Origin of the sequence: Enterobacter sp. 61D5 (genome assembly GCF_034107965.1) — a bacterium.
Taxonomy (GTDB): domain Bacteria; phylum Pseudomonadota; class Gammaproteobacteria; order Enterobacterales; family Enterobacteriaceae; genus Enterobacter; species Enterobacter cloacae_M.
Genome location: NZ_JAWNFK010000008.1, coordinates 136,369 through 360,471, shown reverse-complemented (window position 1 = coordinate 360,471; position 224,103 = coordinate 136,369). Strand labels below are relative to the sequence as shown.

General features: G+C 55.8%; 234 protein-coding genes, 2 tRNA genes, 1 pseudogene, 1 riboswitch and 1 other annotated feature (1 of these 239 only partly in view). Of the genes and pseudogenes, 108 read left to right on the top strand and 129 right to left on the bottom strand.

What is annotated here, in order from left to right; translation table 11 throughout:
- The 5 genes in view from UTM25_RS10750 to UTM25_RS10730 are tightly spaced (at most 35 nt apart) and all read left to right on the top strand, a layout consistent with a single transcriptional unit that may run on beyond the window.
- Positions 1-636, top strand: the final stretch of a protein-coding gene (locus UTM25_RS10750) for a TonB-dependent hemoglobin/transferrin/lactoferrin family receptor (protein ID WP_194401027.1). It extends 1,347 nt beyond the left edge of the window; 636 of the gene's 1,983 nt are visible here — the last part of the coding sequence; its start codon lies beyond the left edge, outside the window; it ends in the stop codon at positions 634-636.
- 35 nt (positions 637-671) lie between these two features.
- Entirely contained in the window at positions 672-1,700 is a 1,029-nt protein-coding gene (chuS, locus tag UTM25_RS10745; RefSeq protein ID WP_194401029.1) for a hematinate-forming heme oxygenase ChuS, read from the top strand.
- On the top strand, positions 1,697-2,518 hold the full coding sequence (locus UTM25_RS10740) for a heme/hemin ABC transporter substrate-binding protein (protein WP_194401031.1): 822 nt from the start codon (positions 1,697-1,699) through the stop codon (positions 2,516-2,518). Before chuS ends, UTM25_RS10740 begins: the two co-directional genes overlap by 4 nt.
- Complete coding sequence (locus UTM25_RS10735) at positions 2,518-3,510, top strand: FecCD family ABC transporter permease (RefSeq protein ID WP_194401033.1); 993 nt, start codon at positions 2,518-2,520, stop codon at positions 3,508-3,510. The genes UTM25_RS10740 and UTM25_RS10735 overlap by 1 nt, the downstream gene beginning before the upstream one ends.
- The gene (locus tag UTM25_RS10730; RefSeq protein WP_194401035.1) at positions 3,503-4,282 is read left to right on the top strand and encodes a heme ABC transporter ATP-binding protein; all 780 of its coding nucleotides are present in this window, start codon (positions 3,503-3,505) and stop codon (positions 4,280-4,282) included. The genes UTM25_RS10735 and UTM25_RS10730 overlap by 8 nt, the downstream gene beginning before the upstream one ends.
- Here UTM25_RS10730 and UTM25_RS10725 read toward each other — a convergent pair.
- The gene (locus tag UTM25_RS10725) at positions 4,249-5,172 is read right to left on the bottom strand and encodes a LysR family transcriptional regulator (protein ID WP_194401037.1); all 924 of its coding nucleotides are present in this window, start codon (positions 5,170-5,172) and stop codon (positions 4,249-4,251) included. The two genes, UTM25_RS10730 and UTM25_RS10725, sit on opposite strands and share 34 nt — an antisense overlap.
- Before the next feature lie 140 nt (positions 5,173-5,312).
- Between UTM25_RS10725 and UTM25_RS10720 the strand changes: the two genes are divergently transcribed.
- Genes UTM25_RS10720 through UTM25_RS10700 form a run of 5 tightly spaced genes read left to right on the top strand, consistent with a single transcriptional unit; the run spans position 5,313 to position 10,087 of the window.
- Complete coding sequence (locus UTM25_RS10720; RefSeq protein ID WP_194401039.1) at positions 5,313-6,020, top strand: CoA transferase subunit A; 708 nt, start codon at positions 5,313-5,315, stop codon at positions 6,018-6,020.
- Between the two features lie 2 nt (positions 6,021-6,022).
- Complete coding sequence (locus UTM25_RS10715; protein ID WP_194401041.1) at positions 6,023-6,679, top strand: CoA transferase subunit B; 657 nt, start codon at positions 6,023-6,025, stop codon at positions 6,677-6,679.
- Between the two features lie 9 nt (positions 6,680-6,688).
- Positions 6,689-7,870, top strand: coding sequence for an acetyl-CoA C-acetyltransferase (locus UTM25_RS10710; protein WP_194401043.1), 1,182 nt, complete (start codon positions 6,689-6,691; stop codon positions 7,868-7,870).
- 44 nt (positions 7,871-7,914) lie between these two features.
- On the top strand, positions 7,915-9,306 hold the full coding sequence (locus tag UTM25_RS10705; protein WP_063441724.1) for a GntP family permease: 1,392 nt from the start codon (positions 7,915-7,917) through the stop codon (positions 9,304-9,306).
- 10 nt (positions 9,307-9,316) lie between these two features.
- The gene (locus UTM25_RS10700) at positions 9,317-10,087 is read left to right on the top strand and encodes a 3-hydroxybutyrate dehydrogenase (protein ID WP_194401045.1); all 771 of its coding nucleotides are present in this window, start codon (positions 9,317-9,319) and stop codon (positions 10,085-10,087) included.
- Between the two features lie 40 nt (positions 10,088-10,127).
- On the opposite strand, the gene selO is transcribed toward UTM25_RS10700, so the two are convergent.
- The 14 genes from selO to thrS form a co-directional block, all read right to left on the bottom strand.
- The gene (gene selO, locus UTM25_RS10695; protein ID WP_194401046.1) at positions 10,128-11,570 is read right to left on the bottom strand and encodes a protein adenylyltransferase SelO; all 1,443 of its coding nucleotides are present in this window, start codon (positions 11,568-11,570) and stop codon (positions 10,128-10,130) included.
- A gap of 61 nt (positions 11,571-11,631) precedes the next feature.
- Positions 11,632-12,348, bottom strand: a complete 717-nt coding sequence (locus UTM25_RS10690; protein ID WP_194401047.1) for an EAL domain-containing protein — start codon at positions 12,346-12,348, stop codon at positions 11,632-11,634.
- 294 nt (positions 12,349-12,642) lie between these two features.
- The gene (locus tag UTM25_RS10685; RefSeq protein WP_023335377.1) at positions 12,643-13,107 is read right to left on the bottom strand and encodes a C40 family peptidase; all 465 of its coding nucleotides are present in this window, start codon (positions 13,105-13,107) and stop codon (positions 12,643-12,645) included.
- A 75-nt stretch (positions 13,108-13,182) separates the two neighbouring features.
- Positions 13,183-13,938, bottom strand: coding sequence for a vitamin B12 ABC transporter ATP-binding protein BtuD (gene btuD, locus UTM25_RS10680; RefSeq protein WP_194401048.1), 756 nt, complete (start codon positions 13,936-13,938; stop codon positions 13,183-13,185).
- The gene (locus tag UTM25_RS10675) at positions 13,938-14,489 is read right to left on the bottom strand and encodes a glutathione peroxidase (protein ID WP_023311298.1); all 552 of its coding nucleotides are present in this window, start codon (positions 14,487-14,489) and stop codon (positions 13,938-13,940) included. The genes btuD and UTM25_RS10675 overlap by 1 nt, the downstream gene beginning before the upstream one ends.
- Before the next feature lie 34 nt (positions 14,490-14,523).
- Entirely contained in the window at positions 14,524-15,504 is a 981-nt protein-coding gene (btuC, locus tag UTM25_RS10670) for a vitamin B12 ABC transporter permease BtuC (RefSeq protein ID WP_194401049.1), read from the bottom strand.
- A 103-nt stretch (positions 15,505-15,607) separates the two neighbouring features.
- A complete protein-coding gene (gene ihfA / locus UTM25_RS10665; RefSeq protein WP_003857805.1) occupies positions 15,608-15,907 on the bottom strand; it encodes an integration host factor subunit alpha in 300 nt (99 codons plus the stop codon).
- Between the two features lie 4 nt (positions 15,908-15,911).
- Entirely contained in the window at positions 15,912-18,299 is a 2,388-nt protein-coding gene (pheT, locus tag UTM25_RS10660) for a phenylalanine--tRNA ligase subunit beta (RefSeq protein ID WP_194401050.1), read from the bottom strand.
- A gap of 15 nt (positions 18,300-18,314) precedes the next feature.
- Entirely contained in the window at positions 18,315-19,298 is a 984-nt protein-coding gene (gene pheS / locus UTM25_RS10655; protein WP_033145275.1) for a phenylalanine--tRNA ligase subunit alpha, read from the bottom strand.
- A gap of 62 nt (positions 19,299-19,360) precedes the next feature.
- Positions 19,361-19,485, bottom strand: a sequence feature (Phe leader region).
- Positions 19,436-19,480 (bottom strand): pheST operon leader peptide PheM, encoded by a 45-nt coding sequence (gene pheM / locus UTM25_RS10650; protein WP_001386830.1) that lies wholly within the window; start codon positions 19,478-19,480, stop codon positions 19,436-19,438. Its footprint overlaps the feature before it by 45 nt.
- A 117-nt stretch (positions 19,486-19,602) precedes the next feature.
- A complete protein-coding gene (gene rplT, locus UTM25_RS10645; protein WP_000124850.1) occupies positions 19,603-19,959 on the bottom strand; it encodes a 50S ribosomal protein L20 in 357 nt (118 codons plus the stop codon).
- A 51-nt stretch (positions 19,960-20,010) separates the two neighbouring features.
- Positions 20,011-20,208, bottom strand: coding sequence for a 50S ribosomal protein L35 (gene rpmI / locus UTM25_RS10640; protein ID WP_003030583.1), 198 nt, complete (start codon positions 20,206-20,208; stop codon positions 20,011-20,013).
- Positions 20,209-20,305: 97 nt separating this feature from the next.
- On the bottom strand, positions 20,306-20,848 hold the full coding sequence (infC, locus tag UTM25_RS10635; RefSeq protein ID WP_014069901.1) for a translation initiation factor IF-3: 543 nt from the start codon (positions 20,846-20,848) through the stop codon (positions 20,306-20,308).
- 3 nt (positions 20,849-20,851) lie between these two features.
- Positions 20,852-22,780 carry a threonine--tRNA ligase gene (gene thrS / locus UTM25_RS10630; protein ID WP_008500657.1) on the bottom strand — a complete coding sequence of 643 codons (1,929 nt, stop codon included), beginning with the start codon at positions 22,778-22,780 and terminating at the stop codon, positions 20,852-20,854.
- Between the two features lie 142 nt (positions 22,781-22,922).
- On the opposite strand from thrS, the gene yncL reads away from it, so the two are divergent.
- Together yncL and yniD are read left to right on the top strand one after the other, a co-directional pair.
- Positions 22,923-23,195 carry a stress response membrane protein YncL gene (yncL, locus tag UTM25_RS10625; protein ID WP_080470226.1) on the top strand — a complete coding sequence of 91 codons (273 nt, stop codon included), beginning with the start codon at positions 22,923-22,925 and terminating at the stop codon, positions 23,193-23,195.
- Between the two features lie 98 nt (positions 23,196-23,293).
- Entirely contained in the window at positions 23,294-23,401 is a 108-nt protein-coding gene (yniD, locus tag UTM25_RS10620) for a small membrane protein YniD (protein ID WP_008500658.1), read from the top strand.
- An 80-nt stretch (positions 23,402-23,481) separates the two neighbouring features.
- Here yniD and UTM25_RS10615 read toward each other — a convergent pair whose 3' ends face one another.
- Positions 23,482-24,240: a YdiY family protein gene (locus tag UTM25_RS10615; protein ID WP_029740435.1), complete on the bottom strand. Its 759-nt coding sequence runs from the start codon at positions 24,238-24,240 to the stop codon at positions 23,482-23,484.
- Positions 24,241-24,535: 295 nt separating this feature from the next.
- On the opposite strand from UTM25_RS10615, the gene pfkB reads away from it, so the two are divergent.
- From pfkB to UTM25_RS10600, 3 genes are all read left to right on the top strand, one after another.
- A complete protein-coding gene (gene pfkB / locus UTM25_RS10610; protein ID WP_320714772.1) occupies positions 24,536-25,468 on the top strand; it encodes a 6-phosphofructokinase II in 933 nt (310 codons plus the stop codon).
- Between the two features lie 106 nt (positions 25,469-25,574).
- Positions 25,575-25,865, top strand: a complete 291-nt coding sequence (gene ghoS / locus UTM25_RS10605; protein WP_194401051.1) for a type V toxin-antitoxin system endoribonuclease antitoxin GhoS — start codon at positions 25,575-25,577, stop codon at positions 25,863-25,865.
- A gap of 105 nt (positions 25,866-25,970) precedes the next feature.
- Complete coding sequence (locus UTM25_RS10600) at positions 25,971-26,831, top strand: fructosamine kinase family protein (RefSeq protein WP_194401052.1); 861 nt, start codon at positions 25,971-25,973, stop codon at positions 26,829-26,831.
- A 36-nt stretch (positions 26,832-26,867) separates the two neighbouring features.
- On the opposite strand, the gene UTM25_RS10595 is transcribed toward UTM25_RS10600, so the two are convergent.
- The gene (locus UTM25_RS10595; protein ID WP_194401053.1) at positions 26,868-27,404 is read right to left on the bottom strand and encodes a YniB family protein; all 537 of its coding nucleotides are present in this window, start codon (positions 27,402-27,404) and stop codon (positions 26,868-26,870) included.
- Positions 27,405-27,552: 148 nt separating this feature from the next.
- On the opposite strand from UTM25_RS10595, the gene hxpB reads away from it, so the two are divergent.
- The 3 genes from hxpB to UTM25_RS10580 all read left to right on the top strand — a co-directional run bounded on the left by hxpB (position 27,553) and on the right by UTM25_RS10580 (position 30,434).
- Complete coding sequence (hxpB, locus tag UTM25_RS10590; RefSeq protein ID WP_194401054.1) at positions 27,553-28,224, top strand: hexitol phosphatase HxpB; 672 nt, start codon at positions 27,553-27,555, stop codon at positions 28,222-28,224.
- A gap of 101 nt (positions 28,225-28,325) precedes the next feature.
- Positions 28,326-28,916, top strand: coding sequence for a metal-dependent hydrolase (locus UTM25_RS10585; RefSeq protein WP_014883483.1), 591 nt, complete (start codon positions 28,326-28,328; stop codon positions 28,914-28,916).
- 126 nt (positions 28,917-29,042) lie between these two features.
- Positions 29,043-30,434 carry an L-cystine transporter gene (locus tag UTM25_RS10580; RefSeq protein WP_045336125.1) on the top strand — a complete coding sequence of 464 codons (1,392 nt, stop codon included), beginning with the start codon at positions 29,043-29,045 and terminating at the stop codon, positions 30,432-30,434.
- Between the two features lie 48 nt (positions 30,435-30,482).
- Here the strand turns inward: UTM25_RS10580 and cedA are convergent, their stop codons facing one another.
- Positions 30,483-30,839: a cell division activator CedA gene (gene cedA / locus UTM25_RS10575; protein WP_262349011.1), complete on the bottom strand. Its 357-nt coding sequence runs from the start codon at positions 30,837-30,839 to the stop codon at positions 30,483-30,485.
- Positions 30,840-30,925: 86 nt separating this feature from the next.
- Here cedA and katE point away from each other — a divergent pair, with 86 nt between their 5' ends.
- The gene (gene katE, locus UTM25_RS10570) at positions 30,926-33,175 is read left to right on the top strand and encodes a catalase HPII (RefSeq protein ID WP_194401055.1); all 2,250 of its coding nucleotides are present in this window, start codon (positions 30,926-30,928) and stop codon (positions 33,173-33,175) included.
- Between the two features lie 101 nt (positions 33,176-33,276).
- On the opposite strand, the gene chbG is transcribed toward katE, so the two are convergent.
- The 7 genes from chbG to osmE form a co-directional block, all read right to left on the bottom strand.
- Entirely contained in the window at positions 33,277-34,026 is a 750-nt protein-coding gene (chbG, locus tag UTM25_RS10565; protein WP_194401056.1) for a chitin disaccharide deacetylase, read from the bottom strand.
- Between the two features lie 11 nt (positions 34,027-34,037).
- A complete protein-coding gene (locus tag UTM25_RS10560) occupies positions 34,038-35,393 on the bottom strand; it encodes a 6-phospho-beta-glucosidase (protein ID WP_194401057.1) in 1,356 nt (451 codons plus the stop codon).
- Between the two features lie 109 nt (positions 35,394-35,502).
- On the bottom strand, positions 35,503-36,345 hold the full coding sequence (gene chbR / locus UTM25_RS10555; RefSeq protein ID WP_071789366.1) for a transcriptional regulator ChbR: 843 nt from the start codon (positions 36,343-36,345) through the stop codon (positions 35,503-35,505).
- Positions 36,346-36,350: 5 nt separating this feature from the next.
- On the bottom strand, positions 36,351-36,698 hold the full coding sequence (chbA, locus tag UTM25_RS10550; protein ID WP_023311284.1) for a PTS N,N'-diacetylchitobiose transporter subunit IIA: 348 nt from the start codon (positions 36,696-36,698) through the stop codon (positions 36,351-36,353).
- Positions 36,699-36,745: 47 nt separating this feature from the next.
- Positions 36,746-38,104 carry a PTS N,N'-diacetylchitobiose transporter subunit IIC gene (gene chbC / locus UTM25_RS10545; protein ID WP_023311283.1) on the bottom strand — a complete coding sequence of 453 codons (1,359 nt, stop codon included), beginning with the start codon at positions 38,102-38,104 and terminating at the stop codon, positions 36,746-36,748.
- A gap of 79 nt (positions 38,105-38,183) precedes the next feature.
- Positions 38,184-38,501 carry a PTS N,N'-diacetylchitobiose transporter subunit IIB gene (chbB, locus tag UTM25_RS10540; protein ID WP_008500676.1) on the bottom strand — a complete coding sequence of 106 codons (318 nt, stop codon included), beginning with the start codon at positions 38,499-38,501 and terminating at the stop codon, positions 38,184-38,186.
- Between the two features lie 281 nt (positions 38,502-38,782).
- Positions 38,783-39,127 (bottom strand): osmotically-inducible lipoprotein OsmE, encoded by a 345-nt coding sequence (osmE, locus tag UTM25_RS10535; protein WP_010430142.1) that lies wholly within the window; start codon positions 39,125-39,127, stop codon positions 38,783-38,785.
- 232 nt (positions 39,128-39,359) lie between these two features.
- On the opposite strand from osmE, the gene nadE reads away from it, so the two are divergent.
- Both nadE and cho read left to right on the top strand, forming a co-directional pair.
- Positions 39,360-40,184: an ammonia-dependent NAD(+) synthetase gene (gene nadE, locus UTM25_RS10530; protein ID WP_063440261.1), complete on the top strand. Its 825-nt coding sequence runs from the start codon at positions 39,360-39,362 to the stop codon at positions 40,182-40,184.
- Positions 40,185-40,299: 115 nt separating this feature from the next.
- A complete protein-coding gene (gene cho, locus UTM25_RS10525; RefSeq protein ID WP_121931787.1) occupies positions 40,300-41,178 on the top strand; it encodes an excinuclease Cho in 879 nt (292 codons plus the stop codon).
- Here the strand turns inward: cho and ves are convergent.
- The 7 genes from ves to UTM25_RS10490 form a co-directional block, all read right to left on the bottom strand.
- Positions 41,156-41,713: an environmental stress-induced protein Ves gene (ves, locus tag UTM25_RS10520; protein WP_194401061.1), complete on the bottom strand. Its 558-nt coding sequence runs from the start codon at positions 41,711-41,713 to the stop codon at positions 41,156-41,158. The two genes, cho and ves, sit on opposite strands and share 23 nt — an antisense overlap.
- A gap of 297 nt (positions 41,714-42,010) precedes the next feature.
- Complete coding sequence (gene spy / locus UTM25_RS10515) at positions 42,011-42,505, bottom strand: ATP-independent periplasmic protein-refolding chaperone Spy (RefSeq protein WP_194401063.1); 495 nt, start codon at positions 42,503-42,505, stop codon at positions 42,011-42,013.
- Positions 42,506-42,843: 338 nt separating this feature from the next.
- On the bottom strand, positions 42,844-43,809 hold the full coding sequence (gene astE / locus UTM25_RS10510; RefSeq protein WP_194401065.1) for a succinylglutamate desuccinylase: 966 nt from the start codon (positions 43,807-43,809) through the stop codon (positions 42,844-42,846).
- A 10-nt stretch (positions 43,810-43,819) separates the two neighbouring features.
- Complete coding sequence (gene astB, locus UTM25_RS10505; RefSeq protein WP_194401067.1) at positions 43,820-45,145, bottom strand: N-succinylarginine dihydrolase; 1,326 nt, start codon at positions 45,143-45,145, stop codon at positions 43,820-43,822.
- A complete protein-coding gene (gene astD / locus UTM25_RS10500; RefSeq protein ID WP_194401069.1) occupies positions 45,132-46,619 on the bottom strand; it encodes a succinylglutamate-semialdehyde dehydrogenase in 1,488 nt (495 codons plus the stop codon). Before astD ends, astB begins: the two co-directional genes overlap by 14 nt.
- Positions 46,616-47,650 carry an arginine N-succinyltransferase gene (gene astA, locus UTM25_RS10495; protein WP_023311275.1) on the bottom strand — a complete coding sequence of 345 codons (1,035 nt, stop codon included), beginning with the start codon at positions 47,648-47,650 and terminating at the stop codon, positions 46,616-46,618. Before astA ends, astD begins: the two co-directional genes overlap by 4 nt.
- Complete coding sequence (locus tag UTM25_RS10490) at positions 47,647-48,867, bottom strand: aspartate aminotransferase family protein (protein WP_029742016.1); 1,221 nt, start codon at positions 48,865-48,867, stop codon at positions 47,647-47,649. Before UTM25_RS10490 ends, astA begins: the two co-directional genes overlap by 4 nt.
- Before the next feature lie 433 nt (positions 48,868-49,300).
- Between UTM25_RS10490 and xthA the strand changes: the two genes are divergently transcribed.
- The 6 genes from xthA to UTM25_RS10460 all read left to right on the top strand — a co-directional run bounded on the left by xthA (position 49,301) and on the right by UTM25_RS10460 (position 55,476).
- A complete protein-coding gene (gene xthA, locus UTM25_RS10485; RefSeq protein WP_194401071.1) occupies positions 49,301-50,107 on the top strand; it encodes an exodeoxyribonuclease III in 807 nt (268 codons plus the stop codon).
- 6 nt (positions 50,108-50,113) lie between these two features.
- Positions 50,114-50,797, top strand: coding sequence for a VTT domain-containing protein (locus UTM25_RS10480; RefSeq protein WP_194401073.1), 684 nt, complete (start codon positions 50,114-50,116; stop codon positions 50,795-50,797).
- A gap of 15 nt (positions 50,798-50,812) precedes the next feature.
- The gene (locus UTM25_RS10475) at positions 50,813-51,973 is read left to right on the top strand and encodes an ABC transporter substrate-binding protein (protein ID WP_414146750.1); all 1,161 of its coding nucleotides are present in this window, start codon (positions 50,813-50,815) and stop codon (positions 51,971-51,973) included.
- Positions 51,946-53,475, top strand: a complete 1,530-nt coding sequence (locus UTM25_RS10470) for a thiamine ABC transporter permease (RefSeq protein WP_194401077.1) — start codon at positions 51,946-51,948, stop codon at positions 53,473-53,475. Before UTM25_RS10475 ends, UTM25_RS10470 begins: the two co-directional genes overlap by 28 nt.
- Positions 53,475-54,095, top strand: coding sequence for an ATP-binding cassette domain-containing protein (locus tag UTM25_RS10465; protein ID WP_194401078.1), 621 nt, complete (start codon positions 53,475-53,477; stop codon positions 54,093-54,095). The genes UTM25_RS10470 and UTM25_RS10465 overlap by 1 nt, the downstream gene beginning before the upstream one ends.
- A gap of 73 nt (positions 54,096-54,168) precedes the next feature.
- Positions 54,169-55,476, top strand: a complete 1,308-nt coding sequence (locus tag UTM25_RS10460; RefSeq protein WP_194401079.1) for a sulfurtransferase — start codon at positions 54,169-54,171, stop codon at positions 55,474-55,476.
- Here the strand turns inward: UTM25_RS10460 and UTM25_RS10455 are convergent.
- On the bottom strand, positions 55,473-56,090 hold the full coding sequence (locus tag UTM25_RS10455; RefSeq protein WP_194401080.1) for a CDP-alcohol phosphatidyltransferase family protein: 618 nt from the start codon (positions 56,088-56,090) through the stop codon (positions 55,473-55,475). The genes UTM25_RS10460 and UTM25_RS10455 overlap by 4 nt on opposite strands.
- Entirely contained in the window at positions 56,083-56,652 is a 570-nt protein-coding gene (locus UTM25_RS10450) for a carboxymuconolactone decarboxylase family protein (protein WP_194401081.1), read from the bottom strand. The genes UTM25_RS10455 and UTM25_RS10450 overlap by 8 nt, the downstream gene beginning before the upstream one ends.
- A gap of 75 nt (positions 56,653-56,727) precedes the next feature.
- Here UTM25_RS10450 and UTM25_RS10445 point away from each other — a divergent pair, with 75 nt between their 5' ends.
- Positions 56,728-57,144: a pyrimidine (deoxy)nucleoside triphosphate diphosphatase gene (locus tag UTM25_RS10445; RefSeq protein WP_275944756.1), complete on the top strand. Its 417-nt coding sequence runs from the start codon at positions 56,728-56,730 to the stop codon at positions 57,142-57,144.
- Here the strand turns inward: UTM25_RS10445 and UTM25_RS10440 are convergent.
- The gene (locus UTM25_RS10440; protein ID WP_194401082.1) at positions 57,104-57,382 is read right to left on the bottom strand and encodes a DUF1496 domain-containing protein; all 279 of its coding nucleotides are present in this window, start codon (positions 57,380-57,382) and stop codon (positions 57,104-57,106) included. The genes UTM25_RS10445 and UTM25_RS10440 overlap by 41 nt on opposite strands.
- A gap of 229 nt (positions 57,383-57,611) precedes the next feature.
- Between UTM25_RS10440 and gdhA the strand changes: the two genes are divergently transcribed.
- On the top strand, positions 57,612-58,955 hold the full coding sequence (gene gdhA, locus UTM25_RS10435; protein WP_194401083.1) for an NADP-specific glutamate dehydrogenase: 1,344 nt from the start codon (positions 57,612-57,614) through the stop codon (positions 58,953-58,955).
- 128 nt (positions 58,956-59,083) lie between these two features.
- On the opposite strand, the gene UTM25_RS10430 is transcribed toward gdhA, so the two are convergent.
- From UTM25_RS10430 to UTM25_RS10420, 3 genes are all read right to left on the bottom strand, one after another.
- Positions 59,084-60,997 carry a DNA topoisomerase III gene (locus tag UTM25_RS10430; RefSeq protein WP_194401084.1) on the bottom strand — a complete coding sequence of 638 codons (1,914 nt, stop codon included), beginning with the start codon at positions 60,995-60,997 and terminating at the stop codon, positions 59,084-59,086.
- A gap of 4 nt (positions 60,998-61,001) precedes the next feature.
- Entirely contained in the window at positions 61,002-62,045 is a 1,044-nt protein-coding gene (selD, locus tag UTM25_RS10425) for a selenide, water dikinase SelD (protein ID WP_047174036.1), read from the bottom strand.
- Positions 62,046-62,160: 115 nt separating this feature from the next.
- Positions 62,161-62,712 (bottom strand): NAD(P)H nitroreductase, encoded by a 552-nt coding sequence (locus tag UTM25_RS10420; RefSeq protein WP_194401088.1) that lies wholly within the window; start codon positions 62,710-62,712, stop codon positions 62,161-62,163.
- A gap of 167 nt (positions 62,713-62,879) precedes the next feature.
- Here UTM25_RS10420 and sppA point away from each other — a divergent pair, with 167 nt between their 5' ends.
- The 3 genes from sppA to pncA all read left to right on the top strand — a co-directional run bounded on the left by sppA (position 62,880) and on the right by pncA (position 66,467).
- On the top strand, positions 62,880-64,736 hold the full coding sequence (sppA, locus tag UTM25_RS10415; protein WP_194401090.1) for a signal peptide peptidase SppA: 1,857 nt from the start codon (positions 62,880-62,882) through the stop codon (positions 64,734-64,736).
- Positions 64,737-64,799: 63 nt separating this feature from the next.
- Positions 64,800-65,816: an asparaginase gene (ansA, locus tag UTM25_RS10410; RefSeq protein WP_008500705.1), complete on the top strand. Its 1,017-nt coding sequence runs from the start codon at positions 64,800-64,802 to the stop codon at positions 65,814-65,816.
- 9 nt (positions 65,817-65,825) lie between these two features.
- On the top strand, positions 65,826-66,467 hold the full coding sequence (gene pncA, locus UTM25_RS10405) for a bifunctional nicotinamidase/pyrazinamidase (RefSeq protein WP_194401091.1): 642 nt from the start codon (positions 65,826-65,828) through the stop codon (positions 66,465-66,467).
- A 45-nt stretch (positions 66,468-66,512) separates the two neighbouring features.
- On the opposite strand, the gene UTM25_RS10400 is transcribed toward pncA, so the two are convergent.
- Positions 66,513-66,776: a YeaC family protein gene (locus UTM25_RS10400; protein WP_196239757.1), complete on the bottom strand. Its 264-nt coding sequence runs from the start codon at positions 66,774-66,776 to the stop codon at positions 66,513-66,515.
- Positions 66,777-66,832: 56 nt separating this feature from the next.
- Positions 66,833-67,246 carry a peptide-methionine (R)-S-oxide reductase MsrB gene (msrB, locus tag UTM25_RS10395; RefSeq protein WP_008500710.1) on the bottom strand — a complete coding sequence of 138 codons (414 nt, stop codon included), beginning with the start codon at positions 67,244-67,246 and terminating at the stop codon, positions 66,833-66,835.
- Positions 67,247-67,586: 340 nt separating this feature from the next.
- Here msrB and gapA point away from each other — a divergent pair, with 340 nt between their 5' ends.
- On the top strand, positions 67,587-68,582 hold the full coding sequence (gapA, locus tag UTM25_RS10390; protein WP_023311257.1) for a glyceraldehyde-3-phosphate dehydrogenase: 996 nt from the start codon (positions 67,587-67,589) through the stop codon (positions 68,580-68,582).
- Between the two features lie 73 nt (positions 68,583-68,655).
- Positions 68,656-69,540, top strand: a complete 885-nt coding sequence (locus tag UTM25_RS10385; protein ID WP_194401092.1) for a D-hexose-6-phosphate mutarotase — start codon at positions 68,656-68,658, stop codon at positions 69,538-69,540.
- 78 nt (positions 69,541-69,618) lie between these two features.
- Here the strand turns inward: UTM25_RS10385 and UTM25_RS10380 are convergent, their stop codons facing one another.
- Entirely contained in the window at positions 69,619-70,365 is a 747-nt protein-coding gene (locus tag UTM25_RS10380) for a MipA/OmpV family protein (RefSeq protein WP_194401093.1), read from the bottom strand.
- A 431-nt stretch (positions 70,366-70,796) separates the two neighbouring features.
- Between UTM25_RS10380 and yeaG the strand changes: the two genes are divergently transcribed.
- From yeaG to UTM25_RS10365, 3 genes are all read left to right on the top strand, one after another.
- Complete coding sequence (gene yeaG, locus UTM25_RS10375) at positions 70,797-72,731, top strand: protein kinase YeaG (protein WP_008500713.1); 1,935 nt, start codon at positions 70,797-70,799, stop codon at positions 72,729-72,731.
- A gap of 75 nt (positions 72,732-72,806) precedes the next feature.
- Entirely contained in the window at positions 72,807-74,090 is a 1,284-nt protein-coding gene (locus tag UTM25_RS10370) for a YeaH/YhbH family protein (protein ID WP_032651499.1), read from the top strand.
- A 98-nt stretch (positions 74,091-74,188) separates the two neighbouring features.
- Positions 74,189-74,689: a YbaK/prolyl-tRNA synthetase associated domain-containing protein gene (locus UTM25_RS10365; RefSeq protein WP_194401094.1), complete on the top strand. Its 501-nt coding sequence runs from the start codon at positions 74,189-74,191 to the stop codon at positions 74,687-74,689.
- Between the two features lie 21 nt (positions 74,690-74,710).
- On the opposite strand, the gene yoaI is transcribed toward UTM25_RS10365, so the two are convergent.
- Complete coding sequence (gene yoaI, locus UTM25_RS10360; protein WP_010430055.1) at positions 74,711-74,815, bottom strand: small membrane protein YoaI; 105 nt, start codon at positions 74,813-74,815, stop codon at positions 74,711-74,713.
- A 145-nt stretch (positions 74,816-74,960) separates the two neighbouring features.
- Here yoaI and UTM25_RS10355 point away from each other — a divergent pair, with 145 nt between their 5' ends.
- On the top strand, positions 74,961-75,407 hold the full coding sequence (locus UTM25_RS10355; protein WP_024908579.1) for a DUF441 domain-containing protein: 447 nt from the start codon (positions 74,961-74,963) through the stop codon (positions 75,405-75,407).
- Here the strand turns inward: UTM25_RS10355 and UTM25_RS10350 are convergent.
- Positions 75,391-76,182 carry an AraC family transcriptional regulator gene (locus UTM25_RS10350; protein WP_275944757.1) on the bottom strand — a complete coding sequence of 264 codons (792 nt, stop codon included), beginning with the start codon at positions 76,180-76,182 and terminating at the stop codon, positions 75,391-75,393. The two genes, UTM25_RS10355 and UTM25_RS10350, sit on opposite strands and share 17 nt — an antisense overlap.
- Before the next feature lie 99 nt (positions 76,183-76,281).
- Here UTM25_RS10350 and UTM25_RS10345 point away from each other — a divergent pair, with 99 nt between their 5' ends.
- Positions 76,282-77,469, top strand: coding sequence for a CynX/NimT family MFS transporter (locus UTM25_RS10345; RefSeq protein ID WP_126794564.1), 1,188 nt, complete (start codon positions 76,282-76,284; stop codon positions 77,467-77,469).
- Between the two features lie 32 nt (positions 77,470-77,501).
- On the opposite strand, the gene UTM25_RS10340 is transcribed toward UTM25_RS10345, so the two are convergent.
- Positions 77,502-78,209 carry a CTP synthase gene (locus UTM25_RS10340; RefSeq protein ID WP_320714726.1) on the bottom strand — a complete coding sequence of 236 codons (708 nt, stop codon included), beginning with the start codon at positions 78,207-78,209 and terminating at the stop codon, positions 77,502-77,504.
- A gap of 101 nt (positions 78,210-78,310) precedes the next feature.
- On the opposite strand from UTM25_RS10340, the gene UTM25_RS10335 reads away from it, so the two are divergent.
- Positions 78,311-78,655, top strand: a complete 345-nt coding sequence (locus UTM25_RS10335; protein WP_194401096.1) for a DUF488 domain-containing protein — start codon at positions 78,311-78,313, stop codon at positions 78,653-78,655.
- Here the strand turns inward: UTM25_RS10335 and UTM25_RS10330 are convergent, their stop codons facing one another.
- Together UTM25_RS10330 and UTM25_RS10325 are read right to left on the bottom strand one after the other, a co-directional pair.
- Positions 78,656-78,961: a hypothetical protein gene (locus tag UTM25_RS10330; protein ID WP_194401097.1), complete on the bottom strand. Its 306-nt coding sequence runs from the start codon at positions 78,959-78,961 to the stop codon at positions 78,656-78,658. It lies immediately after the preceding gene.
- Positions 78,962-79,041: 80 nt separating this feature from the next.
- Positions 79,042-79,296, bottom strand: coding sequence for a DUF333 domain-containing protein (locus UTM25_RS10325; protein WP_063440332.1), 255 nt, complete (start codon positions 79,294-79,296; stop codon positions 79,042-79,044).
- Between the two features lie 310 nt (positions 79,297-79,606).
- Between UTM25_RS10325 and UTM25_RS10320 the strand changes: the two genes are divergently transcribed.
- Together UTM25_RS10320 and UTM25_RS10315 are read left to right on the top strand one after the other, a co-directional pair.
- The gene (locus UTM25_RS10320; protein ID WP_194401140.1) at positions 79,607-80,635 is read left to right on the top strand and encodes a sensor domain-containing diguanylate cyclase; all 1,029 of its coding nucleotides are present in this window, start codon (positions 79,607-79,609) and stop codon (positions 80,633-80,635) included.
- Positions 80,636-80,680: 45 nt separating this feature from the next.
- Positions 80,681-80,779 carry a YoaK family small membrane protein gene (locus tag UTM25_RS10315; protein ID WP_194401098.1) on the top strand — a complete coding sequence of 33 codons (99 nt, stop codon included), beginning with the start codon at positions 80,681-80,683 and terminating at the stop codon, positions 80,777-80,779.
- 130 nt (positions 80,780-80,909) lie between these two features.
- Here UTM25_RS10315 and UTM25_RS10310 read toward each other — a convergent pair whose 3' ends face one another.
- The 3 genes from UTM25_RS10310 to UTM25_RS10300 all read right to left on the bottom strand — a co-directional run bounded on the left by UTM25_RS10310 (position 80,910) and on the right by UTM25_RS10300 (position 84,561).
- The gene (locus UTM25_RS10310) at positions 80,910-81,158 is read right to left on the bottom strand and encodes a GlsB/YeaQ/YmgE family stress response membrane protein (protein ID WP_006174788.1); all 249 of its coding nucleotides are present in this window, start codon (positions 81,156-81,158) and stop codon (positions 80,910-80,912) included.
- Positions 81,159-81,442: 284 nt separating this feature from the next.
- Complete coding sequence (locus tag UTM25_RS10305; protein WP_414146749.1) at positions 81,443-82,927, bottom strand: diguanylate cyclase; 1,485 nt, start codon at positions 82,925-82,927, stop codon at positions 81,443-81,445.
- 113 nt (positions 82,928-83,040) lie between these two features.
- Positions 83,041-84,561 (bottom strand): EAL domain-containing protein, encoded by a 1,521-nt coding sequence (locus UTM25_RS10300; RefSeq protein WP_194401099.1) that lies wholly within the window; start codon positions 84,559-84,561, stop codon positions 83,041-83,043.
- Between the two features lie 235 nt (positions 84,562-84,796).
- Between UTM25_RS10300 and UTM25_RS10295 the strand changes: the two genes are divergently transcribed.
- Complete coding sequence (locus UTM25_RS10295) at positions 84,797-86,296, top strand: cyclic diguanylate phosphodiesterase (RefSeq protein WP_194401100.1); 1,500 nt, start codon at positions 84,797-84,799, stop codon at positions 86,294-86,296.
- Between the two features lie 290 nt (positions 86,297-86,586).
- Here UTM25_RS10295 and UTM25_RS10290 read toward each other — a convergent pair whose 3' ends face one another.
- From UTM25_RS10290 to icd, 3 genes are all read right to left on the bottom strand, one after another.
- Positions 86,587-86,832 carry a DUF2543 family protein gene (locus tag UTM25_RS10290; protein WP_194401101.1) on the bottom strand — a complete coding sequence of 82 codons (246 nt, stop codon included), beginning with the start codon at positions 86,830-86,832 and terminating at the stop codon, positions 86,587-86,589.
- Positions 86,833-86,906: 74 nt separating this feature from the next.
- Positions 86,907-87,254 (bottom strand): DUF1304 domain-containing protein, encoded by a 348-nt coding sequence (locus UTM25_RS10285; RefSeq protein WP_194401102.1) that lies wholly within the window; start codon positions 87,252-87,254, stop codon positions 86,907-86,909.
- 77 nt (positions 87,255-87,331) lie between these two features.
- Entirely contained in the window at positions 87,332-88,582 is a 1,251-nt protein-coding gene (icd, locus tag UTM25_RS10280; protein ID WP_194401103.1) for an NADP-dependent isocitrate dehydrogenase, read from the bottom strand.
- 117 nt (positions 88,583-88,699) lie between these two features.
- Here icd and rluE point away from each other — a divergent pair, with 117 nt between their 5' ends.
- The 8 genes from rluE to UTM25_RS10240 all read left to right on the top strand — a co-directional run bounded on the left by rluE (position 88,700) and on the right by UTM25_RS10240 (position 96,508).
- Positions 88,700-89,353: a 23S rRNA pseudouridine(2457) synthase RluE gene (gene rluE / locus UTM25_RS10275; protein ID WP_023311239.1), complete on the top strand. Its 654-nt coding sequence runs from the start codon at positions 88,700-88,702 to the stop codon at positions 89,351-89,353.
- Positions 89,354-89,362: 9 nt separating this feature from the next.
- Entirely contained in the window at positions 89,363-89,836 is a 474-nt protein-coding gene (locus tag UTM25_RS10270; protein WP_063440337.1) for an NUDIX hydrolase, read from the top strand.
- A 40-nt stretch (positions 89,837-89,876) separates the two neighbouring features.
- Complete coding sequence (gene mnmA, locus UTM25_RS10265; protein WP_032657963.1) at positions 89,877-90,989, top strand: tRNA 2-thiouridine(34) synthase MnmA; 1,113 nt, start codon at positions 89,877-89,879, stop codon at positions 90,987-90,989.
- 26 nt (positions 90,990-91,015) lie between these two features.
- Positions 91,016-91,645 (top strand): high frequency lysogenization protein HflD, encoded by a 630-nt coding sequence (hflD, locus tag UTM25_RS10260; protein ID WP_023311236.1) that lies wholly within the window; start codon positions 91,016-91,018, stop codon positions 91,643-91,645.
- A gap of 19 nt (positions 91,646-91,664) precedes the next feature.
- Positions 91,665-93,035: an adenylosuccinate lyase gene (purB, locus tag UTM25_RS10255; RefSeq protein WP_194401104.1), complete on the top strand. Its 1,371-nt coding sequence runs from the start codon at positions 91,665-91,667 to the stop codon at positions 93,033-93,035.
- A 123-nt stretch (positions 93,036-93,158) separates the two neighbouring features.
- Complete coding sequence (gene phoP, locus UTM25_RS10250) at positions 93,159-93,830, top strand: two-component system response regulator PhoP (protein WP_028019015.1); 672 nt, start codon at positions 93,159-93,161, stop codon at positions 93,828-93,830.
- Complete coding sequence (gene phoQ, locus UTM25_RS10245) at positions 93,831-95,294, top strand: two-component system sensor histidine kinase PhoQ (RefSeq protein ID WP_194401105.1); 1,464 nt, start codon at positions 93,831-93,833, stop codon at positions 95,292-95,294.
- Between the two features lie 92 nt (positions 95,295-95,386).
- Positions 95,387-96,508, top strand: coding sequence for a cupin domain-containing protein (locus tag UTM25_RS10240; RefSeq protein ID WP_194401106.1), 1,122 nt, complete (start codon positions 95,387-95,389; stop codon positions 96,506-96,508).
- Between the two features lie 43 nt (positions 96,509-96,551).
- Here the strand turns inward: UTM25_RS10240 and pepT are convergent, their stop codons facing one another.
- Positions 96,552-97,775 (bottom strand): peptidase T, encoded by a 1,224-nt coding sequence (pepT, locus tag UTM25_RS10235; protein WP_194401107.1) that lies wholly within the window; start codon positions 97,773-97,775, stop codon positions 96,552-96,554.
- A 237-nt stretch (positions 97,776-98,012) separates the two neighbouring features.
- On the opposite strand from pepT, the gene potA reads away from it, so the two are divergent.
- The 4 genes from potA to potD are packed head-to-tail and all read left to right on the top strand — an operon-like array spanning position 98,013 to position 101,821.
- Positions 98,013-99,161 (top strand): spermidine/putrescine ABC transporter ATP-binding protein PotA, encoded by a 1,149-nt coding sequence (gene potA, locus UTM25_RS10230; protein WP_174259824.1) that lies wholly within the window; start codon positions 98,013-98,015, stop codon positions 99,159-99,161.
- Positions 99,145-100,002, top strand: coding sequence for a spermidine/putrescine ABC transporter permease PotB (potB, locus tag UTM25_RS10225; protein WP_194401108.1), 858 nt, complete (start codon positions 99,145-99,147; stop codon positions 100,000-100,002). The genes potA and potB overlap by 17 nt, the downstream gene beginning before the upstream one ends.
- A complete protein-coding gene (gene potC, locus UTM25_RS10220) occupies positions 99,999-100,790 on the top strand; it encodes a spermidine/putrescine ABC transporter permease PotC (protein ID WP_033145228.1) in 792 nt (263 codons plus the stop codon). Before potB ends, potC begins: the two co-directional genes overlap by 4 nt.
- Positions 100,787-101,821, top strand: coding sequence for a spermidine/putrescine ABC transporter substrate-binding protein PotD (gene potD, locus UTM25_RS10215; protein WP_194401109.1), 1,035 nt, complete (start codon positions 100,787-100,789; stop codon positions 101,819-101,821). Before potC ends, potD begins: the two co-directional genes overlap by 4 nt.
- A 46-nt stretch (positions 101,822-101,867) precedes the next feature.
- Here potD and UTM25_RS10210 read toward each other — a convergent pair whose 3' ends face one another.
- Positions 101,868-103,097 carry an EAL and HDOD domain-containing protein gene (locus UTM25_RS10210; protein WP_126794603.1) on the bottom strand — a complete coding sequence of 410 codons (1,230 nt, stop codon included), beginning with the start codon at positions 103,095-103,097 and terminating at the stop codon, positions 101,868-101,870.
- Between the two features lie 236 nt (positions 103,098-103,333).
- Between UTM25_RS10210 and UTM25_RS10205 the strand changes: the two genes are divergently transcribed.
- Entirely contained in the window at positions 103,334-105,265 is a 1,932-nt protein-coding gene (locus UTM25_RS10205) for a methyl-accepting chemotaxis protein (protein ID WP_194401110.1), read from the top strand.
- Positions 105,266-105,310: 45 nt separating this feature from the next.
- Here UTM25_RS10205 and cobB read toward each other — a convergent pair whose 3' ends face one another.
- From cobB to lolC, 5 genes are read right to left on the bottom strand one after another with little or no spacing between them, the layout of a single operon-like run.
- On the bottom strand, positions 105,311-106,132 hold the full coding sequence (gene cobB, locus UTM25_RS10200) for a Sir2 family NAD+-dependent deacetylase (RefSeq protein WP_194401111.1): 822 nt from the start codon (positions 106,130-106,132) through the stop codon (positions 105,311-105,313).
- A 14-nt stretch (positions 106,133-106,146) separates the two neighbouring features.
- Positions 106,147-107,058, bottom strand: coding sequence for an N-acetylglucosamine kinase (gene nagK / locus UTM25_RS10195; RefSeq protein WP_194401112.1), 912 nt, complete (start codon positions 107,056-107,058; stop codon positions 106,147-106,149).
- 53 nt (positions 107,059-107,111) lie between these two features.
- Positions 107,112-108,356, bottom strand: a complete 1,245-nt coding sequence (gene lolE / locus UTM25_RS10190; protein ID WP_168979209.1) for a lipoprotein-releasing ABC transporter permease subunit LolE — start codon at positions 108,354-108,356, stop codon at positions 107,112-107,114.
- The gene (lolD, locus tag UTM25_RS10185) at positions 108,356-109,057 is read right to left on the bottom strand and encodes a lipoprotein-releasing ABC transporter ATP-binding protein LolD (RefSeq protein WP_109844458.1); all 702 of its coding nucleotides are present in this window, start codon (positions 109,055-109,057) and stop codon (positions 108,356-108,358) included. Before lolD ends, lolE begins: the two co-directional genes overlap by 1 nt.
- A complete protein-coding gene (gene lolC, locus UTM25_RS10180; RefSeq protein ID WP_032668182.1) occupies positions 109,050-110,249 on the bottom strand; it encodes a lipoprotein-releasing ABC transporter permease subunit LolC in 1,200 nt (399 codons plus the stop codon). The genes lolD and lolC overlap by 8 nt, the downstream gene beginning before the upstream one ends.
- A 257-nt stretch (positions 110,250-110,506) precedes the next feature.
- Between lolC and UTM25_RS10175 the strand changes: the two genes are divergently transcribed.
- The 3 genes from UTM25_RS10175 to ldtC all read left to right on the top strand — a co-directional run bounded on the left by UTM25_RS10175 (position 110,507) and on the right by ldtC (position 116,291).
- Positions 110,507-111,580, top strand: coding sequence for an acyltransferase family protein (locus tag UTM25_RS10175; protein WP_194401113.1), 1,074 nt, complete (start codon positions 110,507-110,509; stop codon positions 111,578-111,580).
- A gap of 149 nt (positions 111,581-111,729) precedes the next feature.
- Positions 111,730-115,176, top strand: coding sequence for a transcription-repair coupling factor (gene mfd / locus UTM25_RS10170; protein WP_194401114.1), 3,447 nt, complete (start codon positions 111,730-111,732; stop codon positions 115,174-115,176).
- Between the two features lie 149 nt (positions 115,177-115,325).
- Entirely contained in the window at positions 115,326-116,291 is a 966-nt protein-coding gene (ldtC, locus tag UTM25_RS10165) for a L,D-transpeptidase LdtC (protein ID WP_194401115.1), read from the top strand.
- A 74-nt stretch (positions 116,292-116,365) separates the two neighbouring features.
- On the opposite strand, the gene bhsA is transcribed toward ldtC, so the two are convergent.
- Positions 116,366-116,623 carry a multiple stress resistance protein BhsA gene (gene bhsA, locus UTM25_RS10160; RefSeq protein WP_032639138.1) on the bottom strand — a complete coding sequence of 86 codons (258 nt, stop codon included), beginning with the start codon at positions 116,621-116,623 and terminating at the stop codon, positions 116,366-116,368.
- Between the two features lie 244 nt (positions 116,624-116,867).
- Here bhsA and comR point away from each other — a divergent pair, with 244 nt between their 5' ends.
- Positions 116,868-117,503 (top strand): TetR family copper-responsive transcriptional repressor ComR, encoded by a 636-nt coding sequence (gene comR, locus UTM25_RS10155; RefSeq protein ID WP_028015740.1) that lies wholly within the window; start codon positions 116,868-116,870, stop codon positions 117,501-117,503.
- A 59-nt stretch (positions 117,504-117,562) separates the two neighbouring features.
- On the opposite strand, the gene UTM25_RS10150 is transcribed toward comR, so the two are convergent.
- The 22 genes from UTM25_RS10150 to yceD all read right to left on the bottom strand — a co-directional run bounded on the left by UTM25_RS10150 (position 117,563) and on the right by yceD (position 136,225).
- A complete protein-coding gene (locus UTM25_RS10150; RefSeq protein ID WP_008500779.1) occupies positions 117,563-118,102 on the bottom strand; it encodes a glycine zipper 2TM domain-containing protein in 540 nt (179 codons plus the stop codon).
- Between the two features lie 193 nt (positions 118,103-118,295).
- Positions 118,296-119,600, bottom strand: coding sequence for an NAD(P)/FAD-dependent oxidoreductase (locus tag UTM25_RS10145; RefSeq protein ID WP_023335290.1), 1,305 nt, complete (start codon positions 119,598-119,600; stop codon positions 118,296-118,298).
- A gap of 237 nt (positions 119,601-119,837) precedes the next feature.
- Positions 119,838-120,380, bottom strand: a complete 543-nt coding sequence (ycfP, locus tag UTM25_RS10140; protein ID WP_008500781.1) for an alpha/beta hydrolase YcfP — start codon at positions 120,378-120,380, stop codon at positions 119,838-119,840.
- A 34-nt stretch (positions 120,381-120,414) separates the two neighbouring features.
- Entirely contained in the window at positions 120,415-121,440 is a 1,026-nt protein-coding gene (gene nagZ, locus UTM25_RS10135) for a beta-N-acetylhexosaminidase (protein ID WP_023311162.1), read from the bottom strand.
- 11 nt (positions 121,441-121,451) lie between these two features.
- Entirely contained in the window at positions 121,452-122,276 is an 825-nt protein-coding gene (gene thiK, locus UTM25_RS10130; RefSeq protein ID WP_194401116.1) for a thiamine kinase, read from the bottom strand.
- Positions 122,257-122,904, bottom strand: coding sequence for a penicillin-binding protein activator LpoB (gene lpoB / locus UTM25_RS10125; RefSeq protein WP_023311160.1), 648 nt, complete (start codon positions 122,902-122,904; stop codon positions 122,257-122,259). Before lpoB ends, thiK begins: the two co-directional genes overlap by 20 nt.
- A gap of 10 nt (positions 122,905-122,914) precedes the next feature.
- Entirely contained in the window at positions 122,915-123,289 is a 375-nt protein-coding gene (locus UTM25_RS10120) for a YcfL family protein (RefSeq protein ID WP_194401117.1), read from the bottom strand.
- Between the two features lies 1 nt (position 123,290).
- Positions 123,291-123,650: a purine nucleoside phosphoramidase gene (gene hinT / locus UTM25_RS10115; RefSeq protein ID WP_006809243.1), complete on the bottom strand. Its 360-nt coding sequence runs from the start codon at positions 123,648-123,650 to the stop codon at positions 123,291-123,293.
- Between the two features lie 247 nt (positions 123,651-123,897).
- Complete coding sequence (ptsG, locus tag UTM25_RS10110; protein WP_023311158.1) at positions 123,898-125,331, bottom strand: PTS glucose transporter subunit IIBC; 1,434 nt, start codon at positions 125,329-125,331, stop codon at positions 123,898-123,900.
- Positions 125,332-125,628: 297 nt separating this feature from the next.
- The gene (locus tag UTM25_RS10105) at positions 125,629-126,423 is read right to left on the bottom strand and encodes a metal-dependent hydrolase (RefSeq protein ID WP_194401118.1); all 795 of its coding nucleotides are present in this window, start codon (positions 126,421-126,423) and stop codon (positions 125,629-125,631) included.
- 10 nt (positions 126,424-126,433) lie between these two features.
- On the bottom strand, positions 126,434-127,438 hold the full coding sequence (gene holB, locus UTM25_RS10100; protein ID WP_194401119.1) for a DNA polymerase III subunit delta': 1,005 nt from the start codon (positions 127,436-127,438) through the stop codon (positions 126,434-126,436).
- A complete protein-coding gene (gene tmk, locus UTM25_RS10095) occupies positions 127,435-128,076 on the bottom strand; it encodes a dTMP kinase (protein ID WP_063144628.1) in 642 nt (213 codons plus the stop codon). The genes holB and tmk overlap by 4 nt, the downstream gene beginning before the upstream one ends.
- Positions 128,066-129,088 carry a cell division protein YceG gene (gene yceG, locus UTM25_RS10090; protein WP_194401120.1) on the bottom strand — a complete coding sequence of 341 codons (1,023 nt, stop codon included), beginning with the start codon at positions 129,086-129,088 and terminating at the stop codon, positions 128,066-128,068. The genes tmk and yceG overlap by 11 nt, the downstream gene beginning before the upstream one ends.
- Before the next feature lie 2 nt (positions 129,089-129,090).
- Entirely contained in the window at positions 129,091-129,900 is an 810-nt protein-coding gene (pabC, locus tag UTM25_RS10085; RefSeq protein ID WP_194401121.1) for an aminodeoxychorismate lyase, read from the bottom strand.
- A 114-nt stretch (positions 129,901-130,014) separates the two neighbouring features.
- Positions 130,015-131,262, bottom strand: a complete 1,248-nt coding sequence (gene fabF / locus UTM25_RS10080) for a beta-ketoacyl-ACP synthase II (protein ID WP_194401122.1) — start codon at positions 131,260-131,262, stop codon at positions 130,015-130,017.
- Between the two features lie 93 nt (positions 131,263-131,355).
- The gene (gene acpP / locus UTM25_RS10075; protein ID WP_003857954.1) at positions 131,356-131,592 is read right to left on the bottom strand and encodes an acyl carrier protein; all 237 of its coding nucleotides are present in this window, start codon (positions 131,590-131,592) and stop codon (positions 131,356-131,358) included.
- 154 nt (positions 131,593-131,746) lie between these two features.
- Positions 131,747-132,481 (bottom strand): 3-oxoacyl-ACP reductase FabG, encoded by a 735-nt coding sequence (gene fabG, locus UTM25_RS10070; protein WP_008500795.1) that lies wholly within the window; start codon positions 132,479-132,481, stop codon positions 131,747-131,749.
- Positions 132,482-132,493: 12 nt separating this feature from the next.
- A complete protein-coding gene (gene fabD / locus UTM25_RS10065; RefSeq protein ID WP_059346484.1) occupies positions 132,494-133,423 on the bottom strand; it encodes an ACP S-malonyltransferase in 930 nt (309 codons plus the stop codon).
- Between the two features lie 15 nt (positions 133,424-133,438).
- Complete coding sequence (locus UTM25_RS10060; RefSeq protein WP_023311150.1) at positions 133,439-134,392, bottom strand: beta-ketoacyl-ACP synthase III; 954 nt, start codon at positions 134,390-134,392, stop codon at positions 133,439-133,441.
- Positions 134,393-134,398: 6 nt separating this feature from the next.
- A complete protein-coding gene (gene plsX, locus UTM25_RS10055) occupies positions 134,399-135,433 on the bottom strand; it encodes a phosphate acyltransferase PlsX (protein ID WP_059290957.1) in 1,035 nt (344 codons plus the stop codon).
- A gap of 80 nt (positions 135,434-135,513) precedes the next feature.
- Positions 135,514-135,687, bottom strand: coding sequence for a 50S ribosomal protein L32 (gene rpmF, locus UTM25_RS10050; protein ID WP_003857964.1), 174 nt, complete (start codon positions 135,685-135,687; stop codon positions 135,514-135,516).
- A gap of 16 nt (positions 135,688-135,703) precedes the next feature.
- On the bottom strand, positions 135,704-136,225 hold the full coding sequence (yceD, locus tag UTM25_RS10045; protein ID WP_014883375.1) for a 23S rRNA accumulation protein YceD: 522 nt from the start codon (positions 136,223-136,225) through the stop codon (positions 135,704-135,706).
- 140 nt (positions 136,226-136,365) lie between these two features.
- Here yceD and UTM25_RS10040 point away from each other — a divergent pair, with 140 nt between their 5' ends.
- Positions 136,366-136,950 carry a Maf family protein gene (locus UTM25_RS10040; protein ID WP_126794643.1) on the top strand — a complete coding sequence of 195 codons (585 nt, stop codon included), beginning with the start codon at positions 136,366-136,368 and terminating at the stop codon, positions 136,948-136,950.
- Between the two features lie 66 nt (positions 136,951-137,016).
- Here the strand turns inward: UTM25_RS10040 and rluC are convergent, their stop codons facing one another.
- Positions 137,017-137,964 carry a 23S rRNA pseudouridine(955/2504/2580) synthase RluC gene (gene rluC / locus UTM25_RS10035; RefSeq protein WP_024909023.1) on the bottom strand — a complete coding sequence of 316 codons (948 nt, stop codon included), beginning with the start codon at positions 137,962-137,964 and terminating at the stop codon, positions 137,017-137,019.
- A gap of 572 nt (positions 137,965-138,536) precedes the next feature.
- Here rluC and rne point away from each other — a divergent pair.
- Complete coding sequence (gene rne, locus UTM25_RS10030) at positions 138,537-141,662, top strand: ribonuclease E (RefSeq protein ID WP_194401123.1); 3,126 nt, start codon at positions 138,537-138,539, stop codon at positions 141,660-141,662.
- 41 nt (positions 141,663-141,703) lie between these two features.
- Here the strand turns inward: rne and UTM25_RS10025 are convergent, their stop codons facing one another.
- Positions 141,704-142,606, bottom strand: a complete 903-nt coding sequence (locus UTM25_RS10025; protein WP_074399113.1) for a LysR substrate-binding domain-containing protein — start codon at positions 142,604-142,606, stop codon at positions 141,704-141,706.
- Between the two features lie 145 nt (positions 142,607-142,751).
- Between UTM25_RS10025 and UTM25_RS10020 the strand changes: the two genes are divergently transcribed.
- Complete coding sequence (locus UTM25_RS10020; RefSeq protein ID WP_194401124.1) at positions 142,752-143,966, top strand: MFS transporter; 1,215 nt, start codon at positions 142,752-142,754, stop codon at positions 143,964-143,966.
- A 75-nt stretch (positions 143,967-144,041) separates the two neighbouring features.
- Here the strand turns inward: UTM25_RS10020 and flgL are convergent, their stop codons facing one another.
- The 11 genes from flgL to flgB form a co-directional block, all read right to left on the bottom strand.
- Positions 144,042-144,995 carry a flagellar hook-associated protein FlgL gene (flgL, locus tag UTM25_RS10015; RefSeq protein ID WP_126794653.1) on the bottom strand — a complete coding sequence of 318 codons (954 nt, stop codon included), beginning with the start codon at positions 144,993-144,995 and terminating at the stop codon, positions 144,042-144,044.
- Positions 144,996-145,009: 14 nt separating this feature from the next.
- Positions 145,010-146,650 (bottom strand): flagellar hook-associated protein FlgK, encoded by a 1,641-nt coding sequence (gene flgK, locus UTM25_RS10010; protein WP_029740344.1) that lies wholly within the window; start codon positions 146,648-146,650, stop codon positions 145,010-145,012.
- A 75-nt stretch (positions 146,651-146,725) separates the two neighbouring features.
- On the bottom strand, positions 146,726-147,679 hold the full coding sequence (gene flgJ / locus UTM25_RS10005; RefSeq protein ID WP_033145206.1) for a flagellar assembly peptidoglycan hydrolase FlgJ: 954 nt from the start codon (positions 147,677-147,679) through the stop codon (positions 146,726-146,728).
- Entirely contained in the window at positions 147,679-148,776 is a 1,098-nt protein-coding gene (locus tag UTM25_RS10000) for a flagellar basal body P-ring protein FlgI (RefSeq protein ID WP_194401125.1), read from the bottom strand. The genes flgJ and UTM25_RS10000 overlap by 1 nt, the downstream gene beginning before the upstream one ends.
- Positions 148,777-148,788: 12 nt before the next feature.
- Positions 148,789-149,487: a flagellar basal body L-ring protein FlgH gene (flgH, locus tag UTM25_RS09995; protein WP_024909015.1), complete on the bottom strand. Its 699-nt coding sequence runs from the start codon at positions 149,485-149,487 to the stop codon at positions 148,789-148,791.
- Positions 149,488-149,544: 57 nt separating this feature from the next.
- Entirely contained in the window at positions 149,545-150,327 is a 783-nt protein-coding gene (gene flgG, locus UTM25_RS09990; RefSeq protein ID WP_008500810.1) for a flagellar basal-body rod protein FlgG, read from the bottom strand.
- A gap of 11 nt (positions 150,328-150,338) precedes the next feature.
- Complete coding sequence (locus tag UTM25_RS09985) at positions 150,339-151,094, bottom strand: flagellar basal body rod protein FlgF (protein ID WP_023311138.1); 756 nt, start codon at positions 151,092-151,094, stop codon at positions 150,339-150,341.
- 20 nt (positions 151,095-151,114) lie between these two features.
- Complete coding sequence (gene flgE / locus UTM25_RS09980; protein ID WP_023311137.1) at positions 151,115-152,365, bottom strand: flagellar hook protein FlgE; 1,251 nt, start codon at positions 152,363-152,365, stop codon at positions 151,115-151,117.
- A 26-nt stretch (positions 152,366-152,391) separates the two neighbouring features.
- Positions 152,392-153,102: a flagellar hook assembly protein FlgD gene (gene flgD / locus UTM25_RS09975; RefSeq protein ID WP_023615711.1), complete on the bottom strand. Its 711-nt coding sequence runs from the start codon at positions 153,100-153,102 to the stop codon at positions 152,392-152,394.
- An 11-nt stretch (positions 153,103-153,113) separates the two neighbouring features.
- Positions 153,114-153,518 (bottom strand): flagellar basal body rod protein FlgC, encoded by a 405-nt coding sequence (gene flgC, locus UTM25_RS09970; RefSeq protein ID WP_008500814.1) that lies wholly within the window; start codon positions 153,516-153,518, stop codon positions 153,114-153,116.
- Positions 153,519-153,521: 3 nt separating this feature from the next.
- Positions 153,522-153,938, bottom strand: coding sequence for a flagellar basal body rod protein FlgB (gene flgB / locus UTM25_RS09965; protein WP_023311135.1), 417 nt, complete (start codon positions 153,936-153,938; stop codon positions 153,522-153,524).
- Between the two features lie 157 nt (positions 153,939-154,095).
- Between flgB and flgA the strand changes: the two genes are divergently transcribed.
- The 3 genes from flgA to flgN all read left to right on the top strand — a co-directional run bounded on the left by flgA (position 154,096) and on the right by flgN (position 155,572).
- Positions 154,096-154,755, top strand: a complete 660-nt coding sequence (gene flgA, locus UTM25_RS09960; RefSeq protein WP_023311134.1) for a flagellar basal body P-ring formation chaperone FlgA — start codon at positions 154,096-154,098, stop codon at positions 154,753-154,755.
- Between the two features lie 93 nt (positions 154,756-154,848).
- Positions 154,849-155,142, top strand: a complete 294-nt coding sequence (flgM, locus tag UTM25_RS09955) for a flagellar biosynthesis anti-sigma factor FlgM (RefSeq protein ID WP_023311133.1) — start codon at positions 154,849-154,851, stop codon at positions 155,140-155,142.
- Positions 155,143-155,146: 4 nt separating this feature from the next.
- Complete coding sequence (gene flgN, locus UTM25_RS09950; RefSeq protein WP_008500818.1) at positions 155,147-155,572, top strand: flagella biosynthesis chaperone FlgN; 426 nt, start codon at positions 155,147-155,149, stop codon at positions 155,570-155,572.
- Positions 155,573-155,631: 59 nt separating this feature from the next.
- Here flgN and murJ read toward each other — a convergent pair whose 3' ends face one another.
- The 4 genes from murJ to rimJ all read right to left on the bottom strand — a co-directional run bounded on the left by murJ (position 155,632) and on the right by rimJ (position 159,473).
- Positions 155,632-157,167 (bottom strand): murein biosynthesis integral membrane protein MurJ, encoded by a 1,536-nt coding sequence (gene murJ, locus UTM25_RS09945; protein WP_194401126.1) that lies wholly within the window; start codon positions 157,165-157,167, stop codon positions 155,632-155,634.
- 129 nt (positions 157,168-157,296) lie between these two features.
- Positions 157,297-158,220, bottom strand: a complete 924-nt coding sequence (locus UTM25_RS09940) for a Gfo/Idh/MocA family oxidoreductase (protein ID WP_194401127.1) — start codon at positions 158,218-158,220, stop codon at positions 157,297-157,299.
- A gap of 2 nt (positions 158,221-158,222) precedes the next feature.
- Complete coding sequence (locus tag UTM25_RS09935; RefSeq protein WP_059346478.1) at positions 158,223-158,879, bottom strand: YceH family protein; 657 nt, start codon at positions 158,877-158,879, stop codon at positions 158,223-158,225.
- A 9-nt stretch (positions 158,880-158,888) separates the two neighbouring features.
- Positions 158,889-159,473: a ribosomal protein S5-alanine N-acetyltransferase gene (gene rimJ / locus UTM25_RS09930; protein ID WP_008500822.1), complete on the bottom strand. Its 585-nt coding sequence runs from the start codon at positions 159,471-159,473 to the stop codon at positions 158,889-158,891.
- Positions 159,474-159,709: 236 nt separating this feature from the next.
- Here rimJ and mdtH point away from each other — a divergent pair, with 236 nt between their 5' ends.
- The 9 genes from mdtH (at position 159,710) to UTM25_RS09885 (ending at position 166,388) form a co-directional block, all read left to right on the top strand.
- Positions 159,710-160,918, top strand: a complete 1,209-nt coding sequence (gene mdtH, locus UTM25_RS09925) for a multidrug efflux MFS transporter MdtH (protein WP_194401128.1) — start codon at positions 159,710-159,712, stop codon at positions 160,916-160,918.
- A gap of 123 nt (positions 160,919-161,041) precedes the next feature.
- Positions 161,042-161,602: a lipoprotein gene (locus UTM25_RS09920; RefSeq protein ID WP_023311126.1), complete on the top strand. Its 561-nt coding sequence runs from the start codon at positions 161,042-161,044 to the stop codon at positions 161,600-161,602.
- A gap of 126 nt (positions 161,603-161,728) precedes the next feature.
- Positions 161,729-162,775 (top strand): dihydroorotase, encoded by a 1,047-nt coding sequence (pyrC, locus tag UTM25_RS09915; RefSeq protein WP_032658039.1) that lies wholly within the window; start codon positions 161,729-161,731, stop codon positions 162,773-162,775.
- A 74-nt stretch (positions 162,776-162,849) separates the two neighbouring features.
- Positions 162,850-163,095, top strand: coding sequence for a DNA damage-inducible protein I (gene dinI / locus UTM25_RS09910; RefSeq protein WP_008500826.1), 246 nt, complete (start codon positions 162,850-162,852; stop codon positions 163,093-163,095).
- Between the two features lie 275 nt (positions 163,096-163,370).
- On the top strand, positions 163,371-163,625 hold the full coding sequence (gene bssS / locus UTM25_RS09905; protein ID WP_008500827.1) for a biofilm formation regulator BssS: 255 nt from the start codon (positions 163,371-163,373) through the stop codon (positions 163,623-163,625).
- Positions 163,626-163,741: 116 nt separating this feature from the next.
- On the top strand, positions 163,742-164,860 hold the full coding sequence (solA, locus tag UTM25_RS09900) for an N-methyl-L-tryptophan oxidase (RefSeq protein ID WP_194401129.1): 1,119 nt from the start codon (positions 163,742-163,744) through the stop codon (positions 164,858-164,860).
- 60 nt (positions 164,861-164,920) lie between these two features.
- Complete coding sequence (locus UTM25_RS09895) at positions 164,921-165,034, top strand: YceO family protein (protein WP_032638658.1); 114 nt, start codon at positions 164,921-164,923, stop codon at positions 165,032-165,034.
- Positions 165,035-165,241: 207 nt separating this feature from the next.
- Positions 165,242-165,808, top strand: a complete 567-nt coding sequence (locus tag UTM25_RS09890) for a cytochrome b (protein WP_194401130.1) — start codon at positions 165,242-165,244, stop codon at positions 165,806-165,808.
- Between the two features lies 1 nt (position 165,809).
- Positions 165,810-166,388 (top strand): YceI family protein, encoded by a 579-nt coding sequence (locus tag UTM25_RS09885; RefSeq protein WP_033145193.1) that lies wholly within the window; start codon positions 165,810-165,812, stop codon positions 166,386-166,388.
- A gap of 41 nt (positions 166,389-166,429) precedes the next feature.
- On the opposite strand, the gene UTM25_RS09880 is transcribed toward UTM25_RS09885, so the two are convergent.
- On the bottom strand, positions 166,430-167,479 hold the full coding sequence (locus UTM25_RS09880; protein WP_194401131.1) for a rhodanese-related sulfurtransferase: 1,050 nt from the start codon (positions 167,477-167,479) through the stop codon (positions 166,430-166,432).
- Positions 167,480-167,700: 221 nt separating this feature from the next.
- Between UTM25_RS09880 and UTM25_RS09875 the strand changes: the two genes are divergently transcribed.
- Complete coding sequence (locus UTM25_RS09875) at positions 167,701-168,627, top strand: Kdo(2)-lipid IV(A) acyltransferase (RefSeq protein ID WP_194401132.1); 927 nt, start codon at positions 167,701-167,703, stop codon at positions 168,625-168,627.
- Between the two features lie 140 nt (positions 168,628-168,767).
- Positions 168,768-169,985: a multidrug efflux MFS transporter MdtG gene (gene mdtG / locus UTM25_RS09870; protein ID WP_194401133.1), complete on the top strand. Its 1,218-nt coding sequence runs from the start codon at positions 168,768-168,770 to the stop codon at positions 169,983-169,985.
- A 141-nt stretch (positions 169,986-170,126) separates the two neighbouring features.
- Here mdtG and UTM25_RS09865 read toward each other — a convergent pair whose 3' ends face one another.
- Positions 170,127-170,510, bottom strand: coding sequence for a hypothetical protein (locus tag UTM25_RS09865; protein WP_233469410.1), 384 nt, complete (start codon positions 170,508-170,510; stop codon positions 170,127-170,129).
- A 78-nt stretch (positions 170,511-170,588) separates the two neighbouring features.
- On the opposite strand from UTM25_RS09865, the gene UTM25_RS09860 reads away from it, so the two are divergent.
- Positions 170,589-170,876: a hypothetical protein gene (locus UTM25_RS09860; RefSeq protein ID WP_194401134.1), complete on the top strand. Its 288-nt coding sequence runs from the start codon at positions 170,589-170,591 to the stop codon at positions 170,874-170,876.
- Positions 170,877-171,445: 569 nt separating this feature from the next.
- On the opposite strand, the gene UTM25_RS09855 is transcribed toward UTM25_RS09860, so the two are convergent.
- The gene (locus UTM25_RS09855; protein WP_320714766.1) at positions 171,446-171,958 is read right to left on the bottom strand and encodes a DUF2778 domain-containing protein; all 513 of its coding nucleotides are present in this window, start codon (positions 171,956-171,958) and stop codon (positions 171,446-171,448) included.
- Between the two features lie 356 nt (positions 171,959-172,314).
- Between UTM25_RS09855 and UTM25_RS09850 the strand changes: the two genes are divergently transcribed.
- The 3 genes and pseudogenes from UTM25_RS09850 to UTM25_RS09840 all read left to right on the top strand — a co-directional run bounded on the left by UTM25_RS09850 (position 172,315) and on the right by UTM25_RS09840 (position 174,249).
- Positions 172,315-172,644: a hypothetical protein gene (locus UTM25_RS09850; protein WP_194400078.1), complete on the top strand. Its 330-nt coding sequence runs from the start codon at positions 172,315-172,317 to the stop codon at positions 172,642-172,644.
- Between the two features lie 757 nt (positions 172,645-173,401).
- A pseudogene (locus tag UTM25_RS09845) lies at positions 173,402-173,790 on the top strand (IS4 family transposase); the annotation flags it as partial.
- An 84-nt stretch (positions 173,791-173,874) separates the two neighbouring features.
- Positions 173,875-174,249, top strand: coding sequence for a MysB family protein (locus tag UTM25_RS09840; RefSeq protein ID WP_023311118.1), 375 nt, complete (start codon positions 173,875-173,877; stop codon positions 174,247-174,249).
- 6 nt (positions 174,250-174,255) lie between these two features.
- On the opposite strand, the gene UTM25_RS09835 is transcribed toward UTM25_RS09840, so the two are convergent.
- From UTM25_RS09835 to mdoG, 3 genes are all read right to left on the bottom strand, one after another.
- Positions 174,256-174,483, bottom strand: coding sequence for a YceK/YidQ family lipoprotein (locus UTM25_RS09835; protein ID WP_033145189.1), 228 nt, complete (start codon positions 174,481-174,483; stop codon positions 174,256-174,258).
- An 85-nt stretch (positions 174,484-174,568) separates the two neighbouring features.
- The gene (gene mdoH, locus UTM25_RS09830) at positions 174,569-177,097 is read right to left on the bottom strand and encodes a glucans biosynthesis glucosyltransferase MdoH (protein ID WP_194400066.1); all 2,529 of its coding nucleotides are present in this window, start codon (positions 177,095-177,097) and stop codon (positions 174,569-174,571) included.
- Complete coding sequence (gene mdoG / locus UTM25_RS09825) at positions 177,090-178,643, bottom strand: glucans biosynthesis protein MdoG (protein ID WP_320714709.1); 1,554 nt, start codon at positions 178,641-178,643, stop codon at positions 177,090-177,092. Before mdoG ends, mdoH begins: the two co-directional genes overlap by 8 nt.
- 254 nt (positions 178,644-178,897) lie before the next feature.
- Between mdoG and mdoC the strand changes: the two genes are divergently transcribed.
- A complete protein-coding gene (gene mdoC / locus UTM25_RS09820) occupies positions 178,898-180,037 on the top strand; it encodes a glucans biosynthesis protein MdoC (protein WP_194400064.1) in 1,140 nt (379 codons plus the stop codon).
- Between the two features lie 13 nt (positions 180,038-180,050).
- Here the strand turns inward: mdoC and ymdB are convergent, their stop codons facing one another.
- From ymdB to csgB, 5 genes are all read right to left on the bottom strand, one after another.
- The gene (gene ymdB, locus UTM25_RS09815) at positions 180,051-180,593 is read right to left on the bottom strand and encodes an O-acetyl-ADP-ribose deacetylase (RefSeq protein ID WP_194400062.1); all 543 of its coding nucleotides are present in this window, start codon (positions 180,591-180,593) and stop codon (positions 180,051-180,053) included.
- A gap of 106 nt (positions 180,594-180,699) precedes the next feature.
- Positions 180,700-181,020 carry a type 1 fimbrial protein gene (locus UTM25_RS09810; protein ID WP_109844490.1) on the bottom strand — a complete coding sequence of 107 codons (321 nt, stop codon included), beginning with the start codon at positions 181,018-181,020 and terminating at the stop codon, positions 180,700-180,702.
- A gap of 164 nt (positions 181,021-181,184) precedes the next feature.
- Positions 181,185-181,517: a curli assembly chaperone CsgC gene (csgC, locus tag UTM25_RS09805; protein ID WP_047174436.1), complete on the bottom strand. Its 333-nt coding sequence runs from the start codon at positions 181,515-181,517 to the stop codon at positions 181,185-181,187.
- A gap of 61 nt (positions 181,518-181,578) precedes the next feature.
- Positions 181,579-182,031, bottom strand: coding sequence for a curli major subunit CsgA (gene csgA / locus UTM25_RS09800; RefSeq protein ID WP_023311110.1), 453 nt, complete (start codon positions 182,029-182,031; stop codon positions 181,579-181,581).
- Between the two features lie 41 nt (positions 182,032-182,072).
- The gene (csgB, locus tag UTM25_RS09795) at positions 182,073-182,528 is read right to left on the bottom strand and encodes a curli minor subunit CsgB (RefSeq protein WP_029739999.1); all 456 of its coding nucleotides are present in this window, start codon (positions 182,526-182,528) and stop codon (positions 182,073-182,075) included.
- A gap of 763 nt (positions 182,529-183,291) precedes the next feature.
- Here csgB and csgD point away from each other — a divergent pair.
- From csgD to csgG, 4 genes are read left to right on the top strand one after another with little or no spacing between them, the layout of a single operon-like run.
- Positions 183,292-183,942, top strand: coding sequence for a biofilm master transcriptional regulator CsgD (csgD, locus tag UTM25_RS09790; protein ID WP_021240790.1), 651 nt, complete (start codon positions 183,292-183,294; stop codon positions 183,940-183,942).
- Positions 183,943-183,946: 4 nt separating this feature from the next.
- Positions 183,947-184,336, top strand: a complete 390-nt coding sequence (gene csgE / locus UTM25_RS09785) for a curli production assembly/transport protein CsgE (RefSeq protein WP_045401843.1) — start codon at positions 183,947-183,949, stop codon at positions 184,334-184,336.
- Between the two features lie 23 nt (positions 184,337-184,359).
- Positions 184,360-184,773 carry a curli production assembly/transport protein CsgF gene (gene csgF, locus UTM25_RS09780; RefSeq protein ID WP_023311106.1) on the top strand — a complete coding sequence of 138 codons (414 nt, stop codon included), beginning with the start codon at positions 184,360-184,362 and terminating at the stop codon, positions 184,771-184,773.
- 26 nt (positions 184,774-184,799) lie between these two features.
- Positions 184,800-185,633, top strand: coding sequence for a curli production assembly/transport protein CsgG (csgG, locus tag UTM25_RS09775; protein WP_024908984.1), 834 nt, complete (start codon positions 184,800-184,802; stop codon positions 185,631-185,633).
- A gap of 43 nt (positions 185,634-185,676) precedes the next feature.
- Here the strand turns inward: csgG and UTM25_RS09770 are convergent, their stop codons facing one another.
- The 4 genes from UTM25_RS09770 to ghrA form a co-directional block, all read right to left on the bottom strand.
- On the bottom strand, positions 185,677-186,159 hold the full coding sequence (locus UTM25_RS09770) for a DUF1097 domain-containing protein (protein ID WP_194400060.1): 483 nt from the start codon (positions 186,157-186,159) through the stop codon (positions 185,677-185,679).
- Between the two features lie 96 nt (positions 186,160-186,255).
- A complete protein-coding gene (locus UTM25_RS09765; RefSeq protein ID WP_194400058.1) occupies positions 186,256-186,810 on the bottom strand; it encodes a molecular chaperone in 555 nt (184 codons plus the stop codon).
- A 21-nt stretch (positions 186,811-186,831) separates the two neighbouring features.
- Positions 186,832-187,569, bottom strand: a complete 738-nt coding sequence (locus UTM25_RS09760) for a phosphatase (RefSeq protein WP_194400056.1) — start codon at positions 187,567-187,569, stop codon at positions 186,832-186,834.
- A gap of 84 nt (positions 187,570-187,653) precedes the next feature.
- Complete coding sequence (ghrA, locus tag UTM25_RS09755; protein ID WP_194400054.1) at positions 187,654-188,592, bottom strand: glyoxylate/hydroxypyruvate reductase GhrA; 939 nt, start codon at positions 188,590-188,592, stop codon at positions 187,654-187,656.
- A gap of 232 nt (positions 188,593-188,824) precedes the next feature.
- On the opposite strand from ghrA, the gene UTM25_RS09750 reads away from it, so the two are divergent.
- Positions 188,825-188,912, top strand: a tRNA-Ser gene (locus tag UTM25_RS09750).
- A 128-nt stretch (positions 188,913-189,040) separates the two neighbouring features.
- Here UTM25_RS09750 and UTM25_RS09745 read toward each other — a convergent pair.
- The gene (locus UTM25_RS09745) at positions 189,041-189,946 is read right to left on the bottom strand and encodes a LysR family transcriptional regulator (RefSeq protein ID WP_063439161.1); all 906 of its coding nucleotides are present in this window, start codon (positions 189,944-189,946) and stop codon (positions 189,041-189,043) included.
- Positions 189,947-190,055: 109 nt separating this feature from the next.
- Between UTM25_RS09745 and UTM25_RS09740 the strand changes: the two genes are divergently transcribed.
- The 4 genes from UTM25_RS09740 (at position 190,056) to UTM25_RS09725 (ending at position 192,887) form a co-directional block, all read left to right on the top strand.
- Positions 190,056-190,916 carry a pirin family protein gene (locus UTM25_RS09740; protein WP_194400052.1) on the top strand — a complete coding sequence of 287 codons (861 nt, stop codon included), beginning with the start codon at positions 190,056-190,058 and terminating at the stop codon, positions 190,914-190,916.
- A 20-nt stretch (positions 190,917-190,936) separates the two neighbouring features.
- Positions 190,937-191,614: an isochorismatase family protein gene (locus tag UTM25_RS09735; protein ID WP_194400050.1), complete on the top strand. Its 678-nt coding sequence runs from the start codon at positions 190,937-190,939 to the stop codon at positions 191,612-191,614.
- 147 nt (positions 191,615-191,761) lie between these two features.
- Positions 191,762-191,849 (top strand) — tRNA-Ser (locus UTM25_RS09730).
- A 354-nt stretch (positions 191,850-192,203) separates the two neighbouring features.
- On the top strand, positions 192,204-192,887 hold the full coding sequence (locus tag UTM25_RS09725; RefSeq protein ID WP_194400049.1) for a DUF2076 domain-containing protein: 684 nt from the start codon (positions 192,204-192,206) through the stop codon (positions 192,885-192,887).
- A gap of 81 nt (positions 192,888-192,968) precedes the next feature.
- Here the strand turns inward: UTM25_RS09725 and phoH are convergent, their stop codons facing one another.
- From phoH to efeU, 4 genes are all read right to left on the bottom strand, one after another.
- Positions 192,969-193,757, bottom strand: coding sequence for a phosphate starvation-inducible protein PhoH (gene phoH / locus UTM25_RS09720; protein WP_194400048.1), 789 nt, complete (start codon positions 193,755-193,757; stop codon positions 192,969-192,971).
- A gap of 500 nt (positions 193,758-194,257) precedes the next feature.
- The gene (efeB, locus tag UTM25_RS09715) at positions 194,258-195,541 is read right to left on the bottom strand and encodes an iron uptake transporter deferrochelatase/peroxidase subunit (RefSeq protein ID WP_194400047.1); all 1,284 of its coding nucleotides are present in this window, start codon (positions 195,539-195,541) and stop codon (positions 194,258-194,260) included.
- Positions 195,542-195,546: 5 nt separating this feature from the next.
- Entirely contained in the window at positions 195,547-196,674 is a 1,128-nt protein-coding gene (efeO, locus tag UTM25_RS09710; RefSeq protein ID WP_194400046.1) for an iron uptake system protein EfeO, read from the bottom strand.
- 40 nt (positions 196,675-196,714) lie between these two features.
- On the bottom strand, positions 196,715-197,548 hold the full coding sequence (gene efeU / locus UTM25_RS09705; RefSeq protein WP_023327085.1) for an iron uptake transporter permease EfeU: 834 nt from the start codon (positions 197,546-197,548) through the stop codon (positions 196,715-196,717).
- Between the two features lie 251 nt (positions 197,549-197,799).
- Between efeU and UTM25_RS09700 the strand changes: the two genes are divergently transcribed.
- Positions 197,800-198,984, top strand: coding sequence for a NupC/NupG family nucleoside CNT transporter (locus tag UTM25_RS09700; protein ID WP_063439643.1), 1,185 nt, complete (start codon positions 197,800-197,802; stop codon positions 198,982-198,984).
- A 73-nt stretch (positions 198,985-199,057) separates the two neighbouring features.
- On the opposite strand, the gene UTM25_RS09695 is transcribed toward UTM25_RS09700, so the two are convergent.
- Together UTM25_RS09695 and putP are read right to left on the bottom strand one after the other, a co-directional pair.
- On the bottom strand, positions 199,058-199,477 hold the full coding sequence (locus UTM25_RS09695; RefSeq protein ID WP_194400045.1) for a DUF3574 domain-containing protein: 420 nt from the start codon (positions 199,475-199,477) through the stop codon (positions 199,058-199,060).
- Between the two features lie 115 nt (positions 199,478-199,592).
- Positions 199,593-201,101 (bottom strand): sodium/proline symporter PutP, encoded by a 1,509-nt coding sequence (putP, locus tag UTM25_RS09690; RefSeq protein ID WP_194400044.1) that lies wholly within the window; start codon positions 201,099-201,101, stop codon positions 199,593-199,595.
- Between the two features lie 422 nt (positions 201,102-201,523).
- Here putP and putA point away from each other — a divergent pair, with 422 nt between their 5' ends.
- Together putA and UTM25_RS09680 are read left to right on the top strand one after the other, a co-directional pair.
- Positions 201,524-205,486, top strand: coding sequence for a trifunctional transcriptional regulator/proline dehydrogenase/L-glutamate gamma-semialdehyde dehydrogenase (gene putA, locus UTM25_RS09685; protein ID WP_194400043.1), 3,963 nt, complete (start codon positions 201,524-201,526; stop codon positions 205,484-205,486).
- 51 nt (positions 205,487-205,537) lie between these two features.
- A complete protein-coding gene (locus UTM25_RS09680) occupies positions 205,538-205,930 on the top strand; it encodes a lysozyme inhibitor LprI family protein (protein WP_194400042.1) in 393 nt (130 codons plus the stop codon).
- A 434-nt stretch (positions 205,931-206,364) separates the two neighbouring features.
- Here UTM25_RS09680 and rutR read toward each other — a convergent pair whose 3' ends face one another.
- A complete protein-coding gene (gene rutR / locus UTM25_RS09675; RefSeq protein ID WP_029742089.1) occupies positions 206,365-207,003 on the bottom strand; it encodes an HTH-type transcriptional regulator RutR in 639 nt (212 codons plus the stop codon).
- Positions 207,004-207,248: 245 nt separating this feature from the next.
- On the opposite strand from rutR, the gene rutA reads away from it, so the two are divergent.
- The 7 genes from rutA to rutG are packed head-to-tail and all read left to right on the top strand — an operon-like array spanning position 207,249 to position 212,683.
- On the top strand, positions 207,249-208,340 hold the full coding sequence (gene rutA / locus UTM25_RS09670) for a pyrimidine utilization protein A (protein WP_194400041.1): 1,092 nt from the start codon (positions 207,249-207,251) through the stop codon (positions 208,338-208,340).
- On the top strand, positions 208,340-209,029 hold the full coding sequence (gene rutB, locus UTM25_RS09665) for a pyrimidine utilization protein B (RefSeq protein ID WP_194400040.1): 690 nt from the start codon (positions 208,340-208,342) through the stop codon (positions 209,027-209,029). The genes rutA and rutB overlap by 1 nt, the downstream gene beginning before the upstream one ends.
- A gap of 11 nt (positions 209,030-209,040) precedes the next feature.
- Entirely contained in the window at positions 209,041-209,427 is a 387-nt protein-coding gene (gene rutC, locus UTM25_RS09660) for a pyrimidine utilization protein C (RefSeq protein ID WP_010429508.1), read from the top strand.
- Between the two features lie 7 nt (positions 209,428-209,434).
- Complete coding sequence (gene rutD, locus UTM25_RS09655) at positions 209,435-210,235, top strand: pyrimidine utilization protein D (protein ID WP_194400039.1); 801 nt, start codon at positions 209,435-209,437, stop codon at positions 210,233-210,235.
- A gap of 9 nt (positions 210,236-210,244) precedes the next feature.
- A complete protein-coding gene (locus tag UTM25_RS09650; protein WP_194400038.1) occupies positions 210,245-210,835 on the top strand; it encodes a malonic semialdehyde reductase in 591 nt (196 codons plus the stop codon).
- 9 nt (positions 210,836-210,844) lie between these two features.
- Positions 210,845-211,339 carry an NADH-dependent FMN reductase RutF gene (gene rutF / locus UTM25_RS09645; protein WP_023311082.1) on the top strand — a complete coding sequence of 165 codons (495 nt, stop codon included), beginning with the start codon at positions 210,845-210,847 and terminating at the stop codon, positions 211,337-211,339.
- Positions 211,340-211,360: 21 nt separating this feature from the next.
- Positions 211,361-212,683 carry a pyrimidine utilization transport protein G gene (gene rutG / locus UTM25_RS09640; protein ID WP_194400037.1) on the top strand — a complete coding sequence of 441 codons (1,323 nt, stop codon included), beginning with the start codon at positions 211,361-211,363 and terminating at the stop codon, positions 212,681-212,683.
- On the opposite strand, the gene UTM25_RS09635 is transcribed toward rutG, so the two are convergent.
- Together UTM25_RS09635 and UTM25_RS09630 are read right to left on the bottom strand one after the other, a co-directional pair.
- The gene (locus tag UTM25_RS09635) at positions 212,671-213,594 is read right to left on the bottom strand and encodes a DMT family transporter (RefSeq protein ID WP_063439637.1); all 924 of its coding nucleotides are present in this window, start codon (positions 213,592-213,594) and stop codon (positions 212,671-212,673) included. The two genes, rutG and UTM25_RS09635, sit on opposite strands and share 13 nt — an antisense overlap.
- 118 nt (positions 213,595-213,712) lie before the next feature.
- Entirely contained in the window at positions 213,713-213,883 is a 171-nt protein-coding gene (locus UTM25_RS09630) for a general stress protein (protein WP_023311077.1), read from the bottom strand.
- A gap of 389 nt (positions 213,884-214,272) precedes the next feature.
- Here UTM25_RS09630 and wrbA point away from each other — a divergent pair, with 389 nt between their 5' ends.
- Positions 214,273-214,869 (top strand): NAD(P)H:quinone oxidoreductase, encoded by a 597-nt coding sequence (gene wrbA / locus UTM25_RS09625; RefSeq protein WP_194400036.1) that lies wholly within the window; start codon positions 214,273-214,275, stop codon positions 214,867-214,869.
- Between the two features lie 20 nt (positions 214,870-214,889).
- Entirely contained in the window at positions 214,890-215,117 is a 228-nt protein-coding gene (locus tag UTM25_RS09620) for a YccJ family protein (protein ID WP_008499832.1), read from the top strand.
- Positions 215,118-215,149: 32 nt separating this feature from the next.
- On the opposite strand, the gene agp is transcribed toward UTM25_RS09620, so the two are convergent.
- Positions 215,150-216,391: a bifunctional glucose-1-phosphatase/inositol phosphatase gene (gene agp, locus UTM25_RS09615; RefSeq protein WP_194400035.1), complete on the bottom strand. Its 1,242-nt coding sequence runs from the start codon at positions 216,389-216,391 to the stop codon at positions 215,150-215,152.
- 152 nt (positions 216,392-216,543) lie between these two features.
- Here agp and UTM25_RS09610 point away from each other — a divergent pair, with 152 nt between their 5' ends.
- Positions 216,544-216,987 carry a winged helix-turn-helix transcriptional regulator gene (locus UTM25_RS09610; protein ID WP_023311074.1) on the top strand — a complete coding sequence of 148 codons (444 nt, stop codon included), beginning with the start codon at positions 216,544-216,546 and terminating at the stop codon, positions 216,985-216,987.
- A 125-nt stretch (positions 216,988-217,112) separates the two neighbouring features.
- Entirely contained in the window at positions 217,113-217,907 is a 795-nt protein-coding gene (locus UTM25_RS09605; protein WP_194400034.1) for an SDR family NAD(P)-dependent oxidoreductase, read from the top strand.
- 1 nt (position 217,908) lies between these two features.
- On the opposite strand, the gene UTM25_RS09600 is transcribed toward UTM25_RS09605, so the two are convergent.
- Positions 217,909-218,268 carry a winged helix-turn-helix transcriptional regulator gene (locus UTM25_RS09600; protein ID WP_194400033.1) on the bottom strand — a complete coding sequence of 120 codons (360 nt, stop codon included), beginning with the start codon at positions 218,266-218,268 and terminating at the stop codon, positions 217,909-217,911.
- A gap of 100 nt (positions 218,269-218,368) precedes the next feature.
- Here UTM25_RS09600 and UTM25_RS09595 point away from each other — a divergent pair, with 100 nt between their 5' ends.
- Positions 218,369-219,118, top strand: a complete 750-nt coding sequence (locus UTM25_RS09595; protein WP_194400032.1) for an SDR family oxidoreductase — start codon at positions 218,369-218,371, stop codon at positions 219,116-219,118.
- 1 nt (position 219,119) lies between these two features.
- Here UTM25_RS09595 and UTM25_RS09590 read toward each other — a convergent pair whose 3' ends face one another.
- A complete protein-coding gene (locus UTM25_RS09590) occupies positions 219,120-219,623 on the bottom strand; it encodes a DedA family protein (RefSeq protein WP_032658101.1) in 504 nt (167 codons plus the stop codon).
- Positions 219,624-219,782: 159 nt separating this feature from the next.
- Positions 219,783-219,952: riboswitch (M-box (ykoK) riboswitch) on the top strand.
- A 60-nt stretch (positions 219,953-220,012) separates the two neighbouring features.
- On the opposite strand from UTM25_RS09590, the gene UTM25_RS09585 reads away from it, so the two are divergent.
- Positions 220,013-221,014, top strand: coding sequence for a magnesium transporter (locus tag UTM25_RS09585; RefSeq protein ID WP_058840856.1), 1,002 nt, complete (start codon positions 220,013-220,015; stop codon positions 221,012-221,014).
- Between the two features lie 42 nt (positions 221,015-221,056).
- Here the strand turns inward: UTM25_RS09585 and UTM25_RS09580 are convergent, their stop codons facing one another.
- Positions 221,057-222,133: a LacI family DNA-binding transcriptional regulator gene (locus UTM25_RS09580; RefSeq protein ID WP_194400031.1), complete on the bottom strand. Its 1,077-nt coding sequence runs from the start codon at positions 222,131-222,133 to the stop codon at positions 221,057-221,059.
- Positions 222,134-222,402: 269 nt separating this feature from the next.
- Between UTM25_RS09580 and UTM25_RS09575 the strand changes: the two genes are divergently transcribed.
- A complete protein-coding gene (locus UTM25_RS09575; RefSeq protein WP_063955750.1) occupies positions 222,403-223,668 on the top strand; it encodes a maltoporin in 1,266 nt (421 codons plus the stop codon).
- 104 nt (positions 223,669-223,772) lie between these two features.
- Here UTM25_RS09575 and UTM25_RS09570 read toward each other — a convergent pair whose 3' ends face one another.
- The gene (locus UTM25_RS09570) at positions 223,773-224,015 is read right to left on the bottom strand and encodes a PTS transporter subunit EIIB (protein WP_194400030.1); all 243 of its coding nucleotides are present in this window, start codon (positions 224,013-224,015) and stop codon (positions 223,773-223,775) included.
- Between the last annotated feature and the right edge of the window lie 88 nt (positions 224,016-224,103).

Here is a 224,103-nt window from a genome sequence, read left to right as displayed (position 1 = left end):
TCCATTGGCCGCTTCTATACCAACTACTGGGTGCCAAACCCGAACCTGCGCCCGGAAACCAACGAAACGCAGGAGTTTGGTTTTGGCCTGCGCTTTGACGATCTGATGATTGCCAACGATGCGCTGGAGTTTAAAGCCAGCTATTTCGATACCAAAGCCAAAGACTATATCTCCACCACCGTCGATTTTGCCGCCGCGACCACCATGTCGTACAACGTCCCGAATGCCAAAATCTGGGGTTGGGATATGATGGCAAAATACTCGGCCGATCTCTTCAGCCTCGATCTGGCCTACAACCGCACGCGCGGGAAAGACACCGATACGGGCGAGTACATCTCTAGCATTAACCCGGACACCGTCACCAGCAAGCTGGATATCCCGGTGGCGCAAAGCGGGTTCTCCGTCGGCTGGATCGGTACTTTTGTCGATCGCTCAACGCATATCAGCAGCAGCTACAGCAAGCAGCCGGGCTACGCGGTCAACGATTTCTACGTGAGCTACAAAGGCCAGGAGCGGCTCAAAGGCGTGACCACCACGCTGGTGCTGGGCAACGCCTTTGACAAAGCGTACTGGTCACCTCAGGGCATTCCGCAGGACGGTCGTAACGGCAAGATTTTTGTAAGCTATCAGTGGTAATTCCCTTCGGGGCAACTATTCAGAAGGAAGAGACAATGAATCACTACACGCGCTGGCTTGAGCTAAAAGAAGCCAATCCGGGTAAGTACGCGCGCGACGTCGCGGGGTTAATGAACATCAGTGAAGCAGAGTTGACCTCTGCCCGCGTAGGTCACGACGCCTGGCGACTGCGCGGTGAAATCCGCGAGATCCTGGGCGCGCTGGAGGCGGTGGGCGAAACCAAATGTATCTGCCGCAACGAATACGCCGTACACGAGCAGGTCGGGAGATTTACCAACCAGCACCTGAACAGCCACGCCGGGCTGGTGCTGAACCCGCGCGCGCTGGATCTGCGCCTGTTCCTCAACCAGTGGGCGAGCGCGTTTCACATCAGTGAAGCCACCGCCCGCGGCGAGCGGCAGAGCATTCAGTTCTTCGACCACCAGGGCGATGCCCTGCTGAAGGTCTACGCCACGGATAATACCGACGTTTCCGCCTGGGGCGACGTGCTGACCCGCTTTATCTTTGCCGAGAATCCTCCGCTGGCGTTGAAGATGGCCGATGCCCCGGCTCATGCAGAAAACGCAAATGCTGCTCTCGTGGATAGCGAGTGGCGCGCCATGACCGATGTTCATCAGTTCTTCAGCCTGCTCAAGCGCCATAACCTCAGCCGGCAGCAGGCATTTCGCCTGGTGGGTGACGATCTGGCCTGCCGGGTAGAAAATACCGCGCTGGCGCAGCTCCTGGAGACGGCGCGCCGGGACGGTAACGAAATCATGGTCTTCGTCGGCAACCGCGGCTGCGTGCAGATTTTCACCGGCGCGGTGGAAAAGCTGGTGCCGATGAAAGGCTGGCTGAACATCTTTAACCCAACCTTTACCCTGCATCTGCTTGAAGGATCCATTGCGGAAACGTGGGTCACGCGCAAGCCGACGGCTGACGGGCATGTCACCAGCCTGGAGCTGTTTGCCGCCGATGGAACGCAAATCGCCCAGCTGTACGGCCAGCGTACGGAAGGCGAGCCGGAGCAGAGCCAGTGGCGCAGCCAGATTGACGCCTTAACGGCGAAAGGGCTGGCCGCATGAAACGGTGGCTTGCCCTGCTCAGCGCCCTGCCCCTGCTGGCGCTTGCTGCACCGCAGGAGAAAATCGTTACCCTCGGCGGCGACGTCACCGAGATTGTCTACGCCCTCGGCGCGGCGTCCTCGCTGGTGGCCCGCGACAGCACCAGCCAGTGGCCGCAGGCAGCGAATTCGCTGCCTGACGTGGGCTATCTGCGCCAGCTCAATGCGGAAGGGATCTTATCCATGCGCCCCACGCTGGTGCTGGCCAGCGCTCAGGCGCAGCCATCTCTGGCGCTAAAGCAGGTTGAGCAAAGCCACGTCAGGGTAATCGCTGTTCCTGCCAGTAACGACCTGAACGTCATTGACGAAAAGGTGCGGATCGTTGCTGAAGCGACGCACCGCGAGGCCGAGGGGGAGGTCCTGCGCAACACGCTGCGTCAGGCGCTGTCGGCGCTGCCCGCATCCCCGCTCAATAAGCGGGTACTGTTTATTCTCAACCACGGCGGGATGACCGCCATGGCCGCCGGACAACAGACCGGCGCGGATGCTGCCATTCGTGCGGCAGGGCTGAAGAACGCGATGCAGGGATTTACCCGCTATCAGCCGCTGTCTCAGGAAGGCACGATCGCCAGCCGACCCGATCTGGTGGTGATTTCTCAGGACGGTCTCAACGCCCTGGGCGGTGAAGCGAATCTGTGGACGCTGCCCGGCCTGGCGCAAACCCCGGCGGGGCGGAATAAGCAAGTGCTGGCGATTGACGATATGGCGCTGCTGGGCTTCAGCGTGCGAACGCCGGAAGCCATCCAGCAGCTGCGTGCCAAAGCGGAGCAACTGCCCTGATGTCCCGGCGAGCCGCATTGTCATTGTGGATGCTGGCCGCGCTGCTGGTCGTCATGACGCTGACGGCCAGCGGTATTGGCGCGCTGCGTCTGCCGGTCAGCCTGCTGTGGAACGGCACCGACGAGGCGCTGCGTCAAATCTGGCTGACGATCCGCCTGCCTCGCGTGCTGCTGGCGCTGGCGATCGGCGGTTCACTGGCGCTGGCGGGCTGCGTGATGCAGGGGCTGTTTCGAAATCCGCTGGCGGACCCGGGACTGCTCGGCATCAGCAGCGGCGCGGCACTTGCCGTTGCGCTGTGGGTGGTGCTTCCGCTCTCGCTGCCTGCACTGATGATGCTGTACGCCCCGATGCTGGCGGCGTTTCTCGGCGCGCTGGCCGCCACCTTCGTGATTTTCCTGCTTAGCCGCCAGCGTGACGCTTCCCTGTCGCGCCTGCTGCTGGTGGGAATTGCCATTAACGCCCTGTGCGGCGCGGCAGTCGGGGTGCTGTCATGGCTCAGCAATGATGCCCAGCTTCGTCAGCTTTCGCTCTGGGGAATGGGCAGCCTCGGCCAGGCGCAGTGGTCAACGCTGGTGGCCGTCACGTCGTTGATGGTCCCCGCCGCGCTGGTTATCTGGCGTCTGGCTGGCACCCTCAACCTGCTGCAGCTGGGTGACGAAGAGGCGCATTACCTCGGCGTGGAGGTTGCCGCCGTTCAGCGGATCCTGCTGTTGTGCAGCGCCCTGCTGGTAGCTGCCGCCGTTGCGGTCAGCGGCGTGATCGGTTTTGTCGGCCTGGTGGTGCCGCACCTGATGCGCATGTGGCTGGGAACCGACCACCGGGTCGCGATCCCCGGCTCGGTGCTGGCCGGCGCGCTGCTCCTGCTGGTTGCCGATACGCTGGCGCGCAGCCTGGTCGCCCCGGCGGAAATGCCGGTCGGCTTACTGACCAGCCTTCTCGGCGCCCCCTGGTTTCTGTGGCTTATTTTTCATCGCGGAGGTGCGCATGGCTGAACGCTATTGCGCAGAAAACCTTGTTTTTCGCGCCGGGCAGCGCACGCTGATTAACGACGTGTCGCTGACCTTATCTCAGGGCGAGCTGGTGGCACTGATTGGCCCCAACGGCGCCGGGAAATCAACACTGTTGCGGCTGCTGACCGGCTACCTTAAACCTGAGGGCGGACGGTGCAGCCTGGCGGGCACACCGCTTGGGGCCTGGCAGCCGGACAGGCTCTCCCGCTACCGGGCGGTAATGCGCCAGAACACGCAGCTCGGATTTGACTGGCCGGTTGAGGCGGTCGTCGGTATGGGGCGTGCGCCCTGGACCCGCACGCCTGAGGCGTCGGTTATTGAGGAGGTCATGGCCGTCACCGGCTGTTTACCGCTGGCGGGCAGGCAGTTTGCCGCGCTCTCCGGCGGCGAGCAGCAGCGCATCCAGCTCGCCCGCGCGCTGGCTCAGCTCTGGTGCGACGGCGCGCCGCGCGGCTGGCTGTTCCTTGATGAACCCACGTCTGCGCTGGATCTCTATCACCAGCAGCATCTGCTGCGCCTGCTGAACTCCCTGACCCGTCGGGAACATCTGCACGTTTGCGCGGTGCTGCACGACCTTAATCTGGCGGCGCTGTGGGCGGACCGCATCCTGCTTCTGCATGGCGGCAGAATCGTGTCCCAGGGAGAACCGGAAACCGTTTTACAGGCCGATGCGCTGGCCCGCTGGTACGGCGCGCAGGTTATCGTCGGCAGGCATCCGGCTCACGCCGCGCCGCAGGTTTTTCTCGCCCCCTGATTGGGCTGGTAAAAATCTTTCAGGGTTTCCAGCAGGGCATGCGCCGCTTTAGAGAGCTGCGTGTGTCCTGGATGGATCGCTCCAATACACTTTTCAATGGGCGGGTTATCAAGCGGAATACAGACCGCGCCCAGCGCCGTCATCTGCGCCTCGCAGAGCGCCGGGACGGCACTCCCGCCCAGCCCGCTCGCAACCATTCGCCCGACCGTCACCAGCTGATGACTCTCCAGCGCCACGTCCAGCTTCCTGCCGCTTCGCGCCAGCTCCTCCTCCATCATCAGACGTACCGCCGAAGGGCGCTGCAGGGTGATGAAATCCAGCGTCAGCAGCTCCTCCCATGTCAGGCGCTTCTTGCCCGCCAGCGAGGAATCTTTCGGCACTATGGCAACAAACCTGTCGAGCCCCAGCGGGGTGAACAGCAGGTTGTGCGTCGGCGCGGGTTCAAAGGCGATGCCCATCTCGACCCGCCCTTCCCGCACCATCTCGATCACCTGCTCGTTAATAACATCATGCACGGTGACGTTGATCCCGGCATGACGATCGCGAAACGCTTTTAGCACCTCGGGCAGGACATTCGCAGCAAACGACGGCATGGCCGCAACCGAAATTTTACCGCGCTGCAGGGTAAAGCACTGGTGCATCGCCTCTTCGACGTTATCCCAGTCGGCAAGCAGTTGGCGCGCCATCGGCAAAAACGTCTCGCCCTCCTGCGTCAGAGCCACCTTGCGCGTGCTGCGCTGCAGCAGCGGTCCGCCGAGCGCGTCCTCCAGCGCTTTAATCGTCAGGCTCAGGGCCGGCTGGGAAAGATTCAGCCGTTCGCTGGCGTGCGCGAAATTGAGAGTGTGAGCTACCGCTAAAAACGCGCGTAACTGTTTGACACTCATTCTCATTTTTCATCCCGTTAACTAATTGAAAAAATTTAGTTAACAGGAAATTAATAAAAAAACCAAATGAGTGAGTCACAAATTCAAAATTAACAAATGAGTCGCCGCCCCTAATGATACCGGCACGGATAACGGGAGGGATGACTATGGCGGGACTGGATAAGCGCGTCGGCAGCTATGCGCAGGCGCTGGATGGGCTGACGGACGGAATGACCTTGCTGGCGGGCGGCTTCGGCCTGTGCGGTATTCCGGAGAACCTGATTGCAGAGGTCAGACGCCGTCAGGTGAAAGACCTGACGGTGGTATCAAACAACTGCGGCGTTGACGGTTTCGGTCTCGGGCTACTGCTCGAAACGCGGCAGGTTCGCAAAGTGGTGGCCTCTTACGTCGGCGAGAACGCGCTGTTCGAGCGGCAGGTGCTGAGCGGCGAACTGGAGATTGAACTCACGCCTCAGGGCACGCTGGCGGAAAAGGTGCGCGCGGGCGGCGCGGGCATTCCGGCATTTTACACGGCCACCGGCTACGGCACGCCCGTGGCTGCCGGCAAAGACGTGCGCCAGTTTTCGGGGAAGCACTACATCCTTGAAGAGGCCATTACCGGTGATTTCGCGCTCATTAAGGGCTGGAAAGCGGACTGGTACGGCAACGTTGTCTACCGACATACCGCGCAAAATTTTAATCCGCTGATGGCAACGGCGGGCCGGATAACGGTTGTGGAGGTGGAAGAGATTGTTCCACCGGGGGAGCTGCCCCCGTCGGCCATTCATACCCCGGGAATTTACGTCGACAGGCTGATTGTCGGCCAGTTTGAAAAACGCATTGAGCAGCGCACCCTGCGCGCGGAAGGAGCGTGACGATGCTAACCCGTGAACAAATGGCCATGCGCGTCGCCCGCGAGCTGCGCGACGGGTATTACGTCAACCTGGGGATTGGTATCCCTACCCTGGTGGCGAACTACATTCCGGACGGGATGGACGTGATGCTTCAGTCGGAAAACGGGCTGCTGGGGATGGGGGCTTTTCCTGACGAGCGGAGCCTTGACGCCGACATGATCAACGCCGGTAAACAGACCGTGACCGCGCGCACCGGCGCCGCCATTTTCGACTCGGCCCAGTCGTTTGCCATGATCCGCGGCGGTCATGTGGATCTGACCGTGCTGGGCGCGTTTGAAGTAGACGTCGAGGGCAATATCGCCTCGTGGATGATCCCCGGAAAGATGGTGAAGGGCATGGGCGGCGCGATGGATCTCGTGGCCGGGGCGCAGAACATCATTGTGGTGATGACCCACGCGTCAAAAAGCGGTGAGTCAAAGCTGCTGCCGCGCTGCACGCTGCCGCTCACCGGCGCGGGCTGTATCCGTCGGGTCTTAACCGACCTTGCGTTGCTCGAGATCGAGAACGGCGCGTTCATCCTGCGGGAATACGCCCCCGGCGTCAGTATCGACGAAATTGTGGCTAAGACGGCCGGAAAAATGATTGTGGCGGACGACGTTCGCGAGATGCGCTTCAGCTGAGGACTCACGATGAAAGAGGTCATGATTGTCGGGGCAACGCGAACCCCCATTGGCAGTTTTCGCGGATCGCTATCGTCCCTTTCAGCGGTTGAGCTGGGGGCCGTCGCGGTGCGGCACCTGCTGGAGAACGGCGATCTTAGCGAAGAACAGGTAGATGAACTGATTTTCGGACAGGTGCTGACGGCGGGATGCGGGCAAAACCCTGCGCGTCAGACGGCCATCACCGCCGGATTACCCGTCAGCACGCCGGCGGCAACGGTCAACCTGGTGTGCGGCGCGGGCTTAAAAGCGGTGCAGCTCGCCGCGCAGGCGATCCGCTGCGGCGACGCGGACGTGATTATCGCTGGCGGTCAGGAGAGCATGAGCAACGCCCCCTACCTGCTGGACGGCGCGCGTTCAGGGCTGCGTTTTGGCCATACGGGCCTGCAGGACAGCATGATTACCGACGGCCTGTGGGACGCGTTCAACGATTATCACATGGGAATCACCGCTGAAAACGTCGCCCGGGAGAATGCCATTTCCCGCGAGCAGCAGGACGCCTTCGCCGCCCGGTCGCAGCACAAAGCGGCCTTTGCCATCGAAGCGGGTCGGTTTGACGCCGAGATAGCGCCGGTGACGGTGAAGCAGGATAAAAAACCGCCGCTTGTCGTCAGCCGCGACGAACAGCCCCGGCCAGGCACTACCGCTGAGCAGCTTGCGCAGCTGCGCCCCGCCTTTTTGCAGGCGGAAGGCACGGTCACGGCCGGAAATGCGTCGACGCTCAACGACGGTGCCGCCGCGGTGCTGCTGATGAGCGGCGAAAAGGCGCGGGAGAGCGGTTTGCCGATCCTCGGTCGCATCGTGAGCTACGCCGTGACGGGCGTTGATCCGTCGGTAATGGGCATCGGTCCCGTCAGCGCCTGCCGGACGGCGCTGGCGCGGGCGGGCTGGACGCTCGATGAGGTGGACCTCATTGAAGCCAATGAAGCCTTTGCCGCCCAGGCGCTGGCGGTGGGCAAGCAGCTCGGCTGGGATGAGCGCAGGGTGAACGTTAACGGCGGCGCTATCGCCCTGGGTCATCCGATTGGCGCCTCCGGCTGCCGCATCCTGGTGACGCTGCTGTACGAAATGCAGCGCCGTGACGTTAAAAAAGGGCTCGTCACCCTGTGCGTGGGCGGCGGGCAAGGCATTGCTCTGACCGTCGAGCGTTAAGCATCTCGTTGGTACCCGAATAATAATTAAAGTGAGGAGTCGTAATGAGTGTGTTAATTGCCCTGGCGGCGCTGGCGCTGCTGATGCTGGCGGCCTATCGCGGATACAGCGTTATTTTGTTTGCGCCGATTGCGGCGCTCGGCGCCGTGCTGCTGACCGATCCGGGTGCCGTCGGCCCGACGTTTACCGGCCTGTTTATGGAAAAGATGGTCGGCTTTGTTAAGCTCTACTTCCCGGTGTTCCTGCTGGGGGCCGTTTTCGGCAAGCTGATTGAGCTTTCCGGTTTCTCACGCTCCATCGTCGCGGCCGCGATTCAGATCCTCGGTCGTCGCCACGCTATTCCGGTGATTGTCCTGGTGTGCGCGCTGTTAACCTACGGCGGCGTGTCGCTGTTCGTGGTGGCGTTTGCGGTTTACCCTTTTGCCGCGGAGCTGTTCCGCCAGAGCGGCATCCCTAAGCGGCTGATCCCGGCCACCGTGGCGCTGGGGGCGTTTTCGTTTACCATGGACGCTCTGCCCGGCACGCCGCAGATCCAGAATATCATCCCCACCAGCTTCTTTGGCACAAACGCCTGGGCCGCGCCGTGGCTGGGGCTTATCGGCTCTCTGTTTATTATCATCTTTGGCCTGCTCTGGCTGGAACGCCAGCGTCGTAAGGCGTTCAATAACAACGAAGGTTACGGCACGGATCTGAAAAATGAACCCGAGACGCCGGATAACATTAACCTCCCGCATCCGCTGATTGCTATCTCCCCGCTGCTGGTGGTGGGCATACTGAACCTGCTGTTTACCCGCTGGATCCCCGGCTGGTACGGCACGACCCACGAGCTGACTCTGCCAGGCCTGGCGAAACCTATTGTGACCGAGGTGGGCAAGATCACCGCCATCTGGGCCGTCGAGGCGGCGCTGATCTCCGGCATCGTTCTGGTGCTGATTTTTGGCTTTCGCAATATCCGGGGGCGTCTGGCTGAAGGCAGCCGGACCGCGGTGAGCGGTGCCATTCTGGCGGCGATGAATACCGCCTCGGAATACGGTTTCGGCGCGGTGATCGCCGCCCTGCCCGGGTTCCTGGTGTTATCCAAAGCGCTGGCGGCCATCCCCAATCCGCTGCTGAATGAGGCCATCAGCGTGACGGTGCTTGCGGGGATCACCGGCTCGGCGTCCGGCGGGATGAGTATTGCCCTCGCCGCCATGTCCGACTCGTTTATCGCCGCCGCCCACGCCGCCAATATTCCTCTTGAGGTGCTGCACCGCGTGGCCTCTATGGCGAGCGGCGGGATGGATACGCTGCCCCATAACGGCGCGGTGATTACCCTGCTGGCGATTACCGGCCTGAGCCATCGTCAGGCCTACGGCGGCATTTTCGCTATCACCCTCATTAAAAGTCTGGCAGTGCTTTTTGTCATTGCCGTGTTCTATCTGACCGGCATTGTGTAAGGAGAGAAAGATGAGTCTGAACGGTAAGACCGCGCTGGTGACGGGCTCGACCAGCGGCATTGGACTTGGGATTGCCCGCGTGCTGGCGAAGGCCGGGGCGCAGCTGATCCTCAACGGTTTCGGCGACAGCGAATCAGCAAGAGAAGAGATTGCGCAGCTGGGCAAAAAGCCGGGCTATCACGATGCGGACCTGCGTGACGTGCTGCAAATTGAAGCCATGATGCGCTACTCCGAATCGCAGTTTGGCGGCGTGGACATTCTTGTCAACAACGCCGGGATACAGCATGTCGCCCCGGTTGATGCGTTTCCGGTGGAGAAATGGAACGACATTATCGCCATTAATCTCTCCTCGGTATTTCACACCAGCCGGCTGGCGCTGCCCACCATGCGCGAGAAAAACTGGGGGCGCATCATCAATATCGCCTCCGTTCACGGGCTGGTCGCGTCAAAAGAGAAGTCAGCCTACGTGGCCGCCAAGCATGGCGTAGTGGGCTTTACGAAATCGCTGGCGCTGGAAACCGCCCGCACCGGTATTACCGCCAATACCATCTGCCCCGGCTGGGTACTGACGCCGCTGGTGCAACAGCAAATCGACCAGCGTATCGCTGAGGGCGTGCCGCCGGAGCAGGCTCGCGATCGGCTTCTGGCAGAGAAACAGCCTTCGGGCGAGTTTGTCACCCCGGAACAGCTGGGTGAACTGGCGCTGTTTTTGTGCAGCGATGGCGCCGTGAACGTTCGCGGCGCCGCGTGGAATATGGATGGCGGCTGGGTTGCGCAGTAATTTTTGCCGGGTAAGGCGACGCCGCCACCCGGCAAAATCTCTAACTTGAGCAGCTGACCTCCAGCCGCTTGCCCCAGTCGGGCGGGCGGCTGACGTAGTCATCATCCCGGTCGGCAAACGGCGTGCGCAGCGCCACATGCAGGCGGTGTAGCTCATCGTATTCACCCTGCTCAGCCCGCTCAATCGCCCGCTGCGCCAGCCAGTTGCGCAACACCATCGCTGGATTCGTCGCGTTCATCTGCGTCTGGCGAGTGGCGTCATCCACCTGCTCCTGCTGCAGCCGCGCGCGGTAAGTGGCAAACCAGTCGTCAAACGCCTGTCTGTCAATAAACTCGTCGCGCAGCGGCGAGGCCGCACTGTGCTGCTCCGTCTGGCTCAGCATCCGGAAGGTACGGGTATAATCGCTGCCCTCGCGCGCCATGAGGGCAAACAGACCGTTGAGGATGTCGTTATCGCCCCTCTCCTGCGTCATCAGCCCCAGCTTGTTGCGCATCAGCGTGCCGTATTCTCGCAGCAATATGTCCTGATAGCTGTCGAGCGCATCATTGAGGGCATCTACGTCGATGAACGGCGACAGGGTTTGCGCAAGCCGCTGCAGGTTCCACAGGCCAACCGCGGGCTGATTGTCAAAGCTGTAACGTCCCTGGTAGTCGGAGTGGTTGCAGATATAGCCAGGCTGATAATCGTCCAGGAAACCAAACGGACCGTAATCAAAGGTCAGCCCGAGGATCGACATGTTGTCCGTATTCATGACGCCATGCGCAAAGCCCACCGTTTGCCAGCGGGCAATCAGGCTTGCGGTACGGGCAACCACGTCCCTGAACCAGAGAACGTATTTATCCTCTTCGTCCTGCAAATGCGCCCAGTGGTGACGAATGGCAAAGTCAGCCAGCTGGCGAACCTTGTCCGGCTCGCGGCGATAGTAAAAGTGCTCGAAATGGCCAAAGCGCAAATGGCTTTGCGCAATACGCATCAGCATTGCCCCTTTTTCCACCGTTTCGCGCGCTACCGGCGTATCGCTGGTGATAATCGACAGCGCGCGCGTAGTGGGAATCCTCAGGGCATGCATCGCTTCGGACGCCAGGCACTCGCGAATCGTTGAACGCAGCACCGCGCGCCCGTCGCCCATTCGCGAATAGGGAGTAAGGCCTGCGCCTTTCAGGTGCCAGTCAACCGTCTCCCCGTTGGGAAGCCGTTGTTCGCCGAGCAGGATCCCCCTGCCGTCGCCCAGCTGCCCCGCCCAGACGCCAAACTGATGTCCGCTATAGACCTGAGCCAGAGGCTGCATACCGGCGAGAAGCGTTTCACCGCCCCAGACGCCTGCGCCTTCTGAAGGCTGAAACAGCTCAGGCGGAATGGCCAGCTCTTCTGCCAGCAAATCGTTATGCCAGATAAGGCGTGAATTTTGTAACGGTGTTGGTTTGAGTGCGGTGTAAAAGCCAGGCAACTCGTCATGCCAGTGAGCAGTAAAAGACAGGGTCATAAGTCCTCCTGCTTTTAGTGTAGAGGGTTTACCCGGACTTAAACACGGGCGAAAGCAAGGGTTATCGCTGCTGAACCAGCGATGTAACGTGCTCCGCAGAGACGGCTGGCCAGAGTGCGCCCTGCATGGCGCCAAAATTGAAGGCCAAAACGCGTTGCAACAGGCCGTGGTCGTCAATGCCTGAGACAATCACTGACTGGCAGTGCGGTGTGATTTGCCAGAGGATGGCGCGCATAAAAGGCTCAAAAGAGAGCTCCGGGGCACGCTGCTGAATGAAGCCTTTGTCGAGAATAACCCGTTTAAATAATCCATCATAGACCGCTTTGAGCGATGCGGCGCCTGCGCCAAAGTTTGCCAGGACCAACGGGAAATGGATTGCCATTCTCGCCAGCTGCAGATCGTCCTTTCCGTTATTTAAACCTGGATAATTCTCATTAACAGTAAACTCAAGAAACGGGTAACGTTCAAGGATTGAAACAGCGTTTCCATTACTTAATAAAAATTCAACTATTGCAGGTGTAATATTGATCCATGCAATTAACTGATGCTGAATAAAAAACAGTTTACAGGTATCAAGCAATTGCAATTTTTCGTTAAACAGCACTAACTCTTCAGCTGCTGAAAGCCGAGGGATAACAAGCTCAGTGGGGATCCGCACATCGCTGCCGACGCCAGTAAAGTTAACCAGAACCTCTAAACCTTTAAGCTCCCCTGCGCTATTACGAGCAGGCAGAAGCAGCAGTTCAGACTGGTAAGCATTATCTAGCGTAATAATCATTGCACTCGCTCCACATTAAAGATGAGAGAGGACATCCTGGAGCAATTGCCGACACAATTCCACTGTCTTGATTTTAATAAGATTAATTTCATTAGTTCCGTATTTATTTTCAGATTTATCCCTGAATCTAAATTAATTTTATCCTGGTTGTCGAATAATAGCCAGTTTTAGATAAAACAGACACATGCAGGATTCGCTAATTTTAGATAAATTTAACTTTAAGCATCTTATTTGAGAAAAAACGGCATGATTTATTAGATACCATGCCGTCATAAGAGAAGTGTCTGACAAAGACTATATACGTCGAGCCTGCCAGAAATTTTTACGCCAGTAAACATTATCAAGAGAAGAGCGCATCACACCGCGGCTTGTCGAGGCGTGAATGAACTGATTGTCTGTATCATATATCCCCACATGAAGACCGCTTTCACCCGATCCGGTTTTGAAGAAAACCAGGTCCCCGGGCAGAAGATCGTCTTTATCAATTTCAGTGCCTATTTCTGCCTGTTTGCGCGTTTCGCGCGGAAGCTGTAAATCAAACTTATCGCGAAACGTCATCAGCACGAAGCCGGAGCAATCCACGCCGCCGCGGCTCATTCCGCCGTAGCGATAAGGCGTGCCGCGCCAGTTGCTCAGCTGATCGTTAAGGCTGGCAATGACGGTGATCGAATCTGAAAGCCGTGGGTTAGGCGGCGGCGCACGATGGCTACTGCATCCCGCAAGAAAAAGTGTGGCCATCAGGAGAAACCAGAATCGCATTTTCAGACGAATCCTCTGCTTTTTTTTGTTCTTTTCGTAATTTAGCGTGCAATTGTGCTAAGAGGCAAGAAACGGTTACTTCTGCCCGGTAGAAATCAGCATCTTATGTCCCTCTATATCAAGCCTGCGGAACGACATGTTGTACGCGCGGGCAAGATGGGGCGGCGTAAGCACCCGATCCCGCGCGCCGCTGGCTATCATCTTTCCCTGCGACAGCAGCCACACCCGCTGGGCATGACGCAGGGTGTGGTTGAGGTCATGACTACTCATCACCACGGCGATACCTTTTCGGCTCAGGGTGCTTAACAGCGTATCCAGTGCCGCCTGCTGCGCCACGTCCAGACCGCTCATGGGTTCATCGAGGAGCAGCATTCGCCCGTGAGGATTACCTGCCGGGTGGATCTGAAGAATGACCGCCGCCAGACGTACCCGTTGCCACTCTCCGCCGGAAAGCTGGCTGGCGTGCCGGGACAGTTTATCTTCCAGCCCCAGGGCCGCGGCAACGTCCGTCAGCAGTGCCGTCTGTTGTTTGTCGTGCAAATGCAGCATCAGATAGTGCCAGACCGGCATCGCAAAGGGCGGCACCTGCTGCTGCACGAGGTAGCTGCGCCGATGTGCCAGCGAGACCGGCGACCAGTCGGCAAGCTTATGCTCCAGCAGCGTTATCTGCCCTTCTCCGTCGGTCATGCCTGCCATCCGTGCCAGCAGCGTGCTCTTCCCTGCACCGTTTGGCCCGACAAGATGCAGGATTTCTCCCGCATTGATGGTACCGGTTATCGGCTCCAGACGTCCCCTCTCGGCGACGTCCGTGAGCTGCATCAGCAACGACATTATTTCGCCAGCGCCAGCTTGATCGATTCCATGACGATCGGATCCTCAGGGGTCATATCTGGCGAAAAACGCTGAACGACCTGGCCGTCGCGGCCAATCAGGAATTTTTCAAAATTCCACAGGATATCGTCCGGGTAAAGCGGCGCGCGGCCTTTGCTGGCCATGCGTTCATAAAAACCGCTTCCTTCAGGCGCAACGGCCTTCGGCGCGGCAGCGATCAGCTTCGCATACAGCGGATGGCGGTCTTCGCCGTTGACATCGATTTTGCTGAACATCGGGAACGTCACGCCATAGGTGGTGCTGCAGAAGGTTTTAATCTCCTCTTCGCTGCCCGGCTCCTGCCCCAGGAACTGATTGCACGGGAAGCCCAGCACGGTGAAACCGTCTTTCTCCCAGGCCTTCTGAATGTTTTCCAGCTGCTCATACTGCGGCGTCAGGCCACATTTCGATGCCACGTTGACGATAAGCAGCACGTTGCCTTTGTAGCCTTCCAGCGTGGTGTTATCGCCATCAATGGTGGTCACTTCAGTATTCAGGATGTCTGACTGCATAGCATTCCCTCAGGTTGTCTTACGGCTTGTTGATTTAACGTCCAGCTTTTAATAGTAGCCAGATAAATACCGGCGCGCCCAGCGTAGCGGTCACCACGCCAATCGGCAGCTCTGCGGCCGTCAGGGCAAGCCGGGCGATGATATCGGCCACCAGCAGCGTGACGGCCCCGGCAACCGCCGCGGCCGGAAGCAGGGTCCGATGGTCCGTGAGGCCACACAGGCGCAGCATATGCGGAATAACCAGCCCGATAAAACCGATCGCGCCCGCCAGAGCCACGCTGACGCCGACCAGCCAGCCAATGGCTATTACCAGCACATTACGCCAGAACCCAATCGGCATGCCGAGCTGGCGGGCAGAGGTTTCACCCAGCGCGAGCATATTCAGCGGCTGCGCCTGCAGGGCAGCCCACACGATAACCGGTACCAGCAGCGCCATCAGCCAGCCCTGGTGCCAGTCAACGCCTCCAAAGCCGCCCATCATCCAGTACATCAGCTGACGCAGGTCAAAGGATGTTGAGAAGTAGACCGCCCAGGTCATCAGCGCGCTGCAGATTATCCCCAGCGCCACGCCGGCAAGCAGCAGACGGCTGGTCGATAAGTGCCGTCTGGCGAAACGAAGAAGGAGCGCGGTGATTAGCAGCGCGCCGAGGATAGCGCTCAGGCTAATACTCCATCCGGAGAGTTCTCCTCCGCCGAGCATTACCGCCGCAATCAGGCCTACGCCTGCGCCGTTTGACACGCCGAGCAGCCCGGGCTCCGCCAGAGGGTTATCAAACAACGCCTGCATTATGGTACCGCACAGCGCCAGCGCGGCGCCGACCAGAACCACCGCGACGGTGCGCGGCATGCGAATTTGCCAGACGAAGAGCTGCCCGTCCGGCCCCCACCAGCTTTCAGGCCCGATCCATCTGTCGCCCGCGCAGAGGCTCACGCCTGCGGCGACAATGAGCAACAGCACCAGCAAAAACAGGCGACGCTTATCGGAACGGTGCTGGCGATGGGCATAATCAAGCATGTGTACGGTTTTAGTAGCGTGAGATGTAATTGATTTTACGGCGGGTTTGCCGGAGAGCGCAAAGAAAAAAGGCCGCGCAGGCGGCCTTTTTAGTTAGTTCATATTACTCTGCTTTGGGCGTTGCGTTTTCGACACGGCTTTTTAACTTCTGGCCGGGTCTGAAGGTCACCACGCGGCGGGCTGTAATGGGAATATCTTCCCCCGTCTTCGGGTTGCGGCCCGGACGTTGGTTTTTGTCTCGCAAATCAAAATTGCCAAAACCGGAGAGTTTTACCTGCTCACCATTTTCCAGAGCACGACGGATCTCTTCGAAAAACAGCTCTACCAGCTCTTTGGCATCCCGTTTGCTAAGCCCAAGCTTATCAAACAGATATTCTGACATTTCAGCTTTTGTAAGCGCCATAGGTTCAATCCCTCAATGATGCCTGGAATCGCTCTTTTAATGCCTCTACACATTTGGCGACGGTAGCGGCAATCTCCTCTTCTTCGAGTGTACGGCTGGTATCCTGAAGGATAAGGCTAATAGCGAGGCTCTTGAAACCTTCTGCTACGCCCTTGCCGCGGTACACGTCAAATAAGTTTACGCCAACTACCTGATTTACGCCAACTTTCTTACATTCGGCCAAAATATCTGCTGCAGGCACATTTTCCGCGACCACAACCGCGATATCACGGCGGTTTGCCGGGAAGCGGGAGACGTCCTGAGCCTGAGGAATAACGCGGTCAGCCACCGGGCTCCATTCCAGCTCGAACACGATGGTACGGCCGTTCAGGTCCAGCTTACGCTCCAGCTCAGGGTGAACAACCCCAATAAAACCAACGCGTTTACCGTCTAAATAGATGGCTGCGCTCTGGCCCGGATGCAGGGCCGGAATGGCTTCTGCGCGGAATTCAATTTCAGATAATTTACCGGTCAGATCCAGAATCGCTTCCAGATCGCCCTTCATATCGTAGAAATCAACCGTGCCTTTTGCCAGGTCCCAGTGCTCTTCATAGCGGTTGCCGCTGATGGCACCAGCCAGCATGAGATCCTGACGGATGCCTAAATTTGCCTGATTATCCGGTACAAAGCGCAAACCGCTTTCGAAAATTCGCACGCGGTTTTGCTGGCGATTCTGGTTATAAACGACAGTGCCCAGCAGGCCCGTCCACAGAGAAAGACGCATCGCGGACATTTCGCTGGAGATTGGGCTTGGCAGGATCAGCGCCTCCTGACCCGGGTGGATCAGCTGCTGCAGCTTTGGATCAACGAAGCTGTAGGTGATCACTTCCTGGTAGCCTTTGTCGTTCAGCATGGTTTTCACACGCTTCAGGGACAGGTCGGCTTCACGGTGGGTGCCCATTACAAGACCCGCCTGGACAGGCTCGTCAGGGATGTTGTTGTAGCCGTAAACGCGGGCCACTTCTTCCACCAGATCTTCTTCAATTTCCATGTCGAAACGCCATGATGGCGCAACGGCTTTCCACTCGTCCTGCCCTTCGGTTACTTCACAGCCCAGACGTTTCAGGATGTCAGTTACCTGCGCATCGGCAACGTGATGGCCAATCAGGCGATCCAGCTTGCTGCGGCGCAGGGTGATGGTCGCACGCTTCGGCAGCGTTGCTTCGTTGGTGACGTCAATAACCGGGCCCGCTTCACCGCCGCAGATGTCGATCAGCAAGCGGGTCGCACGTTCCATCGCTTTATACTGCAGAGCAGGGTCAACGCCGCGCTCGTAGCGGTGAGAGGCATCGGTATGCAGGCCGTGACGGCGTGCGCGACCGGTGATGGAGAGCGGGCTGAAGAACGCGCATTCCAGCAGGACGTTTTGCGTCTCGTCGTTGACGCCTGAGTGCTCGCCACCGAAGATACCGCCCATTGCCAGCGCTTTGCTGTGGTCAGCAATCACCAGGGTGTCGGCGTTCAGTTTCGCTTCGCTGCCGTCCAGCAGCACCAGGGTTTCGCCCTCTTTCGCCATGCGCACAACGATGCCGCCGTCGATACGGTCTTTATCGAACGCGTGCATTGGCTGGCCCAGCTCCAGCAGAACGTAGTTGGTCACGTCGACCACTGCGTCGATAGAGCGAATACCGCAGCGGCGCAGCTTCTCTTTCATCCACAGCGGAGTTGGCGCTTTCACGTTGATGCCTTTCACCACGCGACCGAGGTAGCGCGGGCAAGCATCCGCAGCGTCAACCTGAATAGGCAGCACGTCATTAATGGTCGCTTCAACCGGCGCGATTTCCGGCGCGTTCAGTTCGGTCTGGTTGAGCACGGCCACGTCGCGCGCCACGCCGATGATACCTAAGCAGTCGGCACGGTTTGGCGTGACGCTGATTTCAATGGTATTGTCGTCAAGCTTCAGGTATTCACGGATATCGGTGCCGATTGGCGCATCCAGCGGCAGCTCAATGATACCGTTGTGGTCGTCGGAAATGCCCAGCTCGGAGAAGGAGCACAGCATGCCTTCAGACGGCTCGCCGCGCAGCTTAGCCGCTTTAATTTTGAAATCGCCCGGCAGCACTGCACCGACGGTCGCCACGGCCACCTTCAGGCCCTGACGGCAGTTTGGCGCACCGCAGACGATATCCAGCAGACGGTCACCGCCCACGTTTACTTTTGTTACGCGCAGTTTGTCAGCGTTAGGGTGCTGACCGCATTCGACTACTTCGCCGACAACCACGCCCTTGAAGGCTCCGGAAACCGGCTCAACACCGTCCACTTCCAGACCCGCCATGGTGATCTGGTTAGAAAGCGCGTCGCTGTCCAGCGTGGTGTTCACCCACTCGCGTAACCACAGTTCACTGAATTTCATTGTTCTGTCCTGCCCTTATTTAAACTGTTTGAGGAAACGCAGATCGTTTTCGAAGAATGCACGTAAGTCGGTCACGCCGTAGCGCAGCATAGTCAGACGCTCCATGCCCATGCCGAAGGCAAAGCCGGAGTAAACTTCTGGATCGATACCCACGTTGCGCAGCACGTTTGGATGCACCATGCCGCAGCCCAGCACTTCCAGCCATTTGCCGTTTTTACCCATCACGTCAACTTCCGCAGACGGTTCGGTGAACGGGAAGTAGGATGGGCGGAAACGAACCTGCAGATCTTCCTCAAAGAAGTTGTTCAGGAAATCGTGCAGCGTGCCCTTCAGGTTGGTGAAGCTAATGTTTTTATCAACAATCAGACCTTCCATCTGGTGGAACATTGGAGTGTGGGTCTGATCGTAGTCGTTACGATAGACGCGGCCCGGCGCGATAATGCGGATTGGCGGCTCCTGATCCTTCATGGTACGGATCTGAACGCCGGAGGTCTGAGTACGCAGCAGACGCGTAGCGTCGAACCAGAAAGTGTCGTGGTCAGCGCGTGCCGGATGATGGCCAGGAATGTTCAGGGCGTCGAAGTTGTGGTAATCATCTTCGATTTCCGGGCCAGTCGCCACGGTAAAGCCGAGCTCACCGAAGAAACTTTCAATGCGATCGATGGTGCGGGTAACCGGATGCAGACCACCGTTTTCGATACGGCGACCCGGCAGAGAAACGTCGATCGTCTCTGCGGCCAGACGCGCATTCAGCACCGCGCTTTCCAGCTCGGCTTTGCGCGCGTTCAGCGCCTGCTGTACCTGCTCTTTGGCTTCGTTAATCACCGCACCCGCTGCCGGGCGTTCTTCTGCCGGCAGCTCACGCAGGGTTGTCATCTGAAGGGTCAGGTGCCCTTTCTTCCCAAGATATTCGACGCGGACATTGTCTAACGCGGCAACATCTGAGGCCTGATTAATGGCGGCTGTTGCACTGGCAACCAGCTCTGCGAGATGTGACATGATTTTCCTCATTATGTCGGTGCAGACACCGATTTGGTGGAGTTATTCTCTCAAATTCAGGCACAAAAAAAGCCTCCATCGGGAGGCTTATCTGGCGCTGTTTTTCGTTTCATCTTTCACGCGCTAGCCTCCTGAAATCAGGTGCTAAAGTAAAAGAAGAAGCGGAAAATAGCAGCATTCATGCTTGCGTTACCTTGTCTGGTAAAAACCGTTAAGACCTTATTGAAAAGCCTGGACGGATAAATGTCAATCTTCTGATGGTGTTAAATGAAAAGAGGGAGCAAAGCCCCCTCTTTCAACTGGCTTATGCCAGCGCTGCTTTCGCTTTTTCGACCAGAGCGGTGAACGCTACTTTGTCGAATACTGCGATGTCAGCCAGGATCTTACGGTCGATTTCAACAGAGGCTTTTTTCAGGCCGTTGATGAATTTGCTGTAAGAAATACCGTTCTGACGTGCTGCTGCGTTGATACGCGCAATCCACAGTTGACGGAACTGACGCTTACGCTGACGACGGTCACGGTAAGCGTACTGACCTGCTTTGATAACAGCCTGGAAGGCAACGCGGTAAACGCGTGAACGCGCACCGTAGTAGCCTTTAGCTTGTTTCAAAATTTTCTTGTGACGTGCACGTGCAATTACACCACGTTTTACGCGAGCCATATGTGCTCTCCTGTATCTATATTCTTAGTAAAAAAATTAAACGTTAACGGCTTATGCGTACGGCAGGCACGCGATAACCAGACCCAGATCGCCTTTAGAAACGAGGCCTTTTGGACGCAGGTGACGTTTACGCTTAGTAGATTTTTTGGTCAGAATATGACGCAGGTTTGCGTGCTTACGCTTAAATCCACCACCACCGGTTTTTTTGAAGCGCTTAGCAGCACCGCGTACGGTCTTAATTTTTGGCATCTTAATAACTTCCACTTCGCATTGTTAAATAAACGAAACATAGGCGAACAAAACCTATGAAACCCGAAGGCTCCACAGGTTTTGCTGCTTGAAGGCCTTACTGTTTCTTCTTAGGAGCGAGCACCATGATCATCTGGCGGCCTTCGATCTTCGTAGGGAAGGATTCGACTACTGCCAGTTCACTCAGATCGTCACGGACGCGGTTAAGCACTTCCATACCAATCTGTTGGTGGGCCATCTCACGACCGCGGAAACGCAGTGTGATCTTGGCCTTATCGCCATCTTCCAGAAAGCGAATCAGGCTGCGGAGTTTTACCTGATAATCGCCATCGTCGGTACCAGGACGGAATTTGATTTCCTTAACCTGGATAACTTTTTGCTTTTTCTTCTGTTCCTTAGAAGACTTACTCTTTTCATAAAGGAACTTGCCGTAGTCCATGATACGACAAACTGGCGGTTCGGCGTTAGGGCTGATTTCAACTAAATCTACTCCAGCTTCTTCAGCTTTTTCGATCGCTTCTCTCAGACTCACAATCCCCAGTGGTTCACCTTCAAGATCTGTTAAGCGAACTTCCTGGGCGCGAATCTCGCCATTGATACGATTCGGACGTGCCGTTTGAACTCGTTTTCCGCCTTTAATACCTTATTCCTCCAGTTGTTGAAGACTGCGGCTGCGAATCTCTTGTTGCAGCTTCTCAATCACTTCACTTACGTCCAGGCTGCCCAGGTCTTTACCACGGCGGGTGCGAACGGCAACTTTGCCTGCTTCCACCTCTTTATCACCACAGACCAACATATACGGGACACGACGTAAAGTGTGCTCGCGGATTTTAAAGCCAATCTTCTCATTTCTCAAGTCTGCTTTTACGCGAATGCCCGCATTTTGTAGTTTCTGCGTCAATTCTTTAACGTAATCCGCCTGAGAATCGGTAATGTTCATCACCACGACCTGCACTGGCGCAAGCCAGGTTGGGAAGAAGCCTGCGAACTCTTCGGTCAGGATGCCGATGAAGCGCTCCAGAGAACCGAGAATTGCACGGTGAATCATTACCGGTACCTGACGCTCGTTGTCTTCGCCAACATAAGAGGCGCTTAAACGCTGCGGCAGGGAGAAGTCCAGCTGTACAGTACCGCACTGCCATGCGCGATCGAGGCAGTCATACAGGGTAAATTCAATTTTCGGACCGTAGAATGCGCCCTCGCCCAGCTGGTATTCGAACGGAATGCCGTTCTCTTCCAGCGCCACGGCGAGATCCGCTTCTGCGCGATCCCATGTCTCATCGCTACCGATACGTTTTTCCGGACGCGTTGAGAGTTTGACGACGATCTTCTCGAAGCCAAAGGTGCTGTACATATCGTAGACCATACGAATACAGGCGTTAACTTCGTCACGGACCTGATCTTCAGTACAGAAGATATGCGCGTCATCCTGAGTAAAGCCACGAACACGCATCAGACCGTGCAGCGCACCTGATGGCTCGTTACGGTGGCAGCTACCGAACTCCGCCATACGCAGCGGCAGGTCGCGGTAGGACTTCAGACCCTGGTTAAAGATCTGAACGTGGCCCGGGCAGTTCATTGGCTTGATGCAGTATTCACGGTTCTCAGACGAGGTGGTGAACATCGCATCTTTGTAGTTGTCCCAGTGGCCGGTTTTTTCCCACAGCACACGGTCCATCATGAACGGGCCTTTCACTTCCTGATACTGGTACTCTTTCAGCTTGGAGCGTACGAAAGTTTCCAGTTCACGGAAGATAGTCCAGCCGTCGTTATGCCAGAACACCATACCCGGCGCTTCTTCCTGCATGTGGTACAGGTCAAGCTGCTTACCGATTTTACGGTGGTCACGCTTCGCCGCTTCTTCCAGGCGTAGCAGGTATGCGTTCAGGGCTTTTTTATCGGCCCACGCGGTACCATAGATACGCTGCAACATCTTGTTGTTGCTGTCGCCACGCCAGTAGGCGCCCGCGATCTTCATCAGCTTGAAGTGATGACAGAAGCGCATGTTCGGCACGTGCGGTCCACGGCACATGTCGACGTATTCTTCGTGATGGTACAAGCCAGGCTTGTCATCATGCGAAATGTTTTCGTCAAGAATAGAGACTTTGTAGCTCTCGCCGCGCTTAACGAAGGTTTCACGCGCTTCGTGCCAGCTGACTTTCTTCTTGATGACGTCATAGTTCGTTTCGGCGAGCTCGTGCATGCGTTTTTCGAGCGCGTCGATATCTTCCTGAGTCAGGGTGTGGTCAAGGTCTACGTCGTAGTAGAAACCATTGTCGATAACCGGACCGATCGCCATTTTGGTGTTTGGCCACAGCTGTTTGATGGCATGGCCTAACAGGTGCGCGCAGGAGTGACGAATGATCTCCAGACCTTCTTCGTCTTTCGCAGTGATGATTGCAAGCGTCGCATCGTTTTCGATCAGATCGGAAGCATCCACCAGCTCACCGTTAACGCGGCCAGCAATAGTCGCTTTCGCGAGACCAGGACCAATGTCCAGGGCAACATCCATTGGGCTAACAGCACGGTCGAAATGGCGTTGGCTGCCATCAGGAAGAGTAATTACAGGCATTTTATATCCTTATTTGCAGTGATGCCCCACACATAAGAGCATATACAAAGAAAATAATCGTGATTTGACAATAGATTACGACACCATCTGACCAACAATCGTCAAATTGGTTCGTCATCATTCACCAGCCGAATTCAGATTAATGTGGATTTACGGCAAGCGACGTAATGTTAACACTAACGGAAAGGAGATTGCACCCTCTGCGGCCAGATTGATGGGCTGGCGCTTTCGCACGAATTTGCAGGTTGCTTCTCCCCTGCGCTCGCATTTCGAAGATGCTGGGCTACTCTTGAACAGGTCTTTAAACCCAAAGGTGCATACCATGAACGTATCCAGTAGAACGGTTGTGATATTGAACATCCTTTCCGCCACAGGTTTATTGTTGATTCTCGCCGAACGATTCCACTGGTTCTGAGCCGAACCCTGCCCTGGCATAACCCAATCGTTCCTGAGAAGGGGCATATTTCGGCCCTGTTTGGTAGACTGTGGGTATCAACCAACAAGGATTAGGTTATGCCAACTAAACGATTTGCCGTAAAACACTGGAAAATGGTGCTGGTGCTGATTGCCATCTGCGGCGCAATGCTGCTACTCCGTTGGGCGGCAATGATTTGGGGCTAGAGGCGAAGACAAGTCATCAGAAGGGACGTCAAAAGACCGCAGACAATAAACGGGCCGACATCATCATCGGCCCGCTTGTATTACATTCTATAACCCAGTGAAACCGTGGTTCTGCGGTCGGTATGATCCGGCGCAGATTCTGGTGGTGAAGAGTTCCAGGTCACATTGTAGGCGACTTTCAGGCCAAAGTGTTCGTTGATAGCCACGTTCAGCGCCGTCTCAGAGTTCAGCGTCGTGTCGTCGGCACCAAATACAGAAACACCCTGGGTAAATTTGGTGTTGTCAGTCATCTGCCAGGCATAGGTACCGGAAGCGTAACCGAGCGGTTGGGTTTTGGTATCGCCATTGGTGTACTCGTCATAACGCACACCAGGACCGAATTCAAAACGGAGGCTGTGTACCGGACCGTTCAGGAACTGGCGACCATAACCGGCGGTGAACACATCGCGCTGGCGATAACCGTTGTAACGGTCAGTTAACCAGCTTGCCTGTCCAAACAGGTAGTCATAGTCGGTCATGTTGTAACGGCTACGTCCGCCTACCGCATACTTCTCGGAAGAACGTTCGTCATTAGCGGAAGTGTTGCTGGCATTACCCCACAGAGACCAGGCGGTGGTGTTACCGTACCAAGTGAGCGTACTGTCCGCCGTCAGAGAAGAGCTTTTGGTGTTACCGGATTGTGCCAGGTACCCAGCGTTCAGGTTACCTTCAAACGGTTTTTTCGCGGTGGAGGGATCGTCCATGACAGTAAAAACGGTATCATCGGCGGTCGCGTTCATAGCCGCAAACACGCCACCCGCCAGCATCAGTGCAGCGGGCACTGTCTTTAAAAGCTTCATTTTATTAAGGAGTCCGTACAACAAAAAAAGAGACCACACGGTCCCGGAATCTTTCTTGAGGATCAATGACAAGGCGTCCAGAGAAAGGTAACAAATTATAAAAAGCCGCAAATAACATAGCAATGTTTTCTTATTTCATTTTTTGAATAAGAACGATCTCAAAAAGCGTTTTATTTTATATATCCCCCGCCTCACTTTTTGTCAGTATTCATATTTAAAATCATACTGTTATTTAGATTGCCTTCCTGAAAAATGGTGCCAGACTAATAAGAACCCATGCTAAAAGGAGGTAATGATGGTTTCTATCTATACTCTGACGCTCTCCCCTTCCCTGGATTCCGCCACCCTGACGCCGCAGATTTACCCGGAAGGTAAATTGCGCTGTAGCGCCCCGGTCTTTGAGCCCGGCGGCGGCGGGATCAACGTGGCGCGCGCCATTACACACCTCGGCGGCAAAGCCACGGCAATTTTCCCCGCAGGCGGTGCCACCGGTGAACACCTGGTCTCTCTGCTGGCCGATGAACAGGTGGCCGTTGAAACCGTTGAGGCCAAAGACTGGACGCGGCAAAACCTGCATGTCCACGTAGAATCAAGCGGCGAGCAGTACCGTTTTGTCATGCCGGGCGCGAAACTCAGCGATGACGAGTTTCGTCAGCTTGAAGAGAAAGTGCTGACGATAGAAAGCGGCGCGCTGCTGGTGATAAGCGGCAGCCTGCCGCCCGGCGTAAGCACGGAAAAATTAACGGCGCTGATTCAGGCCGCGCAGCAGCGCGGCATCCGCTGCATTGTCGACAGCAGCGGCGAGGCCCTGCAGGCGGCTCTGGTGCCGGGCAATCTTGAGCTGGTCAAACCCAACCAGAAAGAGTTAAGCGCGCTGGTCAACCGCGAACTGACGCAGCCTGATGATGTGCGCACCGCCGCGCAGGAACTGGTGCGCAGCGGAAAAGCGCGGCGCGTAGTCGTCTCCCTTGGCCCTCAGGGGGCGCTGGCAGTCGATGAATCGTCGTCCGTTCAGGTTGTCCCACCGCCGATGAAGAGCCAAAGCACGGTTGGCGCGGGCGATAGTATGGTGGGTGCGATGACGCTAAAACTGGCGCAGGGTGCGTCTCTGCTCGAAATGACACGCTACGGCGTGGTGGCGGGTAGCGCCGCCACCATCAACCAGGGCACGCGTCTCTGTTCGCTTGCCGATACGCAAAAAATCGTCGATTACCTGTCCCGCAATTAACGCCTTATCCCCTTCGTCTTTACGGAGGGGAATGTCATCCCCGAGTCGCCAAACGCAAACTATCGACTATGCTAAGAAAACTTCCATGATAACAATGAGGTGAATTATGAGCAGTGGTGACATCACCCGCTACGTCGTGACCATCAACCTTCATGAAGCATCGCTGACCGAGCTGAATGAGCTCAACAACGCCTTCACCCGGGCTAATTTTCTCCTCACGCTCACGGATGACGCGGGCAATGTTCATGATTTAGGCACCCTGACATTTGGCCTGATCAGTCCCCTGAGCCAGGAAGAGGTTCATGCGCTGAGCGCCAGTCTGGTGGAAAGCGTGACCGACAAGCCAGCCGAGATTGACGTGGAAACCTGGGAAAGCTGGCATAAAAATGAACAATAAGTGCCCTGCATGAATTTAAACCGCTCAGGTGTGCGTTAGTTCGTATTTTTTTACCGCAATTATGCGCTAACTTTATGATCTGGCAGACAACATGGGAGAGACAACATGTGGCAGGCTATCAGTCATCTTTTAAGTGAGCAACTTGGTGAAGGTGAAATTGAACTGCGTAACGAACTGCCAGGCGGTGAGATCCACGCCGCGTGGCATTTACGCTACGCAGGGCGCGATCTTTTCGTTAAGTGCGATGAGCGAGAGCTGCTTCCGATATTCACCGCCGAAGCCGACCAGCTGGAGCTGTTGTCGCGCAGTAAAACGGTCACGGTCCCGCAGGTTCTGGCCGTGGGGAGTGACCGCGACTACAGCTTCGTGGTGATGGAATATCTCCCCGCCCGCCCGCTGGATGCCCATAATGCGTTCATCCTTGGCCAACAGCTCGCGCGCCTGCATCAATGGAGCGACCAGCCGCAGTTTGGTCTCGACTTTGACAACGATCTCTCCACCACGCCACAGCCTAATGCCTGGCAGCGTCGCTGGTCGACATTTTTTGCCGAGCAGCGCATTGGCTGGCAGCTTGAGCTGGCCGCCGAGAAAGGGCTGGAATTTGGCAATATTGACGCCATCGTCGAGCACGTTCAACAGCGTCTGGCATCCCACCAGCCTCAGGCGTCTTTGCTTCACGGCGATTTGTGGTCCAATAACTGTGCCCTGGGTCCCAACGGCCCGTACATCTTTGACCCGGCCTGCTACTGGGGTGACAGAGAGTGCGATCTTGCCATGCTGCCGCTTCACCCTGAACAGCCGCCGCAAATATACGACGGATACCAGTCTGTTTCCCCTCTGCCGCCCGGTTTCCTCGACCGCCAGCCGGTGTATCAGCTATATACGCTGATGAACCGTGCCATTCTTTTTGGCGGTGAACACCTCGTTAATGCGCAGCGCGCGCTCGAACGCATGCTTGCCGCCTGAGAAGAGAAAGGGTGGCTTCGCCGCCACCCTTATCGATTACAGAAAACCGAGCAGTGAAAAGAAGAAGTATCCCGCCACAATGATGAGCACGGGAAGAACGTAAAGCGGAAATATCTGCAGGAAAAAGGTATGACGCGGAACAACAATGCGTGATTCAATCTGCTCCCGAGTCATTCCTTCTGGGCCTTTGGCCTGCTCCAGAATCAACTGATCTTCCACGCCTTCGCGTAAGAAGCGCGTCTGACGACTCATTCTCGCGCCAGAGGCCTGCAATGCCAGCGCGACAAAGATCAGGGCGTATATCACCCAAAAGCCGATATTCAACTGATGCTGAAAATCCGGGGTGGGTGAGTTAAACCAGAAGACATTCAAAAATGGCGTATTAAAACGCATCATTTCAATCATGACATGAGCAAAATCAAGCATTACCGCATTGATACCCGGCTGTTTTTCGCTGTGATCGTACATAAATTTGAGCACGGAAATCAGCGTAGAAATGACGGCAGGAATAAAAATCACCCAGCCAGCAATACGTTTTAAGACCGCAATGCGTCCAGCTTGTTGATACGTCATCAGTTCCTCTTCATAAAGACGCGTTATTTGTGCCTAAGTCTACCTGCTGGTCATCAATTTCGCCCGCTCTTTAAAAGCAATATGCTAAATTGCAGATTGTGCTTAGCACGTATCGTCTGTCGAACACCCTGGATAAGGAGACGTTGTGATGTCGACACCGCGCCAAATTCTTGCCGCAATTTTTGACATGGATGGATTACTGATCGATTCCGAACCGCTTTGGGATCGCGCCGAACTGGACGTTATGGCCAGCCTGGGCGTGGATATCAGCCGCCGTAATGAACTTCCCGATACGCTGGGGCTGCGCATCGATATGGTGGTTGACCTGTGGTTTGCCCAACAGCCGTGGGTTGGACCCGGTCGCGATGAAGTGACCGCGCGCATAATCAGCCGCGCCATTTCGCTGGTGGAAGAGAACAGGCCGCTGCTGCCCGGCGTACGTGAGGCCGTCGCGCTGTGTAAAGCCCAGGGGCTGAAGGTTGGCCTGGCTTCCGCTTCACCGCTGCACATGCTGGAAAAAGTGCTGACGATGTTTGAACTGCGCGACAGCTTCGACGCGCTGGCGTCCGCTGAGAAATTGCCTTACAGCAAGCCGCACCCGCAGGTCTATCTGGACTGCGCCGCTAAGCTCGGCCTGGATCCCCTCAACTGCGTAGCGCTGGAAGATTCCGTTAACGGTATGGTGGCGTCGAAGGCTGCACGGATGCGCTCCATTGTGGTGCCCGCAGAAGAAGGCCGTCACGACCCCCGGTTTGCCCTTGCCGACGTGAAGCTTAACTCACTGGCAGAACTCACGGCGCATCACCTGCAGGACGGTTAACACCCTTCTCTGGTTTGTGACAAACAGTTACACCGTCACCTCTTCCGCCTACTGTATAAAAACCCTATACTGTATGAATTGACAGTTTTATGGGTTTTATCATGACGGCGGAAGGCCACCTGCTTTTTTCTATTGCGTGCGCGGTATTTGCCAAAAACGCTGAACTCACCCCCGTGCTGGCACAGGGGGACTGGTGGCATATTGTCCCTTCCGCCGTACTGACCTGTCTGCTGCCCGACATTGACCATCCCAAATCTTTCCTCGGACAGCGCCTGAAGTGGGTGTCGAAACCCATCGCCCGCGCGTTCGGCCACCGGGGGTTTACGCACAGCCTGCTGGCCGTGTTTGGCCTGCTGACGCTTTTCTATTTAAAAGTGCCCGAAAGCTGGATAGTCCCCGCCGATGCGATCCAGGGGATGGTGTTGGGCTATTTAAGCCATATCCTTGCCGATATGCTGACGCCTGCGGGCGTGCCGCTGCTTTGGCCCTGCCGCTGGCGTTTCCGTTTTCCCATCCTCGCACCGCAGAAAGGCAACCAGCTTGAGCGCGTATTGTGCATGGCGCTATTTGCTTACGCCGTCTGGATGCCGCAAACCTTGCCCGAAAACAGTGCAGTTCGCTGGTCATCACAGATGATTAATTCGCTGCAATTTCAGTTCAATCGCTTTATTCATCACCAGATTGAACAGTAAACCGACAAAATTATCCCGTTTGTCATAAACCATTCCATTTGGATATAAGCGCTACATCACACTTCTGCTAACCTTCCGCCAACAGGATCGGTAAAACCGACCCAATAATAAATCAGGAGAACGGGGATGAATTTTCCACTCATCGCGAACGTCGTTGTGTTCGCTGTATTGCTATTGCTTCTCGCGCAGGCGCGCCACAAACAGTGGAGCCTGGCGAAAAAGGTGCTGGTTGGTCTGGCCATGGGTGTCGTATTTGGTCTGGCATTACAGGCAATTTATGGCTCCGATAATCCAGTTCTGAAAGACTCTATTCAGTGGTTCAACATCGTCGGTAACGGCTATGTCCAGCTGCTGCAGATGATCGTTATGCCGCTGGTGTTCGCCTCTATTCTGAGCGCCGTGGCCCGCCTGCATAACGCCACGCAGCTGGGAAAAATCAGCTTCCTGACCATTGGTACGCTGCTGTTCACCACGCTGATTGCCGCGCTGGTGGGTGTGCTGGTCACCAACCTGTTTGGCCTGACCGCAGAAGGTCTGGTTCAGGGTACCGCTGAAACGGCGCGTCTTACCGCGATTCAAACCAACTACGTGGGTAAAGTGGCTGACCTGACCGTGCCGCAGATGGTGCTCTCCTTCATTCCGAAGAACCCGTTTGCTGACCTGACCGGTGCGAGCCCAACCTCGATCATCAGCGTGGTTATTTTCGCCGCGTTCCTGGGCGTAGCGGCGCTGAAGCTGCTGAAAGACGACGCGCCTAAAGGCGAACGCGTGCTGACCGCGATTGATACCCTGCAAAGCTGGGTGATGAAGCTGGTGCGTCTGGTGATGCAGCTGACGCCTTACGGCGTGCTGGCGCTGATGACCAAAGTGGTTGCCGGCTCTAACCTGCAGGACATCATCAAGCTGGGCAGCTTCGTTGTGGCCTCTTATCTGGGCCTGGGCATTATGTTCGTGGTGCACGGCATCCTGCTGGGCGTAAACGGCGTCAGCCCGCTGAAATACTTCCGTAAAGTCTGGCCGGTACTAACCTTTGCCTTCACCAGCCGTTCCAGCGCCGCGTCTATTCCGCTGAACGTGGAAGCGCAAACCCGCCGTCTGGGCGTGCCTGAATCCATCGCCAGCTTCTCTGCCTCCTTTGGTGCCACCATTGGTCAGAACGGCTGTGCGGGTCTGTATCCGGCGATGCTGGCCGTGATGGTCGCCCCTACCGTTGGGATTAACCCGCTGGATCCGGTTTGGATCGCCACGCTGGTCGGGATTGTTACCGTAAGCTCCGCAGGCGTTGCGGGCGTTGGCGGTGGCGCAACCTTCGCCGCGCTGATTGTGCTGCCCGCGCTGGGCCTGCCCGTGACGCTGGTCGCGCTGCTGATCTCCGTTGAGCCGCTGATCGACATGGGCCGTACCGCGCTGAACGTAAGCGGCTCCATGACCGCCGGTACGCTGACCAGCCAGTGGCTGAAGCAGACCGACAAAGCGATTCTGGAAAGTGAAGACGACGCCGAGCTGGCGCACCGTTAATCTCGGTAGAAATAAAAAAACCGCCTGATGGCGGTTTTTTTATAACTGTTATTCTTCAACCTCTTCATCCTGGCGGATCTGCATCGCCCACCGCTGCGCTGACTCCGGCACCGTAAACGTGGGCGAGCGGCGGAAATGTTCGCCGATCAGCACGAAGGCCACGTATTTCCCCCGAAGCTGCCAGACATCGCGAAAACCCTCCACTTTCAGGGCATGGTCAGGCGGCGCGGGCTCAACGCGGGGCACATAGCTAATAACCTGGCGGTTTTGTTGACGAAGAGGTTTCATAAGCGACTGGTTCACTAAAGCAAATTCTTGAAGCAGGAAAATTCTATGATAGCCGATCCTGCTGCCTTCCGTCGCGCTCCGAGTGGGCGAGAAGGCTCCTTTCGTCAATGACGGCATGTGAAAACTCTTAGTTCGCGAGCCATCTCGCGACATTGTTCTATCCTTAATAGGGTTTTTAGCAATGGATAAAGGAGAAGCGTGCAATGTCGAACAAAGATAAAACACATCAATCACCGATTCATGGCACTGAGGAATCTCAACCGGGTATGGACTCTCTCGCCCCTGCTGACGGCTCTCACCGCCCCTCCCCTGGCCCCTCTGCACCGGGCGAACAGCCTACCGCACCGGGAAGCATGAAATCACCGGACGCGGGAAACGAGAAGCTGAAATCGCTTGAGCCGCACCGCAAAGGCGGCGAAGGTTTTGCGCTCACCACCAATCAGGGCGTGCGCATTGCTGACGATCAGAACTCCCTTCGCGCAGGCGCGCGCGGGCCAACCCTGCTGGAAGACTTTATCCTGCGGGAAAAAATCACCCATTTCGACCATGAGCGAATTCCGGAACGCATCGTCCACGCGCGCGGTTCCGCTGCGCACGGCTACTTCCAGCCATACAAGAGCCTGAAAGCGATCACCAAAGCGGATTTCCTTTCCGACCCGGATAAAATTACCCCGGTGTTTGTGCGTTTCTCCACCGTACAGGGCGGCGCGGGTTCGGCAGACACCGTCCGGGATATCCGCGGCTTTGCCACTAAGTTTTATACCGAAGAGGGTATTTTCGATCTGGTGGGCAATAACACCCCAGTGTTCTTCATTCAGGACGCGCATAAATTTCCTGACTTTGTCCATGCGGTAAAACCGGAGCCCCACTGGGCCATACCGCAGGGACAAAGCGCGCACGACACCTTCTGGGACTATGTCTCCCTACAGCCTGAAACCTTACACAACGTGATGTGGGCGATGTCAGACCGCGGCATCCCGCGCAGCTATCGCACCATGGAAGGCTTTGGCATCCATACCTTCCGTCTGATCAACGCCGAGGGGAAAGCCACGTTTGTTCGTTTCCACTGGAAGCCGGTGGCGGGTAAAGCCTCGCTTGTATGGGACGAGGCGCAGAAGCTGACCGGACGAGATCCGGACTTCCATCGCCGCGAGCTGTGGGAGTCCATTGAAGCGGGCGACTTCCCGGAGTACGAGCTGGGTCTGCAGCTCATTCCGGAAGAGGACGAATTTAAGTTTGATTTCGACCTGCTTGACCCGACGAAGCTGATCCCGGAGGAGCTGGTTCCGGTTCAGCTGGTGGGTAAAATGGTGCTCAACCGCAACCCGGATAACTTCTTTGCCGAAAATGAACAGGTCGCGTTTCATCCGGGGCATATCGTCCCGGGGCTGGACTTCACCAACGATCCGCTCCTGCAGGGTCGTTTGTTCTCGTATACCGATACGCAGATCAGCCGTCTTGGCGGGCCGAACTTCCACGAAATCCCGATTAACCGCCCAACCTGCCCGTACCACAATTTCCAGCGCGACGGGATGCACCGTCAGGATATTGATACCAACCCGGCTAACTATGAGCCGAACTCCATCAACGATAACTGGCCGCGCGAAACGCCCCCGGCGCCCAAACGCGGTGGATTCGAATCGTACCAGGAGCGTGTCGACGGCAACAAAATTCGCGAGCGCAGCCCTTCGTTCGGCGAGTATTACGCCCACCCTCGCCTGTTCTGGAACAGCCAGACGCCGATTGAGCAGCAGCACATTATCGGCGGCTTCAGCTTTGAGCTGAGTAAGGTGGTGCGTACCTACATCCGCGAGCGGGTGGTCGATCAGCTGGCGCGCATTGACATTCAGCTCGCCCAGAGCGTTGCGGATAACCTGGGTATTGCGCTGACCGACGAGCAGCGCAACCTTGCCCCGCCGAAAGAGGTTAACGGCGTGAAGAAAGATCCGTCGCTGAGCCTGTATGCCGTGCCGGGTGGCTCGATTAAAGGCCGCGTGGTTGCCATCCTGCTGAACGACAACACCCGCGCCAGCGACGTGCTGGAGATTATGCAGGCGCTGAAGACCCAGGGCGTGCATGCGAAACTGCTTTATTCCCGCATGGGGGAAGTGACCGCCGATGACGGCTCCGTGCTGCCGGTGGCGGCGACCTTTGCCGGGGCGCCATCGCTGACCGTCGATGCGGTGATTGTGCCGTGCGGAGATATAGACAGCCTGCTGAGCAACGGTGACGCGGTGTATTATCTGCTGGAAGCCTACAAGCACCTGAAACCGATCGCGCTGTCCGGCGACGCGCGACGGTTTAAGGCGCAGCTGAAGGTGGCCGATCAGGGTGAGGACGGCATTGTCGAGGGAGACAACGTTGACGATGCCTTTATGACGAAGCTGTTTGATTTGCTCGCCGCGCACCGCGTCTGGTCGCGCAGCAGTAAGATTGACCAAATCCCGGCGTAAAAAATACCCTCACCCCGGCCCTCTCCCACGGGAGAGGGAGAAAACAATAAAACGGTAACCCAGGTTACCGTTTTGCTTTTAACTCGCCACCGGGCTTTATCTCAAAGATCCCCGAACGCCCCCAACCGATACCCGCGCTCGGCAATCGCGTATTTCAGCGACGGCGACGTCAGCACGTCCAGCTCCGCCAGGCGCGGCCAGCAGTAGGCGCTCTTACGTACGGTGTTATCGACAAAAGCAGGATGCGCCATGATCTCCAGCGACCGTTCCCCCCGCGCGCTGGAATCATCCAGCACCTTCAGGAACAGCGCTTCGTCGATCTCGTCGCCGTAAAATGCGCTGCTGAACCCCTCTGTGGTGGTCACGTCGTAGTCGGGCACGCCGAGCGCCTCCCTGTCCACGCGCATCGCCACGCCTTTGCGTTTTGCAAACTCAGCGACAATCGGGAAAATCGCCGGGATCATATGCACGTGGTGATGGCTGTCGATGTGCGTCGGCACCTGGCCAAACACGTCAACAAAGCGGTTGAACTGACACTCCAGCTCGCGGGCAATCTCTTCGAGCGGCAGAACGCCCTGCTCCGCCAGTTCCCAAATCCATTTGCCCAGCTGGCCGTCGCGCGTCAGGCCGGGCATGGGCGAAAGCGGCATCCCGAGCGTCAGCACAAAATGCATGCCGACGCCCAGCTCCGGCACCTCGCGGCTCAGCTGCGCCGCGTGTTCAACCGCCTCACCATTCACCAGTGCCGTGGTCGAGGTCACAACCCCCCGGCGACAGGCTTCAATAATGCCGTAGTTCTGGCCTTTCGAGAGGCCAAAATCATCAGCATTAACGATCAGCAGGTTTTCCATTGTGCGTCCTCTCAGTGGTGTTTGAACTTCAGCTTCTCGATCGTGGCGGCAAAGTTCGGCAACCATTTTTCATGCGCCAGGATCATCTCGCCGGCCAGCTGCTCCGCATCGCGGTCGGAATGCACCAGCGGGCTGAGGTTCAGCGCCAGAAGCACGTCATTGAGCTCGCCGCTCAGCGCCGCGTTGCTTGCCGCCACTTCAAAGCCTTTGATGGTGTGGATCAGGCCCATGACCTTATCATCGAAGTGGGTGATGCGTGGATGCGGTTTAGCACCATCGCGTCCCAGGATGCAGGTCATCTCGACCGCCCAGTCAGCCGGGATATTGTCGATATGGCCGTGGTGCGGCACGTTGACATAGTGCTCCGCCTGCTTGTCGTTGTAGATGGCGTTAATCACCTCGCACGCCGCATCGGAGTAGTAGGCCCCACCGCGCTGCTCCAGCTCTTTCGGTTTGACGTTCAGGTTCGGATCTTTATACAAATCGAACAGCTGCTTCTCGACTTTCTGAACGATCTGCGCGCGCGCGCCGCCCTTATAGTACTCGCCCATTTCGATGGCCAGCATCTCTTTCTGCTTAAAGTAGTAAAGCAGGTAAGAGCACGGCAGCAGGTTCAGCGAGCGGATCAGCCCTTCGCTGAACGGCAGGTCAAAGATGTTTTTCACGGAGGCCGCGGTCAGGCGACCGGAGGCCACGCCGTCGAGGAGTTCGGCAAAGCGCGATTTTCCGTTCACAATGACGTCTTTAATAAACACCATGTGGTTCAGGCCGAACAGGTCGATAGAGAGATCGTCGCTGTCGGTCAGCGCCAGTACGTCACGGATAAACATCTTCATACCGATCGGAATATTACAGACGCCGATAAAGCGTTTGAAGCCGGTATGACGATAGACCGCCTCGGTCACCATCCCGGCCGGGTTAGTGAAGTTAATCACCCACGCGTTCGGGCAGTTCTCCTGCACGTCTTTGACGATGTCAAAAATGACCGGGATGGTACGCAGGCCTTTGAACAGGCCGCCCGCGCCGTTGGTCTCCTGCCCGAGATAACCGTGGCTCAGCGGAATACGCTCGTCCAGCTCGCGCGCTTTCAGCTGGCCGACGCGCAGCTGGGTGGTGACGAAATCCGCATCTTTCAGCGCCAGACGGCGGTCGAGGGTTTTATGCACGGTCAGAGGCACGCCCGCTTTCTCCACCATGCGCTTGCACAGGTCGAAAATAATATTCAGCTTTTCCTGACCTTCCTCAACGTCAACCAGCCATAATTCGCTGACCGGTAATTCATGGTAACGTTTCAAGAAACCTTCAAGTAATTCCGGGGTATAACTGCTGCCGCCACCAATGGTTACGACTTTTAATTTCTTCTGCATAATATCTCCCTTAGCGTATCAGGTTAATCGCCTGCAAGGTATAGCGTACTCTTCCCGCTATTTTGGCAAGCCATTAAAGCAATATTCTTGGCGGATAATCCGCCGAAAGTTAATTAATTACCGTTAAATTCTTCCGGTAACTGTTCGGTGTGAATGAAGTCAATTTCTTAAAGGTCTTAATAAACAGGCTGGGACTGCTGTATCCTGACTCGTACGCAATATCGGTGACAGAGTAGTTGGTAATTTCCAGCTGTTTCTTCGCAAAATTAATGCGGATTTCATTAATAATTTGCACGGGTGTTTTACGATAATAGCGCTGCGTCGCGCGGGTCAGATATTCCTGGGATTTCCCCGACAGTGACACCATATTTTCCAGCGCATTTTCGCTAAACTGACCTTTATCGTGCATCAGCTCAACGGTGCTGCGCAGCCACTGTGGAATATCATCCGTCACCTGTTGCTCCTCACGATGATGGCGCAGCCTGTTCATCACGTAGAAGGTCACCGTTTCAATAAACTCATCAAATTCATTGTCGCGGAAGTTAAGCGAGGCGATAACCGTTTCAATCCAGGTCATGAACTCGTTTTTGACCCGATAGACCTGGGAGGCCACAAAGCAGAACGGCACCAGCGGCAGATAGTGCTTCTCAAAGAAGCGTCTGCTGACGCCCACATTCAGAATACGGGTGGCACCAAATTCGTAAAAGCTCTGGTGATAAGACCCCATCGGCAGGAAGACAAAATCCCCTCGCTCAAGCAGGACGCGCTTACCGTTGATCTCCTGGTAGTAGCGGCCGGTCAGAACAATCGTGAATTCGTAGTAGTCATGCTGGTGCAGACCGCTGGCGCTCTCCGTTTTGTTGTAGATAACCACGTGAAAATTTTTGCCGTTAAACAGCTGCTGTTCAAGTGCGGTTTTAATTTCCATCGTGCTGACCTCCTGCTGCGAAATCCGACTCAGTGCATTTTCTCGTGAAGCTCGATAAGCTCCGCCACCAGCTCACGCGCCAGCATCGAGGTCATCAGGTGATCCTGCGCGTGGACCAGCACCAGGCTGACCTTCATCTTCCCTTCGCCCTGATCGCCTTCAATCAGCTTTGTCTGCACAAGGTGCGCTTCGTTGAGCGCCGTGCGGGACTGGTCCATCATGGTTTTCGCCGCGGCGAAATCCCCCTGCTTGGCCTGCTTCAGTGCGGCATAGGCCAGGCTGCGGGCCTGTCCGGAGTTGATGATAAGCCCCATCACCACTTCTTCGAGATCGTTCTCGACGGCTTCGTCTGCGACAATACTATCCAAATCTAACATTTTTAAGCTCCTTGTGGCTGGCGCGGGCTTCCCCGCGCCGGTCAATCTTAGAATTTCAGTGAGAGGGCAATATCCTCTTCGCTCTCTTCTTCATCAATAATGGTGGCGGCTTTGTTGGCAATCGCCACGAACGGCATGTACAGCAGGGTGGCAATCCCGAGGTTAAATATCGCCAGCAGGAAGGCCGCGACGCTACCGTTGGTGTTGAAGAAGGCGCCCAGGCCCGCCGGCATGGTCCACGGTGCAATGTTGGTGACCGGTGGAATGATGCCCATGTAATAGGCCGTCAGGGTGATCGCAGCCAGCAGCGGCTGAATCAGGATGAACGGAATGAACATTACCGGGTTCATAATGATTGGCAGACCGAACAGAATCGGTTCGTTAATCTGGAAGATGCCTGATGGCAGCGCCAGCTTCGCGACCTGACGGTAGTCAGCACGACGAGAGACAATAAAGACCGCGATGATCAGACCCAAGGTCGCCCCGGTACCGCCCAGGAAGATATAGGAGTCAAGCATTGGCTTCGCCCACACATGGAAGGTTTTACCCGCTGCCAGCGCCGCGTCAACGGAGCCGTACTGCTGGTAAAGCGCAACGTTTTCCAGTGCCCAGGGGGTCATAATCCCGCTGTCCAGCGCGGCCAGTGCCAGTGAACCATGCACGCCAAAGAACCACAGCAGAGAGGTGAAAATCACATACGCCCAACCGACCACACCACCCATCGACGCCAGCGGCGTAGAGATAGAGTCCATGATGATCTGGTGGAAGTTTGTGCCCCAGTGAGAGAGCGCCCAGGCGATAATCCCCATGATGGAGAGAATAATGAAGCCTGGAATCAACGCGGAAAATGAACGAGAAACCGAAGCCGGTACGCTATCCGGCAGGCGGATAACCCAGTTGCGGCGGATAATAAAGGTGAACATTTCTGCCACCACCAGGCCGATAACGATACCGGAGATGATGTTGGCCCCGCCCAGCCAGTTGGCGCCAACGGCGTAGGCTTCACCCACGCTGTAAGGCGTTACGGTCATAAAGGCGGCGACGGATAATAACCCGGCAGCCAGCGGATCCACTTTACGCTCTTCTGCCAGTGCCATCCCAATAAAGAAAGGCGCCATCAGCGACATAATCCCTAACGTACCGTTATAGACGTTGCCGCCAATGGCTTTAAAACCATTAAGGGTTTCAATAGTGGAAGCGTCTAACCTAATTCCTAATGAATAAAAGAAGGAACCTTCACCAAAGCTCAGAAAAACGTTGTTAATTAAAACGAACATGGCCCCGGCCAGCGTCAACGGCATTAATTTAATAAAGCCGTTTTTGATGGCATTAACGTGAGGCTGCTTTCCTATTTTAACAGCAAAAGGAAGGAGTACCTTTTCAAGTGAAGCGATGACTTTACTCATAGGAAAATACCCTTAAATGCCGTAACGCATGTTACGGCGTATTGTGTGTGAAATAACTCTTTGACGGGAAAAATAAAAATTAATTAGCAGCTTTTTTAATGGCTGCCACAGCAGCTTTAAGAACACCTAAACCATCAATTTTGCCGTACAGCCCCGAGTCGATCACTTCGACCGGTTTATTGGGTAACAGTCGTTGAATTTCGGGCAACATATAGGCAATTTGTGGCCCCAGTAAAACAACATCGGCTGTCTGGCCTTTTTCGCCCGCCAGCGTCTCTGGAAACGCTTCAATCACCACAGGGACTTCATACTTTTCAGCCTGCGCACGCATCTTTGACACCAGAAGCGACGTTGACATGCCCGCTGAGCAGAACAGGTAGATATGTTTCTTTTCCATCGTGATTTCCCTCTTATATAACTACCTGCCATCGCGCTATCACTCGACTCGCTGTCCCGTCAGACAGGTAGCTTGCGTACTGTTGTTTATCGTTGGAGTGAGTATACGCAATGGTACAGACAGGGGATAATTCTGGATAGACTCAAATTGTCTCTCATTGACCTGGCTTGTTGACTCCCTTCACATTTCGGGCAAATAATTCGCGCAAAGAAATAAGATTTTCTGATGCATAAAAAAACCGGCCCATGGGCCGGTTTGTTAACATCCTCAGGCAAGCAGGGTTACTGCGCCTTAGGTGCCTGCGGATCGGTGTCGTATTCAGCACAGGTCTGATAGCCGGAGTTGATCACATGACCGGTATCATCCAGGGCGACGAAGTAGGTTTCTGCCTTACCATCACGTTGACCCAGGATATAGGTCTGGCAGGTCCCTTTCGCATGAATCATGGTCACTTCGGAAGAAGGTTTACCGGCAATCGCAGCTACCTGCGAACGGGTCATGCCTTTTTTAACGTCTTTTACTACGGGCTGCGTAAACTGATCCTTGGTGCGATCGTAAGCCGTACACCCTGCCAGCATAGTCAGTACCGCCGCTGCGCTAAGAATTCCTGCTACGTTCTTGTTCATATTCCGTCCTCTTGTTTATCAGCGTGTTATCTAAGCATGGGATAAAAAGTACTATTGTTCAACTTTGTGGATTACGCCAGACGAATTTCGGAAAATTCTAATAAAACAACGATAACCTGCTAAATCGGCGCAAATTAGCGCACTCGAAACTGTGATCCTTGTCGTTTCTCGCCCAAAGGGTTAGTTTTAACAGCTAACACATTCTGTTTATGTACTGCATATGGAGGGCGTGATGGCTCTGCAACAAGAGATTATTCAGGCACTGGGCGCGAAGCCTACGGTAGATGCACATGAAGAGATCCGCCGCAGCGTGGATTTTTTAAAATCGTACTTAAAAAAGAACGCTTTCCTGAAATCCCTGGTGCTGGGCATCAGCGGCGGCCAGGACTCTACCCTGACCGGTAAACTCTGCCAGATGGCGATTTCAGAGCTTCGCGAAGAGACGGGCGATGAGAAACTGCAGTTTATCGCGGTGCGTCTTCCTTATGGCGTACAGGCGGACGAGCAGGATTGCCAGGATGCCATTGCCTTCATTCAGCCTGACCGCGTGCTGACCGTGAATATTAAGGGCTCGGTGCTGGCAAGCGAGCAGGCGCTTCGCGAAGCGGGCATTGAGCTGAGCGATTTTGTTCGCGGCAACGAGAAAGCCCGCGAGCGCATGAAAGCGCAGTACAGCATCGCCGGGATGACCAAAGGCGTTGTCGTCGGCACCGACCATGCGGCAGAAGCGATCACCGGTTTCTTCACCAAATATGGCGACGGCGGCACCGACATTAACCCGATCTTCCGTCTCAACAAGCGTCAGGGTAAGCAGCTGCTGGCCGCGCTGGGCTGTCCTGAGCATCTGTATAAGAAAGCGCCGACAGCGGACCTCGAAGACGATCGCCCTTCCCTGCCGGATGAAGCGGCCCTTGGCGTCACCTATGACAACATTGATGATTATCTGGAAGGCAAAAAGCTGGATGAAGGTACCGCGAAAATCATCGAAGGCTGGTATCTGAAAACCGAGCACAAGCGCCATACGCCCATTACGGTGTTTGACGACTTCTGGAAATAAACGCAAAACGGTAACCCGTTTTCGTAGGCCGGGTAAGGCGTAGCCGCCACCCGGCTCTTTTTTAACCACCACACTCCTGCTACACTGTATGCCTGAACAGTATATGGAGCAGTATGTGAGCAGGCGTCAATCCGCCCCGCGTCTTGAGTTTGAAGCGGCGGCTATCTACGAATATCCCGAACACCTTCGCCCCTGGCTTGAGGCGCTGCCTAAACAGCCGGGCGTGTATATCTTTCACGGTGAAAGTGACACCCTGCCGCTCTATATCGGCAAGAGCGTTAACATTCGCAGTCGGGTGTTATCCCATCTGCGTACGCCGGACGAGGCCGCCATGCTGCGTCAGTCGCGACGCATTACCTGGTTCCAGACGGCGGGAGAAATGGGGGCGCTGCTGCTGGAGGCGCGGTTGATAAAAGAACAACAGCCGTTGTTCAATAAGCGCCTGCGCCGCAACCGTCAGCTCTGCTCCCTGCAGATAAACGATGGCAAGCCGCAGGTCGTCTACGCGCGCGACGTCGATTTTTCTCATGCCCCGAATCTCTATGGGCTGTTTGCCAATAAACGCGCCGCGCTCCAGGCGTTGCAGACGCTGGCGGACGATTTACAGCTTTGCTACAGCCTTTTAGGTCTGGAGGCAACCACCCGCGGACGCGCCTGTTTTCGATCAGCGCTGAAGCGCTGCGCCGGTGCCTGCTGCGGGAAAGAGAGCGTTGAGGCGCATCACGCCCGGCTCCTCACCGGTCTGGCGGCCATCAGCGTAAACTGCTGGCCCTGGGAAAGCGCCGTTGCGCTAAAAGAAGTGGGCGAGGCCATGACCCAGTATCACATTGTCAACAACTGGCTCTGGCTGGGCGCTGTCGACGACATCAACGACGCGGCAACCCTGCTGCGCACGCCCGCCGGATTTGACCACGATGGCTATAAAATTCTCTGTAAACCGGTCCTGGCAGGAAAGTTTGAGATCATTGTGCTCAATGACCCGGCAGCCACGTGATTTCGCTGAACAATAAGGTGCCCTGAGCCTCCAGCAGACGCAGCGTATGGGTACCCTCCTCCCAGCTGGCACCCTGATCGGCCGTCAGCAATTTATCGCCCAACTGCCACGCCCCGCTTAGCACGAACACCACGCCCCCGCGTGAGCCAAAGGTGGTAAAGGTTCGGTCAGCAACGCGCACCTTCGCCCGGCAGCAGTCGCGCCGGGTCATGATGTTAAAGTCCATCGCCATCTGCCCGTCTGAAAGCAGCGCTTTCACCGGTAAATCGCCGGCAAAACTGTAGGGCTGATGATGCTTGAGGGTATGGGAGAACGCCTGACCCGCGTCCAGCGTCACCTCTCCCCCTTCCAGCAAGGTAATCACCCGGTCAACACCCGGAAACGAGGAGAATTCGCCGTTGCTGGCAATCGTCGCGATACTGGCACGCCACTGAAAATCGCGCGTCGCGGGAGGGAAGCAGCAAATCTCACGCGTTTCGCCAGCACCATTGCGCCAGAGGCTGACCGGCATCTTACGGATATCAAAGAACTCCATCACCACTCCTGAATGGCACAACCCGTGCCAGGGCAAGGATATCGCTATCGTTGCTGTCTTGTTTGTTATCGTTGGGTATTCACAGAAACAGTATCGGCAGCAGAGCGGGCAGGCCTTAGCGGAACGTTAATAAAAATTCTAACGCCATGACTCTGCAAACATTCTCTGAAGCGACTACAGGAGGATACCGCGCTGGCGGCGGCAGGCAAGAGGGCAGGAAAGAAAAACCGCCGGTCCTGTCCACAGCGGTTGCGCTTTTGTGGACAGGATCCCGGCGGTCTTAAGAGTGTGAACCGATTATTCGGTTGGTGCTGGCATTTTACCTTCCATCGCCGGACGTTCTGTCAGACGCTTCTCAAAATTCGCATTAAATTGTTTTTTCTGTTCCGGGGTCAGAATGTTGTAGATCTTGTTCTGGGTTTCCATGTGAGCCAGCATGCGGGCTTTGTGCTGCTCGGCCATTTTGTCGATCTGCACTTCGGCTTTCGCCTTATCGAAGCTGTCGCTGGCGATGATGTCATGCATCGCACGGCGCTCTTCAAGCGGAGGACGTTTCATCTGGTCACGCTCACCTTTTCTGATGTCGCGGATCTGCTGCTTCTGCGCATCCGTCAGGTTGAGATCCTTAAACATCATCATCTCGTTGTGCATACCCGGACCTTTATGATGCATCATCATTTTGCCTTCAGCAGGCGCGGCAGTCGTAGTGGTCGCAGTATCTGCGGCAAACGCCATGCTGGTAGCGCCCAGAGCCAGGGTAGAAGCAACAAACAGTGCAGTAAACTTACGCATAATTTATTTCCTTTCTTTCAGTTATTCTTCGGCGCTATGCCGTGTTGACGAGATTAACTTTACGGCGTTTATCGTCAATTAGTCAGAGCAACGGTAAAACAATGAAAGTGTAAAAAACAAATTTTCGCCAAATGTGGAGGAAATAAGGATAAAGCGTGGAGAGTTGCAACAAAAAATATTCAATTCAATGATTTTAAAGAGATTTGGCAGAAGTATAGCGAAGTACCGATCAATAATAAAGCAATTCACCAGGAATATTCTGCAAAATAAGCGCAAGCGCTTTAATCGTTAAGAAAAGTTTTTTACCTCCCCCTCCCGGATTATGAGAGGGGAAAGGTTCAGGATATTTTTTCCAGCATCAGCCCGGCCCGCAGGCCAAACGCGACGGTGGGGTTAGGGAATAAAACATACTCGGTGTTTTTCTGCACCACGTAACGTTCCTCCCCATCCTCAGCCAGCAGCACCCCTTTGCGGAACGGCGTGAAGTTCAGGGTGTGTGCGGCCATATGGAGCAGGAAGGCATCGCTGCGGCGCGTGATCTGCTGCACGACCCGATACCGCTCAACGGGCTGATGCGCGTGCTCGGGAGCCGTTCCACCCAGTAGCGCCCGAAGGGCGAGATGAGTAGGCACAAAGCGGGTCAAATCGTTCTGGCCGAACGGCAGCGCTTTTCCCAGCTCCAGCGTGCAGGACAGCGCAGCGAAACGCTCACAGGTGAAATGGGTAAAGGTTCCGCCCGGCGACTGATGAAATACCAGCGCCTCCAGCCCGGCGTCACCCAGCCAGCTCAGGAACGCTTCATCCCACGGCTGACTGCGCTGCGGCAGAACGCCGAAGCGTACGTGGTAAGACGCGCGGATTGCCGTATGCAGATCCAGATGCCAGCGGCCCGGCCCCGCAGCGGCAAAAAACGCGGTCACGACGTTCTCCAGCCACTCGGCCCGCGCCGTTTCATCGCTCTGCGGAAACTGCGACCAGCGGCCGCCGAACATGCGGTTAATGTCGCTCACCAGATACCGTTTGTTTTGCGCCAGCGCAGGGGGATTGCCGAGCACCACCAGCACGCGGCACTTCAGGGCGATCTCATTGCGGTACAGCGCACGCAGCAGCATATCAACAATCTCAACGGGCGCGGTTTCATTCCCGTGGAGACCCGTTGAAAGCAGCAGCGAGAGATCGCTTTTTATGGTCGGCGTCAGCTCAAGCACCCCGCGCCCCAGCCACCGCCAGCGAAATGAGGGGCCGTCCCCCTCTTTCTGTTCCGGCGTCTCATCGGCCAGGGTCAGCGCCAGTAAATTTTCCATATCCACTCCTTTAGCGCTGGAACGGGTAAACCGATCCCAGCTGCAGGATTGTCGATAACGCGTCCAGCGCCTCGCGTCCTTCACGCAGAAGCTGCGGGTCAACCAGTTCCGCCTGCGTCAGACGATCCCGATAGTAGCGATCGACCCAGTCATTCAGCCGCGTAAAGAGCGTATCGTTCATCATGACCGCGGGGTTCACCGCCTGCATTTCGTCCTGAGTCAAGACCACGCGCAGACGTAAACAGGCTGGCCCGCCGCCGTTGGCCATGCTTTCGCGCAGATCAAACACGCGCAGTTCGTCAATCGGGTTATCGGCCTTGACCAGCTCCGTCAGGTAGCGCCACACGCCTTTATGATCCCGGGACTCCTGCGGCAGGACCAGCATCATGCTGCCATCGTCACGGCTCAGCAGCTGGCTGTTGAACAGATAGGTTTCTACCGCGTCCTGCACGCTCACCGCCTCCGTTGGCACCTGGATTGGCGTGAAGCCGCGCACGCGCTCATGCAGCGTGGCGAGCAGCTTCTCCTGATGGGCAAACGCCTGCTCGTGGCAGAACAGCACCTGGCGGTTAGAAACGGCAATCACGTCGTTATGGAACACGCCCTGGTCAATCACATGCGGGTTTTGCTGGGCAAAAACCACCTGGGAAGGATTGACCTGGTTCAGGCGAGCAACCGCCTGGCTGGCCGCCAGCGTCTGACGAGCAGGATAACGGGTTGGCGCAACGTGGCCCCCCTCTTCTCGCCCGTAGATAAACAGCTGCAGGCCCGGGTCGCCATAGTCGCCCCCCAGGCGGTTATGGTTGGCCGCGCCTTCGTCGCCAAACATCGCCACCTGCGGCAGAGCCTGATGCACCTCAAAATGGGCGTCATGGTTGAAAATGGCGCGCAGCACGCGCTCGGTGGTTTCCGCTTCGGTGGCGCGGTGGAATTTATTGTTGAGGTTCGCCACCGTCAGATGAACTTTGCCATCCAGCGTGTCGGCTGACGGCGCGACGGTCGCGGCGTTTGCCACCCACATCGAGGAGGCGGAGCTTGCCGCGGAGAGCAGGTGCGGCGTCTGCGTACCCGCTTTTTCGACGACCTGCTCATCGGTACCGCTAAAGCCGAGCTGACGAAGGACAGCCACGTTCGGGCGTTCCTGCGGCGGGATCACCGCCTGCGGGAAACCGGCATCCGCCAGCGCCTTCATCTTCAGCAGCCCCTGCTTCGCCGCCAGCTTCGGGTTCGACACCTGAAAGCGGTGCTTCGTCGAGGCTTCATTACCAAAAGAGAGACCGGCATAGTGGTGCGTCAGCCCCACCAGCCCGTCAAAGTTAACCTCACGCGCTTTCATGACGATCCCCTCCGGTAAAATCCAGCCCCGGATTAAGCGTCTCCGGCAGCGTCAGCGCCGGGGTTTCCAGGCTCGCCATCGGCCACGCGCAGTAATCGGCGGCATACCACGCGCTGGCGCGATGGTTGCCCGACGCGCCTACGCCGCCGAACGGCGCGGTGCTCGCGGCCCCGGTCAGCGGTTTATTCCAGTTCACAATCCCGGCGCGCGCTTCCAGCAGCAGCCGATCAAACTTCTCGCGATGCGGTGAAATCAGCCCACTCGACAGGCCGTAGCGGGTGTTGTTCGCCATCGCAATGGCCGCATCGAAATCATCGTAACGCCAGACGCACAGCAGCGGGCCAAAGACCTCTTCATCCGGCACGTTGCTTGCGCCGCTCATCTCTACGATTCCCGGCGTCAGCAGCGAAGCACCCTGCTGAACCTGCTTCGGCTCAAGCAGGGTTTTCGCGCCGCGCGCGACGTGGTCCTGCCAGGCCTTCAGCACGTTCAGCGCGGCCTGTTCGGAAATCAGCCCGCCGATAAACGGCTGCGGGTCGGCATCCCACGCGGCAGGCACCAGACGCGCGCTCACTTCAACCAGACGCTTCAGGAAGGCATCCCCCTGTGCGCCCCGCTTCACAAGCAGGCGGCGGGAGCAGGTACAGCGCTGTCCGGCGGTAATAAAGGCGGACTGAATCGTCAGGTGCACCGCGGCGTCAATATCATCAGGGTCTTCCACAATCAGCGGGTTGTTGCCGCCCATCTCCAGCGCCAGGATTTTCTCCGGCTGCCCTGCCAGCTGGCGGTGCAGCTGATAGCCCGTACCGGCGCTGCCGGTAAACAGCAGACCGTCGATATCGCTCAGCGCGCTCAGAGCCTGACCGGTTTCCCGCCCGCCCTGCACCAGATTCAGCACGCCCGGCGGCAGGCCGGCCTGTTCCCAGAGTTTGACCACCGCCTCGCCGGTGAATGGCGTGAGCTCGCTCGGTTTGAAGATGACGGTATTGCCCGCCAGCAGTGCAGGCACAATATGGCCATTCGGCAGGTGTCCCGGGAAGTTATACGGGCCAAACACCGCCAGCACGCCGTGCGGACGGTGACGCAGCGTGGCCGCGCCGTCCGGCATGTCGGTGTGCTGTTCGCCGGTGCGGGTGTGGTACGCCTTGACCGAAATGGCGATTTTGTTGATCATCGCCGTCACTTCGGTTGTCGCTTCCCAGCGCGGTTTACTGGTTTCAGACGCGATGATGCGCGTCAGTTCGGCCTTGTTTGCCTCCAGCAGCCCGGCAAACTTTTCAACAATTTCCTGGCGCACGGCGAAAGGCTGTTTTGCCCACGCCGGAAAAGCGCGGCGCGCGGCCTGGCAGGCTTGTTCTACCTGCGCGGCGCTGGCGTCATGCCCCTTCCAGAGCACCTCTTTTCCAACCGGATTGGTCTTTACGCGCTCTTCGCCTTCGCCCGTGACCCAGTCACCGTTAATCCATAATGTCATGCTGTTTTCTCCTCAGGGCAGAGACGCACCAGGCGAACCGTATCGCCGGCGTTACATTTCAGGGCATCCAGTTCTGCAGCCGTCAGCACCAGACGTTCACATTTCGGGTTGGTACGCACCAGCATGGCGCGGAAGTTGGCGTAATTTTCATTCGACACCAGACAGGCGGGCCAGTCACCCGGCGCGGGCTGACCTTCAGAGACCTCAACCAGACGGCTTTTACGGATCGCGCGCACGCGGTCGATATCGCACTCAAGCGTTGGGCCGCCGTCAAAGATGTCGACATAGTTCCGGTAGCGGAACCCCTCTTTCTCCAGCACCGCGCGGGCAGGCGCGGTCTGCGGATGGACTTCGCCAATCACCGCCTGCGCTTCCGGGCTGAGGAAATGGGTATAGATAGGATGCTTCGGCATCAGTTCGGCGATAAAGGCTTTCTGGCCGGTGCCGCAGAGATAGTCCGCCCGGCTGAACTCCATCGAGAAGAAGCGCTCGCCCAGGCTCTCCCAGAACGGCGAGTAGCCGGTGTCGTCGATCACGCCGCGCATCTCCGCGACCACTTTTTCGTTAAAGCGATCGCGGAAGGCGGCCATAAACATAAAGCGCGATTTGGAGAGCAGGTAGCCGTTGCCCTCTTTGCGCCACGCCGGGTCGAGGAACAGCGTGCATAGCTCGCTGGCGCCCGTGTGGTCATTGCAGAGAAACAGCGTGGGCAGCGCGTTATAGACGTTCAGCTCTTTCGAGGCGTGAACCATGGTGCCGACGCGGTAGTTGTACCACGGGTCGTTAAGCCCGACGGCCACTTCAATGGCGCAGATCCCGGCCACGGTCCCCGTGTCGGTGTCTTCCAGCACGAACACATACCCCTGTTCGCTTTTTGGCAACGTCCCCTGCCAGGTTTGCAGGGCGCGCTCAATTCGCGCCGACAGCGTTTTTTCATCGGCAGGAAGCGAGGTCAGCCCGCCTCCCGTCTTACCGGCAAGCTGCATGAGCCCGGCGAGATCGCCGCGCTCAACGGGACGGATGACCATCATGATGACACCCCGGATTTCACTTTTTCACACGCCAGCGCAAAACGGTCCAGACCGGTTTGCACCTCTTCCTCGCTGACGATCAGCGCGGGCGCAAAACGCACCACGTTGGCACCGGCAATCAGCACCATCACGCCCACTTTTGCCGCTTCCTGTGAAATAAGTTTAGCTTTTCCGGCAAACTCGGCGGTGAGCTCGCAGCCGATTAACAGTCCCAGACCGCGAATTTCTTTAAACAGCCCCGTTTTGCCGTTGATGGCATTCAGGCGCTCAACAAACCAGTCGTGACGCTGCTTAACGCCTTTCAGCACCTCAGGCGTGTTAATGATGTCGAGAACCTGCCCGGCAACGGCGGTGGCCAGCGGGTTGCCGCCGTAGGTGGTGCCATGGGTGCCCACGGTCATCACGCTGGCGAATTTATCGGTGGTCAGCGTCGCGCCAATCGGGAAGCCGCCGCCCAGCGCTTTGGCGGTCGAAAGCACGTCCGGCGTTACGCCATAGTGCATATAGGCATACAGCTCGCCGGTGCGGCCCACGCCGGTCTGCACTTCGTCGAAAATCAGGACCGCGTTGTGGCGATCGCACAGCTCGCGCAGCCCCTGCAGGAAGGCTTTTTGCGCCGGAAGCACGCCGCCCTCACCCTGCATCGGCTCAACGATCACCGCGCAGGTGGTGTCGTTAATCAGCTCGCTGGCGGACTGCAGATCGTTATAGATACCGTGGCGAATATCCGGCGGCAGCGGGGCAAAATCCTGCGAGTAGGAAGGCTGGCCGCCCGCGCTGACGGTAAACAGCGTGCGTCCGTGGAAGGCATTTTTAAACGCCACGATGCCGCTCTTGTGGGTACCAAATTTATCGTGCGCATATTTGCGCGCCAGCTTCAGCGCCGCTTCGTTGGCTTCCGCCCCCGAGTTACAGAAAAAGACCTTTTCGGCAAACGTCGCGTCGATCAGTTTTTTGGCCAGACGCAGCGCGGGCTCGTTAGTAAAGCCGTTGCCGGTATGCCAGAACTTCGCCGCCTGGTCATTCAGCGCCTGACGCAGCGCAGGATGCGCATGACCCAGCGCGTTAACCGCAATCCCACCTGCAAAGTCGATATACTCTTTACCCTGCTGATCCCACAGGCGCGAGCCTTCCCCACGAACCGGAATAAAAGCCGCCGGAGCGTAAACCGGCATCATCCATTCATCGAAATTTTCACGCGTAATTGACAGAGACATAGCGACCTCATCCGGTAAATAAAAAGTTATTTGAATGTTAAATAATTGAGTGTTTGCACTGTGAATGTAGATTGCAGCCTTCGTGCCAGCCAGCGATAAAATTGCATAAACGGGTTGAGGTAACAGAATATCAATAAGTTACAATATGGAGTTATTCACTGTTAGTGCATAAAAAGTGAATATTTTTACGACAAGCGGCGCTTTGCCGCATGAAAATCAGAAAGAGTATGCACAGGCCAAATATAATTCTGGAATTGTGATCGCTCGCGAAATTTATCGGTCATTTACGCCCTGTTTGAGGGCGATGCGCGTCAGAATGGTGCAAATATTGCACCACCGGCATTATCTGTTGCAGTTATTGGCCGAACCCGGTAACAGTTGACGCAAATTCTGCTACCATCCATGCACTATTCACCTTGCACTGGCAGCGACTATGAAATTTGTCTCTTTTAATATCAACGGCCTGCGCGCCCGCCCCCATCAGCTTGAAGCCATTGTTGAGCAACATCAGCCAGATGTGATCGGCCTGCAGGAGACTAAGGTTCACGACGACATGTTCCCCCTCGAAGAGGTGGCTAAGCTCGGCTACAACGTCTTCTATCATGGGCAGAAAGGCCATTACGGCGTTGCGCTGTTGACCAAAGAGACGCCAGTTTCAGTCCGCCGCGGGTTTCCCGGCGATGATGAAGAAGCACAGCGCCGCATCATCATGGCGGAACTGCCTTCCCCGCTGGGTAACATCACAGTGATTAATGGTTACTTTCCCCAGGGCGAGAGCCGCGACCATCCGACCAAATTCCCGGCCAAAGCCAAGTTTTATCAGGATCTGCAGAACTACCTGACCACCGAACTGAGCAAAGATAATCCGGTGCTGATCATGGGTGATGTGAATATCAGCCCGACCGATCTGGATATTGGCATCGGTGAAGACAGCCGCAAACGCTGGCTGCGTACCGGCAAATGCTCCTTCCTGCCGGAAGAGCGCGAGTGGATGCAGCGCCTGCTTGACTGGGGTCTGGTGGATACCTTCCGTACCGCCAACCCGGACACGCAGGATCGCTTCTCGTGGTTTGACTACCGCTCAAAAGGCTTTGACGACAACCGTGGCCTGCGTATCGACCTGCTGCTCGCCAGTTCGCCGCTGGCAGAGCGCTGCATCGAAACCGGGATCGACTACGAGATCCGCAGCATGGAAAAACCGTCTGACCACGCGCCGGTGTGGGCTAAATTCAAGCTGTAATGACGCGTGAACATTCGAAAACTCGCTTTCCTGTGCGCCCTTCTGGGCGCATTTATTCTGACGTTTGTCATGCTTCCCCCTGGCACACTCTCCCTGGAAGGGATTAAAACCCACCAGCAGGCACTCCTCTCCCATGTTGACCACGCGCCGCTGCAAAGCGCGCTGATCTTTTTTGCGCTCTACGTGGTGGTCTCCGCCCTGTCGATCCCCGGCGCGGCGATCCTCACCCTGCTGGGCGGGGCGTTATTTCCCCTGTGGGAAGGCACCCTTCTGGTCTCGTTTGCCTCCACGCTCGGGGCGACGCTTGCGATGCTCGCCAGCCGTTATCTGCTGCGCGAATGGGTCCAGCGGCGGTTTGCTCAGCAGATGAAAACGGTGAACGCCGGTATGGCGCATGACGGCGCGGGCTATCTTTTTGCCCTGCGCCTGATGCCGCTGTTCCCATTTTTCCTGGTGAATTTGCTGATGGGGCTGACCCGCATTGAAGTCTGCCGCTACTGGTGGGTCAGCCAGGTCGCCATGCTGCCCGCGACGGTGGTCTTTCTCAACGCCGGGCGCGAGCTGGGTAAAGTTGCGTCCCTGCGCGATATTTTGTCGCCGGGCATGCTAATCGCCTTTACACTACTGGGGTTATTGCCGCTGGCTACGCGCCAGCTGTTTTCCCGTTATCTCCCGTCTGTTAAAAAGTGAGGCATTATGCGCCGTGTGCGTTTTTGCGCGTTCCTGACTGGTCTGCTGCTGGCAGCCCCCCTGTGTGCCGCCGAAAGCTGGCACGCTATCCAACAGCAGGCCAAAGGCCAGACCGTCTGGTTTAACGCCTGGGGCGGCGATCCGGCGGTCAACCGCTACCTTGAGTGGGTCAGCGGTGAGATGCAAACGCACTACGCCATTACCCTAAAAATTGTCCCGCTGGCGGACGCCGCCGATGCGGTAAAACGGATCCAGACGGAAGCCGCAGCGGGGCGTAAGGCCAACGGCTCGGTTGACCTGCTGTGGGTCAACGGCGAAAACTTCCGCACGTTAAAAGAGGCGAACCTGCTGCAAACCGGATGGGCTCAGACGTTGCCAAACTGGCGCTATGTCGATACCCGCAAGCCCGTAACGGAAGATTTTGCGATTCCAACCGACGGGGCGGAGTCCCCGTGGGGCGGCGCGCAGCTGACCTTTATCGCCCGACAGGCCAGCATGCCGACCCCGCCGGAGGATCCTCAGGCGCTGCTGGCGTACGCGCGCCAGCACCCGGGCAAGATCAGCTATCCTCGCCCGCCCGATTTTACCGGCACGGCATTTCTTGAGCAGCTGCTTCTGACGCTCACCGATCGCCCTGAGGCTTTACAGAACGCGCCAGATGCAACATTTGCTGAGGTTACGGCGCCGCTCTGGGCCTACCTCGATAAGCTGCACCCGCTGCTGTGGCGCGAAGGCAAAGACTTTCCCCCTTCACCTGCCCGAATGGATGCCCTGCTTGCCAGCGGCAGTCTGAACCTGTCGCTGACCTTTAACCCGGCCCATGCGCAGCAGAAAGTGGCGAGCGGCGAACTGCCTGCCGACAGCTACAGCTTTGGTTTCCAGAGCGGGATGCTCGGCAACGTCCATTTTGTGGCTATCCCGGCCAATGCCGCCACGAGCGCGGGTGCGAAAGTGGTCGCTAATTTCCTGCTTTCGCCGCAGGCGCAAATCCGCAAGGCCGACCCGGCCATCTGGGGAGACCCGAGCGTACTGGATGCGAAAACGCTGCCCGAAGAGGAAGCGAAACAGCTGCTGGCCCATACGCCTCAGGGGCTGCCGCAGGTGCTTGCAGAGCCGCAGTCCGCGTGGGTGAACGCGCTGGAGCAGGAATGGCTGCGTCGTTACGGCACCCGCTGAGCGGGCTTGTCTGGCTGGCGATGGCGGTGATTTATCTGCCGATCCTGCCCGCCGGCGTGATGCTGTTCGCACCGGCGCTTTCTGCGACAAACTGGCAGCGTCTGCTGAACGATCCGCAGCTGCCGCAGGCGACCGTCGCCACGCTGGTCTCAATGCTCATCGCCACGCTGGGGGCGCTGCTGATTGCCCTTTTCTTCGTCTGCCTTTTGTGGCCAGGTCAACGCTGGCGACGCCTCACGACCCGGCTGCCCTGGCTACTGGCGATCCCCCATGTGGCGTTCGCCACCAGCGCGTTACTGCTGTTTGCCGAGGGCGGTCTGTTTTATCAGCTCTGTACCGTCTGTACGGCTCCGCTTGACCGCTACGGCGTCGGGCTGGGCCTGACGCTCGCGGTCAAAGAGAGCGCGTTCGTGCTGTGGGCCATTTACGCCGTACTGCCGGAACAACGGCTCGCGCAGCAGAAGATCGTCCTGCAGACCTTTGGCTACGGGCGTTATCAGACGCTCAGCTGGCTGATCCTCCCGGCGATCGCGCCTGTCCTCGGCGCGGTGATGCTGGCGGTGCTGGCATGGTCGCTCTCGGTCGTGGACGTGGCGATCGTTCTCGGGCCCGGCAACCCGCCCACCCTGGCCGTGCTGGCCTGGCAGTGGCTAAGCCAGGGCGACGCGCAGCTGCAGGTAAAAGGAACGCTGCTGTGCCTGCTTCTTCTTATACTGCTGGCCGCGCTTGCCGCCCTCGGATACGGCCTCTGGAGGGTATGGCGTCGCACAATCCCGGACCTCGCGGGGGGGCGCCGAAGGTCTCAGCGCGTCCTGCCTGAGCGGGCACTCAGCGGGTTACTGCCCGCGTGCGGCATCCTGTGCACGGCGGTACTGCTGATGCTGGCGCAAGGGGGCGACGTGGGTTCCGTGGGGACCAGCTTCTCATTCGGCCTGCTGTCGAGCCTGATCGCCCTCATCGTCATTTTTCTCTGGCTGGAATGGGGACCGCAGCGCGGCGCAGCGTGGGTGTGGTTACCGCTCGCCCTTCCGGCGCTGCCGCTCGTCACCGGGCAATACTTTATTGCATTACGTCTGGGGCTCGACGGGCACTATGCCGCCGTGCTCTGGAGCCATCTGCTTTGGGTGTTGCCGTGGATGCTGCTGGTTCTGCAGCCCGCCTGGCGGCGAATCGATCCCAGGCTTATCCTTACCGCCAGAACGCTCGGCTGGCGACGGGCAAAAATATTTCTACTGCTGAAATGCCCCCTGCTGGTGCGCCCGGCGCTGCTGGCCTTTGCTATTGGTTTTTCCGTCAGCATGGCGCAATACATGCCGACGCTCTGGCTTGGCGCGGGGCGCTTCGCCACGCTGACCACCGAAACCGTCGCGCTCAGCAGCGGGGGCAGCATCCCGATTCTCGCTAACCGGGCGCTGGGATTACTGCTGGTTACGGGCACGGTGTTTGGTCTTGCCGCACTGTTATCCCGGCTCGCGGGCCGCTACCGTCAAGGATTACGTTAATGCTGAAGGTAAAAGATCTCACCATCGAACCGCTTTTCCGCGAGGTCAATTTTTGCGTTCCTCGCGGGGAGATCGTTACCCTGATGGGGCCGTCCGGCAGCGGCAAATCGACCCTTTTTGCGTGGATGGTCGGCGCGCTGTCAGACGATTTCCAGGCGCGGGGCGAACTGTGGCTCGACGCGCGTCGCTGCGATAGCCTCCCTGTTGAAGCCCGCGGGCTGGGCATTCTCTTTCAGGATGCGCTGCTGTTTGAACAGTTCAGCGTCGGGCAAAATTTGCTGCTGGCCTTGCCTGAGCGGATCGTCGGGAGAGCGCGTCGGGAAGCGGTCGAGCAGGCGCTGGATTCCGCCGGCCTGAGCGGTCATTACGCCAGCGATCCGGCCACCCTCTCCGGCGGGGAGCGTGCCCGTGTCAGCCTGCTGCGGGCCCTCCTCGCAGAGCCGCAGGCGCTGCTGCTGGACGAACCGTTCAGCCGCCTCGATAAAACGCTGCGCACGACGTTTCGGACATGGGTATTTGACGCCGTCCGCACGCGCAATATCCCGGTGGTGCTGGTCACGCACGATGAGGACGATATTCCGCCCGGCGGCGAGCTGATTGAGATTTCTCGCTGGCAATAATGTGCTAACGCAATGTTTTCCGTTTCGGGAGAGACGACAATGCCCCCCTCTTTTACTGACGTCAGGTTATTCGATGAAACGTGTTTCTCAACTGACCGCGCTGGCCCTGCTCTGCGGCCTCGCTTCCTTTTCCTCTCTGGCGGCTGATATGGGCAACGCGATGACGCTGTCTCAGCTTCAGGCGCAGCACGGCACGCCTGTCGACACCCGTCCCAGCGCGTTTTACAACGGCTGGCCGCAGACCCTCAGCGGCCCCTCCGGGCACGAACCCGCCGCCCTCAACCTTGCTGCCGCCTGGCTGGGCGCAATGAGCGACGAGCAGATTGCGAGCTGGGCAAAACAGCATCAGCTTACGCCCGCGACGGCCATCGCCCTCTACGGCGACGAGAACGATAACCTGGCGGTGAAATCCCGCCTGGAGAAAGCCGGATACCGCCACGTCTCGCTGCTCAGCGATGCTCTGCAGACGCCCGACCGCCTTCAGCGCCTGCCTCACTTTGAACAGCTGGTTTACCCGCAGTGGATCCACCGCCTCCAGCAGGGTAAACCCGTGACCGCCGCGCCGGCCGGTGACTGGAAAGTGATTGAAGCCGCCTGGGGCGCACCAAAGTTTTACCTGCTGAACCACATTCCCGGCGCGGGCTACATCGACACCAACGAGGTGGAAAGCGAGCCGCTGTGGAATAAAGTCTCCGACGACAAGCTGAAAGCGATGCTGGCGAAGCACGGGATCCGTCACGACACTACCGTCATTCTGTATGGCCGTGACGTTTACGCCGCCGCGCGCGTGGCGCAGATCATGCTGTATGCGGGCGTGAAGGATGTGCGTATTCTCGACGGCGGCTGGAAGGCGTGGTCGGATGCTAGCCTGCCGGTTGAACGCGGCACGCCCGGCAAAGTGACGCCAGCCCCCGATTTTGGCGCGCCGATCCCCGGCCAGCCGCAGCTGATGGTTGATATGGAACAGGCGCGCGGAATGCTGCACCGTCAGGATGCCTCCCTGGTCAGCATTCGTTCGTGGCCGGAGTTCATCGGCAAAACCAGCGGCTACAGCTATATCAAGCCAAAAGGTGAAATTGCCGGTGCCCGCTGGGGTCATGCGGGCAGCGACGCGACCCATATGGAAGATTTCCATAACCCGGATGGCACCATGCGCAGCGCGGACGATATCGCCGCCCAGTGGAAGCGCTGGAATATTCTGCCGGAACAGCACGTCGCGTTTTACTGCGGCACCGGGTGGCGCGCGTCAGAAACCTTTATGTACGCCCGGGCGATGGGCTGGAAGAATGTCGCCGTCTATGACGGCGGCTGGTACGAATGGAGCAGTCACCCGCAGAACCCGGTCACCACCGGAGAGCGCGGGCCAGAGAGCGCTCTCTAAGGGCTGAGTGACTTCAGCGTCACATAGCCGCTCCAGACGCGCGTTGTGGTGGTCAGCCAGCACAGCGCGCCGAATACCCACGCGAACAGCGTAAAGTGCGCCGGGAACAGGCAGCACAGCACGAACAGCGCGATGGTCTCCGTCCCTTCCGTTAACCCACCGATGTAATAAAACGACTTGTGCGCGTAGCCGGGGTTGTCGATATCGTGCTTCGCGGCCAGCGCCGCAAACGCCAGAAAGCTGCTGCCGGTACCGATAAACGCAAACAGCAGCCAGGCGGCCGCGAGCGCATTCTCTGCGGGAGCCGCGAGCGCAAAGCCAAACGGCACCAGGGCGTAGAACAGAAAATCGAGCGCGATATCGAGAAATCCCCCCGCATCGGTCAGCCCTCTCCGGCGCGCCAGCGCGCCGTCCAGACCATCCAGCAGGCGGTTAAGCACGATGGCGGCCAGCGCCGCCGGATACCAGCCGAGGGCCAGAAACGGCAGCGCCAGCACGCCGATGGCAAACCCGGTCAGGGTCAATCCGTCGGGCGTGATGCCCGGCTTATCCAGCACGGAAACCAGACGATTTAGCGCGGGCTTTACCCGCGGGTGCAGGTGACGGTCAAACATGAGGAGTCTCGTTAAACGTAGCGCACAGCCCCTGCGCCGGAATATCCAGCGCGGCATTAAAGCGGGCGGAGAGATTCTGAAACGCAATCAGCGCCGTCATCTCGGTGATGGCATCATCCGTGAAGTGGCGTTTCAGCGCCGTTCTGACTGTCTCATCCGCCCGGGGCGGCGTGGCGGTTACCGCCTCGGCGTAGGCCAGCGCCGCGCGCTCCTGCTCGGTGAACAAGGCGGAATCCTGCCAGTCGCTCACGGCCTGAACCTTATCCAGCGCGCCGCAGCGCTTGGCCAGCCGCAGGCTGTTGGCATCAATACAGAAAGCGCAGTGACAGAGCTGGGATACCCGCGTCATGAGCAGCGAACGCAGCGCGGGCGTCAGGCGCGCGTGACGACGCTCCAGAAAGCCGACAAACAGCGCCACCAGCCAGAACAGACGCGGCATTCGCCCCCACCACCGGGTGGGATTCAGCACCGCGCCAAAATGCTTTTTCTGCATGGCGACAATCGGTTTAAGGCTGGCGGGAAGGGATTCGAGGGGGGCAACCCAGGCGGTGGACTCTTTCACCTGATTCTCCTGTTTACTGGACTCTGAGAAAGGGCAAGATAATATGTCTTTTTTCGCTATTAATTATTGACGACCATGCTGAAAACACTCGATGTCGTTGCCGCCATCATCGAAAAAGACGGCAACATTTTACTGGCGCAGCGCCCTCTCCACGCCGACCAGCCGGGAATGTGGGAATTTGCAGGCGGTAAAGTCGAGGCCGGAGAAACCCAGCCAGAAGCGCTTATCCGCGAGCTGCGTGAAGAGTTGGGCATTGACGCCCTGCCGGGGCAATACGTGGCAAGCCACCAGCGGGAAGTGTCGCAGCGGTTGATTAACCTGCATGCCTGGCACGTTCCTGCTTTTCGCGGCGAGCTCACGGCGCACTACCACAGCGCACTCGCGTGGTGTACGCCGGAAGAGGCGTTTGGCTACGCCTTAGCCCCCGCGGATATTCCGCTGCTGGAAGCGTTTATTGTTTTACGCGACGCCAGACCAGCGGGTTCGTACTGATGGCGCGCTCGTCGCGCTGGCACTGCAGCAGAATGCCGTCCGCTTTCACAACGGCCCCTTCCGAATAGTTTTGATTCTGATAGATGCAGCACTGATTACAGGGCTGTACCGTTTGATTCTGGCCGCTGGAGCTAAACACTTCCGGCGGCACATTCACTTCCACATCCGGGCGAATGCGGTCAGCCTGCGCGCCTGCGGTAAAGATCAGACATAACCCGGTGAGTACAAAACGGTTCATAGACACATCTTCCTGTTGTTCCCTTGATAATGACTATAACGGTAAACCCGCGCGGAACCTTTAATTTATCTCTTCATCGCTTTTAGTTATGACGCCCGCCCTCTCATTAATTTCCCTTTCGTCCTGAATTTCTGCTTGCCTCACAAAGCGGTACGGGTGGTATAGTCAAAAAAACAACACAAATCGCATAAGTAATAAACACAAAATACGATAAGAGGTTCTTATATCTATGGATCAGATACGCTCTCTGGAAAGTTTCCTTGCCCACGTTCAGCAGCGCGACCCGCACCAAAGCGAGTTCGCGCAGGCCGTGCGTGAAGTGATGACCACCCTGTGGCCCTTCCTTGAACAAAACCCGCGCTATCGCCAGATGTCTCTGCTTGAACGTCTTGTCGAGCCAGAGCGCGTGATCCAGTTCCGCGTGACGTGGGTTGACGATCGCAATCAGGTACAGGTTAACCGCGCATGGCGCGTACAGTTTAACTCGGCCATAGGTCCGTTTAAGGGCGGCATGCGGTTCCATCCGTCCGTGAACCTGTCGATTCTGAAATTCCTCGGCTTCGAGCAGACCTTTAAAAACGCCCTCACCACGCTGCCGATGGGCGGCGGGAAAGGCGGCAGCGATTTCGACCCGAAAGGCAAAAGCGAAGGCGAAGTGATGCGCTTCTGCCAGGCGCTGATGACCGAACTCTATCGCCACCTCGGCCCGGATACCGACGTTCCTGCCGGTGATATAGGCGTGGGCGGACGTGAAGTGGGCTTTATGGCCGGGATGATGAAAAAGCTCTCCAACAACAGCGCCTGCGTCTTTACCGGCAAGGGGCTGTCGTTTGGCGGCAGCCTGATCCGCCCGGAAGCGACAGGATACGGCCTGGTTTACTTCACCGAGGCGATGCTCAAGCGTCACGGTTTAGGCTTTGAAGGCATGCGCGTCGCGGTATCCGGCTCCGGTAACGTGGCGCAGTACGCTATTGAGAAGGCGATGCAGCTTGGCGCTCGCGTGGTGACCGCCTCTGACTCCAGCGGCACGGTGGTGGATGAAGCCGGCTTCACGGCAGAGAAATTGGCGCGCCTGTGCGAAATCAAAGCCAGCCGCGACGGTCGCGTGGCGGATTATGCCCGAGAGTTTGGCCTGACGTACATGGAAGGGAAACAGCCGTGGGGCGTGCCGGTGGATATCGCCCTGCCGTGCGCCACGCAGAACGAGCTGGATGCGGACGCCGCGCGCACGCTGATTAGCAATGGCGTAAAAGCGGTGGCCGAAGGGGCGAATATGCCGACCACCATCGACGCGACGGACCTGTTCCTGGAAGCGGGCGTGCTGTTTGCCCCGGGCAAGGCCGCTAACGCGGGCGGCGTGGCGACCTCCGGCCTCGAGATGGCGCAAAACGCCGCGCGTCTCGGCTGGAAGGCGGAGAAAGTGGATGCGCGCCTGCACCATATCATGCTGGATATCCACCATGCCTGCGTGGAGTACGGCGGCGAGGCGTCGCAAACCAACTACGTGCGCGGGGCGAATATCGCCGGATTCGTGAAGGTGGCGGATGCGATGATTGGTCAGGGCGTGATTTAAGGTTTATCGCGTGCGGCCGGGTGCCCTCACCCCGGCCCTCTCCCACAGGGAGAGGGAGAAAACCGGGCGTATCAGGCCGCAGAGCTGCTTTTCGCCGGGTGGCGGTTTCGCCTTACCCGGCCTACGGTTTAAGAGGCTGCCGCGCTCTTTTTCTTCTTGAACGGTTTCTTCGCGCCGCCACCGGGTGCAACCATCCCTCTGAACGTTTTCACCGGCGTGCTGCGCGCCTGATCGATCAGCTGATAAAGCGTCCCGACCAGCGGCTGCATAAAGTCCTGGTAGCGGCACTGCTTCTCGCTGATCTGCGTCAGCACCGATTCCCAGTGCGCGGTCATGTCCGGCCTCGCGGCCAGCTCCGGCAGAGAATGAATCAGCGCCCGGCCCGGTTCCGTTGAGTGGATGTAGCGTCCCTTTTTCTCCAGGAAGCCGCGCTTAAAGAGCAGCTCGATGATCCCCGCTCGCGTCGCTTCCGTCCCCAGACCGTCGGTGGCGCGCAGGATCTTCTTCAGATCTTTATCCTGCACAAACCGGGCGATCCCGGTCATCGCCGACAGCAGCGTCGCATCGGTGAAATGGCGCGGCGGCTGGGTCTGGCGTTCAACCACTTCACCCTTCTCGCACAGCAGTTCGTCATCTTTGGCGACCACCGGCAGCGGCGTGCCGTCGTTCTCCTCATCGCGCTCTTTGTTACCGAGCAGCGTGCGCCAGCCAGCTTCTGCGAGGAAACGCGCTTTGGCGATAAACTTGCCTTTGGCAATTTCAAGCTCAATCACGCACTTACGGAATACCGCGTCCGGGCAGAACTGCATCAGGTACTGACGGGCGATCAGGTTATAGACCTTCGCTTCGTTCTCGGTCAGGTTGACGCTGCTGGCACGCGCCGTCGGGATAATCGCGTGGTGGGCATCGACTTTTTTGTCGTCCCAGCAGCGGTTATGGGTGTCCGGGTTTACTGCCGGCTGCGGGAGCAGATCCGGCGCGTGCACGCTGATGGCGTTCATCACCGAATGGCGTCCGGCAAAGTGCTCTTCCGGCAGATAGCGGCTGTCCGAACGCGGATAGGTGATGAGCTTATGGGTTTCGTAGAGCTTCTGGCAGATATCCAGCACGTTCTGCGCGCTCAGGCCAAACCTTTTGGCCGCCTCAATCTGAAGTGCAGAAAGCGAAAACGGCAGCGGTGCGGGTTCTGATTCCCGTTTATCGTTATAGCTGGTGACGATAGCCGGCTGCCCGGTAATGCGGTTAACCACGTGATCCGCCAGCGGACGATGGAGCAGACGCCCCTCTTCATCCTGATACGATTCACAGGCATCGCTCGGCTGCCAGACGGCGGTAAAGCGCTCGTCCTTAGGCGTGACGATATGCGCTTTCACCTCAAAGAAATCTTTGGCGACGAAGTTCTCAATCTCTTCGTCACGACGCACGACAAGCCCCAGCACCGGCGTCTGCACGCGCCCCACGGAAAGTACGCCCTGATAGCCCGCGTTGCGCCCAAGAATGGTGTACGCGCGGGTCATATTGATGCCGTACAGCCAGTCGGCGCGGGCGCGGGCTAATGCCGAGACGCACAGCGGAATAAATTCGCTGTTGGCACGCAGGCGCGAAATCGCCCGCTCGACGGCCTGCGGGTTGAGGTCGTTTATCAGGCAGCGCTGCACCTGCTGGCGCTTTTCCGGCGCCAGCTCAAGATAGTCCAGCACCTCATCCACCAGCAGCTGCCCTTCCCTGTCCGGGTCACCCGCGTGCACGATTTCAGCGGCGTCATGCAGGAAGCGCTTGATCACGTTGAGCTGTTTGGTGACTGAAGGTCGGGGCTGCAGGCGCCATTTTTCCGGCACGATGGGCAGATCGTTTAAATTCCAGCGGGCGTAGCGGCTGTCGTAGACGTCCGGCTGCGCCTGCTCAAGCAGGTGACCAATACACCAGGTGACCACCTGCCCGTTACCGCATTCGATAAAGCCGTCACCTTTGCGATGCGGCTTAGGCAGCACGTCGGCGATGGCACGGGCCAGGCTCGGCTTTTCGGCAATAAACAACCGCATCGAATTAACGGATCTCAATCATCGGTCGACCGCCGCGCGCGGTCACCAGCTCGCCGATTGCCGTCAGGGTGATGCCGAACTCGGCGGCAGTGGCCTGAACCTCGGCTTCCGATTCCGGCGTGACCGCCAGCAGCAGGCCGCCGGAGGTTTGCGGATCGCACAGCAGGTTGCGCCACTCCGCAGGCATTTCGCCCATCAGGTGACCGTAGCTGGCGAAGTTGCGCTGGGTACCGCCCGGCACCGCGCCCTGAGCAATATACTCCTCCACGCCCGGCAGCTTCGGCACGTCCTGATACCAGACCTGCGCCTGCACGCCCGCGCCCTGACACACTTCAGAGAGGTGCCCCAGCAGACCAAAACCGGTGACGTCGGTCATCGCCTTCACGCCGTCGATATTGGCAAACGCCGCACCGGCGAGGTTCATCTGGCACATGACTTCGGTTGCCAGACCTTTGTGCTCCGGTTTCAGCAGGGATTTTTTCTCAGCGGTGGTCAGCACGCCAATACCCAGCGGCTTGGTAAGGAACAATTTACAGCCCGCCTGCGCGGTGCTGTTGCGCTTTACGCGTTCGGTCGGCACTACGCCGGTGACGGCCAGGCCAAAGATAGGCTCCGGCGCATCAATAGAGTGACCACCGGCCAGCGCAATCCCCGCCTGCTGGCAGGCAAAACGACCGCCATCAATCACTTCACGGGCCACTTCCGGCGGGATGGTGTTGATCGGCCAGCCCAGAATGGCAATCGCCATGATCGGCTTACCGCCCATTGCGAAGATATCGCTGATGGCGTTGGTGGCCGCAATGCGCCCGAAGTCGAACGGGTTATCGACAATCGGCATAAAGAAGTCGGTAGTACTGATAATGCTGGTGCCGTTACCTAAGTCATAAACTGCAGCATCGTCACGCGTTTCGTTGCCGACAAGCAGGTTCGGGTCGACAAACTTCGCCTGTTCACTGTGCAGGATGGTCTCCAGCACTTTCGGGGAAATTTTACAACCGCAACCGGCTCCGTGGCTGTACTGCGTTAAACGAATGGTTTGCTCGCTCATGGACATCTCCTGTCATCTCAATCGCGCTATGGTAGCGCTCATTCCATAAAGAGGTAAGTATGGCTGTCTGAATTCTGCGGCAGATGCTCAGAATCCAGACAGTTTAGGTGCGTTATCAGAAACGGCTGACGAAAGGCGTGCTGTCCGGAATGCTGATGGTGCTGGAGGCTTTAAGCTGCGGGGTGCCGAGATAGAGGAAACCGACAATTTTGTCATGCTCACCGCAGCCAAAACCATCACGGACCGCCGGGCTTTCGGTCAGCGCACCGGTGCGCCAGATACCGTTAAAGCCCTGCGCGACGGCGGCCATCTGCATCGCCATCACCGCACAGCCTGCGGACATTTCCTGCTCCCAGACCGGCACCTTATGGTCAGCCTGGCATTTCGCCACGACGGCGATAATCATCGGGGCGCGGAACGGGGCATTGCGCGCCTTGTCGATACCTTTCTCATCCTGACCGGCGGCAACCGCGCCCTGCTCCAGCAGCTGACTGAAACGATCGCGGCCTTCGCCTTCAATCACAAAGAAGTGCCACGGCTGCAGCGTGCCGTGATCGGGGGCACGCATGCCGGCACGCAGAATGTTCTCCAGCTGCTCGCCTGCCGGGGCAGGTTCGGCCAGACGGGAAGCGCTACGGCGGTTAACAAGCAGTTCGAGTGCGTCCATTGGTTAACTCCTTTCTTGAAATTTACTCACAAAATTAACACGACGGCAGATTTTGTTACAGCCTGGCAGGCGATTCCTGCTGACAAGTGGCGGTTGGGTCATTACGATAACCCAACATTACCGTCCAGTGGCGACGGAAACAGTCATTTTCTGGTTAGGGAGAATACATGCGAACCCTTTGGCGAATCATTGCCGGTTTCTTTAAATGGACGTGGCGACTGCTCAACTTCGTCCGCAACCTGGTGATGAACATCTTCTTCATCCTGCTGGTTCTGGTTTGCGCGGGCATCTGGATGCATATCAGCAACGCGAATCAGGCGCAGCATTCGACTCGCGGGGCCCTGTTACTCGATATCACCGGCGTTATTGTTGATAAACCGTCCGCCAGCAACCGTCTGGGGGCAATCAGCCGTCAGCTGTTTGGCGCGACATCAGACCGTCTGCAGGAAAACTCCCTGTTCGATATCGTCGATACCATCCGCCAGGCCAAAGACGACCGGAACATCACCGGGATCGTGCTGGATCTGAAAGATTTTGCCGGAGGCGATCAGCCTTCAATGCAGTACATCGGTAAAGCGCTGCGCGAATTCCGCGACAGCGGCAAGCCGGTGATTGCCGTGGGCGACAGCTACAGCCAGGGGCAATATTACCTGGCGAGCTTCGCCAATAAGATCTGGCTCTCACCGCAGGGGACGGTGGATCTGCACGGCTTTGCCACCAACGGCCTGTACTACAAATCCCTGCTCGACAAGCTGAAGGTCACCACCCACGTCTTCCGCGTCGGCACGTACAAATCCGCCGTCGAGCCGTTTATCCGCGACGATATGTCCCCTGCCGCCCGCGAAGCGGACAGCCGCTGGATTGGCGAGCTGTGGCAGAACTATCTCGGCACCGTTGCCGCTAACCGTCAGATTACGCCTGAGCAGGCATTCCCTGGCGCGCAGGGCGTGCTCGAAGGCGTGCGTAAGGTTGACGGTGATACTGCAAAATATGCGCTCGATAACAAACTGGTTGATGCCCTGGGCACCAGCGCCGAGATTGAAAAATCCCTGAGCAAACAGTTTGGCTGGAGCAAAGAGGACAAAAATTACAGCGCCATCAGCATGTATGATTACTCGACGAAAAAGCCGGATGAGAACGGTGACAGCGTCGCGGTGGTCTTTGCCAACGGCGCCATCATGGACGGTCAGGAGACTCCGGGGAACGTTGGCGGCGATACTACCGCGTCACAAATCCGCGATGCTCGCCTGGATCCAAAAGTGAAAGCGATTGTCCTGCGGGTGAACAGCCCTGGCGGCAGCGTCAGCGCCTCCGAGGTGATCCGCGCTGAACTGGCTGCGGCGCGTGCCGCCGGCAAGCCGGTCGTCGTATCCATGGGCGGAATGGCCGCCTCCGGGGGTTACTGGATCTCAACACCAGCCAACTACATCGTGGCTAACCCAAGCACGCTGACCGGTTCGATTGGCATCTTCGGGGTGATCAACACCGTGGAAAACAGCCTGGATTCTCTTGGCGTGCATACCGATGGCGTGGCCACCTCTCCGCTGGCGGATGTGTCGGTGACCAAATCCCTGCCGCCTGAAGTCTCTGAGATGATGCAGCTCAGCATTGAAAACGGCTATAAGCGCTTTATCACCCTGGTAGCGGACTCGCGTAAAAAGACGCCTGAGCAGATCGACCAGATCGCACAGGGCCACGTCTGGACCGGCCAGGATGCGAAGAGCAACGGTCTGGTGGACAGCCTGGGCGACTTCGATGACGCGGTGAAAAAAGCCGCCGAGCTGGCGAAGCTCAAGCAATGGCATATCGAGTATTACCTGGACGAGCCTTCGTTCTTCGATATGGTCATGGACAGCATGTCCGGCTCGGTACGCGCCATGCTGCCGGAGGCGATGCAGGCTTACCTGCCTGCGCCGGTCGCCACGGCAGCGAAAGCGATGAAGGCGGAAAGCGATAAGCTCGCGGCCTTTAACGATCCACAGAGTCGTTACGCGTTTTGCCTGACCTGCGCTAACGTCCGTTAAAAACCGTCCCCTCTTCCCGCGAAGAGGGGATTTTTTTCTTTTGAAGAACAAGAACTCACTACCATGCAGAAGAAATCGATTTATGTAGCCTACACTGGCGGTACCATCGGTATGCAGCGCTCTGAAAACGGCTATATCCCTGTCTCCGGCCACCTTCAGCGTCAGCTTGCGCTGATGCCGGAATTCCACCGTCCGGAAATGCCTGACTTCACCATCCACGAATACGAGCCGCTGATGGACTCCTCCGACATGACGCCGGAAGACTGGCAGCACATCGCGGATGACATTAAAGCCCATTACGACCAGTACGACGGCTTCGTGATCCTGCACGGCACCGACACCATGGCGTTTACCGCCTCGGCGCTCTCCTTCATGCTGGAGAACCTGAGCAAGCCGGTTATCGTCACCGGGTCGCAAATCCCCCTGGCGGAGCTGCGCTCGGACGGGCAGATCAACCTGCTGAACTCCCTGTACGTGGCGGCGAATTATCCGATCAACGAAGTGTCGTTATTCTTTAATAACCGTCTGTATCGCGGCAACCGCACCACCAAAGCCCATGCTGACGGTTTTGACGCCTTCGCCTCCCCTAACCTGCAGCCGCTGCTGGAGGCCGGAATTCATATCCGTCGTCTGGGCACGCCGCCTGCACCGAACACCGCCGGCGAGCTGATCGTGCATCCGATCACTCCGCAGCCGATTGGCGTGGTCACTATCTACCCGGGTATTTCTGCCGACGTGGTGCGTAACTTCCTTCGCCAGCCGGTGAAAGCGCTGATTCTGCGCTCCTATGGCGTAGGTAATGCCCCGCAGAACGGCGAATTCCTGAAAGAGCTCCAGGAAGCCAGCGAACGCGGAATTGTGGTCGTGAACCTGACCCAGTGTATGTCCGGAAAGGTCAACATGGGCGGCTATGCCACCGGCAACGCGCTGGCACATGCGGGAGTCATCAGCGGCTTCGATATGACCGTTGAGGCAACGCTGACTAAACTTCACTATTTACTGAGTCAGGATTTGGATATTCAGTCCATTCGCAGCGCGATGATGCAAAACCTGCGCGGCGAGCTGACCCCGGACGAATAAGGAGTGCTCATGAAGCAACGCGCCCTGCTACTGGTCGATTTGCAAAATGATTTCTGCGCGGGCGGTGCGCTGGCCGTCGCCGAAGGTGACAGCACCGTTGACGTGGCAAACACGCTGATTGACTGGTGCAAATCTCGCGGTGAAGCGGTTGTTGCAAGCCAGGACTGGCACCCGACGAACCATGGCAGCTTTGCCAGCCAGCACAACGTTGAGCCGTTCACCCAGGGTGAACTCGACGGGCTGGCGCAAACCTTCTGGCCGGATCACTGCGTACAGCAGACGGAAGGCGCGGAGCTGCATCCGCTCCTGAACCAGAAAGCCATCGATGCGGTGTTCCATAAAGGTGAAAACCCGGCTATCGACAGCTATAGCGCGTTTTTTGATAACGGGCATCGCCAGAAAACGGCGCTGGACGCGTGGTTACGTCATCACGAAATCACGGAGCTGATCGTGCTGGGTCTGGCGACGGATTACTGCGTGAAGTTTACCGTGCTGGACGCGCTCCAGTTGGGGTATACCGTCAGCGTCATCACCGACGGCTGTCGCGGGGTGAACATTCACCCGCAGGACAGCGCTCAGGCGTTTATGGATATGGCTGCGGAAGGCGCGACGCTGTATACGCTCGAAGACTGGCTGGAAACGCAGGCGTAGTCTTTTACGCCCTCTCCCTGTGGGAGAGGGTATCAACCCGCACCGTTATTGCATTTTCATCGTCGCAATCGGCTTCGGCGTGATGCCGAAGTCTTCTTTCAGCTCACGCTTGCTCTTCATCACCATTTGGCCCTGGGTGTCGATGGTCATGTGCTGCGCGTCGGTGTTATTGCGCGCCTGCCACAGCATCACCAGCTGCAAACTGTTCTCTTTTTGCTCCGGCGTCAGCGCAACGCCATCGGGCCATTTTCCCAGTTCTACGGCGGTCACCAGACGCTGATAAATCTCCGGCGTCATGCCGCTAATCATGTCATCTATATTCACACTCGCGCCCTTTCAAAGGAATAATTTGCTGAATCGTTTTTTCAACCCTTAATCTGGTCACCGTTTTCATCATCGGTGAAGCTCATTGAGGCCGAATTTACGCAGAAACGCTCGCCCGTAGGCTGTGGGCCATCCGGGAAGACGTGCCCAAGGTGCGCATCGCAGTTGCCGCAGCGAATTTCCGTACGCACCATGCCGTGCGACGAGTCGGTCAGGTAGCGGATGGCCTCATCGCTCACCGGCTCGTAAAAACTCGGCCAGCCGCAGCCAGAATCAAATTTCGTTTGTGAATTGAACAGAGGGGCATCACAGACCAGACAGTGGTAGACGCCGTCTCGCTTGTTGTGCAGTAAACGCCCGGTGAACGGCGGTTCCGTTCCGTGATTCTGCGTCACGTAAAACTGCATTTCTGTGAGGTTTTTTTTCAAATCGTCAGGGTTACGTTGGTTCGACATATGCTTACATCTCGCTGTAGAAACAGACATCTTTCAACCCGGATTCTAACAAAACATTAACACCCTTGCGTGCACTTTTGATCTAAACTTATGTGTCGCGAATAAGCGGTCAGGCAATTGTGATCACGTTCACATTTTTATCCTGCGAGGACTTTAAAATCCCGGCTCAGCCCCCATATGGGTGCAAGCTCAAAGGGAAAGTGAGGCGAGTCAGTCGCACAAACGTTAGTCACAGGATTGATTTGTCGCAATGATTGACACGATTCCGCTTGACGCTGCGTAAGGTTTTTGTAATTTTACAGGCAACCTTTTATTCACTAACAAATAGCTGGTGGAATATATGACTATCAAAGTAGGTATCAACGGTTTTGGCCGTATCGGCCGTATTGTTTTCCGTGCTGCTCAGAAACGTTCTGACATCGAAATCGTTGGTATCAACGATCTCCTGGACGCTGAATACATGGCGTACATGCTGAAGTACGACTCAACTCACGGTCGTTTCGACGGCACCGTTGAAGTGAAAGACGGCCACCTGGTTGTTAATGGCAAAACCATCCGCGTTACTGCTGAAAAAGACCCAGCTAACCTGAAATGGAACGAAATCGGTGTTGACGTTGTTGCTGAAGCAACCGGTATCTTCCTGACCGACGAAACTGCACGTAAACACATCACTGCGGGTGCGAAGAAAGTTGTTCTGACTGGTCCTTCCAAAGACAACACCCCAATGTTCGTTCGTGGTGCAAACTTCGAAACTTACGCTGGCCAGGATATCGTGTCTAACGCATCCTGCACCACCAACTGCCTGGCACCGCTGGCTAAAGTTATCAACGACAACTTCGGCATCATCGAAGGTCTGATGACTACCGTTCACGCAACCACCGCTACCCAGAAAACCGTTGATGGCCCGTCTCACAAAGACTGGCGAGGCGGCCGTGGCGCGGCTCAGAACATCATCCCATCCTCTACCGGTGCTGCTAAAGCTGTAGGTAAAGTACTGCCAGAACTGAATGGCAAACTGACTGGTATGGCGTTCCGCGTTCCAACTCCTAACGTATCCGTTGTTGACCTGACCGTTCGTCTGGAAAAAGCTGCTTCTTATGAAGAAATTAAGAAAGCAATCAAAGCTGCTTCCGAAGGCGCAATGAAAGGCGTTCTGGGCTACACCGAAGACGACGTTGTATCTACCGATTTCAACGGCGAAATCTGCACTTCAGTATTCGATGCTAAAGCAGGTATCGCACTGAACGACAACTTCGTTAAACTGGTATCCTGGTACGACAACGAAACCGGCTACTCTAACAAAGTACTGGACCTGATCGCTCACATCTCCAAATAAGTTGAGATGAGTGCTTGATCCAAAAAGGCGACTTCGGTCGCCTTTTTTTATTTATAAGACAGAGGATTGCTTAATGATTAATAAAATTTTTGCACTTCCGGTAGTCGAACAACTTACCCCTGTGCTCTCCCGCCGTCAGATTGACGGTGCCGACGTTATCGTCGTTGACCACCCACGCGTTAAAGCCTCCGTAGCGCTCAACGGCGCCCACCTGCTCTCCTGGAAACCGAAAGGCGAAGCAGAAGGCTTATGGCTGAGCGATGCGACCTCCTTCAAAAAAGGGGCCGCAATCCGCGGTGGCGTACCGATCTGCTGGCCGTGGTTCGGCCCATCCGCACAGCCGGGTTTGCCGTCTCACGGTTTTGCCCGCAACCAGCAGTGGACGCTGAAAGCGCATAACGAAGATGACAACGGCGCAGTATTGACCTTTGAGCTGCAGGCTAATGATGAAACCCGCGCCCTCTGGCCGCACGATTTCACCCTGTATGCCCGCTTCAAGCTGGGTAAAACCTGTGAAATAGAACTGGAAGCTCACGGCGAGTTCGAAACCACCTCTGCCCTGCACACCTATTTCAACGTGGGTGATATCAGCGCAGTGAAGGTGAGCGGCCTGGGCGATACCTATATCGACAAAGTCGATAACGCGAAAGAAGGCAAACTGAGCGACGGCGTTCAGGCATTCCCTGACCGTACCGACCGCGTTTACCTGCACCCGGAAGCGTGCAGCGTGATCCACGACGGCGCCCTGAACCGCGGCATTGAAGTGGTCCATCATCATCACAGCGACGTGGTGGGCTGGAACCCGGGCCCTGCGCTGTCCGTCAGCATGGCCGACATGACGGATGATGGCTACAAAACGTTTGTCTGCGTGGAAACCGCTCGCGTGAGCAACCCGCAGAAAGCGAGTGAAGAAAAACCGTCTCGTTTAGGGCAGACGATTCGCATTGTTAAGCGATAAATTTACTGCACCACGCTAAAGCAAACGGGGCGCAAGCGCCCCGTTTTGATGCAAAGATTGCACTAAATTAATGCACAATCAGAACTTGTAGCTCACGCCCACAGAGAAGATGCCTGCCCAGGACTTATCGACCATCGGGCTATCCTTCACTTCGTTGCTCAGACGCTCATAGCGGCCGGTACCGTACACGCTCCAGTCGCCAAGGAAGTTGTAGCTCGCGGTCAGCTCCAGGTAAGGATCCCAGCCGTCATCTGCACTGTAACTTTTCAGACCACTGCGGCGGGACTCGTTTTTAGAGACGCCGTAATAGTAGTCGTTGTAGTTCTCGCTGTTGTACTGCACACCGATACCCGGCGTCAGGGTAAGCCCGCCGTTGGTGTAGCGGTACAACCACGCCAGATCCCAGATAAAGCCGTTGCTGTTGTCCAGCGTGTCACCCGCCAGGGCCGTACGCAGGAAGCCATACTCGGTGTTATGTACATACGAGAGCCCGGCCATCATGGTGCTTTTACGCTTGTCGAGCTGGCGAAGCGCATGGCTGTCGCTGTCACCCGGCTTGAAGTGCGTTGGATCGTAGTAGGCCATGATGGAGAGCTTATCGGCCTTATCGTTCCAGAGATAGTAACCGCCGCCGAGCCCGCGGAACCAGAAGTTATCGCCTTCATAGGTGATAACGGGAACAGGATAAACATCTCGGTCATACTGTTTGTACGGGCTGTTAATGACGCCAACACCCGCGCCAACCGTCCACTGACTTTCCGCCTGTGCGGTGTTCACTGCGGTCGCGGCAAAGATGCCTAATGCCAGAAGTTTGAGTTTGGTCACAATCCATTCTTTCCTGTAGTCAAATAATCAGCGGATGAAGTGTAACCGCCATTCCCGTACATCCCAAAATTTTTTGCCTGCTAATCAGTCTGATTAACCCGTTATTTTTAACTTTTCAGATGACAACCCGCTTTCATTTATATGACCACTGAATGAAAAACGTGCATTTGTCTTATAACGACAGTGGAAATTTTTGGATGAGTTATTGATATGTCATTGAAAGTAGATTTTCTGGGCATGCAAGTTTTGCAAATGCCATCTACGCTTTAATTTAAGAAGAGTTTTCCTGAACACCCTACGGTTCTTAGCGTCTGACCTGGCACACAGGTTGCTGCTCTGGCAGTGAGGTGCGAGAGATTCTCTTCCGGGAGCCTCCACTACTCATACGAACGGCTCTTATCCTGTGCTAAAAAACGAAAGGACGGCATGCCATGAATATATTCGATCACTATCGCCAGCGCTATGAAGCTGCCAAGGACGAAGAGTTCACACTGCAGGAGTTTCTTACCATCTGTCGGCAAGATCGCAGTGCCTATGCCAATGCGGCAGAACGGCTATTGATGGCTATTGGTGAGCCAAACATGGTTGACACTGCCCTGGAGCCTCGGCTTTCCCGTCTCTTTTCGAATCGGGTGGTCGCCCGATACCCGGCGTTTGAAGAGTTCTATGGTATGGAAGATGCCATCGAACAGATTGTCTCCTATCTGAAGCATGCCGCTCAGGGTCTGGAAGAGAAGAAACAGATCCTCTATTTACTCGGCCCGGTGGGTGGCGGTAAATCCTCGCTGGCTGAACGCCTGAAGTCGCTGATGCAGCGCGTCCCTATCTATGTGCTGAGCGCCAACGGTGAACGCAGCCCGGTGAACGACCATCCGCTGTGCCTGTTCAATCCGCAGGAAGACGCGCAGATTCTGGATAAAGAGTATGGCATCCCGCGTCGCTATCTCGGGACCATCATGTCGCCGTGGGCGGCAAAACGCCTGCACGAGTTTGGTGGCGACATCACCAAATTCCGCGTGGTGAAGGTCTGGCCGTCTATCCTTGAACAGATCGCCATCGCCAAAACAGAACCCGGTGATGAGAACAACCAGGATATCTCGGCTCTGGTAGGTAAAGTCGATATCCGCAAGCTGGAAAACTTCGCGCAAAACGATCCGGATGCCTACGGTTACTCAGGCGCGCTGTGCCGTGCTAACCAGGGGATTATGGAATTCGTCGAGATGTTTAAAGCACCGATTAAGGTGCTGCATCCACTGCTGACGGCTACCCAGGAAGGAAACTATAACGGGACGGAAGGTATCTCCGCCCTGCCGTTTAACGGGATTATTCTCGCCCACTCGAACGAATCTGAATGGGTGACCTTCCGTAATAACAAAAACAATGAGGCCTTCCTTGACCGCGTGTACATCGTCAAGGTGCCTTATTGCCTGCGGATCTCCGAAGAGATCAAAATTTACGAGAAACTGCTTAACCACAGCGAGCTGGTGCACGCCCCCTGCGCGCCCGGCACGCTGGAAACGCTGTCGCGCTTCTCCATCCTTTCGCGTCTGAAAGAGCCTGAAAACTCCAGCATTTATTCAAAAATGCGCGTCTATGACGGTGAAAGCCTGAAAGATACCGACCCGAAAGCGAAGTCGTACCAGGAGTACCGCGACTATGCCGGGGTTGATGAGGGGATGAACGGTCTGTCCACGCGTTTCGCGTTTAAGATCCTCTCCCGCGTCTTTAACTTCGACCATGCGGAAGTGGCGGCCAACCCGGTTCATCTGTTCTACGTGCTGGAGCAGCAAATCGAACGCGAGCAGTTCCCGCAGGAGCAGGCTGAACGCTACCTTGAGTTCCTCAAAGGTTACCTGATCCCGAAATACGCCGAGTTCATTGGCAAAGAGATCCAGACGGCCTACCTGGAATCCTATTCAGAATACGGGCAGAACATTTTCGACCGTTATGTCACCTATGCTGACTTCTGGATCCAGGATCAGGAGTATCGCGACCCGGATACCGGCCAGCTGTTTGACCGTGAATCCCTGAACGCGGAGCTGGAAAAAATCGAGAAGCCTGCCGGGATCAGCAACCCGAAAGACTTCCGTAACGAGATTGTGAACTTCGTCCTGCGCGCCAGAGCGCATAACAACGGGCGCAATCCGAACTGGACCAGCTACGAGAAGCTGCGCACGGTCATTGAGAAAAAAATGTTCTCCAATACCGAAGAGCTGCTGCCGGTGATCTCGTTTAACGCCAAAACCTCAACCGATGAGCAGAAAAAGCACGACGACTTTGTCGACCGTATGATGGAAAAAGGCTACACCCGCAAGCAGGTCCGCCTGCTCTGCGAATGGTATCTGCGCGTGCGTAAATCGTCTTAAAAACAAGTGCCCGGTGGCGGTTAGCGCATACCGGGCCTACAAAATGCAAGTTGGCAAATGCAGTACGGGGGGTATATGACCTGGTTTATTGACCGGCGTCTTAACGGCAAAAACAAGAGCACGGTGAACCGCCAGCGCTTCTTGCGTCGTTATAAAGCGCAAATTAAACAGTCTATCTCCGAGGCCATCAATAAACGCTCGGTGACCGACGTCGACAGCGGCGAATCTGTCTCCATCCCCACCGATGACATCAGCGAACCGATGTTTCATCAGGGGCGAGGCGGCCTGCGCCATCGCGTACACCCAGGTAATGACCACTTCGTTCAGAACGACAGAATTGAGCGTCCTCAGGGCGGCGGCGGTGGTTCAGGAAGCGGTCAGGGACAGGCCAGCCAGGACGGTGAAGGTCAGGACGAATTTGTCTTCCAGATTTCGAAAGACGAATATCTCGACCTGCTGTTTGAAGACCTGGCGTTGCCGAATCTGAAAAAGAATCAGCATCGTCAGCTTAATGAATACAAAACCCATCGCGCGGGCTATACCGCCAACGGCGTGCCCGCCAATATCAGCGTCGTGCGTTCGTTGCAGAATTCACTGGCGCGACGAACGGCCATGACGGCGGGCAAACGGCGCGAACTGCGCGAGCTGGAGAGCAGCCTGAAGGTCGTGGAGAACACGGAACCGGCGCAACTGCTGGAAGAGGAGCGCCTGCGTAAAGAGATTGCGGAACTTAGAGCGAAGATCGAACGGGTACCGTTTATCGACACCTTTGACCTGCGCTACAAGAACTACGAAAAACGCCCTGAGCCCTCCAGCCAGGCGGTGATGTTCTGTCTGATGGACGTGTCCGGCTCGATGGATCAGGCCACCAAGGATATGGCGAAGCGTTTTTATATCCTGCTCTACCTGTTCCTGAGCAGAACCTATAAGAACGTGGAGGTGGTTTATATTCGTCACCATACTCAGGCGAAAGAAGTAGATGAACATGAGTTCTTCTACTCGCAGGAGACCGGCGGGACCATCGTATCAAGCGCACTGAAGCTGATGGATGAAGTGGTCAAAGAGCGTTACGACCCGGCACAGTGGAACATTTATGCCGCGCAGGCGTCCGATGGCGACAACTGGGCCGACGACTCACCGCTGTGTCACGAGATTCTGGCGAAGAAAATTCTGCCGGTGGTGCGTTACTACAGCTATATCGAAATTACCCGTCGCGCGCACCAGACCCTGTGGCGGGAGTATGAACATCTGCAAGCAATGTTCGATAATTTTGCCATGCAGCATATCCGTGACCAGGATGATATTTATCCGGTGTTCAGGGAGCTGTTCCACAAGCAATCTGCTACCAGCAACGCATAATCCAACAGCCAGCGAACACGCTGGCTGTTTTCTTTCGACCTCGTTCATCCCGTGCTAATGTAGAACCCTGCATACAGGATTATCACCGGGAAATCGTTATGACTGACGACTTTATTGGGGCAGGAACCCACCAGCAGCTGATTACCTTACTCACCGAGCAGGGCGCGCGGTTTCGCGTCATGGAGCACGAGGCGGTCGGGAAATGTGAGGCGGTAAGTGAAATTCGCGGGACCGATCTGCGGCAAGGCGCAAAGGCCCTGGTCTGCAAGGTGAAGGGAAACGGCGTAAAAAAACACGTTCTGGCGATCCTCGCCGCCGATCTGCAGGCCGACCTGGGCCAGCTTGCCAGCCATTTTGGCGGGCTGAAGGCCTCCCTCGCCAGCCCGGCTGAGGTCGATACCCTGACCGCCTGCGTTTTCGGCGCGATTCCGCCCTTTAGCTTCCATCCTGATTTGGCGCTGGTTGCCGACCCGCTGCTGTTCGAGCGCTTTGACGAAATCGCCTTTAACGCCGGTTTACTGGAGAAATCCGTGATAATGGATACCCAGGACTACCTGCGCATCGCCCGTCCTGAGCTGGTGACCTTCCACAAAGCGTAACCGATATGGCTGGCGACCCTGTCAGCCTTTTCTTTCCAGGAAAAGCACGGAGGCGACGAGAATAACGGCAATTGCGAAAAACGATGAGGAGATAATCAGCGTTTCAACAAACATGTGATCGTTCATGATCGCGACCCCTTTTGCGATATCTGCCTTCGTTTTAATCCGTGTAAATGACAGGGTTATGACAGCAATATAATATTTTTAAATCTGTCCTCCGCCGCGTTTGCGCGTACTGTAAGCAGGTTAATTATTTTGGCAAGGATTCACTATGTTTGACCCTACTCTGCTCATTCTTCTGGCACTCGCCGCGCTCGGCTTTGTCAGCCATAACACCACCGTCGCCATCTCGATTCTGGTGCTGATTATTGTTCGCGTGACCCCGTTAAATACCTTCTTCCCGTGGATAGAAAAACAAGGCCTCACCATCGGGATCATCATTTTAACCATCGGGGTAATGGCGCCTATCGCCAGCGGCACGCTTCCCGCCTCAACCCTGCTGCACTCGTTTGTAAACTGGAAATCACTGGTGGCGATCGCGGTGGGGATTTTTGTTTCGTGGCTGGGCGGGCGCGGCGTTACGCTGATGAGCAGCCAGCCCTCGCTGGTGGCGGGTCTGCTGGTGGGCACCGTGCTGGGCGTGGCGCTCTTTCGCGGCGTTCCGGTGGGGCCGCTGATTGCGGCGGGCCTGGTCTCTCTGTTTATTGGGAAGTCGTAGTCAGGCTGGCTATATAACGCGCTGGCGTCTGGCCGAGTCCCTTCCTGAACATGGTGATAAACGCGGTGGTAGAGTCATAGCCGAGTGACTGAGCCACCTGCTGTACCGATTTTCCACCGATCAAATGCTGTAAGGCCACTATCAACTGCAGCTGGTGGCGCCAGCGGCGAAAGCTTAAACCGGTCTCTTTCACCACCAGCCGCGCCAGGCTGCGTTCACTCATGGCGAAGTGGCTCGCCCACTGCGCCAGCGTCTGCCATGCGGCAGGCTCTTCCGCCATTTTCTCGCTCATCAGCCGAATTTTAGGATGGGGTGAGACGGGCAGCTGCAGATGCTCCTGACGCTGGAGCGGCAGTTCGTCAAACAGAACGTCCACCAGGCGCGATGTGCCCGCCAGTGAGAGTTGTTCACGCGATTTTTCCGCCAGGGATAAAATCAGCTCGCGCACCAGAGGGGAAATTTTCAGGGTGCAGCAGCGGTCGGGCAAGCTTGCCGCCCCCGGTTCAATGAACAAAAAGCAAAGCTGCGCCCCCGGGGTAGCCCTGTTGCTGTGCGGCATTTGCCCGGGGATCCAGACGGCGTACTGGGGCGGAACCATCAGCATGGCATTTTCCACTTCGCAGGTGATCGCGCCGCCGAGGGCGAGAATCAGCTGCCCCTTACGGTGATGATGTCGGGGAATATACTGTTCCTCCGCCACCACGCGGATGCGAAATGCGACGGCCGCATCGTGCTGGCTATCGGGATCATAGCCGTCCAGTCCCAGACCAATCATCAGTTTGTCCGATTTTAGCGATAAACTGTCATTTTAGCCTGATTTCAACCGCCGGGAAAATCGGTATTGTGTGCGCTCGCTTGAACGTATGAGAACATAATGACTACTGCTATTCGCACCTCAGGAAAACACGGCGCGCTGTTAATTGCAGGCATCCTGATGATTGCCACTACGCTTCGCGTCACCTTTACCGGCGCAGCCCCGCTGCTCGACACTATTCGTCTTGATTATGGCTTAAGCACGGCGCAAACCGGTCTGCTGACCACCCTGCCCCTGTTGGCTTTCGCCCTTGTCTCACCGCTTGCCGCAGGCGTTGCCCGACGTATCGGCATGGAGCGCAGCCTGTTTGTCGCCCTGCTGCTGATTTGCGCCGGAATTGCACTTCGCTCGCTGCCTTCCGCCGCGCTGCTTTTCATCGGAACCGCGGTCATCGGCTGCGGGATTGCGCTCGGTAACGTGCTGTTACCCGGATTAATTAAGCGTGACTTCCCGGGCCAGGTAGCCCGACTCACCGGGGCCTATTCCCTGACGATGGGCGTCTCGGCGGCGTTTGGCTCAGCGATGATTGTTCCCCTGGCACAGGGTAGCGCGGGCTGGCATGGCGCGCTGCTGATGCTGATGGCGTTTCCGCTGGTCGCTCTGCTGCTCTGGCTGCCGCAGTGGCGTCAGAAACACGTTGCGACGGTAACGGGCGCTGGCGCGCTGCATAACCGCGCCATCTGGCGCTCGGCCCTCGCCTGGCAGGTGACGCTCTTTTTGGGGATTAACTCGCTGATTTACTACGTCATCATCGGCTGGCTGCCGGCGATATTGCTCAGCCACGGCTACAGCGAAGCGCAGGCCGGCTCGGTGCACGGGCTGTTGCAGCTGGCCACGGCCGTGCCGGGGCTTGCCGTTCCTCTGGTCCTCCACCGTCTGAAAGACCAGCGGGGGATCGCCGGTGCGGTGGCGTTGATGTGCGCGGTAAGCGCGGCGGGGCTATGGTTTATGCCTGACATGGCGGTGATGTGGACGCTGGTGTTTGGCTTTGGCACAGGGGCAACGATGATCCTCGGCCTGACGTTCATCGGTCTGCGCGCCAGCTCCGCGCACCAAGCTGCGGCGCTGTCCGGCATGGCGCAGTCGATCGGCTATCTGCTCGCCGCCTGCGGCCCTCCGCTGATGGGGAAAATTCACGATAGCGCGGGAGACTGGCAAATCCCGCTTCTGGGCTGCGCCCTGGCCGCCGTGATAATGGCGCTCTGCGGCGTGCTTGCCGGGCGAGACCGCGAAATCGCGCCCCGTTAGAGACTGTGGCAGACCATCGGGTCTGCCTTTTCCTACCCGCGAGCCGTGCGCAGCATCGCCTGCACCAGCACGACCGGACGGCCTTCCAGTGCTGCACGCTCATGCTGGAATAAGGTGATCACGAAGAACGGATGCGTAACCAGCTCTGCGGCGCGAATTTCTCCCTGTTCGTCCCAGCCCGTAACGTGCATATCACCGCTTTCCAGCGCCTGGGAAAACGCCGGCGACACGCCATAGTTACAGTGATAGCCCTCTTCAATTTCCGGCTTGCCGTACGCTTTCGCGATCAGCGTATTTTTGCGCAGCTCAATGGCATCGGTTTTTTCCACCAGCGAACAGGTCAGCGGCGCAATCACCATAGTGCCTTCGGTATCCGTCTCGGCATGTGCCGCATCGGCCCAGCCCAACACATTGCGGGCATACTCAATCAGCGCGTGCTGGAATCCGCCGCAGGTGCCAAGGAATGGAATGCCGTTTTCACGCGCATAGCGCGCGGCGATAAAGGCCGCTTCGGTGTTTTTATAGGGGCTGGCAGGCACCAGCCAGATGGCATCGTAGCCCACCAGATCTTCAGGACTTGTCAGCTCAGTGGTGGCAAGCCAGTCGTAATCGGCGGTGAGGTCAAGGACTGCGGCGGCGTCGTCAATCGCTAGCGGGATCGCCTGATGCGCAATAACGTTGGGATTGTAATCGCCAACCAGCGCAATACGCAGCGTCGTTTTAACCGGGAGGTGTTCCATGAAAGGTTCCTTATGCCAGAGTATTATCAGATAACATAAGGAACCTCAGACTACCGATCTTCTGCAATTATCACAATACCTTAAATTGGGAGGGTAGAATTATGATTCAATGCAAACGCGTATACGAGCAGGCTGGCCCGAACGACGGCTATCGGGTGCTGGTGGACAAACTGTGGCCGCGCGGGGTTAAAAAGACGGACCTCGCGTATGATGAATGGTGTAAAGCGCTCACGCCCTCGAATGAATTACGCAAGGCCTTTCATAGCGAAACCATTGATTTCGCCGCCTTCAGTAAGGCCTATCGGGAAGAGCTGGCGCAGCATGCTGACGAGGGAATGCGTCTGGCGACGCTGGCGAACAGGCAGACCGTGACCCTGCTCTTTGCTGCCAAAGACACGAAGCAAAATCACGCCCTGGTATTAGCCGACTGGCTACGCCATCTCTGATCAGCCGATCGCCAGCTCATCGAGAATTTGCGGCGCTTCATCGGGAGTGAGCGGCATCAGATGTTCGGCGCGGACAAACGCAAAGCCATGCTGATTGTCAAAGGCGTAAACATCACCTGTCACCAGCCAAAGCGCGCGATCTGAGGTAGCGGGTAATTGCGTCATCACGCCGTTGACCGGGTTAACGAAACGCAGGCCAGGCTGGCACAGGCCAAACAGCTCAACAGATTTACCAATATTGCGACGGCCTGACGCCGTGCGGGCACCGATGATCATCGCCATGCTGCCCGGTTTAAGCTGAAACATACTTCTCTCACGGTAACGGTAGCCAGGAACTAGCTAAGAATTATCCTAAAGAGAAGTGTATCGCAGGCGCTATACGTCTGTCACCTGGCGGGTTGCGGACGATCGCGACGATAGAGCGTCCATTCATCAATCACTTCGCCGCCCGGTAGTTTGCACTCCGTGCGTACGCCCTGCGGGCTTTGAACCGGGATCTGTTCCCCGCCTTTCTCCAGGCAGTACACGGAGGCCGGGTTCGCCATACCGATAGCGTGCGGCGGTTTCGGGGCATCGGGTGGAGTTGTTTTTGCGGTGCAGGCCACCAGGGGAAGCGCCAGCGCCAGAAGCAGAAATCTCATCTCATTGATCCTTGTGACATCATGACAGTCTAAGGGTAACGGGTCATCGCCCCTTTCTCCATGATTTCTCCATTTTAACTGCACTTTTCAACACTATAGTGTGGCATGTTCTCGATATGACCAGAGAACATCATTCCGTAATCAAGATGTCTTTGCCCCGGTCTCAACAACGGGGCCTTTTTTTCTCTGCTGCTGCCCCCTCCCTGCATATATTAAATTTTTTATATTCATGTTTTACTATGCCTGAAGTCTAAAAACTCAGCATAACATGCAGATGCAGACGTCTTCTGCCTGGGAGTCATTCTACGTCATGTCGGATATTATCCTTGCCCGTGTTTCAGAAACCCTCGCCACTGAACAATCCCTTGAAGGTCTCGTTCGCCAGCTGCTGGAGATGCTGGAGATCGTGACTGACATGGAGTCGACTTACCTCACCAAGGTAGATATCGAAGCCCGACTGCAGCATATCCTCTACGCCCGCAACAGCAAGCAGATGACAATCCCTGAGGGGCTGAGCGTCCCGTGGGATGAAACACTGTGTAAGCGCGCGCTGGATAGCGACACCGTATTCAGCAACGACGTTCCCGAACGCTGGCCGGAGTGCGAGGCGGCGAAAGCGCTCGGCATTACGACCTACATGAGTATTCCTGTCCATCTTGCGGATGGTTCGCTCTACGGAACGCTTTGTGCCACCAGCACGGCCAGAAGGCCGCTTAGCGAGCGCGGTGAACAGGTTCTGAAGTTATTCGCCGGGCTGATTGCCCAGTCCATTCAGAAAGAGTCGCTGGTAACCCAGCTTCGCGAAGCCAATGCGGCCCTCATCGCGCACTCTTACACGGATGCCCTTACCGGTTTACCCAACCGTCGCGCCATTTTTGAAGATCTGACCACGCTGTTTTCCCTGGCGCGGCACCTTAAGCGTAACACCGTCATCGCGTTCATCGATCTGGATGATTTCAAGCTGATTAACGATCGCTACGGCCACGAGGCTGGCGACCAGTTCCTGATTGAAGTGGGCAAGCGTCTGACGGAAGAAAAACAGCAGGACGATATCATTGGCCGGCTGGGCGGCGATGAGTTTCTGGTCGCGTCATTGAGCACATCCCACAGCGAAGGAGATAACGCGCAGGTCACGCTGCTCAAAACGCGCCTCAGCGCCTGTATTGCCGGTGAATACTGGCTGGGTAGCATCAACCTCATTTACCCCGGAGCCAGCGTCGGCGTTATCGAAGTGGACCCTCGGGTCACCGATCCGGACAGCGCATTACGCGCCGCGGATGTCGCGATGTATCAGGATAAGAAAGGAAAAAGCAAAACACGCTTTCTCACTATGGATTAACCCCGTACACTCTACGGCGTTACAAGAACCGAAACAGGTGATGATATGAGAATAGGGATCCTCTTCCCGGTCGTTATTTTTCTAACGGCGGTGATTTTTTTAGCATGGTTTTTTGTCGGTGGTTACGCGGCGCCTGGGGCATAAATGAGAAAAACGACCCTCATTATGCTGATCGTTGCCATCGCGGCGTTTGCCGGCACGCAGCTTGGCTGGTGGTAAACCCGCCACGTATAAAAGGCCGCCATCTGGCAGCCTTTTTTAACGCTTTTAAGCCTTAGCTTTTGATTTTTCTGTAGATAAACAGAACAACCAGCGCACCGATGACCGCGACGGCAAAGCTGCCGAAGTTAAAGCCATCGACTTTGCCAAAACCGAACAGCGTACTGATCCAGCCGCCGACTACCGCGCCGATAATACCCAGTATTACGGTGACGATAAATCCACCGCCATCTTTGCCCGGCATGATCCACTTCGCCAGAATACCCGCAATAAGCCCAAAGATAATCCAGGATAAAATTCCCATAACTTTCCTCTCTGTATGGTTTTTGTCATTAAATCAACGACACAAAAAAGAATAGCACAGGATTTCAGAAAGGAAATTTGTGATAGGCATCACAAAGAGAGAGTGCGCAATTATTCATCAACAAAAAGAACTGGCCACATAAACTGTGGGGTTGCATCTTTTATTGAGAAGGATTATCTTTCTCAACACTGAATAGTTGAGCGAAACACTCAGGTATTCAGTACGACATTGCTCACATTGCTTCCAGTATTTCTTGCCCACTCCTGAGTGGGCTTTTTTTTAGTTCATACCCCAACAAACGCGTACCGGTTACGTCCTGCGCGTTTTGCCTGGTAGAGCGCCTGGTCAGCGGCAATAATGATATTCTGCTGGCTGCCCGCGATGTCGACCGCACGCGCGGTGGAAATCCCGACGCTTACCGTCACCCGCCCGAAGGGGCTAAAAGCATGCGCGATTTGCAGGGAAAACACGTTGCGAATAATCGTCTGCGCCAGTCGAAGCGCCTCCTGGATATCCGTATCAGGTAATATCAGCGCAAATTCCTCTCCGCCGTAGCGCGCCACAATCTGATTATCACCGGTAAGGCTCTCCCTGAGACTGTTTGCCAGCAGCGCCAGACACCGGTCCCCTTCCGGATGGCCGTAGTTATCGTTGTATTTTTTGAAGTAGTCCACGTCCACAATCAGTATCGAAATCGCTGCGTCATGCGCGGCACAAGTCGCGATTTCAGAGAGGATTCTTTCATCAAAAATGCGACGGTTATACAGCCCGGTCAACGCATCCTCAGAAGCGATAATCTTCAGCGCCTTATTATCTCTGGTTTTTCTGGATAAGTCGGAATACAGGAAGTACGACGCGACGATAAGTATCGCAGTGAAAACGAAAATGAGCAGCGCCAGCTGAATAGCCTGCTTGCGCCACGGAGCGAGGGCTTCATCAATACTGACGGCCACGGTGGTCACCAGCCCGTAGCGTCGGTTTTTCTCATAGGCATAGATGCGCTCGATTTTATCAAACCGCGAGATGGAGCTGGCTATCCCCGTATTTTGTACCTTGAGATATTTCCTGAAGAGCGGTGAATCAGAAACAATCGTGCCAATATAGGTATTTTTAAAGGGATACCGGACCAGCAGCACGCCGGATTGCGTCGTTAAGCCAATGACGCCCAGGTGACCAATATTAATCTGCCCGTAAAGCGCGAGAAAATTCTCGATACCCAGCGTCACCACCACGACACCGCTAAATGCCCCGGTGTGGGTTTCAAGGCGCCGACTAATGGTGATGACCCATTTGCCATTGGTTCTGCTGACTACGGGTTCGCCAATAAAAATCTGCTGATTTTTATTTTCCCTGTGATAGATAAAAAATGACCTGTCCGATCCTTTGCGTGGGCCTGTAAAAGTTTCGTGCAACGCGGTAAAGATATCGCCCTGAGCGTCGTAAACAACCACATTATTAATCTGGGTAAGAAGATTATCCTGATCATTTATCATCCGCTGAATATTGGTCGCCTGTTGCGGGGTCATGCCATAAATTTCGATTATGTCGGAAACGGTAGTAATTAACATTTCGCTTTGGCGCATGATCCCCTCGGTGTAGACATCAAGGGTATGGCTCAGGTTAGCAACGCTGGTATTAATTTGCTGGATTGACTGCTGCCTGGACGTGGCAATTTGGACGGCAAGCGACAGCGAGATGATCAATGAGACAATGATGACGGTAATGGTTGTTGTGTAAAAAGTATTTTTCACATGCACGAGCTTTTCCACCTTATCACGCCTGACATCCCTGGCTGACAACTCTTGTCACTGTAACAAAGCTCGGGATAAGAGGAAAATGAATTGCACTTAAGCATACAACAGAAGCTCGTCTTTATTTCGTTTTACAAACTGACGGTCTCCCTGGGTTTAGATAAAATGACTTTAATAAAATCGATATAGGAGACGGGTTTACCAAAATAATATCCCTGTAACAGGGTTATCTCATTACGGTTGAGATACTCCAGCTGCGCTTTTGTTTCTACGCCTTCAGCTACAATGCGCAATGAGAGTTTTTTCGCCAGCTCAATGACGCAGTCCAGCAGGATCGTTGAATCCTTTTCATCTGAAACCCGGTTCACAAAGCTTTTATCAATTTTAATATAATCAATGGCAAGTGCATTAAGGCATGACAGCCCGGAATAACCCGTACCAAAATCATCCAGGGCAATAACAAAACCGGCGTTATGCAGCATGTTAAGGTTTTCCACCAGGTGAGGATTATCGATCAGCGGTTCACGCTCGGTCACCTCGAGAACCAGTTTGACCTCTTTACCCTGAAACCCGTTCCCGAAGACGCGACAGTCACCGATAAAGGAAGGCGCATTAATGTGTCTGGCGCTGATGTTTACTCCGATATGAAACCCGTCCGGTAGCTTAGGCAAAAGCGGCTTAAGCTGCGTCACCACTTTCGCCATCAACCCTTTAGTCAGTGGAATAATCAAACCGCTACGTTCGGCAATCGGAATAAAGACATCTGGCGGGATAAAGCCTGACTTTGGATGCTTCCATCTTGCCAGGACCTCAACGCCATATAACCCGCCGGTATCGCCGTTCACGATCGGCTGGTAATACGGCACGATCTCCCCCTGCAAAATAGCCTTACGTAAGTCGTCTTCAAATGAGGTGCTTTTCCCCTTGTATCGGCGGATCAAAATACCCACCGCCACCGATAGCGCAAGAATAAGCAGTATCAGGCTCCATCCCTGTTGCAAAAGCCGCGTCAGGCTGAAAAAGGCAGGAGGTTGCCAGGCGAGGCTGAAGGGAAATTGCGTTGATGCCGTAAGCGCTCCCGCCCAGGAGGCCGCTTTCCAGCCCCTCACGGCACCGTTGCGAACAAGCATGCTTTCGCCAACAACCAGCCCCAGATCCATGCTATTCGATGCGCTTGCAATGACGTCCTGCAAATGCGCGTCACTGATGCTGACGATGACGCGCCCTCCCGCGATGGACATCTGAAAGACAAGCACCGGAATGCCGTTCACCAGTCGACTGCCCGGTAACAGCATCAATTTTTCGGCAGGTAACGTCTCAGGATGAATAATCAACACGCCATTCCCGGGAAGGGAAGTACAGATGATTTTACCCTGCTGCTCGATCATGATGGCGCGCAGATGCGGTTTTAGCGCTGCCTCTGTCCCCAGCGCCAGCTGTCCGCTACTGGTACACCCTTCGGCCGCAACGCGCTTCGCCGTGCTGGCCGCACTGACTGCTTCAGCCAGAATGTTTTCTATTTTTTGGGTGCTGGCCGTGGCGGTATGACTATTACTCAGCTTCGCCATCTGCCATAGCTGCCAGTTAATAATCAAAATGCCGCTCAGAAAAAGAAACAGAGCACTTAGAATAGGGATCATCACGTTGCGCACGATGTTTTCCTTAATAGAAAAAACAAGCATGGATGTTCTGAAAGAAGAGCCTGTGCTAACCCGGTATTGCTTATAACAATGAAATTAGCTTAGCTGAGAATTGTCTTAAAAAACTGATGCTTTCGTATGAGTTCACCTGCCGGCATTTACTCACATGACGTGACTATCAGGCTTGTTCCTTGCCCTGGCTGTGTTAAGATTTGTGAAATCAGGGAGCGGACTGGATAACTGGAAAATGAAAAAGCTCATTGCCGTTGCTATCGTTTCGACGCTTCTGGTTTTCCTGTCTCTTTATGCGGTCAATGCTGTAATCATTGGTCAGCAGAAGAGCAAACAGCGTGAAATATCCCGTACCCTTTTACATTATTCAGAAGACGTATCCCAAAGCGTGGCGCTGGGTCTCAAAAGCATCACGACGCAGGGATGTGATAAAACCAGCCTCGATCGCTACAGACAAATTAAGCTTAATAATCTTTATTTTGCCGATATCGGCTTTATTGATAAGGGAAAAATTGTCTGTACCGCTTTTTGGGGAAAACTCGCGACGCCCGTTGCAGTTCCTGCAGAACTGCATAAAACGCCGAGGGGCTTTCTCCTGGCCCAGTTTTCGAGAAAAGACTTTTTCACGGGCAATGCGGCAATTTATAATAATATTATTATCTTCACCTCCCGCTATGCTTACGATAAATTCACCCCGGTCACCGCAAGCTATTCGCTCAGTGCTACCACCAAAGACTTCGGAAGAGTCTTTTTTTCGGCCGCCACGGAGCTAAATCAGCAGAGCTGGCTGCATTCGACGTTGTTTACCCTGACTCTGACACAGTGCAGCGCCTTCTGGGACCTGTGCGTCATCGTGAAGCATCACGACGCCGGGCTGGCCTCGTTACCTCCGTTTATCTTTGCGCTTCTCGCGGTCATACTCTGTTTTATCTGGATTGCGATAACGTTATTTATCTTCCGTATCTATGAAGACCGTTTTTCTCTGGAACGTACGCTGATAAAAGCCGTCATCACGAATACCATCAGCGTTAACTATCAGCCCATTATTCGCATTCACGATCAAAAAATCGTGGGCATCGAAGTTCTGTCGAGATGGCGCGATCAAAAGCACGGGGACGTCTCTCCGGAGCTGTTTATCCCATTAATTAAGAAGATCGGTCTGTATAAAAAATATTACAGTAATATTATCGAAAAATCCCTTTCCGAAATTGCCCCACTGGTGATAAAACACCAGCTGATAGTCTCAATAAACGTTGGGCACAAGGAAATTGAAGATGGACAGTTCATTACCATTTTGCGCCGTGCGTGTTTTGCCAACCACCTTCCCCTTTCCCTGATGAAGGTCGAACTCTCCGAAAAAGCCGTTTCCACGGCAGATATCCTCGAGGGATTCTGTCAGGAGCTGAAATCGCTCGGCGTTAAAATATCAATAGATGATTTTGGCGTGCAAAACTCGAATCTCGCCCGCCTGTCGCTGCTTGAATATGATGAAATCAAAATCGATAAGTCGCTGGTGGACGGCATCAGCGAGCATTATAAGCAAAACATCTTTGTAATCTTCAGCGATGCCCTTGAAAGATTGAATAAAACGCTTGTTTTCGAGGGCGTGGAAAATGAAATTCAATATCGGTTTATTGCAAGCCGATATCCTGATGCGTTGATTCAGGGATGGTATTTTTCAAAAGCACTCACCCGAAGCGAGCTGGCGAAGCGACTCACCGGGGTCGCACCGTAATCCGAAGCCTTGCGCGTCCGTTTTTCTCCAGTCGGGCATTTCTATTTTTTACGCAAAAACATATAGTCGTCACATTCAGACGGTAGATTACCCTGAAGCACACTCATATTTTGGTTAAAAACGTGAAATTATCCTTACTATTCCCAGTGGTACTCTTTTGTCTGACCGTTATTTTCGCGCTGTTTATCGACGCCCCCGCGTCGCATATTCTGCGGAATAAATGCATGTGGTCCGATAGCGTGATGCTGAGCTGTATCGCAAAGCATCAGCATAACGGCTTTTGAAGCAGACTATTCATTTCCCCACTGATTGAGGAAGTTCGCAATATCATCGATGCGACCCGCACGGATCCCGGCCTCAGCGGCTATCTCCTGCTGGGCTTCCTCGCTAATCTCCTCATTATTCGATAAACGGGTGAGCAGCAGCTGGAAATAATGTGCCAGCGCGTCGCGCTCTGACTCAGCGACCTGCTCAGCGGCTTCCGTCGCGTACTCATCGGCAATGTCATAAAATTTCAGTGGGATATCGTTGTTCATAACTGTCTCGTCGCTAATCTTTACGGGTAAAGCCATCAGTATATCGGACGCCCTATCTCAACCAAAGCATTGCTTCAGATGAGTAACGCAAGCAGCGCTGCAAGAGCGGGCGCGGCCTGTACATACAAAATTTTTCGGCTGGCGGTGGCTGCGCCAAAGAGCCCGGCGATCAGCACGCAGGTCAGGAAGAAGATGGCCACCTGAATACCCTTTTCCCCGAGCCAGAGGCTCCAGAGCAGACCGGCCGCCAGAAAACCGTTATACAGCCCCTGATTCGCGGCCAGCACGCGGGTGTCGCGCGCAAAATCAGGACGCAGATTAAAGGCCTTGTGCCCTGTTTTGGTATTCCACAGGAACATTTCCAGCACAAGAATGTAGAGATGAATGAATGCAACGACAGCGATAAGGACGGTGGCTAACATCGTGTTGTCTCCCGCAGGCAGAGGCAAAAAAAACGGGAACCCTCAGGCCCCCGCTCTTGTTTAATCCAGAATCTGGATTACATGTTCGCGATAATCGCGTCGCCAAACTCTGAGCATTTCAGCAGCTTAGCGCCTTCCATCAGACGTTCGAAGTCATAGGTTACGGTTTTCGCGTTGATCGCGCCTTCCATACCTTTAACGATCAGGTCTGCGGCTTCGAACCATTCCATATGACGCAGCATCATCTCTGCGGACAGGATGATAGAGCCTGGGTTCACTTTGTCCTGACCTGCGTATTTAGGTGCAGTGCCGTGGGTCGCTTCGAACAAGGCGCACTCGTCACCGATGTTCGCGCCAGGGGCGATACCGATACCGCCAACCTGTGCTGCCAGGGCGTCAGAGATGTAGTCACCGTTCAGGTTCATACAGGCAATTACGTCGTATTCTGCAGGACGCAGCAGGATCTGTTGCAGGAACGCATCGGCGATCACATCTTTAACGATGATCTCTTTGCCGGTGTTCGGGTTCTTAATCTTCTGCCATGGGCCGCCGTCGATCAGCTCACCACCGAACTCTTCTTTCGCCAACTGGTAACCCCAGTCTTTGAACGCGCCTTCGGTAAACTTCATGATGTTGCCTTTGTGAACCAGGGTCACAGAGTCACGGTCGTTGGTGATCGCGTATTCGATGGCCGCACGCACCAGACGTTTAGTACCGTCTTCAGAGCATGGCTTGATGCCGATACCGCAATGCTCAGGGAAGCGAATTTTCTTCACGCCCATCTCTTCGCGCAGGAATTTAATCACTTTTTCTGCGTCAGCAGAGTCCGCTTTCCATTCGATACCCGCGTAGATGTCTTCTGAGTTTTCGCGGAAGATAACCATATCGGTCAGTTCAGGGTGCTTAACCGGGCTTGGGGTGCCCTGATAGTAACGAACCGGACGCAGACACACGTAAAGGTCCAGCTCCTGACGCAGTGCCACGTTCAGGGAACGGATACCGCCGCCAACTGGCGTCGTCAGTGGGCCTTTAATAGCAACGCGGTAGTCGCGGATCAGATCCAGGGTTTCTGCTGGCAGCCAGACGTCCTGGCCATAAACTTGAGTAGATTTCTCACCGGTGTAAATTTCCATCCAGGAAATTTTACGCTCGCCTTTGTAGGCTTTCTCAACAGCGGCATCAACCACTTTCAGCATCGCCGGGGTAACGTCTACACCGATACCGTCACCTTCGATGAACGGGATAATCGGATTGTGAGGAACGTTAATCTTGCCGTTTTGCAGGGTGATCTTTTTACCTTCCGCCGGAACAACTACTTTGCTTTCCATTAACCTCTCCTTCGAGCGCTTCTGGTTGTTACTGATCTTATGTTAATAAATTGTAATGAGCCCTTCGATAGTACCTGATTGTCCTGCGCCATGAAAGGTCTTCGTTATTAGGCTATAATGCGGCAATTGATAACGCCTGAAAATACCATGAAGAAAACTTCTTTTACAAAACACCGGGTTGAGCGATTCAGCTCGCGACAAGCCGCCAGAAGACCGCAGGAAACCCAGCCGAAGCGGGTTATTTTGTTCAATAAACCCTACGATGTTTTGCCGCAGTTTACCGATGAAGCCGGACGTAGCACGCTGAAGGACTATATTCCTGTTCAGGGGGTCTACGCGGCCGGGCGCCTGGACCGCGACAGCGAAGGCCTTCTGGTCTTAACCAACGACGGCGCGCTGCAGGCGAAGCTCACGCAGCCGGGCAAACGCACCGGCAAAATTTACTTCGTCCAGGTGGAAGGCGAGCCGGATGACGCGACGCTGGCAGCGCTACGCAGCGGCGTGACGTTGAACGACGGCCCAACCCTGCCGGCGGGTATTGAACGCGTGAATGAACCGGAGTGGCTTTGGCCGCGCAACCCGCCGATTCGCGAACGCAAATCCATTCCAACAAGCTGGCTCAAAATAACCCTTTATGAAGGCCGCAACCGCCAGGTTCGGCGCATGACCGCACACGTCGGCTTCCCTACCCTGCGTCTGATTCGCTACGCCATGGGCAGCTACACCCTGGAAACGCTGGCAAACGGCGAATGGCGCGACGTTACCCCTTAAGGAGTCACTATGTTTAAACCTCATGTCACGGTTGCCTGCGTGGTACACGCCCGGGGTAAATTCCTTGTTGTCGAAGAGAGCATTAACGGCAAAGCGCTGTGGAACCAGCCTGCCGGACACCTTGAAGCCAATGAGACCCTGCTGCAGGCAGCGAAACGCGAGCTGTGGGAAGAGACCGGCATTCGCGCTGAGCCTCAGCACTTCATCCGTATGCATCAGTGGATTGCACCTGACCACACGCCCTTCCTGCGCTTTTTATTCGCCGTTGAGCTTAGCGAAACGTGCGCCACAGAGCCGCAGGATGACGATATCGACCGCTGTCTGTGGGTCACTGCCGACGAGATCCTGAACGCGCCAAACCTGCGCTCGCCGCTGGTTGCGGAAAGCATTCGCTGCTGGCAGTCAGGCGCACGCCTGCCGCTGGATGTCATCGGCGCATTTAACTGGCCGTTTACAGAGGGTGCCAATGGTGGGGGGGCGTGATAGAATACGCCGCCTTGAAGTTCAATGTCGTGAGTATTCCATGTCAGATAACAGCCAGAAAAAAGTGATCGTCGGCATGTCCGGCGGTGTCGATTCCTCCGTTTCCGCCTACCTGTTACAGCAACAGGGCTATAAGGTGGAGGGCCTGTTCATGAAGAACTGGGAGGAAGATGATGGCGAGGAATACTGCACCGCCGCAGCGGATCTCGCCGACGCGCAGGCCGTATGCGATAAGCTCGGCATTGAACTGCACACCGTTAACTTTGCCGCAGAATACTGGGACAACGTTTTTGAACTCTTCCTCGAAGAGTACAAAGCGGGCCGTACGCCTAACCCGGATATCCTGTGCAACAAAGAGATCAAATTTAAGGCCTTCCTGGAATTCGCCGCGGAAGATCTGGGCGCTGACTACATCGCGACCGGTCACTATGTGCGCCGTGCAGACGTGAATGGCAAAAGCCAGCTGCTGCGCGGTCTGGACGGCAACAAAGATCAAAGCTACTTCCTCTATACGCTTAGCCACGAGCAAATCGCCCAGAGCCTGTTCCCGGTCGGCGAGCTGGAAAAGCCGCAGGTGCGTAAAATCGCCGAAGAGCTGGACCTGATCACCGCGAAGAAAAAAGACTCTACCGGCATCTGCTTCATCGGCGAGCGCAAATTCCGCGATTTCCTGGGACGTTACCTGCCTGCACAGCCGGGTAAAATTGTCACCGTCGACGGGGAAGAGATTGGCCAGCATCAGGGGCTGATGTACCACACGCTCGGCCAGCGTAAAGGCCTGGGTATTGGCGGGACCAAAGAAGGTAGCGAAGATCCATGGTATGTTGTCGACAAAGACGTCGAAAACAATATTCTGGTTGTTGCCCAGGGACACGATCATCCGCGTCTGATGTCCGTTGGCCTTATTGCACAGCAGCTGCACTGGGTCGATCGTGAGCCGCTGAAAGGCACGCTGCGCTGCACGGTGAAAACACGCTACCGTCAGACCGATATTCCATGCACCATTACCGCGCTCGATGACGATCGCATTGACGTGCGTTTCGACGAGCCGGTCGCCGCCGTCACCCCGGGTCAGTCTGCTGTCTTCTACAGCGGCGAAATCTGTCTGGGCGGCGGGATCATTGAACAGCGACTGCCGCTGCCTGCTGTTTAATACGATTCACACATAAAGGAGACCGTGTGGCGAAGAACTACTATGACATCACCCTGGCGCTGGCGGGAATTTGCCAGTCAGCCCGTCTGGTGCAACAGCTGGCGCATCAGGGTCATTGCGACGCTGACGCCCTGCACGTTTCGCTGAACAGCGTTATCGATCTCAACCCCGGCTCGACCCTGGGCGTGTTCGGCGGCAGTGAAACCAATCTTCGTCTCGGTCTTGAAACTCTGCTGGGCGTGCTTAACGCCAGCAGCCGTCAGGGATTAAACGCGGAGCTGACCCGCTACACGTTAAGCCTGATGGTACTGGAGCGTAAGCTGAACGCCGCAAAAGGCGCAATGAATACGCTGGGCGATCGCATTGCCGGGCTGCAGCGTCAGCTCGATCATTTTGACCTGCAGTCAGAAACGCTGCTGAGCGCTATGGCCGGCATTTATGTTGACGTCATCAGCCCGCTGGGCCCGCGTATTCAGGTCACCGGATCCCCTGCCGTGCTGCAAAGTCCGCAGGTACAGGCAAAAGTGCGCGCGTCCCTGCTGGCAGGGATCCGCGCCGCCGTGCTGTGGCACCAGGTGGGCGGTGGCCGCCTGCAGTTAATGTTTTCTCGTAATCGCCTGACCACTCAGGCAAAACAAATTCTTGCTCATTGTTAACCTCCCGGAGTTGCGAATTATGGAATTATCCTCACTGACCGCCGTATCCCCTGTCGATGGACGCTACGGCGATAAAGTCAGCGCGCTGCGCGGGATCTTCAGCGAATATGGTTTGCTGAAGTTCCGTGTTCAGGTTGAAGTACGCTGGCTGCAAAAGCTGGCCGCCCAGGCAGCAATCAAGGAAGTTCCTGCTTTTGACGAAAAGGCAAACGATTACCTTGATAAAATCGTTGCCGAGTTTAGCGAACAAGACGCCGCGCGTATTAAAATCATCGAACGCACCACCAACCACGACGTGAAAGCGGTTGAGTACTTCCTGAAAGAGAAAGTGGAAAGCGTCCCTGCGCTGCATGCCGTGTCTGAATTCATTCACTTCGCCTGTACCTCTGAAGACATCAATAACCTGTCTCACGCGCTGATGCTCTCCACCGCGCGTAAAGAGGTGGTGCTGCCTTACTGGCGTAAAATCATCGACGCGGTAAAAGCACTGTCCGTGGAATACCGCGACATTCCGCTGCTCTCCCGTACCCACGGCCAGCCAGCCACCCCATCCACGATGGGTAAAGAGATGGCGAACGTCGCGTACCGTATGGAGCGCCAGTACCGTCAGCTGGAGCAGGTTGAGATCCTCGGCAAAATCAACGGCGCGGTCGGTAACTATAACGCCCACATCGCCGCTTATCCGGAAGTGGACTGGCACCAGTTCAGCGAAGAGTTCGTGACCTCTCTGGGCATTCAGTGGAACCCGTACACCACGCAGATTGAGCCGCACGACTATATCGCCGAACTGTTTGACTGCATCGCGCGCTTCAACACCATCCTGATCGACTTCGATCGTGACGTGTGGGGCTACATCGCCCTGAACCACTTCAAGCAGAAAACTATCGCCGGTGAAATCGGCTCTTCCACCATGCCGCACAAGGTAAACCCAATCGACTTCGAAAACTCCGAAGGCAACCTGGGCCTGGCGAACGCCGTGCTGCAGCATATGGCAAGCAAACTGCCGGTATCCCGCTGGCAGCGCGACCTGACCGACTCCACCGTACTGCGTAACCTGGGCGTGGGCATTGGCTACGCGCTGATCGCGTATCAGTCCACCCTGAAAGGCGTAAGCAAACTGGAAGTGAACCGTGACCGTCTGCTGGACGAGCTGGACCACAACTGGGAAGTGCTGGCGGAGCCAATCCAGACCGTGATGCGCCGTTACGGTATCGAAAAACCGTACGAGAAGCTGAAAGAGCTGACCCGCGGCAAACGCGTTGACGCCGAAGGCATGAAGCAGTTTATCGACGGTCTGGCGCTGCCGGAAGAAGAGAAAACGCGCCTGAAGGCGATGACCCCGGCGAACTACATTGGCCGCGCCATCACCATGGTCGACGAGCTGAAGTAACGCCCCTCACCCCCTTTTCGCCCGAAAAGGGGGATGCTTTTCCCCGGTTTACTCAATGTTTATCCCCACAACAACATAATCAGCGTTAAACTATTCATACCAATTATTTAGGGAGAAGAGATGATGCGCGTACTGGTTGTTGAGGATAACGCATTGCTACGTCATCACCTGAAGGTTCAGCTTCAGGAGATGGGACATCAGGTGGACGATGCTGAAGATGCAAAAGAAGCCGATTATTATCTCAATGAGCACCTGCCGGATATCGCCATTGTCGATTTAGGGTTGCCTGACGAAGACGGTCTGTCGTTAATTCGCCGCTGGCGCAGCCACGATGTCTCCCTGCCGGTTCTGGTTCTGACCGCCCGTGAAGGCTGGCAGGATAAGGTCGAAGTGCTCAGCGCGGGTGCAGACGATTACGTCACCAAGCCGTTTCATATTGAAGAGGTGGCGGCGCGTATGCAGGCACTGTTACGCCGCAACAGCGGGCTGGCTTCACAGGTTATTTCCATCCCGCCATTCCAGGTCGATCTCTCCCGCCGGGAATTAGCGATCAATGATGAAGTGATTAAGCTCACCGCCTTCGAATACACCATCATGGAAACGCTGATCCGTAACAATGGCAAAGTGGTGAGCAAAGATTCCTTAATGCTCCAGCTTTACCCTGATGCTGAACTGCGCGAGAGCCATACCATTGACGTGCTGATGGGACGCTTGCGTAAGAAAATTCAGGCGCAGTATCCGCAGGATGTGATTACCACCGTCCGTGGCCAGGGCTACCTGTTCGAATTACGCTAAATGAGAGGGATTTTACGCCACATACTGCCCCTCTCGCTGCGGGTTCGTTTCTTACTGGCAACAGCCGCCGTCGTGCTGGTGCTGTCGCTCTCCTACGGCATGGTGGCCCTGGTGGGCTACAGCGTCAGCTTTGATAAAACCACCTTTCGACTGTTGCGCGGCGAAAGCAATCTGTTTTATACCCTGGCGAAGTGGGAAAACAACCGAATCACCGTCGAAATGCCGGAAAACCTTAACCAGCAGAGCCCAACGCTGGCCCTGATTTATAACGAAAAGGGGAAATTACTGTGGGCGCAGCGTGATATCCCCTGGTTGGTTAAAAGCATTCGTCCGGACTGGCTCAAAACAAACGGGTTTCATGAAATTGAAGCCGATCTCAACACCACCAGCTCCCTGATCCGTGAAGATCGCTCCCTGCAGCAAAAGCTGAACGAGATCCGCGCCGACAACGCCGAAACGGAGATGACGCACTCCGTCGCGATTAACCTCTATCCGGCGACGCTGAACATGCCGCAGCTGACCATTGTGGTGATCGACACCATTCCGGTCGAGCTGAAGCGTTCTTATATGGTCTGGAGCTGGTTCATCTACGTTCTGGCTGCGAATCTCCTGCTGGTGATCCCGCTGCTGTGGATAGCGGCGTGGTGGAGCTTGCGCCCCATTGAGTCACTGGCGAAAGAGGTTCGTGAGCTGGAAGAACATCATCGCGAGAAGCTGAACCCGGAAACCACCCGTGAGCTCACCAGCCTGGTGCGTAACCTCAACCGCCTTCTGAAAAGTGAACGCGAACGCTACGATAAATACCGTACCACCCTTACCGACCTGACCCACAGCCTGAAAACTCCGCTGGCCGTCATGCAAAGTACCCTGCGTTCAATGCGCAGTTCGAAGCTGAGCGTCGATGATGCCGAGCCGGTGATGCTGGAGCAGATCAGCCGTATTTCCCAGCAAATTGGTTATTACCTGCACCGCGCCAGCATGCGTTCCGGCAGCGCGCTTCTGAGCCGCGAGCTGCACCCGGTAGCCCCGCTTCTGGATAACCTCACGTCCGCCCTCAACAAGGTGTATCAGCGTAAAGGGGTGAACATCAGCCTCGATATCTCGCCAGAGATAAGCTTTGTGGGTGAAAAAAATGATTTCATGGAGGTGATGGGTAACCTGCTGGATAACGCCTGCAAATACTGTCTGGAGTTCGTGGAAGTGTCAGCGCGTCAGACGGAAACCGAACTGCATATTATCGTTGAGGATGATGGTCCGGGCATCCCGCGCAATAAGCGTGACGTGGTGTTCGATCGCGGTCAGCGCGCCGATACGCTACGTCCTGGCCAGGGCGTAGGATTAGCTGTCGCCCGTGAGATTGTCGACCAGTACGACGGTAAAATAGAAACCAGTGAAAGCCTGCTGGGCGGCGCCAGAATGGAGGTTATTTTTGGTCGCCAGCAGCCCACATTGAACGATAGTTAACCCGTTATGTGAAAAATGCGAGGATCTCGCAGCCGGGAGGTTGAGCTTCCGTTATAATCCGAGTCAGTAAGAGCCTGCGGAATAAAAAAATTATGGATTATCACTTAACGCTTAACTGGCCCGAGTTTATTGAACGTTACTGGCAAAAACGCCCGGTGGTTCTGAAACGCGGATTCAGCAATTTTGTCGACCCTATCTCGCCTGACGAGCTGGCAGGTCTGGCCATGGAAAACGAAGTCGACAGCCGTCTGGTCAGCCACCAGGACGGGAAATGGCAGGTTAGCCACGGTCCTTTCGAAAGCTACGATCACCTCGGTGAAAACAACTGGTCGCTGCTGGTGCAGGCAGTCAACCACTGGCACGAGCCGACTGCCGCATTAATGCGCCCGTTCCGCGCCCTGCCCGACTGGCGCATGGACGATCTGATGATCTCCTTCTCCGTGCCGGGCGGCGGCGTAGGTCCACATCTTGACCAGTACGACGTGTTCATCATTCAGGGGACGGGGCGCCGCCGCTGGCGCGTGGGCGAAAAAGTGCCGATGAAGCAGCACTGCCCGCATCCTGACCTGCTTCAGGTTGACCCGTTTGAAGGGATTATCGACGAAGAGCTGGAGCCGGGTGATATTCTCTACATCCCGCCGGGATTCCCTCACGAAGGCTACTCCCTGGAAAACTCACTCAACTACTCCGTGGGGTTCCGCGCGCCGAGCGGCCGCGAGATGATCAGCGGATTTGCCGACTATGTTCTGCAACGCGAGCTGGGCAGCTATCGTTACAGCGATCCTGATGTGCCTGCGCGCGAGCATCCGGCGGATATTCTGCCAGAAGAACTCGATAAGCTGCGCGGCATGATGCTGGATTTGATCAACGAGCCGGAACATTTCAAACAGTGGTTTGGTGAGTTTATCAGCCAGTCTCGTCATGAGCTGGACGTTGCGCCGCCGGAGCCGCCTTATCAGGCTGACGAGATTTATGATGCGCTTCAGCAGGGCGATAAGCTGACGCGCCTGGGCGGGTTGCGCGTGCTGCGCATTGGTGAAGAGGTATTCGTCAACGGCGAGAAGCTGGACTCTCCGCACCGTCCGGCGCTGGAAGCCATTGCCAGCCATCTGGTGCTCACTGCCGACACCTTTGGCGATGCGCTGGAAGATCCTTCTTTCCTCGCGATGCTGGCCGCGCTGGTCAACAGCGGGTGCTGGTTCTTTGAGGACTGAGTCGCTCTAATGCCCGGTAAGCGCTTCGCCACCGGGCTTTTTCTTACCGCTTCGCGGTCAACTCCGCTATCCGCACTATCACCTTCACCGCTTTTTCCATCCCTTCCAGCGTCACAAACTCATGCTTACCATGGTAGTTGTAGCCACCGGTAAACAGGTTCGGGCACGGCAGCCCCATAAACGACAGCTGAGAACCGTCGGTGCCGCCGCGAATCGGCTTCAGCTGCGGTTCGATATCGCAGTCGCGCATCGCCTGCTGGGCGATATCGAGAATATGCGGATGCGCCATCACCTTCTCGCGCATGTTGTAATAGCTGTCTTCAATGATCAGCTCAATATAGCAATCAGGGTGTAATCCTTTACCGACCTTCTTGGCGATCTCCATCATCTTACGCTTGCGCGCCTCAAAGGCTTTGCGGTCGAAATCGCGGATGATGTAGTGCATCTGCGCGCTGTCCACGGTGCCTTTGATGCTGGTCAGGTGATAGAAACCTTCATACCCTTCGGTCTGTTCAGGGCTCTCTTCCGCCGGGACTTCCGCATGGATTCGTGACGCCAGCGACAGCGCGTTCACCATGACGCCTTTCGCCGAGCCGGGATGAACGTTGTTGCCGACAATTTTGATGGTGACAGACGCGGCATTGAAGTTTTCATACTCCAGTTCACCGACGCCGCCGCCGTCTACGGTATAGGCCCACTGCGCTTTAAAGGCCTCCACGTCGAAGTGCTTCGCGCCCTTGCCGACCTCTTCGTCCGGCGTAAAGGCCACGCGGATATCCCCGTGCGGGATATTTTTGCCCTTCAGCACCGCCAGCGCGGTCATAATTTCCGCGATACCCGCCTTGTCATCCGCCCCCAGCAGCGTTTTACCGTCGGTGGTGATCAGCGTCTGGCCCAGCAGCTGATGCAGTACCGGGAACATCACCGGCGAGAGCACTTCGTCACCAATGCCCAACGCAATGTCGCCGCCGCGGTAGTTTTCCACAATCTGCGGGTTCACATGTTTACCGCTAAAATCCGGAGAGGTGTCGACATGGGAGATAAAGCCAATCGCCGGAATATCACCCTGGACATTCGCCGGCAGCGTTGCCATCACAGTGCCTTTTTCGCTTAACGTGACGTTGACCAGCCCCATGGCGTCAAGCTGCTCTCTAAGCAGGTTTAATAACTTCCACTGGCCTTCGGTGCTGGGCACCTGGCGAACACCCGGCTTAGATTGGGTATCCAGCGAAACGTACTGTAAAAAACGCTCAAGTAATTTATCCATGCAGTCACCCTCACTTTTTGTGACAACATTATCAATAAGCATCAAAACGCAAATATTGCGTCAGGTCACTTTTATCCCGCAAACGAGAATATTTTCCGTTTATATCGTTATGCGTTAATAAATGTAGCTTATGAATCAGTGACAAGGATTGGCGATCGCAGGGGATTGCCGTAGAATGTCCGCCCTCATTACGAGTCACCAAGGTGGTTACACACAAACCCCGCTTCAGTCTGCTGCCTGAGGCGTCTATATGGGACAGCGCAAAAATTGAATACACAATCCCGTTCACGTTCACCGCTGGTGCAACTTGAACGAATTCGTAAAAGTTTTGATGGTAAAGACGTTATTTCCGACCTCACTCTGACCATCAATGACGGTGAGTTTCTGACGCTGCTTGGCCCCTCGGGCTGCGGCAAAACAACCGTACTGCGCCTTATCGCCGGGCTGGAAAGCGTCGATAACGGCCACATCCATCTTGAAAACCAGGACATCACCCGGGTTCCTGCCGAAGATCGCCACGTCAATACCGTCTTTCAGAGCTATGCCCTGTTCCCGCACATGACCGTGTTTGAAAACGTGGCGTTTGGCCTGCGGATGCAAAAAACTCCGGCGAACGAGATTGAACCGCGCGTCACCGACGCCCTGCGCATGGTGCAGCTTGAGACGTTTGCCCAGCGTAAACCCCATCAGCTTTCCGGCGGCCAGCAGCAGCGCGTGGCCATCGCCCGCGCCGTGGTCAACAAGCCGCGCCTGCTCCTGCTGGATGAATCCCTCTCGGCGCTGGATTACAAGCTGCGCAAGCAGATGCAGAACGAGCTCAAAGCCCTGCAGCGCAAGCTCGGCATTACCTTTGTGTTTGTCACCCACGATCAGGAAGAAGCCCTGACCATGTCCGACCGCATCGTGGTGATGCGCGACGGCAAAATCGAGCAGGACGGCACGCCGCGCGAAATCTACGAAGAGCCGAAGAATCTGTTTGTCGCCAGCTTCATTGGCGAGATCAATATCTTCGACGCCACGGTGATTGAGCGTCTGGACGACCAGCGCGTGCGCGCCAGCGTTGAAGGACGCGAGTGCAATATCACGGTCAATTTCCCCGTCGAAAAGGGACAAAAGCTCAACGTTCTGCTGCGCCCGGAAGATCTGCGCGTCGATGAAATTCACGGCAATACCGAGGCCGAAGGGTTAATCGGCTATATCCGCGAGCGCAACTACAAAGGGATGACGCTGGAGTCCGTTGTCGAGCTGGAGAACGGCAAAATGGTAATGGTCAGCGAATTCTTTAACGAAGACGACCCTGACTTCGACCACTCTCTCGACCAGAAAATGGTTATCAACTGGGTTGAAAGCTGGGAGGTTGTGCTGGCTGATGAAGAACACAAGTAAATTCCAGAATGTGGTGATTGCCACGATCGTCGGTTGGCTTGTGCTGTTTGTCTTTTTGCCCAACCTGATGATCGTTGCCACCAGCTTTCTGACCCGCGACGACGCTAGCTTCGTTTCGCTGGTCTTTACGCTGGACAACTACGCGCGCCTGCTCGATCCGCTCTATTTTGACGTGCTGCTGCACTCGCTCAATATGGCGCTGATTGCCACCCTTGCCTGTCTGGTGCTGGGGTATCCCTTCGCATGGTTCCTCGCGGGCCTGCCGCAAAAGGTGCGGCCCCTGCTGCTGTTTTTACTGATTGTTCCCTTCTGGACCAACTCGTTAATCCGCATCTACGGGCTGAAGATCTTCCTTAGCACTAAAGGCTATCTCAATGAATTTCTGCTGTGGCTGGGAGTGATTGATGCGCCTATCCGCATCATGTTTACCCCGAGCGCGGTGATTGTCGGCCTGGTCTATATCCTGCTGCCGTTTATGGTGATGCCGCTCTACTCCAGCATCGAGAAGCTGGATAAACCGCTGCTGGAGGCGGCAAAAGATCTGGGCGCTAATAAGCTGCAGACCTTCATCCGCATTATTATCCCGCTGACCATGCCCGGCATTATCGCGGGCTGTCTGCTGGTAATGCTCCCGGCGATGGGTTTGTTCTACGTGTCGGATCTGATGGGCGGCGCGAAAAACCTGCTGATCGGTAACGTGATCAAGAGCCAGTTCCTCAACATTCGCGACTGGCCGTTCGGATCCGCGACGAGCATTACGCTGACGGTGATCATGGGCCTGATGCTGCTGGTCTACTGGCGCGCCTCACGCTTGCTGAATAAAAAGGTGGAACTCGAATGATCGGTCGACTGCTTCGCGGCGGTTTTATGACCGCCATTTATGCCTATCTCTATATCCCGATCGTTATTTTGATCGTGAACTCGTTTAACAGCTCACGCTTCGGGATTAACTGGCAGGGCTTTACCACCAGCTGGTACAGCCTGCTGATGAACAACGACAGCCTCCTGCAGGCCGCGCAGCACTCGCTGACGATGGCGATTTTCTCCGCCACCTTCGCCACGCTGATTGGCTCGCTCACCGCCGTGGCGCTGTACCGCTATCGCTTTCGTGGCAAACCGTTCGTCAGCGGCATGCTGTTTGTGGTGATGATGTCGCCGGACATCGTGATGGCCATTTCGCTGCTGGTGCTGTTTATGCTGCTGGGCGTACAGCTTGGCTTCTGGTCGCTGCTGTTCTCGCACATCACCTTCTGCCTGCCGTTTGTGGTGGTGACCGTTTTCGCGCGCCTGAAAGGATTCGACGTGCGCATGCTGGAGGCGGCGAAAGATTTGGGCGCCAGCGAGATGACCATCCTGCGCAAAATCATCCTGCCGCTGGCGATGCCCGCCGTGGCGGCCGGATGGCTACTTAGCTTCACCCTGTCGATGGATGACGTGGTCGTGTCCTCCTTCGTCACCGGTCCGAGCTATGAAATTCTGCCGTTGAAGATCTATTCAATGGTGAAAGTCGGCGTCTCACCGGAGGTGAACGCGCTGGCGACCATTCTGCTGGTGTTTTCGCTGGTTCTGGTGATTGCCAGCCAGGTTATTGCTCGTGATAAAACAAAATCTCAGGGGACAATGAAATGAAAAAAATGCTCGCCGCTGCGGCGCTGGTGCTTGGCATGGGTGCCGCGCACGCTGATGACAGCAAAACGCTCTACTTCTACAACTGGACCGAATACGTGCCGCCGGGCCTGCTGGAACAGTTCACAAAGGAAACGGGCATCAAGGTTATCTACTCGACCTACGAGTCGAATGAAACCATGTACGCCAAGCTGAAAACCTACAAAGACGGCGCGTACGATCTGGTCGTGCCTTCCACCTACTTTGTCGACAAAATGCGCAAAGAGGGCATGATCCAGAAGATCGACAAAACGAAGCTAACCAATTTTGCAAACCTCGATCCTGAGATGCTCAACAAGCCGTTCGACCCGAATAACGACTACTCCATTCCGTATATCTGGGGGGCAACCGCGATCGGCGTGAACAGCGAGGCCGTCGATCCAAAAACGGTGACAAGCTGGGCCGATCTCTGGAAACCAGAGTACAAGGGTAGCCTGCTGTTAACCGACGACGCGCGTGAAGTGTTCCAGGTCGCGCTGCGCAAGCTGGGCTACTCGGGCAACACGACGGATCCGAAAGAGATTGAAGCGGCGTATAACGAGCTGAAAAAGCTGATGCCTAACGTGGCGGCGTTCAACTCTGATAACCCGGCAAATCCGTATATGGAAGGCGAAGTGAACCTGGGGATGGTGTGGAACGGCTCCGCGTATGTCGCCCGCCAGGCCGGTACGCCGCTTGAGGTGGTCTGGCCGAAAGAAGGCGGGATCTTCTGGATGGACAGCCTTGCGATCCCCGCCAACGCGAAAAATGTTGAAGGGGCGCACAAGCTGATTAACTTCCTGCTGCGCCCGGACGTAGCGAAACAGGTTGCCGAGACGATTGGCTACCCGACGCCAAACCTCGCCGCACGCAAGCTTCTGAAGCCTGAAGTGGCTAACGATAAATCGCTCTATCCGGATGCCGAAACCATCAGCAAAGGTGAATGGCAGAACGATGTTGGTGACGCCAGCCGCCTCTACGAAGAGTATTACCAGAAATTAAAAGCGGGCCGATAAACGGTATCGCGTTCTTCCTCACGCCGCCCGTACGGCGTGAGGAAGATTAACTGACCGCATTCTCCCCTGCCCAGATTGTCGCCTTTCTCATCGCCTCAACCACATCCTCATCCGTCAGACCCAGCGCCTGACGAACCCGGGTCGCCTCGTCCCACTGCTGCTGTTCATAGTAACGGCACAGGCTCACCATATCGGCTAAACGTCCCTCCTGATGGCACAGCGCATTGCTCACGCTCTGCGGGACCGCAATTTGCTTCATCAACTCGGCCATCGGCAGCTCAAGGAGAGTATCGAGCAGAGAAAACAGGCCGCACATGAAGGCATTTTCAGCCAGCGTCGGTTCGTTCATCGTCTCTGCGATCAGTTCGCAGAACTTGCCGCGCATCATGCTCAGCGGGTAAAGCTCGCTGACGGTGTCATTGCCCGCACTGGCGAGGACCACGACCGCAACAAACCGTCTCAGCTGGTTTTCCCCGAGGTATCTGAGGACTTCGCTCAGGGTTAACTTGCTGAAATTACAGGCACCGATATGTTTAAATGCGGTGTGCTTCATGTAGCGCATAATCTTATAGGACAGCGTGAGATCGGTTTTAATCAACGACTCGACGATCCGAAAATCAGGCTTATTGCGCCCAACCTCCATTTGCAGCCGAAAAATTGCCAGCTGATTTTGCGATAGCCGTTTATATTTAATGACCTCCGGACGGCAGAAAAAATAGCCCTGAAACAGCGAGAATCCCTCTTCCCGGTATTGGCTGAATTCCTCTTTAGTCTCAATTTTTTCAGCGAGATATTTAATATGCCCGGTTAAATGTTTACGCTCTTTCAGATACTGTTTAATTTGCGCTAAGGTATAATTTCTGACGTCAAATTTCAGTATTGAAATATAGGGTAAAAAAACATCCCATTCTGGCGCAAGCGTGAAATCATCAAGCGCAAACTGATAACCATGCGCGTTCATCTCCCTGACGGCCTGCAACAGCTCCGCTCCCGGCACAGCATCTTCCAGGATCTCAATGACCACGCTCTCTTTATCCAGCGCTTCTCCACTGCGGTCTATGACCATTCGCGACGGGAAATTAATAAACGACGTATGTGCTCCGGCAATGCGCTGGGACGGCACGCATAAAAACTGATCTGAGATCATCCTGGAGGTGGCATATTCCGCCGACACATCCGGAAAACGGTTTGTCATCCCATCTCTGAACAGCAGCTCGTAGGCCACCGTCTTCATCTCAGGGTTAAAAATGGGTTGTCGCGCAATAAATCCGTACATATCCCATCCTCCTCTACAACTTTATATTTATTAGCATCCTCTTTCTACACGACGATAACGAGCTTTATCGAGCACTATTTTGATTGAATGCACAAAATAAAAGCATCCACACTAATTAACTGGATTTACAAATCAAAATTTAAATTAAATATCCCTGGCGCTCTACAGAAAGAGGAGAAAATATCCGATAAGGAATATGTGCCTGCCCGACATGCACGATATTACGGGAGATGAGAATGAAAGACGCCATGGTCCGAAGAAAAAAAATAAGAGTCAAGACGTTGATGCTATTGTCCATTTTCCTCACCGTAACGGTGGGCTTTACGGCAACGATCGGGTTTATGATGTGGCAGTGGATGGCGCAGCAGGAGGTTCTGGCCAAAAAACATATCCGCCAGATTGCCGAGGTGCAAGCGTTGCAGGTCAGCAAACAGCTGGATTCTGCCCTGACTGCCGCCCGGGACATGGGCAACAGCGCCCTGGCGCTGCGCGAGGCTGGCGTATCCGATCGCCAGAGCCTGAACCAGCTGCTCATCCACTACCTTTCGGCTCACCCACAGTTTCTCTCCATGTCGATGGCCTTTGAGCCTAACGCGTTCGACGATAAAGATGCCGTCTGGGCCGGTCAAAGCGGTGAAGATCCTGCCGGGCGCTACGCCCGCTACGTTGACCGGGACGCCACCGGCAAACCGGCATTACACCTGCTGACGGACATCGAAACGCCCGGCAGCGGCGATTATTATCTGCAGCCGAAACAACGCCATAAAGATGTGATCATCGAACCCTATATCTATCCCTACAACGGCGTGGACGTGATGCTTACCTCGATTGCCGCCCCCATCATGCGCGACGGTCAGTTTCTGGGTTCGGTCACCTCTGACTTCTCCCTCGCCACGCTGCAATCGACGATCGGCGCGATTAAACCGTGGAACGGCACAGGCTACGCCCTGCTCCTCTCCGCAGCTAATAACGTGGTGTCCAGCCCGGACAAACGCGCGGCAGGCAAGCCTTACGCCGGTCAGATTGCCGGTCATGACGTCACCCGAGTAAACGATCCGCTGCTGAAGGAGGACGTGTTCATCACCTGGCAGGACATCGCCGTCGGTAATAGCCAGACCCCGTGGAAACTCGCCATTATCACGCCGGTCAGCGAAGTGATGGCCGAAGCGCGCGCATTTTTACTGAAAGCCATCATCATGATGGTGTTAAGCATCGTGGCGGTTAGCCTGGTCATGGCACAGATCTTCACCCGTAAAGTTGACCGTCCGGTTGGGGGCGAACCTTCGGAGGCCGCCGGGATCGCCCTGGCCGTTGCCCGGGGAGATCTGAACAACACCATCCCGGTGCGTTCCGGAGATACTCACAGCATTTTTTATGCCCTGCACACCATGCAGATGCAGCTCAAGCGCATCGTCGACAATATCAGCGAAGCCAGCCACTCCGTGCACGGCGGCACCAGCGAAATTTCGGCGGGCAACCTTGACCTCGCCTCGCGAACCGAGGAACAGGCGGCTGCGATTGTTGAAACGGCAGCCAGCATGGAAGAAATTTCGGTCACGGTGAAGAATAACGCCGACAACGCCCACAAGGCGACCACGCTGACCGATCGCGCCGCGAGCCTCGCCGGGCATGGCGAAACGCTGGTGAACGACGTGGTTATGGTGATTGGGGAAATTGATGAAAGCGCGCGTAAGATCGGCGAGATTAACAGCATTGTCGATGGCATCGCCTTCCAGACCAATATCCTGGCGCTAAATGCTGCCGTTGAAGCGGCACGGGCAGGCGAACAGGGGCGCGGCTTCGCGGTCGTCGCAGGGGAAGTGCGCAATCTTGCCCAGCGAAGCGCCAACGCGGCAAAAGAGATCTCTCAGCTGATTGCCGAGTCCTCAGGGCGCGTGAGCAAAGGCGTTGAACTGGTCAATGAAACCGGGGTGATGATGAAACAGGTGATTGAAGCGGTATCGCATGTGCATCTGGTCATCAACGATATCGTTCAGGCGCTGGACGAGCAAAATCGCGGGATTAGCCAGGTCAGCACCGCCGTTAACCAGATGGACAGCACGACCCAGCAGAACGCCTCTCTGGTTCAGCAGATCTCTGCGGCGGCGCTCTCGCTGGATGAGCAGGCTAAATCGCTCGAGAAGACGCTGGCGTTCTTCCATTCATAAATAAAAAGGCATCCGCTGGACGGGTGCCTTTTCACGCGATTGCCGTTATAGCCCTTTCAGCAGCTTGTCGACAAACTCCGGGACGACCGCGCTTGCCAGACCGTAGTGTTTCTCTTCAAACTCGCTGCCCACCTGGCTTGGCTCAAGATTGAGTTCTACCGTATGCGCGCCGTGCAGTCGCGCTTCGTGGACAAACCCCGCCGCCGGATAAACATGACCGGATGTGCCGATGGCGATAAACACGTCGGCCATCGCCAGCGCGCTGTAGATATCATCCATTCCCAGCGGCATTTCACCGAACCAGACCACGTGCGGACGCAGGCGCGACGGGAACTGGCAGCAGTGGCACTTATCCTCAGGCAGCACGTCCTCTTGCCAGTCCAGCACCTGACCGCTCCAGGCGCAGCGAACCTTGAGCAGCTCGCCGTGCATGTGGATGATGTTCTTGTTACCGGCCCGTTCGTGCAGGTTGTCGATATTCTGCGTCACCAGCAGAAAACGATCGCCCAGCGCCTCTTCCAGCTTCGCCAGCGCCAGATGCGCCGCATTCGGCGCGACTTCAGGCTGCTGAAGCTGACGGCGGCGGGCGTTGTAAAACGCCTGGACGAGATCCGGATCGCGGGCAAAGCCTTCCGGCGTGGCCACATCCTCCACGCGGTGCTCTTCCCACAGCCCGTCCGCCGCGCGGAAGGTTCGAATTCCTGACTCGGCGGAGATCCCCGCTCCGGTCAGTACCACCACTCTGGGTTTATCCATCGCTTCTGGCATCATTCTGTCTCTGAAAAAGATCCGCTGGCGCAAGCGCTCACGCAAGCGGCGTTTGTTTTTGCGAAAACGGCTGAGTCGACCCTGGCGACGCGACAGCATAGAAACCTCGTAAACTATTCGGTGAGATGAAGGAATGCGGCTCCGCGCATGCCTCCTGCGTCCCCGTGTCGCGCGCGTTCAATACGCGGCACGCGGGCAACCGGCAATAAATGTCGGGGCAAACGCCCGGACAACCGTTCCGTAATCGCGGTAAAGTTTGACAGCCCTCCCCCGATCACCAGCAGATCCGGGTCGACGATGGTGAGAATATTTCCCAGACATACCGCCAACAGATCCAGATAACGCTCTACGTGCTCGCACGCCTGCGCATCCCCTTGCTCCCACAGGGTAATGATTTGAGGGGCCTCAAGTTTCTGATGATAGAAGTGTTCGTAAAGCCATGCAAACCCGCGACCGGAGAGGTAGTTCTCAATACAGCCGTGCTGGCCGCAGCCGCAGCGGGTCAGCGGGAAATCGCGCCCCACGACTTCCAGGGCATCCACCGGGAGACGGATATGACCAAATTCGCCGGTGATGTAGCTTCGCCCGGTGATTGGCTTCCCGTTGATCACAATCCCCCCGCCGACGCCGGTCCCGAGGATCAGCCCCATCACCAGCGGATACTGACGGAACTCATCGTCCCAGGCTTCGGAGAGCGCAAAGCAGTTAGCATCATTGTCTAAACGCACGTCGCGTTCAAGAAGGGCAGAGAGATCGGCGCGGAGCGGTTTACCGCTGGCGGCAGGCACGTTGGCGGCATACAGCGTGCCGTCGTCGGTTTCGGGCATACCCGGAATGCCGATGCCGACGCTGCCTTTGACGCCAAAGCGTTCATCGGCCTGCGCCACCAGCGCGGCAATCGCGGTTAAAAATTCGTCGTAGCTTTCGCGCGGCGTGGGAACGCGGGTTTCCCACTGTAGTTTGAGGTCTTTATCAAACACGCCGAGCGCAATCTTGGTGCCGCCAATATCAAATCCGTAATACATAACGCATTCCTCTTTTAACCTGGCGGCCCGAAAGCCGCTAGATCATGACGTAATTACTGGCCACTTAATACCCTCGCCGGATCAATTCGGCTTGCGCGACGCGCCGGATACCAGCTTGCCAGCAGACTCAGTAAAAGTGCTGTAACCAGCACATAAAAAACGTCCAGCCAGTGCAGTTCAGACGGCAGGAAGTCAATAAAGTAGATATCACCTGACAGGAACTGGTGACCAATAAGCTTTTCGATCCCGTTGATAATCGGCGTCAGCTGCAGGGAAACCACCACGCCAATCACTACGCCGCACAGGCTGCCGAACAGACCCGCCAGCAAACCGTACCAGACGAAGATGGCGCGAATAAGACCGTCTTTCGCTCCCAGCGTACGCAGCACGGCGATGTCGCCACTCTTATCCTTGACCGCCATCACCAGCGTGGAGACGATATTAAAGCACGCCACACCAATCACCAGCACCATCGCCAGATACATGATGGCGCGGATCATCTGAATATCACGGTACATATACCCGTAAGTGCCGATCCAGCTCTTGATGTAGACATAGTTATTGGTCACGCTGCCCGCGTCGCGGACCAGCTTGTTGGCGTTAAAGACGTCGTTCACCTTGATGGCAATGCCCGTCACGCTGTCGCCCATATCGAGATACTGGCGCGCATCTTCCATCGGCACCATCGCAAAGCTGTGATCGAGCTGACCGCTCAGCTGAAGAATACCGGTGACGTGCAGGCGCACGCGCTTAGGCTGCTGCAATTTGTGGTCGGCGCTGGCGTTCGGGATCATGATGGACACCCAGTCGCCCTGCTTCACCTTCAGGGCATCGGCCACGCCTTTACCCATGATGATCTGCTGCTCGCCGGCCTTAAAGTTGGCCCACGCGCCGTTCTGCACATAGTTTGGCAGCGCGCTGAGACGCGCTTCCTGGGCAGGGTTAACCCCTTTCACCTGTATGGCGCGCAGGTTGACCCCGCTCTCCACCAGCCCGGTAAAGTTAATGTAGGGCGCGGCCGCGGCAATGCCCGGCACTTTTTCGACTTTGGTGAGCGCATCGCTCCAGTTAGTCCATGGCTGGTTAACCGGCTCGATCTCCCCGTGCGGCACCACTGCCAGAATGCGGTTATTCAGCTCGCGCTCAAAGCCGTTCATGGCGCTCAAGCCCACAATCAGCACCGCCACACCGAGCGCAATGCCGATGGTCGAGATGACGGAAATCAGCGACACCATGCCGCCGCGACGGCGGCCGCGGCTAAAACGTAAACCGATGAGTAAGGATAACGGTGACGCCATTACTCTGCTCCCATCAGGGTCAGTTCCGCGTTCAGATGGCCGTCGCGCATCTCAAGCTGACGCCCCATGCGTTTTGCCAGCTGCAGATCGTGGGTTACGACCAGAAACGCGGTGCCCTGTGAGGCGTTCAGCTCGCCCAGAAGCTGGAATATACTGTCCGCATTGCGGGCATCCAGGTTACCGGTAGGCTCATCCGCCAGCACCAGACGCGGGTTGTTGACCAGCGCGCGGGCAATCGCCACGCGCTGGCGCTCGCCGCCGGAAAGCTCAGAGGGACGATGGTTACCGCGATGGCCCAGGCCTACCGCTTTCAGCATGTCGCTGGCGCGAGCGTTAATTTCTGACGGTTTCTTTTTACCAATCAGCAGCGGCATCGCGACGTTTTCCAGCGCCGTGAAATCCGGCAGCAGGTGGTGGAACTGGTAGATAAAGCCCAGCTCGCGGTTGCGCAGCTCGGCCTTCGCCGCGGAGGACATTTTGCTCATCGGCTGGCCGGAGAAAATCACGTCGCCCTCGGTTGGCGTATCCAGCCCGCCCAGCAGATGCAGCAGCGTACTTTTGCCCGAGCCGGAGCTGCCAACAATCGCCATCATCTCGCCTTCGCCCACGCTGAAGCTCACATTGTGCAGCACGTCGGTTTGCACAGTGCCTTCCTGATAGCGTTTGGACAGGTTGTCGCATTGCAACAGGATCTTATTCATAACGTAAAGCCTCAGCGGGTTGAGTGGCGGCAGCGCGCCAGGAAGGATAAAGCGTAGAAAGCAGCGCAATGGCCATCGCGGCCAGCGCAATACCGACCACCTGCAGCGGCTCGATAGCCACCGGCAGCGCCGCGCCGTCGAGCAGGGCACCGATGATCGGCATTAAGTTGTTAAGCTGGCTGGCAAGCAAGGCCCCCAGCACGGCGCCGAGCAGCGCGCCGATGATGCCTGCGCTGGCCCCCTGCACCATAAACACCGCCATGATCTGGCGCGGCGTGAGCCCCTGGGTTTGCAGAATGGCGACTTCGCCCTGCTTCTCCATCACCATCAGGCCCAGCGAGGTAATGATGTTAAATGCGGCCACGGCCACGATCAGGCTCAGCAGCAGCCCCATCATGTTTTTTTCCATCCGCACGGCCTGGAACAGTTCGCCTTTACGCTCGCGCCAGTCCTGCCATTTGGTGCCGTCCGGCAGTTTTTGCTGGCTGAGGGTATCGACCTTCAGCGGCGCATCGAGCCACAGGCGCCAGCCGGTGATGTTCCCTGCCGGGTAGCGCATCAGGCGTGAAGCGTCCTGAATGTTAACCAGCATCTGGTAACCATCGACTTCGCTGTTGGCGGCAAAGGTACCAATCACGTTAAACAGGCGCTGGCTTGGCAGGCGCCCCATCGGTGTAAACTGGCTGGCAGAAGGCACCATCACGCGCAGCTGGTCGCCACGGTTGACGCCAAGCTGGCCGGCAAGCTGTTCACCCAGAATCACGTTGTATTTCCCGGCTTCCAGATCGGTCTGCTTCACGTTAACCAGATACGGCGTCAGCGGATCGTTTTGCGCCGGGTCAATACCCAGCATCACGCCGACCGCCACGCTGCGGGCGCTTTGCAGCACCACGTCGCCGGTCGTCAACGGCGCTACGCGCGTGACGCCCTGTAACTTCGCCGCGCTTTCCGGCAGCTGTTGCGGGTTAACCGAACCGTTGGATGATGAAAGAACGGCCTGCGGCATCAGCCCCAGGATATTGTTTTGCAGCTCGCGTTCGAAGCCATTCATGACGGAAAGCACCGTCACCAGTGCCATCACGCCAAGCGTAATGCCAATAGTCGAAAGCCAGGAGACAAAGCGACCGAAGCGGTCCGCGGCGCGCCCACGCATGTAACGTAAGCCTATGAAGAGTGCGACAGGTTGATACATGAAATCCGTCTGTTTGCTGATAGCAGACCCACGAGTATATAAGCGAATCCGTTAAGCGTAAATGACTGAAACAGTAAGCTTTGGTAATCATTCTTCCGAAAAATTCAGAAAAATCAGGGTGCTATTGTCTGAATACTCACCTCGCAACCTCCACCTTTTCCGAAAAACCGCCGGATACAGACTGTTACCCATTACATCCCGGCTTCGTTTTACAACAATTGCTCGTTCGTTTATGGCAATTAAGGTAGTGGCGAACAATGAAGCAAAAAGCATTATGGATTAACCAGATAAAAGGGCTGTGTATCTGCCTGGTGGTTATCTACCATTCGGTTATCACGTTTTATCCGCATCTGATCGGGCTACAACACCCGCTCTCCGGCCTTCTCGCAAAATGCTGGGTCTATTTTAACCTCTATCTCGCACCGTTTCGTATGCCGGTCTTCTTCTTTATCTCCGGCTATCTGATCCGTCGTTATATTGACGAAGTGGACTGGCGAACCAGTCTCGATAAACGGATCTGGAGCATTGTCTGGGTCCTGGCGCTGTGGGGCGTTCTGCAATGGCAGGCGTTGACCCACCTGAACGCCTGGCTGGCACCCGAGCGCGAGCTCGCCGCCTCGTCGAACGCGGCCTACGCCGACTCGTTCTCAGGATTTGTGCTGGGGATGGTCACCGCCAGCACCAGTCTATGGTATCTGTATGCTCTGGTGGTCTACTTCACGCTATGTAAGCTGCTAAGCCGCTGGAAGCTGCCGGTACTGGGGCTGCTGGCGCTGGCAAGCATCGCGATTAACTTCCTGCCGCTGCCGTGGTGGGGAATGAACAGCGTGGTACGTAACATGATCTACTACAGCCTCGGGGCGTGGTATGGCGCAGAGCTGATGGCGTGGATGAAAAGCGTCAACCTGCGCCGCAGCTGGCTGGCAACCGGCGCTTTCGCCGCCGTCTCCGTGGTGCTGTGGTTTGCTAACGTTCCGCTGCTGCTCTCATTGCTGTCGATTGTGCTGATCATGAAGCTGTTCTACAGCCTTGAGCAGCGCTACGCCGTTAACCCGAACAATCTGCTGAACGTGATTGGCTCAAATACCATTGCGATTTATACCACCCACCGCATCCTGATTGAGGCCTTTAGCCTGTTCCTGATTGGCGAAATGAATGCCGCCTCGTGGCCGGTCTGGGCAGAGCTCACCCTGGTGCTGGTCTACCCGTTTGCCAGCCTGCTTATCTGTACCCTTGCCGGGCTCGGAGTGCGTAAAATCTCCACCGCGCTTTTTGGGGACGTTTTCTTCTCTCCTCCGTCTACGCTGCCCCTGTCACCTTCAACGCGTTAATGCCCTCTCCGCCCCCGTTTTGGGGGCGTTTAGCCCTGCCGTGCGGTTACGATTTGCTTATGTAAAACGATCGAGGATAATAAAGACATTGCGTATCAGTGATATGCCCCAATACTGTTGGTATATCCATAAGAGACTCTGACATAGCCATGCCTGAACACTATCGTTATTCCTTGCCTGTCAAAGCGGGCGACCAGCGCCAGCTGGGTGAACTCACGGGCGCGGCGTGCGCCACGCTGGTGGCGGAAATCGCCGAGCGTCATCCAGGCCCGGTGATTCTGGTTGCCCCGGATATGCAAAACGCCCTGCGCCTGCACGATGAAATTCGCCAGTTCACCGATAGCCTGGTGTTCAGCCTGGCCGACTGGGAGACGCTGCCGTATGACAGCTTCTCTCCGCATCAGGAGATCATCTCCTCGCGCCTGTCGACGCTCTATCAGCTGCCGACCATGCAGCGCGGCGTGCTGATTGTGCCGGTGAACACCCTGATGCAGCGCGTCTGTCCGCACAGCTATCTGCACGGCCACGCGCTGGTGATGAAAAAAGGCCAGCGCCTGTCCCGTGATGCCCTGCGCGCGCAGCTTGACGGTGCCGGCTATCGCCACGTCGACCAGGTGATGGAGCACGGGGAATACGCGACCCGCGGCGCGCTGCTCGATCTCTACCCGATGGGCAGCGACCAGCCCTATCGTCTGGATTTCTTTGATGATGAAATCGACAGCCTGCGCGTATTCGACGCCGACACGCAGCGCACGCTGGAAGAGGTGGAGTCCATCAATTTACTGCCCGCGCATGAGTTCCCCACGGACAAAACCGCTATTGAACTGTTCCGCAGCCAGTGGCGCGATAAGTTCGAGGTGAAGCGCGACGCGGAACATATTTATCAGCAGGTCAGTAAAGGCACGCTTCCCGCCGGGATCGAATACTGGCAGCCGCTGTTCTTCAACGAGCCGCTGCCTGCCCTGTTCAGCTACTTCCCGGCGAATACGCTGATTGTCAACACCGGGGATATCGACGCCAGCGCCAGCCGCTTTGAGAGCGAAACCCGCGCCCGCTTTGAAAACCGTGGCGTTGATCCGATGCGTCCGCTGCTGCCCCCGGAAGCGCTGTGGCTGCGCACCGACGAGCTCAACGCCGAGCTGAAGCGCTGGCCGCGCATGCAGCTGAAAACCGATTCGCTTGCCGATAAGGCCGCCAATACCAACCTCGCCTTCCGGACGCTGCCGGACCTGGCCGTTCAGGCGCAGCAGAAGTCCCCGCTGGATAATCTGCGCAAGTTCCTGGAGTCCTTCACCGGCCCGGTGGTGTTCTCCGTTGAGAGTGAAGGCCGCCGTGAAGCGTTAGGTGAGCTGCTGGGACGCATTAAGGTGGCGCCGAAGCGCATCCTGCGCCTGAGCGAAGCGGCCGGAAACGGTCGTTATCTGATGATTGGCGCCGCCGAGCACGGGTTCATCGACACGCTCAACAACCTGGCGCTGATTTGCGAAAGCGACCTGCTGGGCGAGCGCGTCGCGCGCCGCCGTCAGGACAGCCGTCGGACCATCAACCCGGACACGCTGATCCGTAACCTGGCCGAGCTGCATCCCGGCCAGCCGATTGTTCACCTGGAGCACGGCGTTGGGCGCTATCAGGGGATGACCACGCTGGAAGCGGGCGGCATCAAAGGTGAATACCTGATGCTGACCTACGCCAACGACGCCAAACTGTATGTCCCGGTCTCCTCCCTGCATCTGATCAGCCGCTACGCGGGGGGCGCCGAAGAGAACGCGCCGCTGCACAAGCTGGGCGGCGACGCCTGGACGCGCGCGCGCCAGAAGGCGGCGGAAAAAGTACGCGACGTGGCGGCCGAGCTGCTGGATATCTACGCCCAGCGCGCGGCCAAACAGGGCTTCGCCTTTAAGCATGATAAAGAACAATATCAGCTGTTCTGCGACAGCTTCCCGTTTGAAACCACGCCGGATCAGGCCCAGGCCATCAACGCCGTGCTGAGCGACATGTGCCAGCCGCTGGCAATGGACCGCTTAGTCTGTGGCGACGTCGGCTTCGGAAAAACCGAAGTGGCGATGCGCGCCGCCTTCCTTGCGGTCGAAAACAACAAGCAGGTAGCTGTGCTGGTGCCGACCACCCTGCTCGCACAGCAGCACTTCGACAACTTCCGCGACCGTTTCGCCAACTGGCCGGTACGTATCGAGATGCTCTCGCGTTTTCGCAGCACCAAAGAACAGACGCAGATCCTCGAACAGGCAAGCGAAGGTAAAATCGATATTCTGATCGGCACCCACAAGCTGCTGCAAAGCGACGTGAAGTGGAAAGATCTGGGGCTGCTGATCGTCGACGAAGAGCACCGCTTCGGGGTGCGTCATAAAGAACGCATTAAAGCGATGCGCGCCGACGTCGATATCCTCACCCTGACCGCAACGCCAATCCCGCGAACCCTGAACATGGCGATGAGCGGCATGCGCGATCTGTCGATTATCGCCACGCCGCCGGCGCGCCGTCTGGCGGTGAAAACCTTTGTCCGCGAGTACGATAATCTGGTGGTGCGTGAGGCCATTTTGCGTGAAGTGCTTCGTGGGGGGCAGGTCTACTACCTCTACAATGACGTGGAAAACATCCAGAAAGCGGCGGACAGGCTAGCGGAGCTGGTGCCGGAAGCGCGCATAGCTATCGGTCACGGGCAGATGCGCGAACGCGAGCTGGAGCGGGTAATGAACGACTTCCACCACCAGCGCTTTAACGTGCTGGTGTGTACTACCATCATTGAGACCGGGATCGACATTCCGACGGCGAACACCATCATCATTGAGCGTGCGGATCACTTTGGCCTGGCGCAGCTTCACCAGCTGCGCGGCCGCGTCGGGCGTTCGCACCATCAGGCCTACGCCTGGCTGCTGACGCCGCATCCGAAAGCGATGACCACCGACGCGCAAAAGCGTCTGGAAGCCATCGCCTCGCTGGAAGACCTCGGGGCAGGCTTTGCGCTGGCAACACACGATCTCGAAATCCGCGGTGCCGGCGAACTGCTGGGTGAAGACCAGAGCGGCTCCATGGAGACCATCGGCTTCTCGCTCTATATGGAGCTGCTGGAAAACGCGGTTGATGCCCTGAAGGCCGGACGCGAGCCGTCGCTGGAAGATCTCACCAGCCAGCAGACCGAGGTTGAGCTGCGTATGCCTTCCCTGCTGCCGGACGATTTTATTCCGGACGTGAATACCCGACTGTCGTTCTACAAGCGCATCGCCAGCGCGAAGAAGGAGAACGAGCTGGAAGAGATCAAGGTGGAGCTGATTGACCGCTTTGGTCTGTTGCCCGATCCGGCGAGAAATTTGCTGGATATCGCGAGGCTGCGCCAGCAGGCGCAAAAGCTGGGGATCCGCAAGCTCGAAGGCAATGAAAAAGGCGGCGTGATTGAATTCGCCGAGAAGAATCACGTCAACCCGATGTGGCTGATCGGCCTGCTGCAAAAACAGCCGCAGCATTTCCGTCTGGATGGTCCAACCCGTCTGAAGTTTACCCAGGAGCTGACGGAGCGCAAAACCCGTATGGAATGGGTGCGTAACTTCATGCGTCAGCTGGAAGAGAACGCGATCGCCTGACCTCCCTTCCCCCTGTTAGCCCAGCGCTACGGGGGGGACAATTTACAAACTCTTTGCACTTCACCCGATCTTCCCGACACACCCATTCGCCATAATTATATTTAACGCCTTATAAAACAATAACCTTATCATTTAAATGGATTATGGTGATGATGATCTCTTCGCGTTTTACTCGCTGGATGACCCTGTTGGCGCTGGCAGCCACCGTCGCGGTTGCGCTTCCCGCTCGTGCAAACACCTGGCCCCTTCCCCCTCCCGGCAGCAATGTCGTGGGCGAAAACCGCTTTCATGTGGTTGAAAATAATGGTGGTTCACTGGAAGCGATTGCCAAAAAATATAACGTCGGTTTTCTGGCCCTGCTGCAGGCGAACCCCGGCGTCGACCCGTATGTCCCGCGCGCGGGCAGCGTACTGACCATCCCGTTACAGACTATCCTGCCGGATGCCCCGCGCGAGGGGATGGTGATAAACCTCGCCGAGCTGCGCCTGTACTATTACCCGCCGGGTAAAAATGAAGTCACCGTCTACCCTATCGGTATTGGTCAGCTGGGCGGCGACACGCTGACGCCGACGATGGTCACCACCGTCTCGGATAAACGCGCGAATCCAACCTGGACCCCGACGGCCAACATTCGTGCCCGCTATAAGGCCCAGGGGATCGATCTTCCTGCCGTGGTGCCGGCTGGTCCGGATAACCCGATGGGACACCACGCAATACGCCTCGCGGCATACGGCGGCGTCTACCTGCTGCACGGAACGAATGCGGACTTTGGCATCGGCATGCGCGTCAGCTCCGGCTGTATTCGTCTGCGCGATGACGATATCAAAACGCTGTTTAACGTCGTTACGCCGGGAACCAAAGTGAATATTATCAATACGCCGATTAAAGTTTCAGAAGAGCCGGGCGGCGTGCGGCTGGTTGAGATTCACCAGCCGTTATCGAAAAACATTGGCGACGATCCGCAGACGCTGCCCATTAACCTGAATGCCGCGATGGTAAGCTTCAAAACGAATGCGAATACCAACAGCGTGGTGATGGAGCGCGCGATGGAAGCCCGGTCAGGCATGCCGACCGATGTCACCCGGCATAACGATGTCGTCCAGCAGTCGATGTAAATCAGAAATAAAAAACGCCCTGCTGAGCAGGGCGTTTTTTATTGCAGTGGCATAAATGAGGGTTTATGCCCGGCTTATTTGTAGATGACCGCAGTGCCGTGCAGGGTGTTAGGACCGGTCACCGAGGTGATGCGGTAAGATTTTGCACCCATCTCTTGCGCTTTTTGCGCCAGCTGATCTTCCAGGGAACTCAGGTTAGTACCGGCAGAGGCAGAGATTGTCCCGACTTTATGCTGGTCAGCAGGGGTGGATTGCACCTGTACAGCAGCAAAGCTTGCGAAAGAGAGTGAACTCAGAACAGCGGCAGCGATGAGAGTTTTTACATTTTTCATGATGTTTACCTTTAGCAGATGAATTTGGAGGTCGTTAATCATTTAGTTAACGATCGATAGGTAAATCATAAATGTGATCCAGGTCACGCGTCAACATAATTTTATAACGATCGTTAACTTAATTTTAAAATTGTTATTTTTCATACATATATGATTAATTTATTTTTAAGCATTCAGTACTGGTGGCGGGTTGCGTTTATTTTTATAATGGTCATTCACCAAACCAACAGAGGACCAACGGCAAATGACAACCGATGTCACGAGTTGTGCGAAGAAAAGCCGTGGCCGACCAAAAGTGTTTGACAGGGATGCAGCGCTTGATAAGGCCATGACTCTCTTCTGGCAACATGGGTATGAAGCAACCTCGCTTTCCGATCTGGTAGAAGCTACCGGAGCCAAAGCGCCGACGCTGTATGCCGAATTTACCAATAAAGAGGGGCTGTTCAGGGCGGTGCTGGACAGGTACATTTCGCGCTTTGCGGCGAAACACGAAGCCCAGCTGTTCTGTGAAGAGAAAAGCGTCGAACAGGCGCTTCGCGACTATTTCACCGCCGTTGCGACCTGCTTCACCAGTAAAGACACGCCTGCGGGCTGCTTTATGATTAACACTTCTGCCACCCTTGCGGCGTCCTCCAAAGAGATTGCCAATACGGTGAAATCGCGGCATGCGATGCAGGAGGAGACGCTCAGCGCCTTTCTGGCTCAGCGCCAGCAGCGCGGTGAAATCCCCGCGCAATGCAACCCTCAGCTGCTGGCACAATACCTGAGCTGTATTTTGCAGGGGATGTCGATCAGCGCCCGTGAAGGGGCCACGCTGGAAAAGCTTCAGAATATTAGCGAAACCACGCTGCGGCTGTGGCCTGAGCTACTGAAAATCTGAAGCAAAAAAAAGCTCCTCAGCCTGAGCGCATGAGGAGCTAAATTCAGAGAACATCTTTTTTACACTTTGTTATTCAGAACCAGCTGGCCGTTTCCATCCAGTGGAATTTGCGTACCCGGGTCTTTATCCATGCGGATTTTGCCCTGCTGATCGCCAATTTTGTACGTCACGTCATAACCCAGCATTTTTTCCGACTTGTCATAGACGGTCTTGCAGCGTTGCTGAGTCGTGGTGTAGGTATCATTATCCTGCATCGCGCCCTGCACCTGGTTACCGGCATAGCCGCCACCCAGCGCGCCGACCACGGTCGCTACGTCTTTACCCCGGCCGCCGCCAAACTGGTGACCAATCACGCCACCCGCAACCGCACCCAGAACAGAACCGGCAATGCGGTTTTCATCCTGTACCGGACGACGGTGCGTCACGGAGACGTTTCGGCACTCCTGACGAGGGGTTTTCACGGTTTCTTTAATCGGTGTAGCAGAAACCACCTGTGCATACTGCGGGCCGCGATCTAATACGTTGAGACTGGCAACGGCAGCCACACCTAACGCAGCCGCGACGCCAATCCCTATACCCGCCAACATTGATTTATTCACGGGACTTCCTCCTTTGTTGCTATTGGTAACAATTTTGCAATGGAGGCACGGCTTCGCCAATAAGATAAAGGATCAAAAAAGGGGCGTTGAGAGGAGATATATTGTATTTAGGAGAACTCTTAAGCAGTCAAACTGTGATCTACAGCATGAAATGCTAAAAACTCCCTCCGGAGGGCCCGGAGGGAGTGAAAGATTAGTGCAACTTCAGACGCGGACGGATCACGCGGTTGATTCTGCCCACCAGCATCATCAGCCCGGTTTTGAAGTAGCCGTGCAGCGCAATCTGGTGCATGCGGTACAGGGAGATATACACGAAGCGGGCAATGCGCCCCTCTACCATCATTGAGCCGCGCATCAGGTTGCCCATCAGGCTGCCGACGGTAGAGAAGTTTGACAGCGACACCAGTGAACCGTGGTCTTTGTAGACATAGGCTTTCATTGGCTTGCCTTTGTACTGCGCCAGAATGTTGTGCAGCACCAGGCTTGCCATCTGGTGAGCGGCCTGCGCGCGCGGCGGCACGAATCCACCTTCAGGACGCGCACAGGAGGCACAGTCACCGATGGCAAAGATTTCAGGATCGCGCGTGGTTTGCAGCGTTGGCTCAGTTACCAGCTGGTTAATGCGGTTGGTTTCCAGACCGCCGATCTCTTTCATAAAGTCAGGCGCTTTGATACCTGCCGCCCAGACCATCAGATCCGCTTTGATATACTCGCCGTCTTTGGTGTGCAGGCCGCCTTCGTCGGCGCTGGTCACCATAGTCTGCGTCAGCACCCGCACGCCCAGTTTGGTAAGTTCATTGTGCGCCGCACCGGAAATACGCGGAGGCAGAGCAGGCAGAATGCGTTCACCGGCTTCAACCAGCGTGACGTTCAGCGCTTCGTTCGTTAACCCTTTATAACCGTAGCTGTGCAGCTGTTTCACCGCATTGTGCAGCTCCGCAGACAGCTCAACGCCCGTCGCGCCGCCGCCGACAATGGCGATATTCACCTTACCGTTCGCACCCATATTGCTGGTGTACTTCAGGAACAGGTTCAGCATTTCCTGATGGAAACGACGCGCCTGGTGCGGGTTATCGAGGAAGATACAGTGCTCTTTCACGCCCGGCGTGTTGAAATCGTTGGAGGTACTGCCCAGCGCCATGACCAGCGTGTCATACGCCAGTTTACGCTCGGGAACCAGCAGCTCCCCTTTTTCATCGCGCAGCTCTGCCAGGGTGATGGTTTTGCTTTCACGGTTGATGTCCACCACCGAGCCCAGCTGGAACTGGAAATGATGGTTGCGCGCGTGCGCCAGATAGCTGAGCGCGTCCACGCCCTCATCCAGAGACCCGGTCGCCACTTCGTGCAGCAGCGGTTTCCACAGGTGGCTGTGGTTACGATCCACCAGCGTAATTTTGGCTTTTTTACCGCGACCCAGCTTCTTGCCCAGCTGTGTAGCCAGCTCCAGCCCGCCAGCACCACCGCCTACAATCACTATCTTTTTCAATGGCGTAGTCAACGTGACCCCCTCAAATTATTAACCAATTGTTAATTAAAAGTTATAAAAATAACCCTTAATTAACAACAGGTTACAGCACTGAAACCATTCAGGTGCATTGAGAATACCACGTCAGGCGCATTGGTCATACCAAAATTGATATGCATCAAGTTTTGATGGCTTAAAAGTAGACAATTCTGGACAAAAAGAAAGCCCGGCACGCTTTCGCGGCCGGGCTTTGATGCATCGGGTAATTGATTAACCCAGCGTTTTAAACGCTTTGATACGCTGCAGATGCGGAGAGATGTTTTTGAACTTGTGGGTCTGTTCTTCGTCCCAGACGATCTCATAGTAATGATGCAGGAGCTCTGCTGCGCGATGGCTGTTGAGCGCTTCATCATTACGCGAAAGGATCACCAGGCAGCGGTCGCGGTTTTTCTCACGAAAATTGCTGACGCACTTGGTCGCAATATCGACATACTCTTCCGGGCGATCAATTTTGCCTTCCATGTTCTCGTTCGGAAACAGATTAGGATTGAACACCACCTGGCGAATGTCGCACAGGAAGCCAATCCGCTCCGCCCAGTAGCCGCCCAGCCCCACGCCGCAAATCAACGGGCGATCGTCGACGTTGAGCTGCAACATCTTGTCCACCTCTTTGAGTAGATGCTGCATATCATGCTTCGGATGGCGCGTGCTGTAGCTGATCAACCGTACATCCGGATCGATAAACTGCAGCTGCAGCACCTTCTCATGATTACCAGGACTGTTTGAGTCAAAACCGTGTAAATAGATGATCATCGTCTTCTCACCACGCTACGCCTTCCGGGAGGGTTTACAGGCTGGCTTTATGTGCCTGCCAGCGCTCATTCAGGTCTTCAAGCCGGGCGTTGACCGTCTTCCAGCGCGCCGAATCCATCAGCTCCTGACGGCTAAATGAACCTTTATGATACAATTGTGTAACACGTTCCGCATTGATCGGCGACAGGTTATCCAGCACGCTAACGGCACCTTTACGATTATTGCAGACCAGGATCATATCGCAACCCGCATCCAGCGATGCCTGACCGCGCTCAGCGTAGCTGCCCATGATCGCGGCCCCTTCCATCGACAAATCGTCAGAGAAAATCACGCCGTTGAAACCCAGCTCCTGACGCAGGACGGTTTTCAGCCAGTGCGGAGAACCGCTGGCAGGACGCGGGTCGACGTCGCTGTAAATCACGTGCGCGGGCATAATGGCATCCAGCTTGTTATCTGTGATAAGCGACTGGAAAACCGACATATCTTTGGCGCGAATCTCCGCTTCCGGACGCGGATCGCGCGGCGTCTCTTTGTGAGAATCCGCCGTCACCGCCCCGTGCCCCGGGAAGTGTTTCCCGGTGGTTTTCATGCCTGCGTCGTGCATGCCGTCGATGAACCGGGTTGCCATTGCCAGCGCAATACGCGGGTCTTCATGGTATGAGCGCTCGCCAATGGCTGCGCTGATATGCCCTACATCCAGCACCGGGGCAAAGCTGATGTCGATATCCATGGCAATCATTTCGCTGGCCATCAGCCAGCCGGCCTCCTGTGCCAGTTTTCCACCCTCTTCCGTGCCGAGCAGCGCGGCAAATGACTGGGCTGCCGGGAGACGGGTAAAACCGTCGCGAAAACGCTGCACGCGCCCGCCTTCCTGATCGACTGCCACCACCAGATGGTTACGCGACGCGGCGCGGATCTGACGCACCAGCTCACGCAGCTGCGCCGGATCGTGATAGTTGCGGGTAAACAGGATCAGGCCACCCACCAGCGGATGCGCCAGAATTTCACGCTCCTCCGCATCCAGCTCAAACCCTTCTACATCCAACATGACTGGACCCACATCCACCTCTCTTATCCTTTAGTTTGTAACTGACGCCAGGCATCGTCTGCCAGCGCAATAAATTGTTCGTCTCTGGACTGCCGATAGCGCATTTCAAACCAGCCAGCCATTAACATGACGACCCAGGGTCGCCAGCGTCTGACCTGACGCCTCAGCGCGTCGGGGTCAATATGCGCTACCCGGGCGTAGTCCCTGATGAGCATTTGCCTCGCGGCTTCACTCTCCGTCCAGACGGCCGCCAGCTCCAGCGCCACATCGCCATCTCCCGCATATTCCCAGTCGATAAGCCTGATGCCCGCTGGCGTATGAACAATATTCCCGGCATGAACATCCATATGCAACGGCGCGAGCCGCATCGGCTGCGGCTCGCCCGTTTTACGCAGCCGTTTAAGATGTGCCAGCCACACTGGAGTACGCCTGTCAGGAAGGGCTTGCTGCCAGTAATGTTCCAGCAGCGGGAATAACGTAATTCGCCATCCCAGACGTGGCTGCCGGTGCAGATGATACAGCATTGCCGCAAGCGCCGGCGTGTCCGGCAGCGCGCTTTTAACTTCACCTTCCAGATAGTCCACGGCCATCCAGCCCTGTCTGAAAAAACGAGGGGCAGGTACGAGATCCGCCGGAAGACGTCTCAGGGCACGAAACTGACGACGAAAATGAGGGGCAGGCGCGTCGGGGTCGTGATTTTGCCGCAAGACCAGACGTCGTTCGCCCTGCTTTATAATGCAACTCGCGCCGCCAAGTCCGGAATGGGCCTGCGGCGCGATAAGGCGGTACTGAGGAAAATAGCGCGTCAGAATCTCTTCACGCGTGCTGTCATTGTTGCGTAACCGCACCTTTACCTGACCAGATAATTTCGCCTGTCTGAACCAGCATCAGCTGCATCTGCAGGGCTGGGGTATTCACGTTACCGGTGGCGTTAGAGTACAGCACATACTGTGCGCCAACGTTACGGGCAATACCGATCGCCTTGCTGCGGGTACCGAGGCTATCCTGCGGCGACAGGCCCAGCTGCTGTTTGGCGACCGCGAGCTGCTGAGCCGAGACCAGCGTAAACTTGCCGTTATTAGCCAGAGCATTACGCAGGGTTTCCGTGGCTTCACCCGCGTTCAGCGAACCGTTGGTACGGTTGTTCACGCTGTCGACCAGCAATACGCTGCCTGCCGTCACGCCCTGCGCCTGCAGCATTTTGCCTACCATCGGCTGCATTGCCCCGTTCCAGTCGTAATGGCGCACGCGCGGCGTGGGCTGTGACGTCTGGTCCGGATGTTCAATCGGGCCTGGCTGCGCCGGAATAGACGGTACAGACGGCACGGTTGGCTGCTGCTGCGTTGGCGGCGTCGGCTGTTCAGTACCCGGTTTAGCCTCTTCCACAGGCGCAGGCTGTTCAGTTCGGGTCACACACCCTGCGAGAAACAGAGCGAAAGCTGTCACGAGCGCATAGCGGCTCAAATTTTTAATCAAGGTTCACCCCTCAGAGATAAAGATAAAGTCTCACCTTATGCGCACCCAGATAGTTGGCGCTGCCATAGAGCGTTACCGACGACCTGGCCGGAATGGTGACGCTGCGAGGCGCCTCCAGCGGATGCATTTCAAGACCTCTTACGTCATACCAGAAAAAACGGTAGTGGACCCTCACGGGTTCATGTCTTTCATTAAAGAGCGTAGAGGAGGCAGATGAGTTGATTTCGCTGATGGTCAACGCGGGCTGTTGCGCCGTAATACCCGCGGCAAGCACGGAGGACTCCATGACCAGCGTCTGTTCATCATTCACGGGGATCGCCGGACGCGAGCTGCACCCCATAATCATCATCGCCATTACCAGCGCTGCAATACGCCCTTTCAGCATGTCAAAGACCTTTATGTGCCAGCATCGGCCCCAGAGGACGACCACCCAGCAGATGCATGTGAATATGATAAACTTCCTGACCACCATGGCGGTTGCAGTTCATGATCAGACGGTAACCGTCTTCTGCAATCCCTTCCTGTTCAGCGATTTTGGCAGCCACCGTCAGCATACGACCTAACGCCACTTCATGCTCGGTTTTTACGTCGTTTACAGTCGGAATCAGAATATTGGGAATGATAAGGATGTGCGTCGGAGCCTGAGGGGAAATGTCCCGGAAAGCCGTCACCAGTTCATCCTGATAGACGATATCTGACGGAATTTCGCGGCGGATAATTTTACTGAAAATCGTTTCTTCAGCCATGACCTTTTCCTTTTTTGTTTAATCTGGCGCAATGCGTCCGCTGTAAACACACTCCCGGGATCGGTGTGTGACACAATCCAAGAGTATGAGCGAGTTTCTCCTGTCCTTTCAACCTCCTCCCTCGATTTCTTTCCTGAATGTTCATCAGCTGACTGAAGAGTAACCGCTCTCGCGTCTCAGTGGCGTTTTTTAAGACACAAATAAAAAAGGCAGCCATTCGGCTGCCTTAGTCTCCCCAGGTCACAACTTAGTTGCTGCGGATGTACTCATCCATTTCGGTTTTCAGGTTATCGGATTTAGTACCGAAGATTGCCTGTACACCAGAACCTGCAACAACTACGCCCGCTGCGCCCAGTTTTTTCAGACCCGGCTGGTCTACTTTCGCTACGTCGGCAACGCTCACACGCAGACGAGTGATGCACGCGTCCAGGTTAGTGATGTTCTCTTTACCGCCGAACGCTGCGACCAGTGCCGGAGCCATTTCGCTGGTAGCGCCAGCTTTGCTGTCTTCTGTCGCATCTTCACGACCCGGAGTTTTCAGGTCCAGTGCTTTAATCAGCACGCGGAAGATGGTGTAGTAAACAACGGCATAGCACGCACCCACGATTGGGAACAGCCACAGTTTGCTGCTGTTACCGGACAGAACGATGAAGTCGATCAGACCGTGAGAGAAGGACGTACCGTCACGCATACCCAGCAGGATACAGATTGGGAACGCCAGGCCCGCCAGAATCGCGTGGATAACGTACAGGATCGGCGCAACGAACATGAAGGAGAACTCGATCGGCTCGGTGATACCGGTCAGGAACGAGGTCAGCGCTGCGGAGATCATGATACCGCCCACTTTTGCACGGTTCTCTGGCTTAGCAGAGTGCCAGATAGCAATCGCCGCTGCTGGCAGACCGTACATTTTGAACAGGAAGCCACCAGACAGTTTACCTGCAGTTGGGTCGCCCGCCATATAACGTGGGATATCGCCGTGGAATACCTGACCTGCTGCGTTGGTGAATTCACCAATCTGCATCTGGAATGGAACGTTCCAGATGTGGTGCAGACCGAATGGCACCAGGCAACGCTCGATGAAGCCGTAGATACCAAACGCCACAACCGGGTTCTGGTAAGCAGCCCACTGAGAGAAGGTCTGGATAGCAGAGCCGATTGGTGGCCAGATGAAGGACAGGATCACGCCAGTGAAAATCGCTGCCAGACCAGAGATGATCGGAACGAAACGCTTGCCCGCGAAGAAGCCCAGATACTCAGGCAGCTTGATGCGATAGAAGCGGTTAAACATATACGCTGCAATCGCACCGGAGATGATACCGCCCAGAACACCGGTGTCCGCCAGGTGTTTCGCGGCGATCTCTTCTGCCGGTAAATGCAGAACCAGCGGAGCAACCACAGCCATGGTTTTCACCATGATGCCGTAGGCAACCACTGCAGCCAGCGCAGAAACGCCGTCGTTATTGGTGAAGCCCAGAGCCACACCGATCGCGAAGATCAGTGGCATGTTAGCAAAGACAGAACCGCCTGCTTCGGCCATCACGTGGGACACTACGGCTGGCAGCCAGCTGAAGTTAGCAGAACCGACACCCAGCAGGATACCTGCGATAGGCAGTACGGATACTGGCAGCATCAGCGATTTACCGACCTTTTGCAGGTTAGCAAATGCATTCTTAAACATAATTGAGAGTGCTCCTGAGTATTTGTGCTTTTTTTACGCTTTCACGCATTGGCCCGGGGGGAGTACCGTGCCGTGGACAGGACATCTAAGCGCCCTTTATTTATTACACAGAGTAAAATAATTCCCTCTGAGTTTGTTTGACGGCTATCACGTTTCAGCTTAAGGCGGTCGAAAAACTTTCAGTTATTTACAAAAAGCATGTCCGAATGTGTCTAAATACACACTCACCGCCCCAAATGAGGCGGTGAACTTTACTCGCTTTACTTATTAATTACGAGCCTAAAAAAAACAGGTGTATCAGACAGATTGCAGGCGGGCGGGGTCGATATGGAACAGCGTGGAGAAGTTTTCCGTCGTCACACGGGCCAGCTCATCGATGCTGACGCCCTTCAGTACGGCCATGTACTCAGCCACATCTCTCGTCATCGCGGGCTGGTTTTCTTTACCGCGATGTGGAACCGGTGCCAGATATGGAGAATCTGTCTCTACCAGAATGCGATCGAGCGGAACATAACGTGCAGCATCACGGAGCTGGTCAGCGTTACGGAACGTCACGATCCCAGAAAACGAGATATAAAACCCCAAATCAAGCAGTTTACCCGCCGTTTCTCTGTCTTCTGTGAAACAGTGTAGTACGCCACCGCAATCCGTCACGTTTTCTTCCCGGAGGATCGCCAGCGTATCCGCACGCGCATCGCGGGTGTGGACGATAACCGGTTTGTTCAGTTCCAGGCCAATGCGAATATGGTTGCGGAAGGACTCCTGTTGGCGAGGCTTAGTTTCCGGCGTGTAAAAATAGTCCAACCCGGTCTCGCCCATCGCCACCACGCCCTCTTCTGCTGCCAGCCGGCGCAGATCCTCAACGTCATACGCTTCGTCCTGATTCAACGGGTGCACGCCGCAGGAGAAAACCACGTTATCGCGAATGCCTACCAGCTCACGCATGGAGCGGTAGCCCGGCAGCGTCGTCGCCACAGCAAGACAGAATTTCACATCGCGGGCAGCGGCTTTTGCCAGCACGTCATCCACGTTTTTATGCAGGGATTGATAATCCAGGCCATCAAGATGGCAGTGTGAGTCGACTAAAAACATAATGTCTCTCTCAGAGATGGGAAACAGGCGGTGTGACGCCGGGTTGCAGGTAATGTTCGATACACAGTAACTGGTCGGTCAGTAAAAGCTCGCGATTAAGACCCGTCACGGTTAAAAGCTGTTCACGACTCTGGCAAATTTCATGGAGCATCGCGTGAAGAATCTTCCCTGAGAGGCGGTTCGCCAGCGTATTCACCAGTGGCCACGCATCCGGGTTGGTCAGAAGCGTTGCACCTTGCTGGATTTTGAGCGCATCCAGCAGCAAGGAGGCAAGCCAGTGCAAACGCTCAACGACCCGATCGCTGTTAAGCGCAGGGAGTAAACTTAGCCAGTCGTGACTGTTCAGTGAGGCATCCAGGGCGCGGCAGAGCGTTTCTCGCTCTGACCAGACGTCAGGCTGCAGTAGTGCCAGCGCCGCAGCAGGCGCGCCGCTGCTCAGGCGCAAGGCGGTCAGCGCGCTCTCAGGTGACGTTGTCACCTCACGCTCAAGCCAGCTCAGCGCCCACGATTCCTGAGGTACTGCAAGGTGATGAAGACGACAACGGCTGCGCAGCGTCGCCAGTAATCGTCCCGGGTCGCGGCATGAGAGGAAAAACCACGTTTTTACCGGCGGCTCTTCCAGGGTTTTCAGCAGAGCGTTAGCAGCAGCCTCGGTCAGCAGCGTGGCGTCTTTAAGCCAGACCACTTTAGCGCCGCCCAGTCGCGCGTGTTCATACAATTTTTCACCGACTTCACGCACTGCATCAATACCGAGCGCGCTTTTGCCCTTTTCAGGCTCAAGGGTGTAATAGTCAGGATGCGTGCCGGCCTGCATCAGCTGACAGCCACGGCATTTTCCACAGCTCTTGTGCCCTTCGGGCTGCTGACACATCAGAAAACGGGTGATGGCGTAAATCAGTGCTTCATCCCCCATCCCTGGCAATGCCTGAATCAGTAACGCATGATGCCCCCGACCCGCCTGATAGCTGCCGATCAGCTGTTCAAAGTGTGGGCGCAACCATGGATACCATTTCATGCCTGCTGCTCCTGCACCCACTGCGTAATGGTATGCTGAATGTCGCGCGTGACGTCGTCCAGGGACTGCGTCGCATCGATGGTACAAATTGAGCTGTCCTGTGCGGCCAGTTCAAGATAGCGCGCACGGGTGCGGTTAAAGAAATCAAACGACTCTTGTTCAATGCGGTCAAGCTCACCGCGCGCGCGGGCGCGTTTGAGACCCACTTCCGGGGTCACATCCAGATAAAGCGTCAGGTCGGGGCGAAAATCACCCAATACGGCATTACGCAGCGTTGCGAGCATTGTCTGGTCAATGCCGCGCCCTCCGCCCTGATAAGCCTGAGTCGACAGATCGTGACGGTCGCCGATCACCCACTTGCCGTCGGCCAGGGCGGGTTTGATAACCGTCTCAACCAGCTGAACGCGCGCCGCGTAGAACATCAGCACTTCGGCTTTGTCAGTGATAACTTCGTCGCCGACGGATTTAATATCCAGCACCAGGCTGCGCAGCTTTTCAGCCAGCTGCGTACCGCCCGGCTCGCGGGTAAATACCATGTCCGCCACGCCAAGCGCTTTGAGCGTATCCACCACCACGTTGCGGGCAGTGGTTTTACCCGCCCCTTCGAGTCCCTCAATGACAATGTATTTACTGCGCATTTTTTTCCTTAAGTGCCTTCAGATAGTCCTGAACAGAGCGATTGTGGCTGGCAAGGTTGGTGTTAAAGGTATGCCCCCCTTTTCCATCAGCCACAAAATAGAGATACGGTGTTTTAGCCGGATGCGCGGCGGCTTTGAGCGACGCTTCGCTCGGCGTGGCGATCGGGCCCGGCGGTAAACCGCTAATCACGTAGGTATTATACGCCGTTGGCGTCTCCAGATCTTTTCTTGAGATTTTGCCAGTATAGCTCTCGCCCATGCCGTAGATTACGGTAGGGTCGGTTTGCAGACGCATGCCGATGCGCAGACGGTTGATAAATACTGACGCCACCCGATCGCGCTCAGCAGCGATGGCCGTCTCTTTCTCAATGATTGAGGCCATGGTTACAAACTGGTTCCGATCGCTGTAAGGCAGTCCTTCCATTCGCCCTTCCCAGGCGGCATCTACGGCGGCAACCATTTTTTTGTGCGCCCTCTTCAGAATCGCCACATCGGTCGTTCCTGCCGTGTACATCCAGGTGTCTGGCCAGAACCAGCCTTCCACCCATTCCGGATGTTCAAGTTTCAGCACCTCGGCCACCGTCTGATAGCGATCGTCTTTTAATGTGTGTTTGATATATGGCGCGTCACGCAGCTGTTTGAGGTAATCGTTCAGGCGCATCCCTTCCACAAACCGCAGAGGGAACTGCGCTTCTTTGCCGCTTTCCAGCAGCTGCAGCATCTCTCTGACGGTCATTCCCGGCGTAAAGCGATAGGTGCCAGCTTTGAAATGTGACAGCTCAGGCTCCACGCGCAATAACCACTGGAATACCCGGGGACGATTGATAATCTTGTCGCCATAGAGCTGTTCCCCAAGCGCCTGGCGGCCGGTTCCCGCTTTAAGGGTAAAGATCGTTTCGTCTTTAACCAGGATCTTGCTGTCCGCCAGCTGGCGAACTTTCCATACGCCTGCTCCGCCAGCGACAGCCAGCACAACGATGAGGATAAGGACAAAGCGCAACATTTTTTTCATGACTATCTGGTTTGCTCACATTTCGGGGCTAAAAACTGAAACAGTTCGCGCGAAGACCATCGTTGTTGGCCATACGCACGGACGGGTACAACAGGCATCAGCGCATTGCAGATGATGACTTCATCGGCGGTCTGTAGCGCGGCTTCTCCTGCGCTAACTTCGACAACGCGAAAGCCAGAGCGTGCCAGCTGTTGCAGACAAAACTGACGCATTAACCCATTTACGCCAGCGTGCTCCAGCGACGGGGTGAACACTTCTCCCCCCTGTCGCCAGAATAAATTAGCCGCACAGCATTCCGTAATGAACCCTTCGCTGTCAAGAACCAGCGCCTCATCGGCGTCCGTCTGTTCAAGATGAGTACGAATGAGCACCTGCTCGAGGCGGTTGAGATGCTTAAGCCCGGCCAGCATCGGGTTTCGTCCCAGCCGTACCGGGCTCAGCGTCAGCGTGACGCCCTCTTCTCGCCAGCGAGTGTAATGCGCGGGATAAGCAGAAACGGAGAGAATACGCGCAGGGTTGAGACACGATGCAGCGCTGTAACCCCGGCCACCACTGCCGCGGCTGATGATCACTTTGAGTACGCCGCTGTCCTTCCCCGTAGCCATTTGGCACATTTCCTGACGCAACGTGTCCCAGTGCGTAAAGGGGATCATGAGCTTTTCACAGCCATGCTGCAGGCGTCGAATGTGCGCCTCCAGCAGGCAGACATCGCCTTCCAGAATGCGCGCCGTCGTAAAGCAACCATCACCGAACTGTATCGCCCTGTCGCTGGCAGGCAGCGTGTCCTGCTCAAGGCCATTGATTAAAAACATGGTGGCTCCTTATGCATGGGCATTTAGTCTGGCAGGATGTCATGCAGCCGACAAGAAGATTAGGCTTAATAAAAAAGGCCCGGCAAGCGGACCTTTTTAAATGCTATCGGGACGTCAGGATAAGATCTTTTTGAAGATCAGAGAGCCGTTGGTACCGCCGAAGCCGAAGGAGTTACACAGGGTGTACTCCATACCGCTAACCTGACGCGCTTCGTGAGGAACGAAGTCCAGATCGCAACCTTCATCCGGGTTATCCAGGTTGATGGTTGGCGGAACAGCCTGATCCCGCAGCGCAAGGATGGAGTAGATTGACTCTACCGCACCCGCCGCACCCAACAGGTGACCGGTCATGGACTTGGTGGAGCTCACCATTACGCGGCTGGCAGATTCGCCGAAGATAGACTTAACCGCCTGAGCTTCAGCTTTATCGCCTGCAGGTGTAGAAGTACCGTGCGCGTTCACGTAGCCAATTTGTGCTGGGGTAATACCCGCATCACGAATCGCGTTTTCCATCGCCAGCGCAGCACCCGCGCCGTTCTCAGGAGGAGACGTCATGTGGTAAGCATCGCTGCTCATGCCGAAACCAACGATTTCAGCATAAATTTTCGCGCCGCGTTTTTTCGCGTGTTCGTATTCTTCCAGTACGATCATGCCCGCCCCGTCGCCCAGCACGAAGCCGTCACGATCTTTATCCCACGGACGGCTCGCCGCCTGCGGATTATCATTACGGGTAGACAGCGCACGCGCCGCACCGAAACCGCCGACACCCAGTGGGGTACTGGCTTTTTCAGCACCGCCCGCAACCATAGCATCTGCATCGCCGTACGCAATAATGCGCGCGGCCTGGCCGATGTTATGTACGCCAGACGTACAGGCAGTCGCGATTGAAATGCTTGGCCCACGCAGGCCGAACATGATGGTCAGGTGACCCGCCACCATGTTAACAATCGTGGACGGAACGAAGAACGGGCTGATCTTACGCGGGCCGCCATTCATCAGAGATGTATGGTTTTCCTCAATCAGGCCAAGACCGCCAATCCCGGAGCCGATAGCGGCGCCGATACGGGTTGCGTTCTCTTCCGTAATTTCAAGACCAGAATCCTGCATGGCCTGAACGCCAGCGACAATTCCATATTGAATGAAGGCATCCATCTTGCGCTGTTCTTTGCGCGAGATGATATCTTCACAGTTAAAATCCTTTACTAAGCCAGCAAATTTTGTTGCATAGGCGCTAGTATCGAAATGGTCGATTAGGCTGATGCCGCTCTGACCGGCAAGGAGAGCTTTCCAGGTGGACTCTACGGTATTGCCGACAGGAGACAACATGCCAAGTCCGGTCACAACTACACGACGCTTAGACACGTTTGTCCTCCAGGGAGGGATAAAAAAAAGAGATTCGTGGGACTAAATAAAGATAAAACTCAGGCGGTCGAATGACCGCCTGGAGATGTTCACTTACGCCTGGTGACCGTTGATGTAATCAATGGCAGCCTGAACGGTGGTGATCTTCTCAGCTTCTTCGTCCGGAATCTCAGTATCAAACTCTTCTTCCAGAGCCATTACCAGCTCAACGGTGTCAAGAGAATCTGCGCCCAGGTCTTCAACGAAGGAAGCGGAGTTCACAACTTCTTCCTGCTTAACGCCCAGCTGTTCGCCGATAATTTTCTTAACGCGTTCTTCGATAGTGCTCATACTCTTAAATTTCCTATCAAAACTCGCTTTCGCGATGGTTTTCGTAGTGTATAAAATGTTGAAAAATTTGCAACTAAATCCCGGCAGTTCGTACCACGATTTTACGTTATTTTGAGGCCATTCGCCCTAATAACGCAAATATTTTTCATCGTGGTTAAACCATATACATCCCGCCGTTGACGTGGAGGGTCTCACCAGTGATGTAACCCGCTTCGTCAGAGGCTAAAAATGCAACCGCACTGGCGATTTCTTTAGGGTCGCCAAGACGACCCGCCGGAACTGCCGCCAGCGTACCCGCACGCTGCTCATCAGTCAGCGCACGCGTCATGTCCGTTTCAATAAAGCCCGGAGCAACAACGTTTACCGTAATACCGCGGGACGCAACTTCACGCGCCAGCGACTTACTGAAACCAATCAGACCTGCTTTCGCCGCAGCGTAGTTAGCCTGACCAGCATTTCCCATGGTACCAACCACAGAACCGACAGTGATAATACGACCATGACGCTTTTTCATCATAGCGCGCATTACCGCTTTTGACAGACGGAATACAGATGACAGGTTGGTTTCGATGATATCGTTCCACTCGTCGTCTTTCATTCGCATTAACAGGTTATCGCGAGTGATCCCGGCATTGTTTACCAGAATATCCACTTCACCAAACTCTGCGCGAATATTTTCCAGAACAGATTCAATAGATGCAGGTTCAGTCACATTCAGTACCAGACCTTTACCGTTTGCACCCAGATACTCGCTGATGGCCTGAGCGCCATTCTCGCTGGTTGCTGTACCAATCACCTTCGCGCCGCGCGCAACCAGTGTTTCAGCAATTGCACGCCCAATACCGCGGCTTGCGCCAGTGACCAGGGCGATTTTTCCTTCAAAACTCATGGTATTCCTCTTTTATTGCGAGAGTGCCGCTGACATCGCTTCCGGCTCGTTAATCGCCGAGGCTGTCAGGGTGTCAACAATACGTTTTGTCAGACCGGTGAGGACTTTACCTGGGCCGACTTCATACAGATGCTCGACGCCCTGAGCGGCCATAAACTCAACGGTTTTGGTCCACTGTACCGGGCTGTAGAGCTGGCGAACCAGCGCGTCGCGGATAGCTTCCGGCGTGGTTTCGCATTTCACATCGACGTTGTTCACAACGGAAATCGTCGGTGCGTTAAACGTAATTTTTTCCAGCTCAACCGCCAGCTTCTCGGCGGCAGGCTTCATCAGAGCACAGTGAGACGGCACGCTGACCGGAAGTGGCAGCGCACGCTTAGCACCCGCTGCTTTACAGGCCGCACCCGCGCGTTCAACCGCTTCTTTATGGCCGGCAATAACCACCTGGCCCGGCGAGTTGAAGTTTACCGGAGAGACAACCTGGCCTTCAGCAGATTCTTCACACGCTTTTGCAATTGCAGCATCATCCAGACCGATGATGGCAGACATGCCGCCCGTGCCTTCCGGCACCGCTTCCTGCATGAATTTACCACGCAGTTCAACCAGACGTACCGCGTCAGCAAACGCGATCACGCCGGCACACACCAGCGCAGAGTATTCACCCAGGCTATGACCCGCGAGCAGCGCTGGCGCTTTACCGCCCTGCTGCTGCCAGACACGCCACAGCGCAACGGACGCGGTCAGCAGCGCTGGCTGGGTCTGCCAGGTTTTGTTCAGTTCTTCGGCCGGCCCCTGCTGGGTCAGCGCCCATAAATCATAACCCAGTGCATCAGAAGCTTCACGGAAAGTCTCTTCAATTACCGGATAGTGTGCTGCCATTTCAGACAACATCCCAACGGTTTGAGAGCCCTGGCCCGGGAACACAAAAGCAAATTGCGTCATTTTTTATTCCTTATACTAGAAACGAACCAGCGCGGAACCCCAGGTGAACCCGCCACCGAAGGCTTCAAGCAAGACCAGCTGGCCCCGTTTGATTCGTCCATCGCGTACCGCTTCATCAAATGCGCACGGTACCGACGCCGCAGAGGTGTTGCCGTGACGATCCAGCGTCACTACAACGTTATCCATCGACATGCCCAGCTTTTTCGCGGTAGCGCTGATGATACGCAGGTTCGCCTGATGCGGCACCAGCCAGTCGAGCGCGGTACGCTCAAGGTTATTCGCTTCCAGCGTTTCATCAACGATGTGTGCAAGCTCGGTTACCGCCACCTTGAACACCTCGTTTCCTGCCATAGTCAGGTAAATCGAGTTGTCCGGATTAACGCGATCGGCGTTAGGCAGGGTCAACAGTTCGCCATAGCTGCCATCAGCATGCAGATGCGTAGAGATGATACCCGGCTCTTCGGACTGCCCCAGCAGCACCGCACCCGCACCATCACCAAAAATAATGATCGTTCCACGATCGGTTGGATCGCAGGTACGCGCCAGCACGTCAGCACCGATCACCAGCGCGTATTTAACGGCACCGGATTTCACGTACTGATCGGCGACGCTCAGCGCATAGGTGAAGCCTGCGCACGCGGCAGCGACGTCAAACGCCGGACAGCCTTTAATGCCGAGCATATTTTGCACCTGGCACGCTGCGCTTGGGAAAGCATGCGTGGCAGACGTCGTGGCGACCACGATCAAACCAATCTGTTCTTTATCAATGCCCGCCATTTCGATAGCACGCTGTGCGGCTTCGTAACCCATGGTCGACACGGTTTCGTCTGGCGCGGCAATACGACGTTCACGGATACCTGTGCGCGTGACAATCCACTCGTCAGACGTATCTACCATTTTTTCCAGATCGGCGTTGGTACGCACTTGTTTTGGCAGGTAGCTGCCGGTACCTAAAATCTTCGTATACATGTACGCTCAGTCACTTTTAGCTAATACAGATTCCAGGCGAGCGGCAATCCGCTGAGGGACTTGTCGCTGCACCGCCTGCACTGCCTGTTCAATCGCGACAGCAAATGCTCGCTGATTGGCGGCGCCATGACTCTTAATCACGATGCCGCGCAATCCTAACAGACAGGCGCCATTATACTGGTCGGGGTTGAGGTGACTGAATCGCCGCGTCAGGCTCTTTTGTAACCAACGCTTCAATAAAATCAGCCACCAGGCGCTTTTTTTACCTTCTCCCTGAGATTTCAGCAGAGAAAGAAACATGCGTACGACCCCTTCCATGGTCTTCAACGTGACGTTTCCGGTGAAGCCATCGCACACCAGAACATCCGTTTTACCCGTCAACAACTCATTGGCTTCGAGATAACCAATATAGTTGATGGAGGGAACCTGTTTGAGCAATTCAGCCGCTTCGCGAATGCTGTCCAGGCCTTTGGTCTCTTCTTCACCAATGTTCAGTAACGCAACACGGGGAGTGTTGATCCCGACGACTTCTTCTGCCAGCACCGATCCCATCACGGCAAACTGAGCCAGCATAGTACTATCACAGTCGACGTTAGCGCCCAAATCGAGCACTACCGTCTTGCCCTTCTGCTGATGCGGTAACACCGTTACCAGCGCCGGACGCTCAATACCTTCAATAGGTTTGAGCAGCAATTTCGAGAGGCCCATCAGCGCGCCAGTATTCCCCGCGCTGACGCAAGCCTGAGCTCGCCCTTCTTTCACCAGCTCCAGCGCTATCCGCATAGAGCTGCCACGACTATTGCGAATGGCCTGCGAGGGTCGGGCATCACTGGCAATAACTGACTGCGCAGGAATAATCTGCAGACGCGAACGTTGTTCAAAGTCAGCTTTTGCGAGTAATGGCGTGATTGTGTCGGGATTGCCGACTAAAAGAAGTGTGAGTTGCGAATTAGAATTCAGTGCCTGCAATGCTGCAGGCACTGTCACGGAAGGGCCAAAATCTCCCCCCATGACATCTAACGCCAGGGTTAGACGTGTCAAGGTATCGTCGCAGCCTGGTTCGGTAAATTCCCCGTTTGCACGGGGAAATCCTCACTAAGCCTAATCACGCTTGCGCGTGATTACTTAGTGATAACCTTGCGGCCGCGGTAGAAACCGTCAGCGGTGATGTGGTGACGCAGGTGTTTCTCACCAGAAGTCTTGTCTACAGACAGGCTGGTAACTGCAGTCAGCGCGTCATGGGAACGACGCATGCCACGTTTGGAACGGGTTGGTTTATTCTGTTGTACGGCCATGGACCTTACTCCTCAATTACTTACGCTTTAAGCTGGCTAATACGGCAAATGGGTTTGGTTTTTGCGCTTCATCAGGCAGTTCCCCAAAGACCATGTCCGCCTCGGACACTTCACAGTGTTCAGAATCATGCACCGGAACCACTGGCAAGGTGAGGATGATTTCATCTTCAACCAGAGCCAGAAGATCGATTTCACCGAATTCGTTAACCTCAATCGGCTCATACGCTTCCGGGAGTGCTTCAGCCTGTTCGTCAGAACGAACCGGACTGAAACAATACGTTGTGTGAACATGCTGTACAAACGGTTTCCCGCAACGCTGACACTCGAGCGTTACCGTCACCTTTGCATCACCGGTTAAAACGGCGAGACGCTGGTTGTCGATAGCGAACGACATGGAGCATTCTACATCACTGTCCACACTGACTACGGATTCGGCAATACGCTCAGCCTGATCGGAAGTATAGATACCTTCGTAATCGAGGCGTTTTTGAGCCGTACGAACCGGATCAAGAGTCAGGGGTAATTTTACCTTTTGCATAGGGCGCGCATATTAACTTTGTAACGTCATAGAGTCAAAGAAAAAGGCAACCAGAGCTGCCTTTTGCCAATTATTCGCACACATTGCGGCCTGTAGTTTAAAATGGCTGGTATCGATACGCTATATCTGGTGATAAAAATATGCCAAATCTCGTCCTTGCTTCCACGTCTCCCTACCGCCGAATGCTGCTGGAAAAGCTCGGGATCCCGTTTGAATGCGCCGCGCCAGAGGTTGATGAGACGCCACAGCCGGGCGAATCACCGCGTCATCTGGTGATGCGTCTTGCTAAAGAGAAAGCGCAGTCGCTGGCCGCACGTTACCCCGCACATTTGATTATAGGCTCAGACCAGGTTTGCGTGCTGGACGGCGAAATCACCGGCAAGCCCCATACGGAGGAGAACGCCTGTCAGCAGCTTCTGCGTGCGCGAGGCACTATCGTGACCTTTTATACCGGCCTGGCGCTCTATAACTCCGCCATCGGTCATCTGCAAACCGAATGCGAGCCGTTCGACGTACACTTCCGCCATCTCAGCGAGCAAGAGATCGTGGATTATGTGCGCCGGGAACGTCCGCTGAACTGTGCTGGAAGCTTTAAAAGTGAAGGATTGGGGATTGCGCTGTTCGACAAGCTGGATGGACGCGATCCCAACACGCTGGTGGGGTTACCGCTGATTGCCCTGTGTCAGATGTTAAGGCGAGAAGAGTGTAATCCGCTGACCATGTGACTGGAAGGTTGCGGCCTGATGCCCTCACCCCAGCCCTCTCCCACAGGGAGAGGGAGGGAAGCAAAATCAGCCGCGTAGAACCTTAAGACAGCGTTTCAGCTGCTCGTCCAGCGGCGCTTCAATACGGATGACTTCCCCCGTATTAGGATGGGTAAACTTCAGCGCTGCCGCATGCAGGAACAGACGCGACAGCCCCGTCCCCGCCAGCTGCTTATCAAACTCGCGGTCGCCATAGCGGTCATCAAAGGCAATTGGGTGCCCTGCAAACTGCGTATGCACGCGGATCTGGTGGGTACGACCGGTCACCGGACTGCAGCGCACCAGCGTGGCAAACTCATAGCGCTCTTCAACTTTAAAGCGCGTCTCAGACGGTTTTCCTTCCTGGCTCACGCGGACAATACGTTCGCCGCTTTGCAGAATGTTCTTCAGCAGCGGCGCCTGCACCACTTTTACATGGGACTGCCACTGACCGCGCACCAGCGCCAGGTAGTCTTTCTGCATCCCTTTTTCACGCAGCTGTTCATGCAGCGAACGCAGCGCAGAACGCTTTTTCGCCACCAGCAGTACGCCAGAGGTATCACGGTCAAGACGGTGCACCAGTTCAAGGAAGCGCGCTTCCGGGCGCAGGGCTCGCAGCCCTTCAATCACGCCGAAGCTCAGACCGCTACCGCCATGGACAGCCGTTCCTGACGGTTTATTGAGCACCAGAATGTGGTCATCTTCGTAAAGGATCACATCGCTCAGGGCCGCCACTTTCTGTAGCTTCGGTGAAACGGTCTCTTCTTCACGTTCCGCAACGCGCACCGGCGGAATACGCACTTCATCGCCCGCCTCGAGTTTGTACTCGGGCTTCACGCGTTTTTTGTTCACCCGCACCTCGCCCTTGCGCAGGATGCGGTAAATCATGCTCTTTGGCACACCTTTCAACTGGGTGCGCAAAAAGTTATCGATACGTTGCCCCGCGTCATCTTCGGCGATGGCAACCATTTTTACGGCTGGAGTCTCTGTTTTCATGGTTGGCGATTCTAAATATCGTCAGCCATTAGCGCCACTCATTTTTCTATGCTTATATTTACTTTTATCCGGCCAGCTCCCCGTTTCACGCAACCGATTTGGTGGTTATTAAACCAATCGCCATTCTGAAGTGAAGAAACTGTGAGTAACCGGGTGATAATTGGTAAAAGTCATCTTGCTATAACCCGGCGAGCAGTGGAATAATGAGGCTGTTTTCCGTGTTAAATCCTGGTTAAGTAAGGATGTTGACGGAATGACCAATTTTGTCTGACCGATCATCCACGCAGCAATGGCGTAAGACGTATTGATCTTTCAGGCAGTTAGCGGGCTGCGGGTTGCAGTACTTCCCGGTATAAGGATTGTTCTCTGGAGAGTTCTACCCAGGCAATTCCCCTGATAATTGCGCTGTGTTTCCGTATGAAATACAGGCAACCGACACTCTGCGCCTCTTAAGCGAGCGACAACCGTGAGGTTGGCGACGTGAACAGACACGAGGCCATCGGTTCATACCCCGGAAAGCGTCACCTTGCCCGCAGCTTTGTCGTCAATGTAAGAATAACGAGTAAGTTACGATGAAAAGAATGTTAATCAACGCAACTCAGCAAGAAGAGTTGCGTGTCGCCCTTGTGGATGGGCAGCGCCTGTACGATCTGGATATCGAAAGTCCTGGACACGAACAGAAAAAAGCGAACATTTACAAAGGTAAAATCACCCGCATTGAACCAAGCCTTGAAGCTGCATTTGTCGATTACGGTGCTGAGCGTCATGGTTTCCTCCCTCTGAAAGAAATCGCCCGCGAATATTTCCCCGCAAACTACAACGCCCATGGCCGCCCAAACATCAAAGATGTTCTGCGTGAAGGTCAGGAAGTTATCGTTCAGATTGATAAAGAAGAGCGTGGCAACAAAGGTGCCGCACTGACCACCTTTATCAGCCTTGCAGGGAGCTATCTGGTTCTGATGCCTAACAACCCGCGTGCGGGTGGCATCTCTCGCCGTATCGAAGGTGATGACCGTACCGAGCTGAAGGAAGCGCTGGCAAGCCTCGAACTGCCTGATGGCATGGGGCTTATTGTGCGTACCGCAGGCGTTGGTAAATCAGCCGAAGCGCTGCAGTGGGACCTGAGCTTCCGTCTGAAGCACTGGGAAGCCATTCAGAAAGCAGCCGAAAGCCGCCCTGCTCCGTTCCTGATCCACCAGGAAAGCAACGTTATCGTGCGTGCCTTCCGTGATTACCTGCGTCAGGACATCGGTGAGATTCTGATCGATAACCCGAAAGTGCTTGAGCTGGCTCGCCAGCACATCGCCGCGCTGGGTCGTCCGGATTTCACCAGCAAAATTAAACTGTACACCGGTGAAATCCCGCTGTTCAGCCACTATCAGATCGAATCCCAGATTGAGTCCGCCTTCCAGCGTGAAGTGCGTCTGCCATCCGGCGGTTCTATCGTTATCGATACCACCGAAGCGCTGACCGCTATCGACATCAACTCCGCGCGTGCAACGCGCGGTGGCGATATCGAAGAGACCGCCTACAACACTAACCTCGAAGCCGCTGATGAAATCGCCCGCCAGCTCCGCCTGCGCGACCTGGGTGGTCTGATTGTTATCGACTTCATCGACATGACCCCTGTTCGCCACCAGCGTGCGGTTGAAAACCGTCTGCGCGAAGCGGTGCGTCAGGACAGAGCGCGTATCCAGATTAGTCATATCTCACGCTTTGGCCTGCTGGAGATGTCCCGTCAGCGTCTGAGCCCGTCTCTCGGCGAGTCCAGCCATCACGTTTGTCCGCGCTGCTCCGGCACCGGTACCGTGCGTGATAACGAATCGCTGTCTCTCTCCATTCTGCGTCTGATTGAAGAAGAAGCGCTGAAAGAGAACACCAAAGAGGTTCACGCCATTGTGCCGGTGCCCGTTGCCTCTTACCTGCTTAACGAAAAACGTGCAGCGGTAAGTGCGATTGAAGCGCGTCAGGGTGGCGTTCGCTGTATCATCGTGCCAAACGACCAGATGCAGACCCCACACTATCACGTGCTGCGCGTGCGTAAGGGTGAAGAGACGACCACCCTCAGCTACCTGCTGCCGAAGCTGCATGAAGAAGAGATGTCCCTGCCTTCCGATGAAGAGCCAGCCGAGCGCAAACTGCCAGAGCAGCCTGCGTTAGCGACCTTCATCATGCCTGAAGCGCCACCGGAAGCTGCCCTGGAAAAACCTGCGGCCAAACCTGTAGCGCAGAAACCAGAAGCCGCGGTAGCGAAAGCCCAGCCGGCACAGCCGGGTCTGCTGAGCCGCTTCTTCGGCGCGCTGAAGAAGATGTTTGCTGAAGAAGAAGTTCAGCCAGAGCAGCCGAAAGAAGAGCCAAAAGCGGCCAAGCCTGAGCGTCAGCAGGATCGCCGTAAGCGTCAGAACAACCGCCGCGATCGTAACGACCGCAGCGATCGCAACGAGCGTCGTGACAACCGTGACAACCGCTCTGAGAATGGCGAAGGCCGTGAGCAACGCGAAGACAACCGTCGCAACCGTCGCGAGAAACAACAGCCGAATGTTGAAGATCGTGAAATTCGCCAGCAGGCGGGCGATGAGTCTGAGAAGAGCAAACAGCGTGACGACCAGCAGCCGCGCCGTGAACGCAGCCGTCGCCGTAACGACGAGAAGCGTCAGGCACAGCAGGAAGTCAAAAACCTGAATCGCGAAGAGCCTGTTGAACAGCAGGACGGCGAGCAGGAAGAACGCACTCAGGTAATGCCGCGTCGTAAGCAGCGCCAGCTTGCTCAGAAAGTTCGTTTCGCCTCCGAAGCAACCGAAGAGTCAGCAATTGTCCCGGTTGAAACCCGCGAGAGCTCAGCCGGTACTCAGCTTGCAAAAGTTGACCTGCCAGCGGTCGTTGATAACAACGTTGAGCAGGATGATAACGGTGAAAACCGTGATAACGCCGGCATGCCGCGCCGTTCACGTCGTTCCCCACGTCATCTGCGCGTCAGCGGCCAGCGCCGTCGTCGCTATCGTGACGAACGTTACCCAACTCAGTCGCCAATGCCGCTGACCATTGCCTGTGCTTCGCCAGAAATGGCCTCCGGTAAAGTCTGGATCCGCTACCCGGTTGCTCGCCCGGAGCAGGTTGTTGAAGAACAGCCTGTAACCGAAGAGGTGATCGCACCAGCAGCCGCGGTAGAAGCTGTCGTGACTGAAGCGGCAACCGTGGTTGAACCTGAGGTTGTTGAACCTGAGGTTGTTGAAGCTGAAGTACCTCACTCAGTGGAAGTTGAAACCACCCATCCAGAAGTGATCGCCGCGCCGGTTGATGCCGCACCGCAGCTTATCGCCGAAGAAGATGCCGTGGTGGCTGAGGAAGTGGCTGAAGAGGCTGAACCTGTAGCCGCAGTGGAAGACACCGCTGAAACCCTCGTTGAAACCACCACTGAAGAAGTTGTTCAGGACGTTGAGATTCAGGTTGAACCGGTTGTCGAAGAAGCGAAAGCGCCTGAGGTGAAACCTGAGCCGGTTGTTTCTGCACCAGCCGCATCCCACGTGGCGACAGCACCAATGACGCGCGCCCCGGCGCCGGATTACGTGCCTGAAGCCCCGCGTCACAGTGACTGGGTACGCCCGGCGTTCAGCTTCGACGGTAAAGGCGCTGCAGGCGGCCACAGTGCAACGCATCAGGCGACTGCACCGGCGACGCGTCCGCAGTCTGTCGAATAACGACGCTGAAAGCAAAAAGCCGACCTTCGGGTCGGCTTTTTTTATGGCTGCTGTACAGGCTTTCTCATCCCGGTCACCTCAGGCATGACCTGCCGCATCAACTCCAGAAAACGCCGCAAGCGTGCCGGATAATAACGCGACCAGGGGTAAACCAGATGCACCGGTAGCGCCGCTGGCTGCCATTCTGGCAGCAAATGCACCAGCCGCCCTTCCCGAATATCATCCTGTACCGTCCAGCTGGATACCACCGCCACGCCAAGGCCGGTGAGCGCCGTATTGCGTGCGACATACAGGCTGTCGGTGCTCAGCCGTGGCGTAATAGCAATCCGCGCGGTGGCGGGTGATGCATCGTGAAAAAGCTCCACATGGCGCTGGTAGAATGAGCTGATCGCTATCCAGGGAAACTGCTGCAAATCCTCCGGCGTGGTAACCGTTGGGAAACGGGCCAGCAGCGCCGGAGAAGCCACCACCGAGCGCGGCACTTCCGCCAGCAGCACGGACACGGTCGCCGGATCGACTTCCACGCCCACCCGAATAGCACAGTCAAGGTTGTCGCCGAGGAAGTCTGCCGACCGATCGTTGAGCATCCACTCAATCGAAAGCTGCGGATAGCGTTGCAAAAACTCGGTTACGGGTTTCAGAAGCTGGTCCTGACCAAACGCGTGCGGAGCGCGCACCCGCAGAACGCCTACCGGCTCATCTTCCGTCTGCCCCACCTCATCTTCCAGCGCCAGCCAGCTGTCAATCACCCGACGGGCGTGCTGATAGCAGCGCTCGCCGTCATCCGTCAGCCGCGTCGTGTGGGTGGTGCGCAAAATCAGGCGCACGCCCAGCATGGTCTCAAGCGACTGTAACCGTCTGCTTACCGTGGCCTGGGTCGTGGCCAGCTGCCGCGCCGCCGCTGAGAGAGAGCCCGCCTCCACAATACGAACAAACGTCCGCATTAACTCCACCCTGTCTATACGCTCAGCTCTTTTCATCGCATTTTCACTTATACGTTCAACGTATAAGCGTTTTACCACCGGGCCCGCTACCGTCGCAAGGCGTACTGATAAAAAATAGCCTCACACGACGAATGAGGAACATCTTATGAACACAACAACCGCCGCCCATGCCGTGAGCCGCTGGGTAATCTTAATGCTGGCGATAGGTGCAGGTTTCAGCGTGGCATCTATCTATTATGCCCAGCCTCTGCTGCCGCTGATGGGCGCAGACCTTCACCTGAGTATCGAAGGAATGGGCCTGGTCCCGACGCTCACCCAGGCGGGATATGCCCTGGGGATCCTGTTCCTGCTGCCGCTCGGCGATCGCCACGACCGCAGGACGTTAATCCTGATAAAGAGTGCGGCGCTGGCGCTGTTTCTTCTCGGCTGTAGCCTGACCGGGCAGATCCATTCTCTCCTGCTGGCAAGCCTGCTCATCGGCATGGCCGCCACCATGGCACAGGATATCGTCCCTGCCGCAGCCATCCTTGCGCCGGAAGGTAAACAGGGGAAAACCGTGGGCACGGTAATGACCGGGCTGCTGATGGGTATCTTATTATCCAGAACCGTGAGCGGCGTGGTGGGCGAAGCGTTTGGCTGGCGCGTCATGTACCAGCTGGCGGCGGCGAGCATTGCGTTCATCGGGGTGATGATGTGGTTTGTGCTTCCCCGTTTTGCCATTCACTCCACGCTGAGCTACCCCGCGCTGATGCGCTCAATGGAACATCTGTGGCGTCGCTATCCGGCGCTGCGCCGTGCGGCGCTGGCTCAGGGCTTCCTGTCGATTGCCTTCAGCGCCTTCTGGTCTACGCTTGCGGTCATGCTGCTGGAACGCTATCACCTGGGTAGTGCCGTAGCGGGTGGTTTTGGTATTGCAGGTGCCGCCGGTGCGTTAGCTGCCCCGCTGGCAGGGGGTCTGGCGGACAAACTGGGCGCAGGAAAAGTCACGCAGCTTGGTGCCGCTCTTGTGACCGTTTCATTCGCCCTGATGTTCCTGATGCCCGCGCTGGGCGTTCATGGACAGCTGATTCTGATTGCGATCTCCGCCGTCGGGTTCGACCTGGGTCTGCAGTCCAGCCTGGTCGCTCACCAGAACCTGGTATACAGCCTTGAACCGCAGGCGCGCGGTCGTCTCAACGCCCTGCTCTTTACGGTGGTCTTTATCGGGATGGCGCTGGGTTCCGCGTTAGGCAGCAATATTTACTCGCTGGCCGGCTGGACGGGCGTGGTCGCGCTGGCGACGGTCTGTGGCGTCATTGCGCTGGCAATCCGTATGATAGAAAGCGCACGAGTCACCTCCGCATCAGCAGAAGTTGTATAAAAAAAATGCCCAATCCAGACGGATTGGGCAGTAAAACATGCCCAGTTTCAAGACATGTTCCAAGAGGTCAAGATGTTATTTGTTCAGCTGGAACAGAGACATGCCCTGCATATCGCTAAACGCTTTATAAGACGCCTGCAAGGCCGCCTGCTGCATGGTGTAAGAGGAAATCGCTTCGTTCCAGTCAACATCCACCAGGTCACTCATCTGCTTGGTCTGACCCAGCGCGCGGTCATCGCCCAGCGTATCGAGTTTTTCCAGCTCGTTCATCTTGGTTCCCACATCCGCAACGACCGTGAGGATATTGTTCTGGGAGTTTTTGATGCCGATTTGCGCATTGGCAATCACCTGGCTTTGCGCCGCTGCGGCAGCCGGATCGTTCTCAATCGGTGTCTTCAGCGAGGCAATAGCAGAGTCCAGGATTTTGAACATGTTGGTCTGGCCATATCCACCGCCCGGCAGCTGTTCCGCATTACTGGTAATGCTTTCGAAAATTTGCTGGCCGGTATGGCTAATGGTCATATTTCGCGCCGTATCAACCTGCTGCGTGATGGCCTCAGCGCCGCCGTTGTAATCTCCGGTCGCGGCGTCAAACGGTGCGCTCTCGGTTTTGTATCCCGCAAAGATAAAGCGACCATTACCATCCGTCGTGTTGGCCAGGTTCATCAGCTGATCGCGGATCCCCTGAATATCGGTCGCCAGAGAAAGACGGTCGTCATCGCTTAATGTACCGTTTGAGGCGTAAACTAGCTTCTCGCGCACGCTCGAGATCGCAGTGTTGACCTGGGTTAACACGTTATCTTCCAGCGAGACCTTCTGCGTGGCAAAGGTACGCGCGAGCGCAAACTGGCTGTTTTGCGACTGAGACTGTGACAGAACGATGGCCTGCGACGCGGCGATAGGATCGTCCGAAGGACGATTGACGCGCTTGCCGGTGGACATCTGCTCACCGTAGCTCAGCCATCTGCTCTGGGAATCGGTGATCCCACGCATGTTCTGCTCGTACATCATCTGGGTACTAATACGCATTGTTCACCTCAACCTTAACGAATGTTGATAATTGCATCGAAGAGCGTACTGGCAGTTTGTAGAACCTGGGCATTGGCCAGGTAATACTGCTGATAACGCTGCAAATTGCCATACTCTTCGTCAAGGTTTACCCCAGAGATGGTCTGCTGCTGCTTGATTAACTGCGTTTCCACGTTGGCTTTCGTCTGGCTGCTTACCTTCAGTGACGCCGTTGAGCTACCGACGGTACTGACGAGAGAGGCATACGCATCGTTGAAGGTTTTGTTCCCACCCACCACTTTGCCGTTTTGCAGATCGAGCAGTTTCTGGCCGTTACGGTTGTCACTTTCGCCACCGTTCTGCACAGATGCCATCGCCAGTTTAGACTCGTCGCTGATCGCGAGATCCATGTTCATGATGACGTTGGAAACAGGCTTCACGGTAAAGCTGTCTTTGGTATTTGCCGTGCCGCTCACGTTGACGTTAAGGCCATCAAACGACAGATTGCCGCTGGCATCCGGGCTCATCGTAAAGCTGGTTTTGTCTGACGTGCGGGTGACAGTCCAGTCAGTGCCGTTAAACTGCAGCTTATAGTCTGTCGCCTGGACCTGTTTGCTGTCCGTCACAGAAGCCGTAACAACGGCCGAACCGCCGTTCTTGCTGTTGGAAAGGACCGCCGGAGAACCGAAGTTGAACAGCTTACCGCCCGCATCACCGTTCGCATCAAAACCGGCTTCATGCTGCGTGTTCATCGCGTCGGCAAAGGCCAGCGCCATCTGGTTCAGGCTGTTACGGGCTTTATCCAGATCTTCAGCACGGAATGTCAGTAAACCGCCTAAAGAACCGGTGGTGATAAGTTTCTCAGGGATCTCAATATTGCCCGCCACGTCATCGACGTAGGCGATAGTGGTACGAGCCGGATCGGCGCTGGACTTCACGGCCGCCAGCTGGCTGGCTTTGCTGCCCTGTACCAGGCTGTAACCGTTACCGAGAGAGATGTTAAACGTGCCGCTATCCTGCACGGAGACTTCCACGCCCACGATTTTGTTCAGTTCAGTCACGAGCTGATCGCGCTGGTCCAGAAGATCGTTAGGTGACGCGCCCGCGCCAACGCCGGTCAGACGGGAGATCTGATCGTTCAGATTCGCAATCTGTGCCGCGTAGTTGTTGATCTGAGACACGCTGCTTGAGATGGCGGTATTAACCTGCGCGTCCTGGTCACGGAGATACTGATCGTTGGTTTTAAACTGATTGACCAGACCACTCGCTTTACCCAGCACCGTCTGACGTGCTGCCGGGTCTTCCGCGTTGCTCACCAGGGTTTGCAGGCTTTTGAAGAAATCCTGCAGGGTGGTGGAGAGCGAGTTGGTGGTATCGGAGAGCACATCGTCAATTTTTGACATCTGCTGATAGCGCGTCGTCAGACCGCTGCTCTGCGTCTGCGCGGCGCGCAGCTGGTTGGTGATGAAGGCGTCATACTCACGCTGGACACCGGAGACATAAACCCCGTTACCCACCCAGCCACCGCCGGTCAGCGTGCTGTTAGATGCGCCCAGCACCGTGGTCTGGCGGGTGTAACCTGCCACGTTATAGCTTGAAATATTATTACTGACGGTATTGAGTGCCGACTGCGCGGCACTGAGGCCACTCATGGCGCTGTTAATCAAACTGGACATGGGGGTTCCTTTTATACGTTCAGACACGAGTCCTGATGAAGGTTATCGGCAACCTCCACCGGGACTTGAGAACTTTCAGAACAGATTTTCAATATCTGTGCTATAGGCTTTGCTGACCTTCTCGCCCATGGATTTCAGCTGCTGGATCATGCTGGTGAGCTTGCGTGCATAGTTCGGGTCAGTCGCGTAGCCCGCGTTTTGTAAGGCCTGAGCGCCCTGCTCCGCCGTCGCCGCCTGCGTAACGGCGGTATAACGCGGATTGCGGCTCAGCAGGCCAACGTAGTCGGACAATGCTTCCAGATAGGAGCTGTAGACGCGGAATTTTGCTTTGACCTTCACCGCCGCACCGTTCTCGTATTCGGTGGTCGTGATCTCCGTTGTTGGCCCCTTCCAGCTGGAGGTGGCCTTCACGCCGAAGATGTTGAAGCTCGGATCGCCGTTTTCCTTGCGGATCTGACGCTGACCCCAGCCCGACTCCAGCGCGGCCTGCGCCAGAATCAGGTGATGCGGCACGCCGCTCTGTTCGCTGGCAAGGCGCGCGGGCAGAGAAAGCTGCGCCAGGAAGTCTTTGCTGTCACCGGAGAGCGGCTCATCGCCGCTGCCAGTGGCTTTTGGCATCGCTTTACGCACCATTTGCGTCAGAGCCTGGTTCTGATAACTGGTCACCGTTTCCAGGTCGAACTTCATCGGCACCTGCTGCGTCTGATCCTGAGGCTGAATGCCCTGCGCGGCTTCGGTCTGTTTCACAATCATGTCAGCCAGACCGAGGCCTTTACCGGCGGTCATCTGCTGCGCAATCTGCTGGTCATACATGCTGGTGTAGAGACGCGTTGAATCACTGCTGAACATCCCGTCTTTCGGCAGGGTTTCGCGCATGCTTTTCAGCATCATCTGTACAAACATCCCTTCCACCTGGCGGGCGACCGGGCGGATGTTCGCCGCCGGGTCTTTGCCTGCTTTGGTTTTCAGTTCGTTGAGCGACTGGGCGTCCCAGGCTGCACTGGTCAACAGTTTGCTATCGGTCAGCATTAGATGATTTCCAGTTTGGCGCGCAGGCAGCCTGCGCTTTGCATGGATTGCAGGATGGACATCAGATCCATCGGCGTTGCGCCCAGGGCGTTCAGGGCACGCACCACGCTATTCAGGTTGGCGCTGGAGCGAACGCTCTGCAGCGACCCACCGCTCTGGCGCATATCAATCTGCGTTTGCGGTGTTACCACCGTCTGACCGCCGCCAAATGGCGTGTTCGGCTGGCTCACGTTCGCGGAGCGGTTAACCGTCACGGAGAGGTTACCCTGCGCCACGGCACAGCTGTCCAGCGACACTTCCCGGTTCATCACCACCGAGCCGGTACGGGAGTTGATGATCACTTTCGCATCCTGGACCGGAACGTTCACTTCCATATTCTGAATATCAGCCAGCATGCGCACCTGGTTGCTGCTGCCGGTGGAGGTGCGAATCTGCACGGTGCGCGCATCGAGTGCCGTTGCGTTACCGTAGCCGCGGCTGCGGTTGATGGTATCGGCAATTTGCTGCGCCATCGTGAAGTCTTCATTATTAAGCTGCAGGTTGATGGTGTTGCCCGCGCCAAACTGGGTCGGCAGTTCACGCTCAATGATTGCACCGTTGGTGATACGACCACCGTTCAGCTGGTTCACCTGCACGCTGCTTCCGCCTGCGGATGCCCCCGCACCGCCAACCAGAATGTTCCCCTGCGCCAGCGCATAGACCTGGCTATCAACGCCTTTCAGCGGGGTCATCAGCAGCGTACCGCCGCGCAGGCTTTTGGCGTTACCCATTGAGGAGACCACCACATCAATGGTCTGCCCCTGACGCGCAAACGCCGGGTAGGACGCGGTGACCATTACCGCCGCCACGTTTTTCAGCTGCATGTTGGTTCCCGCCGGCACGGTAATGCCGAGCTGGGAAAGCATGTTGTTCAGGCTTTGGGTGGTGAACGGCGTCTGTGTCGTCTGGTCACCGGTACCATCCAGACCGACCACCAGGCCATAGCCAATCAGGGAGTTTTCACGTACGCCCTGAACGCTGGTGAGGTCGCGAATACGGTCAGCCTGGGCAAATGTTGCCACCAGCGCGAACGCCACGGCGAAGATCGATTTAAACATGGGTCACCTCGCTTACATCGGCGATAAATTAAGGAAGAAGCGCTGCAGCCAACCCATATTTTGCGCTTCATTGATATAGCCGTTACCGACGTACTCAATGCGCGCATCCGCCACCTGGGTGGACGGAACGGTGTTGGTGCCGCTGATGGTGCGAGGGTTAACCACGCCCGAGAAGCGAATGAATTCAGTACCCTGGTTGATGGCGATCTGTTTTTCACCCACAACGTGCAAGTTGCCGTTAACCAGTACCTGGTCAACCGTGACCGTCAGCGTACCGCTGAAGGTGTTGCTGGCGTTCGCGCCGCCTTTACCGTTAAAGGTGTTGCCGCCGGACGCGTTCACATCAGCACGCGCGTTGCCGAACAGCCCTTCGAGATAGCGTGGCACGGTATCGAAGCCAAAATTGGTTTTGCCATCGCGGCTGGCGTTCGCCGACGAGCTCTTGCTCGCGCTGACGTTTTCCTGCAGCACAATGGTCAATGTATCGCCGACGTTACGCGGGCGGCGATCTTCAAACAGCGGCTGATAGCCGTAATTAATCGGCTGCGCGGTCTGGAAAATGGAGCCGTTTACCACTGGCGCTGGGCCAGGAACGGGTTGGGCAGTCGTCGCACCCTGGACCAATGGTTTAGACGGGATCAAAGCACACCCGCTGAGGGTGACAGCCAGAACAGTCAGTATCGGATAACGAAACGCCGCGTTTTTTTGCATTGCCTTCATCTTCGAAAACAGGGAGCCGGTGCGGCGTTTACCGCACCGGGCTACACCTTAGAGTTGCGTCAGTTTCTGCAGCATCTGGTCGGTCGTCGACACTGCTTTACTGTTAATTTCATACGCGCGCTGGACCTGGATCATATTCACCAGCTCTTCCGCCACGTTCACGTTGGACGTTTCAACATAACCCTGGTACAGCAGACCCGCGCCGTTCAGGCCCGGGGTGCTCTCATTTGGCGTACCGGAGGATTGCGTTTCGGTGTAGAGGTTCTCACCAATGCTTTCCAGACCGGTATCGTTCATGAAGGTGGTCAGGTTGAGCTGCCCAACCTGAACCGGCGCGGCCTGTCCCTGCTGGGTCACGCTGACCACACCGTCACGTCCGATGGTGATGCTCAGGGCGTTCGCCGGGATGGTAATCGCAGGCTGAACCTGGAATCCGCCCGCCGTCACCAGCTGGCCGTTCTGATCGACCTGGAACGAACCGTCGCGGGTATAGGCAGAGGTCCCGTCAGGCAGCTGCACCTGGAAGAAGCCCTGGCCTTTGATTGCCACGTCTTTACTGTTGTTGGTCTGAGACAGGTTGCCCTGGCTGTGCAGACGCTCGGTAGCCACCGGGCGAACGCCGGTACCAATCTGCAGGCCCGACGGCAGCGTCGTCTGTTCAGAAGACTGCGCGCCCGGCTGGCGGATGGTTTGATAAAGCAAATCTTCGAAAACGGCACGCTGACGCTTGAAACCATTGGTGCTCACGTTTGCCAGGTTGTTGGCAATCACGTCCATATTGGTTTGCTGGGCGTCCAGGCCAGTTTTCGCGATCCATAAAGAACTGATCATAAGGAGTCCTGTTAACTCATAGCCAGAAGTTGGTTAGCTTTGCCCGCGTTTTCATCCACGCTGCTGATAATCTTCATCTGCATTTCAAAACGGCGGGCGCTGGCAATCATGTCGCTCATGGCGGCTACCGGCTTGACGTTGCTGCCTTCCAGAACGCCGGACATCACGCGGATGCTCGGATCGGCCTGTAACGTGGCACCACGCGTCGCCTGCGCCGCCTGGGTCAGACGAAACATGCCGTCGTCGCCGCGCTGCACCTCTTTGCCTTCCGCTTTAACCAGCTTCAGACGTCCGACGGGTGCAACGGTGTTGGCCGGGTCGCCCGGGTTCAGCGCCGAAATGGTGCCGTCCGCGGCGATAGTCAGCTCAGAGCCTTCCGGCACGGTCAGCGGACCCGCTTCCCCCATAACCGGATGCCCCTGAATCGTCAGCTGGCCCGTCGCGCTCACCTGGATATTGCCGTTACGGGTATAGCCTTCGCTGCCGTCGGCAGTTTGCACCGCCAGCCAGCCGTCCTGCTGCAGGGCAACGTCCAGCGGGCGCGAGGTGTAGTCCATCTGCCCTGGCGTCATATCTGCGCCAGGGGTCGATGCCGTCACCAGCGTACGGGTCGGCAGGGACAGCCCTTCAACCGGCACCGCGCGCAGCGCGTTAAGCTGCGCACGAAAGCCCGGCGTAGAGGCGTTTGCCAGGTTGCTGGCGGTAACGGCCTGCTGATTGAGCGTCTGGCTTGCCGCGCCCATCGCGGTATATATTGCGTGATCCATTGCGCTTTCCTGTTAGCCGCTTAACGCAGGTTAACCAGCGTGTTCAGGATCTGGTCCTGGGTTTTGATGGTCTGCGCGTTCGACTGATAGTTACGCTGTGCGACGATCATGTTCACCAGTTCTTTACTCATATCCACGTTGGAGGCTTCCAACGCGCCGTTGGTCAGCTTGCCGAAGTTACCGGTGCCTGCGGTACCCAGCAGCGCCACGCCGGAGGACTGAGTGGCAGACCACACGTTGTCGCCTTCCGATTTCAGGCCTTCGTTGTTGGCGAAGTTTGCCAGCACGATCTGACCCAGAACCTGAGACTGTTCGTTAGAGTAGCTTCCCACCACGGTGCCATCGTCGTTGATCTGGTAGCTCACCAGGTCGCCAGGCTTGTAGCCGTTCTGATTGGTTGCCACAACGCTGTTTGCACCAGTGTTCTGCTGCATGGAGTTCTGGAAGCTCAGGGAGAAGGTCGCTGCCGTCGCACCGCTGACAGAACCCGTGGTGATGTTAATGGCCGGCGTGGCGTTTGGCGTTGCGCTCAGTACACCGGCAGCGTCGTAGTTGTAGACACCCGCCAGGTTACCGTTCGCATCAAAGTTCATCTGCGCCGCTTTTGCCGCTGTAGAACCCGCAACGCTGCCGTCCTGAGTGTAAAGATCCCATTTATTGTTGGCCGTCTTCACGTAGTAGACGTACATGTTATGAGCGTTACCCTGGCTGTCGAATACGGTCACGGTCCCTTTTTTGTTGTAGGTGTCCGGGTTGGTCGCATCGAACGGGGCAGTTTGAACAGGATCGGTTGAGTTCAGGTTGATCTGCTGCGTCGCGGTGGTGGTTGATTTCGCCGCCATCAGGGTGTTCGGGATAGTAATCGCCTGAGGGTTCGCACCGGTCTGAACGGTTGGAGGCGTTCCCGCTGCCGGGTAGCCCGTCAGCTGCATGCCCTGCATGTTAACCAGCGTACGGTTTTCATCCAGCTTGAACTGGCCGTTACGGCTGTAGAACACAGAACCGTTGGAATCGACCATACGGAAGAAACCGTTCTGGCTGATAGCAACGTCCAGACCACGACCGGTGTTGGTGGTGGTGCCGTCGGTAAAGTCCTGAGTGATGCCCGCAACTTTCACGCCCAGGCCGACTTTGGAACCGGCAAACATGTCCGCAAATGAAGCAGAACCGGATTTAAAACCATAGGTCGCGGAGTTGGCGATGTTGTTGCCAATGACGTCCAGGTTGGTGGCCGCAGCATTCAGGCCGCTGACCGCTTGAGAAAAGGCCATGACTTACTCCTGATAAGTGTTAAGGCTTAGATAATCTGCCGAACTTCGTCGAGTGTGGTGGAACCAGAGGTTCCCAAATCCAGTTTGTTGCCGTCGCTTCCTTTAATCACGCCCTGGACCAGCGCGAACTGCAGCGGCTGCGCCACCAGCTGGGTCGTCCCGTTGCTGGCGCTGATCGCTACTTTGTAAGAACCGTTTGGTGCTTTAGTGCCGTCGGTCAGGCTGCCATCCCACGTAAAGGTGTGAACGCCCGCCTTCAGCTCGCCGATATCAATGGTGCGCACGACCGTGCCGTTGCTGTCGGTAATGGTGGCAGTAACTTTCTCCGCCGCCTGCTGCAACTCAACGCCAAACGGCGTGGTGGTCGTTGTGGTGTTGCCTTCGGTGGTGCTGGTGCCCGCCAGAATCGTGGTTCCCGGGATCATCACCCCGTGGCCAATCAGGCTTGCCGCCTGCAGAGACTGGGCGCTGTTAATCTGCCCGGAGACGGAGCCGAGGGTGGTGTTGAGTTTCTCAATGCCGCTAACGGTGCTGATCTGCGCAAGCTGCGTGGTCAGTTCGTTGTTCTGCATCGGGTTAGTGGGATCCTGGTTCTTAAGCTGCGCCACCAGCAGCGTCAGAAAGCTGCCCTGAAGATCGGCGGCATTGCTCCCGGTGAGGGAGTTAGAACCCGTCGTACTCTTCGTGTTATTAACACCCGAGTTCGTAGGATCATTCACATTTACGGCGATGGACATGCATGTCTCCTTTACTGGCCGAGAGTGAGCGTTTTGAGCATCATGCTCTTCACGGTATTCAGCACTTCAACGTTGGCCTGGTAGCTGCGAGAAGCCGACATGGAGTTCACCATCTCACCTACCACATCCACGTTTGGCATTTTCACGTATCCGCTGGCATCCGCGAGCGGGTTACCCGGCTCATACACCAGCCTGTCCGGCGCCTGGCTCTCTACCACATCAGACACCTTCACGCCGCCCGTCGCCGCGCCCGGCGCAGCATCGACCTGAAAGACAACCTGTTTGGCACGATAAGGCTGGCCGTCTGGTCCGGTTACGCTGTCGGCGTTCGCCAGGTTACTGGCAGCCACGTTCAGGCGTTTGGACTGCGCGGTTAACGCCGAACCGGCAATATCAAAAATATTCAACAAGGCCATCTATCAGTTCCCCCCCTGCAGGACGTTCATCATGCCTTTGATTTGTCCGCCGAGTACGGTCAGGCCCGTCTGGTATTTCAGGCTGTTATCGGCAAACTGCGTACGCTCCCGGTCCATATCCACGGTGTTACCGTCGAGTGAGGGCTGATCGGGAATGCGATAAAGTAAATCGGTCGCTGGCGCGGTCATCGCCTGAGCAGGAATATGGCGAGAGGATGTCATGGCAAGTGCAACACCCGTTCCTTCGGCACGTCCACGCTCCATCACCTTTTTGAGTTCACTGGAAAAATCAATATCGCGCGCCTGAAACCCTGGGGTATCGGCGTTAGCGATGTTGGCGGCTAAAATCTCCTGCCGCTGGGCGCGTAAATTGAGCGCTTCCTGCTGAAAACGTAACGCGGCGTCGAGTTTATCGAGCATGTCTCCTCCGCTGATGGCAAAATTTCAGTTCACAGCTTAAATCTCACCCGGTCTCCCCTATCGACGGAATAAGCGCAAAATGCGTCGCTATTTATTGCGTTGATGCAAAACCACTGCAGGTAGAATTCATTCAACTCTGGAAACGGTGGAACTTGCGATGCAAACGTTAAAACGTGGCCTGGTGGCAACTTTCTTGCTGTTTAGCCCTCTGGTGCAGGCTGAAGGTTTACAGGATCGGCTGACGGCTTTTTTTGCTGAAAAGCTGGCGGGCTTTAGCGATGAGGTTAACGTTACCGTGCGCACCCCACCGAATCTGTACCCGACCTGTGACCAACCGTCATTCAGCGTGACGGGAACCACCCGGCTGTGGGGAAATGTGAACGTGCTGGCACGCTGCGCGAACGAAAAACGCTATTTACAGGTTGCAGTTCAGGCGACGGGCAATTATGTTGTCGCCGCCGTGCCCATTGCGCGCGGCAGCGTGCTGCAGACGAACAGCGTGACGTTAAAGCGCGGCCGTCTGGATCAGCTGCCTCCACGCACCATGCTGGAAATGAACCAGGCACAGGACGCCGTCAGCCTGCGCGACGTCGCACCCGGCCAGCCGATACAGCTCTCAATGCTGCGTCAGTCATGGCGGGTAAAAGCGGGCCAACAGGTGATGGTTGTAGCCAACGGAGATGGCTTTAGCATCAACAGTGAAGGAAAAGCGTTAAACAATGCCGCGGTGGCGCAAAACGCCCGCGTCAGAATGTCCTCAGGCCAGGTGGTGAGCGGAACCGTCGATTCTGATGGGAATATTCTGATTAACCTATAATCTTTTTAAAGATTTCGCGGCGCGTGCCGATAAATATTCCACTAATGATGATGTCAGGCGCAAACGCCGCGAACCCTCGATGAGGACAACACTATGAGCATTGATCGTACATCAGCCCTGAAGCCGGTAAGCGCTGTACAACCTCGCGAAACGAATGACGCTCCTGCGCAGAAAACGCGTCTGGAAAAACCGTCAACGTCCAACAGCACCAGCGTAACCCTGAGCGACGCGCAGGCAAAACTGATGCAGCCAGGCAGCAACGATATCAATATGGAACGTGTTGAAGCGCTGAAAACGGCTATTCGTAACGGTGAGCTGAAAATGGACACCAGCAAGATTGCTGATGCCCTGATTCAGGAAGCACAGAGTTTCTTACAGAGTAACTAACCGTATGAGTCGACTGTCAGAAATACTGGATCAAATGACGGTTGTTCTTAACGACCTGAAAACGGTAATGGACGCTGAGCAGCAGCATCTCTCTTCCGGCCACATCAACGGCAGCGCGCTGCAGCGTATTACTGAAGACAAAAGTTCGCTTCTGGCAACGCTGGATTATCTGGAGCAACAGCGCCGCGCTGAGCAAGATCCTAAGCGCAGCGCCAATGACGATATTATTGAGCGCTGGCAAACCATTACCGAAAAAACCCAGCACCTGCGCGACCTTAACCAGCACAACGGCTGGCTACTGGAAGGTCAGATTGAGCGTAATCAGCAGGCGCTTGAGGTATTGAAACCGCATAAAGAAACCGGACTGTACGGTGCGGATGGTCAAACAGCGACTGCGCGTATTGCGGGAGTTAAAAAGATTTCGATTTGACGCTTGGGCGACAAATCATGCAGCGGGGAGCACCATAAGGTGAACTCCCCTTTTGGCGTTTATGCCGTACGGCGGGCAAACTCTTTCACTTTGAACCCCAGCACCGCGAGCGTGGCAAAGTAAGCCACCACCCCGACACCTACCACGGCCATCAGCCGCATCAGACGATAAGGCATGGTGCCGAGGGACCACTCCGGCATCACGTACATCATGCCGAGCAGCGCGGCTGACATCACCAGTACCGCAACGATCAGACGTACCAGGAAACTTCCCCACCCCGGCTGCGGCGTGAAAATATCCTGCTTGCGCAGCTGCCAGTACAGCAGCCCGGCATTCAGACAGGCCGCCAGACCAATAGACAGCGACAGGCCGGCATGCTTCAGCGGACCAATAAACGCCAGGTTCATCAGCTGGGTCATAATCAGCGTCACGATGGCAATTTTCACCGGCGTTTTGATGTCCTGACGCGAGTAGAACCCGGGCGCCAGCACCTTGACGACGATCAGCCCCATCAAGCCGACCGAGTAGGCAATCAGCGCGCGCTGGGTCATGGCGGCATCAAAAGCGGTGAATTTCCCGTACTGGAAGAGCGACACCGTCAGCGGTTTAGCCAGAATACCCAGCGCCACCGCGCTCGGCAGAGCCAGCAGGAAGCAGAGACGTAAACCCCAGTCCATCAGGCGGCAATATTCATCATGATTGCCGCTGGCAAAGCTTTTCGACAGCGACGGCAGCAGGATGGTCCCCAGCGCCACGCCCAGCACCCCGGACGGGAACTCCATCAGACGGTCAGCGTAGTACATCCAGGAAACTGAGCCGGACACGAGGAAAGAGGCAAAGATGGTGTTGATAATCAGCGAGATCTGGCTGACGGAGACGCCGAGAATGGCGGGTCCCATCTGCTTGATCACGCGCATCGCCCCGGCATCTTTGAGATTGATGCGCGGCAGCACCAGCATGCCGATTTTTTTCAGATGCGGCAGCTGGTACGCCAGCTGCAGCACGCCGCCGACGGTAACCGCCCAGGCCAGCGCCAGCACCGGCGGGTTGAAGTGCGGCGCGGCGAACAAGGCAAAACCGATCATGCTGACGTTGAGAAACGTCGGCGCAAACGCCGGAACAGAGAAGCGGTTCCAGGTGTTCAGGATCGCTCCCACCAGCGAGGCCAGCGAGATGAGCAGAATATAGGGGAAAGTGATGCGCAGCAGCTGCGTGGTCAGGGCGAACTTGTCGGCCGTATCGGCAAAACCGGGCGCGGTCACCATAATCACCCACGGTGCGGCCAGCATCCCGAGTACGGTCACCACCGCTAAAGCCAGCGTCAGCAGCCCGGAGACATAAGAAACAAAGACACGCGTCGCGTCTTCACCCTGCTTGCTTTTATATTCCGCCAGAATGGGCACGAATGCCTGGGAAAACGCCCCTTCAGCAAAAATACGACGCAGCAGGTTCGGCAATTTGAACGCGACGAAAAAGGCGTCCGTGGCCATCCCTGCACCAAATACCCTTGCCACAATGGCGTCGCGCGCAAAACCCAGCACGCGGGAAAACATGGTCATCGAGCTGACGGCCGCCAGCGATTTTAATAAGTTCATTAACGTGAATTTCCAGAACCATACGGATTTCCAGGACGGGCAAGCGTAAGCGCCACCCGGCAAAGCCTACAAGCGGCGCTTAGTCTACCTGGATTTCACCGAATTACTATCCGCAGATGTTACAGCGAGTTATTCGCTCATGGCATCGCGCCAGAGCCTTTCCACAATGCGCTGCGCCAGAATGGCCTGCTCGCCGGACGTTTCAGGAACCGTCTGATTTTGCACGCAGGTGATAAAGTGACGGGCGCATCCTGCGAAACCGCGCTGCTCGAGGGTGCTCTGCCAGCCTGGCGCCGGGAGCGTCACCACGCCGTTGCCCTTCTCTTCCCGCCATTCGCGCATGTCCGTTATGTCGTACAGCGCGCCCTCGGTCACCGCCTGCACGGATTCACGCTGGCTTCCCGCACGACGGTGCATGCTGGTGGTAATCTGAAGATGCTCAACGGCAAAGTGGTGCTCCGCGTAGACCATCTGCCCCTGATCGTTTGTCATCAGGGTACCGCTTTTCAGCAGCGCTTCGCCGTTGCTCAGCCACAGCGCCGTATCCACAACGTGCAGATAATCATCCAGAAGGGTGAAGCGCAGATCGTTCGGCCCAATGCTGTCGGTGCGGTGTTTATCCATCCGCAGCGAGGCGAGCGTGTCCGACCGCGCCTTCAACTGCTGGTAAAGCGGCGCGAAGCGGCGGTTGAAGCCCACCATTAGCGTCAGTTTTTTGCGCGCGGCCAGCTCAATCAGCCGTTCGGCATCCTGAACATTTTCCGCCAGCGGCTTATCCACGCAGACGTGAACCCCCAAACTGAGCAGCTCGCTCACCACCTGATAGTGGGTTGCCGTTGAGGTATGCACAAAGACCGCATCACACTCGCGGGCCAGATCCTGCAGGGAGGCGGCATACGGAATGCGCCAGGTTTCGCAGATACGTTCTGCCTTTTCTCGGGTGGGTGACCATGCCCCTTGCAGGGTCCAGTCCGTCGCCGCACCTAAAACAGGCAGCCAGGCTTTTTGCGCGATGCCGCCGAGCCCCACCACGCCTACGCGTAATTTTTTCACCGTCAGTCTCCCAGATGTGCCAGCAATGCATCAAGGCGCTGTTTCAGCCCGGCGACCTCTTCTTCCAGCGCCTCTACGCGCGCGGCAAGAGTGTCATTGCTTGCTGAGGATCCCGCGTCGCTCTCCGCGGTAGCGGTAGCGACATCGACGTCGCCGCTGAACAGGTGCATATAGCGGCTTTCACGTTTACCCGGCTCGCGCGCCAGACGCACCACGTATGGGCCGTCTTCGCGAGAAGCCAGCCCTTCCAGGGTCTGCTCAACTTCCTGCATATCGCTAAACTCATGCATGCGGGAAGCGCGCGTGCGCAGTTCCCCCGGCGTCTGCGCTCCGCGCAGCAACAGCGTGGTGATGACCGCCACTTCCGCACTGCTCAGCTTCAGGTCGCCAAATTCGGAGTTACAGAAGCGCTGTTCGTATTTGGTCACGCGGTTGCCGAAGCCGCTGACGGTGCGCAGATAGTGGCGTTTAACCAACGCATCCAGCACGTCCTGAACCTCATGCTCGCTGAGGTTCATCACCGGCTCGCGGTTGGTCTTCTGGTTGCAGGCCATGGTTACGGCGTTGACGGAGAGCGGATACTGCTCCGGCGTGGTGACCTGTTTTTCGAGTAAGCACCCAATCACGCGCGCTTCTGTACCGTTTAGCTGATACTTCATCTTTTCTCCTTAACGACCTGCGGTCCAGTCCCGGGTGGTTAACGCCGTCAGAACGTGGTCGCGCCACTCTCCGTCTATCAGCAGATAGTCTTTGGCGTAACCCTCTTTCTCGAACCCTAAGCGCGCCAGCAAATTGCCGCTGCGCTGATTATGCGGCATATAGTTCGCCATGATGCGATGGATATGCTGCGTGCGTTGCATATAGCGGATCGCCACCGTTAACGCCTCGTACATCAGCCCCTGCCCCTGCCATTTCTGGCCGATTGAGTAGCCGAGGTAGCAGGCGTGAAACGACCCGCGCACCACGTTTGAAAAATTAGCGATCCCGATAATCTCTTTTTCTTCAGGATCCAGCAGCGCGAAATAAAACGCGCTGCCCTGCTTGTGAAATTCCGTAATCATGCTGAGGCGCGCCTGCCAGCCGGAAGGGTAACAATGGCTCTCATCCCGAACGGGTTCCCAGGGTTTTAAAAACTGGCGATTCTCGGCGTAATAATCCGCCAGACGCCAGGCATCACGCTCATGCACCAGACGAACGACCAGCCTGTCCGTTGTCAGACGCACTTTTGGCACATTACTGCGATAGCCAAACATCGATACCACTCCTTCCCGTCACTTCTGCTTACCCATTAGCTTTACTATACCTGCGCCTGCGCCGTCTGTGAAAACAGTGACATACCATTTTGCCCTCTTTTCATTATTTTCGATGAGAACTCTCTATCAAAGCACCCTTTTGATAAAAAAATATTGTCACGCCCAGGGGTGGGAAAAAACGCGGCGACACCGCAGAATGTTAGCGTGCTTACCTTCTTATTTTCCCTGGAGGGAAAATGTCCCGCGTATCACAGGCCAGGAGCCTGGGTAAATATTTCCTGCTCGTCGATAACATGCTGGTCGTGCTCGGCTTTTTTGTCGTTTTTCCATTGATATCGATCCGCTTTGTCGATCAAATGGGCTGGGCGGCATTAATGGTTGGCATTGCCCTGGGGTTACGCCAGTTTGTCCAGCAGGGTCTGGGCGTCTTTGGCGGGGCTATCGCCGACCGCTTTGGCGCTAAACCGATGATCGTTACCGGTATGCTGCTGCGCGCGGCAGGCTTTGCCACGATGGCGGTCGCTCAGGAGCCCTGGCTGCTCTGGTTCTCCTGTTTCCTCTCCGGTATCGGCGGCACGCTGTTCGATCCGCCGCGCACCGCGCTGGTGGTGAAGCTTATTCGCCCTCAGCACCGCGGCCGTTTCTTCTCGATTCTGATGATGCAGGACAGTGCCGGGGCGGTCGTCGGCGCCCTGCTGGGAAGCTGGCTGCTGCAGTATGACTTCCGACTGGTCTGCGCAGCTGGGGCGGTGCTCTTTATTCTGTGCGCGCTGTTTAATGGCCTGTTCCTGCCCGCCTGGAAACTGTCGACGGTCAAAGCGCCGGTCCGGGAAGGGCTTGGCCGCGTCCTGCGCGACAGGCGTTTTGTCACCTATGTGTTGACCCTGACGGGCTACTACATGCTGGCTGTGCAGGTCATGCTGATGCTGCCGATCATGGTTAACGACATCGCGGGCACGCCTGCAGCCGTTAAATGGATGTACGCCATCGAAGCCTGCCTGTCGTTAACGCTGCTCTATCCGATTGCCCGCTGGAGCGAACGGCGTTTTCGTCTGGAGCATCGCCTGATGGCCGGGCTGTTCCTGATGACGCTGAGCATGATGCCGATCGGTCTGGTGAACTCTCTCCAGCAGCTGTTTACGCTGATTTGCACGTTCTATATTGGCTCAATCATCGCCGAGCCTGCGCGTGAAACGCTAAGCGCCTCGCTTGCGGATGCGCGTGCGCGCGGCAGCTATATGGGTTTCAGCCGGCTGGGGCTGGCGCTTGGCGGCGCATTAGGTTACGCCGGTGGCGGCTGGTTGTTTGATGCCGGCAAAGCGTTAAATCAGCCCGAACTCCCGTGGATGATGCTCGGCGCGGTGGGCTTTATGACGCTCCTTGCCCTGTGGTGGCAGTTCAGCCAGAAACGCAGCGCGAGCGGGATGCTCGAGCCTGGCGCGTAGCCTTTCCCTCGGGCGGGAGCTACTCCCGCCCCACTTCTCAGTTTTTTCTGCTGGTTTCTGCCAATTCACACTGACATACTGGCGCAACAGGACAGAAGCGCCGATTTTTCGTTGAGGAACACTATGAAGAAAATTGTCTTTGCCGCGGCATTAGTTGTCAGCGGCCTGCTGGTTGGCTGTAACCAGCTCACGCAATATACCGTCAGTGAACAGGAAATTAATCAGGCGCTGGAAAAACATAACAATTTCTCTAAAGACATTGGCGTGCCGGGTCTGGCGGACGCGCATATCGTCCTTACGAACCTGACCAGCCAGATTGGACGTGAAGAGCCAAACAAAGTCACCCTGGCCGGTGATGCAGATCTCGATATGTCATCACTCTTTGGCAATCAGAAGGCCAACATCAAGCTCAAGCTGAAGGCTCTGCCCGTTTTTAACAAAGAGAAAGGGGCAATTTTCCTGCAGGAGATGGAAGTCGTCGATGCGCAGGTGTCGCCGGACAAGATGGCACCGGTTCTGCAAACCCTGATGCCCTATCTCAACCAGTCGCTGCGAAATTACTTTAACCAGCAGCCCGCGTACGTCTTAAGCGAAGACAAAAGCAAGGGTGAAGCTCTGGCGAAAAAATATGCAAAAGGTATAGAGGTGAAACCGGGAGAAATTATCATTCCTTTCACCGATTAACCTGAAGGGCGCTGCGGCGCCCTTTTTTTTACGGAAAAGTGTGCAAACGAAAACGTTTCCGCTTATGATTTGTGTCCGGCAAAAACAGCCATCCTTATGACTGATTCCTGACAAGCCGGAGCTTCCATGACTGCACAACCCCAGGTTCTTAAAATCCGCCGCCCTGACGACTGGCACATCCATCTGCGTGATGGCGATATGCTGAAAACCGTCGTGCCTTATACCAGCGAAATTTATGGCCGCGCGATTGTCATGCCTAACCTGGTTCCACCAGTCACCACCGTCGATGCCGCGAAGGCCTATCGCCAGCGCATCCTGGATGCCGTCCCTGCGGGACACGATTTTACCCCGTTGATGACCTGCTATCTTACCGACTCGCTGGATCCGAACGAAGTGGAGCGCGGGTTTAACGAAGGCGTATTTACGGCGGCGAAACTCTACCCGGCAAATGCCACCACCAACTCCAGCCACGGCGTCACCAGCATAGATGCCATCATGCCGGTTCTGGAACGTATGCAGAAACTGGGCATGCCGCTGCTGGTCCATGGTGAAGTCACGCATGCCGAGATTGACATCTTCGACCGTGAAGCCCGTTTTATCGAGACCGTGATGGAGCCTCTGCGCCAGCGCCTGCCCGCGCTTAAAGTGGTCTTTGAGCATATCACCACCAAAGACGCGGCAGAATATGTGCGCGACGGCAACGATCTTATCGCTGCCACCATTACGCCACAGCACCTGATGTTTAACCGTAACCACATGCTGGTGGGCGGGGTGCGTCCTCACCTGTACTGTCTGCCTATTCTCAAGCGCAACATCCACCAGCAGGCGCTGCGCGAGCTGGTTGCCAGCGGGTTCTCCCGCGCGTTCCTCGGCACCGATTCCGCCCCTCACGCCCGCCACCGCAAAGAGGCAAGCTGCGGCTGTGCAGGCTGCTTCAACGCCCCAACGGCACTGGCCAGCTACGCGACCGTCTTTGAAGAGATGAACGCGCTCGAACATTTTGAAGCGTTCTGCTCCCTTAACGGCCCGCGCTTCTACGGCCTGCCGGTCAACGACACCTTCATCGAACTGGAGCGTAAAGCGAGCCACGTTGAGGAGTCCATTGCGCTGACGGATGACACGCTGATCCCATTCCTGGCGGGCGAAACCGTTAACTGGACGGTAAAACGTTAAAAAATCAATGCCCCTTGTTGTCAAACCGATAATATACCTGTATAAATAAACAGTATATTACACAGGGGGCATTTATGCGTATTGAAGTCACCATAGCCAAAACAACTGTTCTGCCTGCCGGCGCGCTTGATGCACTGGCAGGCGAATTATCCCGCCGTATTAACAACACCTTTCCCGATAACGCGGGTGCCGTAACGGTGCGTTACGCCGCGGCGAACAACCTCTCCGTCATTGGTGCTGCGAAAGAAGATAAAGATCGCATCAGCGAAATCCTGCAGGAAACGTGGGAAAGCGCAGACGACTGGTTTATCACAGATTAACACTGCTCCCTCATTGTGTTTTTTTGCCGGGTCGCCCCGGCTTTTTTTTTGTCTAAAAATCCTGCAAGTTCAAATTCATTCGGCATCTTCTTTAAAAATCGTGAACGAGATGGTGTTTTATTGTTCGAACAATCCTAAAAAGCAGAAAAATGTGTTGCCACCTGTTTATTTTTCCCGTTGGAACCCTTATTACTTGGTATACTGAAGATGCTTTCAGAAAAACATGCATTGAACCTCAAAGCCGTTGTCTTCTAACACGCATTAAGGGGGTTATAATGGAAAAGAATAGTGAAGTGATCCAGACCCATCCACTTGTTGGCTGGGATATCAGTACCGTAGATAGCTACGATGCGCTGATGCTGCGTTTGCACTACCAGACCCCGAATCAACTCAACCGTGAAGAAGCGGAAGTTGGACAGACGCTGTGGCTAACAACAGACGTCGCCCGTCAGTTTATTTCTATTTTAGAGGCAGGTATTGCAAAAATAGAATCTGGCGACTACCAGGAAAATGAGTATAAACGGCACTAAGCTTATGCCCACTTTTCTCTCTACAGGCACCCTCGCGGTGCCTTATTTATTTCTCCCTTGTCTAACCCCGCGTTGTTAATTACTCTGCTAACAAAACATCAGTTTACGAGATGCATATGAGATACGACTTAATCATTATTGGTAGCGGCTCCGTGGGTTCCGCTGCCGGTTATTATGCAACACAGGCAGGTCTGAAGGTCCTGATGATCGATGCCCACCTTCCTCCTCATTCGGAGGGCAGCCATCATGGCGATACCCGTCTCATGCGCCATGCGTATGGAGAAGGCGAGCGCTATGTACCGCTGGCGCTTCGCGCCCAGACGCTGTGGGATGAACTGGCGACACAGACCGAAGAGCGTATTTTCGAGCGTACCGGCGTCGTCAACCTTGGCCCTGCTCATTCTGATTTTCTCGCCGGCGTCGAGCGCAGCGCAAAAGCCTTTAATCTGGATGTTGAGAAGCTGGACGCGACGGGCATTACCGCGCGCTGGCCTGAAATTACCGTCCCGGACGATTACATCGGCCTCTTTGAAGCCCACTCCGGCGTGCTGCATTGTGAAACGGCGATCAAAACCTGGATCGATCTTGCCGCTAAGGCCGGCTGTGCGCAGCTGTTTAACTGTCCGGTAGAGGCCATCACCCATGACGAGAATGGCGTCACGGTAACGACTCTTGACGGCGACTATTCAGCGTCCCGCCTGCTCGTCAGCGCAGGAACCTGGGTCACTCGCCTGCTGCCGGAACTGCCAATCCAGCCGGTGCGCAAGGTCTTCTCCTGGTTCCAGTCGGATGGTCGCTACAGCGCGCAGAATAAATTCCCGGCCTTCACCGGCGAATTGCCGAATGGCGATCAGTTCTACGGTTTCCCTTCCGAGAAAGACGCGCTGAAAATCGGTAAACATAACGGTGGCCAGGCTATCGCCTCTCCTGACGAGCGTAAGCCTTTTGGCGCCTGTCCACAGGATGGTTCAGAAGCCTTCTCGTTCCTGCGCACTATCCTTCCGGGCGTCGGTGGCTTGCTGTATGGCGCGGCCTGTACCTACGACAACACGCCGGATGAAGACTTTATCATTGATACGCTGCCAGGGCATGACAACGTTCTGCTGATCACCGGGCTGAGCGGCCATGGCTTCAAGTTCGCTTCCGTGCTGGGTGAAATCGCCACGCAGTTTGCCCAGGGTATCACGCCGCAGTTTGATCTGACGCCCTTCTCACTCTCGCGTTTTAACGGATAATCCGTCACGGGCTCCGGAGGTTTCGGGGCCCGTTTCATTCACACTGCATTACGGGGCGTTATGCGCAGGATCGTTAGCTTTCTGATGAATAATATTCGCGAGCATTTCATGCTCTATATCTTATTGTGGGCACTGCTGGCTATTATTGATTTTGTTTACATTGTATTTTATTGAAAACTCTTACTGACAATAATTGACATTAATTTAGCTTTACTGAACCTCTCAATTTCACTTGCACGAAGGCATTGAATTACCTTTATCGATCCTGTTCAAAAGCGCTGAAATAAATAAAATAAAAATCAATAGACAATTATTTCAGTTGCAATGTCACATCTTCCCGTTCATTTTTACCCTTCGGTTAATATGAAAATGGACATTCTGATGCAACTGCGTAACACCTCCCGGCGCTACGGAATAATATCCATAGGTTTGCACTGGATATTTGCTATTGCCGTCTACGGTATGTTTGGACTTGGACTCTGGATGGTCACGCTCAGCTATTACGACGGCTGGTATCACCAGGCACCGGAGTTACATAAAAGCATTGGCGTTCTCCTGATGCTGGGTCTGGTTTTTCGCGTGATCTGGCGACATATTTCCCCGCCGCCCGCCGCGCCTAAGACCCACGGCAAAATGACCCGCCTGAGTGCCGTCGCCGCGCATGTCGCGCTCTATGCCCTGCTCTTCGCCATTCTGATTAGCGGCTACCTTATCTCGACGGCGGACGGTAAGCCGATTAGCGTCTTTGGCCTTTTTGACGTTCCGGCAACGCTTAGCGATGCTGGGACGCAGGCCGACACGGCGGGGGTTGTTCACCTCTGGCTTGCCTGGAGCGTGGTGATCCTCTCCGTGCTGCACGGGCTTGCCGCCCTCAAACACCATTTTATTGATAAAGACGATACGCTAAAGCGCATGCTTGGCCGCTCGTCAGTTGACTCTGGAGCATAAAATGAAAAAACACCTGCTGGGTATCGCCCTGGGTTCTCTGTTATTCACCGCCGGTTCCGCCGTGGCGGCTGATTATAAAATTGATAAAGAGGGCCAGCACGCTTTCGTCAATTTCCGTATTCAGCACCTGGGATACAGCTGGCTGTACGGTACCTTTAAGGATTTTGACGGCACATTCACCTTTGACGAGAAAAATCCTGCCGCCGACAAGGTCAACGTGACCATTAATACTAACAGCGTGGATACCAATCATGCTGAACGTGATAAACATTTGCGCAGCGGAGAATTCCTCAATGTCGGGAAATATCCACAGGCTACTTTCACCTCAACGGAAGTGAAAAAAGAGGGTGATAAGCTGAATATTACCGGCAACCTGACGCTTAACGGCGTAACAAAACCGGTCACGCTTGATGCTAAATTACTGGGTCAGGGTGACGATCCGTGGGGCGGTAAACGCGCAGGATTTGAAGCAGCGGGTAAAATTCACCTGAAAGATTTTAATATCACAACGGATTTAGGCCCGGCGTCTCAGGACGTTGAGCTGATTATTTCCGTTGAAGGTGTACAGCAGAAATCATAATAGATTCGCCCGGCAGGCTTTCGCCGTGCCGGGCGTTATTATCATTCCGGGTCAGGGATACCCAGTTTGGTATTCAGACGGCCGCGTGATTTATTGAAAATCTTGTTGCCGTTTTCACGTCCTGCGCGGCGACGACGCTGCTCTTCTTCCGGCAGGATGCTCTCTTCGCTGCACAATTCGCTACAGCAGCCGTTAAACTTCTCGGCACAGGCCGGGCACTGAATAAACAGCAGATGGCACCCGTCGTTTTTGCAGTTGGTATGAGTATCGCACGGCGCGCCGCACTGGTGGCACTGGGCAATAACGTCTTCCGAGATACGCTCACCCATACGCTCGTCAAAAACAAAGTTTTTACCGATAAAGCGCACCGGTAAACCCTGCTCGCGGGCGCGGCGGGCGTACTCGATAATGCCACCTTCAATATGCCAGACCTTATTAAAGCCGTTGTGCTTCATCCACGCGCTGGCTTTCTCACAGCGGATACCGCCGGTGCAGTACATAACGATCTTTTTATCTTTATGTTCCTGCATCATCTCAACCGCTTTGGGCAGCTGCTCGCGGAAGGTGTCGGCCGGGATTTCCATCGCATTCTCGAAATGCCCCACTTCGTACTCATAGTGGTTACGCATATCAATGAACACGGCATCCGGATCGTCCAGCATCGCATTCACTTCCGCTGCCTTCAGATATTCACCGACATCCGCCGCGTTAAACTCGGGATCGTCGATACCGTCCGCCACGATGCGTTCACGCACCTTCATGCGCAGCACCCAGAAGGATTTCCCGTCATCGTCCAGGGCAATGTTCAGGCGCAAGCCGTCGAGGGCCGGATCGAACTGATAAAGACACTCGCGGAAAGAGCTGACTTTGCTTTCCGGTACGCTAATTTGGGCGTTGATGCCTTCACGGGCAAGGTAGACGCGTCCGAAGACGTTCAGCGCCGTGAACGCCTGATAAAGCGCATCGCGGGTCGCCTGCGGATCGTCGATCGTGAAGTATTTATAGAAAGAGATGGTTGTGCGTGGTTCGGTTTCAGCCAACATACGCGCTTTCAACATCTCATTCGACACGCGGTTGTGTAACACTGGCATGGTGTACAGTCCTGGAATCGTTAGAGAGAATCAAAAATCGGTCGGCATCATATAGCAAACAAAACCAATTTACATCCACACAATTTACGCTACATTTCACACACCCTGATTAATCAGGATTAACAATTGCTGTATTCGTGCACGCTTCGAAAGCAGATATTTTGGCTATGTCTCAAAAAATGAGACACTAGCAAAATAGGACGTTTGAACACAGGAAAGACATGACCCAGTTACCAAAATTTACTGCCGCCCTTTTGCATCCCCGCTATTGGTTGACCTGGCTTGGCATCGCCTTTTTATGGCTTCTGGTACAGCTTCCCTACCCTGTTATTTTTCGGTTGGGTAAATTTCTGGGCCGTTTCGCGCAACTGTTTATGAAGCGTCGCGCCAGAATTGCGTACCGCAATCTTGAGCTGTGTTTTCCGCAGATGAGCGAGTCTGAGCGTCACGATATGGTCGCGAAGAATTTCGAATCCGTCGGGATGGGGCTTATGGAGACCGGTATGGCGTGGTTCTGGCCGGACAAACGCATGGCCCGCTGGATCGAGGTGACGGGAACCGGCATGGAGCCGGTGCATACGCTTCAGGCCAACCAGACGGGCGTTTTGCTGATTGGCGTCCATTTCCTTACGCTGGAAATCGGAGCGCGCATGTTCGGAATGCAGGCGCCGGGCATTGGCGTTTATCGTCCTAACGATAACCCGGTGATCGATTTAATCCAGACCAATGGCCGCATGCGCTCCAACAAAAGCATGATCGACCGTAAGGATCTGAAGGGGATGATCCGCGCGCTGAAATCCGGTGAAGTGGTCTGGTATGCCCCCGACCACGATTATGGCCCACAGGCCAGCGTATTTGTCCCCTTCTTCGCCGTTGAAGAGGCCGCCACAACGACCGGTACCTGGATGCTGGCGCGCATGTCCAAAGCCGCCATCGTGCCTTTTGTTCCCCGCCGTAAGCCGGATGGTTCAGGCTACGAGCTGATGATGCTGGAGCCGGAACTCGCGCCGCCGCTTGACGATGCAGAAACCACCGCGCGCTGGATGAACAGCGTTGTGGAGAAATGCATCATGCTGGCACCCGAGCAGTATATGTGGCTGCACCGCCGTTTTAAAACGCGGCCACAAGGCACGCCGTCCCGCTATTAATCCTCATGCGGTCCTCAGGGCCGCATGCCGTTTTAGCTTTAAAAGCTCCTCGTCATTGCGGCAATCATAACCCAGGCGCATAATTAGCAGGCTTATTACTTTATGCTTCAGGTGCTCTGCACCTCATTATGCGGATAGTTATGTCACCCTCAGATGCCCCCATAAACTGGAAGCGTAACCTCGCGGTTGCGTGGCTTGGCTGTTTTCTTACCGGCGCGGCCTTTAGCCTGGTTATGCCCTTCCTGCCGCTCTACGTCGAACAGCTTGGCGTGACGGGCCACAGCGCGCTCAATATGTGGTCCGGTCTGGTATTCAGCATCACGTTTCTCTTTTCCGCGATGGCCTCACCCTTCTGGGGCGGCCTTGCCGACCGCAAGGGACGTAAAATCATGCTGCTGCGCTCGGCGCTGGGGATGGCCATTATCATGGCGCTGATGGGCGTGGCGCAGAACGTCTGGCAGTTTCTGATCCTGCGCGCGCTGCTGGGCCTGCTGGGGGGATTTATTCCCAACGCGAATGCCCTGATTGCCACACAAATTCGCCGCCATAAAAGCGGTTGGGCGCTCGGGACGCTCTCTACCGGCGGCGTGAGCGGTGCTCTGCTTGGACCGCTGGCCGGTGGATTACTGGCGGATAACTACGGCCTGCGCCCGGTCTTCTTTATCACCGCCAGCGTGTTGTTCCTGTGCTTTATCGTCACCCTGCTCTGTATCCGGGAAAACTTCACGCCTGTCGCTAAAAAAGAGATGCTCCACGTCAGAGAGGTGCTGACCTCGCTCAAAAATCCCAGACTGGTGCTGAGCCTGTTCGTGACGACAATGATTATCCAGGTGGCTACCGGGTCGATTGCCCCTATTCTGACGCTGTACGTTCGCGACCTGGCGGGTAACGTCAGCAATATTGCGTTCATCAGCGGGCTGATTGCCTCCGTGCCCGGCGTGGCGGCGCTGCTGAGCGCCCCGAGGCTCGGAAAACTGGGGGACCGGGTGGGTCCGGAAAAAATACTGATCTGCGCGCTGGTGATCTCCGTCCTGCTGCTTATCCCGATGGCGATGGTGCAAACGCCATGGCAGCTGGGCGTCCTGCGCTTTTTGCTGGGAGCCGCCGACGGCGCATTGCTTCCCGCCGTACAGACCCTGCTGGTTTACAACTCCACGAACCAGATTGCCGGGCGTATTTTCAGCTATAACCAGTCATTCCGCGATATCGGTAACGTCACCGGACCGCTGCTCGGAGCCGGGATCTCCGCCAGCTTCGGTTTTCGCGCCGTCTTTATCGTGACGGCGGGCGTCGTGTTATTCAATGCCATTTATTCATGGTTCAGTTTATCCCGCGCGCTGCGGCCCGTGACGGAATAAGACGAACGCCTGACAGCTTATTTTCGCATTCATACTTGCAGAATCTTATATTCAGCTATTCTTTCCCTGAAACCTTCTGGAAAACAGGGAGACACCAATGACCATGTACGCCACGCTGGAAGCAGCGTAAAGTAAAATACATCATAAATTAGTGCCGTTATAATCGACTAAAACGCTCTCACAGATTACCTTCGTACCGTTCCATTCATCCTTGTAGATACTGGTATCAATCCCTACCTCAGGTTGAAACGTGTACCCTGTATCATTAACAAACTTCTGGTACTTGGCTGTCTGTACTGTAGCGTCATTGTACCTATGGCCTGAGTACTTAAATCCTGCTGAACCTTGCGGAACAATCCATGCCCCATAGGATGAGAAAGTACTCGCATGTTCAATCACCTTGTATTCAAACTCTGAGCCTGTATAACGGCCTGTATACGCTTCCGAGGTGTTGATCTTCCCGAATGGCGGATTGGCCATAGGCAACATCTTATAAACGGTCTGAGGAGTACTGGAGAGCGTCACCAATGATCCATTCTGCCTCTGGTAGTACCCTCTTCCCGATCATTACGTACTCTGGATTCAGTTCAACACAGGTAATGTGTGTTGAATAGTTTCTTTCTCAACAACATTAAATATTTAACAAAACTTGAAATAAAAAATACTGCACTTCCTCTTTTACAAAAATACCCCAATGCCCTTGATTTTTTCAAAGATAAAAAATCCAATTTTTCCGACATCAGTGTTGATTTACGAAACGGAATAACTGGGCTAAGTATGGCTATTATGCATATGGCTTTGCATACAAAAAACCCTGCTTTTATCGAAGAAAAAGAAGCCCGTTTAATTTACAATCACCTTCCTCTATATCATAATGAAGACCACCTTTAAATTCGACCTTTCGGGAATTTTTAAATAGTAAAAAGATGAGAATTTCAAATGGAAACCTTACATTTTATTTCGAATTTATTATTCCAGATGAAGCAATATCGGAAATTATCCTAGGTCCTAAATGTATTTTTGATTTTGCCGACGTTAAAGACTTTCTTTTATCAAATGGTCTAAAGCATGATGTAATCATAGACAAGTCTAAAGCTAGTTATCGCTAGTTTAAATGGTTGCAATTCTAAAGTAATGACTTGCTATATAATAAAGTCAGAATAATACCCTCACAATATACAGTGAGGGTACTTAATAAAATGAGGTATTAGCGATTGGCCTGAAACTTTCTGAGTACTAAGCGTGTGAGCAAGAACAGTATGGTAGCGTAGATAAGTACCATCAGGATTAAGGCAATGAACCTTACCGGATCTGCATCGGCTTCATATGACCCACTCAGGCCGGAACCGAAAGTACTATAGGCGGTATCCATGACCCATTGCGTTAGTCCATTGAGAGGCTTACCAAAACTTGATAGCCACCATGCAAAGATAATACAGATACTGTATATGGCCGCATTCTTAACGAATCCTGCACTTCGCATAGTCGCTTCCCCCTTGTACATCAACATAACCATATGCCATCAATCCAGTCCTTGATCCTGGTACTTTAACCTTTTTAGTACGGAGCAACTGACTACGTACAGTATAGAAATCGGGTCGATTGACGAAAGTAATGCAACCCTCTGAGAAACCAGAACCATCTGGCCTGAGTGGATGTAGTCGGAAACTACCACGCGATACACCATTAATCATTATGCTATCTGTCATAGTTTGAACACTGAAGAGTGCAAACCATTCGGAGTGGTCATTACCTGTGATTGTATCAACGCCCCATGCCCGGATCTTATTCAATGTAGAGCCAGTTGGTCTGTCTACTATCCAGTATCGTCCGGTTGGGATTGCGCTGTTAGGCATAAACGCACAATTCGGATCATTGGTATATGGGTTTTGCCCACTGAATACAGAGAAAGTTCCTATTCCATAGACGTTTAATTTGGCATAGCCATTTTTATCAATGTCGTCGTATGTCATCCTCATTATTTGCATTTTGTTTTCCCTGCTGTTTGCATAGGACGATTCTATCATGTGTCGAGTAATCGAACATCACCACTATAAGGTAGGTAAGTACGCGAAGAGATTCAACAGCCCGCAACCCTGACAAGGAGCAAGGCGACGCGTAATTACTCGCAATGACTTTAGGTACGTAGTACCGACCCCAATCACTTTGATTCAGTATTATCATCTGTCGAGCTAAGTGAGTAATAACGCCTTGCGGGTTTTCGAGTTCTGGCGTGACCTGCCTCCATCGGTAGATACATCTTGTTTATTATTCGGAGGCTTATTACTGTTAGGTGGGATATGGATAGGGAGAAACATGGGAAGGATACATGAGCTACAACTCGCTTATACTGAACAAACTTGATGCTGATCGCCACATGGCTAACCTGCTGGATAAAAGCCTTGCTGGTGTTCAACAGCAAGCCGTACAACAGGCTCATTTAATATACTCTGGGGTGGAAAGGCTTTCGTTGTATAGCTCGTGCTTCCTCGACAACTACCAGGACATATGTACACGTTTGAAGCAAGAAGATAAAAGGTTCTTGAAGGCTCTTGTAGTACTCGTAAAACATCATGACACTATAAGAGAGATGCTTGAAATCTATATCAACTATTTGTTTGAAAACTCTCAGACCAGCGTATCAGGAACATTACGTTAATCTTGTCTAAAGCTGTAGCTGGGTTTACAACTGCCACCCTTACCAAGTTTACCATTGCGTACACTATCGCTACGTTAGCGGCCTCAAGTCTTTCAATGCAAGTATCAATCTCCTCGGCACTCACCAAATGGTCAACGCGTGGTGTAGCTGCGGCGGGAATATAGGGGTACGCACAGGTAGCTTCACAGGCTGCAGAACGTCTTTTACATAAACATAGTCGGTACTATAGAGATCTCTATAATCGTGATCTGGAAATGTTATACTTACTAGTTGAACCAATAATTGATCGTGTTGACGTACACAATCAATACCAATAAAGCAATAACGATATTGTTTCTGATATTCTTAGGATCGTACGATGAAAAAAATGTTTAGCGTGTGGTGGTAGGAATTAGTTAGGCTTGTTATGCAAGTTTATATACCTATTGGTTTAACTATTATTTTGGTATGCTTGCCGTCACCTTTTGGGAAGATTATGCATTAATATCTACTGTTATATTCCTGATAGTTGCATTTATTGTCAGTGATCGTTTATTCAAACCAAAAAAGAAGCGTTAATATTGAATCAAGAAAAAGCCCCGCTTAATGGGCAATGCCGATCAGTCAAGGAGCGGTTGACCGATTCTTTACCGCGGCACTATCACGGCTTCCACTACAGGGAGCCGTTTTCTTATGCCATTTCTCAACGACCTGCTCGTTTTCAGCGACGGTTTGCCCATATCGCCGTCTGCCGGAGTTCTGATATGCCGGCGGTCATTTTGAGGTGAATGACCTGGCAGAGCATTATCACTCCCGGAGGGAAATCGAAGTCACGTTCAGAAACCTGAAAAGCAGCCTGCTGGATAATGCCCTGGTACTGAGAAGCCGCAGGGTTGACCTGCTGGAGCTGGAGGTCCGGGGAATGTTGCTGGTCTATAACCAGATACGGTGCGAGGCAGAAAAACTAAAAAATGCCATCAGAGATTGCAGTACTGGTAAATACCGTCAATCCAAAAACAATTAGAGCACATGTGTGGAGATCTGGAAGCGGTGTTCATAACAAAACGCCTCCAGCCATTAAGGCCGAGGGCAGTTAAGATGTCAAAAATACGGTACGCGGTGAACTCTCGTGCCGCACCGCTTAAGTGGGCGGCATTGAATGCGTGACGTCTTATTTTCACATTCATACTTGCAGAATCTTATATTCAGCTATTCTTTCCCTGAAACCTTCTGGAAAACAGGGAGACACCAATGACCATGTACGCCACGCTGGAAGAAGCTATTGATGCCGCTCGCGAAGAGTTCCTCGCCGACAACCCCGGCGTTGAAGAAGAAGATGCTGACGTGCAACAGCTTAATATCCAAAAATACGTTCTGCAGGATGGAGATATTATGTGGCAGGCCGAATTCTTTGCCGATGAAGGTGAAGAAGGGGAATGTTTGCCGATATTAAGTGGTGAAGGTGCGCAGGCCGTCTTTGATGGCGACTACGACGAAATCGAACTTCGGCAGGAATGGCTGGAAGAGAACACCCTGCACGAGTGGGATGAGGGTGAGTTTCAGCTCGAGCCGCCGCTGGATACGGAAGAAGGTCAAACCGCAGCCGATGAGTGGGACGAGCGTTAATTTACGCTATTCGTAAGGGCCGTGGCTGGCGTCGATCGGCAGCAACAGCGTGTCGAAAATCAGCGAGAACGGCAGATCGAGCACGGTCAGGTAGCGCCATGCGGAATCACGAAGGTCCCATTTCACGCCCGGGTAATACTGATTTCCGTGGCCTTGCCCTGGAATGGTGCGACTGATGATACTGCCGCAGCCGCTGAGCAGGCATGCCACCATAACGACGATGATTATTCTCATCTTTAACCTCTAAAAAAATACCGGCGATTAAGCCGGTATTTTATCTGGCGGGTGGCGATTCGCTTACCCGCCCCTTCTTAACAACTTACTTCGCCTTCAGCGCGAGCGGGTTCAGCTTCACGTCCTTATAGTAGTTCACCCACGAAGAGTATTTCTCCGGAGCGGACCACACGCGGTAGTGAAGACGCGCCATAGTCACCGGGTCGCTCAACAGCACCAGACGACGGTCGCGGTTGAGTTTTTCCGGGGTCTCGTTAAGCGCCTGCTCAACGTGACGATCGCGGGCAATCTCAAGCACCTGGCTGGCACGGTGACGCGCGGTCGCCATTGCCGTTGCCAGGGCGTTGAATGACGGGTTAAACACGGCGTGCATGAAGCCGTCATCCAGCGAGCGACTGCGGTTCTGTTCCAGGTAACGATCGGTATCCACCAGCACCTGCGGCGGGGAATACTCTTCCGGGATCAGGAACAGTTTCCAGCGTTTGGTTCGCAGCCCCACCGTTGAACGGCTGGAAATCACGGAAACAAACGGCGACAGGATCAGCGAGAAGACAATCGGCGCCAGCCAGAACAGGAAGCGCAGATCCAGCCAGGCCATCCCGGCCGCCCACACCAGACCCAGCAGCAGCTGAGAACCGTGGCGCATAAAGGCTTCACCCCACGGCGTGGAGTCATCATCACGCTGCGGTGAGTTCCAGACCACTTCCCAGCCCAGGAACGCACTGACCACAAACACGGTGTGGAACAGCATACGTACCGGCGCCAGCAGGACGGAGAACAGCACTTCCAGCAGCAGAGAAAGGGTCACGCGGAAGAAACCGCCGTACTCTTTCGAGCCTTTGCACCAGATAAGGATGATACTGAGCAGCTTAGGCAGGAACAGCAGCACCATGGTGGAGGCAAACAGCGCAATCGCCAGCTCCGGACGCCACTGCGGCCACACCGGGAACAGCTGCCGCGGTTGCAGGAAGTATTGCGGCTCCGTCAGGGCATGGACCACCTGTAAGGCAGTCGACAGCGCCAGGAACATAAACCACAGCGGTGCAGATAGATAGGACATCACGCCGGTCAGGAACACCGCACGGTGAACCGGGTGCATCCCTTTCACCAGGAACAGGCGGAAGTTCATCAGATTACCGTGACACCAGCGGCGGTCACGCTTGAGCTCGTCCAGCAGGTTCGGCGGCAGCTCTTCGTACGATCCCGGCAGGTCGTAGGCAATCCAGACGCCCCAGCCAGCACGACGCATCAGCGCCGCTTCTACGAAGTCGTGCGACAGAATAGAACCGGCAAACGAACCCTCGCCCGGCAGCGGCGCCAGCGCACAGTGCTCAATGAACGGCTTCACGCGGATAATGGCGTTGTGGCCCCAGTAGTGCGATTCACCCAGCTGCCAGAAGTGCAGACCCGCCGTAAACAGCGGCCCGTAAACACGGGTGGCGAACTGCTGGCAGCGCGCATACAGCGTGTCCATACCGGACGCTTTTGGCGAGGACTGAATAATACCCGCGTTAGGGTTAGCTTCCATCAGACGCACCAGACCGCTCAGGCAGTCTCCGCTCATGACGGAGTCAGCATCCAGCACCACCATGTAGCTGTACTGGTTACCCCAGCGACGGCAGAAGTCATCGATGTTACCGCTTTTACGCTTCACGCGACGACGGCGACGACGGTAGAAGATCTGGCCTTCGCCCTGCACTTCTGCAATCAGCTCCATCCACGCTTTTTGTTCCGCAACGCAGATATCCGGGTTGTAGCTGTCGCTCAGGATGTAAACGTCGAAATGCTCCGCGTTGCCGGTCGCCTTCACGGACTCCCAGGTCGCACGCAGGCCCGCAAATACGCGGTCAACGTCTTCGTTACAGATAGGCATAATCAGCGCGGTACGGTGCTCGGGATTGAGGGGTTCATCCCCGACCGTTGACGCTGAAATGCTGTATTTGTCACGCCCCATGAGCAGCTGTAGGAAGCCCATCAGCGCGGTCCAGAAACCGGCCGAGACCCAGCAGAAGAGGACCGCGAACAGCAGGAGAATGCCGCTCTGCAGGATATACGGCAGCAGCTGCATGAAGGAGACCCAGAGATCCTGGCCCATCATGTCCGTCGGATTGATAAACGCCCAGCCCTGGTAAGGCAGGATAGTTTTCATGTACCAGGTCGCGACGACCGTCTGCGCAAGCGTCAGAAGCAGCAGGATATAGCGACGGATTGTCCCGACGGTACGCCATTTCTGTTCGGAGGCCTGCTCTTCTTTCGTCAGGCGCGACAGATAGCGCGGCGTCACATCACGCCCGCGCAGGCGATCCCAGAAGCGACCCACCGGGTTGGTGCGCCATGGATCGGGGAACATAGAGGAACGCGTAGCCTTCGGCATCGCCTGAAGCTGATCGCGTCCTTCATCGTCTTTAATCAACTGCCCTTTCGCCAGCGAGTCCGGCCAGGCCTGCTCCAGACGCGCCTTGACTGACCCGAGCGGCGTATCATCATCACGGGAAAACGTATGATGTTCACCATCCAGCGCGGTGTGAACCGCGCGGATGTCGCTCTTTGGCAGTGCCGCTTTTTCGATATCCGTCAGCGGCATGGCATCAATATATTCAGATGTATTATTCATTGGCAGGTAGCTGATAGCTCCAGGTTTCACTCAGCGGCTGATCGTTACTGACCAGCGCAGCACGCATTTCAGTGGTCTGTTTCGGATCTTTCACTTTCACGCGCAGGGTCAGACGCCAGCCTTTGGTTACCGGGTTGTAACGCACGGTATTCTCAACGATTTCACCGTTATCACCGATGCTGGCCTGAGCGGCAACGGCGGTGTCCGGTGACAGTTTCTTCATATCCTGGCCTGTGAAGTCCACGACAAACGCCACGGTACCGTCAGGCTGACGGATAAGATTAGACTGCTTCACATCACCCGTTGAACGGCGAGTCTGCATTACATACGCGTTATCCGGCGCATGCAGCTTATCTTCGTCGCGGCTGAAGGTAATGGTGTACTTGAAGTTCATCTCTTTACCGGCTTCCGGCAGCTGATCCGGCGTCCAGTAAGCGACGATGTTATCGTTGGTTTCGTCGTTGGTTGGAATTTCTACCAGCTCGACCTTACCTTTACCCCAGTCACCGTTTGGCGTCACCCAGGCGCTTGGACGCTGGTCATAGCGATCGTCCAAATCTTCAAAGCGGGAGAACTGACGACCACGCTGCAGCAGACCAAAACCTTGCGGGTTTTCCATTGCGAAGCTGCTAACCGCCAGATGTTTCGGGTTATTCAGCGGACGCCAGATCCACTCACCGTTACCGGCATGAATAGACAGACCGTTAGAGTCATGCAGTTCCGGGCGGAAGTTGGTTGCCGGTGACGGCTGGTTCGGCCCGAACAGGAACATACTGGTCAGTGGCGCAACGCCCAGCTTGCCCACTTTATCACGCAGGTAAACCTTGGACTGCACGTCAACTACCGTGTCACGACCCGGCATAATCACAAAGCGATAGGCACCGGTTGCACGCGGGGAATCCAGGAGTGCATAAATGGTCAGACGTTTATCCGTTGGTTTTGGACGTTCAATCCAGAACTCACGGAAACGTGGAAACTCTTCACCTGATGGCAGCGCGGTATCAATAGCCAGACCGCGCGCAGAAAGCCCGTACACCTGCCCTGCGCCAATGACGCGGAAATAGCTGGCCCCAAGCATGCTGACGATTTCGTCGTTTTTATCTTTGCTGTTGATCGGGTAAAGCACCTTAAAGCCTGCAAAGCCCAGGTCTTTCACCGTATCTTTGTCGTGTTGCACATTGCCAAAATTGAAGTAATCCGGGCTGTACTTGATCTTACGTACCGCGGTTGCCGTCACTTCATTGATGGCAACAGGCGTGTCGAAGTACATACCCTGATGATAAAATTCAAGCTTGAACGGGGTTTTAATATTGCTCCAGTACGCTTTGTCGTGATTGAACTGGATCTGCTGATAGTCCGCATACTTCATGTCGCGGAAAACGGAGGACAAGTTACTTTTCGGCGCTTCGTAGCTCTTGCCTGCCATCGATTTTGCCTGTTTTGCGACATCGTCGATGTTAAAGGCCAGTGCCGATGAGGTATACAGTGATAACACCACTGCAGCACCCAACCAACGCATTTTCATCATCTGTGGTTTATGTTTCATAATAAGTAAGCACTTCCCCCTTTGTGTGCTTATATCGATCCGATCCATTTTAATGGAAACTCAGGCAATCCGACAACATTATCACTGCTTTGTTCAGCTGCTGGCTCATGGAATAAGCAAATGAAAGAACCCGCTATTCACTTTGCGTGCTTATCCTGGAGACAGGGTGTCGGTCTTGGTGTAGGGTTGGCTTCGAATGTAACCATTATGAGTCTTAGGGATAAGACGAAAAGTCTGAGAATGCACAACGTTATATGAGCACAACACCAACAGAACGTGAATATTTCCTCGACTCGATCAGGGCCTGGCTGATGCTATTGGGGATCCCCTTTCACATTTCACTGATTTACTCGAGCCACACCTGGCATGTGAATAGCCAGATGCCCTCCTGGTGGCTGACGCTGTTTAATGACTTTATTCACGCCTTCCGTATGCAGGTGTTCTTCGTCATATCCGGCTATTTTTCTTACATGCTGTTTCTACGATACCCGCTCAAGCGCTGGTGGAAAGTGCGCGTAGAGCGCGTGGGGATCCCCATGCTGACCGCAATTCCACTGCTGACGCTGCCTCAGTTCATTATGTTGCAATACGTCAAAGGCAAAGCGGAGAACTGGCCAAACCTGTCGCTATATGAAAAGTACAATACGCTGGTCTGGGAGCTGGTGTCTCACCTGTGGTTCCTGCTGGTGCTGGTGGTGCTCACAACGGTGAGCCTGTTGATTTTCAGCCGCCTGCGCCAACGTCTGAGTACAAAAGCCGACACCTTCTTCGCCAACGTTACGATGGGCAAACTGTCAGTGCTCTTCTTGCTGTTGGGGATTGCCTATGCCGCCGTGCGCCGAACGCTGCTTATCGTCTACCCGCCGATTTTGAGCGACGGGTTATTTAATTTTGTGGTGATGCAGTCACTGTTCTACATTCCGTTCTTTTTAATCGGCGCGCTGGCCTTTATTCATCCGAAGCTTAAGTCGCTGTTTGTCACCCCGTCACCGTGGTGCGCGCTGGGGGCAAGCCTCGCGTTCGCGGCCTATCTGCTGAATCAGCGCTACGGCAGCGGCGATGCCTGGATGTATGAAACGGAAAGCGTGATCACTATGCTGCTTGGGCTGTGGATGGTGAACGTGGTATTCGCGCTGGGCCACCGCTTGCTGAACTTTAAGTCCAGTCGCGTGACGTACTTCGTTAATGCGTCACTGTTTATCTATCTGGTGCATCATCCGTTGACGCTTTTCTTCGGGGCTTACATCACACCGCACATCGCTTCCAACACGCTGGGGTTCTTTACCGGGCTGGTGTTTGTTGTTGGGGTAGCAATCGTACTCTACGAAATCCATCTGCGGATCCCGCTCCTGCGCTTCCTCTTTTCAGGAAAACCACAGGCAAAAGCCTCATAAATCACGCGGCGCATCAGCTCTCCAGCTCTTGTCTGCGCTGGGTCAGAAGCCGCTGATAAAGATGCGTCGTGCCGTCGTCGAAACAGACAAAAATAACCTTCTCTGGCAGCGGTTTTAACGACAAATAGCGGTAAACCGTTTCTACGGCGATCGTAGCGGCAGCGGCCTTAGGGTAACCATACACGCCGGTGCTGATGGCCGGAAACGCCATCGTTTTATAACCATTGTCGGCGGCCAGCCGCAGACAGTTCCGGTAAGCCTCTTCCAGAATACTCGCTTCGTGCTGATCCCCGCCATGCCAGACAGGCCCTACGGCGTGAATTACCGCTCTCGCAGGCAGATTGCCCGCCAGCGTAATCACCGCATGACCGGGAGGACATTCCCCCTGCTGTTGGCGCACGGTTTTACAGGCTTCCAGCAGCTGCGGTCCGGCAGCCCGGTGGATAGCCCCATCCACGCCGCCTCCCCCCATCAGGGATGGATTGGCCGCATTGACGATGACGTCGACGTGCACTGTCGTAATATCGCCATGAATAATTTCAATTTGCGGTTTCATAAAGCCCCTCTGCAACCCGCCTTTTTCTTAAGTGTATCGCAGAGGAGACCGGGAGAAAAAACTATCAGAAAAAATCCTTTTTCACCGCAGGGAGCGAGAACGCGCACTAGCGATACTGGATTTCGACAACCGCGAGCGTTTTTTCAGGATTAAGATATTTCATATTGAGCGTCGCCAGGCTCGAGTCGCTCACTTTCCCGTTAAGCGCCTCTTCATAGCTGACCATACGCGTTTGCATACGGTTATTATTTGGACATGACATTACAATCTGTTGTTTTTGGGGAGTGACTTCACAGGGGTCGGCGACGACGGCACCGCGAAAATGAATGACACCACCGTAAACAACCGTGGCCGAATAAGCCGGGATACTCAAAGCAGAAACGACCAAACTCAGACCTGCCACGAATCGAGCAAAATAGTTGTTCATTATAGGTACTCCTCAATGAAAATCGTCCATGAGGGGTAAACGCGCTTCATTTATTAGGGCAAACGAAGTTTCACGTTACGGAACATAACGACCAGGTCCGTGATATCAGCATAGCTCAACGGTACAGACCCGCCATATTCTCAACATATTGATTTCATGAATGTTTAGAGCGAGCGTTCCGTTGGCGACCACTGTTGTGATAAATGTAGCGATTTACCGTCTGAAACGGTGACAACGATTTTCACCGTGTCTCCCGCGCTAATATTTAAACTCAGGTGCATTAAATCAATCGTCTGATTAGCGGGTATAAAAAGTGTGTTTTGCTGCCGGGAAGAACTTTGCCCCCCCTGCCCTTCTCGTAAAGAAACAATCTGAACCTGACAATCACACGACTGCGCCAGAGTGACCTGAGGAATAATGGTGGTCATATTTTCCTGCTGTGACGTTTTGAAGGTGATCTGGCTGGAAAGCGCGGCAAGGAGAATTAAGGTATTCATGATGAACTCCCGAAAAAAAACAGGGCACCAGCCCTGTTTTTTTGTAGCACAGATTTCAGTATCAGTACTGATGAGCTGTCGCGTGGTTACCAAAACCGATCTGGGTCACGTTGACAGTCGAGTTGGAAGCAGTCTGGTCTACGAGTGCACCGTTAAAGCCGCCGGACTGGCTAACGTTCATAACGGATTTTTTACTGTTCCACTGATCAAGTGTCGCACTGTTGCCAAAACCTTTCTGGGACAGGTTGATTTTACTATCATCAGAACCCTGACCAACGTCAGCGCCGTTACCGCCACCTTTCTGGCTAATATTCAGGACAGAATTTCTGGCGTCTGTCTGCAGAGCTACCGCTGAGTTACCGCCACCGTCCTGATAAATATTCAGGGTGGAATTTGGGCCACTGTATCCGCCATGACCATGTCCATGACCCCAGCCGCCCTGATTAATAGAACCCGCCATAGCACTACCAGAAACTACGATTGCTGCAAGCGCTGCCACTTTGAGAAATTTCATGGTAAACCCCCATCGGATTGATTAAAGTCGTCGCCAACGCGCTAATGTTGAATAACGTTAATCGCCATTTGCGACTGTTTCTGCACTACAACTGCGGTTTTCTGCGTACCGTACTGCGTAATATTTGCTCTATTACCCGACCCTTTCTGGATAATTTTCGCGCTATTACCGTATCCATCTTGCGTAATACCTGCATCATTCGCGTTACCGCTCTGATCGATCCAGGCAATATTGTAACCCCCTGATTGATCAACTCTCGCTCTGTTACCTACCCCATCCTGGGATACAATGGATAAGAGTCTTGAACCGTCCTGGCTAACCTCAGCGTTATTGAAAACGCCCCGTTGACCAATAATGGCTGCCTGATTTAGTGATGAAAGACTTAATTCGTTAACCGCAAAGTTATATTCAGAATTTGCCAAATCTGAATTCGCTGCGGTTACAAATCCAGGCGCACCCAGTAATGTAAACATCATAATTAACGATGCGTTTTTCATGTTGTCACCCTGGACCTGGCTATTTAATCGTGCCATAACCCTTTAACAATGTTACTTGTTAAAACGACTCGTATTGTGTTAACGCGTCGTTACGGTGAAGAGTATGTCCGCTGAAACATTTTAAATATCTCACCCACGCGGCTTATTTTTATTTATCGGCTCACCACAAAGTCGTAATTTACCTCAAAAATGACTTTAATCAGGCCAGCTTATATTTTTTATTAAAGGTGTATTACGGAAGGGTTGTACAACGACACGAAGGCTATCCACGCTTCCTCCCGGGTTGTTTAAACGTAACGGCAGGAGAACATTTTTCTCAACGCGTGACACGAAGCCTCTTTTCTTAAGCCAGTCATTCTCTCATTCGTGGGCTTAGAAATCATCTGAAACTCATACTTAATTATCGCTTTACAAAAATAAAAAATGATATTAAAAATCAATCCATTAGAAATATTTGTATGATTTTTAAAATCTGTGCACCTCTATTTATGTGTACAACTTTCTCATCAATTATTGCCATTCCAAACAACCAAATTTCACAAATTAATATTGATTTTTACATCCTGTTACATGTTTAACACTTGCTTTAAACTTCGTAAAAGCTAGATTGAAATTAGATGTACGAAATTGGTTTTATATTTACCTCCCTGTGGAGGTTATGGTCTGATTCTACACACAGCAGTGCAACATCTGTCAGTACTTCTGGTGTCCTCTTTTAAAAGGAGGACAGCTGCCAGGTGCCAAAAAAAAGTGGGGTTTCATCATGTATAATGAAGTCCATAGTTTACATGGTCATACATTACTGTTGATCACAAAACCTTCTTTGCAAGCGACAGCTTTATTACAACATTTAAAGCAATCATTATCACTGAACGGGAAATTGCATAATATTCAACGTTCTTTTGATGATATTGCACCTGGCAGCATCATTCTTTTCGATATGATGGAAGCTGATAAAAAGCTTATCCATTACTGGCAAGATATTTTAAGCAGGAAAAACAATAATATCCGCGTGCTATTGTTGAATACGCCTGATGAATATCCTTTCAGAGATATTGAAAGCTGGCCGCATATCAATGGCGTGTTCTACGTCACGGAAGAAGAAGACCGGGTGGTAGAGGGGCTGCAAGGTATATTGCGCGGAGAGTGTTATTTTTCGCAAAAGCTTGCCAGCTATCTCATCACGCACTCCGGAAATTATCGCTATAACAGCTCAGAGTCAGCCCTGCTCACGCACCGTGAGAAAGAGATCCTGAACAAGTTACGCATTGGTGCTTCAAATATTGAAATCGCCCGTTCGTTATTTATCAGCGAAAATACGGTAAAGACGCACCTTTATAATCTTTTCAAGAAGATAGCTGTGAAAAACCGAACTCAGGCTGTTTCGTGGGCAAACGATAACCTCAGGCGTTAATCACATGAAGCGCACGTTGAGTTGGATCGCCGCAGCGAGTTTCCTGCTCGCTGCCGGGAATCTGAAGGCCGTCGAGGTCGAAGTTCCCGGATTGTTAACAGACCACACTGTCTCATCAGTCGGGCACACTTTTTACCGTGCCTTCAGTGACAAATGGGACAGTACTTACACGGGTAATATAACAATCAACGAGCGGCCCAGTGCACGATGGGGAAGTTGGATAACAATAACGGCTAATCAGAACGTTATTTATCAAACGTTTTTATTCCCGACCAAAATAGACTTCGATAAAAACGTCGTCTTAGCACTGGAACAATCAGAAGACGCTATTAATCGCCTGCAAATAGATAAAGCCCTATTAAGCACCAGCGATTTAGCAAAAGACGAGTTCTAGCGAACCGATATGCGGAGGCTGTCATGCGTATTGCATATGCAGTTGTTTCGATAATGCTGATAACACCCATCAGCTGGGCCGGAAACATGACGTTTCAGTTCCGTAACCCTAACTTTGGCGGTAACCCTAATAACGGCGCGTTCCTGCTGAACGAAGCCCAGGCGCAAAACTCCTATAAGGATCCGAGCTTAAAGGATTTTAGCATTGATACCCCGTCCGCACTGGACAACTTCACTCAGGCCATCCAGTCGCAAATTTTAGGCGGGTTATTGACCAACATTAATACCGGTAAACCCGGCCGGATGGTGACCAACGACTTTATCGTTGATATCGCCAACACGGACGGACAGCTTCAGTTAAACGTAACCGATCGTAAAACCGGAAGAATCTCCACCATTCAGGTTTCCGGTCTACAAAGTAATTCAACTGACTTTTAAACAATAGCTAAATAAGGACAACGATCATGCAGCGCTTCCTGATATTTGTTGCAGTGTGCTTATTGAGCGGTTGTTTAACTGCTCCACCTAAAGAAGCTGCAAAACCTACATTAATGCCTCGGGCCCAGAGTTATCGTGATTTAACGCATTTACCTGCTCCAACGGGGAAAATATTTGTCTCCGTATACAACATTCAGGATGAAACCGGGCAATTTAAACCTTACCCGGCAAGTAACTTCTCCACGGCCGTGCCGCAAAGCGCCACCGCGATGCTGGTTACCGCGCTCAAGGATTCGCACTGGTTTATTCCGCTGGAACGTCAGGGTCTCCAGAACCTGTTGAATGAACGGAAAATCATTCGCGCCGCACAGGAAAATGGTACCGTCGCGGCCAATAACCGAACGCCTCTGGAATCTCTGGCAGCAGCGAACGTGATGATTGAAGGATCGATTATTGGCTACGAAAGTAACGTTAAATCGGGTGGTGCGGGAGCACGTTACTTCGGTATCGGTGCGGATACCCAGTATCAGCTCGACCAAATCGCCGTTAACCTGCGTGTGGTTAACGTCAGTACAGGCGAAGTGCTCTCTTCAGTGAACACCAGCAAAACCATTCTGTCTTATGAAGTTCAGGCTGGGGTATTCCGCTTCATCGATTACCAGCGTTTGCTGGAAGGTGAAATCGGCTACACCTCTAACGAACCGGTCATGATGTGCCTGATGTCAGCTATTGAAACCGGCGTGATCTACTTAATTAACGACGGTATAGACCGCGGGCTGTGGGATCTGCAAAACAAAGCAGACGTGCAGAACCCGATCCTGGTGAAATACCGCGATATGTCAGTCCCTCCCGAATCCTGACAGGAAGCGCATAAAAAAGGCGAGATGATTATCTCGCCTTTTTTTATTCGCTCACTGCCGTGATGTTTTGCGCTTTTCCCCGTCGCGACGCCAGCCAAAGACCGCTGTTTTTCATGGCATAGCCAAACAGCAATCCCAGCGTCAGGGAGGGGACCACCAGCTTCCAGTCACCCAGCCCTGCAAAGGTCGCGCACGCCCCCATAAAGGTCCCCGGCACAAATGAAAGCAGCAGATGCTTAGCCTGGATGCACATTAAAAAGGCAACGACACCCGTCATGACGTACCCCAGCATCTCCAGATGCGGCGCCAGCGCGCTGCCCTTCATGATCACCAGCGCCCAGATAACACCGCTCATCAGCGTGCAGCCAGAGATAAAGAGCCCTTTGACGCCCCCCTGCGGACAGGCGAAATAGGCGGTACAGCCGAGGAACCCGGCCCAGCTGAGCAATCCGAGAGACACGGCCACCCATCCCCAGAGCCCGGAGAGAATACCTGTCGTTATTGCGATACAAAGTAATATGTTCATGGCGCGCATCTTAGCAGAAGCGCGCCATAGAAATGAGATCAGCAGCACATTACGTGCAGGTTTGAATGTTGAGTTGCAGAATTTATGTGACCTGAATCACTCTTCGTTTTCTTCTTCCAGCTCATCCCACATCGCCGCGATAGCATCGCGGGTCAGCGGGGCCAGCGTTCTCCAGAATGGCGAGGCGGCATGCGCTTCGACTTTACCCAGGAATGTCCCGACCCACGGCAGCAGGTACGTTTCGAACAAGGTTTCAATGGCTTCGTTCTCCTCATCACCAGCATTGTCTTCGATCCAGGACGCCGCAAGCAGCAGCGTACCGATATGATCGGCCGGCGTATCGCTCAGCGGCATACCGCGCGTGGAGAGGAACGCGCGGACTTCCGCTTCCGTTGCCCCTTCCTGCCAGGCTGAACGGTATGGCGAAACGCGGCACTCATCGCCGACAAACAGCGCATTGTAGTCCGTCGCGATCTGCTGCATGTCGCAGCTTTTTTGCAGACGTTCCAGTAAATCATCCTGTTCCAGCGGCCAGTTCTGCGCCAGTTTGCCTTCACGAATTAACGTAAAGAGCGGAACCAACAGCGGGTCTTGCGGCTGGCGATAATAGAGCGTACCCAGCACGCGGCAGAGGATGGAAAACTCGTTCATTTTTATGATTCCATTACACAATTAAAGATCGGCAAATTCGGCAATCGGCTCCATTCCGCGCGACTCGAGGAAATCGAGCATGCGGCGTGGGGTCACGTTCAGGATTTGCGCTTCCGGGAAGTTAACATCATTCAGCACTTTCAGGCACTCGCTGAAATCACCCAGCGTAAACGCGGTATGAGAATCTGATCCCAGCGCCACCATGCCACCCGCGTCACGCACGGCGGCCGCCACGTCGCGGCAGTTGGCTTCGCTGCCCTTACGCGAGTGAACAAAGGAGGAGTTATTAATCTCCAGCGCCACGCGGTGCTTCGCTGCCGCCTGCGCGACAGCCTGAATATCAATCGGATACTTCGGGTTACCGGGATGGCTGATAATGTGCACATTGCCGCTGGCAATGGTGGCAATCATCGCCGCGGTGTTGGTGGCTTTATCCTGGGGAGGGAAAACCGGCTCATGGAAGCCGGCGAGGATAAGGTCAAGAGACGTCAGCATCGGGCCGGTGCAGTCGATCTCACCGTCGATATTCTTGATGTTCGCTTCAATACCGCGCAGTATCCCAATGCCGTCCACCAGGCGTGGCCAGATCCGCATATTCACAAAATGCCAGTAGTGCGGCGCATCCGCCATGTCCGGGCCATGATCGGTGATCGCGAACAGCTTGATGCCTTTAAGCTTCGCCTGGGCGATATAATCATGGAGGTTGCTATACGCGTGGGTGCTGGCGACGGTGTGCATATGCAGGTCAACGGGATACATCTCTCTCTCCTCTGCGGTTTCTCCAAAGGATAGCAGTTATCAGCGGCGAATATTAGCAAAAACCCGGCGAACGCCGGGTTTCTCTCAGTAGCCGCGCTGTCTGTCGACCTGTCCGGTGACCGCGTTACCCTTTTCCATTTCGCTGATGGTATGGGATATATACGCCACCGCTTCAGCCGGGCGCGTCACGGCAGCCACGTGCGGGGTCATCGCGACGCGCGGGTGCGCCCACAGCGGGCTTTCCGCGGGCAACGGCTCACGGCTATAGACATCCAGCATGGCGCCTTTGAGCATTCCGCTGTCCAGCGCCTTCAGCAGATCGCCTTCCACGACATGCACCCCGCGCGCCAGGTTCATCAGGTAGCTCTGATCGACGAGCTGATTGAGCAGGGCTTCATTGATGATCCCTACCGTTTCCGCCGTGTTTGGCAGCAGGTTAATAAGCACGCGTGTCTCTTTCAGGAATGCAGGAAGCTCATCCGTTCCGGCAAAACTCTCAACGCCCGGATAGTCCTTGCGGCTGCGGCTCCAGCAGCGCAGCGGGAATCCCCAAGGGGCGAGCGCTTCGGCCACTTTTGAGCCGAGCACACCCGCACCGAGGATGCCGATCGTAAAGTCTTCGCGACGGTAATCCGTAAGCGGTTCCCAGTGGGCCTGCTGTTTAAATAGCTGATAGTCATCGAAGCGACGGAACCAGTGCAGTACCTGGCTCACGGCATACTCCTGCATCTGCTGGCCCATTCCGGTATCTTCCAGGCGGAAAAGGGGGACGTCTTCCGGCAGCATTTCAGGATGTGCCTTCAGTTTGCTCAGAATGGAATCCACGCCGGCTCCCAGGGCAAAAACGGCCTTCAGCTTGCGGCCCTGGAGCATTTCTACCGGAGGATGCCAGACCAGCGCATAGTCAGCATGTTCATTATCGCCACGCTTCCACTCGCGAACGCGTGCGCCTGGTAACGCCGCCGAAAGCGCCTTGATCCAGTATGCCGTATCAAACGTGGGGTGATAGAAAAGTATATCCATAGTCATTCCTGCCTTTTATTGCGCTGATTTATTTTGCTTTTTCACTGGATTGTCAGCATAACAAATTTATAGCGCGACTGTGCTGCTGATAAAAAAGACGCTTTCAGCACATTTAAGAATCATGTTGCCTGAAGTTTGTCTAAACGCGCTAAATTACTGAAAAAGTGAGTTGACGGCAGTTCGGCTTTTCCTTACATTAGCGCCCGTCCCGGCAACAACGGGATGACAATATGGTGAGGTGTCCGAGTGGCTGAAGGAGCACGCCTGGAAAGTGTGTATACGGCAACGTATCGGGGGTTCGAATCCCCCCCTCACCGCCATATTCGAGATGAGAGCTCGTACGAAAGTACGGGCTTTTTTCTTTTGGATCGCACCTGGGGATTCGAACCTTGAGCCTCGCTGCGCTCTTTATGTCGGGTGGCGCTGCGCTTACCCGACCTACAAAAAGCTACTCCTCCACCATCTTCGCATACTCTTCAGTCAGAAAATCCACCAGCGTCCTGACGGACGGCAGCAGGCCGCGCCGCGAAGGATAAACCGCATGAATCACTTCCCGTCGAGGTTCCCATGCGTCGAGCACCCGTACCAGTTCCCCTGACGCCAGCTGGTCCTTGACCATCAAAATCGGCAGCTGCACCACGCCGATGCCTGCCATGGCAGCTTCACGTAGCGCCAGCATATCGGTGGTAATCAATCGGGGGTGGTAATGAATCTCCGCTTTGGCACCTCCGGGACCTGACAGCGCCCATTTATGAATATGTTTCCCCTCGTTCATGCTTAACCCGGGCCAGGCACTGAGTTCAGATGGCACAACGGGTTCGCCCATGCGTTGAATTAAGGCCGGACCGGCGACCAGACAATGCCCCCTGTCAGCCAGCACCCTTAATACCAGGTCGCTGTCATCAAACGGACGCGGGCGTACGCGGATAGCGATATCAACCCCCTCACCCACCAGGTCTACCCGCCGGTTGGTCGCCTCAAGCTGAAGATTGATCCCGGGGTAGCGCGCCATAAATCTGGCCAGCATCGGACCCACGTGGACATGCAACAGAGTTATCGGGCACGTAATTCTGACAACACCGCGCGGTTCAGCCTGCAGTGCCGCAACGGCTTCCTCCGCGGCCTCGGCCTCTACCATCATCGCTTTACAGTGCTGGTAGAAGGTCTGCCCGACCTCGGTCACCGTAAACTGTCGGGTTGTTCGGTGGATAAGCCGCACGCCAAGGCGTTCCTCCAGCTGCGCTATCCGGCGGCTTAGCCTGGACTTTGGCAGATCAAGCGCCCTTCCCGCTGCGGCAAAGCCACCGTAGTCCACCACCTTCACAAACCAGACGAAGTCATTGAGATCCTGCATAAATCCTCATCGTTCCATTTTAAGAACAGTGAATGCCATTTTCACTATCTACCGGGATATTAACTCTGAATATAAGCTAATTACATCAACAGAACATCAGGAGTTAATCATGAAAAACGTAACAGGCGTTTATACCGCTCCCCGCCAGCACTGGGTTGGCGATGGTTTCCCGGTCCGTTCAATGTTCTCCTATCAGACGCACGGCGAGCCGCTGAGTCCGTTCCTGCTGCTGGACTACGCGGGCCCGTACACCTTTCCGGCTGATGGGGCGAAACGCGGCGTAGGTCAACACCCTCACCGGGGTTTTGAAACGGTCACCATCGTCTATTCCGGTGAAGTGGAGCATCGAGACTCCACGGGCAAAGGCGGCGTCATTGGCCCCGGCGACGTGCAGTGGATGACGGCAGGTGCGGGCATTTTGCACGAGGAGTTCCACTCCAGCGCGTTCTCGGAGAAAGGCGGAGAACTAAAAATGATGCAGCTTTGGGTCAACCTGCCGGCCAAAGACAAGATGGCGGCACCGGGCTACCAGAGCATTACGAAGGATGCGATCCCGACCGTGACGCTACCGGACAACAGTGGTTCGCTGCGGGTTATTGCCGGTCGCTACGAGGCTGTAACCGGCCCGGCGCACACCTTCTCACCGCTCAACGTCTGGGATATTGCGCTGAACCAGGGAAGCCACCTGACGCTCAATCAGCCCGAAGGCTGGAGCACCGCGCTGGTCGTGCTTGAAGGCAACATCACGGTAAACGGTACAACGCAGGCGGGTGAAGCTCAGCTGGTCGTATTGAGTCAGGAAGGCGACAAACTGCACCTGGAGGCGAACAGCGATAGCAAAGTGCTGCTGATGGCCGGCGAGCCGCTGAATGAACCCATCGTGGGCTATGGTCCGTTTGTGATGAACAGTAAAAGCGAAATCAACGAAGCTATTCGTGATTTTAACTCCGGCCGCTTCGGCCAGATCTGAACGTAATAAAAGAGAAGATAATGTCTACACCCGCGAATTTTAATGGCGCACGTCCGGTTATTGATGTGAACGATGCGGTGATGTTGCTTATCGATCACCAGAGCGGTCTGTTCCAGACCGTTGGGGATATGCCAATGCCGGAACTGCGCGCCCGTGCGGCTGCGCTGGCAAAAATCGCTACCCTGGCGAAGATCCCGGTGATCACCACCGCGTCCGTCCCACAGGGACCGAACGGACCGCTTATCCCGGAGATCCACGCCAACGCGCCGCATGCGCAGTATGTTGCCCGTAAAGGGGAGATCAACGCCTGGGATAACCCGGAGTTTGTTGCGGCGATGAAAGCGACAGGGCGTAAGACGTTGATTATCGCGGGCACAATCACCAGCGTCTGCATGGCTTTCCCGTCAATCAGCGCGGTGGCGGACGGCTATAAGGTGTTTGCGGTGATTGATGCCTCCGGCACCTACAGCAAAATGGCGCAGGAGATCACCCTGGCACGCGTGATGCAAGCAGGAGTGGTTCCGATGGATACGGCGGCGGTGGCCTCTGAGATCCAGAGAACCTGGAACCGTGAGGACGCAGCCGAGTGGGCTGAGGTGTATACCCACATCTTCCCGGCTTACCAGCTGCTGATCGAAAGCTACGGCAAAGCACAGGAAGTAGTTAAAAACAGCGAAGTGCTCGATTCACAGCGTTAATCCCCTGCTCCATGACGTAAAAACCGTGGAGATGATTAATGCTTAACCGAACAGGCACTAAAGCTGAAAATCTGCTTGACCGTGTTAGCGCAACTCCCTATAGTAGCGCCCCGTTGCCCCCCAAGCGGTCAGGCAGCAAAACAATATGGTGAGGTGTCCGAGTGGCTGAAGGAGCACGCCTGGAAAGTGTGTATACGGCAACGTATCGGGGGTTCGAATCCCCCCCTCACCGCCATATTCAAGATAAGAGCTCGTACGAAAGTACGGGCTTTTTTCTTTTATATTCTCCGAAAAGGGGGGAAAGAGAACCCCCGACCGGGGTTCGACAACTGGCGACAGCCAGTTGGACAGACTGAGAGCGTAGCGAACAGTCTGCCCGCAGGGCGAGCAAAGCGAGTCAATCCCCCCCTCACCGCCATATCTAAAGAAGAGCTCGCATGAAAATGCGAGCTTTTTTTTCGCCCCAAAAGCAGAGCGAGTTTCAGCTAACTTGCAACCAATCTTAAACAAACATTTCACTCTCCAGACACAGTTTATCACCGCTGATAAACTAGGCGGTATCCCCCCTGGAGAGCAGAAGGTTATTGTCATGCAATATGAAGAACAGCAGCTAATCAACGGCCTTTTCGAACGTCTGAAACAGACCGGACAACAAAACAGCCAACGGGATGCAGATGCAGAGCGTCAGATCGCGGAATTCGTCAGACAGCAGCCTGCGGCCCCCTACTATATGGCGCAATCGATTTTGATTCAGGAAGCGGCGCTGAAACGCCTACAGGCTCGGGTTCAGGAGCTTGAAAGCGAATTAGCCGCGCAAAAAAGCAAACCCTCGACGGGCGGCAGTTTCCTCGGCGGCCTGTTTGGTGGCGGGAAAAGCAACCCGCAGCCGGACAACAGCTGGAATGCCCAGCAGCAACCACCACCGGCGCAGGATTATTCACGGGCGGCAGCACCGGCTTCGGCTCCTCGCGGCGGCAGTTTTATGGCAGGCGCGCTGCAAACAGCCGCTGGCGTGGCCGGTGGCGTCGTGCTGGCCGAGATGCTGACCAGTATGTTCCATCAGTCGCGGCCGGAAGAGATCGTGAACATCATCGAAGAACCGACAACGCCCGCCGGTAATGAGCCGTTTATTGGTAATCAATACGGCGACTTTAATAATGTCTCTGACACCCGCTTCCTCAACCAGGACGATCCCTTCGGCAATAATAACGACACCTGGCAGAACGACGATGCAGATGACGACTACAGCGATGATGACGACAGTTTTATTTAACGACGTTAACTAAAGTGGCTTTAAACATACAAGGGAAAAAAACAAAGCCCGGTTTCCCGGGCCTTGAACACAACAGCAAACTCAATAATACGCTTGCAGCGTGCGCTGACAGAGCGCTGAACGCACGCAGTCCTCTTTGGTGAAGCGTACCACCCCAATCATCTCATCTTCCTCAAAACGTGACATGGCGTCGCTCAGCCCGGGTTTCACGCCGGATGGCAGGTCACACTGGGTAATATCGCCGTTAACGATAACCGTCACGTTCTCCCCGAGGCGCGTTAAAAACATCTTCATTTGCGCAGCGGTCACGTTCTGAGCCTCGTCAAGAATGACGACCGCATTTTCAAATGTACGTCCGCGCATATAGGCGAACGGCGCGATTTCCACCTTGCCAATCTCTGGTCGCAGGCAGTACTGCATAAAGGATGCACCCAGTCGCTTCACCAGCACGTCATAGACGGGCCTGAAGTACGGAGCAAACTTCTCCGAAATATCTCCGGGCAGGAAGCCGAGATCTTCATCAGCCTGCAGTACAGGACGGGTAACAATAATGCGCTCCACGTCCTTATGAATCAGCGCTTCCGCCGCTTTGGCTGCACTGATCCAGGTTTTCCCGCATCCGGCTTCACCGGTTGCAAAGATGAGCTGTTTACTCTCGATAGCATTCAGGTAGTGCGCCTGAGCCTCATTGCGCGCCACAATTGGAGAATTATCACGGCTGTCTCGGGCCATGCCAATTGCTTCTACGCCACTCATCTGCACAAGCGAGGTGACCGATTCTTCTTCACGCTGTTTATGGCTACGTGAATCCCGTCTCAGCACACGTTTTGCTTCGCGACGAGCTTTGATCACTGCTTTTTGTCTTCCCATGGATAGCACCTTGAGTTGTTGGTATTCATCACACGCGCCAGCTTCGGCACGATTATGCGCACGAACATCAGAGGGTTGGCTTCCTTGTAAGCCATTGCTTGCTTTATCGGATAACGATACGGAACAGCTACGCGCACCGTTCTGCACGTCGGTCGAATCAGATTCTTGAGGAAGGGGGGAGAATTTAGTGGTGAGGAAATCGCTGCCGGAGTCTGAGCCTCCGCGCCGGGTGCTGCGGTTGTTATGTTTACCTTGTCCAGTACAGGACGCAACCATTCGCGATCTCCATAGTGATTCAGCATCACTGCCGGGAACTACCGCTGTCTTATCTTTAGTACATCAGGAGTTATCATAAATGCAACATTTATTTTACCTGAATGCAACTTTTAAGACTGTCCCTACAGGTGAAATCAGTCTCATATAGAAATATTACAGAAATATAACAGGAGGATAGTCATATGAAAAAATAATGTCCCCGCGAACGGTTGCGGGGACAATTATCAGGCTTCAATAAGACCTTGAGCGAGGTACGCGTTTCGATCGCGCACGCCCGGCAGGGCAAAGAAATAGCCGCCGCCGATAGGCTTAATGTACTCTTCCAGCGCTTCGCCGTTGAGCCGCTTCTGCACGGTCAGGAAGCCTTTCTCCAGATCGTGCTGATAGCAGACGAACAGCAGCCCCATATCAAGCTGTCCGGCGTTGGTCACGCCGAGCGAATAGCTGTAACCACGACGCATCATCAGGCTGGACTGCGTCTCTTTGGTGCGCGGATTGGCCAGACGAATGTGGCTGTCCAGCGCGATGGTATCGCCATTGGGATCGCTGGCGTAGTCGGGCACGTCATGCTCGTTCTTCATGCCGAGCGGCGCGCCGCTTTGCTTATCGCGACCAAAGATCGTCTGCTGCTCCTTGAGCGGCGTGCGATCCCAGAACTCCACGTGGAACTGGATAATCCGTACCGCCTGATAGCTGCCGCCCACCGCCCACGCCGGTTCGCCCTGATCGGCAGTGACCCACACCACCTCCTTCATGAGCGCACCATCATGGCTGTCCGGGTTGGCCGTACCGTCCTTAAAGCCCAGCAGGTTCACCGGGGTCTCTTTCCCTTTACTGCGGGCGGCGTGGTCCGAGATAAACCCTTCCCGCTTCCAGCGCACGCTCAGCAGATCCGGCGTGTGCTTGATGATATCGCGCAGGGCGTGGATCACCGTGTCCTGGGTATTGGCACAAATCTGCAGGAGCAGGTCGCCATGACACAGCGCCGCGTCCAGAGAGTCATTCGGGAAACGCGTCATTTTCTGCAGCGCTTTCGGCTTCTGTTTTGCCAGCCCATAGCGCGCATCAAACAGCGACTCACCGAGCGAAACGGTAATGGTCAGGTTATCCGGGGCGATAAACGGCCCCAGAATGCCGGAGTCCATTGGCGGCAGACGCGGGTTCGGCGTATCGGGTGCCGGTCCGCCGGCGGTGAGAAACGCGATGCGCGTCGTCAGCAGGCGGAACAGACGCTCCAGATCGGCTTTATCGCTGGCCAGCGAATCAAAGGCCACCAGCATCATGGACGCCTGCTGCGGCGTCAGGATGCCCGACTGATGCTCGCCATAAAATGGCTGCGTCTCCATGCGGGCATTGGGTGACAGCGTACCGGGCGCGCTTTGCGGTTTCGCCGCATGCGCTACCGGACAGCCGCCGGCCAGAGCAAGAGCGCCCCCCAGCGCCCCCACCCCTTTTAACAATCGACGACGTGAAGGCTCAACCACGTCGTTCTCGCTATGCTTATTCATCGTGCTTAGTCCAGACCCAATACGCCGCGCAGCAGAGAGAGATCTTCCGCCAGGGCGGTAATCGGGCCTTTCAGCGCGTTACGGTCGGCATCGGTCAGCTTATCGTAGGTTTCAAACCCGTCTTTAGTCCGGTACTTCGCCAGAATGGTGTCGACTTTTTTGAAGTTGGCATCCACTTTAGCCAGCAGTTCGCCGTTCTCTTTCTGCAGCTGAGGACGCAGCAGGTTAACAATTTTCTGCGCGCCGTCGACGTTGGCCTGGAAGTCCCACAGATCGGTATGGCTGTAGCGATCTTCTTCGCCGCTGATTTTACTCGCGGCCACTTCTTCAATCAGGCCGGCCGCGCCGCCCACCACTTTTGACGGCGGGAAGGCCAGCTCGCTGATGCGCTTTTGCAGCTCCAGCACGTCGCCGTTCAGCTGCCCGGCGTATTTCTCCATCCCTTTGGTAGAGTTGTCGCCAAACAGGGCTTTTTCCAGACGGTGGAAACCGGTGAATTTCGGATCGGCGGCCTTCTGCTCGAAATCATCTTCGCGGGCATCAATGCTGCCATCAAGGTCAGAGAACAGTTCAGCAATCGGCTCGATACGCTCGTAGTGCTGACGGGTTGGCGCATACAGGGATTTCGCTTTTTCGATGTCACCGGCCTTCACCGCATCGGTAAAGGCTTTGGTTGCCGCCGCCAGGTCCGCCGTCTCTTTCGTGACATAGGCTTTATACGCCGTAATCGCGTCGCCCAGGCTCAGCACCGCAGCGCCTTTCGCCGCATCGGCCGTCGCTTCACCTTTGACGATAAGCTTCCCTTTAGGGTTGGTCAGCAGGCCGCAGGTCATCTCATACTCGCCCGGCTGCAGGTTGGCGGTCATCTTCTGGCTGAAGCCAGGGGCGATGTTTTCGCGCTCCTCCACCACCAGAACCCCTTTCAGAATCTCCCACTCCAGCGCCTTCTGGCTGTGGTTCTGAATAATGAACTGGGTTTTGCCGCTGTTCACCGTGAGGGTCATCGGCTCACACTGCTTATCATTAACGGTGACTTTAACCTGAGGTACATCCGCGCCCCAGGCGGAGAATGCAGAAGCGAACAGCGCGGCAATGCCTGCGCATAACGCACTACGACGGAACTGAATTGCCATGACTCTTCCCTTTATAAATATGTTGTAACTCAAACAAAAATTATGGCGTAACGCGCGACGCCTGCGTGCCGGTACGCGGCGGCATTGCGAACAGCACCAGCGCCGGAACCAGATAAATAAAGTACATCGCCACTTCGCTGACGCTCGGCGTTTCCTGATAGCCGAAGATACCTTCAAGCAGGGTGCCGGTCAGTGAATGGGTGGAGAGCACGTTGCTGAGGTCAAACGCCACGTCCTGGAAATGGTTCCACAGGCCCGCCTCGTGGAAGGCGCGTATCGCCCCCGCCGCCAGCCCTGCCGCCACCAGCAGAATAAACAGGCTGGTCCACTTGAAGAAGGCGCCCAGGTTCAGGCGAATACCGCCCCAGTAGAGCAGGAAACCGAGCACCACGGCCGTAGCAAGACCCAGCACGGCCCCCAGAGGCGGCCAGATCCCCACGTCCTGCTGAAACGCCGCCAGCAGGAAGAAAACGGACTCCAGGCCTTCACGCGCGACGGCGAAAAAGACCATCATAATGAGCGCCCAGCCGTGGTTATTGCCCTTTTGCAGCGCGTTATCCACCGCCTGCTCCAGCTGCACCTTCACGTTACGGGAGACTTTACGCATCCAGAACACCATCCAGGTAAGGATTACCACCGCAATTACGGCGACGATCCCTTCAAACAGCTCCTGCTCTTTCTGCGGGAACTCCCCGGTGGTTTCGTTGATGAGGATACCGAGGCCCAGACAGAGTGCCGCGGCAAGGAATACCCCGACCCACATGACGCCAATCCAGCGTCCGCGCTGGGTTCGCTTCAGATAACTGGCGATGAGGCTCACGATGAGGGCAGCTTCGAGCCCTTCACGTAACATAATGAGAAATGGAACAAACATGCCGACACCTTAAATGTTTATCGCGGTCAACTGATGCAAAGAAAGGTAAATTCTTGTGATAGTGATTATCATTACGGCGAAAAGAAACACAAGCGAAATGTGTGGTGTTTTGATGACGAGTTGTAAACGCAAAGCCTGTTAATAGTTGCCGACGTTACCGTTAAGTTTATAAGTTATAATAAAATTGCCCATTTACGGTTAACCAGCGCTGTGGCTAAATATCCTTCTCAAAAACCAACTGAAAATAAACCATGTTTAAGATTGTCCATTTCCTGCTGGCGCTGGTGATTATTCTTGCGCTCGCCTGGCTGGTGAGTTTCGACCGCCGAAAAATTCGCATTCGTTATGTTTTACAGCTTATTGTCATTGAGATTGCCCTGGCGTTCTTTTTCCTGCACGCCGAAAGCGGGTTATTCCTGATTAAATACGTCTCGGGATTTTTTGAGTCACTGCTTAAATTTGCCGGTGAAGGGACCAATTTCGTCTTTGGCGGAATGGGGGAAAAAGGGCTGGCGTTCATTTTCCTCGGCGTACTTTGTCCGATTATTTTTATTTCCGCACTGATTGGTATTCTTCAGCACTGGCGGATCCTGCCGATTTTTATTCGGGTCATCGGCACGCTGCTGTCGAAACTGAACGGCATGGGCAAGCTGGAATCCTTTAACGCGGTGAGTTCGCTGATCCTCGGCCAGTCGGAAAACTTCATTGCCTACAAAGGCGTGCTGGGCGATCTCTCCTCGCGTCGTCTCTTCACCATGGCGGCCACGGCCATGTCGACGGTCTCCCTGTCGATAGTCGGCGCCTATATGACCATGCTCGATGCCAAATTTGTCGTCGCGGCGTTGATTCTGAACATGTTCAGCACCTTTATTATTCTCTCCGTCATCAACCCGGCGCGCCCGGAAGCGGAGCCGGATATCAAGCTGGAAAAACTGCACGAATCGCAGAGCTTCTTCGAGATGCTCGGCGAGTATATTCTGGCCGGTTTTAAGGTGGCGATGATTATTCTGGCGATGCTGATTGGCTTTATCGCGCTAATTAGCGCCGTTAACGCCCTCTTCTCCAGCGTATTTGGCATGAGCTTCCAGCAGATCCTGGGTTACGTATTTTATCCCCTGGCGTGGCTGGTGGGGATTCCGCTAAGCGACGCCCTGAACGCGGGCAGTATTATGGCAACCAAGCTGGTGGCGAATGAATTTGTGGCGATGATTGAGCTGCAAAAAATCGCGCATCAGATGTCCCCGCGCGGGCTGGGCATTTTATCCGTCTTCCTGGTGTCGTTCGCGAACTTCGCGTCCATCGGCATTGTGGCGGGGGCGATTAAGGGCCTGAACGAGCAGCAGGGGAACGTGGTGTCGCGGTTTGGTCTGCGTCTGGTGTACGGCGCGACGCTGGTGAGCCTGCTGTCGGCGAGCTTTGCGGGGCTGGTGTTGTAAATGTTTTTGCCCAGCGGCGCTTCGCTTGCACGGGCCTACGATACAGCAACGGCGGGATTTCCCGCCGTTTTTATTAGAACTGCACGCACACCGGCTGGTCGACGCGCATCACCGACTCCTGCGCGAAGCGTGATTTATAAATCCCGCGCAACGCTTCGATGTTCTTATCGCTCTGCGCATCTTTACCGTGGATCAGCATTAATGCTTTGCTGGGTTCGCGCGCCACTTTCCCGTCGTTCCCAAGCCACTGCCCGCGCGCGTCAAACACCGTTAAGCCATCGCGGAAACGCGGCGTCACGTCCTGGTCAACAAACTGCTGCCACTCGTTGCTGGTGATCTGCGCCCCGGCAGGACGATTTAAGCCGAAATAGAGCGTGGTTTGCTGCATCTGGTTATCCGCTTTGCAGGTCTCCACAGCCGCGTGTTGCGATGGCGCCGTGCAGCCAGCGAGAATCAATAATGCTGCTGCCATTACCCCTGTTTTGATTGTCATGCTTCGCTATCCTCATTGTTATAAGCACATGGATATCACAGGAAATTACGGATTTTGGCAAGAAAAAAGCCGGGTGCGCTTGCGCTTACCCGGCCTACGGTACTGCGTGAGAAAATTATTCTGGCTGGAGCTTAGACGGCGGTGCGGAGTGGTAATGCGCGTCGGCTTCCGCAAAGCGTTTCTGCATGGAGGCAGACGGCGCTTTACCCAGCAGGCTGAAGACCACGATGCCGATGCTGCCGAAGATGAAGCCCGGAATGATTTCGTACAGGCCCAGCCACGCGAACTGTTTCCAGACGATAACGGTCACCGCACCGATGATCATCCCCGCCAGCGCGCCGTTACGGGTCATACGCGACCACATGACGGAGAACAGCACTACCGGACCAAACGCCGCACCGAAGCCCGCCCACGCGTAGCTCACGAGGCCCAGCACGCGGTTTTCCGGGTTGGCCGCCAGCGCGATGGCAATCAGCGCTACCAGCAGCACCATAAAGCGCCCTACCCACACCAGCTCTTTCTGGCTCGCGTTTTTACGCAGGAAGGCTTTGTAAAGGTCTTCGGTGATCGCACTGGAGCAGACCAGCAGCTGACAGCTCAGGGTAGACATCACCGCCGCCAGGATTGCGGAGAGCAGAATACCGGCAATCCACGGGTTAAACAGAATTTGCGCCAGCTCGATGAACACGCGCTCGGCGTTCTGGTTGACCGCGCCCGCCTGCGCCGGGTTGTTGTTGAAGTACGCGATGCCGAAGAAGCCGACCGCACACGCCCCCGCCAGACACAGGATCATCCACGTCATGCTGATGCGACGGGCATGAACGATGGTGTGGTGAGAATCCGCCGCCATAAAGCGCGCCAGGATATGCGGCTGACCGAAGTAGCCCAGGCCCCAGCCCATCAGGGAGACGATGGCCACGAAGTTCAGCCCTTTCAGCATGTCGACGTTTTCGATGCTCTTCTGCTTGATCACTTCCAGCGATTCGCCAAAGCCGCCAACGGTGAAAATCACAATCACCGGAGTCAGGATCAGGGCGAAGATCATCAGGCTCGCCTGCACGGTGTCGGTCCAGCTTACCGCCAGGAATCCGCCCACGAAGGTATAGAGGATGGTCGCCGCAGCACCGGCCCACAGGGCGGTTTCGTAGCTCATGCCGAAGGTGCTTTCGAACAGACGCGCGCCGGCCACGATGCCGGAGGCACAGTAGATGGTGAAGAACAGCAGGATAACTACCGCAGAGATAATGCGCAGGATGCGGCTGTTATCTTCAAAACGTCCGGTGAAGTAATCCGGCAGCGTCAGGGCGTTGTTGTTGGCCTCGGTATGCACGCGCAGACGGCCTGCCACCAGCTTCCAGTTGATCCACGCGCCGACGGTCAGGCCGATGGCGATCCAGCTTTCAGAGATACCGGAGATAAAAATCGCGCCGGGCAGCCCCATCAGCAGCCAGCCGCTCATGTCGGAGGCGCCCGCAGAGAGTGCGGTCACCATTGGGCCTAAACTGCGTCCGCCCAGAATGTAGTCGTCAAAGTTCTTTGTAGAACGCCACGCCAAAAACCCTATCAGGATCATGCCAAAAATATAAACGAGAAATGTCACCAGCATCGGTGTGCTAATAGCCATTCAAATTCTCCAAAATGTCGAGCGACAACCATCCGGGCTGCCTTGTTATATGATCACCGGAACGAGGTGAATGTATCTTGTGTTTCGGTTGGGCGCGCTATCCTGCCGTATGCGCCTTCCGCTGACAAACGATTTAACACTGCATTTACATCAATTTCATCCCCGGTTTGATACGAGTTTCCTATAGGTTGCACTCGCTCACGCTTTTACGGGTTGCACCTTTGAAAAGTGTTAACTCCCGCATAAAAACAGGCTTCCCGTACAAAAGCCAGCGCGTTTTTCCGGCTAACCATTCATTAACAATCCATTCATTTTCCGGGTTGCAAACCAGGTCACATTTAACACGGTTGCACAAAGTTGCAACATGGTGGATATTTCACGCTATCTATAGAACGCTATTACAGAACAACAGGAGCTTTGGCATGGGTATGACCACCATGGGGGTTAAGCTGGATGACGCAACCCGCGAACGGATTAAGACCGCAGCAACCCGCATTGACCGCACGCCGCACTGGTTAATCAAGCAGGCGATTTTTAACTATCTCGAAAGACTCGAGAGCGATGAGGGCCTGCCGGAGCTGCCTGCCCTGCTGGCCGGCGCGGCGAATGAAAGCGAAGAAGCCCCGGCCGCTGGCGACGAGAACCATCAGCCGTTCCTTGAATTTGCCGAGCAGATCCTGCCGCAGTCCGTCAGCCGTGCCGCCATTACCGGCGCCTGGCGCCGTGCCGAAACCGACGCCGTGCCGATGCTGCTGGAGCAGGCCCGCCTGCCGGAAGCCATTGCCGCACAGGCGCACAGCCTGGCGTATCAGTTAGCCGACAAGCTGCGCAACCAGAAAACCGCCACCGGCCGCGCCGGGATGGTTCAGGGTCTGCTGCAGGAGTTTTCCCTCTCCTCTCAGGAAGGCGTGGCGCTGATGTGCCTCGCGGAAGCGCTGCTGCGTATTCCGGATAAAGCCACCCGCGACGCGCTGATCCGCGACAAGATCAGCAACGGCAACTGGCATTCCCACATTGGCCGTAGCCCGTCGCTGTTCGTCAACGCCGCCACCTGGGGCCTGCTGTTTACCGGCAAACTGGTCTCCACCCATAACGAAGCCAACCTCTCCCGCTCCCTGAACCGCATCATCGGCAAGAGCGGCGAGCCGCTGATCCGTAAAGGCGTGGACATGGCAATGCGCCTGATGGGCGAGCAGTTCGTCACCGGGGAAACCATTGCCGAAGCGCTGGCGAACGCCCGCAAGCTGGAAGATAAAGGTTTCCGCTACTCGTACGACATGCTGGGCGAAGCGGCCCTGACCGCCGCCGACGCGCAGGCCTATATGGTCTCTTACCAGCAGGCGATCCACGCCATCGGTAAAGCGTCCAACGGTCGCGGCATTTATGAAGGCCCGGGCATCTCCATTAAGCTTTCCGCCCTGCACCCGCGCTACAGCCGCGCGCAGTACGACCGGGTGATGGAAGAGCTCTACCCGCGCCTGAAGTCCCTGACTCTGCTGGCACGCCAGTATGATATCGGCATTAACATCGACGCCGAAGAGGCCGACCGTCTGGAGCTCTCCCTCGACCTGCTGGAAAAACTGTGCTTCGAGCCGGAGCTGGCGGGATGGAACGGCATCGGTTTCGTTATTCAGGCCTACCAGAAGCGCTGCCCGTTCGTCATTGATTACCTGATTGACCTGGCAAGCCGCAGCCGTCGTCGCCTGATGATCCGCCTGGTGAAAGGGGCCTACTGGGACAGCGAAATCAAACGCGCCCAGATGGAAGGGCTGGAAGGCTACCCGGTCTATACCCGCAAGGTCTACACCGACGTCTCTTACCTCGCCTGTGCGAAAAAGCTGCTCGGCGTGCCGAACCTGATCTATCCGCAGTTCGCTACCCACAACGCCCACACCCTGGCGGCGATCTACAGCCTGGCCGGGCAAAACTACTACCCGGGCCAGTACGAGTTCCAGTGCCTGCACGGCATGGGTGAACCGCTGTACGAGCAGGTCACCGGTAAAGTGGCGGACGGCAAGCTGAACCGCCCATGCCGAATCTATGCTCCGGTGGGAACGCACGAAACCCTGCTGGCGTACCTGGTGCGTCGTCTGCTGGAAAACGGCGCGAACACCTCCTTCGTTAACCGCATCGCCGACACCACGCTGCCGCTGGACGAGCTGGTGGCCGATCCGGTGCAGGCCGTTGAGAAGATGGCGTCGCAGGAAGGCCAGGTTGGCCTGCCGCATCCGAAGATTGCCCTGCCGCGCGAGCTGTACGGCAAAGGCCGCGTCAACTCGGCGGGTCTGGATCTCGCCAACGAACACCGTCTGGCGTCCCTCTCCTCTGCCCTGCTCAACAGCGCGCTGCAGAAGTGGCAGGCCAAACCGATGCTGGAGCAGCCCGTTGCAGACGGCGAAATGCAGCCGGTGATCAACCCGGCCGAGCCGAAGGATATCGTCGGCTACGCGCGTGAAGCGACCGAAGCGGAAGTGGATCAGGCGCTGGACAGCGCGGTGAACAACGCCCCTATCTGGTTTGCCACGCCGCCGCAGGAGCGCGCAGCGATTCTGGAGCGTGCGGCGGTGCTGATGGAAGATCAGATGCAGTCGCTCATCGGCATTCTGGTGCGCGAGGCGGGTAAAACCTTCAGCAACGCGATTGCCGAAGTGCGCGAGGCGGTAGACTTCCTGCACTACTACGCCGGTCAGGTGCGCGATGATTTCGATAACGAAACTCACCGTCCGCTGGGTCCGGTCGTCTGTATCAGCCCGTGGAACTTCCCGCTGGCGATCTTCACCGGCCAGATTGCCGCCGCGCTGGCCGCAGGCAACAGCGTTCTGGCAAAACCAGCAGAGCAGACCCCGCTGATTGCCGCGCAGGGCATCAACATTCTTCTGGAAGCCGGCGTGCCGGCGGGCGTGCTTCAGCTGCTGCCGGGACGTGGTGAAACGGTCGGTGCCAAACTGACCTCCGACAACCGCGTGCGCGGCGTGATGTTTACCGGTTCGACCGAAGTGGCGTCGCTGCTGCAGCGCAACATTGCCACCCGTCTGGATGCGCAGGGTCGCCCTACGCCGCTCATCGCGGAAACCGGCGGGATGAACGCCATGATCGTTGACTCCTCCGCGCTCACCGAGCAGGTGGTGGTCGACGTGCTGGCCTCCGCGTTCGACAGCGCCGGTCAGCGCTGCTCCGCCCTGCGCGTGCTGTGCCTGCAGGACGACGTGGCGGACCACACGCTGAATATGCTGCGCGGCGCGATGGCCGAGTGCCGCATGGGCAACCCGGGCCGTCTCACCACCGACATCGGACCGGTGATTGACGCGGAAGCCAAAGCCAACATCGAAAACCACATTCAGACCATGCGCGCGAAAGGCCGTCCGGTGTTCCAGGCGGTGCGCGAGAACAGCGAAGATGCCCGCGAATGGCGGACCGGCACCTTTGTGCCGCCAACGCTGATTGAGCTGGCAAGCTTCGACGAGCTGAAAAAAGAGGTCTTCGGCCCGGTGCTGCACGTGGTGCGCTACAACCGTAACAACCTGAACGAGCTGGTTGAGCAGATCAACGCCTCCGGCTATGGCCTGACGCTCGGCGTGCATACCCGTATCGACGAGACCATCGCCCAGGTCACCGGCAGCGCCAAAGTGGGCAACCTGTACGTTAACCGCAACATGGTTGGCGCGGTCGTGGGCGTGCAGCCGTTCGGCGGTGAAGGCCTCTCCGGCACCGGTCCGAAAGCGGGCGGTCCGCTCTACCTGTACCGTCTGCTGGCGAACCGTCCGGAGAACGCTCTGGGCGTCACCCTGGCACGCCAGGATGCGGAGTATCCGGTGGATGCGCAGCTGAAAACCGTACTGACCCAGCCGCTGGAGGCGCTGATCGCCTGGGCGGAAAAACGCCCTGAACTGCGTGCCGTTGCCCAGCAGTACGGCGAGCTGGCGCAGGCGGGCACGCAGCGTCTGCTGCCGGGTCCAACCGGCGAGCGCAACACCTGGACGCTGATGCCGCGCGAGCGCGTGCTGTGCGTGGCCGATAACGAGCAGGACGCGCTGGTGCAGCTGGCCGCCGCCATGGCAACCGGCTGTGAAGTGCTGTGGCCGGAAGATGCCCTGCATCGCGATCTCGCCAAACAGCTGCCGAAAGCGGTCTCGGCCCGCATTCGCTTTGCGAAAGCCGATAACCTGCTGACCCAGCCGTTTGATGCGGTAATTTATCACGGTGATTCCGACCAGCTGCGCGAACTGTGCGAGCAGGTTGCGGCCCGCAGCGGCGCCATCGTTTCCGTGCAGGGCTTTGCGCGCGGGGAAACCAACCTGCTGCTGGAGCGTCTGTACGTTGAGCGCTCGCTCAGCGTCAACACCGCGGCGGCAGGCGGTAACGCCAGCCTGATGACAATAGGCTAACGCTGTGCTAATAAGGCTCCGGAGACGGAGCCTTATTTTATTGGGGAGTATATGAAACGATATCTTATCGCCAGTGCAGCACTGCTAATGAGCGCCAGCGCGCTGGCCGACGAGTGCGACAAAGCGACCACCCAGCTTGAACTGAATACCTGTAGCGCGCAGCAGTACCAGGCTGCCGATAAAAAGCTCAACCAGACCTATCAGGCCGCCATCAAACGCGCGGCAGCCCCTCAGCGCGACCTGCTGAAAAAAGCGCAGCAGGCGTGGATTACCCTGCGCGATGCGGACTGCGCGTTTATCGGTTCGGGGACGGAAGGCGGGAGCGTCCAGCCAATGATTGTTAACCAGTGCCTGGCGGAAAAAACCGTGGAGCGAGAAGCGTTTCTGGCCTCGCTGATGCAGTGTGAAGAGGGCGACTTAAGCTGCCCTCTCCCGCCGGGCTGAGGGATCCCCACAAAATAATACCTGCACGGACGCCCCCCTCTCCCTTGAGGGAGAGGGCTGGGGTGAGGGGGAACATACAGCTCTGGTGGTCATTCCGTTCACTTTACGTTCCTTGCTACTTTGTAACGTCATAGCCTGTGAACGTACCAGGGTGGCTCAGTCGCCACCACCCTGGCAACCCGGGCTCCCGGCGGTAAATCGCCGCTTCGCGGTACCTTCGGCTAATTCCTTCCGGCTTTTCGGGGACGGGCGGAGGTAACATCCCTGTAAAGCCCGCCCTCTCGGCGCATCCATGCGCCTCGCCCCGGCCTGCAGGAAACGCCTCAGCGACTTACAGCCGGACCAGAGCGTCGCTGCGAGTAAATCATTTGGCTTTGAAAACCAGAATCGCTTCTGGTTAAAAAATTCCTGGAACTCCCTCTCCCGCCGGGGAACTAGCGCAGGCGGATCCCTTCGATAATCATCCGCTGCACGTTTTCCAGGGTGCTGTGGAAAAACGCCTCGTCCTGGAGCGTTTTACCGGTCACCGCCTCAACCTGGGCCGCAAAGTCAGCGTAATGCTGGGTGGAGGCCCAAATCATAAAGATCAGATGATGCGGGTCGACAGGGGCCAGTTTTCCGCTGGCGACCCATCCGGCAATAATGGCCGACTTATCGTCCACCAGCTGTTTTAAATCTCCGGTTAACTCCGCCTGCAGCAGCGGCGCGCCCTGCAGCATCTCAAGACAAAACAGTCGCGACGCCTGCGGGTAATCGCGCGACACCTCCAGCTTCAGGCGAATGTACTCTTTGATCGCCACCAGCGGGGCCAGCTCTGCGCGGAACGCTTTGAGGGGCGCCAGCCAGATATCGAGGATCTGCTGCATCACCGCGATATAGAGCGCCTCTTTCGACGGGTAGTAGTAAAGCAGATTGGTTTTGGATACGCCGGACTGCTCCGCCACCTGCTCCAGGCGCGTGCCGTGAATACCAAACTGCGAAAAAGTCTCCAGCGCCGCGCTGAGGATCGCCTGCTTCTTGGCGCTCACCGCCTGCGAACGTTTACCTGGTGTTTTCACTGCGCCTTGTGTCATTCCCGCTCTCCTTATTCTGCGTTGCCCTCAGCATAGCAAAACCCCCGTCTCGCCACGACATCCTGCACTCCGATCGCGCATGAATGCCTGTTTTCTGTGCAATTTTTTTGACCAGTTAGTCCACATTTAGCCGCATCAGTCCACCAACTTCTAATTAACACATTAATAACACTGCCATTTTCAAAACTGGCACTGCCTTTGCAAAAACACCGATACACCTGCGACGTAATGAAGAGAGGTTCGTGATGAAAATTGGCGTATTTATACCCATCGGCAACAACGGCTGGCTTATCTCGACCACTGCACCGCAATACATGCCGACCTTTGAGCTCAATAAAGCCATCGTGCAGAAAGCGGAACACTACCATTTCGACTTTGCGCTTTCGATGATCAAGCTGCGCGGCTTTGGCGGCAAAACCGAATTCTGGGACCACAACCTGGAGTCCTTTACCCTGATGGCCGGGCTGGCCGCGGTCACCTCGCGGATCCAAATCTACGCCACCGCCGCCACCCTCACCCTGCCCCCGGCAATCGTCGCGCGCATGGCCTCCACCATCGACTCGATCTCCGGCGGGCGCTTTGGCGTCAACCTGGTCACCGGCTGGCAAAAACCGGAGTACGAGCAGATGGGGCTCTGGCCGGGTGACGACTACTTTTCGCGTCGCTACGACTACCTGACCGAATACGTGCAGGTACTGCGCGATCTGTGGGGGACCGGCAAAAGCGATTTCAAGGGCGATTTCTTCACCATGAACGACTGCCGCGTCAGCCCGCAGCCGTCGGTGCCGATGAAGGTGATTTGCGCCGGTCAGAGCGACGCGGGGATGGAGTTTTCCGCGAAATACGCCGACTTCAACTTCTGCTTCGGTAAAGGCGTGAACACGCCAGCCGCCTTCGCCCCAACCGCCGCGCGCATGAAAGAGGCCGCCGACAGGACCGGACGCGACGTGGGCTCCTACGTGCTGTTTATGGTCATTGCCGACGAAACCGACGACGCCGCTCGCGCCAAATGGGAGCGCTATAAGGACGGTGCCGACGAGGAGGCTCTGAGCTGGCTGACCGAGCAGAGCCAGAAGGATACCCGTTCCGGGGCGGATACCAACGTGCGCCAGATGGCCGACCCGACCTCCGCCGTCAATATCAACATGGGCACGCTGGTCGGCTCATACGCCAGCGTCGCCAGAATGCTGGATGAAGTGGCGGCCGTGCCCGGTGCGGAAGGCGTTCTGCTGACCTTCGATGATTTCCTCACAGGCGTGGAGACCTTCGGCGAGCGCATCCAGCCGCTGATGCAGTGCCGCGCCCACATCCCTGCCGTCACGAAGGAGGTGGCGTAATGACGACCCTTAACGCACGCCCGGAAGCTATCACCTTCGCGCCCCAGCAGAGCGCGCTGATCGTGGTGGACATGCAAAACGCCTACGCCAGCCAGGGCGGTTATCTGGATCTGGCTGGGTTCGACGTCTCCGCCACCCGGCCGGTGATTGAGAACATTAAAACCGCCGTCGCCGCCGCGCGCGCCGCGGGCATGCTCATCATCTGGTTTCAGAACGGCTGGGATGACCAGTACGTCGAGGCCGGCGGCCCCGGCTCGCCCAATTTCCACAAGTCGAACGCCCTGAAAACCATGCGTAAACGGCCCGAACTGCAGGGCAAGCTGCTGGCGAAAGGCGGCTGGGACTATCAGCTGGTGGATGAGCTGGTACCGCAGGCGGGCGATATCGTCCTGCCCAAACCGCGCTACAGCGGCTTTTTCAACACGCCGCTCGACAGCCTGCTGCGCAGCCGGGGCATTCGCCATCTGGTGTTCACCGGGATCGCCACCAACGTCTGCGTGGAGTCGACCCTGCGCGACGGCTTTTTCCTCGAGTATTTTGGCGTGGTGCTGGAAGACGCGACCCATCAGGCCGGGCCGGAATTCGCACAGAAGGCGGCCCTGTTCAATATCGAAACCTTTTTTGGCTGGGTCAGTAACGTCGCCGCTTTCTGCGACGCCCTGAATCCCCCGCTCGCCCGTATCGCCTGAGGAGATGCCTGATGCCGAAATCCGTGATTATTCCGCCGGGTACCAGCACGCCGATTGCCCCGTTTGTTCCCGGCACCCTCGCCGACGGCGTGGTGTATGTCTCCGGCACGCTGCCGTTTGATAAAGACAACAACGTGGTGTTTATCAACGACCCAAAGGCGCAAACCCGCCACGTGCTGGAGACGATCAAAACCGTGATCGAAACGGCGGGTGGCACGATGGAGGATGTGACCTTCAACAGCATCTTTATCACCGACTGGAAAAACTACGCCGCGATTAACGAGATTTACGCCGAGTTCTTCCCCGGCGATAAACCGGCGCGGTTCTGCATTCAGTGCGGGCTGGTGAAGCCAGAGGCGCTGGTTGAAATCGCCACCGTTGCGCACATCGCGAAGTGAGGCAGGTATGAAACTTTCCGTCTCGCCGCCCCCGTACGAGGGCGCGCCCGTGGTGGTCTTTATTTCCGGTCTCGGCGGCAGCGGCAGCTACTGGCTGCCCCAGCTGGCCGCGCTGGAGCCAGAATATCAGGTGGTGTGCTATGACCAGCGGGGAACGGGCAATAACCCCGCCACCCTGCCGGAAGGCTACAGCCTTGCGCAGATGGCGGACGAGCTGGCCCAGGCGCTGGCTGAAGCCGGAATTGTCCGCTACAGCGTCGTGGGTCACGCGCTGGGGGCACTGGTCGGCCTGCAGCTGGCCCTCGACAGGCCCGACGCCCTCACCGCGCTGGTGTGCGTCAACGGCTGGTTGATCCTCAACGCCCACACCCGGCGCTGCTTTCAGATCCGCGAGCGCCTGCTGCATTACGGCGGCGCACAGGCGTGGGTCGAGGCGCAGCCGCTGTTTCTCTACCCGGCGGACTGGATGGCCGCCCGCGCGCCCCGAATGGAGGCCGAAGAAGCGCTGGCGCTGGCCCATTTCCAGGGCAAAACCAACCTGCTGCACAGGCTTAGCGCCCTGAAAAAGGCCGACTTCAGCCGCCATGCGGCGCGCATTCGCTGCCCGGTCCAGATCGTCTGTTCCGCCGACGACATGCTGGTGCCCGCTGTTTGTTCGTCTGAACTACAGGCGGCGATCCCACACAGCCAGAGCGTGGTGATGCGCCAGGGCGGGCATGCCTGCAACGTCACCGAGCCGGATACCTTCAACATCCTGCTGCTGAACGGGCTTGCCAGCCTGCTGCACAGCCCGGAACCCGCTTTATAAGGAGCTTTAATGAGCGAAGCCATTACCCCCGCCGCGCTGGAAACGCTGTTCACCGGCGCCCGCACCCATAACGGCTGGCAGGATATGCCCGTCAGCGACGAAACGCTGCGCGAAATCTACAACCTGATGAAATGGGGGCCCACGTCCGCCAACTGCTCCCCGGCGCGAATTGTGTTTGTGCGAAGCGCGGAGGGAAAAGAGAAGCTGCGCCCGGCGCTCTCCAGCGGCAACCTCGAGAAAACGCTCACCGCCCCGGTCACGGCGATTGTCGCCTGGGACGGTGAATTCTACGAGCGCCTGCCCGAGCTGTTCCCGCACGGCGATGCAAAGAGCTGGTTTACCACCAGCCCCGCGCATGCGGAAGAGACTGCCTTTCGCAACAGCTCAATGCAGGCCGCCTACCTGATTTTTGCCTGTCGCGCCCTGGGGATGGACACCGGCCCGATGTCGGGATTTGACCGCCAAAAGGTCGACGAAGCCTTTTTCACCGGCACGACGCTTAAAAGCAATCTGCTGATAAACATTGGCTATGGCGATACCCGCAAACTTTACGGGCGCCTGCCGCGCCTGACCTTCGACGATGCCTGCGGGCTGGCGTAAGGAGCGATGATGACAACACCGGATAAACAAACCTTTCGCGACGCCATGGCCTGCGTTGGCGCGGCGGTCAACATCATTACAACCGACGGCCCGGCGGGGATGGCAGGCTTCACCGCCAGCGCGGTGTGCAGCGTAACGGATTCACCGCCCACACTGCTGGTGTGCCTGAACCGCGGCGCGTCCGTCTGGCCGACGTTCAGCGAAAACCGCACGCTGTGCGTGAATACCCTGAGCGCCGGGCAGGAGCCGCTCTCAAACCTGTTTGGCGGCAAAACGCCGATGGCGGAACGCTTCGCCGCCGCCCGCTGGCAGACGGGCGACACGGGCTGTCCGCGCCTGGAAGATGCGCTGGCCTCGTTTGACTGCCGCATCAGCCAGGTGGTGAGCGTCGGCACCCACGACATTCTGTTTTGCGACATTATTTCGATTATTCGCCACCCCGCGCCGCAAGGGCTGGTGTGGTTTGACCGCGGCTACCACGCGCTTATGCGACCCGCCTGTTAACCCGCCTTAAGGAGACAGACCATGTTCGGATTTCCCCACTGGCAGTTGAAATCGACCTCCACAGAAGCAGGCGTGGTCGCGCCGGATGAACGTCTGCCGCTCGGGCAAACGATGGTGATGGGCGTCCAGCACGCGGTCGCCATGTTTGGCGCCACGGTGCTGATGCCGATGCTGATGGGACTCGATCCCAACCTGTCTATTCTGATGTCGGGTATCGGCACCCTGCTGTTCTTTTTCGTCACCGGCGGGCGCGTGCCCAGCTATCTGGGATCCAGCGCCGCCTTTGTCGGCGTGGTTATTGCCACCACCGGGTTTAACGGCCAGGGGATCAACCCCAACCTGAGCGTGGCTCTCGGCGGCATCATCGCCTGCGGTCTGGTGTACACCCTGATTGGTCTGGTGGTGATGAAAATCGGCACGCGCTGGATCGAGCGAATGATGCCCCCGGTCGTGACGGGCGCCGTGGTGATGGCGATAGGCCTCAACCTCGCGCCGATTGCGGTCAGGAGCGTCTCCGCCTCGCCGTTTGAAAGCTGGATGGCGGTGATCACCGTGCTGTGCATCGGCCTGGTGGCGGTGTTCACGCGGGGCATGATCCAGCGCCTGCTGATCCTGGTTGGGCTGATTGTCGCCTGTCTGGTCTACGCCCTGCTGGCCAACGTTTTCGGTCTGGGCAAGCCGGTTGACTTTACGCTGCTCCACCAGGCAGCCTGGTTCGGCCTGCCGAAGGTGACCTCGCCCTCCTTTAACACCCAGGCGATGATGCTTATCGCACCGGTGGCGGTGATCCTGGTGGCGGAAAACCTGGGCCACCTGAAGGCCGTGGCGGGGATGACCGGGCGCAGCATGGATCCGTACATGGGCCGCGCGTTCGTCGGTGACGGTCTGGCGACCATGCTCTCCGGCTCCGTAGGCGGCAGCGGCGTCACCACCTATGCTGAAAACATCGGCGTGATGGCGGTGACCAAGGTCTACTCGACGCTGGTCTTCGTGGCGGCGGCGGTGATGGCGATGCTGCTCGGCTTCTCACCGAAGTTCGGCGCGCTGATCCACACTATTCCGTCCCCGGTCATCGGCGGGGCATCGATTGTGGTGTTTGGGCTGATCGCCGTAGCCGGCGCGCGCATCTGGGTGCAGCATCGGGTCGATCTCAGCCAGAACGGCAACCTGATTATGGTGGCGGTCACGCTGGTGCTGGGCGCGGGTGATTTTGCCCTGACGCTGGGCGGCTTTACGATTGGTGGGATTGGCACGGCGACCTTCGGCGCGATCCTGCTTAACGCCCTGCTGAGCCGCCGGATGGCCGCTGCGCCGCAGGGCGCCGTAGTGCATCAGGATTCCTGATTTAACGCCGCGCTGTCATTTTCTGGCAGCGCGTTTTTCTTCCGTTTGAGCTTTAACTCGCTCACCAGCACCCCGGCGACAATAAATGCCGCGCCCACCAGCGCCAGAAGGGGCAAACGCTCACCTGCGATGCGTCCGAAAATCCCCGCCCAGACCGGTTCGCCGGTATAAATCACCGTCGCGCGGGTTGGCGATACGCTGCGCTGCGCCCAGTTCATGGTGACCTGAATAATGGCGCTGAAGATACCCAGCCCCAGTGCGACCACCACCAGGCCGGTGGACATCGGCGGCACGGATTCCCCTGCCGGAACCATCGTCGCAAACGCCACCAGCGACGCCGTGGCGAGCTGCACCACCGTCACCCGTTTAACGTCGACCTTGCCCGCCCAGGCGCTAATCAGAATAATTTCCGCCGCAATGGCAATCGCCCCAATCAGGGTGATGATTTCGCCCGGCCCCAGCGCAAGCAGGTTGTTTTCCGGCCCGGCCAGTAAGATCAGGCCGATAAACGCCAGCACGATGCCAATACAGGACATCAGCCCCGGCAGCCGCCCCAGGCACAGCCACTGCAGTAGCGGTACCAGCGGCACATACATGGCGGTGATAAACGCGGATTTACTGCTGGAGATGGTCTGCAATCCCCACGTCTGCAAGCTGTAGCCCATCGCTATCGCCACCCCAATTGCCACGCCGGCCTTAAGTTCTTTCAGCGTCAGTCCCCGCAGCGTTTTAAGCGAAATTAGCCCCACGGCAAGCGCCGCCGTCGCAAAGCGCAGACCAACAAAAAAGAACGGATCGCTGAGGGTCACCGCGTACTGAACGGCCAGAAACGTCCCGCCCCAGAACATGGTGATGAGAATGAGGATGGCTTCCTGCGGTTTAACGGAGAATTTGAAGCGTGAGACAGACATGCGGCACTCGCGGTTAAGATCAATTATCTAGTGTGCGTTGCCTTTGGTTACAGTTCAATGTTGCAGAAATAAAAAAAACCGCCGGGAGATCCCGGCGGCAGGGGTTCAACCTGGCGTGTTACTTACTGCTGCCGTGGCTATTTTTGCCCCCTTTCTTGCCAGCTTCAGATGCGCGTTGCGGGTCATTCTTGAAGTTGCCCCCGCTATGCTGGCCACCTTTACGGCCTGCTTCTGATGCTCTTTCACGGTCTTCTGCGAAATTACCTGAACCACCACGATGGTTTGCCATCTCTAACCTCCAGAATGTGAAACATTAGACATCATATTGCATTCAGTAAAAGAGGATTCTTTCACCTCGCAACACAAGGACAGTGCCTTTATCTGTGCCGCGTGAAACTAAGCTTAGTGGAATGCCGCTATCCGGCAAGCCGCAGGTAATATTCTGCAACATGAACTCACCCTTTCGGGTGAGATGACGCGACGGTGATTCATAAACCTTTCTTATCATTTCAAAAATCTGCTGCCAAAAAGTTGTTTCATTTTGCTACAACGCCTTTTGTAACCATATTGTTATAAATCAAAGAAATGCCGTTCATTTTTGCAGTCTGGCTGTGATGGCATATCTTTAAAAGAACGCAGCGATCCGCTGTCAGAAAAACCAACGAGGAGTGATGCAAAATGGCAAAAGTTCTGGTGCTCTATTATTCCATGTATGGACACATTGAAACCATGGCTCACGCGGTAGCAGAAGGTGCGAACAGGGTTGATGGCGTTGAGGTTGTGGTGAAACGCGTACCGGAAACCATGCAGGCGGAAGCCTTCCTGAAAGCCGGGGGTAAAACGCAAAACGCCCCGGTCGCCACCCCGCAGGAGCTGGCGGAGTATGATGCCATTATCTTCGGCACCCCGACCCGCTTCGGCAATATGTCGGGCCAGATGCGCACCTTCCTCGATCAAACCGGTGGACTTTGGGCATCCGGGGCGCTCTACGGCAAACTCGCCAGCGTATTCAGCTCTACCGGCACCGGCGGCGGTCAGGAGCAGACGATTACCTCAACCTGGACTACCCTTGCTCATCACGGGATGGTGATTGTGCCGATTGGCTACGGCGCCCAGGAGCTGTTTGACATTTCCCAGGTGCGCGGCGGTACGCCGTACGGCGCAACCACCATTGCCGGTGGGGATGGCTCACGTCAGCCAAGCAATGAAGAACTGTCTATCGCCCGCTATCAGGGTGAATACGTCGCGGGTCTGGCCAAAAAACTGAACGGCTAATACCCAACAGGAGGACAAGCATGCCAACTCAAGAATCCAAAGCTCACCACGTGGGCGAATGGGCAAGTTTACGCAACACCTCTCCGGAGATTGCCGAAGCTATCTTTGAAGTCGCGAAGTACGATGAAAAGCTGGCCGAGCAGATTTGGGAGGAAGGTAACGATGAGGTGCTGGTGCGCGCCTTCGAAAAAACGGATAAAGACTCGCTCTTCTGGGGCGAGCAAACCATCGAACGTAAAAACGTCTAAGCGTTTCCCCCCGCCGCAGCGGGGGTTCTCCTTTACTTCGCCGCGTTATTCATCACCGCATTGAATTTATCGACAGGACAGAAGCCGTTCGCATCCACCGGGCAGCCTTTCAACTCCAGCGTCACGCGCTGCGCGGGCGACTGCAGCGACAGCACGCTGGCGTTACGCAGCTGCTCTGAGCTCTGGTAGACATACTCAATTTTCATCAGCTCCTGGTTGGCATTTTTGTCATGCCAGCGCTGGAAGACAATCTTGCCGCCAATCGGGGTGCGCTCCTGCTGGTCATGCAGCTGATACGGTTTGAAATCCAGGGCCGTCAGCAGGGAAGCAATGTTCGAGTCATGCCCCACCAGCAGGGTGATTTTCGGCGCTTTTGCCTGTTCGGTGACCAGCGTTTTATCAATGTACTTCACCAGCGGCTTCGCCACGTTTTGCGCCACCTCGGTGGAGGTAAAGAGCGAATCCTGATAGCCGTTCTTCAGCTTCGACAGCACGCGCCACTGCTGGTCGGTTTTGATTTCACCCCAGGCCACCTGGTCGGCCGGGAAGCCTTCGTAATACTGCAGCGTGAACGCGTCCACCAGCGAGTTACCCACCTTCAGCGGCCCGGATACGCCAGGCTCTTTTTCATAGTCGGCGCTGAAGGTATCTTTCGCGTCCGCCAGCGAGCAGATCTTTTTCTCTTTGCAGGACGGGGAATCGGCGTAGTTCGTCATCTGCTCCAGCAGCTTATAGCTTTCGGTAAGCTGCATTTTCTGCCGCTCGGTCTCCATCGCCTTCAGCGCTTTTTCACGGAATTCCGGCGAGTTATCGGTAATCACCGGGTTAAAGGTCGGATCCATGGTGCCCATTTTTTCCTGATGATGCACGGGAACGTCACAGCCCGGGAACGCGCCGGTAATGAAGAACTGCGCGGTGGCGACGGTGCGCTGCAGGCTGTTGGCATAAGCGTAAACGCTATCCGCCGCAGGGCATTCTCCCGTCTTCACCATCCCCTGCTGCGCCAGCCACTCGCGCATGTAATGGCCCATATAGACTTCCAGCACGCCGCCCTTGGTGGTGAGCTGACCGCCCGGCACCTCCCACTCCGGCCACTGCTTCGGCGTGGACTGCTCCAGCACGCTGCCGTTATTGGCGAGCGGCGCGCGCAGGTTGTGACGACTCATGATTAAAACTTGCTCCAGCTGATACCCTTCCGGCGTCTCTTGCGCCTGCACGCCAAACGTTGCTGAAATGGAACCGGCGACTGCCAGCGCGAGTAGTGCTTTTCTCATCCCTAATTCCTCACTCGTTTTAAAATGTCGCCTTCAGTGTGACAGATTGGTGACAATTTTCCGGGAAGCATTTCTCAAACTGATGATTAACGTGCTTACTGTGTGCACCAATAAGTTTTATAATAAAACTACACCCCACCGGAGAATTGACCGTGAAACGTACCCGCCTCGAAGAAAGCACCTGCCCCGTCGCCCGTTCGCTGGATATCATCGGCGACTGGTGGTCGCTGCTGATCGTGCGCGACGCGCTGCGCGGGATTAAACGCTTTGGCGAGTTCCAGAAAAGCCTTGGTATCGCCAAAAACATGCTGACCACGCGGCTAAAACTGCTGGTCGACGAAGGCATCCTCCGGCTTCAGCCCGCGTCCGACGGCAGCGCCTGGCAGGAATACGTCCTGACCGAGAAAGGTCGCGCCCTGCAAACGGTGCTGGTTGCCCTCTCCCAGTGGGGCAATGAATTTTTGTTTGCGGATAACGAATGCGGCACCGTGCTGGTCGATACCGAACAGCGCAAGCCCCTGCGCAAGCTGGCGCTTATCGCCGATGATGGCCGCGAACTGACGCCTGAAGAGATCGTGGCGAAACTCCCCTCCTGATAGTTCCCGACGGCAAAAGCACAAAATGCTCGCAAATATGGTTGCATTATAAAACCAAATAGCAGAGAGTTTATTCAGTTTCATCTTGAAACCAAATAACCCACTTTGTCCTGAGGTAACACACGATGACTACGCAAATCACCACCGCCCTGATTACGGGCGCCTCTTCCGGAATTGGTGCCGTTTATGCCGATCGCCTTGCCGCGCGCGGCGCTAACCTGGTGCTGGTCGCCCGTCGCGAAGATCGCCTGAAGACCCTTGCCGCCGACCTTCGCGCGCGCTACGGCGTGGCCGTCGATATTCTGGTGGCCAATCTTACCGATGAACAGGGGATCCGCGCCGTGGAAGAGGAGCTGCGCAGCAATACCGCCATTGATACGCTCATTAACAACGCGGGCACCGCCCAGATGGCGCCGTTCCTCGCAGGCGATGTGGCGCAGCATCAGGCCATTAACACCCTGAACACCACGGCGCTGATGCGTCTGACCTACGCCATCCTGCCGCGCCTGGCGCAGAACAATCGCGGCACGCTGATCAATATCGCCTCGGTGTTAGCGCTGCACGTCCGTGCCGGTAGCGCGCTCTACAGCGCCACCAAGGCGTGGGTTCTGAGCTTTACCCGTGGGTTACAGGAAGAATTTGCCGACAGCAGCGTGCGCATTCAGGCCGTGCTGCCCGCCGCCACGGCGACGGAAATCTGGAGCCATTCGGGCGTCACGGTGAACGATCTGCCGGAAGGATCGGTGATGACCACCGACGATATGGTGGATGCATCGCTGGCGGGTCTGGATCAGGGTGAACCGATCACCATCCCGCCGATGCATGACGCTGGCCTGTGGGATCGCTACGAAGCGGCGCGTCTTGAGCTGTTCAACAGCGCGCGCACCGGCATTCCGGCACCGCGCTACGCAAAACAGTAGCCTAACGCTCAAGCTGGTCGCCGTACTCGCTCATCCAGGCGGCCAGCGGGGAGAGTGCGTCCTGCAGGGTTAACCCCAGCGCGGTGATTTGGTACTCCACACGCGGGGGGATCTCCGGGTAGACCGTCCGCGTCACCAGCCCGCGCTGCTCAAACAGGCGCAGCTGCTTCGTCAGCTCTTTCTGCGTGATGGGGGCAGCGGCCCGCAGCAGATCGCCAAAGCGTACGGGCGTGTTAAAGACAATCAGGCGGTAGAGAATGGGGATCGCCCATTTACCGGAAATCAGGTTAACAAACTGCGTCATCGGGCAGGTATACGCCTCAGATTTTTTTTCGCAGCACACCTCCAGCCTTTCTGCCATAGCACACCTCTTGCCTCGTTAGTATCCATTTGGTACCTGGTTTCCTTTCGATACTAACGTTTCTATAGTGCTTTCTCCAGTGACATTTCAGGAGAAGAACATGGGTCGTTTAACAGATAAATATACGCTGATTACCGGCGGCACCAGCGGCATCGGTCTTGCCACCGCGCAGGCGTTTATCGCCGAAGGCGCGCGCGTCGCCGTGACCGGACGCAACCCGGACACCCTCGCCGAAGCAAAACGTATTCTTGGCGATAAGGCCTGGGTAATCCCGACCGATGCGGGAGATATCGCCTCGCAAAAAGCGCTGGCGGAAACCCTCGCCGCCCGCTGGCCACGCCTCGACGCGGTGTTTCTCAACGCTGGCGACGTGACGCACGCGCCGCTGGAAGCCTGGCAGGAGGAGGCGTGGGACCGCCTGATGGGCATCAACCTGAAGGGGCCGTTCTTTTTAATTCAGGCGCTGCTGCCGCTGCTGAATAACCCGTCGTCGGTGATCCTCTGCGGCTCCGTGAGCGCGCGCATCGGCCTGCCGACCAGCAGCGTATATGCCGCGAGCAAGGCTGCCCTGCTGTCGCTGGCGCGCACGCTGTCGGCGGAGCTGCTGCCGCGCGGGATCCGCGTCAACGGCCTGAGCCCCGGTCCGGTGGAAACCCCGGCGTTTACGAAGACGGGCTTAAGCGATGAGGCGCTTAACGCGATGATGGCGGAGATCATCAAGCTGGTGCCGCTCGGCAGAATGGGCTCGACGACGGAGCTGGCAAAAGCCGCGCTCTATCTGGCGTCCGACGAGTCGAGCTACACGGTGGGAACGGAGCTGCTGGTGGACGGCGGAATGGGGAGTTTGTAACTCAAAAGGCGCTGATGCCGGTGATGATGCCGACATACAGCGCCGCCCATGCGCAGGCGGAAAGCAGGCTGACGGCGTAGACCCTGACTGCATTCAGCCTGAGCATGCCCGCCGCCAGCGGCACGATGTAGCGCAACACCGCCAGAAAACGCGACGTAAACAGCACGATGACACCGTTCTTTTGCAGCTGATGCTGTACCCGCAAGAACTTATCGGCATGCTTTGAGGTGAAACGCGTGACCAGCCGGGTGTGCCCCATCAGCTGGCCGATATGGTAGTTCAGCACCGAACCCGCCGTTGCCCCCAAAACTATGGCCAGCCACGCCAGCGCAGGATGCATGCTCGTCTGGCTAACGGTAATGCCCGCCAGCAGCATCACCGAGGCGGGCGGCAGCACGGAGGAGATCAGCACCGTCGATTTACTCAGCGCCATCACAAATAACAGCGCGAAAAGATGTGCCGGATACAGCGCAAAATGATTCAGCAGATTATCAAACCACGCCATTACCCTCTCCTTCGTTGATTATTTAATCCTCCATTAGAAATGAATTAACCTAAATAAACCCTCAACATTTTATTAATAAAAATCGTCTAAACCGTTCTTAAACATTATTGAATTTCCTGAGCGGTAAATTTTAATAAGCGTATTATTCCTCTCGTTTTACAACGATCTCGTTATGGCGAGGCTCCTGTACAAATACACGTTATCGCTCTGGTAGGTTCGAGAGAACCGACACAGGGTAAAACAGGCACTGTCGAATCAAGGCTTTGTCAGTATAACTTCCCTCGCGGGATACGGTGTACAGTGCTGAACCCAGGACGTGGGGATCTCCTCTTCGACATGCCCTGTCTTGCTCGCCCCTGAGAGATGTTATTATTCAAAGGGAATTCACTATGTCTTACGCTATTCACAACCAGAATCTGGCATTCAATGACAGCGCCATCGCGCAATATATGAATACCGATTTCATTGTCCTCGATATTTCATTATGCGTGGCGCTGGCGCGCGAGCAATTCTTCGAAAAATTAAAAGACGACGATATTCCGTCTCATATTTTTATTGAAGACAGTGGCCGCCTGGCGGGCATGATTGCCGTGCGCAAATTGCTGCAAACCGCCGATACGGTACAGCCGGTGAAATCGCTGATGATTTCGCAGTTTTTGCAGGTCAAACCGGAGGATGAACGTGCCGACGTTGCCGGACTGCTGGCGCACGGCGGCGCGGATGTGGTGCCCGTGGTCACCCACGGCAAGCTCGTCGGCTGCCTGACCGAGCGCGAAATCGCCCATCTGCTGGAAGATGACGTCACCGAAGACGCCCAGCTTCAGGGGGCGACGCTGCCGCTGGAGAAGCCCTATCTGGACACCAGCCCGTATAGCCTGTGGAAGAAACGCTCCGTCTGGCTGCTGCTGCTGTTTGTCGCGGAGGCCTACACCAGCTCGGTGATCCAGCATTTTGAAGAGGCGCTGGAGTCCGCCATCGCGCTGGCGTTCTTTATTCCGCTGCTGATCGGCACGGGCGGCAACAGCGGGACGCAGATCACCTCCACCCTGGTGCGCGCCATGGCGCTGGGGGAAGTTCGTCTGCGCGACGTCGGACGCGTGCTGCGTAAAGAGATGACCACCTCGCTGATGATTGCCGCCACGCTCGGTATCGCCGGGTGCATTCGCGCCTGGATGATGGGGATTGGGCTGGAAATCACGCTTATCGTCAGCCTGACGCTGGTGTGCATAACGCTCTGGAGTGCGATCGTGTCGTCCGTCATTCCGATGGTGCTCAAGCGCTGCGGCATTGACCCGGCGGTCGTCTCCGCGCCGTTTATCGCGACGCTTATCGACGGCACCGGTCTGATTATCTACTTCAAGATTGCGCAATATACGCTGGGGCTGGAGTAATCTTGCGAGCACCTCTTTCCTGTGATTGAGGTGCTCACTGTGCTACACGTCACCCAGCTGATGCGCAATCTCGCGCAGCTGCTGGGCCAGCGCCTGGAGGTTTTTTCCCTTATCCCCTTTCGGCCCGGTAGACTGTCGCACCACCAGACGAGCAGGTAAAATCGAGGACATGCGCAGGGCACTCTCTTCGCCGCTGTCCAGAATGCGGCGCACCGCCTCTTTACCCTGCAGATCTAAATCCAGTGAGACCGTCGTCAGCGCCGGGTAGAAGAACGAGCTTTCGTAGGTATCATCGTAGCCAATCACCGACTTCTCGCCCGGAATAGAAATCTGCTGCTGGTGGAAGGCGCTCAGTACGCCCAGCGCCATCTGGTCGTTGGCCACCAGCACGGCGGAAAACTGCGGCGTTTCGCGCAGCATCTGCAGCGCGCCGGCATACCCGCTCTGCGCATCCCAGTTGCCGCGGATCAGCGAGGCGGGCTCCAGCCCGTAACCCTTCAGGGTTTCGATCCAACTTTTTAGCCTCAACTGTGCCGACACAGAGGACTCCGGCCCCGCCAGCAGGGCGATGTCGCGATGGCCCAGCTCGTAAAGGTATTTAACGCTGGCGCGGGTCCCGTCCGCCGGGTTAAACGAAACGTTAAACACGGAACTGTACGGGTCGACGTCCAGGAAAAGACAGACGATATCGTCGTTTTCGGTGGCGATTTTCTGCGCCTCTTCGGCCTCCAGCGGCACGTTAATGATCACCTTGCTCACCAGCTGAGACTTCAGCTCGTTGATAGAATCCTGAATGCTTTGGTTGACGTTCTCATCGATCATCGAGATCAGCACCTGGTATCCCTCCACGTTCGCATAGCGTTTTACCGCTGCGGCCACCTGGGAAGGCGCGTGCAGAGCCAGTGAAATAGTCACCAGCCCGACGGTCTGACTCTGCTTGCCGACCAGCTGCTGGGCCAGGCGATTCGGCACATACCGCAATAACGCTATGGATTTCTCCACCTTGTGACGCGTGGCTTCGGATACATTGGCAGATTTATTCAGCACCCTGGACACGGTCTGATAGGAGACGCCCGCGTGGCGTGCGACGTCCTCTAACGTTGCGCTTTTCGACTTCATGGTCCGGTTCCTTATGTTGTTATGCGCTGATTGTAACAGGGGCGCTGATAAAAAACGCTTACCACCCTCACCTCGCGAGCAAAATGCACAAAAAAAGTATGACGCTCACAATGACACAACTTGTGGAGCAGCTCATCACTCGTAACAAAATAGTCTATTTTATTTGCAGTTAATCACACATTTAGGATCGTGTAATTGCCAGAAAACAGGTTTAGGCATTTTATGACAGCGGATTTGTGAACGTATTACAAAACAATAAGAGGGTAACAATGAACACGACGATCCGCTCTGTATCCGTTGCGCTGGCTGCCGCGTTAGCGTCTCCATCGCTGTTTGCCGCGTCTTCGGTACCGATTGATTTTCATGGCTATCTTCGCTCCGGCGTGGGCGTCTCACGGGATGGTGGGATGGAGGAGTGGCAGAAGAACAAAATTGGCCGTCTGGGTAACGAAGCCGATACCTACGGCGAGCTGGAACTGGGCTCTGAGGTCTACAAAAAGAACGACGTAAGCTTTTATCTCGACAGCATGGTGAGCATGGTGTCTGACGGTTCAAACGATAACGAAACCACCTTTGGCGACGATGCCCAGTTTGGCCTGCGTCAGCTGAACCTGCAGATCAAGGGGCTAATTCCGGGCGATCCCAACGCGGTTATCTGGGGTGGGAAGCGCTATTACCAGCGCCACGACCTGCACATCATCGACACCAAATACTGGAATATCTCGGGATCCGGTGCAGGTATTGAGAACTATACGCTCGGCCCCGGTGCGGTCTCCGTGGCGTGGATCCGCGGCGATGCCAACGACGTGGACTACCGCGTTGACGGTGATAACGACGTAAACATCAACTATATCGATCTTCGCTATGCGGGCTGGAAACCGTGGGCGGGCGCATGGACAGAAGTGGGCATCGACTACGCCATGCCAAACCCGACCAACAAACAGAAAGAGTACGGCGGCCTGTACGAGGCCGACAACGGCGTGATGGTGACCGGCGAGATCAGCCAGGACATGCTGGGCGGATACAACAAGCTGGTGCTGCAGTACGCTAATAAAGGCCTGGCGCAGAACATGGTGTCCCAGGGGGGCGGCTGGTACGACATGTGGAACTATGTGAACGATGCCAGCGGCTACCGCGTGATTAACACCGGCTTAATTCCCATTACCGACAAGCTCTCTTTCAACCACGTGTTGACCTGGGGTTCGGCGGACGATACTACGCAATATACCGATAAATCGCGCCTGATTTCACTTGTCGGCCGCGCGCAGTACCAGTTTACCGAGTATGTCCGCCTGATTGGCGAAGTGGGTGGTTTCTACCAGAAAGACACCTACACCGACGGGTCTGACTACAAGCAGAGCGGCGAGAAATACACCATTGCCCTGGGGCTGGCCGATGGCCCTGACTTTATGTCGCGTCCGGAACTGCGCGTGTTTGCTTCTTACCTGAATGATTCCGAAAAAGGGAAATCCTTCGAGGACGGCACCGCGAATAATACCTGGAACTTTGGCGTGCAGGTCGAAGCCTGGTGGTAAGCCTTCATTTTTAAAATGCGTTAATCGTTATTGTATCTCCAGCTAATTGCAGCGTATATCTCTGCTCAGGGATAGCCATTATTTTGGCTATCCCTTTTTTATATTTACTGATTAAAGTGTTCATCTAATAGCTGACGTAAGGCATCAGACTGCCTGCCAAATATGGCGTGCACCTGCTGACCGATAATAATTACGCCCAGCGCCCCTTCATTCTGTAGCGCCTGTGAATCGATCTTATTTAAATCTTTAACCGTCACGCGCAGGCGGGTAATACAGGCTTCGACGTGTTCAATATTATCGTCGCCGCCAAACGCGGGAATTAAACGCTGGGTAATTTGACTGTCCATAATACGCCTCATTCTATGCAGATAAAAAAATGCCTGCTCGTGGAGCAGGCTCTTTGCCATGGTGCCCGGACGGTGCGGTCTGATGGCC

What these genes read in the sequence shown, in the direction of transcription:
- chuS (WP_194401029.1), top strand. Translation starts at nt 672, where the DNA reads ATGAATCACTACACGCGCTGGCTTGAGCTAAAAGAAGCCAATCCGGGT.
- UTM25_RS10740 (WP_194401031.1), top strand. Translation starts at nt 1,697, where the DNA reads ATGAAACGGTGGCTTGCCCTGCTCAGCGCCCTGCCCCTGCTGGCGCTT.
- UTM25_RS10735 (WP_194401033.1), top strand. Translation starts at nt 2,518, where the DNA reads ATGTCCCGGCGAGCCGCATTGTCATTGTGGATGCTGGCCGCGCTGCTG.
- UTM25_RS10730 (WP_194401035.1), top strand. Translation starts at nt 3,503, where the DNA reads ATGGCTGAACGCTATTGCGCAGAAAACCTTGTTTTTCGCGCCGGGCAG.
- UTM25_RS10725 (WP_194401037.1), bottom strand. Translation starts at nt 5,172, where the DNA reads ATGAGAATGAGTGTCAAACAGTTACGCGCGTTTTTAGCGGTAGCTCAC.
- UTM25_RS10720 (WP_194401039.1), top strand. Translation starts at nt 5,313, where the DNA reads ATGGCGGGACTGGATAAGCGCGTCGGCAGCTATGCGCAGGCGCTGGAT.
- UTM25_RS10715 (WP_194401041.1), top strand. Translation starts at nt 6,023, where the DNA reads ATGCTAACCCGTGAACAAATGGCCATGCGCGTCGCCCGCGAGCTGCGC.
- UTM25_RS10710 (WP_194401043.1), top strand. Translation starts at nt 6,689, where the DNA reads ATGAAAGAGGTCATGATTGTCGGGGCAACGCGAACCCCCATTGGCAGT.
- UTM25_RS10705 (WP_063441724.1), top strand. Translation starts at nt 7,915, where the DNA reads ATGAGTGTGTTAATTGCCCTGGCGGCGCTGGCGCTGCTGATGCTGGCG.
- UTM25_RS10700 (WP_194401045.1), top strand. Translation starts at nt 9,317, where the DNA reads ATGAGTCTGAACGGTAAGACCGCGCTGGTGACGGGCTCGACCAGCGGC.
- selO (WP_194401046.1), bottom strand. Translation starts at nt 11,570, where the DNA reads ATGACCCTGTCTTTTACTGCTCACTGGCATGACGAGTTGCCTGGCTTT.
- UTM25_RS10690 (WP_194401047.1), bottom strand. Translation starts at nt 12,348, where the DNA reads ATGATTATTACGCTAGATAATGCTTACCAGTCTGAACTGCTGCTTCTG.
- UTM25_RS10685 (WP_023335377.1), bottom strand. Translation starts at nt 13,107, where the DNA reads ATGCGATTCTGGTTTCTCCTGATGGCCACACTTTTTCTTGCGGGATGC.
- btuD (WP_194401048.1), bottom strand. Translation starts at nt 13,938, where the DNA reads ATGTCGTTGCTGATGCAGCTCACGGACGTCGCCGAGAGGGGACGTCTG.
- UTM25_RS10675 (WP_023311298.1), bottom strand. Translation starts at nt 14,489, where the DNA reads ATGCAGTCAGACATCCTGAATACTGAAGTGACCACCATTGATGGCGAT.
- btuC (WP_194401049.1), bottom strand. Translation starts at nt 15,504, where the DNA reads ATGCTTGATTATGCCCATCGCCAGCACCGTTCCGATAAGCGTCGCCTG.
- ihfA (WP_003857805.1), bottom strand. Translation starts at nt 15,907, where the DNA reads ATGGCGCTTACAAAAGCTGAAATGTCAGAATATCTGTTTGATAAGCTT.
- pheT (WP_194401050.1), bottom strand. Translation starts at nt 18,299, where the DNA reads ATGAAATTCAGTGAACTGTGGTTACGCGAGTGGGTGAACACCACGCTG.
- pheS (WP_033145275.1), bottom strand. Translation starts at nt 19,298, where the DNA reads ATGTCACATCTCGCAGAGCTGGTTGCCAGTGCAACAGCCGCCATTAAT.
- rplT (WP_000124850.1), bottom strand. Translation starts at nt 19,959, where the DNA reads ATGGCTCGCGTAAAACGTGGTGTAATTGCACGTGCACGTCACAAGAAA.
- rpmI (WP_003030583.1), bottom strand. Translation starts at nt 20,208, where the DNA reads ATGCCAAAAATTAAGACCGTACGCGGTGCTGCTAAGCGCTTCAAAAAA.
- thrS (WP_008500657.1), bottom strand. Translation starts at nt 22,780, where the DNA reads ATGCCTGTAATTACTCTTCCTGATGGCAGCCAACGCCATTTCGACCGT.
- yncL (WP_080470226.1), top strand. Translation starts at nt 22,923, where the DNA reads ATGTGGATTTACGGCAAGCGACGTAATGTTAACACTAACGGAAAGGAG.
- yniD (WP_008500658.1), top strand. Translation starts at nt 23,294, where the DNA reads ATGCCAACTAAACGATTTGCCGTAAAACACTGGAAAATGGTGCTGGTG.
- UTM25_RS10615 (WP_029740435.1), bottom strand. Translation starts at nt 24,240, where the DNA reads ATGAAGCTTTTAAAGACAGTGCCCGCTGCACTGATGCTGGCGGGTGGC.
- pfkB (WP_320714772.1), top strand. Translation starts at nt 24,536, where the DNA reads ATGGTTTCTATCTATACTCTGACGCTCTCCCCTTCCCTGGATTCCGCC.
- ghoS (WP_194401051.1), top strand. Translation starts at nt 25,575, where the DNA reads ATGAGCAGTGGTGACATCACCCGCTACGTCGTGACCATCAACCTTCAT.
- UTM25_RS10600 (WP_194401052.1), top strand. Translation starts at nt 25,971, where the DNA reads ATGTGGCAGGCTATCAGTCATCTTTTAAGTGAGCAACTTGGTGAAGGT.
- UTM25_RS10595 (WP_194401053.1), bottom strand. Translation starts at nt 27,404, where the DNA reads ATGACGTATCAACAAGCTGGACGCATTGCGGTCTTAAAACGTATTGCT.
- hxpB (WP_194401054.1), top strand. Translation starts at nt 27,553, where the DNA reads ATGTCGACACCGCGCCAAATTCTTGCCGCAATTTTTGACATGGATGGA.
- UTM25_RS10585 (WP_014883483.1), top strand. Translation starts at nt 28,326, where the DNA reads ATGACGGCGGAAGGCCACCTGCTTTTTTCTATTGCGTGCGCGGTATTT.
- UTM25_RS10580 (WP_045336125.1), top strand. Translation starts at nt 29,043, where the DNA reads ATGAATTTTCCACTCATCGCGAACGTCGTTGTGTTCGCTGTATTGCTA.
- cedA (WP_262349011.1), bottom strand. Translation starts at nt 30,839, where the DNA reads ATGCCGTCATTGACGAAAGGAGCCTTCTCGCCCACTCGGAGCGCGACG.
- katE (WP_194401055.1), top strand. Translation starts at nt 30,926, where the DNA reads ATGTCGAACAAAGATAAAACACATCAATCACCGATTCATGGCACTGAG.
- chbG (WP_194401056.1), bottom strand. Translation starts at nt 34,026, where the DNA reads ATGGAAAACCTGCTGATCGTTAATGCTGATGATTTTGGCCTCTCGAAA.
- UTM25_RS10560 (WP_194401057.1), bottom strand. Translation starts at nt 35,393, where the DNA reads ATGCAGAAGAAATTAAAAGTCGTAACCATTGGTGGCGGCAGCAGTTAT.
- chbA (WP_023311284.1), bottom strand. Translation starts at nt 36,698, where the DNA reads ATGTTAGATTTGGATAGTATTGTCGCAGACGAAGCCGTCGAGAACGAT.
- chbC (WP_023311283.1), bottom strand. Translation starts at nt 38,104, where the DNA reads ATGAGTAAAGTCATCGCTTCACTTGAAAAGGTACTCCTTCCTTTTGCT.
- chbB (WP_008500676.1), bottom strand. Translation starts at nt 38,501, where the DNA reads ATGGAAAAGAAACATATCTACCTGTTCTGCTCAGCGGGCATGTCAACG.
- osmE (WP_010430142.1), bottom strand. Translation starts at nt 39,127, where the DNA reads ATGAACAAGAACGTAGCAGGAATTCTTAGCGCAGCGGCGGTACTGACT.
- nadE (WP_063440261.1), top strand. Translation starts at nt 39,360, where the DNA reads ATGGCTCTGCAACAAGAGATTATTCAGGCACTGGGCGCGAAGCCTACG.
- ves (WP_194401061.1), bottom strand. Translation starts at nt 41,713, where the DNA reads ATGGAGTTCTTTGATATCCGTAAGATGCCGGTCAGCCTCTGGCGCAAT.
- spy (WP_194401063.1), bottom strand. Translation starts at nt 42,505, where the DNA reads ATGCGTAAGTTTACTGCACTGTTTGTTGCTTCTACCCTGGCTCTGGGC.
- astE (WP_194401065.1), bottom strand. Translation starts at nt 43,809, where the DNA reads ATGGAAAATTTACTGGCGCTGACCCTGGCCGATGAGACGCCGGAACAG.
- astB (WP_194401067.1), bottom strand. Translation starts at nt 45,145, where the DNA reads ATGAAAGCGCGTGAGGTTAACTTTGACGGGCTGGTGGGGCTGACGCAC.
- astD (WP_194401069.1), bottom strand. Translation starts at nt 46,619, where the DNA reads ATGACATTATGGATTAACGGTGACTGGGTCACGGGCGAAGGCGAAGAG.
- astA (WP_023311275.1), bottom strand. Translation starts at nt 47,650, where the DNA reads ATGATGGTCATCCGTCCCGTTGAGCGCGGCGATCTCGCCGGGCTCATG.
- UTM25_RS10490 (WP_029742016.1), bottom strand. Translation starts at nt 48,867, where the DNA reads ATGTCTCTGTCAATTACGCGTGAAAATTTCGATGAATGGATGATGCCG.
- xthA (WP_194401071.1), top strand. Translation starts at nt 49,301, where the DNA reads ATGAAATTTGTCTCTTTTAATATCAACGGCCTGCGCGCCCGCCCCCAT.
- UTM25_RS10470 (WP_194401077.1), top strand. Translation starts at nt 51,946, where the DNA reads ATGGCTGCGTCGTTACGGCACCCGCTGAGCGGGCTTGTCTGGCTGGCG.
- UTM25_RS10465 (WP_194401078.1), top strand. Translation starts at nt 53,475, where the DNA reads ATGCTGAAGGTAAAAGATCTCACCATCGAACCGCTTTTCCGCGAGGTC.
- UTM25_RS10460 (WP_194401079.1), top strand. Translation starts at nt 54,169, where the DNA reads ATGAAACGTGTTTCTCAACTGACCGCGCTGGCCCTGCTCTGCGGCCTC.
- UTM25_RS10455 (WP_194401080.1), bottom strand. Translation starts at nt 56,090, where the DNA reads ATGTTTGACCGTCACCTGCACCCGCGGGTAAAGCCCGCGCTAAATCGT.
- UTM25_RS10445 (WP_275944756.1), top strand. Translation starts at nt 56,728, where the DNA reads ATGCTGAAAACACTCGATGTCGTTGCCGCCATCATCGAAAAAGACGGC.
- UTM25_RS10440 (WP_194401082.1), bottom strand. Translation starts at nt 57,382, where the DNA reads ATGAACCGTTTTGTACTCACCGGGTTATGTCTGATCTTTACCGCAGGC.
- gdhA (WP_194401083.1), top strand. Translation starts at nt 57,612, where the DNA reads ATGGATCAGATACGCTCTCTGGAAAGTTTCCTTGCCCACGTTCAGCAG.
- UTM25_RS10430 (WP_194401084.1), bottom strand. Translation starts at nt 60,997, where the DNA reads ATGCGGTTGTTTATTGCCGAAAAGCCGAGCCTGGCCCGTGCCATCGCC.
- selD (WP_047174036.1), bottom strand. Translation starts at nt 62,045, where the DNA reads ATGAGCGAGCAAACCATTCGTTTAACGCAGTACAGCCACGGAGCCGGT.
- UTM25_RS10420 (WP_194401088.1), bottom strand. Translation starts at nt 62,712, where the DNA reads ATGGACGCACTCGAACTGCTTGTTAACCGCCGTAGCGCTTCCCGTCTG.
- sppA (WP_194401090.1), top strand. Translation starts at nt 62,880, where the DNA reads ATGCGAACCCTTTGGCGAATCATTGCCGGTTTCTTTAAATGGACGTGG.
- ansA (WP_008500705.1), top strand. Translation starts at nt 64,800, where the DNA reads ATGCAGAAGAAATCGATTTATGTAGCCTACACTGGCGGTACCATCGGT.
- pncA (WP_194401091.1), top strand. Translation starts at nt 65,826, where the DNA reads ATGAAGCAACGCGCCCTGCTACTGGTCGATTTGCAAAATGATTTCTGC.
- UTM25_RS10400 (WP_196239757.1), bottom strand. Translation starts at nt 66,776, where the DNA reads ATGATTAGCGGCATGACGCCGGAGATTTATCAGCGTCTGGTGACCGCC.
- msrB (WP_008500710.1), bottom strand. Translation starts at nt 67,246, where the DNA reads ATGTCGAACCAACGTAACCCTGACGATTTGAAAAAAAACCTCACAGAA.
- gapA (WP_023311257.1), top strand. Translation starts at nt 67,587, where the DNA reads ATGACTATCAAAGTAGGTATCAACGGTTTTGGCCGTATCGGCCGTATT.
- UTM25_RS10385 (WP_194401092.1), top strand. Translation starts at nt 68,656, where the DNA reads ATGATTAATAAAATTTTTGCACTTCCGGTAGTCGAACAACTTACCCCT.
- yeaG (WP_008500713.1), top strand. Translation starts at nt 70,797, where the DNA reads ATGAATATATTCGATCACTATCGCCAGCGCTATGAAGCTGCCAAGGAC.
- UTM25_RS10370 (WP_032651499.1), top strand. Translation starts at nt 72,807, where the DNA reads ATGACCTGGTTTATTGACCGGCGTCTTAACGGCAAAAACAAGAGCACG.
- UTM25_RS10365 (WP_194401094.1), top strand. Translation starts at nt 74,189, where the DNA reads ATGACTGACGACTTTATTGGGGCAGGAACCCACCAGCAGCTGATTACC.
- yoaI (WP_010430055.1), bottom strand. Translation starts at nt 74,815, where the DNA reads ATGAACGATCACATGTTTGTTGAAACGCTGATTATCTCCTCATCGTTT.
- UTM25_RS10355 (WP_024908579.1), top strand. Translation starts at nt 74,961, where the DNA reads ATGTTTGACCCTACTCTGCTCATTCTTCTGGCACTCGCCGCGCTCGGC.
- UTM25_RS10350 (WP_275944757.1), bottom strand. Translation starts at nt 76,182, where the DNA reads ATGATTGGTCTGGGACTGGACGGCTATGATCCCGATAGCCAGCACGAT.
- UTM25_RS10345 (WP_126794564.1), top strand. Translation starts at nt 76,282, where the DNA reads ATGACTACTGCTATTCGCACCTCAGGAAAACACGGCGCGCTGTTAATT.
- UTM25_RS10340 (WP_320714726.1), bottom strand. Translation starts at nt 78,209, where the DNA reads ATGGAACACCTCCCGGTTAAAACGACGCTGCGTATTGCGCTGGTTGGC.
- UTM25_RS10335 (WP_194401096.1), top strand. Translation starts at nt 78,311, where the DNA reads ATGATTCAATGCAAACGCGTATACGAGCAGGCTGGCCCGAACGACGGC.
- UTM25_RS10330 (WP_194401097.1), bottom strand. Translation starts at nt 78,961, where the DNA reads ATGTTTCAGCTTAAACCGGGCAGCATGGCGATGATCATCGGTGCCCGC.
- UTM25_RS10325 (WP_063440332.1), bottom strand. Translation starts at nt 79,296, where the DNA reads ATGAGATTTCTGCTTCTGGCGCTGGCGCTTCCCCTGGTGGCCTGCACC.
- UTM25_RS10320 (WP_194401140.1), top strand. Translation starts at nt 79,607, where the DNA reads ATGTCGGATATTATCCTTGCCCGTGTTTCAGAAACCCTCGCCACTGAA.
- UTM25_RS10315 (WP_194401098.1), top strand. Translation starts at nt 80,681, where the DNA reads ATGAGAATAGGGATCCTCTTCCCGGTCGTTATTTTTCTAACGGCGGTG.
- UTM25_RS10310 (WP_006174788.1), bottom strand. Translation starts at nt 81,158, where the DNA reads ATGGGAATTTTATCCTGGATTATCTTTGGGCTTATTGCGGGTATTCTG.
- UTM25_RS10295 (WP_194401100.1), top strand. Translation starts at nt 84,797, where the DNA reads ATGAAAAAGCTCATTGCCGTTGCTATCGTTTCGACGCTTCTGGTTTTC.
- UTM25_RS10290 (WP_194401101.1), bottom strand. Translation starts at nt 86,832, where the DNA reads ATGAACAACGATATCCCACTGAAATTTTATGACATTGCCGATGAGTAC.
- UTM25_RS10285 (WP_194401102.1), bottom strand. Translation starts at nt 87,254, where the DNA reads ATGTTAGCCACCGTCCTTATCGCTGTCGTTGCATTCATTCATCTCTAC.
- icd (WP_194401103.1), bottom strand. Translation starts at nt 88,582, where the DNA reads ATGGAAAGCAAAGTAGTTGTTCCGGCGGAAGGTAAAAAGATCACCCTG.
- rluE (WP_023311239.1), top strand. Translation starts at nt 88,700, where the DNA reads ATGCGGCAATTGATAACGCCTGAAAATACCATGAAGAAAACTTCTTTT.
- UTM25_RS10270 (WP_063440337.1), top strand. Translation starts at nt 89,363, where the DNA reads ATGTTTAAACCTCATGTCACGGTTGCCTGCGTGGTACACGCCCGGGGT.
- mnmA (WP_032657963.1), top strand. Translation starts at nt 89,877, where the DNA reads ATGTCAGATAACAGCCAGAAAAAAGTGATCGTCGGCATGTCCGGCGGT.
- purB (WP_194401104.1), top strand. Translation starts at nt 91,665, where the DNA reads ATGGAATTATCCTCACTGACCGCCGTATCCCCTGTCGATGGACGCTAC.
- phoP (WP_028019015.1), top strand. Translation starts at nt 93,159, where the DNA reads ATGCGCGTACTGGTTGTTGAGGATAACGCATTGCTACGTCATCACCTG.
- phoQ (WP_194401105.1), top strand. Translation starts at nt 93,831, where the DNA reads ATGAGAGGGATTTTACGCCACATACTGCCCCTCTCGCTGCGGGTTCGT.
- UTM25_RS10240 (WP_194401106.1), top strand. Translation starts at nt 95,387, where the DNA reads ATGGATTATCACTTAACGCTTAACTGGCCCGAGTTTATTGAACGTTAC.
- pepT (WP_194401107.1), bottom strand. Translation starts at nt 97,775, where the DNA reads ATGGATAAATTACTTGAGCGTTTTTTACAGTACGTTTCGCTGGATACC.
- potB (WP_194401108.1), top strand. Translation starts at nt 99,145, where the DNA reads ATGAAGAACACAAGTAAATTCCAGAATGTGGTGATTGCCACGATCGTC.
- potC (WP_033145228.1), top strand. Translation starts at nt 99,999, where the DNA reads ATGATCGGTCGACTGCTTCGCGGCGGTTTTATGACCGCCATTTATGCC.
- potD (WP_194401109.1), top strand. Translation starts at nt 100,787, where the DNA reads ATGAAAAAAATGCTCGCCGCTGCGGCGCTGGTGCTTGGCATGGGTGCC.
- UTM25_RS10210 (WP_126794603.1), bottom strand. Translation starts at nt 103,097, where the DNA reads ATGTACGGATTTATTGCGCGACAACCCATTTTTAACCCTGAGATGAAG.
- UTM25_RS10205 (WP_194401110.1), top strand. Translation starts at nt 103,334, where the DNA reads ATGAAAGACGCCATGGTCCGAAGAAAAAAAATAAGAGTCAAGACGTTG.
- cobB (WP_194401111.1), bottom strand. Translation starts at nt 106,132, where the DNA reads ATGCTGTCGCGTCGCCAGGGTCGACTCAGCCGTTTTCGCAAAAACAAA.
- nagK (WP_194401112.1), bottom strand. Translation starts at nt 107,058, where the DNA reads ATGTATTACGGATTTGATATTGGCGGCACCAAGATTGCGCTCGGCGTG.
- lolE (WP_168979209.1), bottom strand. Translation starts at nt 108,356, where the DNA reads ATGGCGTCACCGTTATCCTTACTCATCGGTTTACGTTTTAGCCGCGGC.
- lolD (WP_109844458.1), bottom strand. Translation starts at nt 109,057, where the DNA reads ATGAATAAGATCCTGTTGCAATGCGACAACCTGTCCAAACGCTATCAG.
- lolC (WP_032668182.1), bottom strand. Translation starts at nt 110,249, where the DNA reads ATGTATCAACCTGTCGCACTCTTCATAGGCTTACGTTACATGCGTGGG.
- UTM25_RS10175 (WP_194401113.1), top strand. Translation starts at nt 110,507, where the DNA reads ATGAAGCAAAAAGCATTATGGATTAACCAGATAAAAGGGCTGTGTATC.
- mfd (WP_194401114.1), top strand. Translation starts at nt 111,730, where the DNA reads ATGCCTGAACACTATCGTTATTCCTTGCCTGTCAAAGCGGGCGACCAG.
- ldtC (WP_194401115.1), top strand. Translation starts at nt 115,326, where the DNA reads ATGATGATCTCTTCGCGTTTTACTCGCTGGATGACCCTGTTGGCGCTG.
- bhsA (WP_032639138.1), bottom strand. Translation starts at nt 116,623, where the DNA reads ATGAAAAATGTAAAAACTCTCATCGCTGCCGCTGTTCTGAGTTCACTC.
- comR (WP_028015740.1), top strand. Translation starts at nt 116,868, where the DNA reads ATGACAACCGATGTCACGAGTTGTGCGAAGAAAAGCCGTGGCCGACCA.
- ycfP (WP_008500781.1), bottom strand. Translation starts at nt 120,380, where the DNA reads ATGATCATCTATTTACACGGTTTTGACTCAAACAGTCCTGGTAATCAT.
- UTM25_RS10120 (WP_194401117.1), bottom strand. Translation starts at nt 123,289, where the DNA reads ATGCTGAAAGGGCGTATTGCAGCGCTGGTAATGGCGATGATGATTATG.
- hinT (WP_006809243.1), bottom strand. Translation starts at nt 123,650, where the DNA reads ATGGCTGAAGAAACGATTTTCAGTAAAATTATCCGCCGCGAAATTCCG.
- ptsG (WP_023311158.1), bottom strand. Translation starts at nt 125,331, where the DNA reads ATGTTTAAGAATGCATTTGCTAACCTGCAAAAGGTCGGTAAATCGCTG.
- UTM25_RS10105 (WP_194401118.1), bottom strand. Translation starts at nt 126,423, where the DNA reads ATGTTTTTAGTCGACTCACACTGCCATCTTGATGGCCTGGATTATCAA.
- holB (WP_194401119.1), bottom strand. Translation starts at nt 127,438, where the DNA reads ATGAAATGGTATCCATGGTTGCGCCCACACTTTGAACAGCTGATCGGC.
- tmk (WP_063144628.1), bottom strand. Translation starts at nt 128,076, where the DNA reads ATGCGCAGTAAATACATTGTCATTGAGGGACTCGAAGGGGCGGGTAAA.
- yceG (WP_194401120.1), bottom strand. Translation starts at nt 129,088, where the DNA reads ATGAAAAAAATGTTGCGCTTTGTCCTTATCCTCATCGTTGTGCTGGCT.
- pabC (WP_194401121.1), bottom strand. Translation starts at nt 129,900, where the DNA reads ATGTTTTTAATCAATGGCCTTGAGCAGGACACGCTGCCTGCCAGCGAC.
- acpP (WP_003857954.1), bottom strand. Translation starts at nt 131,592, where the DNA reads ATGAGCACTATCGAAGAACGCGTTAAGAAAATTATCGGCGAACAGCTG.
- fabG (WP_008500795.1), bottom strand. Translation starts at nt 132,481, where the DNA reads ATGAGTTTTGAAGGAAAAATCGCCCTGGTCACTGGCGCAAGCCGCGGT.
- fabD (WP_059346484.1), bottom strand. Translation starts at nt 133,423, where the DNA reads ATGACGCAATTTGCTTTTGTGTTCCCGGGCCAGGGCTCTCAAACCGTT.
- UTM25_RS10060 (WP_023311150.1), bottom strand. Translation starts at nt 134,392, where the DNA reads ATGTATACGAAGATTTTAGGTACCGGCAGCTACCTGCCAAAACAAGTG.
- rpmF (WP_003857964.1), bottom strand. Translation starts at nt 135,687, where the DNA reads ATGGCCGTACAACAGAATAAACCAACCCGTTCCAAACGTGGCATGCGT.
- yceD (WP_014883375.1), bottom strand. Translation starts at nt 136,225, where the DNA reads ATGCAAAAGGTAAAATTACCCCTGACTCTTGATCCGGTTCGTACGGCT.
- UTM25_RS10040 (WP_126794643.1), top strand. Translation starts at nt 136,366, where the DNA reads ATGCCAAATCTCGTCCTTGCTTCCACGTCTCCCTACCGCCGAATGCTG.
- rluC (WP_024909023.1), bottom strand. Translation starts at nt 137,964, where the DNA reads ATGAAAACAGAGACTCCAGCCGTAAAAATGGTTGCCATCGCCGAAGAT.
- rne (WP_194401123.1), top strand. Translation starts at nt 138,537, where the DNA reads ATGAAAAGAATGTTAATCAACGCAACTCAGCAAGAAGAGTTGCGTGTC.
- UTM25_RS10025 (WP_074399113.1), bottom strand. Translation starts at nt 142,606, where the DNA reads ATGCGGACGTTTGTTCGTATTGTGGAGGCGGGCTCTCTCTCAGCGGCG.
- UTM25_RS10020 (WP_194401124.1), top strand. Translation starts at nt 142,752, where the DNA reads ATGAACACAACAACCGCCGCCCATGCCGTGAGCCGCTGGGTAATCTTA.
- flgL (WP_126794653.1), bottom strand. Translation starts at nt 144,995, where the DNA reads ATGCGTATTAGTACCCAGATGATGTACGAGCAGAACATGCGTGGGATC.
- flgK (WP_029740344.1), bottom strand. Translation starts at nt 146,650, where the DNA reads ATGTCCAGTTTGATTAACAGCGCCATGAGTGGCCTCAGTGCCGCGCAG.
- flgJ (WP_033145206.1), bottom strand. Translation starts at nt 147,679, where the DNA reads ATGCTGACCGATAGCAAACTGTTGACCAGTGCAGCCTGGGACGCCCAG.
- UTM25_RS10000 (WP_194401125.1), bottom strand. Translation starts at nt 148,776, where the DNA reads ATGTTTAAATCGATCTTCGCCGTGGCGTTCGCGCTGGTGGCAACATTT.
- flgH (WP_024909015.1), bottom strand. Translation starts at nt 149,487, where the DNA reads ATGCAAAAAAACGCGGCGTTTCGTTATCCGATACTGACTGTTCTGGCT.
- flgG (WP_008500810.1), bottom strand. Translation starts at nt 150,327, where the DNA reads ATGATCAGTTCTTTATGGATCGCGAAAACTGGCCTGGACGCCCAGCAA.
- UTM25_RS09985 (WP_023311138.1), bottom strand. Translation starts at nt 151,094, where the DNA reads ATGGATCACGCAATATATACCGCGATGGGCGCGGCAAGCCAGACGCTC.
- flgE (WP_023311137.1), bottom strand. Translation starts at nt 152,365, where the DNA reads ATGGCCTTTTCTCAAGCGGTCAGCGGCCTGAATGCTGCGGCCACCAAC.
- flgD (WP_023615711.1), bottom strand. Translation starts at nt 153,102, where the DNA reads ATGTCCATCGCCGTAAATGTGAATGATCCTACGAACTCGGGTGTTAAT.
- flgC (WP_008500814.1), bottom strand. Translation starts at nt 153,518, where the DNA reads ATGGCCTTGTTGAATATTTTTGATATTGCCGGTTCGGCGTTAACCGCG.
- flgB (WP_023311135.1), bottom strand. Translation starts at nt 153,938, where the DNA reads ATGCTCGATAAACTCGACGCCGCGTTACGTTTTCAGCAGGAAGCGCTC.
- flgA (WP_023311134.1), top strand. Translation starts at nt 154,096, where the DNA reads ATGCAAACGTTAAAACGTGGCCTGGTGGCAACTTTCTTGCTGTTTAGC.
- flgM (WP_023311133.1), top strand. Translation starts at nt 154,849, where the DNA reads ATGAGCATTGATCGTACATCAGCCCTGAAGCCGGTAAGCGCTGTACAA.
- flgN (WP_008500818.1), top strand. Translation starts at nt 155,147, where the DNA reads ATGAGTCGACTGTCAGAAATACTGGATCAAATGACGGTTGTTCTTAAC.
- murJ (WP_194401126.1), bottom strand. Translation starts at nt 157,167, where the DNA reads ATGAACTTATTAAAATCGCTGGCGGCCGTCAGCTCGATGACCATGTTT.
- UTM25_RS09935 (WP_059346478.1), bottom strand. Translation starts at nt 158,879, where the DNA reads ATGAAGTATCAGCTAAACGGTACAGAAGCGCGCGTGATTGGGTGCTTA.
- rimJ (WP_008500822.1), bottom strand. Translation starts at nt 159,473, where the DNA reads ATGTTTGGCTATCGCAGTAATGTGCCAAAAGTGCGTCTGACAACGGAC.
- mdtH (WP_194401128.1), top strand. Translation starts at nt 159,710, where the DNA reads ATGTCCCGCGTATCACAGGCCAGGAGCCTGGGTAAATATTTCCTGCTC.
- UTM25_RS09920 (WP_023311126.1), top strand. Translation starts at nt 161,042, where the DNA reads ATGAAGAAAATTGTCTTTGCCGCGGCATTAGTTGTCAGCGGCCTGCTG.
- pyrC (WP_032658039.1), top strand. Translation starts at nt 161,729, where the DNA reads ATGACTGCACAACCCCAGGTTCTTAAAATCCGCCGCCCTGACGACTGG.
- dinI (WP_008500826.1), top strand. Translation starts at nt 162,850, where the DNA reads ATGCGTATTGAAGTCACCATAGCCAAAACAACTGTTCTGCCTGCCGGC.
- bssS (WP_008500827.1), top strand. Translation starts at nt 163,371, where the DNA reads ATGGAAAAGAATAGTGAAGTGATCCAGACCCATCCACTTGTTGGCTGG.
- solA (WP_194401129.1), top strand. Translation starts at nt 163,742, where the DNA reads ATGAGATACGACTTAATCATTATTGGTAGCGGCTCCGTGGGTTCCGCT.
- UTM25_RS09895 (WP_032638658.1), top strand. Translation starts at nt 164,921, where the DNA reads ATGCGCAGGATCGTTAGCTTTCTGATGAATAATATTCGCGAGCATTTC.
- UTM25_RS09890 (WP_194401130.1), top strand. Translation starts at nt 165,242, where the DNA reads ATGCAACTGCGTAACACCTCCCGGCGCTACGGAATAATATCCATAGGT.
- UTM25_RS09885 (WP_033145193.1), top strand. Translation starts at nt 165,810, where the DNA reads ATGAAAAAACACCTGCTGGGTATCGCCCTGGGTTCTCTGTTATTCACC.
- UTM25_RS09880 (WP_194401131.1), bottom strand. Translation starts at nt 167,479, where the DNA reads ATGCCAGTGTTACACAACCGCGTGTCGAATGAGATGTTGAAAGCGCGT.
- UTM25_RS09875 (WP_194401132.1), top strand. Translation starts at nt 167,701, where the DNA reads ATGACCCAGTTACCAAAATTTACTGCCGCCCTTTTGCATCCCCGCTAT.
- mdtG (WP_194401133.1), top strand. Translation starts at nt 168,768, where the DNA reads ATGTCACCCTCAGATGCCCCCATAAACTGGAAGCGTAACCTCGCGGTT.
- UTM25_RS09855 (WP_320714766.1), bottom strand. Translation starts at nt 171,958, where the DNA reads ATGACATACGACGACATTGATAAAAATGGCTATGCCAAATTAAACGTC.
- UTM25_RS09850 (WP_194400078.1), top strand. Translation starts at nt 172,315, where the DNA reads ATGAGCTACAACTCGCTTATACTGAACAAACTTGATGCTGATCGCCAC.
- UTM25_RS09840 (WP_023311118.1), top strand. Translation starts at nt 173,875, where the DNA reads ATGACCATGTACGCCACGCTGGAAGAAGCTATTGATGCCGCTCGCGAA.
- UTM25_RS09835 (WP_033145189.1), bottom strand. Translation starts at nt 174,483, where the DNA reads ATGAGAATAATCATCGTCGTTATGGTGGCATGCCTGCTCAGCGGCTGC.
- mdoH (WP_194400066.1), bottom strand. Translation starts at nt 177,097, where the DNA reads ATGAATAATACATCTGAATATATTGATGCCATGCCGCTGACGGATATC.
- mdoG (WP_320714709.1), bottom strand. Translation starts at nt 178,643, where the DNA reads ATGAAACATAAACCACAGATGATGAAAATGCGTTGGTTGGGTGCTGCA.
- mdoC (WP_194400064.1), top strand. Translation starts at nt 178,898, where the DNA reads ATGAGCACAACACCAACAGAACGTGAATATTTCCTCGACTCGATCAGG.
- ymdB (WP_194400062.1), bottom strand. Translation starts at nt 180,593, where the DNA reads ATGAAACCGCAAATTGAAATTATTCATGGCGATATTACGACAGTGCAC.
- UTM25_RS09810 (WP_109844490.1), bottom strand. Translation starts at nt 181,020, where the DNA reads ATGAACAACTATTTTGCTCGATTCGTGGCAGGTCTGAGTTTGGTCGTT.
- csgC (WP_047174436.1), bottom strand. Translation starts at nt 181,517, where the DNA reads ATGAATACCTTAATTCTCCTTGCCGCGCTTTCCAGCCAGATCACCTTC.
- csgA (WP_023311110.1), bottom strand. Translation starts at nt 182,031, where the DNA reads ATGAAATTTCTCAAAGTGGCAGCGCTTGCAGCAATCGTAGTTTCTGGT.
- csgB (WP_029739999.1), bottom strand. Translation starts at nt 182,528, where the DNA reads ATGAAAAACGCATCGTTAATTATGATGTTTACATTACTGGGTGCGCCT.
- csgD (WP_021240790.1), top strand. Translation starts at nt 183,292, where the DNA reads ATGTATAATGAAGTCCATAGTTTACATGGTCATACATTACTGTTGATC.
- csgE (WP_045401843.1), top strand. Translation starts at nt 183,947, where the DNA reads ATGAAGCGCACGTTGAGTTGGATCGCCGCAGCGAGTTTCCTGCTCGCT.
- csgF (WP_023311106.1), top strand. Translation starts at nt 184,360, where the DNA reads ATGCGTATTGCATATGCAGTTGTTTCGATAATGCTGATAACACCCATC.
- csgG (WP_024908984.1), top strand. Translation starts at nt 184,800, where the DNA reads ATGCAGCGCTTCCTGATATTTGTTGCAGTGTGCTTATTGAGCGGTTGT.
- UTM25_RS09770 (WP_194400060.1), bottom strand. Translation starts at nt 186,159, where the DNA reads ATGAACATATTACTTTGTATCGCAATAACGACAGGTATTCTCTCCGGG.
- UTM25_RS09765 (WP_194400058.1), bottom strand. Translation starts at nt 186,810, where the DNA reads ATGAACGAGTTTTCCATCCTCTGCCGCGTGCTGGGTACGCTCTATTAT.
- UTM25_RS09760 (WP_194400056.1), bottom strand. Translation starts at nt 187,569, where the DNA reads ATGTATCCCGTTGACCTGCATATGCACACCGTCGCCAGCACCCACGCG.
- ghrA (WP_194400054.1), bottom strand. Translation starts at nt 188,592, where the DNA reads ATGGATATACTTTTCTATCACCCCACGTTTGATACGGCATACTGGATC.
- UTM25_RS09745 (WP_063439161.1), bottom strand. Translation starts at nt 189,946, where the DNA reads ATGCAGGATCTCAATGACTTCGTCTGGTTTGTGAAGGTGGTGGACTAC.
- UTM25_RS09740 (WP_194400052.1), top strand. Translation starts at nt 190,056, where the DNA reads ATGAAAAACGTAACAGGCGTTTATACCGCTCCCCGCCAGCACTGGGTT.
- UTM25_RS09735 (WP_194400050.1), top strand. Translation starts at nt 190,937, where the DNA reads ATGTCTACACCCGCGAATTTTAATGGCGCACGTCCGGTTATTGATGTG.
- UTM25_RS09725 (WP_194400049.1), top strand. Translation starts at nt 192,204, where the DNA reads ATGCAATATGAAGAACAGCAGCTAATCAACGGCCTTTTCGAACGTCTG.
- phoH (WP_194400048.1), bottom strand. Translation starts at nt 193,757, where the DNA reads ATGGGAAGACAAAAAGCAGTGATCAAAGCTCGTCGCGAAGCAAAACGT.
- efeB (WP_194400047.1), bottom strand. Translation starts at nt 195,541, where the DNA reads ATGAATAAGCATAGCGAGAACGACGTGGTTGAGCCTTCACGTCGTCGA.
- efeO (WP_194400046.1), bottom strand. Translation starts at nt 196,674, where the DNA reads ATGGCAATTCAGTTCCGTCGTAGTGCGTTATGCGCAGGCATTGCCGCG.
- efeU (WP_023327085.1), bottom strand. Translation starts at nt 197,548, where the DNA reads ATGTTTGTTCCATTTCTCATTATGTTACGTGAAGGGCTCGAAGCTGCC.
- UTM25_RS09700 (WP_063439643.1), top strand. Translation starts at nt 197,800, where the DNA reads ATGTTTAAGATTGTCCATTTCCTGCTGGCGCTGGTGATTATTCTTGCG.
- UTM25_RS09695 (WP_194400045.1), bottom strand. Translation starts at nt 199,477, where the DNA reads ATGACAATCAAAACAGGGGTAATGGCAGCAGCATTATTGATTCTCGCT.
- putP (WP_194400044.1), bottom strand. Translation starts at nt 201,101, where the DNA reads ATGGCTATTAGCACACCGATGCTGGTGACATTTCTCGTTTATATTTTT.
- putA (WP_194400043.1), top strand. Translation starts at nt 201,524, where the DNA reads ATGGGTATGACCACCATGGGGGTTAAGCTGGATGACGCAACCCGCGAA.
- UTM25_RS09680 (WP_194400042.1), top strand. Translation starts at nt 205,538, where the DNA reads ATGAAACGATATCTTATCGCCAGTGCAGCACTGCTAATGAGCGCCAGC.
- rutR (WP_029742089.1), bottom strand. Translation starts at nt 207,003, where the DNA reads ATGACACAAGGCGCAGTGAAAACACCAGGTAAACGTTCGCAGGCGGTG.
- rutA (WP_194400041.1), top strand. Translation starts at nt 207,249, where the DNA reads ATGAAAATTGGCGTATTTATACCCATCGGCAACAACGGCTGGCTTATC.
- rutB (WP_194400040.1), top strand. Translation starts at nt 208,340, where the DNA reads ATGACGACCCTTAACGCACGCCCGGAAGCTATCACCTTCGCGCCCCAG.
- rutC (WP_010429508.1), top strand. Translation starts at nt 209,041, where the DNA reads ATGCCGAAATCCGTGATTATTCCGCCGGGTACCAGCACGCCGATTGCC.
- rutD (WP_194400039.1), top strand. Translation starts at nt 209,435, where the DNA reads ATGAAACTTTCCGTCTCGCCGCCCCCGTACGAGGGCGCGCCCGTGGTG.
- UTM25_RS09650 (WP_194400038.1), top strand. Translation starts at nt 210,245, where the DNA reads ATGAGCGAAGCCATTACCCCCGCCGCGCTGGAAACGCTGTTCACCGGC.
- rutF (WP_023311082.1), top strand. Translation starts at nt 210,845, where the DNA reads ATGACAACACCGGATAAACAAACCTTTCGCGACGCCATGGCCTGCGTT.
- rutG (WP_194400037.1), top strand. Translation starts at nt 211,361, where the DNA reads ATGTTCGGATTTCCCCACTGGCAGTTGAAATCGACCTCCACAGAAGCA.
- UTM25_RS09635 (WP_063439637.1), bottom strand. Translation starts at nt 213,594, where the DNA reads ATGTCTGTCTCACGCTTCAAATTCTCCGTTAAACCGCAGGAAGCCATC.
- UTM25_RS09630 (WP_023311077.1), bottom strand. Translation starts at nt 213,883, where the DNA reads ATGGCAAACCATCGTGGTGGTTCAGGTAATTTCGCAGAAGACCGTGAA.
- wrbA (WP_194400036.1), top strand. Translation starts at nt 214,273, where the DNA reads ATGGCAAAAGTTCTGGTGCTCTATTATTCCATGTATGGACACATTGAA.
- UTM25_RS09620 (WP_008499832.1), top strand. Translation starts at nt 214,890, where the DNA reads ATGCCAACTCAAGAATCCAAAGCTCACCACGTGGGCGAATGGGCAAGT.
- agp (WP_194400035.1), bottom strand. Translation starts at nt 216,391, where the DNA reads ATGAGAAAAGCACTACTCGCGCTGGCAGTCGCCGGTTCCATTTCAGCA.
- UTM25_RS09605 (WP_194400034.1), top strand. Translation starts at nt 217,113, where the DNA reads ATGACTACGCAAATCACCACCGCCCTGATTACGGGCGCCTCTTCCGGA.
- UTM25_RS09600 (WP_194400033.1), bottom strand. Translation starts at nt 218,268, where the DNA reads ATGGCAGAAAGGCTGGAGGTGTGCTGCGAAAAAAAATCTGAGGCGTAT.
- UTM25_RS09595 (WP_194400032.1), top strand. Translation starts at nt 218,369, where the DNA reads ATGGGTCGTTTAACAGATAAATATACGCTGATTACCGGCGGCACCAGC.
- UTM25_RS09590 (WP_032658101.1), bottom strand. Translation starts at nt 219,623, where the DNA reads ATGGCGTGGTTTGATAATCTGCTGAATCATTTTGCGCTGTATCCGGCA.
- UTM25_RS09585 (WP_058840856.1), top strand. Translation starts at nt 220,013, where the DNA reads ATGTCTTACGCTATTCACAACCAGAATCTGGCATTCAATGACAGCGCC.
- UTM25_RS09580 (WP_194400031.1), bottom strand. Translation starts at nt 222,133, where the DNA reads ATGAAGTCGAAAAGCGCAACGTTAGAGGACGTCGCACGCCACGCGGGC.
- UTM25_RS09575 (WP_063955750.1), top strand. Translation starts at nt 222,403, where the DNA reads ATGAACACGACGATCCGCTCTGTATCCGTTGCGCTGGCTGCCGCGTTA.
- UTM25_RS09570 (WP_194400030.1), bottom strand. Translation starts at nt 224,015, where the DNA reads ATGGACAGTCAAATTACCCAGCGTTTAATTCCCGCGTTTGGCGGCGAC.